We start from the raw sequence: 171,578 nt of genomic DNA, 5'->3' as shown, positions 1-171,578 counted from the left end.
TGAAGTGTCGGTTAATTTTACACTCGCGCCGGGCCCTATTCGGGGATGACCGCGCGACTGACAGAGGATAGAGCCGAGGGATGAGTACCGAAATTCAACCGATCATCCTGTGCGGCGGCGCGGGTACCCGCCTCTGGCCCGAATCGCGCGGTGATCGCGCCAAGCAGTTCCTGCCGCTGACCGGCTCCGAAAGCCTGTTCCGGCAGACCGTCGCCCGCACCCCAGCCGGGCCGCATTTCACGCCGCCGGTGATCCTGTGCGGGACAGGCCATGTCGCGACCGTGCGCGACCAGATGGGCGATCATGAGGCCGCGCTGCTCGTCGAACCGATGCCGCGCAACACCGCCGCCGCCATCGCGCTTGCGGTGGCGCGCGCCGACGCCGACAGCTTGCTGCTCGTCATGCCCAGCGACCATATCATCGCCGACGTTCCCGCGTTCCACGCCGCCATCGCCAAGGGCGCGCATCTGGCGCAGCAGGACTGGCTCGTCACCTTCGGCATCGCCCCGGACCGCCCCGAAACCGGCTTCGGCTATATCGCCAGCGGCGCCGCGCTCGGCGACGATGGTTTCGCGGTCGCCCGCTTCGTCGAAAAGCCGCCGCTGGCCGAGGCCGAACTTATGCTTGCCGAAGGAGGCTATAGCTGGAACGCGGGCATTTTCCTGTTTCGCGCCGGCCGCATGCGCGATGCGATGCTCACCCATTGCCGCGCGATCTTCGAAGCCGCCGACCGCGCCGTCGCTGCGGGCCGTTATGACGGCGACGCGCTCTATGCCGACGCCGACGCCTTCGCCGCCGCGCCCTCCGATTCGATCGACTATGCGGTGATGGAAAAGGACGACCGCGTCGCCGTCGTTCCCGTGGCGATGGGCTGGTCGGATCTCGGAAGCTGGCAGGCCGTCCACGCCCTCGCTGGCGGCAAGGATGCCGACGGCAACGCGGTCAGCGGCGACGCGTTCCTGCACGACAGCCACGGCAACCTTGTCCGCGCCGGCGGCAAGCGCGTGTCGCTCGTCGGGATGGAGGGCGTCGCGGTCATCGTCGACGGCGACGACATTCTCGTCATGCCGCTCGACCGCTCGCAAGACGTCCGCGCCGCCGCCAAGGCGCGCGGTTAGGGCGCGAGGCGCGCGCCATCCCCCTCCGCGGGCAGGATATCGACCTGCGCCGCCAATATCCGGTGGCGCATCGCGTCCCAATCGGCGAAGCGCCAGAAGGTCGGGCTGTCGCGTCCCACAATGCGCGGATTATCTGCCGATGGCCCGATGGCGCGGTCGTGGAACGCGATTTCGGTCAGCGTCTCGCAATCGAAGAAGATGCGCACCATCACGTCTTCAGCATAGTCGCCCGCGCTGCCCGTCACGACGCCCAGTTCGCCGCACGACAGCCGCACCAGCGTTCCGACCGGATAAATGCCTAGACTGTCGGCGAATTGTTCGAGCAGGCGGCTATCGAAATGCCCCTGCCACTGCTGCATTTCGGTCAGCGCCTCGCACGGCGTCCACGGGTCCTTATAGGGCCGGTTCGATGTCACTGCGTCATAAACGTCGCAGATGGCACCCATCCGCGCGAACAGCGACAGCGCCTCGCCCGACAGGCCGTCGGGATAGCCGGCGCCATCGACCTTCTCATGATGCCGCAGGCAGACTTCGAGCGCCGCCTCGGGAACATCCTTTGAATTGGCGAGCAATTGGTGACCGGCGGCCGGATGGCCGCGCACCGAATCGCGCTCAAGGGCCGACAGCGCGCCCGACTTGGTCAAAATGTCGTCCGAAATCGCAATCTTGCCGACATCGTGAAGCAGTCCGGCGACGCCCAGATCCTGCACGACGCGCTCATCGAGTTCCAGATGCCGCGCGAAATTCATCATCAGCGCGCACACCGCCACCGAATGGAGATAGGTATATTGGTCCTTTTCCTTCAGGCGGACGAGATTGATCAACGCCTTGGGATCGCGTTCGATCGAGGCGCCGATCGATTTGGCGAGCGGCACCATCCGCCGGGCCTCGACCGCGCGGCCCAGCCGGGCCGTCTCGAACATTTCGCTGACCGCTTCGCGCGACCGTTCGATGGCGCGGCGCGCGCGGCAGCATTCGGCGGCATAGCCCTTGCGCTGGCGCGGTTCGTCGCGCGGCGGCGGAGGCGGCGGCACCATGGGCTCGGGCCAGGCGATCGGCCGTGCCGCGGCGCGCGATGGCTGGGGACGCGCAGGAAGTTTCCCCGCGACCGACTCGGGCCACGGCGCGTCCGTCGCTTCATCGATGTCGCTGCGGCTCTTGTCGATGATCAGCGCGTCGATTGCGGAGGCGCGGATACGCAGCAATTGTTCCATCGTTTCGACGCGAAAATGCCGACGCCAAAATGGGTGATCGAACCACGAGCCTTCGAAGCCGTGGACGAACATCCCGATCTGAGCCTCTTCGGGCTTTATCCGAACCAACATAACGCGCGGTCCCAACAGGTCCTTGGCATCCCCCCGACGCCAACTTTCGTCGGTAGGAAGACTTTCTTAAAAGCGCGTATATGCGCTGCCCCGTTTCGGGACGGAAACTCAATCGCCCGCAAAATCGAAGGCGCTCACGCCGCGTTCGCCCTCGCGAAAGCGCAGCGGGCGACCGATCGGCGGCGCCGATCGCTGGACGCAGCCGGTCCGCGTGCAGCGACGACAACCAAGGCCGATCGGCGTCGCGGCGCTGCGCATCAGGTCCAGGCCGCGCGCGGCGATCAGCGGGGCCGCAACCTTGGCATCGACGCCCACGCACACCGCGAACCGCGCCGGCGTCCCGCCCCCCGTCGCGCCGGGTGCCGCCACGTTGCGGCTCTGCGTGAACCAGCGCGATCCGTCTTCCAGTTCGACGAGATCGGCGACCACCTCACCGGGGCGCGCGAACGCTTCGTGGACGCCCCACAAGGGACAGCGCGCATCGCCGTCGACGAGCGGCGACTGGCTCGCGCCGGCATAGCGCTTGCTCCCCTGCCCCGCGCGGTCGATGCGCAGCATGAAGAAGGGCAGCCCGCGCGCACCCACGCGCTGCAGCGTCGTCAAGCGATGCGCCACCTGCTCGAAGCTCGCCCCGAAGCGGCGCTGCAGCAACAGCAGATCGTAACCCGTCGCATCACAGGCGCGCAGGAAGCGGCCATAGGGCATCATCAGCGCGCTCGCGAAATATTGGATCAGGTGCCGCTCGAACAGCCGCGCCGCTGCCGCTTCGGCAAATTCCGCGCCGGCAATCAGCGCATCGATCTCGTCCTTCGCCTCGATCTGCGCCAGCGTCGCCGCCGCCTGAAAGGTCCGGCTTGCAGGGCGCAGCAGTTCGTTCAGCATCAATTGCCGCGCATGCCAGTCGAGCCAGCGGAGCCGGTCGGGCATGACATCGGCGGGCAGGATGCGGATGCCGAGCTGGTGGCGCGTGCGCAGCCGCTCCGAAATCGTGCCGTAAAGGTCGCCGCCCGCAAGGCGCAATTCATCGGCCAGTTCCTCGGCGCGGGCGTCGAGGTCGGGGAAATGGTTGCGCCATTTCTCGATGGCGCGGCGCACCGCGGCCACTTCGGGCGCGTCGCCGTCCACTTCCGCGCGCCCCTCCGGCGCTGCGTCGAACAGCCGTGCAAAGGCCGCGGCGGTCGCGGGAGCCGTCTGCAGCCATTCCTCGACCTCCTGCGCGCCGATGCCGAGATCGGCGAAGCGCGGATCGGCAAGCCGCCGCCGCAGGCCTGCAAGCCCGCCGGGCACGTCCTCGGCGCCCAATTTCGCGGCGTCGAAGCCGAAACGCTCGGCCAGGCGCACGATCACCGTCGCCGACAGGGGCCGCTGACCATGCTCGATCAGGTTGAGATAGCTCGGCGAAATATCGAGCGCCTCGGCCATCGCCGCCTGCGTCATCGCCGCTTCGCGCCGGACCTTGCGCACCGCCGGCCCCGCAAACACCCGCCGCTCCGTCATAATTGTAACTTTCTTTACTGATTTACACGCTAATTTACACCTGATGGCCATATTTCACAAATATTATTGACAAAGCTTTTCACTTTCGGCGGCACTTTCGCCACCATCCACCCATCACCTCTCACAAGGATATGACGATGGGTTATCAGGAAGACATGGCACAGGCTGGCCGCCTCATCCGCGACTATGACGGCACCTGGGACGGCATCAGCGGCGAGAGCGTCGCGCGCATGCGCGCCCAGAACAAGTTCCGCACCGGCCTCGACATCGCCCGCTACACCGCGCGGATCATGCGCGCCGATATGGCCGCCTATGACGCCGATCCCGCCAACTACACCCAGTCGCTCGGCTGCTGGCACGGCTTCATCGCGCAGCAGAAGATGATCTCGGTCAAGAAGCATTTCGGCACCACCAAGGGCCGCTACATCTATCTGTCGGGCTGGATGATCGCGGCGCTGCGCAGCGAATTCGGTCCGCTGCCCGACCAGTCGATGCACGAAAAGACCAGCGTCCCGGCGCTGATCGAGGAAATCTACACCTTCCTGCGTCAGGCCGACGCCCGCGAACTCGGCATGCTGTTCCGCGAGCTCGACGCCGCGCGCGCCGAGGGCGACGAACTCAAGGCCAAGCAGGTTCAGGCCGCAATCGACAATCATGAAACGCATGTCGTGCCGATCATTGCCGACATCGATGCCGGCTTCGGCAATGCCGAGGCGACCTACCTGCTCGCCAAGAAGATGATCGAAGCCGGCGCCTGCGCGCTGCAGATCGAAAATCAGGTTTCGGACGAAAAGCAGTGCGGTCACCAGGACGGCAAGGTCACCGTGCCGCACGAAGACTTTATCGCGAAGATCCGCGCCTGCCGCTACGCCTTCATGGAACTCGGCGTCGAGGATGGCATCATCGTGACGCGCACCGACAGTCTCGGCGCGGGCCTGACCAAGCAGATCGCCTTCTCGAAGGAACCGGGCGACCTTGGCGACCGCTATAACAGCTTCCTCGACTGCGAAGAGGTCGAAGGCGCGGGCAACCCCGGCGACGTCCTGATCAACCGCGACGGCAAGCTGATGCGCCCGAAGCGCCTGCCCTCGAACCTTTATCAGTTTCGCCCCGGAACCGGCGAGGATCGCTGCGTTATGGACTGCATCGCCAGCCTCCAGAACGGCGCCGACCTGCTGTGGATCGAAACCGAAAAGCCGCACATCGAACAGATCGCCGGCATGGTCGACCGCATCCGCGAAGTCGTGCCCAATGCGAAGCTCGCCTATAATAATTCGCCGAGCTTCAACTGGACGCTCAACTTCCGCCAGCAGGTGTTCGACAGCTGGCAGGCCGAAGGCAAGGACGTCAGCGCCTATGATCGCGCCAAGCTGATGAGCGCCGATTATGACGAGACGGAGCTGTCGATCGAGGCCGACAACCGCATCCGCACTTTCCAGCGCGACGCGGCGAAGCGGGCGGGCATCTTCCACCACCTCATCACGCTGCCGACCTATCACACCGCGGCGCTCAGCACCGACAATCTCGCCAAGGAATATTTCGGCGACGAAGCGATGCTCGGCTACGTCAAGGGCGTCCAGCGCAAGGAAATCCGCCAGGGCATCGCCTGCGTGAAGCATCAGAACATGTCGGGCAGCGACATCGGCGACGACCACAAGGAATATTTCGCGGGCGAAGCGGCTCTCAAGGCCGCGGGCAAGGACAATACGATGAACCAGTTCGCCGCCTGACCCAGTTTGGCGCGGGGGTTTTCGTTGCCCCCCGCGCCTTCCGAGCTTTCCTGGGGAGGAAAGCCTGCCCGCCGGACGTCGATCGATGTCCGGCGGGCATTTTTGTCTGGATACGGTGACTTACCCCATTGGCCTTGTATCCCGCCGATTTGCGTGCATTATGGGGGAAATAGAAAAATCCCTCTCTCCCAAAAACGGCATCTCCCCATGAACGATACCCGACTGAAACTGATGGAAGCCATCGCGCGCAAGCGAACCGTAACCGCGCGCTACAATGGCAATGTGATGCGCCTCGCGCCGCATCTGATGTTCGAACGCCACGGCGCGCTGTTCGTCAGCGCGCTCAACCTCGACAAGAATTGGCGTTCCGACGACGAGCGCCGGCTCGGCCATTTCAAGCTCGATGGACTGGCGCAGACCGAGCTGGTCGACGAAGGCTTCGACCCGCTCCCGGCCTTTGAGCCCGTGGCGCCAAAGGACGAAGACACGCTCGTCCTGTCGATCTGATCCGGTCCGCTGGCCGCTCCGGCATTTTCTGCCGGAGTGCACAAGCAGGCTGCAGTTCGGGCCGCCTCTACCCCCCGTTGGGGATAGAAGCGGCCCGCACGCTTCCTATGTCGACGCCGATGCGTCGCCGTCCTTCGTCTTGACGAGCGACCAGAGCACGCCGCCCGCGATCAACGCGACCGTGACGCCCAGGCTGATCAGCGGCGGGAATTTGGCCCCGCCGAGCAGGAAGTCGGCAACGAAGATCTTCGATCCGATGAAGACGAGCACCAGCGCCAGCGCATATTTCAGATAGTGGAAACGGTGCACCATGGCGGCGAGCGCGAAATAGAGCGCGCGCAGACCGAGGATCGCCATGATGTTCGACGTATAGACGATGAAGGTGTCGGTCGTGATCGCGAAGATCGCCGGCACGCTGTCGACCGCGAACACGAGGTCGGCCAGATTGATGACGACCAGCGCCAGGAACAGCGGCGTCGCGGCGAGCGCGAGCTTGCCGCTCTTCTTGTCGATCGTGCGGACGAAGAATTTCTCGCCGTGCAGATCGGGCGTGATCGGAATGTGCCGCGACAGCCAGCGGACGACGGGATTGCCCGCAACGTCCATCGGCTTGTCGCTCGCGAACAGCATCTTGACGCCGGTGAAGACCAGAAAGGCGGCGAAGACGTAGAGCAGCCATTCATATTCGGTAACCAGCGCCGCGCCGCCCGCGATCATGATCCCGCGCAGCACGATCACCGCGACGATGCCCCACAGCAGCGCGCGATACTGATAGCGCGCGGGGATGGCAAAAGTCGCGAAGATCAGCGAGATGACGAAGATATTGTCGATCGACAGCGCCTTCTCGATGAAGAAGCCCGTGTAATATTGCAGGCCGGCCTCGCCGCCCTTCTCCGCCCAGATCCAGGCGCCGAAGGCCAGCGCGATACCGATATAGAGCGCCGAGAGCTTCAGGCTCTCGCCGATCCCCATCTCCTTGTTTTCCTTGTGCAGGATGCCAAGGTCGAATGCGGTCAGCGCGACGACAAGGCCGATGAAGGCGGCCCAGAACCAGACCGGCGTACCGAGCCAGTCGGAAAACAGAAATTCCATATGCGTCCGTCCCAAAAGAAGGGACGCGCCGCTCGCAAGCGACGCGCCCATATCATGGATTATCGATGATTAGCGGCCGAAGGCCGGGCGCCGCGCGAGCATGGCAAGGCGATCCTTGACCGCCAGCTTCAGCTTCTTCAGCCGCAACAGGCGAAACGGATCGCCGCCACGCCGTCCGCGCTCGCGACGCACGGCGTCGTCGAGCTTGCGGTGCAGCACGGTCAATCGATAAATGTGGGTATTCATGGACATAAGGCGCCTCCTGATTGAGATTGCTCAAAACAGGTGACGCCGATGCCGGGCCCTTTGGTAGGGGGGAGGATGGGCCGCCAAGGCATCGGTGTCACCCGATGCGGTCCGACATCACGTGGCGGGAAATATCCCGCCGACGCCAGAGGGGCCCGGCCCGCACTTTTCAAATGTAGGATAGCGCCCCGCCGCTTGCAAGTCCTCCCGGGGACATTTGGGAGAACGCCTGCCGGCGACGGGACGCTACGCGTCGATCACTCGACGCGATTGAAATGCGTGGTTTCCAGCTTCTGACTATTGTCGCTCGACCAGACGATCGTTTCGGTCATCGATTTCAGATCCTTGGCGACGGTATAGACCCGCGTCGATACCCGGGTGCCTGCCTTGCCCAAAGTCATCACCAATGTGTCCGGTGCCGGCTGACGCAGGGCGACGGTGTCGATGAACCCCATATTGCCGGTGATCGGCACGGCGACGCCATCGAGCGCGGCGGTCGATTCCGAATATTTGACCGAGCCGTCGGGCGCGACGATTTCGACGCGCGTTGTCCATTTGCCGTCCTGCGCCGGCCGGAAGCTGATCGTCACTCGCCGGGGCCGTTCTTTTTCGGGCAACTGCGATGCGTCCAGCGACCAGCTTCCGACCAGCGGCAAGGAACGCGATGCCGTATCATGGGCGGCGTTCAAGGAACCCGGTTGGTCGGCGGACGGGGCGGCCGCAAACATCAATCCGGCGGCGGCCAAGGATATTGCAAAGAGCATGGCGATCAATCCTTTCGAACCGCGAACCCCGATGGTTGCGGTGTGCGCCAACGGCTCCACATCGGAGGGCGGTTTCGGAAGATCGATATTTTCGTCACAAGTTTTTTGGAGGTCGAGAAGGCGCGCCAATTCGCGGCTGCTGCCGACCCCCGTCTTGCGGCGGGCGGAGCGCAGGCGCTCATTGATCGAGGTTTCCGAACGCCCCAGGCGCGCCGCGATGGTCTTGACGGTATGCCCGGCGACCAACAGGCGCAAAACCTCCACTTCCCGGTCGGTAAGACGCGCAGACAAGCCGGGAAACGGGTCATTCGCAGACATGGATTTTGCTCACCACAGCGCCACCGACAGGTCCATCCCAATTTATTTGGGAAATGGCGCTATGGCCAGGCCGATCATGCCTGCGACCGAGCCGCCCGAATCAAGTCAGCGCGTCGGCCCCAATCCGCCGATCACCCCTTCGGCATCAGCTTCATCGCCATCGACGTCAGCGCCTCGGTCGCGGTCGAGATGACCGCGGGCGCGTCGGGCGCCCAGAAGGGCGAGTGAAGGCTGGGCAGGGTCCGCCCTTCCTTCTTCGCCGCATCGAGTTCGGCCTGCGGCACGCCGCCGACCCAGATGATCAGGCTCTTGATGTCCTTGTCATCGCGCGAGAAGCGGCCGAAATCCTCGCCGCCCATGACCGGCGGCATCTTGATGACGCGCTTGTCGCCAAAGCGCGTCGTCAGGAACGCCGCCATATCCTCGGTAAAATCGGGGGTGTTGAAGGTCGAGGGCGTGAATTCGTCCTTTTCGACGCTGACCACCGGCAATTTGTCGTCGGGGAGGCCTGCGGCGATCGCTTCGCCCTTGGCCACGCGCGCAATGCCGTCGAGCAGATGGTTGCGCACCTCGTCGGTATAGCTGCGAACCGTCAACTGCAGTCGCGCCTCGTCGGGGATGATATTATGCTTCGCGCCGGCATGGAAACTGCCGACGGTGACGACGGCGCTGTCGAGCGGGCTGATTTCACGCGACACGAGCGTTTGCAGCGCGGTGACGATCCGGCTCGCCAGCACGATCGGATCCTTGGTTGCCTGCGGATAGGCGCCATGACCGCCGACGCCCTTTACCAATATGTCGACGCTATCGACATTGGCGAGCGCATAGCCCGGCGTGTAGCCGATCGCTCCGGCCGGAAACTGCGCTGCGTCGTGGAAGGCGAGCGCATATTCCGGCTTCGGAAAGCGGGTATAGAGCCCATCCTCGAGCATCATCCGCGCGCCCGCGCCGCGCTCCTCGGCGGGTTGGCCGATCATCACCAGCGTTCCCGACCATTTATCCTTGTTCGCCGCCATCAGCCGCGCGGTGCCGATCCACGACGTCATGTGCGTATCGTGGCCGCACGCATGCATCACGCCGGTTTCGACGCCTTCCTTGGTGGTCACGCGAACCTTTGACGCACCGGGCAGGCCCGTCTGTTCGGTCACCGGCAATCCGTCCATGTCCGCGCGCACCAGCACCACCGGACCGGGGCCGTTCTTCATCACGGCGACGACGCCGGTTCCGCCAACCTTTTCGGTGACATCGAAGCCGAGCTTGCGCGCTTCGGTGGCGAGAATGCCGGCCGAGCGCACCTCCATGAAGCTGAGTTCGGGGTTGGCGTGCAGATCCTTGTAGATCGCCATCAACGAGGGCATCTGCTGCTGCACCTGATCGCCCAGCGATTGCGCCGCCGCCGGCATCGTCAGCGCCAGTGCCGCAACGCCCGTCCACAAAATCCGCATAAATCCCCCTTTGTCCGTCAATCTCGCCCGTCAAATTTTTCCGTCAGTTTGCGGGAACCATCTCGATCACATCGAGCAAGGATTCATAGGCCGGCGCCGGCAGCACCAGCCGCCAGCGATTGTCGCCGATCCGTTCGACCAGCCCCGCCATATCGCGCATGCGGTCAGTACCATAATCGATGGCCAGCCGTTCGTCGCCAAGCTGCAGCGTGCCCAGAAAGACCTGCCGGTTCAGGCTGTCGGGAAAGATCAGGCCCACGGGGCGCTGCGATCCGGTCAGCTTGACGAAGCTCGCGATGCCCTGCTCGTCGGCGATGCGGCACCGGAACCAGTCATAAGCGATATAGGCGAGCGTGCTGCGCCCCTGCGTACCGAGCTTGATCGTCCGGCACCGGTAATCGCCGGCGGGAATGTGCGGATTGGGCAGCGCCGCCATCGGCTCGAGCAAAACGCCCTCGCGCTCGATTTCGGCGCCGTAGCCTTTCGCGCGCGCATCGGTCAGCGCCGCCTGCCAGCTCTTGTACCAGCTGCGTATGCGTTCCTTGTCCTGATCGGTCGCCGTCGCGCGCCACGTTCCTGCGGACGCAGGGGCGTCGGCCGCCGAAGGCGGCACGGCGGGCACGGTCTGGCAGGCGCCAAGGGTCAACCCCAGCGCCAGGGTGGAAACAAGCGTAGTGCGACCCCGCATTCTCCGTCTCTCCTGATCGGCTTTGGTTAACCCTTAGGAGGCGACGGACGAATGCTCAAGGGCGGGACGCGCGCAAGCGCCCTCAGGCGGCGGTCCAGCCGCCATCGACGCTCAGATTGGCGCCAGTGATGTTCGCGGCCTCGTCGCGGGTCAGGAAGGCGGCGATCGCGGCCACTTGCTCGACCGTCACGAACTGCTTGGTCGGCTGACCAGCGAGTAGCACGTCGTTGATGACCTGCTCGCGCGTCATGTGCCGCGCCTTCATCGTATCGGGGATCTGGTTCTCGACGAGCGGCGTCCAGACATAGCCCGGGCTGATGCAATTGACGGTGATGCCGGCTTCGGCAACTTCCAGCGCAACCGTCTTGGTCAGGCCCGCAAGGCCGTGCTTCGCGGTGACATAGGCCGATTTGAACGGCGAGGCGACGAGCGAGTGCGCCGATGCGGTCCCGATGATCCGCCCCCATCCTTTCTTGCGCATCCCCGGAACCGCATGGCGGATGGTGTGGAAAGCCGCGGTCAGGTTGAGCGCGATGATCATGTCCCATTTTTCGACCGGGAAATCCTCGACCGGCGCGACATATTGCATGCCCGCATTGTTCACGAGGATGTCGACGCCGCCCATGTCCTTGTCGGCGCGCTTGAACATCGCTTCGATCTCGTCGGGCTTGGTCAGGTCGGCACCATCATAGGCGGCCTTGCCGCCGTTCAGCACCTGCAGCGCCGCGCGTTCGGCTTCGATCGCCGCCTCTTCGCCGAAGCCGTTGATGATGATGTTCGCGCCCTCGGCGGCGAGCGCCTTGGCAATGCCGAGGCCGATGCCCGACGTCGATCCAGTGACGAGAGCCGTCTTGCCTTGCAGTCGCATAAATGATCCTTTCTTCGGGGGGAGATAATGATGGCGGTCAGCCGGCCTTGGGCCGCAGCAGGTCGGCCTGCACCGCGAAACTGTCCGATCGCCCTTCGGCGATGCTTTCGGCAAGAAGATGCCCGTCCTTCATCGCCGCTTCGACCGCGGCGCGGCCGAGCGCCCAATTGGCCTCCATCGTCGAGCGCGAGAATTCGAAATCGCGCGCACCGGTTTGCCAGGCGGGCGGTTGATGAATGAGCTGCACGACGTTCAGCGCCTTGCAATCGACCATCTTCTGGACCGCCTTGACCTCGGGCAGATCGCGCGCCTCGGGCGGCAGCTTCGCCAGCATCCGATCGATCAACGCATGCTCCTTGCGCCGCCGTACCAGACCGTCGGAAATGCGCCGCGTACGGCTCGAATAGCGGATATCCTTTTCGCGCGACCAGGCCTCTTCCAGATCGTGCGGACGATCGCCGCGCGCCGGGAAAAGATCGACCTGAAAGACGAGCATATCCTCGTGCGCCGCCTCGACCACATGCTCGAGCGGCGTGTTCGACACCAGCCCGCCATCCCAATACCAATGCCCGTCGATCTCGATCGGCGGCAGTCCCGGCGGCAAGGCACCCGACGCCATGATATGCCGCGCGTCGATCCGGTCGGTGCGGGTATCGAAATAGCGGAAATTGCCCGTCTCGACCGCGACCGCGCCGACCGAAAGCCGGACATTGCCCGTGTTGAGCCGATCCCAGTCGATCAGCCGGTCGAGCGTCGCGATCAGCGGCGTCGTGTCATAATAGCTCACCGCGGCTGGCGTTTGCCGTTCGGCGAAAAGCGGCGGCGGGATGCGCGGAACGAAAAATCCCGGCACCCCGAAACTCGCGACCTGCGCGGCAGCGCCCAGATGCACCCATTCGCGCACCGCATCATTGTCGACCACCGGTAGCGAGGGCAGCGCCGACGACACGCCCTCCCAAAAGGCGCGCATCTTTCCGACCGCCTCGTCGCGCGGATTGCCCGCGATGATGGCGGCGTTGATCGCGCCGATCGAAATGCCCGCGACCCAATCGAGTTCGATCCCCAGATCGATCAGCGCTTCGTAAACGCCCGCCTGAAAGGCGCCAAGCGCACCGCCCCCCTGCAGGACAAGCACCACAAGGTCGGGAAGCGGCAGGGCGGCTCGGGCAGCGCGGCGAGGCATGGACTCGGAAACGATCCTCTTCTGGGTCGGCACCCGCGTCTTTTGTGCGCCGCAACAGCGAACAATGCAAGGGTGCTGTGCAGCGCGAATCCCCTTCCAATTGCGGGGTGCTGCTGCCACAACCGTTTTACGACAAGGCTTTGACGGCGGAGACAGGCATGCGCCTCGACGATTATGATCCCGGCGACGACATTCGCGATCTCGGTCGCGGCGGAGGCGGATTCGGCGGCGGGGGCGGCGGCATGGGCGGATTGCTCGTCGGCCTGCTGCCGATGCTGCTCGGACGCAAGATGGGCTGCGGGACCATCCTGCTGCTCGGCGTGCTCGCCTTCGTCTTTCTCGGTCCCGGCGCCAGCCTGCTCAGCACCGGGGGCGGAAGCGCCGACCCGATGGCACAAAGCCGCGGCGCACCGCAGGGGGTTGCCTGCGACACGGCGGCGGAGAAATTCGCCTGCAACGTCTTCGGCTCGACGCATCAGGTCTGGGGGCAGCTTGTCGACGGCTATCGCAAGCCGACGCTCAATTTCTTCACCGACGAAAACCGGTCGGGCTGCGGCGCTGCACAGGCCGCGATGGGCCCGTTCTACTGCCCCGCCGATCAAGGGGTCTACCTCGACACCAACTTCTTCAACGAACTGGCGAGCCGCTTCGGCGCCGCCGGCGATGCGGCGCAGGCCTATGTCGTCGCGCACGAGGTCGGTCACCACATCCAGACGCTGACCGGCATTTCGGACAAGGTTCGCCAGATGCAGGCGCGATCGTCGCAGGCCGAGGGCAATGCACTGCAGGTTCGCATGGAGCTGCAGGCCGACTGCTACGCCGGCGTTTGGGCCAATCGCGCGCGGACGAAGGACGGTCAGCCGGTGATGGAACCCGGCGATATGGAAGAAGCGATGCGCGCCGCCAACGCGATCGGCGACGATACGCTGATGCGCTCGGCCGGGCAGCGTCCCGTTCCTGAAAGTTTCACCCACGGCACGAGCGAACAGCGCATGAGCTGGCTGCGCCGCGGCCTGGAAACCGGAGATCCGCGCCAGTGCGACACTTTCAACGCTTCGCGCTGATCGCCGCGCTGGCGGCGGTATCCGCGCCCGCTTCGGCGGCAAGCATCTATGTAAAGGCCGGGCGCCTGATCGACGGGCTGACCGACACCGTTCGCACCGGCCAGTGCATCACCATCGCCGACGAGCATATCGTCGCGGTCGCGCCGTGCGGCAAGGCGCCCGACGGCGCACAGGTAGTCGACTGGTCGGCCTATACCGTGCTGCCCGGGCTGATCGACCTGCACACGCACCTCGCCGATCTGGGGCAGAGCGCCGATCTTGCCGCACCGATGAAGGCCTCGCCCGCCGAAACAGCGCTCGTCGGCGCGCGCAACGCACGCGTGACGCTCGACGCCGGCTTCACCAGCGTGCGCGACGTCGGCACCTATCGCGGGCTGACCGATGTCGCACTCCGCAATGCGATCGACCGCGGCGATGTACCGGGGCCGCGCATGTGGGTCGCGGGCGCCTATATCACCATCCCCGGCGGCGGCGGCGAACTCAACGGCGTGGTCCCCAATGACCAGCTCCCGCCCGATATGCGGCTGGGGGTCGCCGCGACGCCCGAAGAGGCCGCGGCCAAGACCGCCTTTCTGCTCGATCATGGCGCCGATTTCATCAAGACGATTGCGACCGGCGCGGTGCTGGCGATCGGCACCGAACCCGGTGCACCCGAACTCACCGAGGATCAGCTTCGCGCCGTCGTGACGGTTGCCCACGCGCGCGGCAAGCGCGTCACGGCTCACGCGCATGGCGCCGAAGGGATCAAGAATGCGATCCGTGCCGGGGTCGACAGCATCGAGCATGCAAGCCTCGCCGACGAAGAGGCGCTGCAGATGGCGAAGGCGCACGGCACCTGGCTCGCGATGGACATCTACAACGGCGATTACATTAACGACATCGGGACGAAAGAGGGTTGGCCCGAGGAATATCTGCGCAAGAATCGCGAAACCACCGACACGCAGCGCGCGGCGTTCAGGCGGGCCGTCGAATTGGGGATCAAGATCGGCTTCGCGACCGACGCGGGGGTCTATCCGCACGGGCTCAACGCGCGGCAATTCGCCTATATGGTCCGTTATGGCATGACGCCGATGCAGGCGATCCAGGCCGCGACCGGCCGCGCTTCGGAAGAAATGGGCCGTAGCGATGTCGGCGCGGTGGCACCGGGCCGCTATGGCGACCTGATCGCGGTGAAGGCCGATCCGCTGACCGATATCCGCGTCCTCGAACGGATCGATCATGTGATGAAAGGCGGGACGATCATCCGCTGACGCGGCGCGCGCCGTCGCCGAGCGCCGAGCCCGGTTGTCACGGCGCGGACGCCTCGTTAGGGGCTGCGCAGTGGACAACAGCATCGAAATCGGAATCGACGGCGCGCAGCGGCCCGTTCATGTCAATGTCCAGGAATTGCTGGCGACGCGCCTGTTGGTCCAGGGCAATTCAGGATCGGGCAAATCGCACCTGCTCCGCCGCCTGCTCGAAGAAAGCGCAGGACTCGTCCAGCAGATCGTGATCGATCCCGAGGGCGATTTCGTCACCCTCGCCGACCAATATTCGCACATCGTCGTCAACGCAGGCGATTATAGCGAGGCCGAAATCGCGGCGATGGGCGCGCGCATCCGCGAACATCGCGCCTCGGTCGTCCTCAGCCTCGACACGCTGGAGATCGAGGCGCAGATGAGCTGCGTCGCGGTCTTCCTGAACGCCCTGTTCGATGCGCCGCGCGCGCACTGGTTCCCGGCGCTCGTCGTCGTCGACGAAGCCCAGATGTTCGCACCGAGCGCGGCGGGCGAAGTGTCCGACGCGGTTCGGCGCGCCTCGCTGTCGGCGATGACCAATTTGATGTGCCGCGGCCGCAAGCGCGGCCTCGCCGGCGCCATCGCGACGCAGCGGCTCGCAAAGCTCGCCAAGAATGTCGCCGCGGAGGCGAGCAATTTCCTGATGGGGCGCACCTTCCTCGACATCGACATGGCGCGCGCCGCCGACCTGCTCGGCATGGAGCGCCGCCAGGCCGAGCAGATACGCGACCTCGACCGCGGCTGCTTCCTCGGCCTTGGTCCCGCGATCACGCGGCGGCCCGTATCGATCCGTATCGGCTCGACCCGTACCGCGACGCGCGCGGGCACGCACAGCCTGTTGCCGCTGCCAAGCGCCGAGCCGGCCGATATGCAGACGATGCTCTTCGCCAATCTCGACTCCCAACCCGCGCCGCATCCCGCCCCGGCCCCACGCCCGGTCGCGGCGCAGGAGTTGATGGAGCGCTTCGTCGTCCCCGCCGAAGACGCCACGTCGCCCATCGACGACGGCCCGCCGTCGGAGCCAGCACCGGCGATCGATCCCGAACCCGTGGTCATCGCGGCGCTGCGCGACATGCTCGCCGACCCGGCGTGCGGTTTCCATGCCGAATCCTTTCTCTATCAGGATTTTTCGGTGCGCTGCCGGATGCAGAAGCTGCGGCAGGTGCCGCTCGACCTTGCGCAGTTCCGGCGCCGCTTCGCACTCGCCAAGGCGGGCATCTTCGATCCCGCCGAGCCGCAATGGCACGACCTGCTCGACGCGGCGGCGCGCCTGCCCGACGACATGCTCGCGCCCTTCCTGCTGATCGGGCGCGCCGCGATGGAGGGATCGCCCTGCCCCGACGACGATGCGCTCGGCGCCGCCTATGGCACGCGCTCGCCGGGCCGGGTCCGCCGCCTCGTCGAATATATGGAGCGGCAGGGCGCGGTGGTGGTGCGGTCGGATTTCGGCGGACGCCGGTCGATCGGCATCCCGGCGCTGGGACTCAGCACCGAGGCCGAGTGATCGGCCGCCCGCGCTCTCACGCTTGATGGTTGCGGCGGCGCGGTGCATCGGCATAAGCGGCGCGAAGCAAAGAGAGGATTGGACCAGCGACGATGCAGCTCAGCCCCTATGACAGCGAGCATTTTCCCGAGATTCGTGAGGGCGTGCGGCGGCTGTGCGCCGAGTTTCCGGGCGAATATTGGCGCGAACTCGACGTAAGGCGCGAATATCCCACCGCATTCGTCAAGGCGCTGACCGACGCGGGCTATCTCTCGGTGCTGATCCCCGAAGAATATGGCGGATCGGGGCTCGGCCTGTCGGCGGCGGCGGCGATCCTCGAGACGATTCAGGCCGAAGGCTGCAACGGCGGCGCCTGCCACGCGCAGATGTACATCATGGGTTCGATCCTGCGCCACGGGTCGGAAGAACAGAAGCAAGCCTATCTGCCCAAAATTGCAACCGGCGAGTTGCGTCTCCAAGCCTTCGGCGTCACCGAGCCGACGAGCGGCACCGACACGACCGCGCTGCGCACCGTCGCGGTGCGCGATGGCGACGATTATGTCGTGAACGGCCAGAAAATCTGGACCAGCCGCGCCGAGCATAGCGACCTGATGCTGCTGCTCGCGCGCACGACGCCGAAAGATCAGGCGGCGAAAAAGACCGACGGCCTTTCGACCTTCATCGTCGATATGAAAAAGGCGCTGGCCGACGGGTCGCTCACCATCCGCCCGATCCGCACGATGATGAATCATGCGACGACCGAGGTCTTCTTCGACAATATGCGCATTCCGGCCGCCAACCTGTTGGGCGAGGAAGGAAAAGGCTTCCGTTACATCCTCTCGGGCATGAACGCCGAACGGACGTTGATCGCCGCCGAATGTGTCGGCGACGCCAAATGGTTCATCCGGAAGTCCGCCGACTATGCGAACGAACGCCATGTTTTCGGCCGCGCGATCGGCCAGAACCAGGGCATCTCCTTCCCGATCGCGCGCGCCTATGCCAATATGCGCGCCGCCGAATTGATGGTTCACGAAGCCGCGCGGCTTTATGAAGCGGGGCAGCCCAACGGCGCCGAGGCCAATATGGCAAAGATGCTCGCTGCCGACGCGTCGGTCGAAGCCGGCAATGTCTGCATCCAGACCCACGGCGGTTTCGGCTTTGCCGAGGAATATGACGTCGAGCGCAAGTTCCGCGAGACGCGCCTCTATCAGGTCGCGCCGATCTCGACGAACCTCATCCTCTCCTTCCTCGCCGAGCATGTCCTCGGCATGCCGCGGTCCTATTGATGGCCGATACCCCGCCCTTCCTTCCGCGCCCGGTGCGCCGGATGGGTCTGGGGGTGGCGGGCGATGCCGACATCGAGCGCATGATCGCGGTCGAGATGCCGGTCTCGATCGAGGTTCAGGGGCTCGCCTATGCCGTGATGATGGCGACGCCCGCCGATCTCGAAGATTTCGGCGTCGGCTTCGCACTGGCCGAGGGGTTCGTTGATACGGCAGCGCAGATCGACCGGATCGACGCGCAGCTGGTTCCCGGCGGCCATGCGCTGCGGCTCTGGCTTTCCCCCGCTTGCGCTGCGCGCGCGCTCGACCGCGCCCGGACGCGCGTGAGCGAGAGCAGTTGCGGCCTGTGCGGCCTCGAAAATATCGACGCGGTGCTGCGCCCGCTGCCACCCGTGACCGCGCGCGTCACCGTGCCGCGCGCGGCGATCGCGCGCGCGCTTGCGGCGCTCCCCGAGCGGCAACCGCTCGGGCGTGCGACCGGCGCCGCCCACGCCGCCGCTTTCTGCGACCCCGATGGCGAAATTTTGCTCGTTCGCGAAGACGTCGGACGGCACACTGCCCTTGACAAGCTTGTCGGTGCGCTCGCGCGCGGCGCTACCGATCCGGCGGGCGGCTTCATCCTGCTGTCGGCGCGCTGCAGCTACGAACTGGTCGAAAAGACGGTACGCGCGGGCTGCCCGATGCTCGTCACCATCTCGGCGCCCACCAGCCTTGCCGCCGAGCGCGCCGCATCGGCCGGGCTGACGCTCGTCTCGCTGGCGCGCGCCGACAATGCCCTTATCCTCTGCGACGCGCAGGGCATGATCGCATGAGGCTGCTCGGCGCGGTACTCGCCGGCGGGCAGTCGCGCCGCTTCGGCTCGGACAAGGCGCAGGCGCTCTTGGGCGGCACGACGCTCCTCGATCATGCCGTCGCGGCGCTGAACCCCCAATGCGACCGGATCGTCATCGTCGGGCGCGAAAACGGGCCCGTCGCCGCGATACCCGACCGGCCGCAGCCCGGCCTCGGCCCGCTCGGCGGCATCGCCGGGGCGCTTGCCTATGCCGCGCGCGAAGGCTTCGATGCGGTGCTGACGGTGCCGGTCGACTGTGTTCGGCTACCCGCAAATCTGCACGATCTGCTTGCCCCGCCGCCGGCATCTCTCGCCGCGCAGCCGGTTATCGGTCTGTGGCCGGTGCAGGCGCTTCCGCTGCTCGACGCGCTCCTCGGCGAAGAGGACGACCGGTCGGTGCGCAGCTTCGCCCGCCGCATCGGTGCGCGTGCGGTCGAGAGCGATGTCGACCTGCCGAACATCAACCACCCGTCCGATCTCGATCGCTTTGCTTAGATACTGACCACCCGCACGGGGATCGACTTTGCCGCCGGGCAGCCGCTGATCGGGTCATAATAGACGAGCGGCAGCAGCGGGTTGAGTTCGGGATAATAGCCCGCGATGGAACCTGCCGGCATCGGATAGTCGATCGCGGTCAGCCCCTCGACCCGCCGCACGATGCCGTCAGTGCTGATCGTTTCCAGCGTGATCTTCGCGCCTTCGGCCAAGCCGTGCGCCGCCATGTCCTCGGCATTCATGAACACCACCATCCGGTCGTTGTACACGCCGCGATAGCGATCATTATAGCTATAGATCGTCGTGTTGAACTGATCGTGCGATCGCACCGTCGCGAGCCGCAACATGCCGGGATCATCGACCGGCGCATCGACGTGCAGTCCGGGCAGCGGCAGGAAATTGGCTTTCCCGTTCGGGGTCAGCCACGCGCGGCGCCGCGGCGCGATGTCGAGATGAAAGCCTTTGGGCGCCTTGATACGCTCCCCGAAATCGGCGTAGATGGCGGGATAGACGTCGGCGATCCGGTCGCGGATGCGGGCATAGTCGTCGATATAGCTCGCCCAATCGACCTTGCTGTCGGGCAAGGCCGACATCGCCATGCGGCAGACGATCTCGACCTCCGGCAACAGATGCGCGCTCGCCGGATCGAGCACCCCGCGCGAGGCGGTGACGTTCGACATCGAATCCTCGATCGTGACGAATTGCTCGCCCGCCGCGGTTTCGATGCGTTCGGATCGCGCGATGACCGGCAGGATGAGCGCATCCTTGCCATGCACGAGATGCCCGCGGTTAAGCTTGGTCGCGATGCCGACGGTCAGATCGAGCTTGCGCATCGCATCATAGGCGCGGTCGGTATCGGGCACCGCGCGCACGAAATTGCCGCCCAGCCCGATAAAGACCTTCGCCGTCCCCGCCATCATCGCCTCGACCGATTCGACGGTGTGATGGCCGTGCGCGCGCGGCGGCTCGAAGCCGAAGACATCGCGCACGCGATCGAGATAAGCCTCGGTCGGCTTTTCGTCGATGCCGACGGTGCGATCGCCCTGCACGTTCGAATGACCGCGGATCGGGGAGATGCCGGCGCCGGGCTTGCCGTAATTGCCCTTGAGCAGCAGCAGCGCCGCAACTTGCTGGAGCAGCCGCGATCCCAGTTGATGCTGGGTCAGCCCCATGCCGTAACAGATGATCGTGGCGTTGGAGCGGATGTAGACCTCGGCGCAGCGGCGGATCTGCTCTTCCGAAATGCCCGACACCGCGACCATCTCGCCCCAGTCCTGCGCCATGATGTCGTCGCGCAGTTCCTCGAAACCTTCGGTATGCTCGGCGATGAAATCATGGTCGAAGACCGTTTCGCCCGCGGCTTCGCGCTCGAACATCGTGCGCATCATGCCCTTGATCAGCGCAAGATCGCCGCCGATCTTCACATGCACGAATTCGCTGGCGATCGGCGTCGAGCCGAAGGTCGCCATCTGCGCGATGTCCTGCGGCTCGGTGAAGCGGATCAGCGCGCGTTCGGGCATCGGATTGACCGCGACGATCGGAACCCCGCGCCGCCGCGCTTCGACGAGGCAGGTCATCATGCGCGGCGCGTTGGTGCCGGGGTTCTGGCCAATCACGAAGATGGCCTCGGCATGGTCGAAATCGTCGAGGATCACCGTCCCTTTGCCCACCCCGATCGCAGGCGGCAGGCCGCGGCTCGTCGGTTCATGGCACATGTTCGAACAATCGGGAAAATTGTTGGTGCCGAACTCGCGCACGAAGATCGAATAGAGGAAAGCGGCCTCGTTCGGAGTGCGGCCGGAGGTGTAGAATTCGGCCTGGTCGGGATCGTCGAGCGCGCGCAGGTGCCGGCCGATCAGCGCAAAGGCGTCGTCCCAGCTCACCGGCACATAATGGTCGGTCGCGGCGTCATAGCGCATCGGCTCGGTGAGCCGCCCCTGCATCTCGAGCCAATAGTCCGACTGCGCCATGAGCTCGGTGACACTGTGCGCCGCAAAGAAGTCGCGCGTTACCCGGAATTTCGTCGCCTCATGCGCGAGCGCCTTGGCGCCATTTTCACAGAATTCCAGCTTCTTGGTGCAGCTCGCATCGGGAAAGGCGCAGCTCGGACATTTGAAACCGCCCGGTTGGTTCATCGACAGCAGCGCGCGCGATCCCTTGGTAACGACGCTTTGTTCGAGCAGCACTTTTGCGGTGGCCGCGGCGGCGCCCCATCCGCCCGCGGGCTGCTTGTAAGGGGTGTAGCGGGGCTTGCCTTCGGCCATGGTCGTATCCCGAGCGATTGGACGCGCACTATGGTCCCGCTATCACATCAATTCCAGAGCTTATCGCCCTGCGTCGGCGACCCCGCCCGCGCCGAGCGCATCGCGTAATTGGCGCAAGCCATCCCCCAGCGCTTCGATCTCCGCCGCGCTGCGCGATCCCGCGACGATCGACGCCGACAGGCAAAAGCCGGGGCGCGGCTCGGCCAGCCCCGCCGCGACCGTCACGACGCCGCGATGCGCGAAGCCCTCGTCGATGGCAAAGCCCCTGGCCGCCGCCTCGCGCACCTGCGCGGCATAGGTGTCGAAATCGAGCGCGGCCTGCCAGCGCACCGGCGCAAAACGACGCACAAGTTCACGGGCATCGACGCCCTGCGCCGCCGCGAGCGCTCGGCCGGCCGCGCCCCCGCCGAGCGGCTGGCGCTGTTCGTCGGCGAGGCGCAGCCGCATTCCGGCATCGCTTTCGGCATGCGCGAGCAATTGCATCCGCTCGCGCGACACCGCCGCCCACAGGCCGACCGCCGCCTCGCTGCGCTGCGCGAAGCGAAGCATCAGCGGGCGGGCGCGTTCGGCAAGCGCTGCCGCGCCGCCATTGTCGCGCAGCAGCGCAGCCGCCTGCCAGGCCGCCGTCAGCCGGTACCGCTTGCCCGGCTCGGCGCGCTCGATCGCGCCTTCACTCGCCAGCGTCTTGAGAAGGTTGAGGCAGCTCGACGGACTGAGGCCGAGACTACGGCCGATGTCGGACAGCGTCAGCGGTCCCGCGTCGGCGAGCAGGCGCAGGATCGCAAAAGCCACGGAAACGGAACGCACGGGGCCGGTCATGGCTCCGCTATATTTTCATATATATGAAAGAACAATTCCCAATGTTGAAATGATGCATTGCCCGCCCTATCGCGCTATCGATTGATTCGACGGGAGAGTGGCATGAGCGGTTGTCTGGACGGCAAAGTGGTCGCGATTACCGGCGCGGGACGCGGAATCGGGCGCGAACTGGCGCTCCACTGCGCCGCGCAAGGCGCAGCGGTCCTCGTCAACGACCCCGGCGTCGCGCAGGCGGGCGATGGCGGCGACGCTGCCCCGGCGGAGACCACCGCGAACGACATTGTCGCCGCGGGCGGCAAGGCTGCTGCCAATTTCGGCAATGTCGCCGATCCCAAGGACGCCGCCGGCATCATCGAGGATGCGGTCGCAAAGTTCGGCCGCATCGATGCCGTCGTGAACAACGCCGGCATCCTGCGCGACACCATCTGGCACAAGATGAGCTACGAGGATTGGAAGAGCGTCATCGAGGTCAACCTCACCGGCGTCTTCAACGTCTCGAAGGCCGCGACGCCATACTTCCGCGAGCAGCAGTCGGGCAGCTTTATCCACTTCACCTCGACCAGCGGGCTTATCGGTAACATCGGACAGGCCAATTATTCCGCCGCCAAGCTCGGCGTCGTCGCGCTGTCGCAGTCGATCGCGCTCGACATGGCGCGCGTCGGGGTGCGCTCGAACTGCATCGCGCCCTTCGCGTGGAGCCGCATGACCAGTTCGATCCCGGCGACGACCCCGGCAGAGCAAGAGCGCGTCAAGCGGTTGCAGGAAATGTCGCCCGACAAGATCGCACCGCTCGTCGCCTATCTCGCCTCCGACCTGTCGAAGGATGTGACCAACCAGATCTTCAGCGTCCGCAAGAACGAGATATTGCTTTTCTCGAAGCCGCGCCCCGTGCGCTCGATGGCCAAGCTCGAAGGCTGGACCGCCGAGGCAATCGCCGACGAGCTCATCCCCGCCTTCCGCCCCGCCTTCGCGCGCGCCGACGAAGTGTCGGCGCATGTTTTCCCCTACGACCCGATCTAATATGAATCTTCCCACCCACCCGTATCCCCGAGCGAAGTCGAGGGGCTCTGCCGAGCGAAGCCGAGGCCATCACGGCACCGGTTCTCGCTTCGCTCGAACGGCCCCCTCGACTTCGCTCGGGGATACGGAAATTGGAAATGCGTTGAGGAGCCTTTCATGAGCAACCCCGGCATGGACGCGGACGTCTTCGAACAGTTCATCGAACAGCTCGAACGCTATGTCCGCGAGCGCCTTCTCCCTGCCGAGAAGGAGATTATCGAGAGCGACGCGATCCCCGACGATATCCTGTCCGAGATGCGCGACATGGGCCTCTTCGGCCTGACGATCCCCGAAGAATATGGCGGCGCGGGGATGAACGTCAGCCAATATATCAAGACGATCCACACGATCAGCTATGCGATGCCGGCCTTCCGATCGATCATCTCGATCAACATCGGCATGTTCGCCTCGGCATTGAAGAATGGCGGGACCGAGGCGCAGAAGGCCGAATGGCTGCCGCGCGTCGCGGCGGGCGAGATCGCCTGCTTCGGGCTGACCGAGCCGGGATCGGGCTCGGACTCGGCGGGGCTGCAAACCAGCGCGACGCAGACCGACAATGGCTGGGTCTTGAACGGCACCAAACGCTACATCACCAACTCGCCCTTCGCCAAGGTCGGCCTGATCATGGCGCGGACGAGCAAGGAAAATCTGCCGAAGAACGCGCATGTTTCGGCCTTCGTGGTGCCCTTCGACGCCCCCGGCATCACCATCGGCAAATCGGACAAGAAGATGGGCCAGTCGGGCAGCCATATCGCCGACGTCATCATGGAGGACGTCCGCGTCGGCGGCGAGGCGTTGCTCGGCGGCGAACTCGGCAAAGGCTTTGCCTATGCGATGATGAGCCTCGACAACGGCCGCATGTCGGTCGGCGCCGCGGCGACCGCCTACGCCCGCCGCGCACTCGACAGTGCGGTCCGCTATGCGACCGAACGCAAGGCGTTCGGCGAGCCGATCGCGAACTTCCAGCTTATCCAGCAGATGCTCGCACAGAGCGAGATCGACATCTACGCCGCCGAATGCATGATGGACGACGTCACGCGCCGCGCCGACGCGGGCGAGAATGTTCTCCGCAAGGCCGCGGCGTTCAAGGTCTTCGCCTCCGAGATGTGTGGCCGCGTCGTCGACGCCTGCGTTCAGGTCTATGGCGGCGCGGGCTATCTCGCCGAATATGACGCCGAGCGCTTCTTCCGCGATGCGCGCATCTATCGCATCTACGAAGGCACGACGCAGATCCTGCAGCTCCAGATCGCCAAGCATATGCTCCGCGAGTTTGCGGCGGCGTGAGGGTGGTCCACCTCCTTATCCTGTGCCCCTGCGAAGGCAGGGGCCCATCACCGATGCTTTCGCGCTCTCGCCGCCGGTCGTTGGACATCGCGAGGACAGATGATGGGCCCCTGCCTTCGCAGGGGCACGGCAACGGGGTTGGCCATGTATAACCTCCTCTCCGGCCTCTCGATGATCGAAGCGTCCTCCTTCGTCGCCTCGCCCACGGCCGGGCTCTATTGCGCGCAGTTCGGCGCCGAGGTGATCCGCGTCGACCAGATCGGCGGCGGCCCCGATTTCCACCGCTGGCCGGTGACGGCCGAGAACAACTCGCTCTATTGGGAGAATCTCAATCGCGCGAAAAAGTCGGTGGCGCTCGATCTGTCCCGGCCAGAGGGGCGCGAGTTGCTGCAGCAACTGGTCCGCGCGACCGGCCAGTTCATCACCAACTTTCCGGCGGGCGGCTTCGTGTCGCACGACACGCTCGCCGAAGGCCGCCCGGACCTCATCACCGTGCGCGTGATGGGCTGGGCCGACGGCTCGCCCGCGCTCGATTATACGGTGAACAACAGCGTCGGCTATCCGATGCTGACCGGCACCGGGCCCGAGCCGGTCAACCATGTGCTCCCCGCCTGGGACCTGCTCACCGGCGCCTATGCCGCCTTCGCATTGCTCGCGGCGATCCAGCGGCGCAGCGTCAGCGGCGAAGGCGGCGAGGTCCGCATCCCCCTGTCGGACGTCGCGATTGGCACGGTCGCCAACCTCGGCGGCATCGCCGAAGTCATCTATTCGGGCGAGAACCGCCCGCGGCTCGGCAACGCGGTCTATGGCCTCTTCGGCCGCGACTTCGTGACGCGCGACGGCAAACGGACGATGATCGTCGTCGTCACCCCGCGCCAATGGGCGAATCTGATCGCCGCGCTCAATCTCGGCGACGCCATCGCGAGCATCGAAAGCGAACGCCGCATCTCCTTCGCCAAGGACGACGGCCTCCGCTTCGACCACCGCGACGTGCTCTACCCCTTGTTCGAGAAAGCTATCGCAAGTCGCGACCATGCCGACCTTGCCGCCGCCTTTGACGCGGTCGGGATCGTCCATTCGCCCTATCGCACGATGCTCGATGCGGTTCAGGACCCGGCGCTCGTCGCGAACAACCCGATCTTCGGCGCGGCGCAGAACCCCAGCGGCTTCGCCTACCCCGCCGCGGGCGCCTTCGCGACCATCCCGCAGGCGGAACGCGAACCCCCGCGCCCTGCCCCGCTCAACGGCCAGCACAGTGAAGAAGTGCTGACCTCGCGCCTTTCGCTCTCCTCGGGCGAAATTGCCCGTCTGATCGATGCCGGTATCGTCGGTGTCGGCTGAATTGCCCCACTTCCCCTTCCTGTGCCCCCGCGAAGGCGGGGGCCCATCATCCGATCCTTGCGATGCCGGCCAGCGGTTGCTGAGGGCTGAGAGGGCAGGTGATGGACCCCCGCCTTCGCGGGGGCACACGCAATTTATGTTTGGAGATTAGAAAATGACCCTTCGCCGCGCCGCCATCGTCGCCCCGATCCGCACCGCCGTCGGCAAGTTCGGCGGCTCGCTGTCCTCCGTGACCGCCGGCGCCCTCGGCGCGGTCATCCTGAAGGCGCTCATGGAGCGCACCGGGATCGACCCCGCGCGGGTCGACGACGTCGTCTTTTCGCAGGGTTATGGCAATGGCGAGGCGCCAGCGATCGGCCACTGGTCGTGGCTCGCCGCGGGCCTGCCGCTCGACGTGCCGGGCTATCAGCTCGACCGCCGCTGCGGCTCGGGGCTGCAGGCGGTCGTCAACGCCGCGATGATGGTCCAGACCGGCATGTCCGACGTCGTCGTCGCGGGCGGCGTCGAATCGATGTCAAACGTCGAGCATTATTCGACCGATATCCGCAAGGGCGTGCGGGCGGGGAACCTCACGCTCCACGACCGGCTGACGCGCGGGCGGCTGATGTCGCAGCCCGTCGAACGCTTCGGCGTCATCACCGGGATGATCGAAACCGCCGAAAATCTCGCCAAGGATTATGACATCAGCCGCGAGGCGTGCGACGCCTATGCCGTTCGCAGCCATCAGCGCGCCGCCGCAGCCTGGGCGAACGATCTGTTCGACGACGAACTGGTCCCCGTCTCGGTGCCGCAGAAAAAGGGCGATCCGGTCGTCTTCGCGCACGACGAGGGCTACCGCGCCGACGCGACGCTGGAATCGCTCGGCAAACTGAAGGCGCTCGAAGGCGGCGTCGTCACCGCGGGTAACGCCAGCCAGCAGAATGACGCCGCCGCCGCGTGCCTCGTCGTCGCCGAAGACAAGCTCGACGAACTCGGGCTGACCCCCATCGCATGGTATCACAGCTCGGCCGCAGCGGGCTGCGACCCCAGCCGCATGGGCATCGGCCCCGTCCCCGCGGTCGAACGCCTCTTCGCGCGTAACGGCCTCGGCTGGGGCGACATCGACCTTGTCGAACTCAACGAAGCCTTCGCGCCGCAGGTGCTCGCCGTGCTCAAGGGCTGGGGCTGGAGCGAGGACGACAGCCGGAATGAGATCCTCAACGTCAACGGCTCGGGCATCTCGCTCGGCCACCCGATCGGCGCGACCGGCGGGCGCATTCTGGCCAATCTGACGCGTGAACTCGTCCGCAGGAATGGCCGCTACGGTCTTGAAACCATGTGCATCGGCGGCGGCCAAGGTATCGCCGCGATCTTCGAGCGCGCGGCTTGAAGGATATCCGACCAATGAACTTTGGAGCGGCCTCTCCGCAAAAAGCCGTTCGTACGGATTTCTTGTGATGCACGCTAATCTGAACGCCGCGCTGATTGCCGCGCAGGCGTATCGCGGTGCGGCGCAAGCCGCGCTCGCCGAGCGGCTGGCGGCCACCCCAATCGACAGCGAGCAGCGCGCGGCGCATGGCTTCGCGTGGGTCGCAACGACGGTCGCGGCGCTCGAAGCGACGCTCGACTGGCTCGACGCCGGCAACGGGACAAACCCGCTCGACGCGCAGATCGCCACCCTCGCCTTCGCCGAAAGCATCGGCCAACTCACCGGCGGCCTGCCGATGGGACAGAACGAGATTTTCCGCCCCGCCGACCTCGGCATCAGCGCTGCAGCCCGCACGCTCGCCGACGCCTGCACCGATTTGCTCGACGCCGACCATGCCGCCACCCGCGCTGAGGTCGCCGCCGCGCTAGCCGAAAATCAATGGCCAAGCGAGACGCTCCACGACGCCGACCTCGACGCGATCCGCGACCAGTATCGCCGCTTCACCGACGCCGCGATCATCCCGCACGCGCATGGCTGGCACCTCGCCAATGAGCTGATCCCCGATGCGACGGTTCAGGCGATGGCTGAGCTAGGCACCTTTGGCGTCTGTATTCCCGAGGAATTTGGCGGCCTCGGCCTCGGCAAGCTCGTCATGTGCATCGTCACCGAGGAACTATCGCGCGGCTGGATCGGTACCGGTTCGCTCGGCACCCGGTCCGAGATCGCGGGCGAGTTGATCGTTCATGGCGGCACCGATGCGCAGAAGGCCGAATGGCTGCCCCGGATCGCCAGCGGCGAAATCCTGCCGACCGCGGTGTTCACCGAGCCCGACGTCGGCTCGGACCTCGGCGCACTCCAAACGAAGGCCCGCCGCGAGGGCGACCATTGGGTCATCGACGGCGCCAAAAACTGGATCACCCACGCCGCGCGCTCAGACCTGATGACGTTGCTCGCGCGCACCCTGCCCGACGCCAAGGGCTATGCGGGCCTCTCGATGCTGCTCGTCCCCAAGCCGCGCGGAACCGAGGCCGATCCCTTCCCCGCCGCGGGCATGACCGGCAGCGAGATCAAGGTGCTCGGCTATCGCGGGATGCGCGAATATGCGCTGCAGTTCGATGGCATGACGGCTCCCGCCGATGCGCTGCTCGGCGGCCTGGAAGGTCAGGGCTTCAAGCAGCTCATGCGCACCTTCGAGGGCGCGCGCATCCAGACCGCCGCCCGCGCGGTCGGGGTCGCGCGCCGCGCGCTCGAACTCGGGCTCGACTATGCGCGCACCCGCAAGCAGTTCGGCAAGGCGATCGTCCATTTCCCGCGTGTTTCGGACAAGCTGGCAATGAGCCTCGTCGACTTCGTGATGGCGCGCGAACTCAGCTATGCCGCCGCGCGCGCGAAAGATTCGGGCAAGCGCTGCGACATCGAAGCCGGCATGGCAAAGCTGCTCGGTGCGCGCGCCGCCTGGGCGAACGCCGACGCCGCGCTCCAGATTCACGGCGGCAACGGCTATGCGCTCGAATATGAGATCAGCCGCATCCTCTGCGACGCGCGCATTCTCAACATCTTCGAGGGCGCGGCGGAAATACAGGCCCAGGTGATCGCGCGCGGGCTGACCGGAGGACGCAATTGATGAATGATTGGAGCGCCTGGATCGGCCGCGAGGATATCCGCCACGATCATGTCGATGCCGGCGCAGTCAAACGCTGGCTCGCGACGCTCGACCGCGCCGCGCCCGCCGACGACAGCGTTCCGCAAGCCTATCACTGGTGCCTCTGCCTCCCCGACGCGCCGACCGCGATCCTCGGCGCCGACGGCCATCCGGTACGCGAGGACAGCGACGACAGCTTCCTGCCCCCCATCCCGCTGCCGCGCCGCATGTGGGCAGCAAGCAAGGTCGAATTTATCGCGCCGCTACGCCCCGGCCAGTCGGTGATGCGCAGTTCACGCGTCGCCGCGATCACCGAAAAGCAGGGCGGCACCGGCACACTCGTCTTTGCCGAGGTCGCGCACGAAACGCATGGCGACGGCGAACTCGCGGTGCGCGAGACCCAGACCATCGTTTTCCGCGAACCCGCGCCCGCCGGCGCCCCACCAGCCCCGCCGCCGGGCGAGGGCCGCTTCGATCCCGCGGGCTGGGACTCGCACCGGATGCTTGTGCCGTCGGAGGCGCTGCTGTTCCGCTACTCGGCGCTGACTTTCAACAGCCACCGCATCCACTACGACCTGCCTTATGCGACCGAAGAAGAGGGATATCGCGGCCTCGTCGTCCACGGCCCGCTCACCGCAACGCTGCTTCTCGACCTCGCGGCGCGGCACTTCGGCGACAACGCCCTCACCCGCTTCGATTTCCGCGGCACGTCTCCGGCGATCTGCGGCGAAGAATTGCATCTGGCGCTGCGCGGCGACGATGATGCCATCGTCCTTGGTGCCTTCGCGAGCGACGGACGACAGGTGATGGCGGCGAGCGCCACCCGCTAACTCAGGCGCGGCGCCCCCGGCCTCCCGCGCCGTCTCCCGCAACCTTTGTCGCGCGATAATCGCGTTTCGGCGCAGCACAGGCGCGCCGCCGGCCAATTACGCCCACAGCGGCAAGGCAAAGCACGATACTCCGTTATCCTCTCCCTCCCCCCTTAGGGAGGTGCGCCGGCGGCCCCATCCGCCGGCGCAAATTTTTCAGCTTTCGCCGAACAGGTCGCGCTGCGCCTCTTCGAGCGCTTCGAAATAGCGGCGCCGTGCATGTTTTTCGGTGACGACGCCGATCACCTTTCCGCCATCGTCGACCACCGCCAGTTCATCGGCCGAGGCGGCATCGAAGGCTGCGATCATCGCCTCGACCCCGGTTGCGGGGTGCAGCGTGTCGTCGGTGAGCGTCGCAAGGCTGGCGATCGGGGCATCACCCGCAATGTCGGGATGATAGGCCGCGGCTGTGACGACGATTCCGCCATAGCGGCCCTCGCCATCGGTCAGCACCGCCTTGGCCGTCGAACCGAGCGGCACGCGCAGGCGGAAATCGGCGACGGTCATGGCGGCGGGGACGGCCGTCCAGTCGGTGCGCATGATCCGTCCGGCGGTGAGCGTCAGCAACCGGCCGATGTCGCGCGGACTGCGGATCTTCGAGCCGCGCAAATGCAGGCGCCAGGTCGAGAAGCTGTAGCCGAACCATTCGCGCGTCAGCGCGCTCGACACCAGCGTCGCGGTCAGCACCACGCCCATCAGCGCGAAATCATGCGTCGTCTCGAGCATCAGCACCGCGAGCGTCATCGGCCCGCCGACGACCGAGACGCTGAGCGCCGCCATGCCGACCAGCGCCGCGTCGTTGGGATCGAGCGCGATGCCGAGGGGGCTCATGTTGACGAGTCCCGCGAATATCTGCCCGATCAGCGACCCCAGGAACAGCGAGGCAAAGAACAGCCCGCCGCGAAAGCCGAAGCTGAGCGACACGACCGACGCCGCGATCTTGAGCAGCAGCACGATGGCGAGGAAGGACAGCGCCGGGCGGAGCACCAGATCGAGGTGCAGCGCGCCATGCCCCGCCGACAGCGTCTGCGGCGACACCAGCGCCAAGGGGATCAGCAGCAAGCCGCCGATGAGTGGCCGCCAGCCTGCGATCCTTTGCCATCCCTGAACGCGAATTTCGGCGAAGGTGACGAGCCGCATGATGAGGATGCCGAACAGCGCGGCAACCAGCCCGAGCAACGCATAGGCAAGATAGTCGGCGGTCGAAAAAGCGCGGTCGACAGTCGTCGCGATCAGATAGGGATCGACGCCGAGCGCGCGGCTGACGAACACGGCCGACAGCGCCGCGACCATCACCGGGGCGATCGCGGCGGGGGTATAATTGCCGATGACGATCTCGAACGCATAGAAGGCGCCGGTCAGCGGGGCGCCGAAGGCCGCGCCGATCGCCCCGCCCGCCCCGGCGCCGACCAGCGTGCGCAGATCGTTGCGGCGCAGTGCGAACCACTGGCCAAGCTGCGAGGCGAAGCCGCCGCCCATCTGCGCATAGGCGGCCTCAAGCCCCACCGACGCGCCCGCACCGTTCGAGATGATCGTCTGCGACGCGATCACCAGATTGTCGGCAAAGGGAATGCGTCCACCATGCAGCGCGTTCGCCTCGACCACGTCGACGGGCATGCGCTTGCGGTTGCGCAGGCCGCGCGCGAGCAGGACGAGCAGAAGGCCGCCGATGGGCAGCGCGACCAGCTTCCACGGATGATGGATCTCGCCGAGCGCGCTCAGCCGGTTGATCGTGACGCCGTAAAGAAGCTGCTGGATGCCATGCGCCAGAAATTGCTGGATGTTGGTAAGCACCCCCGCCGCCAGCCCCGCCAGCGCGGCGAGCAGGATGAACGCGGCTTCGCTCTCGCGCAGCCGCCGGCGTTGCCGCGCGGCGGCGATCAGCAGACGGGTTTTGCGTATCCGGAACACGTCGGCGCTCCAAGCGCGGCGGCGGCTCCGGGTCAAGTGTTAAGCCGCTTCGTGCCCGTGACATGCCTCGCACAGCGCCGCGATGATGCGCTGCATCTTGGCGTCGGACAGGCTGTAATAGCGCGTCTGCGCCTCGCCGCGCGCCGACACGATACCCTGGTCGCGAAAGCGCGCCAGATGCTGCGAAACGGCCGATTGCGACAGCCCGCTAAGCTCGGTGAGTTCGCCGACCGACACCTCGCGCTCGTCCATCTGGCACAGCATCAGCAGCCGCTCGGGATGCGCGAGCAGCTTCAAATAGTCGGCCATCTCGCGCGCATCGCGTTTCAGGATCGAAAGGTCGGTCGGCTTGGTCATGGGGAGAGGGTTCCTTCACGGCCATCGTCGCGCAGGACGATGTAAATCGCGGGAATAACGAGCACGGTGAGCAGTGTCGAGGAGGCGAGTCCGAAGAGCAGCGAAATCGCAAGGCCCTGAAAGATCGGGTCGGTCAGGATCGTCGCCGCCCCGATCATCGCCGCCGCCGCCGTCAGCACGATCGGCTTGAAGCGGATCATCCCCGCTTCGAGCAGCGTATCGCGCAGCGGTTTGCCCTCGCCCTTCGCATGGTTGATGAAGTCGACCAGCAGGATCGAATTGCGCACGATAATCCCGGCCAGCGCGATGAAGCCGATCATCGATGTCGCAGTAAAGGGCGCGCCGAACAGCATATGCCCCAGCACGATACCCACGAGGGTCAGCGGGATCGGCGTCAGGATGACGAGCGGAATCTTGAAATTGCGGAACTGCCCGACGACCAGGACATAGATGCCCAGGAGCGCAACCATGAAGGCCGCGCCCATGTCGCGGAAGGTCACCCAGGTGATCTCCCACTCGCCGTCCCACAACAGGGTCGGCACCTGTTCATCGTCGGGCTGACCGTTGAAGCGGACCACCGGCTTTTCCATCCCGTGCGCCTTCCAGTCGAACGCCTCGATCGCATCGTCGACTGCGAAGATGCCATAGATGGGCGCTTCATATTCCCCTGCCAGTTCGGCGGTGACCATGTCGGCGGCGCGGCCGTTGCGGCGGAACAACGCGGGCGATCCCGCCTCCTCGCGCGCATCGACGATCTCGCCGAGCTGGACGAGCCGCCCGCCGGGTCCCATCGTCGCAACCGGCGTCGCGGCAAGGTCGGCGCTCCAGCTGCGCTGCGACTGATCGAGCGCGATGCGGATCGGCAGCGGATCGCGCCCGTCGCCGCGCGGCGCATAGCCGACGGTCTGCCCGCCCAGCAGCGCGCCAATACTATCGAAAAGCTGGCGCTCCGAAATGCCATAGGCGTCCATCCGCGCCCGATCGGGTATCAGCCGCAGCCGCGGGCGCGGGACGCCGAAACTGTTATCGACATCCACCACATAGGGGACGGTGCGGAACAGCGCCTCGACCTGTTCGGCGGTCTTGCGCCGCGTCGCTTCGTCGGGACCGTATATTTCGGCGAGCAGCGTCGCGAGCACCGGCGGCCCCGGCGGGGTTTCGACGACCTTGATCGACCCACCGGCGGGCAGCGGCAGCGCTTTCTTCAGCCGCTGGCGCAGATCGAGCGCGATGGCGTGGCTCGACCGGTCGCGCTCGCCCTTGGGCGCCAGCGTCACCATCAAATCGCCCATCTCGGGCCGATTGCGCAGGAAATAGTGCCGCACGAGGCCGTTGAAATTGAACGGCGCCGAGGTGCCCGCATAGGCCTCCATCGACCGCGCCTCGGGAACCTGCCGCACCACCGCCGCGGCGGCGTCGAGCGTGCGCCCCGTCGTCTCGAGCGACGTGCCCTCGGGCATGTCGAGGACAAGCTGCACCTCCGACTTGTTGTCGAAGGGCAGCAGCTTCACCGTCACCGCCTTGAAATAGAACATCGAGCAGGCGACGAGCGTCGCGGCGCCAACGGCAATCAGGAAATTGCGCGCGCTCTTGCGATCGCGGATCACGCGGATGGCGACGCGGCCATAGAGCGCGCCGAGCTTGCCCCCGCCCGCATGGTCGTGCGCCTCCTGCGCCAGCGTATCGCGCGCAAAGCGCACCATCAGCCACGGCGCGATGATCACCGCGACGAAGAAGGAAAAGAGCATCGCCGCCGAGGCGTTGATCGGGATCGGCGCCATATAGGGGCCCATCAGTCCCGATACGAACAGCATGGGAAGCAGCGCCGCGACGACGGTCAGCGTCGCGATGATCGTCGGATTGCCGACCTCGGCGACCGCATCAACCGTCGCGTCGATCCGGCTGCGCGCGTCGGCCATCGCCCAGTGGCGCGCGATATTCTCGATCATCACGATCGCGTCATCGACCAGGATGCCGATCGAAAAGATCAGCGCGAACAGGCTGACGCGGTTGATCGTGAAGCCCATGATGTTCGACGCGAACATGGTGAGCAGGATCGTGGTCGGGATGACCACCGCCGTCACCCCCGCCTCGCGCCAGCCGATTGCGAAGCCGATCAAAATGACGATCGACACCGTCGCGAGTCCGAGGTGGAAGATCAGCTCGTTCGCCTTTTCATTGGCGCTTTCGCCATAATTGCGCGTCACCGCGACATCGACGCCCGGCGGGATCAGGCTGCCGCGCAGCGCCTCGACCCGCGCGACCACAGCATCGGAGACATTGACGGCATTGGCCCCCGAACGCTTCGCGATCGCCAGGCTGACCGCGGGCGCCATCGACCAGCGATCGCCCGCGCCCTTGGCCCAGCGCCAGGCGCGCGCCTGATCCTCACCCGGCCCCTGCGTGACCGTCGCGACATCGCGCAGATAGACGGGATTGCCGTTGGCGGCGCGCACCGTGATCGTCGCCAATTGCTCGGCGCTGCGCACCGTCTGTCCGGCAACGACGGCGGTCGCCGCGCCGCCCTCGCGCACCGTCCCGAGCGGGAAGCTGCGGTTTGCCTGCCCCACCGCATCCATCAGCGCGCCGAGCGAGACGCCATGCGCCGCGAGCTTTGCCGGATCGGGAACGACGCGAAGCTGTTCCTCCTGCCCGCCGGTGATGAAGGTCAGGCCGACATTGTCGACCTTCGCAACCTCGGTCCGCAAGCGAGCGGCGAGCGACCGCAGCGCCTGCTCGTTCCAGTCGCCGCGCGCGCCGGCCTTGGGCGACAGTGTCAGAACGACGATCGGCACATCGCTGATCCCGCGCACCGTCACCTGCGGCGGCTGGATGCCCTGCGGCAGCTTGTCCATATTCGCCGACAGCCGCTCGTTGATGCGGATTGCGGCGTCGTCGGGGTCGGACCCGACCAGGAAGCGCGCGGTGACCATCACCCCATCGTCTTCGGCCTGGGTATAGACATGTTCGACGCCGTCGACGCTCTTGACGATGGTCTCCAGCGGCTTGCCGATCAGTTCCACGGCATCGCTTGCGGACAGGCCGGGCGCCGCGACCATCAGGTCGACCATCGGCACGCTGATCTGTGGCTCCTCCTCGCGCGGGATCGTCATGATCGCGAGCAGCCCCACCATTATGGCGGCGAGCAGCATCAGCGGCGTCAGCGGACTGCGGATCGTCGCGCGCGTCAGCCGCCCCGACAGGCCCAGGCTCATTTGCCTGCCGCTCCGCGCGCCACCGCGATCAGCGTGTCACCCTTGCCCGCGCCCGACAATATCTCGACCCGCGCCGGATCGTCGGTCGGCGCGATCTGGACGGGCACTCGCGACGTCGCATCCTTGCCCACGATGATCGTCACATAGTCGATGCCATAGCTGGTTTCGACGAAGCGGCGCGGAACGACCAGCGCCTGCCGCTCGCCGACCGCAACGCGCGCCGTGACGCGGCGACCGACCATCGTGCTGGCAAGTCCGGGGATCGGAACGTCGGCCGACATCTGCCCGCCGCTGACCGCAGGATAGACGCGGCCGACGCTGGCGCGCGGTGGCGCCGCGCCCTTGTCGTCCGAAAGCCCCGTCGCCAGCACCGCGCTACCGACATGAACCTTGTCGGCCAATGTTTCAGGCAGTTCGAGCCGCAGGACCATCGGTCCCGAGGTGATCGTCGCGATCGACGTGCCCGGCGCCACCGCCGAACCCGCCGGAACCTGCGCGATCAGCACGCGTCCGGCCGAGGGGGCGACCACCGCGCCCTGCCCGGCGACCGCACCGACCGCCGATTGCTGCGCCCGCGCCGCCGAAACTTGTGCCCGCGCCGCGCGCGCCTGCGCCTCGGCCTGATCGAGCCGCGCCTGCGCATAGACGCCATTGGCATGGAGGTAGCGCACGCGCTCCAGTTCGGCATCGGCCTGTGCGGCCTGCGCCTGCGCCGCCGCCGCCTGCGCGCCATAGGCCGCGCCTTCATAGCCGAGCCGGCTGTCGACGACGCGGCCGATCACCTGTCCCTTGCGCACCATGTCGCCTTCGCGGACACTCAGACTGTCGAGGATGCCGGGAATGCGCGCGCGGGCGTCGGCCATGTCGACGCTCGTTACCAGCGCGCCAACATCCTTCCAGTCGGTGATCGTCACCGGCTGCAACGCCAGCCTTTCGCCCGTCACGGCCGCGCTCTTTTCGGCGGGCGCAGTCGTCTCGCCGCCACAGCCGGCGAGCGATAGCGATGCCGCAAACAGGGCGCCGGTGAGCAGCGCAGAGGTTTGCAGGGATGATGGGCGCATCGTCAATTCCCCGTCACGACCGGCAGGCCGACGGCGCGCCAGGCCCCCATCCCGCCCGCAAGATGGGTGTCGATGTCGGGCCGCCCCGCCGCCGCCTTGTCGAGCGCCATCGCCGAACGGCGACCCGCGGCGCAGGTCAGGATGACCGGCTTGCCGCCCGCCGGAAGCGCGCTTGCCTGAAAGCGCGACAGCGGCATCGACAGCGCGCCTGCGACATGCCCGCTCGCAAACTCATCGGCCTCGCGGACATCGACCAGAATCGCCTCGCCTGCCGCCAACATCTCGGCAAGCGCATGCGGCGTGATTTCCTTGTGCGCCGGACGGCGGAACAGGTTCAGCATGGTCAAAATCTCCTTGCGCGGACCCGACCGGTGGCGGGTTGATTAATTCAGCTATTGCTAATATTATTTAAATCTAATATGAAGGTCAACAGATATTGCACTCGATCCTTCTGGGTCGCCCCAAATCGAGTGCGGCCGCGATGCGGAGGCACACCGTCCGCCCCGCATCGCGGCCACCCCCAGGGAAAGCCGGCGGCGCCCCACGCGCGCCGGAGCAAGGAGAGAGAAGATGTCGTTACCGCGGATCGTCGTTCTGGGTGCCGGACTCGGCGGCACTATCGCAGCTTACGAGATACGGGAGGCTTCCAAGGGCAAGGCCGAGGTGATGGTGATTTCCGATCAGGAAAATTACTGGTTCGTCCCCTCTAACCCCTGGGTCGCGGTCCGCTGGCGCGAACCCGAAGCGATCTGCGTTCACCTGCCCCCCGTCATGAAGCGCAAGGGGATCGATTTCACCGCGGTCGGCGCAAAGCGTGTTCACCCCAAGGAAAATCAGGTCGAGCTGAACGACGGCGCCTTCGTCGATTATGATTATCTGGTCATCGCGACCGGGCCGAAACTCGCCTTCGACGAGATCGAGGGCTTCGGGCCGGAGGCGAACACCGTATCGGTATGCGCGACCGATCATGCCGCCGCCGCGGCCGATGCCTTCGACCGCTTCTGCGAAAACCCGGGGCCGATCGTCGTCGGCGCCGCACAGGGCGCCTCCTGTTATGGGCCGGCCTATGAATTCGCGCTGATCCTCGACACCGAACTCAAGCGCCGCAAGCTGCGCGACCGGGTGCCGATGACCTTCGTCACCGCCGAACCCTATATCGGCCATCTCGGCCTCGATGGCGTCGGGGATACCAAGAGCCTGCTCGAAAGCGAGCTGCGCAACCGTCACATCAAATGGATCACCAATGCGCGCGTCAGCAGCTTCGAGGCCGGCATGGCGCATGTCGAGGAAGTCGCCGAGGACGGCAGCGTCAAGGCCAAGCACGACCTGCCCTTCGGCTATTCGATGCTGCTGCCCGCCTTTCGCGGCGTCGATGCCGTCTTCGGCATCGAAGGACTGACCAATCCGCGCGGCTTCATCATCGCCGACAAGCATCAGCGCAATCCGACCTTCGCCAACATCTATTCGCTCGGCGTCTGCGTTGCCATCCCGCCGGTCGGCCCGACCCCCGTCCCGGTGGGCGTGCCCAAGACGGGCTTCATGATCGAATCGATGGTCACCGCGATCGCGCAGAATCTGAAGCTGGAGCTCGCCGGTCAGCCGCCGAAGCATGAGGCGACGTGGAACGCCGTCTGTCTGGCCGACTTCGGCGACGGCGGCGTCGCCTTCGTCGCGCAGCCGCAGATCCCGCCGCGCAACCTCAACTGGTCGTCGTCGGGCAAATGGGTCCATCTCGCCAAGATCGGCTTCGAAAAATATTTCCTGCGCAAGGTCCGCAAGGGCGAGAGCGAGCCCTTCTACGAAAAGCTCGCGATGCATGCGCTGGGGATCAAGAAACTCCGCTTCTGACGAAAGGAAGACCCATGAACCTCGATCGTGCCGTTTTGCGCTTCGCGGGCCTCGTCGTGCTGACGAGCGTGCTGCTCGCCTGGTTCGTCCATCCCTGGTGGATCGGACTCGCCGCCTTTGCCGGGCTCAACATGATCCAGGCAAGCTTCACCGGCTTCTGTCCCGCGGCGGCCATTTTCAAGCGTCTCGGCGTGCGGCAGGGAGCCGCCTTTAAGTGACACGCGCCGCGACCCTGCTGACGGCGGCATGCCTTGCCGCGCTCGCGCTGCCGCAACCCGCGGCGGCGCAGGATCTGGCGACCGCCATCGCCGACGCGCGCGCGCACTCGCCCGTGCTCGAAGCGGCGGCCGCCGATGCCGACGCCGCCGCCGCGCGGCTCGCGCAGGCGCGCGCCGCCGCCGGTCCCACCGCCAGTGTCGAGGGCAGCGTCGGCACCGGCCGGCTCGACCCCGGCGGCTATTTCGGCCTGACCGCGCAAAGCGTAACTCCCAGCGCCGTGCAACTGGTCGGCGAATATCCGCTCTACGCCGGTGGACGGATCAGCGCCGCGATCGATCAGGCCGCAGCGGGCAGCCGCGCCGCGACGCTTGGCAAGGATATGGCGCGCCAGAATCTGACCCTTGCAACCGTCGGCGCCTATGCCGAAGTGCTCACCGCGCGCGATCTTGTCGCGAGCTATGGCAAGCTCGTCGATGCGCTGGGCGAGATCGTTCGTCATACCGGCCTGCGCTACGACGTCGGCGATGCGACGAGCAGCGAGGTCGCGCAGGCGAAGGCGCGCCGCGCCGAGGGGCAGGCCGGTCTGGTTCAGGCGCAGGGCCGCCTCACCGCCGCGCTCGCCCGCCTCGAGCGGCTGACCGGCAAGCCCGTCGGCGATCTCGCCCCCCTGCCCCCGCGCCCCGACGTTCCCGCGACGCTCGGCGAAGCCGTCGAGGCCGCCGTCGCCGCGAATGTCCTGCTCGCGCAGGCCGATGCCGGGGTCGACGGCGCTGCCGCGGGGGTACGCGCCGCCAAGGCGACCAACCGCCCGCAGCTCGGCGTCTTTGCCGAGGGCGCGCGGATCCGCGACCAGTTTTTCCCCGACTATCGCGCCGACAGTGTCACCGTCGGGCTGCGCGGGCTCTGGACCTTCTTCGACAGCGGCGCGGGCAGCGCACGCGTCCGCGAGGCGCAATCGAAACTCTCGGCCAGCGAAGCGCGGCTGCGTCAGGCGCGCGACGACGTCACCCAGGCGGTGATCGAGGCGTGGAGCGGGCTCGACAGCGCCGAACGCGCGCTCGATGCCGCGCGCGATGGCGACGCCGCGGCGCGCGAGGCGCTACGCGGCACCCGCCTCGAAGTGCGTTCGGGCGCCCGCCCCCCGCTCGCCGAGCTCAATGCCGAACGCGAAGCGATCGCCGCGACCGCACGGCTCGCCGAAGCGCAGGCATCGGTGCAGACCGCGGCGTGGCGCCTCCGCCTGCTCTGCGGTATCGAATAGGCCTCCTCCTCCACTGGACAAACGGCGCCGCCTCACTATATTAGTTTTATCTAATATTTTGAACGAAGGAATGATCGCATGGACGACCTTCACCGTGATTCCGCCGCCGCGCTGATCGCCAAGGCGCGCGCAACCGGCCATATCCCCGTCGTCAAAAGCTTCTTCGACGAACCGACCTTCACCGCGACGCACGTCGTCCACGACCCGGCGACGCGCAAGGCGGCAATCATCGATTCGGTGCTCGATTTCGACCAGCCTTCGGGCCGCACCGGCCACGCCTCGGCCGACGCGATCGTCGATTATGTCCGCCGCGAAGGGCTGACCGTCGAATGGCAGATCGAAACCCACGCCCACGCCGACCACCTCTCCGCCGCGCCCTATCTCCAGGAAAAGCTGGGCGGCCAGATCGTCATCGGCCGCCATATCGAAACGGTGCAGACGGTGTTCGGCGCCATCTTCAACGAGGATGAGCGCTTCGCGCGCGACGGCTCGCAGTTCGACCGGCTGATGGCCGATGGCGAGCGCTTCATGCTCGGCGAGATTGAGGGGATGGTGCTCCACACCCCAGGCCACACGCCGGCGTGCATGGTGTGGATCATCGGCGATGCGCTGTTCACCGGCGATACCTTGTTCATGCCCGACTATGGCACCGCGCGCGCCGACTTTCCCGGCGGCGATGCGCGCACCCTCTATCGCTCGATCCAGCGCTTGCTGTCGCTTCCCGGCGAAACGCGGCTGTTCCTCTGCCACGACTACAAGGCGCCGGGTCGCGACAGTTTTGCCTGGGAAACGACGATCGCGGCCGAACGCACCGCGAATGTCCATGTCCACGAAGGCGTGGACGAAGATCAGTTCGTCGCGATGCGCGAGGCGCGCGACAAGACGTTGTCGATGCCGCGGCTGATCCTCCCGTCGATCCAGGTCAATATGCGCGCGGGTCATTTCCCCGAACCCGAAGCGAACGGCACCCGCTATCTGAAGCTGCCGCTCGACACACTCTAGGATCGCGCACGCAATGACCGACCCCATGACGCTCAGCCTTGCGCAGATGATCCTCGGCGCCCTCTCCGGGGTGCTTGTCGGCTTCACGCTCGGGCTGGTCGGCGGCGGCGGGTCGATCCTGGCGGTGCCTCTGATGGTCTATCTCGTCGGAGTGCCGCAGCCGCATGTCGCGATCGGGACCGCAGCACTCGCCGTCGCCGCCAATGCGGCGGTCGGGCTGACCAACCATGCGCGCGCCGGCAATGTGCGCTGGCCGTGCGGGCTGACCTTCGCCGGCGCCGGGATCGTCGGCGCCCTCGCCGGATCGACCTTCGGCAAGAGTTTCGACGGCGCCAAGCTGCTCTTTCTCTTCGCGCTGCTGATGGTCGTCATCGCGGTCATCATGCTGCGCAAGCGCGGCCAGGTCGGCGATCCCGCGGTCCGGATCAGCCGCGAAAATGCCCCGCGCCTGCTCGGCTACGGCCTCGGCAGCGGAGCGTTCAGCGGCTTTTTCGGCATCGGCGGCGGCTTTCTTATCGTCCCCGGCATCGTCGCCGCGACGGGAATGCCGATGATCAACGCGGTCGGCACCTCGCTGGTCGCGGTAACCGCCTTCGGGCTCACCACCGCCGCCAACTATGCCTGGTCGGGCCTCGTCGACTGGCAGCTCGCCGGGCTGTTCATCGCGGGCGGCGCGCTGGGAAGCTGGCTCGGGCTCAAGGGTGCACAGCGCCTGTCGGCCAGAACCGGGCGGCTCAACACGCTGTTCGCGCTGCTCGTTCTCGTCGTGGCCGCCTATATGCTCTACCACAGCGCGGGGGCCATGCTCGGCTGAGCGCATATCACATTTACACGATATTATGAATTATATATGATCGCTGTCGAGCGAGAGGAAGCTCCCAGAGGAATCCTGATGCCCGACAACAGCGACAACCGGCCCGCTGCGCGCCCGATCCGCATCGGCGACACCGCGCCCGATTTCATCGCGCGCAGCACCGCCGGACCGGTGCGGCTCAGCGATTATCGCGGCCGATGGCTGCTCTTCTTTTCGCACCCTGGCGACTTTACGCCCGTCTGCACCAGCGAATTTCTGGCCATCGCGCGCGCCGCCGATCGCTTCGCCGCGCTTGATTGCGCGCTACTCGCCCATTCGGTCGACAGCCTTTTTTCGCACCTTGCATGGATCCGCGCGCTGCGTGACGACTTGGGCGTTGCCATCCCCTTCCCGATCGTCGAGGACCCCTCGCTCGAAATCGCGCACGCTTTCGGCATGGTCGACGCCCAGTCCTTCAGCGCCGCGACGGTGCGCGCGGCCTTTTTCATCGATCCCGACGGCGTCGTCCGTGCGCTGACCATCTATCCGCTGACCGTCGGCCGCTCGATCGACGAGATGGTGCGCACCGTCGCGGCGCTCCAGCGCACGAGCGACGGGTCGGCGATGACGCCCGCGGGTTGGCAGCCCGGCGACGACCTTCTCGTCCCGCCCGAACTCGCCACCGAAGGCGTGCTCGCGGCCGACAATCCGACCGGCTGGTTCTACACGCTCGCGAAGGATGCCAGGGCGCAATGACCGGTGAGGCGCTCATCGACGACGATCTGGTCGAACTGCTGCGCGTCCTGGCGCATCCGGTGCGGCTCAAGCTGATCTTCGCCGTGCGCGATCAGGAGCTTGCTGTGGGGCAGATCGAAAGTGCGACCGGCATCGGCCAGCCGCTGCTCAGCCAGCAACTCGGCGTGCTGCGCAACGCGCGGATCGTCGAAACGCGGCGCGAGGCGAAGCAGATTTTCTACCGCCTGAAACCCGAAGCGCTCGCGCCCGTCCGCGCGCTCGCCGACCAGTTCGGCGCCAGTCCCGCCGCGACGACGAGCACCCGCGACGCCTCCGCCAGCGCCGCCCATTTCGCGAGAATCTTGCGCTAGGATCCTGGCGCTAGCCGGGATCGCCGTCGATCTCGATCTGCCGCGTGGCAAGCGCCCGCATTGCGGGGCGGTGGCTGACGAGGATCAACCCGCTTCCCGTCTCCGCAAGCCAGTCGCCTAGTCGCACGATCAGCCGCGCTTCGGTCGCCCCGTCGAGCCCTTCGCTCGGTTCGTCGAGCAGCAGGAACGGTCGCTGCGCCAGCAGCGCTCGCGCCAGCGACAGCCGCTTGCGCTGTCCGCCCGACAGCCGCGCGCCGTCGTCGCCCAGCCAGCAGTCGAGCCCACCGGGCAATTGCGCAACGACATCGTCAAGGCAGGCAACGGTCAGCGCCGCCTGCATCTCGTCGCGCGTGATGCCCGGCCGTGCGAGCGAAAGATTGTCGGCCACACTGCCCGCAATCATCGCCGCGTCCTGCGCCGCGAGCGCGAACAGCGACCGCCGCGCCGCGAGCGGCAAGCCTGCCGCATGCAATCCGCCGATCCGCACATCTTCGGGCGCATCGTCGCGCAGCCCCGTCAGCGTTTCGAGCAGCCGCGTCTTGCCGCTCCCCGACCGCCCGGCGAGCAGAACGCGGTCGCCCGGAACAATGCGGTGCAGGGCGCCCGCAACCGTCAGTTCGACGATCGGCTGCGCCGGCGCACCATCGCTCGCCGGGGCGGCGGCGTCCGGAAACATCGCATCGAGCCGTGCGCGCGCACCGCGGCTCTTCCAGCGTTGAATGTCGAGCCGGGCGAGGCCGCCGACGATCTCCATCGCGGCGGTCGCAGCAAGCGCTGCGAGCGCGACAACCGGGGCGCTAGCGGGCGACAGCGCGACGATCGCGGCCACCGCCGCACCGGTCAGCCCCCCATGCACGATCGACACCAGCGTGTCGGCGCCGGCCATCGCCGCGCGGGCGCGGTGGAGCGGCGCTTCGGCCGCCGCGATTGCCGCGCACACGTCGGCGGCAAGCCCATAGACCGCAATATCGTCGCCCCCGGCCGCCAGTTCGACATAGCATCGCTTGAGCGCACCGAGCGCTGCGCTTTCGGCGTCGAGCGCGGGCGCGATCCGGTCGCGCCCGATCCGGCGCGCGACTGCAAAACTTGCCCCCGCTGCGCCCAGCAAGGCCGCTGCAGCAGCCCAGCCCGCGAGTGCCATCAACAGCATCGTCCCCGCGAGCGTTGCGATACCCGACGGCACCAGCGTGGTGCGTAGCAGCGCCTCCTCCAGCGTTTCGACGTCGCCGCCAAGCCGCGCCGCGACATCGCCGCGATTGTGGAGCAGGGCCGTCGCCGGCGGCGCCGCGATCAACCGCGCAAACAGCACGGCGCGCACCTCGGCAAGGGCAAACAGCATCGCCTGATGGCTGAACAGCCGCTCGCCATAGCGCGACAGCGTGCGCAAGATCGCCAGCCCGCGGATGGCGGCGCTGGGCACCAGATAATTGAACGCCTTGACCGCCGCCGCGCCGGTCAGGCCGGCAATCGCCGCACCGGTCAGGAACCAGCCCGACACCGCGAGCAGGCCGATCGCCGACAGCGCAGCGACTGCAGCTGCCGCCATGCCGAGCAACACCGCGCGGCGCTGGCCCGCGCGCGCGGATCGGAGCAGCGCCTCGATCATCCGATTTCGACCACGCTGTCCGCCAAGGCGATCAGCGCCGGATCATGCGTTGCGGCAATGACCGTCCGGGTCATCGCAGCGGCGCGCAGCACCGCGACGACGCGCGCAGCGCTCGCGGCGTCGAGGTCGGCGGTCGGCTCGTCGAGCAGCAGCAGCGGGCGCGCCGACAGCAGCGCGCGCGCCAGACCGATCCGCCGCCGCTCGCCACCCGACAGGCCGCTGCCGCGGTCGTCGACAACCCAGTCGATCCCACCGCCGCGTGCGGCGATCAGCGATGCAAGGCCAAGCGCGCCGAGCTCGGCGATGATCGCGGCGTCGCCCACATTCGCCCCTCCAACGAGCAGGTTGGTGCGCAGGCTGCCGGGCAACAGCAGGGGCCGCTGCCCTGCCCAGCCACACAGCGGAGCAAGCGCGCGCGGGTCGATCGCGGCATCGTCGGCGTAAAGGCGGCCCGACTCCACAGGCACCTGCCCGATCAACGCGCGGAGGAGGCTGGTCTTGCCCGATCCGCTCGGCCCGACGATCAGGTGAAGGCCGGGGCCGGTCCAGCGCGCGCTGATCGGTCCGATCGCCGCGCCTTCGGGGTGCCGAACAACCCACGCATCGACGACAAGAGCCGCCGGTGCGCCGAGTAACGGCGGTGCGACTGCGTGATCGGCGATCGGCGCCTCCGCGGCGGCAAGCGCCGCCAGCGCCGCTTCGCCTTGCTGCTTGTCGTGATAGGCCGCGGCCAAACGGCGCATGCCGAGATAAAATTCGGGCGCGAGCGCAAGAACGTAAAAGGCTTCGGCGAAGTCGAGGCTTTCGGGCGCGCGAAAGGGCAGCAGGCCGAGCAGCGAAAAGCCGCAATAAACCGCGACGAGCGCGACCGCGAGCGCGCTGAAAAATTCGAGGATCGCGCTGGATGCAAAGGCGATGCGCAGCACGCCCAGGGTCCGCTCCGCCAGATCGCGCGCCGCCCCGCCGATCTGCCGCGTGACGCGATCCTCGGCGCCATAGGAAAGGATCAGCGGCAGCGCGCGAACCCGGTCGACGAACAAGCCGCCGAGCCGCGACAGCGCCCCCAGCTGCGCCTCGCTCGCCCGCGCCGCGGCGCTGCCGGCGAGCGCCATGCCGATCGCGAAGGGTAACAGCGTGCCGAACAGGATCGCCGCGGCGACGCCGCTCGCAGGCAGCGCCGCCAGCGCGATCAGCAACGGGGAAAGCATCGCGGCACGGCGCAGCGGCAGGAAACGCGCAACATAGGGCTCGATGCGGTCGATCGCGGTCACCGCCAGTTCGGCATCTTCACCGATCAGGCGTCCGCGCCCCGCCGCGCTCACCATCAGCGCGGGCGCGACGCGCGCGCGCAGCTCGGCGGCAAAGCGCGCGGCGTGGCGTAGGCCGATCGCAAAGGCGCCGCCCTGCAAAGCGCCGCGTGCCAGCGCCGCACCAACCAGCAGCAGCATCCACGCCCAGCCCCCAATGCCGAAGCCCGCGTCGCCCCCTCCGCCGCCGCGAAGGTCGCGCGCGACGTGGAGCGCCAGCAATTGCGCGAGCGCGAGCGCGAAGAGCACCGCGGCCACGGCATCGCCAAGCCAAGCGGCCAGGGCACCGCGGCTGGCGGCGGGAGTTGCAGATGTGGCGTTATCTCTACTTGACATTTTTCTAATATTCACACATTCCCATATTCATTAAATGACGATGCCGCAAGCGGTGCGGCACCCCGCCGAGTCGCTGTTCAGGAGTGGCGCCATGGACCTGGCCGTAGTCGAATTATCCCGCCTGCAATTCGCCCTTACGGCGATGTACCATTTCCTCTTCGTTCCGCTGACGCTGGGGCTTTCCTTCATGCTGGTGATCATGGAGAGCATCTATGTCATCACCGAAAGGGAAATCTGGCGTACCATCACGCGTTTCTGGGCCCGCCTGTTCGGGATCAACTTCGTCCTCGGGGTCGCGACCGGCCTGACGATGGAGTTCGAATTCGGGATGAACTGGTCCTATTATTCGCACTATGTCGGCGACATCTTCGGCGCGCCGCTCGCGATCGAAGGGCTCATGGCCTTTTTCCTCGAGGCGACCTTCGTCGGGCTGATGTTCTTCGGCTGGGACAAATTGTCCAAGCAACTCCATCTGCTCGTCACCTTCCTCGTCGCGCTGGGGTCCAACCTGTCGGCGCTCTGGATCCTGATCGCCAATGGCTGGATGCAGAATCCGGTCGGGTCGCGCTTCAATCCCGACACGATGCGCATGGAAGTCGTCGACTTTTATTCGGTGCTGTTCAACCCCGTCGCGCAGGCGAAGTTCGTCCACACGGTCAGCGCCGGCTATGTCACCGCCTCGGTCTTCGTTCTCGGCATTTCGGCCTGGTATCTGCTCCGCGGCCGCTACACCGCGCTCGCGAAGCGCTCGCTGACCGTTGCCGCGGCCTTCGGCCTCGCCTCCTCGCTGTCGGTGGTCGTCCTCGGCGACGAATCGGGCTATGCGCTCACCGATCATCAGAAGATGAAACTCGCCGCGATCGAGGCCATGTGGCACACCGAGAAGGCGCCCGCCGGGCTCACCCTCTTCGGCCTGCCGTCGGTCAAGGACCGCGAGACGCGCTATGAAATCAAGATACCCTATGTCCTCGGCCTGATTTCGACACGCAGCCTGACCGGGCAGGTTCAGGGGATCAACGAACTGGTCCTCCACGCGCAGGAACGCATCGAAAGCGGCAAGCTCGCCTATGGCGCGCTCGAGGATCTGAAGGCCGATCGCACCAACGCAACCGCGCGCGCGACCTTCGAGGCGAACCGCAGCAACCTCGGCTATGCGATGCTGCTCAAGCGTTATGTCCCCGATCCGCGCAACGCGACCGCCGACCAGGTCATGCAGGCGGCGTGGGACACGGTGCCCAACGTCCCGGTCACCTTCTGGCTGTTCCGCCTCATGGCGGGGCTCGGCTTCTTCTTCATCGGCTTCTTCGCCCTCGCCTTCTACTATGCGACGGTGCGACGCTTCGATGTGAAGTGGTTCCTGCGCGCCGCGGTGATCATCATGCCGCTGCCGTGGCTGGCCGCCGAAATGGGCTGGGTGCTCGCCGAATATGGCCGCCAGCCATGGGCGATCGAGGGCGTGCTGCCGACCTTCCTCGGCGCGTCGAGCCTGACGGTGGCGCAGGTCTGGACGACCATCGCGGCGTTCACCCTGCTCTATAGCGCGCTCGCTTTCATCGAGGTGCGGCTGATGCTCGCGGCGATCCGCAAGGGCCCCGATTCCAAGCGCGGCCGCGACCTTGCCTCGGGCGTCGAACCCACCGACGCGGGCTATGCCCCGCTGCCGGCCGAATAAGGAGGATCAGACGATGGCGATTCCCTTCGACTATGAAACGCTCCGCCTGATCTGGTGGCTGCTTCTCGGCGTGCTGCTGATCGGCTTCACGCTCACCGACGGCTACGATCTCGGCGTCGCCACACTGCTGCCCTTCATCGCGCGGACCGACGAGGAACGGCGGCTGGCGATCAACAGCATCGCCCCGACGTGGGAGGGGCATCAGGTTTGGCTGATCCTCGGCGGCGGCGCGATCTTCGCCGCATGGCCCTTTGTCTATGCGATCAGCTTTTCGGGCTTCTACCTCGCGATATTCCTTGTCCTCGCGGCGCTGATCCTGCGCCCCGTTGCGTTCAAATATCGCTCGAAGCACGACGATTCTGCCTGGCGCAGCCGCTGGGATTGGGCGCTGTTCGTTGGCGGTTTCGTCCCCGCACTGGTGTTCGGGGTTGCGGTCGGCAACGTCCTTCTGGGCGCACCCTTCCGCCTCAATAGCGACCTGCGCGCCTTTTACGAAGGCTCGCTGCTCGGCCTCTTCTCGCCCTTCACCTTGCTCACCGGCCTGCTGTCGGTCGCCATGGTCGTGCTGCACGGCGCCGGCTGGCTCGCGCTCAAGGCCGAGGATGGCGTCGTGATGGACCGGGCGCGCCGCTGGGGCAAGATCGCCGCGCTGCTCGTCATCGCGCTGTTCGCGATCGGCGGGGTGATGGTCGCCACGATGAATATCGGCTACCGGCTGGAGGGCGAACTCGATCCCGCCGGCCCCTCGAACCCGCTGTGGGCCACGTCGGTCCCGGCGGCGGGCGCATGGCTCGACAATTATGGCCGCCACCCGTGGATGCTGCTCGCGCCCATCCTCGGCTTCCTTGGCCCTATCCTCGCCTATGCCGCGATCGCCGGGCGCAAGCAGAGCCTGCTCTTCATCGGCTCGGCGCTCGCGGTGGTCGGCATCATTTCAACGGTCGGCCTGTCGATGTTCCCTTTCATCCTGCCGAGCTCGATCGACCCGCATTCGAGCCTGATGGTCTGGAATGCCTCGTCGAGCCACCTCACCTTGTGGATCATGCTCGTCGTGACCCTGATCTTCCTGCCCATCGTCCTCGCCTACACGGCGTGGGTGCTCAAGATATTGTTCGGACGCGTCACGCTCGACGACGTTCGCACCAACCCCGATTTCTACTGACCGGAGAAACTCGCCATGTGGTATTTTACCTGGGTACTCGGCCTCGGCCTCGCGGTCGGCTTCGGCATATTGAACGGCTTGTGGCACGAATTCCACTCGCCCGCCGACGACGACGCGACGCTCTGACCGGCAAAGCAGCCATGAAAAAGGCCGGCGCAGCCCACGCTGCACCGGCCTTTTTCTTTCACGAGATCGGCGCCTTAGGCGGCGCCGTCCTGCCAGCCGCCGCCCAGCGCCAGGAACAGCGCGACCAGATAGGTCGCGCGCTGCTGTTCGGACTGGGCGATGCTCGCCTGGATCTGCGCCAGCGAGCGCTCGGCATCGAGTACGACCTGAAAATTCTCGCGCCCCGCCTGATAGCGAAGCCGCGCGATCCGCGCCGCCTCGCCCGCTTCGTCCGCTGCACGGCGTAGCGCGGCAAGCCGGTCGAGTTCGCCGGCATAGTTGGCGAGCGCGCTTTCGGTTTCCTGCAACGCGCCGAGCCAGGTGCCGTCGAAGGTCGCCAGCGCCGCGTCGGCGCCGGCCTCCGCCTGCTTCAGCCGCGAACGCGCGACCGCGATGTTCGGAAAGCTCCACGAAATCAGCGGCCCGATCGAAAAGCGGAAGCTGTCGGACTTGCCCAGCCCCGACACCGCGTCGGCGGTCGATCCCACAGACCCGCCGATGCTGATGCTGGGATAAAGGTCGGCGGTCGCAACATTGACGCGCGCCGCGGCGGCGGCGAGCTGGCGCTCGGCCCGGCGAATATCCGGGCGACGGGCGAGCAGCGCGGCGCCGTCACCGACCGGAATCGGACGGTCGAGTTCGGGCGGCGCCTGGCATTGCAACGCGGCCTGCGGCGCTTCGGCGGGCGGCTTGCCAGTCAGCAGCGCAAGGCGATAGAGCGCCCCGGCGCGCTGCGCCTTCAAGGTCGGCAGGGTCGCGCGCGTCTGTTCCAACAGCGCCCCTGCCTGCCCGGTGTCGAGCCGCGTCGCGCGCCCGCCTTCGAACAGCCGGCGCGTCAGGTCGAAGGTCTGTTCCTGAATGCTCAGCGTTTCCTCCGCCACCGCAAGCTGGCGGTTGTAGGCGCAGACGTCGGCATAGGCGCGCGTCGTTTCCGCCGCGACCGTGATGCGCGTCAGGTCGAAGGCCGCCTGCACCGCGTCGGCATCTGCGCGGCTCGCGCGGATCGCACTTTCGACGCGCCCGAACAGATCGACCTGATAACCGATGTCGAGCCCGACATCATAGCTTTCGCCCTCGACCGGGCCGATGCCGGTGACACTGCCCGGCTGGCGGGCGTAGGTGCCGCTGGCGCTTATTCCGGTGGTCGGCAGGCGCCCCGCTCGCGATTCCTTCAACACCGCGCGCGCCTGTGCCAGATTGGCGGCGGCGACGCGCAGATCGGTATTGGCGGCGAGCGCCTCTTCGACGAGCGCGTCGAGCGTCGGGTCGCCGAACAGGCTCCACCAATGCCCCGCCGGCTGCTCGCCGGTGAAGGCGGGCGATTTGCCTGCCTCGAGGAAAGGCGTCTGTCCGGGAGCGGCGGGGGTCGGCGACACATAGGCCGGCCCGACGGCACAGCCCGACAGCGCAAGCGCGGCGGCACCGGCCAGCAGGACATTACGGCTCATTATGGATTCTCCAGCGGCGCATCGCCGCCCTTGTTGGTGCGACCGCGCGCGAACCATTGCTGGACGCGATAGCCCAGCTTGCGCGACACGACGTAGAAGATCGGCGTGAAGATCAGCCCGAATATGGTGACGCCGAGCATGCCGAACGTCACCGCCGTGCCGAGTGCCTGGCGCATTTCCTGCCCCGGCCCGCTTGCCACCGCGAGCGGGATGACGCCGAAGATGAACGCAAAGCTGGTCATCAGGATCGGACGCAGGCGCGATTGCGCGGCGTGAACCGCGGCGTCGAGCGGAGCCATCCCCTCCTCTTCCTCCGCCTGCTTGGCGAATTCGACGATCAGGATCGCATTCTTCGCCGCCAGCGCGATGAGCACGACCAGCCCGACTTGCGTCAGGATATTATTGTCCATCCCGCGCAGGTTCACGCCCAGCATCGCCGCCAATATGCACATCGGCACGATCAGGATCACCGCGAGCGGCAGCGGCAGCGATTCATATTGCGCCGCCAGCACCAGGAAGACGAAGACCACCGCGAGCAGGAAGATCAGCACCGCGCTGCTCCCCGCCTGCTTTTCCTGATAGGCAAGGCCCGTCCATTCATAGGAAAAGCCCTGCGGCATCGTCTTCGCGGCCAGTCCCTCCATCGCGGTCAGCGCCGCGCCCGACGAGACGCCCGGCGCCGCCTGCCCCTGCAGTTCGACCGCGGGGAACAGATTGTAGCGCACGACGCGGGTCGGGCCGCTGTCGTCGCGGAAGGTCGCGAGCGACGAGAGCGGAACCATCTCGCCCGACGAGGACCGCACCTGCAATCGGCCCACATCCTCGATCCGGCTGCGCGCGCTTGGTTCGGCCTGAGCCGTGACGCGGAAGGTGCGGCCAAGGAAGTTGAAGTCGTTGACATAGGTCGAGGCAAGATAGGTGCCGAGCGCGGCATAGACCTGGCTCGGGTCGACGCCCAATATCTGCGCCTTGTCACGATCGACATCGGCGAAGATGCGCGGGCTTCCGGTGTTGAACAGCGAAAAGACCTGCGTGACGTCGGGCACCTGCTGCGCCCCGCCCATCATCGCCTGCGTCACCTTTTCAAGGTCGCGATAGCTTTGCCCCTCGCGCGCCTGCAGCATCATGGTGAAGCCGTTGCCGTTACCGAGGCCCTGCACCGCGGGCGGCGCGATGACGAAGGCGTTTGCTTCGGGCAGCGCCATCGCAAGGGCGCCCGACAGCTTGCCCGACAATGCGCTGGCGCTCAGATCGCTGCCGCGCTCGCTCCAGTCCTTCAGACGGATGAACATCGTGCCCGCGTTCGATGCGGTCGAAAAGCTCGCGCCGTCGAGCCCCGAAAAGGTCGCGATGCTCTCGACGCCGTCGATCTGCGACACCGTCTTCTGCGCGCGCGCCAGCACCTCGCTCGTGCGATCGAGCGACGCGCCGGGCGGAAGCTGAACCACGCCGATCAGCACGCCCTGATCCTGATCGGGGATGAAGCCCGTCGGCGTATCTGCCAGGCGCCAGCCGGTCGCGGCGAGCAGTACCGCATAGATGCCGAGCATCAGCGCCGTCTTGCGGATCAGCGACGCGGTGGTGGTGCCATAGCGTTCCGACAGTCGGTCGAACCCGTCGTTGAACCTGTTCGCGGCGCGGCGGACCACGCGCATGACCCGGTTCTTCGGTTCGGCGTGATGCTCCTCGTGTGGCTTCAGCAGCAGCGCCGCCATCGCGGGCGACAGGGTAAGCGACGTCAGCAGCGAAAAGACCGTCGCTGCCGCGATCGTCACCGCGAATTGCTGATAGAAGATACCGGGGATGCCGGGGATGAAGGCGGTCGGCACGAACACCGCGACCAGGACGAGGCCGATCGCGATCAGCGCGCCCGACACTTCGCTCATCGTCCGGTGCGCAGCTTCGCGCGGGGTGAGGCCCTGACGAATATGCTTCTCGACCGCCTCGACGACCACGATCGCGTCATCGACGACGATCCCGACCGCGAGCACCAGCGCGAACAGCGACAGCGAGTTGATCGAAAAGCCGAGCGCCAGCTGCACCGCAAAGGTGCCGATGAGCGCCACCGGAATCGCGATGATCGGGATGATCGCCGCGCGCCAGGTCTGCAGGAACACAAGCACGACGATGACGACGAGGATGATCGCCTCGATCAGCGTTTCTTGCACCGCGCTTACGGACGCCTGCACATATTCGGTCGGGTTGAAGGGGATCTGATATTCCAGCCCCGGCGGGAAGTCCTTCGACGCCGCCTTGACCTCGTCGAGCACCAGCTTCGCGGCATCGAGCGCGTTGGCGCCCGGCTGCTGGATCACCGCCATGCCGACGCCTGGCTGACCGTTGAACACGCCGCGCACGCCATAATCCTGACTGCCCAGCTCGACCCGCGCGACGTCCTTCAGCCGCGTGATCGCGCCATTCTGCGTATCGGTCTTGATCACGACATTGGCGAATTGTTCGGGCGTCACGAGGCGTCCCGGCACTTCGACCGGAAGCTCGAACGCCGGATTGCCCTTGCCATAGGGCGGCGCGCCGACCGAGCCGCCGGCGACCTGGACATTCTGGCTCTGCAGCGCCGCGACAATCTCGGTCGCGGTCAGGTTTCGCGCGGCGGCCTTGTCGGGGTCGATCCACACGCGCATCGAGTAGTAGCCGCCGCCGAAAATCTGCACCCCGCCGACGCCCTTCAGGCGCAGCAGCCGGTCGCGCAGCGTCGAATTGGCATAGTTGCCGACATAATCGAGGTCGATCGCCGGATCGGTCGTCGTCAGCGCGACGATCATCAGGAAGCCGGTTTCCTGCTTGTTCACCTGCACGCCGATCTGGCGCACCTGTTCGGGCAGGCGCGGCTCGGCGAGCGCAACGCGGTTCTGAACGAGCACCTGCGCCGCATCGAGGTCGGTGCCCGGCTGGAATGTCACCGTTATCTGCGCCAGACCCTGCGTCGAGGACGACTGGATATAGAGCATATTCTCGACGCCGTTGACCTCCTGCTCGATGGTCGACGACACCGTTTCGGCGATCGTGTCGGGCGAGGCGCCGGGATAGGATGCGGTGATGCTGATCGTCGGCGGCGCGATCTCCGGATATTGGGCGAGCGGAAGCTGCGGATAGGCAAAGGCGCCGATCAGCGTGATGAAGATCGCGATGACCGCCGCGAAGATCGGGCGGTCGACGAAAAATCGGCTGAAATTCACTGTGCGCCGCCCTTGCCCGCTGCAGCGCCAGCTGCGGCAGGCTTCGCGGCCGCCTTGGCGGGCACGACCTTGCCATCGGCACCGATCCGGCCCGCCTCGACCTTCGCAGGCTTGCCCGGCATCGCACGCTGGATGCCGCCGACGACGACGCGATCCTTGGCGGTGATGCCCGAGCGGATCACGCGCAGCCCGTCGATGACGGGTCCAAGCTCGACCGGGCGCGCCTGCACCACATCCTTGTCGCCGATCACATAGACCAGACGTCGCGCCGCATCAGTAACGATGGCGGTGTCGGGGACCATGATGGCGGCGTGCGGCGCCGAAGCGGCAAGCTGAAGCTGGCCGAACATGCCCGGGCGCAGCTTGCCATCGGGGTTGGGCACGACGGCGCGGACGGTGATCGTCCCCGACCCGTTCGACAGCGCGTTGTCGACAAAGTCGATCCGTCCCGAAATCGCATAATCCTGCTGCCCTTGCAGGCGGATACGCACCGGCGCGCCGTCGAGCTTGTCGCCGCGGCGTTCATAGCCGAGCAGGCTCGCCTCGGACCCCTGGAAGCTGAAATGAATGGGGCTCGTCGACACGATCGTCGTCAACACCGTCTGATCGGCGGTGACCGCATTGCCGGGATCGACCAACCGCTGCGAAATACGCCCCGAAATCGGCGCGGTGACGCGCGTGAAACCGACGTTTAGCTGCGCCGATCGCACCGCGGCCTGCGCCGCCGCCACATCGGCCTCGCCCGCGCGCACGGCGGCGCGGCGCTGCTCGACCTCCTCGGTGCTCGCCGCTTGCGATGCGGCCAGCGTCGCCGAGCGCGCGAATTCGGTTTTCGCGTTCGCCAGGGTCGCGTTGGCGCGCGCCAACTGCGCGCGCGCCTGATCGAGCGCCGCCTGGTTCGGGCGCGCATCGATCGAGAAAAGAAGCTGCCCGGCCCGCACATATTGGCCGTCGGCGAAGTGTACGCGCTGCAAATATCCCGACGCGCGCGGCCGCACTTCGACACTGTCGATCGCCTCGAAGCGCCCGACAAAATCATCCCACTCCGTCACGTCGCGAACGAGCGGCTGGGACACGGTAACGGGAAGCGACGGCGGACCGCCCTGTCCTTGATCGCCGCCGCCCGAACAGGCAGCCAGCGCGAGCGAAAGGCACAGGACGGGCGCGAGGAGAAAGCGCTTTTGCATGATCTTGTCTTTTCTGTTGAAGCGTTCCGCCATCGCGCCACAGGGAGGGGGGAAGTTGCGCGATGACGGTCGCTGTCAACTAGTGGGCCGTTCATCGTAAGTCAACAGTTGTTGATTTATTCTCATTCACCATTATGGACGGAAAAATGGAGAGGACCTCAACCATCAAACGGCGCGATGCCGTTGCAACCCGCGCGTCTATATTGGCGGCCGCGCACCAACGCTTTCTGCGTGAGGCGTATGAGAATGTCGGACTGCGCGACATTGCGGGCGATGCCGGGGTCGATGTCGCGCTGATCAGCCGCTATTTCGGCGGCAAGGAAGGCCTGTTCCGCGAAGTCGTCAGCGACGAAGCAAAGCCGCATCTGTTCCGCGAGCCCAAAAGCATCGACGAATTGCCCGGTTTTCTGGCGCAACTCGTCGCCGAAGACGATGACGCCGACCGCCATCATCGCATGGAGATGTTCGTCATCATGCTGCGCTCGGCCTCGTCTCCCAAGGCGGGCGATATCATCCGCGAACTGGTCAACCGCGACGTTCTGGAGCCGCTCGCCGGAACGATCGGCGGCGATCAGGGCGAGATGCGCGCCAATATGCTGCTGGCGATCCTGATGGGCGTCGGCGTCCTGCGGACGATCATGAAGGTCGATAATTTCGAGCTCGATGCCGAAGAAGGGGCCGAGTGCGTCGAGCGTTTTCGCTGCCTGTTTGCGGCGGCGTTGACCTGCTGACCGACCTAGCGCAACCGCCCTCCCCGGCCAGACGGTCGAAGAGATCGAGATAGCGGCGCGCCGCAAAGGCCGTGCCGAAAGGCTCGGTAACGACCGCCGGAGAAAAGGGCCGACGATCCTGCCGGTCGATCCATTCGAGCATCGCCTCGGCAATCGCCGCCGGTTCGCGGCTGGGGACGATCGCGCCGCAATCACCGTCCGCGAGCAAATCACGCAGGAAGTGCGAACAGTCGGTGGCGATAACCGGAACGCCGCGTTCGAGCGCTTCGACCGCAACGGCAGGCCCTCCTTCGTAGCGCGAGGTAATCAGCAGCAGGTCGGCATGGTCGAGCGCCGGCCCGATCGATGCCAAGCGCCCCGGAAGCGCGATCCGGTCCGCAACGCCCAAGCGCCGCGCCAGCCGCGCCAGCCGCGGCGCGTCGGGCCCATCGCCCGCAATGGTCAGCCGCACGTCGCGGCGCTTGGCCAGTTCGGCGACGATTCGAACCGCGAGGCCGAAATCCTTCTGCTCGACGAGTCGCCCCGCCGCCAGCAGATGCAGCGGCCCGGTACCCGGCACCTTCCTCGCGTCCGGCAAATTGATGATCGTGTCGATATTGGGATCGAAGATCACGCTGACGTCCGCGCGTCCCGTCAGCGCACGCACGTCGTCGGCAAGCCCGGTGGACATGGCGGCGAACCAGTCGACATCGCGCGCCGCCCACCGAAAGGCCCGCGCAAGCAGCGCGCGTAGCGCCGGAACCGCTGAGGGCGCCAGCGGATTGCTGATCTTCGCCACGACCTTCGGTCGCCGCGGCAGATCGCGCACCGCGCCAGCCAGCACATGATGAAAATTGCCCGGCAGAAAGACGACGTCCGGCCGCAGGCGAGCGATCGCCGCCGACAGCGCACGCCGCAGGCGCAGGCGCGAAAGCGGCGTTCTGGGGATTTCGGGTTCGAGGCGTTCGGTGTGTACCCCGCGCGGCACGGCGGAGCGCAGCGGACCATCGAATGTGCCGCAAAGCAATGTGACGCGGCGCCCCTGCGCCACCCATTCGCGCGCCAGCCGCAGCGCGATCACCTCGGTCCCACCGAACGAAAAATCATGAAAAATGATGACGATGTGCTGCGCTCGCGCCACGCCGCTGGCCTTCCCGATGCCACACCGGCGCCCGCATCGGACGCCCTTCCATCGACAAGACGCCGCGCGCGCTGATTTTCCGCACGCGCCGATGCGGGATCGGCCGCGCCGCGGCGTCTGAAGCTGAAGAAGCGAAAAATCGCTGGAAACGATACTAACGGGATAAAAGCGTGAACGGATTGACGGTTGCCACAGCCCCCACACCGACGCCCCCCCTCGCCGCACTCGAGCCGCTGACACCGATCCGCAGCCGCTGGCCGGCGCTGCTCAGCGGCCTGCTCAGCCTGGCGCTGCTCGCCGGACTGATGCGCGAGCTTCTGGGCGGCGGACTGGCCGCGCTGCATGAGGCGCTGCCCACCAACCCGCTTTTCTACTTGGTCTTCCTTGCCATCTATGCGGTGCAGCCGCTGTCCGATCTGGTGATTTTCCGGCGGCTGTGGGGCCTGCCGCTGTCGGGCATCGTGCCGATCCTGCGCAAGCTGGTCGCGAACGAGATTTTGCTCGGCTATTCGGGGGAAGCCTATTTCTACGCTTGGGCGCGGACCCGGCTCAACATGATCGCGGCGCCTTTCGCGGCGATCAAGGATGTCAGCATCCTGTCGGCGGTCGTCGGCAACATCTTCACGCTGGCACTGCTCGCCATCGCCACGCCCTTCGCCTATTCGCTGCTGCCCGCGGAGCATATCCGCCCGATCCTGGGGTCGGTAGGGGTCATGCTCGCCCTGTCGCTCGCCATCCTGCTTTTCCGCGGCCGCCTGTTCTCGCTTCCTGCGAGTGAACTACGCTGGGTGTTCCTGGTCCACCTCGTCCGCACCATCGCCTACACCGGGCTGCTCGCGCTGTGCTGGCATCTCGCGCTGCCGCTCGTGCCGCTCGCGCTCTGGATGCTGCTCGTGACGGGACGCCAACTCGTCGCGCGCCTGCCGCTCGTCCCCAACAAGGACATCGTCTTTGCCAATCTGGCGGTCTTTCTGGTCGGCAACGACGCCGCGGTGACGCGGCTCGTGGCACTGACGGTCGCGCTGACCCTGCTCTGCCACGTCATCGTCTTTGCACTGACATGGCTGCCGCTGCGCAAGGGAGCGGCCGCATGACCCGCTTCCGCTTCCGCTTCCCTGCCCTCGCCGCCGCCATGCTGGCTTCAGCCGCAATGGTGCCGTCCGCACGCGCCGCGGTCTATGGCGACGCGCCCGCCTGCGCCGCGGGTTCGACAACGCCGGCGCTGCTCGTCTGGCTCGACGGGCTGAAGGACCGCAAGGGACGCATTCGCGTCGAGCTTTTCCCGAGCAACGACAAGGATTTTCTGGAGGATGATTTCGTCCTTCAGAAAGCGGGCAAGGATTTCCGCCGCATCGAATTTGCCGCCCCCGCCGCCGGTCCGGTCGCGGTGTGCATCCGGGCGCCGCGGCCCGGCCGCTACAGCTTCGCGATGATCCACGACCGCGACGGCAAGCACAAGTTCAGCTTTTCCTCCGACGGCGTCGGCTTTCCCGGCAATCCCAAATTGGGGTGGAGCAAACCCAAATCGGCAAAAGCCGCGGTGACGCTGGGTAGCGGTGTCACGGAAATGCACGTGATGATGAATTATTTCCACGGCCTGGGCTTTTCGCCGGTCAAGAAGGATTGAGGCGATGCGGATCGTCGACGTCTGCGAATTCTATTCCCCCACCGGCGGCGGCATCCGCTCCTATGTCGACCGCAAGATGCAGTTGCTTGCCGAAGCCGGCCACGAACTGATCGTTCTCGCGCCCGGCGCCGAGGATCGCGAGGAAGTGCGCGCAACCGGCGGCCGGATCATCTGGGTCAAGGCGCCGCCGCTGCCGTTCGACGCTAATTACCGCATGTTCTGGGATGCGGCGCCGATCCATGCCTGGCTCGACCGGTTGCACCCCGATGTCGTCGAAGCCTCTTCGCCCTGGCGCCCCGCGTGGATCGTCGGAAAATGGGCCGGCGCCGCCGCGAAGGTCTTTTTCCTGCACAGCGACCCGGTCGTATCCTATCCGCAGCGCTGGTTCGGGCGGATCGCCTCGCGCGAAAAGATCGACGCCGCCTTCGAATGGTTCAATCGCTACCTGCGCCGCGCGATGCCGCTGTTCGATAGTCTGGTGGTCTGCGGCGATTCGCTGGGCAAGCGGCTGAGCGACCGCCACATCGGTCCGGCGCATTGCATCGCGCTGGGCATCGATCGCGCCGCCTTTTCACCGACCCTGCGCGATGCCAGCCTGCGCGCCGACCTGCTGGCGCAATGCGACCTTCCCGAAAGCGCCACCCTGCTGCTCGGCATCGGGCGGCACCATGGCGAAAAGCGGTGGGACATGGTGATCGACGCGGTGCAGGCCGCCGCCGCCCGCGAACCCGTCGGCCTGATCCTGATCGGCAAGGGACCGGCGAGCGCCGCGCTGCGCAAGCAGGTCGGCGGCAATCCCCATATCCGCATGTTCCAGCCAATCTACGACCGGCCGCAACTGGCCGCATTGATGGCGAGCTGCGACGCGCTGATCCACGGGTGCGAAGGCGAAACCTTCGGCTTGGTGGCGTCGGAGGCGCTGGCGTCGGGCCTGCCGCTGATCGTCCCCGACGAAGGCGGCTGTGCCGAGATCGCGCGCCCGGAATTTGCGGAAACCTATGCCGCACGCGATGCCGCGGCGGCGACGCAGGCCATCGCCCGTTTCTGCGCGCGCGATCGCGCGGCGGTCCGTCAGGCGGCGCGCCGTGCCGCCATCGCCGTCCGATCGGACCGCGACCATGTCGCGGACCTGCTCCGCCATTATGACGCGCTAATCGCCGCGCGTTCGTCGCGAGTGGCGGCATGATCGGCCGCGAGATCCGCATAGCGCGCGACCCGGCGCCCCGCGAGCAGCGCGGCACAGCATTTGTCGATGCTGGCCACAAGGCTGGGCACGTGCGCATCGCCCGGATGCACCGCGACGCGCACGTCGCGCATCGGTTTCAGCGCATGCCGCGCGAGCGCAGAAAACAACAAGGAACTGGCGATCCGCGCCCTGCTGCGGCTTGCCCAGGTGATGACCGGACCGCGCGCGAGCACCGCGCCGGTTTGCGGATTCCACACCTTCATATGATCCTCGGCCATCGTAAATCCGGCCTGTGGCAAAGCGGACAGAGCCCCAGCTCCGTAGAGCCACGCGGGCGCGATGAAACCGGTTGCGGCAACCCCTGTCACGTCCTCAACCAGTTTCTTGGCCGCCGTCATCCGCGCCAACGCAGTGGCGTGGTCAAGGCCGAGGAACTCGCCCTCGCCCGCCGTCATGTGGCGCGCGCGGAAACCGTCGAGCGCGCCGCTGTGCCGGCTGTCGTCGCGATGCGCCCAGCCGTGGACGAACATTTCAACGCCCGCGTCGGCCCAGCCGCGCAGGCGGCTCTGAAAGCCCCGGTCCTCGGCGATCGGCGCGCTGTCCCAATGATCGGGAACGACCAGCATCGCCAGCTTCGGCCCGCCAAGGTGGCGGACGAGTTGGTCGAGCAGGCGATCGACCTCGTCGGCGAAGCGCGGGCTGACGTCGTGGATCGAGGCCAGGAATTTGCGCGAGGATTTATCGGAGGGCCGCATGACTGACATGTCCTTGATGGCGATGGTCTATCGCTTGCTCGTCTGGGGCAGCCGCAACGCGGACAAGGCGCCTCGCACCCGCGCCGCGCCCGCAAAGGCGCCGCCGCCGCGCGCGGCTGAACCGCCGTTCAAAAGGCTGCATCCAGGCCAATCCTGACGGTGCGGGGCCGCAGCGGCGTTTCCTGCCGACCGGCGACCACGGTGAAGGGGTTCCCATAGGAAAAGCGGTTACGATCGGCGTTGAACAGGTTCGTGACACCTAGCGCAAAGCCGAAACGCCCGCGCTCGAGACGCAGGTTCAGAGCCGTGTCGACATAGCGGCCCTGGCTGATGTCGAGCAGATTGCCGACGCCGAGATAGGATTTGCCGACATAGCGCGCATCGGCGGCAATCGACAGGCGGGCATCGGCGCCGACGCTCTGCACCCAGCGCGCGCCCACCCGCGCGCCCCACTGCGCGATATTGGGCAGATCATTGTCCTCCGCCCGCGCATAGGCCGGTGCGGCTTGGGTCAGGCTGCTGTGGTTGAGAAAGGCGCTGCCGTCGAGGCGCAGCGACGGGGTGGCGTTCCACGTCGCAGACGCGCTGAATCCGAGAATCGAACCATTGCCGATATTGTCCGTGTAGGGAAAACCCTGCGCATCGACGAGATCGGCCTGAATCGATTCCCAGCGCGCGTAGGAGCCCGACAGCGCCACGCTGAGCGGATCATGATCGGGCGCCCCCCGCCGCGCGCCGAGTTCGAACGTCGCGATGGTGTCCGACTGGAAGGCGACCGCGCTTCCCGGGCTGCTCACCGTCAAGCCGCCGGGCCGGAATCCCTCCTGATAGCGTCCGTAGATCAGCCAGCCGCCCCCCGGTTTCCAGCGCAGCGCCACAGCGGGCACGAAATAGTCGACGGCGCGACGCGGTTCAGGCGGGTTCGGGTTTGCAGGATCGATCAGTTCGCCCGAAAAGCGCGTATGGGCATAGCGGCCGCCAAGGCTGGCGCTGAGCCGCGGCGCGAGGCCGAAGGTCCATTCGCCGAACAGCGCAACCTCGCTGCGCTCGTTCAGAATATCGGCGATCGGGGCGGGCGCGGCGGGGTCGCCGAGCGCGCGCCGGGTCCGGTCCTTCCCGTCGGTGATGCTGATCCCCGCGATCCAGCCATGCCCGTGCGCGCCCTGCCGCGACAGCGTGGTTTCATTGGCGTGCTGGCGGATCCCAATATCCTGCGTAAAGGCCAAGGGGTTCCCGCCGCCGAGCGCCGACGCATCGAAGCGGTTCGCCAGATCGTGCGACACGATCGCACCGGTCGATCGCAGCACCAGCGGACCCCAGCTTTTTTCGACCGTCGCGTAAAGCAGCGAATAATCATTGTCGAAGGGCTGCGCGATCAGGCTCTGCCGCGTCAGGTCGGGCAGCCCGGCCTCCGAATATTGACCGTCGCGCGTCTGTATGTCTTGCCGCACCCAGCCCGCATCGATCGTCCAGCCGTCGCCGGGTGTCACACGCAGCGCCGCGCGCCCGCCGAAGATGCGGCTGCGGTTGACGTCGCTGAGCCCGCGGGCGCTGTCGTCGATATAGCCGCCGTCGATGCGATGATAGCCGACGACACGCAGCGCGGCACGGTCGGTCAACAGCGGCAGGTTGAGCGTCGCCGCCGCATCGTGGCTGTCGGCGCCATGCTGGGTCAGTGCATAGCCCGCTTGCATGCGCGCCGCGAAACCGCCGCTGTCGGGCTTTGCCGGATCGATGCGGATGATGCCGCCGAGCGACCCGGCGCCGTAAAGCGTTCCCTGCGGCCCTTCCAGCACCTCGATCTTGTCGATGTCATAGAGCGCGATGTCGGGATCGGGCGCGTTATAGTTGAGCCGCGCGTAGCCGAAATATTGCCCCACCGTCGCCTGCGTCGGGCCGGTGAAGCTTGAATCGGCGACGCCGCGAATGAACAGTTTGTTGCGGCCGGGGCCGAGGTTGGTCGAATTGACCGAGGGAAGCTGGCGCACGATGACGTCCGAACCATGCTGCCCGGGCGCGCCCGCGAAACTGTCATCGAGGCGCATCACCGTGACTGCAGCGGGATAGTCGGCGAGCGAGGTGTCGCGCTTGCTGGCCGTGACGATAATCTCTTCGGGCGGCGCAGGGTCGGCCCGGCGCGGGGCTGCGGGGGGCGGCGCCGGGCGGCGCGGCGGCGGTGCCGGGCGCCCCCGAACGGGGACGCGCACGATGCGAAAGCTGCGCGCGTCGATGATGGTCACGCCTAGCCCGGTGCCGCGCAGCAGCCGCGCAAGCGCGGTTTCGGCGTCCATCGTGCCGGCGACGCGGCGCACGCGGATCTCGCCCATCGCGGGATCGGCAAGCGCGACACTGACGCCGCCCTGGCGCCCGAGTTCAAGAATCGCCTGGTCGAGCCGGCCGGCAGCGATGGCAAAGCGATGCGTCTCGGCGGCATGGACCGACGCGGGGGCCAGAGCCGCCACGAGGCTGGCCGCCGCCCATTGCCTGTAACGCTGCACCATCAGTTCGCGGTCAGTCGCCACTCCTCGCCGACCTTGCGGGCCGAAACGCCCATCAGGATCGCGATCTTTTCTATAGCGGCCTTATCCTTGCCGTCGATCAGGATCGTGCCCGTAAAGGTGCGATCGGCGATGGCGGGATCGACGGCGATCGGGGCGCCAAGCGCGCGCGACAGGTCGGGCGCGATGTCCGACAGCGGCGCCGCGGTGAAATCGAGGCGGCCCGTCTTCCACCCGGCCACTGTCGCGGGATCGACGCGGGTGACGACCGGCGCCGCGCCGCTATGCGCGATGTGCAGCCGCTGCCCCGCGCGCAGCAGCAGGGCCGCGCGATCGGGATCGAACATCACCGCACCTTCGGCCACGCTCACTTCGGCACGTCCGTCCTCGCGCGCGACGTTGAAGACCGTGCCGACATCGCGCAGTCGCATGTCGCCCGACACGACGGTGAAGGGATCGGTGGGATCGTGGGTGACGCGGAACACCGCCTCACCGCCTTCGAGCGTCGCGATGCGCGGATTGCGGCGGTCGAGCGTCACGCGCGTTCCGCCGTTGAGGTCGATCACCGTTCCGTCGTCCAGCGTCACGCTGCGCTGCTCGCCGAGCGCGGTCTCGACCGCATAGGTCGGCACTGCGACGCGATAGACCGGCCACGCACTTACGGCGACGAGCAGCGCGGCGGCAACGGCACCATAGCGGCGGAAGAATCCGGGGGCGTTGTCGTTGGCGGGCGCGGCGTCCGGGCGATCCGCGACCAAGGGCCGCGCGGCGAGGGCCTCGGTCATCGCCGCATCGGCGATCGCCACCCGGTCATAGGCGGCGGCGTGCGCAGGATCGGCCTCCAGCCACGCGGTGAAGGCAGGCCAATCGGCAAGCGCGGGATCGCGCTGCCGGACGAACCAGCCCACCGCCTCCTGCTCTGTCATGCCGTTTGCCATGCGTAAAACCGTCCCTTCGCAGCTAGGACGGTCTGGTCAGTCATTTTCCGCATCGAGTTTGTCACGTAATTGCAATACGGCCTTGTAGGCCTTTTGTAGATGTTTTTCGACAGCGCTCAGGCTGAGGCCGAAATGCGCGGCTATGTCGCGCTGCGGCGTGCCCTCGATGCGGTAGCTGCGGAAGATGCCGGTGGTCGGCTCGCCCAGTTCGTCGAACAGCGCCGCGACGCGCGCCAGCTCGCTCTTCGCGATCGCCGCGCGCTCGGCCGAGGGGGCTGGCGACGCCTCGCCCGCGTCGCCCGTTGCCAGCGCGCTCCACGCATCGTCGCGCCGCTCGCGGCGCTGCGCCGAGCGGCGGCGGTCGATCACCAGATTGTCGGCGACCCGATAAAGATAGGAGAGCGGATCGTCTGGAACCGCCGCGATCCCGCCGATCTTGATCCACAAATCCTGCAGAATATCCTCGGCGTCCGACGCGTCGCCGCAGCGGGCCCGCACGAAACGTTCCAGCGCTGCGCGGTGGGCCAGGAACGCCCCATCCAGACCGTCGGCGATCATGCGCCGCCCCATACCAATGCCGCGCGCAAGCCGCAATCGGATCGCGCCCATCGATCGGCAATGCGACGCTTTTTTCGTGCTCATGCGGAAAAGCGCGCGCGGTGCCGTCCATTTGAAAGGGGCGATGGTCGAATTGCGTAGCGGGAGCCTTGCCCCATGTCCCAAATCCTGTCCCGCAGCTTGCTCCGGATCGCTGCGCTGGCCGGGGCGTTTGCCGTAAGTTGCACCGCCACCGCCGCGCCTCCCCCAACCCCCGCGACCCCGATCAGCGTCCTCACCTACAATATCCATGGCCTACCCTGGCCGCTCGCCTGGGGGCGCAGCGATGATTTCGGGCAAATCGCGGCGCGGCTGCGCGCGATGCGGCAGGCGGGAACCCAGCCGCATATCGTCGTGCTGCAGGAAGCCTTCACCCGCGCCGCGCAGCGGATCGGTGCGGAAAGCGGCTATCGCTATGCCGTGGACGGCCCGGCCGCTGCCGATCGCAGCAGCCTGCCCGCCACCGCCGCCGACCGCCGCTTCGCCGCCGCCGCGTCATGGTTCAAGGGCGAGCGGTCGGGCAAGCTGCTCGGCAGCGGGCTGCAACTGCTGTCGGACTATCCAATCCTCGCGGTACGCCGCGCGCCCTTTCCGGCCTATGCCTGTGCCGGTTATGACTGCCTTGCCAACAAGGGCATATTGATGGCGCTCGTCGCGGTTCCGGGCGCGGCGACGCCGGTCGTCGTGACCACCGCGCATTTCAATTCGCGGGGGGCGTCGGGGGTTTCCGACGAACGCGCCGACTATGCCTATCGCCGCCAGCTCGACGCAGCCGGACGGTTCATGGCGCAAAGCCCGTGGCATCGCTATCCGATCATCTTTGCCGGCGACTTCAACGTCGGCAAGATCGCGCCGCGCGCCCGCGCCTTCGCATCGGCGACGGGCGGCTGGTGGGGTGCAGCGCGCACCGGTGGGCTCGACGATGCGATGCACGCCTGTTCGCGCAGCACAAGCGGCCTGCCCCGCGCCGCGCTCGAAAGCTTTCACCGCGCCAAGGACTGGCAATTATTCGCCTCGACCCGCATCGCCGCGCTCACCGCCGTGGCCATATCGGTGCCGTTCGGACGCAGCGCCGACGGCCGCATGCTGTCCGACCATATCGGCTATGTCGCGCGTTACCGCCTCGCACCGCTCGCACCGACCGCCGCACGCGGCCCGCTCGGCTATGTCCGTTTGAAATAGGCGATCAGGCGATCGATCGATGGCCGTGCGGCCTGCAGCGCCTGTTCGGTTGCGGCATCGTCGCGCCGCGCCGCGCCCTCCTGTGCCGCCTTCAGCGCCGCACCCATCTGGCCCGCCAGCGCCGTGTCGCCGACGTCGCCCGCAATGTCATCCCAATGCTGGCCCGCCATTGTCATCGCCGCATCGACCCCGGACCAGTCCGGCCGCGCCGCCGCAAGACGCGCGGCCCCGGCCAATTGCGCATAATCGATCAGCGCCATCGCCGTTGTCGCCTTCGACACGGTCGCCATATCCTCGATCAGCGCGCGATAGATTTCGAGCGCCGCGAGTCCCGCACCCTGCCGGTCGTCCTTCCGCGCGGCGGCATCGAGCGCGGCGAGCCGCGGCACGATCGCCTGCTGCGCCGCCGAACCGAGCGACGCGTGGACGCCTTTTTCGGAATAGATGGCGGTGGCGACGCGAGCGCGAAACTGCCCGACCGATTCGTCTGGCGCCGCCACCGCCACATCGCGAAAATAGCCGGCAGCGGCATGTTTGAGCGGATCGGGATCGACCGCATAATCGGTAATCCCCGCGCGCGTCGTCAGCGAGAAGGTCGCAATCGCCTGATCGGAGGGCGAATGCGGTGCGCCGCAGGCTGCGAGAGTCAGCAGAGGCAGGATCATCGCGCCGCGCGGCCAGCGAACATGGAGCGGAAAATCGTATAGAAAATTTGGCAAAGGCCTATCCTTTGCCCGGAAGACGTCGCGGGGGCGGCAAAGCCGCACTCCCCACTCTTCCCAAAACGTCCGTCAGCTTGCGCGGTCGGCGAACAGCGCCTTCAGATCCTTCTTCAATATCTTGCCATTGGCATTGCGCGGCAGCGTGTCGGCGACGAAATGCACCGCGACCGGCACCTTGAACGCCGCGAGCCGCGCGCGCACCCAATCCTGCAATTCGCCTTCGCTTGCCGACATGCCCGGCGCCAGATGCACGACTGCCGCAGGTTCTTCGCCCAGCGTGCGGTGCGGGATGCCGATGATCGCGCAATCGGTGACCGCCGGATGTTCGTAGAGCGCGTTTTCGACTTCCGACGAATAGATATTCTCGCCGCCGCGCAGCACCATGTCCTTCGCCCGGTCGACGATATAGACGAAGCCTTCGTCATCAAGGCGCGCAAGGTCGCCGGTGCGCACCCAGCCGTCGACAAAGGTTTCGGCCGTCGCCTCGGGCTTGTTCCAATAGCCTTTGACGATCATCGGGCCGCGCGCCCACAGCTCGCCGACCGTTCCCGTCGGCAGCACCGTCACGCCATCATCGTCGCGGATTTCAAGGTCGGCGACCGCAACCGCCGGCCCGGCGCTGGTCGGACGATTGAGATAATCTTCCGACGAATGCGACGTCACTGTCGCCATCGTTTCGGTCATCCCCCAGCCGTTGCCCGGCAGCGCGCCGAATTCTTCGTAGATGCGCTTGACCAGTTCGGGCGCCGACGGCGCGCCGCCATAGGCGATCGCCTCGATCGACGAGAGGTCGTAGTTGGCGCGGTCGGGGTGCTCGATCAGCTGCCAGGCGATCGTCGGCACGCCGCCGGTCACATTGACCTTTTCGCGTTCTATAATCTCCATCGCCTGCACCGCGTCCCATTTGCGCATGAAGATCGTCGTGTTGCCCGCCGCCATGCTGCCCATCAGGCTGGCCGAACAGGCGGTGACGTGAAACATCGGAATGACGGTCAGCGTCGTGCGCGGCTGCGGATCGGGGATCGCTTCGCCGCGACGCAGGAAGCTGCGCGCCGCCGAAAAGCCGCCCGAGAGGATGTTGCTCATCAGATTGCGATGGGTGCCGAGCGCACCCTTGGGATTGCCCGTGGTGCCGCTGGTGTAGAAGATCGTCGCCTCGTCATCGGGATCGATCGCAACGACAGGCCGCGCGATATCGGGAAGCGCCGCCCAGCTTGCGGGTGCGCCGACGATATCCTCGATCGCCGCCGTGTCGCCTTCAGCGCCGCCGCGCGCGACGATCCAGCGCGATACGCCGCCCAGTTCTTCGCGATGATCGCGCAGCCGCTCCAGCCGCTCGCCATCGACGATCACGACCTTTGCGCCCGAATCGCGGATGCCATAGGCCAGTTCGGCACCGGTCCACCATGCATTGAGCGGCACTGCGATCGCGCCGATGGTCGTGATCGCGAAAAAAACCATCGGCCATTCGGGCAGGTTGCGCATCGCAAAGGCGACGCGGTCACCCTTGCCGACGCCCATGTCCTGCAGCGCATGCGCCAGCGCCGCGGTGGCGCGCCAATTCGCCTCGAAGCTGACGCGGTCGTCGTCGAGGATGGTGAACGGCCGTGCGCCATGGGTGCGCGACAAGTCGAAGAGGACGCCAAGATCGTTGGGGGCATTTTTCCAGACGCGCGTCGGCACGCCGCGGATCGTCACCGTCTCCATCTCGAAGCGCGCGCCGGGCGCGGTCAGCACCGCGGTTGCATCGGCCATCGACATTTTCGGCCAGGTCGGATCGAGCGCCACCAGCGGCTCTGTCATCACGTCACTCGTCACGCGCATTGCTCCCATATCCGTCCGGTCGGGCGCCGGAGATTCGCCTCAGCGTTACGGACGAACGACGGGCCGCACAAGCGGGCGAAGCATGGAAAGGCGCAGCGTTCGTCGCGGCGCGGCGACGCCCTAGCCCGGCGCGATCCGCCCGCCCGCAACCCGAAAGCGCGTCACTGGACCCGGCATCGCGTCGAACAGCCCCGCCTCGGTGCCGGTGAGCCACGCCTGCCCGCCCTGGCCGGCTAGGCGCCCATAAAGCGCGGCGCGGCGCAGCGGGTCGAGATGCGCGGCGACTTCGTCGAGCAGCAATATCGGCCGCTGTCCACGGTCGCGCGCCACGCAATCGCTGTGCGCAAGGACGAGCGAGAGCAGCATTGCCTTCTGCTCGCCGGTCGAACAGCGCGCCGCAGCGCGGCCGCTCGCCGCGTGGACGGCGGCAAGATCGTCGCGGTGCGGGCCGGCGGTCGCGCGCCCGGCGGCGGCATCGATCCGGCGCCGTGCCGCAAACAGATCGCGCAGCGCCGCGGCGTCGTGCACCGCGCCGCGCGGTGCGCCCTCGGCATCGACAAGGGTCAGCAGCGGGCGCGCGAAGGGTGCGTCGGGCTGCTCCGCCAGTTCGGCGGATAACGCCGCGAGCGTCCGCTGGCGCGCCGCATCGATCGCCGCGCCATGCTCGGCCAGCTGCGCCTCCAGGCTCGCCAGCCATTGCGGATCGGCTGCGGAAAGGTCGGCAAGCAATTTGCCCCGCGCGCGCATCGCCGCTTCATAACGATTGCCATGCTGGGCATGGCGCGGGTCGAGGGCGAGGACGAGGCGATCGAGGAAGCGCCGCCGATTGCCCGCCGTTTCGACGAACAGGCGGTCCATCGCCGGGGTGAGCCAGAGGATGGCGAGCCAGTCGCCGAGCGCCGTCGCCGCCGCGGCGCTGCCGTTGATCCGGACGATCCGGCGCCCCGGTGCCGAGGGTTCGACCCCGGTACCAAGCGCCACGGGGGCGAGCGCGGGATCACCCTGCACCTCGCCGAACACTGCGAAGCCGCCGGCGGCGCCGTCGCGCACCATATCGGGTAGCGCCGCGCGCCGAAGCCCGCGCCCCGGCGCGAGCAGCGATATCGCCTCCAATATATTCGTCTTGCCGGCGCCATTGTCGCCGTGAAGCGCGACAAGGCCGGGCCCGGCCGCCAGATCGGCCCCCGCGTGATTGCGGAAATCGGTCAACGAAAGGCGGATCAGCGTCATCTGCGTTGCGCCTACCCCAGCCCTGTGCGCGATGCGAGTCCCGCGCATCATCGTTGCAGCCAAAGACGAAACGCAAAAAATTCTAATTTGAGGGAATTTTCACCACATCATTGATTTTTTCCCGCTGAAATATAGTTTCAACTTCGAAAAAACCGCGGTTAACCGCCAATGAATGAAATTGGCACGCCTCCTGCATTACTACTGGCATCCACCGGATGGTCCGGGTGGGAGGAACGAAAGGATTATATCATGGCTCATTTCAACACCGAATCGCTCAAGAGCTACGCCATCGCGGCGGTTGCCACGCTCTACTGCTCGATCATGTTCCTGGCCGCTGCTGGCCCGAACGGTGCGGAACTCGGCCGGCTGGTCATCTGACCAGCCGCCCCCACCCACGAACAACGCCGGTCCCGGAGGGACCGGGACGGAAAGGAAAGAAATGAAACAGGGTTTTCGCAAGAATCGTCGCGATGGCATGGTCTTCGGCGTCTGCGCCGGCATGGCGGACCACTTCGGCTTCGACGTCTTGTGGACGCGCGTCGCCTTTGTGGCACTGACTTTGCTGGGCTTCGGCCTGCCGCTGCTGGTCTATCTGACCGTCGCGATCCTCGCGCCGTAACGCAGCCACGGGCCGGCCGCCTTTCAGGCATGTCGCACCGGCCCCGCATATTTCCACAATCGAAGGCCCGCCGGTCCGCCGGTGGGCCTTTTCTTTTGCGCGGCGCACCTAGCCGGCGGGCAGTTTGAGCCGTACGAGCGTCCCGCCAAGATCCTCGCTCTCTTCGAGCGCGACGCTGCCGCCATAGATTTCAGCAACGTCGCGGACGATGGCGAGGCCAAGCCCCGTCCCCGGCTTGCCGCTGTCGAGCCGGACGCCGCGGTCGAAGATACGCTGACGGTCGGCGGGCGAAATGCCGGGGCCGTCGTCCTCGATCAATATCTCGGCCATGCCGCCCGCGCGCTGCACGGTCACGAAAACGCTCCCGCCGCCATATTTGGCCGCATTTTCGAGCAGGTTTCCGATCAATTCGTCCAGATCCTGCCGCTCGACGCGCGCCACCAGCGTCTTGTCGCCCGCCTCGTCGAAACGCACGTCGGGATGGAGGCGGGTCAGCGCGCGCAGCACGCTGTCGACGCTGTCCCAGACAACGGCGCGCGCCTGCGCCGCCCCGCGGCGCCCGACCGCCCGCGCGCGCGCCAGATGATGATCGACCTGCCGCCGCATCGTCGCCGCCTCGCGCCGGATCGTTTCCGCAAGTTCGCTGTCCGACCCCGCGGCGCTGTTGAGCAGCACGGTCAGCGGCGTCTTGAGCGCATGCGCCAGATTGCCGGCGTGCAGCCGCGCCTCCTCTGCCTGCTTTTCGTTATGCGCGAGCAGCGCGTTCAATTCCTCGACCATCGGCTGCACCTCCAGCGGCAGCGGCGCGATGACGCGGCGGTTTTCACCGCCGCGCATCGCTGCGATCGCGCGCCGGATGTGGCGCAGCGGCCAGAGGCCGTAAAAGGTCTGCAGCGCGGCCAGAACGATCAGCCCGACGCCAAGCAGCCCCAGGCTGGGAATCAGCGTCGCGCGCACCGCGCGGATTTGCTCGTCGAGTGCCTGACGCGACTGTGCGATCTGGAAACGCCAGTTGGTCTTGCTGCCCGGAAGGATGACGTTGCGCTCCAATATGCGCAGCTGTTCGTCGGGAAACTGCGTGCTGTCATAGGTATGAAGCCCGGTATCGACGTGCGGCTTGGGCGATTTGAGCGTGCGCTCCCACAGCGAGCGCGAGCGATAGGGCTCCTGCCCGCCGCCGCTGATCTGCCAATAAAGGCCGCTATAGGGTTCGAGGAAGCGCTGGTCGCCGAGTGGCTCGATCAGCCGCACCTCGCCATCGGGGCCGATCTCCGACGAGCGGATCATCGCGATCAGCACATATTCGAGGCTCGAATCGAAGTTGCGCGTGATCGCGCCGGTCAGCACCCGGTCGAGCGCGAAGCCGCCGCCGATCAGCAGCACCGAAATCCACAGCGCCGCAATCGCAATCATGCGCCGCGCGAGCGAGCCTGTCGTGAGGCTCGCCAGCGCGGCCGGCTCCGTGCGGGTTTCGGGGCCGGGCGCGATCGGCGAGGCGGCGTCGGCCTCGGCCATGATCAGCCCTGCGGATCGTCGAGCTGATATCCGAGGCCGCGGATTGTCGTGATGATGTCGGCGCCCAGTTTCTTGCGGATGCGGGTGACGAACACCTCGATCGTGTTCGAATCGCGATCGAAATCCTGATCGTAGATATGCTCGATCAGTTCGGTGCGCGACACGACCTTGCCCTTGTGGTGCAGCAGATAGGACAGGAGTTTATATTCCTGCGCGGTCAGCTTGACCGGCTCGCCATCGAGCGTGACGCGGCCCGAGCGCGTGTCGAGCCGCACCTTGCCCGCGATCAACTCGCTCGACGCATTGCCAGAGGCGCGGCGGATCAGCGCGCGCAGACGAGCGATCAATTCCTCGGTCTGGAACGGCTTGGCGAGATAATCGTCGGCACCCGCGTCGAGCCCGGCGACCTTGTCCGACCAGCTGTCGCGCGCGGTCAGCACGAGAACGGGAAAGTTGCGCTTTTCGCGGCGCCAGCGATCGAGCACGGTCAGCCCGTCGACTTCGGGCAGGCCGAGGTCGAGGATCGCGGCGTCATAATCTTCGGTCGAGCCCAGGAAGTGCCCGTCTTCGCCATCGGTCGCGAGGTCGACGGCATAGCCGTTCCCCTCCAGCGTCGCCTTGAGCTGCGGACCCAGCGTGGGTTCGTCTTCGACAATCAAAATCCGCATTCAGGCACCTTTCGTCTGCGAACCCGCCGGACAGGGCGGGCCGAACGCCTCTCTACCAAGACGCAACGATCATCGCAAAATGTCGTTGCAGCGAAAAATGTCAGGGTCTGCGGCCGACGATCCGGCCGGTGCGCGCGTCGACATAGACGATCACCACCTGGCTGCCGTCCATGAACTTGAGGGCATAGACCATCTGGCGCGCATCGAACTGCGGGCCGCCGAGATAGGTCATATTGCTGTAGGGCGCGCGCGAACGGACATCGGCGATCAGGCGGTTGAGCGGGATTACCTGCCCCTGCGCCGCCGCTTCGCGCAAATTGTCCTGATCGCGGTCGCGATCGCCGCGCGCAGCCGCAGGACCGGCTGAAGCAAGCAGCAGTGCCGAGGCAATCGAGAAGGTCAGGGTGCGGATCATGCCGGGAGATTTAGCCCCTATGCATTGAATAGGCGATGAATGGCCCCGTCAGCCGATGTTTTACAATGCGACGGCCACCGACCGGTCAACCCGGCGATGGTGGGCGCGACAGGGATTGAACCTGTGACCCCACCCGTGTGAAGGGTGTGCTCTACCGCTGAGCTACGCGCCCGTCCCGGACCGAAGCGGCTGCGCCGCGTCCGAAAGCGGGTCGTCCATAACCGCTCGCGCCGCGATTGCAACGCCGATTTGCGACTCGGCACCCCCGAAATGCAAATCGGGCCGCAGCTTGCGCCACGGCCCGAGATGTTTCTTCGTCAAGAAGCGCCAGCGATTAGTTGACGGCGTCCTTGAGGGCCTTGCCGGCCTTGAACTTCGGCTGGTTCGACGCCGCGATGGTCATCGTTTCGCCGGTGCGCGGGTTACGGCCGGTCGACGCCTTGCGCTTGCTGACCGCGAAGGTGCCGAAGCCGACGAGACGGACTTCGCCGCCCTTCTTCAGCGCGCCGGTGATCGAATCGAACACAGCTTCGACAGCCTTGCTCGCATCGCCCTTGGTGAGGCCGCTCGAGTCAGCGACGGCGGCGATCAGGTCTTGTTTGTTCATGCCTAAGGAACCCCTGTGTGTGGTTGTTGAATGATTCTCATGGCCCGAAGCCATGGCGCGCCACTAACGATGTTTCGCCCCGCCTTGTCAAAGCAAAAAGCGGCGCGAAACCGGCCAAAATGCCGATTTTGCGATGAAAAGGCCCTTGCGGAAGCCCCGTCGGCGGTCCGGTCAGTGCCGAATCGCCGATTCGGGGTCTCCACCCGCCGAAATCGGCGGTGAAGCGGCCAATTCGTCGGCTTCGGTCCATTCGATCGGCTCGACAGGGCTGACCAGCGCCTCGGCGAGCACCTGATCGACATGACTCACCGGAATGATCTTCAGCGCCGCGGTAATGTTCGCCGGAATCTCGACCAGGTCCTTTTCATTCTCTTCGGGAATGAAAACGGTCGTGATGCCGCCCCTCAGAGCCGCAAGCAGCTTTTCCTTGAGGCCCCCGATCGCCAGCACGCGGCCACGCAGCGTAACCTCGCCGGTCATCGCAACGTCCTTGCGCACCGCGATGCCGGTCAGCGTCGACACCATCGCCGTGACCATGCCCACGCCGGCCGAGGGCCCGTCCTTGGGCACCGCGCCTTCGGGCAGGTGGATGTGGATGTCCTTGCGCGCGAACAGGCTGGGCTTGATGCCATAGGCGGGCGCCCGCGCCTTGACGAAGGACAGCGCGGCCTGCACCGACTCGGTCATCACCTCGCCCAGCTTGCCGGTGGTGCGTACTTGCCCCTTGCCCGCCGCAGTGACGGCTTCGATCGTCAACAGTTCGCCGCCGACCTCGGTCCAGGCAAGGCCGGTAACCGCGCCCACCTGATCCTCGCGGTCCGAAACGCCGTGGCGAAATTTGCGCACGCCCGCAAATTCGGAGAGGTTTTCGGGCGTCACCACGACGCTTTCCGCCTTCCCTTCGAGGATCTTGCGCAGCGCCTTGCGCGCCAGACGCGCAATCTCGCGCTCGAGCGTACGGACGCCCGCCTCGCGGGTATAATAGCGGATCAGGTCGCGCAGGCCCTCGTCGGTCAGTTCGAACTCGCCGGCCTTCAGGCCGTGCGCCTCGATCTGCTTGGCGATCAGGTGGCGCTTCGCAATCTCGACCTTCTCATCCTCGGTATAGCCTTCGAGCCGGATGATCTCCATGCGATCGAGCAGCGGCTGCGGCAGGTTGAGCGAGTTGGCGGTGGTCACGAACATGATGTCCGAAAGGTCGACGTCGACCTCCAGATAATGGTCCTGGAACTTCGCATTCTGCTCGGGGTCGAGCACCTCGAGCAGCGCCGATGCCGGATCGCCGCGGAAATCCTGGCCCAGCTTGTCGATTTCGTCGAGCAGGAACAGCGGGTTCATCGTGCCGGCCTTTTTGAGGTTGGTCACGATCTTGCCCGGCAGCGAGCCGATATAGGTGCGGCGGTGACCGCGGATTTCGGCCTCGTCGCGCACGCCGCCGAGCGACTGGCGCACGAACTCGCGGCCCGTCGCCTTGGCGATGCTGCGGCCGAGCGAGGTCTTGCCGACGCCCGGAGGACCGACGAGGCACAGGATCGGCCCCTTCAGCTTGTTGGTGCGTGCCTGCACTGCCAGATATTCGACGATCCGGTCCTTGACCTTTTCGAGCGCGAAATGATCGGCGTCGAGGACGTCCTGCGCCTTCGCGATGTCCTTTTTCAGCTTCGACTTCTTGCCCCAAGGCAGGCCGATCAGCGTGTCGAGATAGTTGCGCACGACGGTCGCCTCGGCCGACATCGGCGCCATCGCACGCAGCTTCTTGAGCTCGGCGTTCGCCTTGGCCTTGGCTTCCTTCGACATCTTCAGGCTGTCGATCTTGGCCTGCAGTTCCGCGAGATCGTCGCCGCCCTCGCCATTGTCGTTGCCGAGTTCGCGCTGGATCGCCTTCAACTGTTCGTTGAGATAATATTCGCGCTGGCTCTTTTCCATCTGGCGCTTCACGCGGCCGCGGATCTTCTTTTCGACCTGCAGCACGCCGAGCTCGCCTTCCATGAAGGCGAACACCATTTCGAGCCGCTTCGCAGGCGCATTCTCGACGAGCAGCGCCTGCTTGTCGGCGACCTTGATGTTGAGGTTGCCGGCAACCGAGTCGGCGAGGCGCGACGAATCGTCGATCTGCGACAGTTGCACCGCGGTTTCGGCCGGCATCTTCTTGTTGAGCTTGGCATAGCTTTCGAACTGGTCGACGACCGAGCGCATCAGCGCCGCGGTATCGACGCTATCGTCGACGGCATCGGCGATCGGTTCGACCGTTGCCATCACGGCCTTGCCGTCATCGTCGAGCGACTGAAGCTTGGCGCGCTGCTTGCCTTCGACCAGCACGCGGACGGTGCCGTCGGGTAGTTTGAGCAATTGCAGAACCGTCGCGATCACGCCGGTATCGTACAGATCGTCGCGGACGGGATCGTCCTCGCCCGGATCGAGCTGGGCGACGAGAAAAATTTCCTTATCGGCTTCCATCGCCGCTTCGAGCGCGGCGACCGAGCGATCGCGCCCGACGAACAGCGGCACGATCATGTGCGGAAAGACGACAATGTCCCGCAGGGGCAGAAGGGGAAAAGACTGGTTCATCAGGGCTCCTGGGCGGGCGCAAGACCGCGCGCCGCCCTTTTAATAGGGTGGTTATCGCTAATATGGCGTAACTTGGCGCGCATTCAATGACGGTGCGGTGAATGGGCATTTCTCGTCCCTGTGGCAAAGCCATGGGGAGCTGGCAGCCCGAAGGGCTGACGGAGGGGCCAATGACGCAATGTCGCCGCCCCTCCACCACCGCCTGCGGCGGCGGTCCCGCCTTCCCCATGGCTCCGCCACAGGGAGGATCAATTCGTCAAAACGGCAGCTTGAACCCGGGCGGCAGCGGCAGGCCGCTGGTCATCTTGCCCATTTCCTCGTTGCTCGCCTGATCGGCCTTTTCGCGCGCGTCATTGAACGCAGCGGCAAGCAGGTCTTCGAGCATCTGCTTTTCGGCGGGAACCATCAGGCTGTCGTCGATCGCGATCGCCTTGATCCGGCCCTTGGCGGTCGCGGTGATCCTGACCAGACCGCCGCCCGAAACGCCCTCGACCTCGACATTGTCGAGCTTCGCCTGCGCCTCCTGCATCTGGGCCTGCACCGTGGCAGCCGCTTCCTGCGCCGCCTTCATCATTTCTTCGATCGATTTCATGGGGCGGACTTATGGCGATTGTCGCCATCCTCGACAAGTCTTGCGTCGGGAAATGCCGCCAGAACGGCCTTTACCACGGGCAGTTCGCGGATTCGCGCATCATTGTCGGCCAGCTTCGCGGCGCGCATTTGCGCCAGGCTGGGCCGGCCTTCACCCTCGCCCGCGCGCACCGACCAGCGATTGCCCGTCGCAGCGAGCAGCGCGTCGGCCAGATCGCGGGCAAAGCCTTCGCCGAGCGCCGGAACGGGCGCGAACGTCAGCGTCCCCGGTTCGAGCGCGATCAGCCGCATATGGTCATAGACATCGACCGCTAGCCGGTGATTGCCCGTCGATTCGAGCAGCTGGTGAATCTGCGCGATGGTCAGCGCCGCGGGAGGCGGTGCTTCGGGTGCCTCGACCGCTGGCGGCGGCGTGTCGGCCGCAACCGACGCGCCGGGCGTATCGCCCGCGGGCGCTGCTTGCGGCGCTACAAGCGGCATCGCCGGAACGCCGCCCGATTCGAGCAGCTTCGCCAGTTCGCCCGGATCGGGCAGCGACGCAGCATAGATCACGCGCAGCAACAGCATTTCCAGATGCTCGAGCGGATTGTTCGCGCGCAGCACCTCGTCATGCCCCTTGAGCAGCAATTGCCACAGCCGGTTGAGCGGTGCGAAGCCCAGCTTCTGGGCCCAATCGCCGATGCGTTCGCGGTCGGCGGCGGCCAGCGCCGGATCGTCGTGGCGCGCCACCTTGGCCAGCGTCACCGCGTGCGTCAGGTCCATCAACCCGCGCACCATCGCGACCGGCTCGATCCCCAGCGCATATTGGGCGCGCGCAAGGTCGATCGCGGCGCCCGCATCGCCGCCAAGCACGGTCGCCATCAACTGCGCAATCGCCGTGCGGTCCGACAGACCCAGCATCGTGCGGACCTGGTCGGCCGAAATCCGCCCGCCGCCCGCGCCATCGGCTTCCAGATCGGCGTGGGCAATCGCCTGGTCGAGGATCGAAAGCCCGTCGCGCACCGATCCTTCGGCGGCATTGGCGATCAGCCAGATGGCAGGCGCCTCGGCCTCGACGCCCTCTTTCTGCAGGATCGAACTGAAATGCGCGAACAGCATGTCGGGCGTGATGCGCCGCAGGTCGAACCGCTGACAGCGCGACAGCACCGTCACCGGCACCTTGTTCACCTCGGTCGTGGCGAACAGGAATTTGACGTGCGGCGGCGGTTCTTCCAGCGTTTTCAGCAGCGCATTGAACGCGTTACGCGACAACATGTGCACTTCGTCGATGATATAGATCTTGTAGCGCGCCGACACCGCAGCATAGCGCACCGCCTCGATAATCTCGCGCACATCGTCGACGCCGGTGTTCGATGCGGCGTCCATCTCGATCACGTCGATATGACGCCCTTCGGTGATCGCGCGGCACGGCTCGCACACGCCGCACGGATCGATCGTGGGCCCGCCCTGCCCGTCGGGGCCGATGCAGTTGAGCGCCTTGGCGATCAATCGCGCGGTCGACGTCTTGCCGACCCCGCGCACCCCGGTCATCAGGAACGCATGCGCCAGCCGGTCGCGCGCGATCGCGTTGCCGAGCGTGCGGACCATCGCATCCTGCCCGATTAGTTCGGCAAAGGTCTGCGGCCGATATTTGCGGGCAAGGACGCGGTAAGGCCCGTTCGAGGGAGGCGCGGGCGCCGCCTCTGGCAAGTCCATGCCCAGCATCGGAGTGTCGTCGGCGGAATCGTCCATAGCCGGTCTTTAGGATGCGCCGCGCCGATTGTCGAAGGGTATGCGCGCGCCGCTACGCGTCAGGTCGCCGCGCCCAGAACCGCCTCCGCCATCAGCTTTACCGCCGCATCGGGATTCGCGCGCTGCTCGATCAGCCAGAGCATCTGCGCCGACGCGGTGATCGGATCGGCCACCGGCCCGTCGGCGCAGCCGGCAAGGTCGAAGGTCGGCGCCTTGTCGGCCGCCGGATGGACGCCGCTATTCTGGGCATAATCATAATATTCGCGCACCGGCAGGCACACGACGCGAGCGCTGTAGGGGCCGGCGGGAAAAGCGCCGCCCCGCGCCGTATGGCTTTGCGAGAAACTGTCCTGGATCAGATGCAGCAAAGCGCCGGCCGCGCGCTTGCGTGCGAGATCGGCTGCGGCATCGCCGGTCAATTCGCTGCATTTGGTCGACGCGACGGGATTGCGGCATTCGAGCGTGAACAGCGTATGCACGCGCCACGCCTTATAGCTTTTCCCGCCTTTGGTCCGGTCGTCGCAATAGGGAAAGCCGGGCGGCGCAAATGCCTCCGCAAGCGCCGGAGATTGGCTTCGGAAATAGGTGCAATATCCCGTCGTCGCATCAACGCCCTGCCCAGTTGCAATGGCAAAGGCCGCGCGCGTCCAGCCGAGAATCTTGGCGCGTGTTTCGGATGGCGCCTCGCCCGCCGTCGGGCGCATGGCGTGCAGGAATTGCAGCGCGCCATAATGGCTGTTGCACATCAGGCCGCCAAAGGGCTTGCCCGGCCCGACATGCTTCTTGCAGCGTTCGGCGCCAAGATTGACCGCAATCTTGCCGAGGCCCGTCGCACTGATCTGGCGCGTCGGATCGTCCGGCCAGCGGACGGCATCGGCGTAGACCGACCCGCCAATGTCGGTCGCGGCAAACTCGGCCGCGGTGCGGGGCAGCGGGCAATGGCTGGGCAAGGCACCGGCGGCGGCGGTAAGGCACCGCTCGGCCAGCGCGGTCAGCCGCTCGTGATTGGGCTGTTTCGGCTTGATTTCATACGCTGTCGAGCTCTGCGCCGCCCCCATGACGAGCAAGACCGCCGCGCCCAGTCCGGCCGGAACACCATATTTCATGCCCATCCTCCCCTGCTGCGGTGCGCAGGGTGTGCGAGCAATTGCGGGCGGTCAAGCCGCCGCTCGGTCGAAAATGGTGGAAATGGGTGGGAGCCGGAACGACCCGCAGCGAATTCGTTGCGGCTGCTTCCTTCCGGACCTGACCGGGTTAGCGAAGACTGCGTCCGCCCGACTCCCGGCGCGCATATGGCGGCGGCGGGCGCGAATTGCAAGCGGCGCGGCTATTCGGTGCGGTCGCCCGCCACCGCGCGCGCAACATCGGCGATGATCGCATTGGCGGCATCGCCCTTCAGCGCGGGGCGGTCGAGATAGACGGCGATCATATATTTGTCGCCGCCCGGCTCCTCGACGAACGCCACGTCATTATAAGCGGTGCCGCACGTCCCGGTCTTGTCGCCGACGTGCCAGGTTCGGGGCAGGCCGGCGCGGATGCGCGCAAGCCCGGTCTCGCTCTTGACCAGCCAGTCGCGCAGCATCGTGCGATAGGCGGGGTCGAGCTTGTCGCCGAAGATATAGGCGGCGGCGCTCTTCGCCATCGCTGCGGGGCTGGTGGTATCGCGCGGATCGCCCGGAATATTGGCGTTGAGGTCGGGCTCCACCCGGTCGAGCCGCGTCACCAGATCGCCGGTCGCCTGAACATGATCGGTGAAGGCGGTCGGCCCGCCGAAATGATCGAGCAGCAGATTGGCGGCGAGATTGTCGCTGAGCACCACGGCGTCCTCGGCGGCGAAGCCGATGCGATATTCACCCTTCCCCTCGGCATCGAGCAGGCGCTCGGCGCCCGGCGAGTGCGGCAGCAGATCGGCGCGCGTGAAGGCCAGCGGCGTGCGCAGCGACACGCCATTCTTCGCCGCGGTCAGCGTCTGCGCGGCGAGCAGCAGCTTGAAGGTCGAGCACATCGCAAAACGCTCGTCGGCGCGGTGCCCCACGATCAGCTTGCCGAACTGGTCGGTTACGGCGACACCCAGCCGGCCGCCGCTTTTCTTTTCCAGCGCATCGATCCGGTTCGCGACGCTCGCCTGCGCGCTGTCGCGGGCGCTGTTGGTCGCTGCGGGCGACGATGCGCACCCGGCCAGCGTGACGACGGCGGCGAGCGTCAGGGCAAGGCCCGCGGCGCGCCGGCGACACATCAGCGCGGCCCCTGCATGTTGCGGCTTTCGGACGGGATATGAACGGTCAGACCGTCGAGATCCTCGGTCAGTACGATCTGGCACGACAGGCGGCTGGTCCGGCGCACGCCGGCGGCAAGATCGAGCATATCCTCCTCCATCTCGCTGGCGGGCGGCAGGCGGCCAAAATCCTCCTTTGCGACGATGACATGGCAGGTCGAACAGGCCATCTGCCCCTCGCACGTGCCTTCCAGCGGCATCATATGCGCCTGCGCCACGTCGAGCAGGATCGAACCCGGTTCCGCGACGACTTCGGTGCGTCCCTTGCCATCGGCATGGATGAAGGTGACGCGCATCAATTCCCTCCCTGCAAGCGGACCGCATCCTTGATGGCATTCAACCCGTCGCGCAACGCCTGTTCGGACGTATAGCGTCCCCAACCGAGACGGATGGAGGCGCGCGCGTCGGCTTCGCTCATGCTCATCGCGCGCAGCACATGGCTGACCTTGCCCGATCCGCTGCCACAGGCGCTGCCCAGCGAAAAGGCGACGCCGCGCGCATCGGACATCAGCCGCAGCCCGTTGACCCCTTCGCGCCGGATATTGAGATTGCCGTGATAGCGCTGGCTTTCGGCGCCGTTGATCGTCCACTCGGGCAGCATGTCCATCGCGAGCGACCACAGGCGCTCGACATGCGCAGCGTCGACCTCCAGGCGGTCGGCCGCCAGCGCCGCCGCCCCACCGAACCCGGCACAGAGCGCGGGCGAGACGGTCCCCGATCGCAGCCCCTGTTCCTGCGCGCCGCCCAGCATCAGCGGCGGCAGATCGACGCCGTCGCGAATCCACAGCGCGCCGATGCCCTTGGGTCCGTGGATCTTGTGCGCCGATACGGCGATCAGGTCGGGACCTTCGGGAATCGCGATGCGGCCGAACCCCTGCACCGCATCGCACAGCAGCAGGCTGTTCTTCGCATGCGCCGCCGCGGCGAAATCGGCGACCGGCTGGATCGTCCCGACCTCGTTATTGACCAGCATTGTCGCGACGATGCCCCCTTGGGGGATCAGCGCCGCGTCGGGCGGCAGCGCCAGCCCCGCCGCATCGACCGGCAGGATCGCCGCGTCCAGCCGCTCGAGGCACTGGAGCGATGCGGCATGTTCGATGCTGAGCCCCGCAACCCCGCCGGGCATCGCGCGGGCACCGCAGAAGAGCGCCCAGTTCAGCGCCTCGGTTGCGCCCGACGTGAAGATGACGCGCCCCCCGCGCGGCAACAGCGCCGCCACCTGATCGCGCGCAACCTCGACCGCCGCCGCCGCCGCGCGCCCGGCCTTGTGCGTGCTCGCGGGGTTCGCAAAGCTGTCGCCGTCATCGCCAAGCCATCGCAGCATCGCCTCGCGCGCTTCGGGAGCGAGCGGGGTCGTGGCCTGATAATCGAGGTAGATCATTTGCGGCATTTGCCCGCTAATCGCGTTGGTGTCGAGCGACGCTCTCTCTTTCTCGTCGGATGACCAACGAGAGCAAGAATCGCCCTCTATTGCGAACGATTCGCAAAAGTTGCAAGTTGAGACCTATTTTCTATATAGGCGCCACCTTCGCTCCGCCACCCCGCCAACCGGCGATTCGGCCGCGAGCTCAAAAAAGATAAGAGGTGCTTCCATGCCCGACGTCATTTTCCCCGGCCCCGAGGGCCGCATCGAAGGTCGTTTCTCGCCCCCGCCGCGTCCGCGCGCACCGGTTGCGCTGATCCTCCACCCGCACCCGCAGGGTGGCGGCACGATGAACGACCGCATCACCCAGGCGATGTACAAGAGCTTTGTCGCGCGCGGCTTCGCCGTGCTGCGCTTCAACTTCCGCGGCGTCGGCCGCAGCCAGGGCACGTTCGACAATGGCATCGGCGAATTGTCCGATGCCGCCGCGGCGCTCGACTGGGTCCAGTCGATCCACCCCGAGGCGCAGACGACCTGGGTCGCCGGCTTCAGCTTCGGCGCCTGGATCGGTATGCAGCTTCTGATGCGGCGCCCTGAAATCCGCGGCTTCCTGTCGGTCGCGCCGCCGGCGAACATGTACGACTTCAGCTTCCTCGCGCCCTGCCCGTCGTCGGGTATCATCGTCGCGGGCGGCCAGGACGAAATCGTCCCGCCGGGCGCGATCCAGAAGCTCGTCGACAAGCTGCGCACCCAAAAGGGAATCACCATCCACCACGACGAGATTCCGCGCGCCAATCATTTCTTCGAACATGAACTCGATCAGCTGATGAAGTCGCTCGACAATTATCTCGACATGCGGCTTGCGCCCGATTCACCGATCCGCTGAGCTTCAAATCCTCCCTGTGGCGAAGCCATGGGGAGGTGGCAGCCTGAAGGGCTGACGGAGGGGCAAATAGCGCGACTCCGCCGCCCCTCCACCACTCGCTTCGCGAGCGGTCCCCCTCCCCATCGCTGCGCGACAGGGAGGACCGACATCATTTCACCGGAACCAGCCAGATCGCGACATTGGCGAACATGATCAGCGCCGCGACGATCATCAGCAGCGCGCGGCGGCGGTCGCCGCTGCGAAACACCATGACCGCGCCGACTAACAGCGCAATTGCACCCAGCATGACGATCGAAAGCAGCGTGTCGCCCATGCCCCGCGGTCTACGGGCGGCGGGCCGACCGGTCAAACCCGCTTTGTGACAAAATAGCGTCGAAAAAGCCGCTGCCGCTTATGGCCAATTCGCGGCGCTTCGCTTAAAGCGCGCTCATCCGATTCCCTCAACGCCCCAGCGGGAGACGCGCCGTGCGCATCGCCATTGCATCCGACCATGCCGCCACCGACCTGAAGGCGCTGCTCGCCGACTGGCTGCGCGGCGAAGGGCATGAGGTTGCCGACCTCGGCACCCATGGTCCCGAGAGCGTCGATTACCCCGATTATGGCTACCGCCTCGCCGATGCGGTCGCCAATGGCAGCGCCGACAAAGGCATTGCGCTGTGCGGGTCGGGCATTGGCATCTCGATCTCGGTCAACCGCAACCCCGCGTGCCGCTGCGCCCTGGTGTCCGAGCCGCTGTCGGCGAAGCTCGCCCGCGAACATAATGACGCGAACGTCATCGCGATGGGCGCGCGCCTGACCGGCATCGACATGGCCAAGGCCTGCGTCACCGCCTTCCTGACCACCGACTTCGCCGGCGACCGCCACGCGCGCCGCGTCGACAAGCTTTCCCACCCGCCCGTCCTGGAGAACAGCCAATGACCACCGACACGCTCGACAAGCCCATCAAATCGGCCGGCTATTTCACCGACGGCGTCGCCGCCACCGACCCTGCGGTCGCCGCGGCGATGAAGCATGAGCTGGAACGCGAACAATATCAGATCGAACTGATCGCTTCGGAAAACATCGTCTCCAAGGCGGTGCTCGAGGCGCAGGGGTCGGTCTTCACCAACAAATATGCCGAAGGCTATCCGGGGCGTCGCTATTATCAGGGCTGCGCGCCGTCGGATGAAGTCGAACAGCTCGCGATCGATCGCGCGAAGCAGCTTTTCGACTGCAACTTCGCGAACGTCCAGCCGCACTCGGGCGCGCAAGCGAACGGAGCGGTTATGCTCGCGCTGACCAAGCCCGGCGCCACGATCCTCGGCATGAGCCTCGACGCCGGCGGCCACCTGACCCACGGTGCGGCACCCGCCATGTCGGGCAAATGGTTCAACGCGGTGCAATATGGCGTGCGCGCTGACGACCATCTGGTCGATTTCGACCAGGTCGAGGCCTTGGCGAAGGAACATCGCCCCGCGCTCATCATCGCGGGCGGCTCGGCCTATCCGCGCACGCTCGACTTCGCGCGCTTCCGCGCTATCGCCGACGATGTCGGCGCGCTGCTGATGGTCGATATGGCGCATTTCGCGGGCCTCGTCGCCGGCGGCGCCCACCCCTCGCCGATGGAGCATGCGCATGTCGTCACCACGACGACGCACAAGACGCTGCGCGGCCCGCGCGGCGGCATGATCCTGACCAATGACGAGGCGATTGCGAAGCGCATCAACTCGGCGGTGTTCCCCGGCCTCCAGGGCGGCCCGCTGATGCACGTCATCGCCGCCAAGGCGGTCGCCTTTGGCGAGGCGCTGCGCCCCGAATTTAAGGACTATGCGAGAGCGACGATCGCCAACGCGCAGGCGCTCGCTAACCGGTTGAAAGCGCGCGGTGCCGATGTCGTCGCGGGCGGCACCGACACGCATCTGGCGCTCATTGACCTGCGTCCGCTCGGCATCACCGGCCGCGACGCCGACGAAGCGCTCGAACGCTCGGCGATCACCTGCAACAAGAATGGCGTGCCCTTCGATCCGCTGCCGCCGGTCAAGACCAGCGGCATCCGCGTCGGATCGCCCGCGGGCACGACGCGCGGCTTCGGCATCGCCGAGTTCGAGGAAATCGGCGACATGGTCGCCGACGTGCTCGAAGCGCTGCGCGACAAGGGCGAGCATGGCGATGCCGATGTCGAGGCGAATGTCCGCGGCCGCGTCCGCACGCTGTGCGAACGCTTCCCCATCTATCAGGGATAAGGGCGATGGCGCGGCAGCACCCCGAAGAACCGACGCTGGTCGAACTGACGATCGAAGAGGTTAAGGCGATGGGCAAGCAGGGGATCGATCATCCCTCGACGCGGCCGGTCATCACCGGCGGCGTCGTCGGCGCGATCGCGGGTGCGGTGCTGCCCGTCGTGACCTGGCCGGTCGGCCTGTTCGCGGGCGCGGCGATCGCGCTCTATACGCGGGTGAAGCGCTAACCCATGCGCTGCCCCTATTGCGGACATGAAGACAGCCAGGTGAAGGACAGCCGTCCGACCGAGGACGGCGCCGCCATCCGCCGCCGCCGCCAGTGCGAGGATTGCGGCGCGCGCTTCACCACCTTCGAGCGGATTCAGTTGCGCGAAGTTGCCGTCCTCAAGGCCGACGGCCGCCGCGAACCCTTCGACCGCGAAAAGCTGATGCGCAGCGTCCAGATCGCATGCCGCAAACGCCCGATCGACGGCGCGCGGATTGAACGGCTGGTGTCGGGCATCCAGCGCCAGCTCGAAACCTCGGGCGATAACGAGGTTCAGGCGACGCAGATCGGCGCGATGGTGATGGAAGCGCTCAAGGGCTTCGACAATGTCGCCTATATCCGCTTCGCCAGCGTCTATCGCGACTTCACCGAAGCCCGGGATTTCGAGGAATTCGCCTCGTCGATCACCGAGGCGGCGAAGAAGGGCTGAAGATTGGGCTGGCTTACAACATCCGTTTGTCCTGAGGAGGGGCTGAGCCTGTCGAAGTCCCGTCTCGAAGGGCCCGCCCGGTGCAGCCGTTCGAAAGGCCCAATCGACAGGCCTCTCTCGTGACTTTCTGGGCCTACATGCTGCGCTGCCGCGACGGCAGCTACTATGTTGGACATACCGATCAACTCGAACATCGCATCGGACAACATCAGTCGGGTGAGGTGCCGGGTTATACGCAAAAGCGACTTCCGGTGAAGCTGGTATGGAGCGCGGAATTTCCAACCCGGATCGAGGCACTCGAAGCGGAACAGCAAATAAAGGGCTGGTCGCGAGCGAAGAAGGAAGCGTTGATCCGCGAAGGTTGGCCAGCCATTCGCAGACTGGCGAGCCGGGCGAAAATCCTTCGAGACGGAGCGGAGCCTTCGACAAGCTCAGTCTCTGCTCCTCCTCAGGACGAACGGAGCTTTTCACCATCTCTTCGCCCTGAGGAGCGACCGAGCCCCGACGAGGGCGCGCCTCGAGAGGCAGCCCCTCCCCCCGTCATCGTCCTCGTGCGCCCCCAACTTGGCGAGAATATCGGCAAGGCCGCGCGCGCGATGCTCAATTTCGGGTTGACCGAACTGCGCCTCGTCGCGCCGCGCGACGGCTGGCCGAACCCCGATGCAGGGCCTGCCGCATCGGGGGCCGACGTGGTGCTGGCCGATGCCGCGGTGTTCGATACGCTGGCCGAGGCGGTGGCCGACTGCACCCACATCTATGCGACGACAGTGCGCAAGCGCGGCGTCACCAAGCCGGTCCTGACCCCCGAAGCCGCTGCGAAGGCGGTTCACGCGACCGCTGGCCGTTCGGCCTATGTCTTCGGTCCCGAACGGTCGGGGCTCGAAACCGACGATGTCGCGCTCGCCCACAGCATCGTCACCGTGCCGATCAACCCCGAATTCGGATCGCTGAACCTTGCGCAAGCGGTGATCCTGCTCGCCTATGAATGGTCGAAAGGGGTCGCGCTCGCCAGCCCGCCCGAAGTCCCGCTCGATCCGCCGGCCGATCATGCCGAGTTCGAACAGCTGATCGAGCATCTGAACCGCGACCTCGACGCGGCGGGCTATTTCTTTCCGCCCGAACGCACCGAGGCCACGCTACGCACCATCCGTACCGCGATCACCAAGACCGGCTGGTCCTATAATGATATCCGGATGATGCACGGCATCATCACGATGCTGGGCCGAAAGCCCAGAACGGCACGCGACAGCGACGAAAGTTAAACCGGACCGTCGAGATAGTCCGTTTCCCCGAGCGAAGCCGAGGGGCCACGCCGAGCGAAAGCGAGGCAGCGATGGTGCGGATTCTCGGCTTCGCTCGAATAAGCCCCTCGGCTTCGCTCGGGGACGCGGATCATATCAATCCACGTTACCCTAGCGGCGAATCCCGTCCCAGCGCACCAGTTCGTGCGCGATCGACTGTTCGACCAGTTCGTTCCACACCGCGCGGATACGCTGCGGGTCGAGGCCCGCGCTTTCGGCCTCGCGCGCAACATTGTCGAGCACCTGCGCCTTGCGCGGCTCGTCGCGAACGGCGCTGCGCTCGGCCTTGATCCGCGCCGCTGCGTCCATATAGCCGAACCGGCGTACCAGCAGCGCGACAAGCTCGCGGTCGACCTGATCAACGCCGGCGCGCACGTCGGCCATGGTTTCGCATTGGTCGGGAAGTTTGGCAGAGGTCATGCGCGCTGCCTTTAGCGCCTTTTTGCGCGCCGTCCAGCGTCCGGCACGACTTGACTCGGCCGCGCCTACCGTCTAACCGCGCGCCTTCGCAAATTGACCCCGCACCCCGGTGAAGCGGCGGTCGCACAGGACATCGTTCCTGTGGTGCGATCCGGGACCCGCCGAAATCCTTCGGCACACAGCAAATTGGAGACGCAAATGTCGAAGCGCCAGAGCGCCAAGTATAAACTCGACCGCCGGATGGGCGAAAACATCTGGGGTCGCCCGAAGAGCCCGGTCAACCGCCGCGAATATGGCCCCGGCCAGCACGGTCAGCGCCGCAAGGGCAAGATGTCGGACTTCGGCATCCAGCTCCGCGCCAAGCAGAAGCTCAAGGGCTATTACGGCGACATCACCGAAAAGCAGTTCAAGAAGAACTATATCGAAGCCGCGCGTATGAAGGGCGACACCGGCCAGAATCTGATCGGCCTGCTCGAACGCCGCCTCGACGCGCTCGTCTATCGCGCCAAGTTCGCGCCGACGATCTTCTCGGCGCGTCAGCTCGTCAGCCACGGTCACGTCTATGTGAACGGCGTGAAGTGCAACATCGCGAGCCGCCTCGTGAAGCCGGGCGACGAAGTCACCCTTGGCAAGAAGGCGCAGGAAATGGCGCTGGTCGCCGAAGCGCAGAGCCTGCCCGAGCGCGATCTGCCCGAATATCTGGCGCTCGACGGCACCAAGGCGACCTTCGTGCGCGTGCCGACGCTCGACGAAGTGCCCTATCCGGTGAAGATGGAGCCCAATCTGGTCGTCGAATTCTATTCGCGCTGATCCGGTTTCCACCGAAGCGACATCAAGGGGGCGGTCCGAAAGGGCCGCCCTTCTTGCATCGGGGGAGCGCGGCTGGCAAAAGCCCCCTCGTCGAACACGAAAATCCAAGGAAATTCCATGCTTCGCTTCCCCCGAACCACCGCAGCTCTCGCGGTTCTGCTCGGCGTTGCCGGGTGCAACGCCGATGCGCCGACGACCGGCGCCACGGCGGCCGACGCGGTTGCCGTCTTGCCCGATGTCCAGTTCCCCGACTTGTCGCTCCAGACTTTGCAGGATGTGACCAAGGAATTGTCATCGGATGCCTATGAAGGCCGCGCGCCCGGCACGAAGGGCGAGGGAAAAACGATCGCCTATCTGACGAGCCAGTTCGCGGCGGCGGGGCTGAAGCCCGGCAACAACGGCCAGTGGACGCAGGAAGTCCCGCTGGTCGAGATCACCGCAAAGAATGCGACGCCGCTGCGCTTCACCGGCGGCAAGGCGCCGGTCACGCTGCAATATGCGAAGGATTATGTCGCGTTCAGCTATCGTGTGCAGCCGAAAACCGAAATCAAGGACAGCGACGTCGTCTTCGTCGGCTATGGCATCAACGCGCCTGAAAAGGGCTGGAACGATTATGCCGGGCTTGATGTGAAGGGCAAGACGGTGGTCATCCTCGTCAACGACCCCGACTGGCAAACCCCGGAAGCCAAAGGCGAATTCAACGGCCGCGCGATGACCTATTACGGCCGCTGGACCTACAAATATGAAGAAGCGGCGCGTCAGGGCGCCGCCGCCGCGCTGATCGTCCACGACACCGAACCCGCCGCCTATGGCTGGAACGTCGTGGAAAGCAGCAACACCGGCACCCAATATCTCGCCGAAAAGAAGGATGGCGGCGCCGATCAGACTGCCGCCAACGGCTGGATCCAGCTCGACAAGGCGAAGGAATTGTTCGCGAGCGCCGGGCAGGATTTCGACGCGCTGCGCGAGGCCGCGGGCAAGAAGGGTTTCAAGGCCGTTCCGCTCACCGGCGTCAAGGCGTCGCTCAGCTTCGACAATCAGATTTCCAAGAAGCTGTCGCATAACATCATCGGCATTCTGCCGGGCAAGAAGCGGCCCGACGAATATGTGCTCTATACCGCGCATTGGGACCATCTTGGCCGCTGCACGCCGGTGAACGGCGACGACATCTGCAACGGCGCCGTCGATAATGCGACCGGCACCGCCGCCTTGGTGACGCTGGCGCAGGCCTATCAGAAGGCGGGCGCGCCCGATCGCAGCATCGTTTTCCTGGCAGTGACGGCGGAGGAATCGGGTCTGCTCGGATCGGAATATTATGCGGCGAACCCGGTCTTCCCGCTCGCGCGGACGGTGGGCGGCGTGAATATGGACGCGCTCAACCCCAATGGGCCCGCGAAGGACATCGTCGTCGTCGGCCGCGGCAAGTCGCAGCTCGACGCCTATCTGGAAAAGATCGCCAAGGCGGCGAAGGTGACGATTGTCGATGAACCGACCCCCGAAAAGGGCTTCTACTATCGCTCGGATCACTTCAGCTTCGCCAAGCGCGGCGTGCCCTTCTTCAACTTCGGCGCCGGCGAAGATCTGGTCGCGGGCGGCAAGGACGCCGGCAAGAAGGCCGCCGAGGATTATGAGAAGAACCGCTACCACGCGCCCGGCGACGAATATGCGGCGATAAAGAATTGGGACGGCATGCTCGCCGATCTCCGCCTCTATTATGCCGCGGGCCGGATGCTCGCGTCGACCGATAGCTGGCCCAACTGGAACGAAGGCGACGAGTTCCGCGCCGCGCGCGACAAATCGCGCGAAGGCAAATAAGCGAGGCGGCGCCCATGACGCTCCCCATGCCCGCCGAATGGGCGCCGCACGCCGCAGTGTGGATCGGCTTTCCGCACCTCGATGACGAGTGGGCGGGGCAAATCGAGGCGGCGCGTGCCGATGTCGCTGCTTTTGCCAACGTTGTCCACGACGGCGGCCGCGGCGAGGAGGTGCGGCTGGTGGTCAATGACGAGCGGCAGGCGCAGATTGCTGCGGCTCTCGTCGATCCCGGGGTGCGCATTTTGGTGCAACCGCTCGGCGACATCTGGCTGCGCGACACGGGGCCGATCATTGTGGGAACGGGCCCAAAAAGGCGCGCACGCAACTTTCGTTTCAACTGGTGGGGCGAGAAATTCGTCATGCCGGGCGATCAGGAAGTCGGCGCGGCGCTGGCGGCGGAAAGCGGCCTGCCCGTCGATGAGCAGGATTGGGTGCTCGAAGGCGGCGGGATCGACGTCGACGGCACCGGACTTTGCGTCACGACCGAGGAATGCCTGCTCAACATCAACCGCAACCCGTCGCTGACGCGCGCGGATATCGAGGTGCGACTGCACCAGTCGCTCGGCATCGACCGCCTGCTGTGGCTCGGCAAGGGGCTGGTCGGCGACCATACCGACGGCCATGTCGACAATCTCGCCCGCTTCGTGGGTGAAGGGCGGCTGGCTTTGCCCGTGACGACGGGCAGCGACGACCCCAACGCCGACATTTACGAGGATGCGCGCGCGCGCGCCGCGGCGTTCGGCGGCATCGATATCGTCGACCTCCCCTCGCCCGGCCGGATCGAGATGGACGGCGAGATCATCGCGGCGAGCTATATGAATTTCTACATCGGCAACACGGTTGTTGTCGTCCCGACCTATGGCGTCGCCAACGATGCTGCGGCGGTCGAGGCGCTCGCGGCGCTGTTCCCCGATCGCCGCGCCGTCGGCGTTCCAGCGCGCGGAATCATCGCCGGCGGCGGCAGCTTCCATTGCTCGAGCCAGCAGGTGCCGGCCTGAGGCGACGCGTAGGCACAGATGGTGGTGCAAGCGTCGGTTTTGGGGTGGAAAGCTGCCATTGAAGGCGTTAGCCCAATAGAAATGGACGGAGCGCTTTTTGTTAAGTTGAATCACGACTGGAACGCAGAACCGAATGATCCCGACGAAGAGGTCTCGGTTCATGGCGATGCAGTCAGGTTGAGCTTCTTACTGAACCCTTGGGCCTATGAGGCACAGGAAGGTCAGCGTGGCCGTTTGACGTTTACCGGAAGCGAGCGCTGGCGTTTGGGCCCCACAAATGACGAGGGATGGCTCAGGGGAGATTGCCGTTACAGTGCGAGCGCGCCCGAATGGGGCGAGTTCTATGAGATTTCGGGGTTGGACCCATTGAGGAATCAGCCGACCGATTGGCGAGACGTGCTGTCGGACAAGCTAGGAAAACGGCACTTCTTGTTCTATCTGCGTGACAATACGTTCGAGTGTGTCGCCGACGATTGGTCACTAGAGCGATAAGAAATAAGCGTCCGCAACCGGTCGCTTGCGGACGCCCCCTGCCATAACAACGCCCACCGCTCATCCGCTTTTGCGGTGGCAAGATGCGCCGGCTTGCTTATATCCGCCTCATGACCCGTACCATCACCGTCGCTGCGCTCCAGCTTCCCCTGCCCGGCCCCATGCAACCCAATATCGACGCGGTCACGGCGCTCGTCGAGGAAGCGGCGGCCAAGGGCGCGCAGGTCATCCTGCCGCCCGAACTCTTCGAAGGGCCCTATTTCTGTCAGGTCGAAGAAGAGGCGCTGTTCGCTAGCGCCCACCCGACCGCCGAGCATCCGAGCGTCAAGGCGATGCAGGCGCTCGCCGCGAAGCTCAAAGTTGCGATCCCGACCAGCTTCTTCGAGAAGGACGGGCCGCATTACTACAATACGCTCGCGGTGATCGGCCCCGATGGCGCGATCATGGGTATCTATCGCAAAAGCCACATCCCCGACGGGCCGGGCTATGAAGAGAAATATTATTTCCGCCCCGGCAACACGGGCTTCAAGGTGTGGGACGTTTTCGGCACCCGCATCGGCGTCGGGGTGTGCTGGGACCAATGGTATCCCGAATGCGCGCGTGCGATGGCGCTGATGGGTGCCGAACTGCTCTTTTATCCGACCGCGATCGGCAGCGAGCCCTATGACGCCGACCTCGACACCAGCCGCATGTGGCGCCGCGCGATGCAGGGTCATGCGGTGTCGAACTGCATGCCGGTGATCGCCGCCAACCGCATCGGTGCAGAAGGCGATGCGAATTTCTATGGCCACAGCTTCATCACCGACGAATGGGGTGATCTGACGCAGGCGTTCGGCGCCACCGAAACGGGCGTGCTGGTCGAAACGATCGATCTCGACCGCGCCGCGAAGCATCGTGCGGGCATGGGCTTTTTCCGCGACCGCCGGCCGCAGCTTTACGGACGACTGGCCGAGGACATCTGAGCGCACGCATTGGGGGGATCAAGCATGGACGTGCCGAACGACATCTTCACCGAGCCCGAGAATGTCGATCCCGACACGCTCGCCAATCTCGGCCCACTGCGCCATTTCGCCGGCATCTGGGAAGGAAAGCGCGGCATCGATGTCAATCCGAAGGCCGACGGCCCCGAAACCCGCAACTATTACGAGCGGGTCGAAATGCAGCCGATCGACCCGCAGGCGAACGGGCCGCAGCTATTCTATGGCCTGCGCTACCATCTGCACATCAACACGCCCGAAGAGGATATCACCTTCCATGACCAGGTCGGTTACTGGCTCTACGAACCGGCGACCGGGCTGATCCTGCAAACGCTGGCGATTCCGCGCGGCCAGATAGCGATTGCGGCGGGACACGCGGCGCCCGATGCGCGCAAGCTGTCGGTCCGCGCCGAGCGCGGCCAGACCGAATATGGCATTTGTTCGACCGCGTTTCTGGAAGCGGCGTTCCGTACCGACAGCTATCAGCTCGACGTCGAATTCCATGCCGACGGATCGTGGAGCTATGTCTCCGACACGATGCTGATGGTGCATGGCCGCGACGCGCCTTTCCGGCACCGCGACCACAACCGGCTGGTCAAGGTCGCCGAAGCTGATCTCAACCCTTGGGCGAAGATCGTCCGCGATGGTAAGGCAAAGGCGATCGCCTGAACGGCTCAGCCCTCGAAACGGCGAATGCTTTCCAGATCGACGCGGTTCAGCGGTTCGGTAAACCACAATCCGCCGCGGCCGCCGCGCGCCCAACGCACGATCGCCTTGCGCTCCAGCCCGTCGGCCAGCGTCAGGTGCAGATGGCGCCCGACCTCGAGATGTCCGCCATGGACGAAGCCCGCGCCGCTTTGCGACATGTCGACCAGTTCGATGATGCTTTCGACCCCATCGACCTGCGCCTTGGCGCGCGAGTGGAGCGGGATGCGCGGCGCGCGATAGCCATAAGCGCGCTGTTCGGCAGCAAGCTGTTTGAGCACGCCGGCGCCGTCGATCTCTTCGTGAAAGGCCACGCCGCAGCGGCCACCGTCGGCCCATACGATCTTGCCCTTCAGCACGACACTGTCGGACAGATAGATGTCCAGATTTTCGTCGACATGAACGGGAACGTCGGCCGCAAGCTGCATGCCGCGGTCCGAAATATTGCGCACGCGCCATAGCCCGACATCATTGTCGCGCACAACTTTTGCGATCCGCCAGACCGTCCGGTAACGGTCCCCCCCACGACGATCGCCATCGGTCGCGGCCCTGGGTTCGTGCGCCGTGCCCGAAAAGCGGGGTTCGATCATTCCATCCTCCTGATCCACAATGCCATCCCGATGGAAGGAAATGGCATCGAACTAACGGAGAATATTCAGGCCTGGTCGGGCAAGAATATCCGAATTCTGCAAAATATTCAAACATGTTCCGAGTAAGGTTAACCTGCTTTCAACAAGTCGACCCAACCGCCCGATAAGCATGCAACCGGATTATGAATAAATTGCACATTTTCCCCATTTTAACGGTGCCAGAATTGCAACATTAAATGGCTAAGCATCCTTATTTTTCGGGCCTCGAAAGCGGGAGGATCGCAGCGCCGATGCGGGGTCAGATCGCGGGCAGCGTCTGCCGCGCAAATCCCCATCCCTTCAGCGTCGGGCTCGCGGCGCGATCGAGCAAGGCGCGGGCGTCTGCGATCGTCCAGTGGCGCGCGCGGTCGATGGCGGCCAGCCCGTCCCAATCGATGGGAACCGCCACGGGCGCCCCAGCCCGCGCCCGCGCCGAATAGGGCATGATCGCGGTACTGCCGCGCTGATTGCGCAGCCAGTCGATGAAGATCTTTCCCTTGCGCTTTGCCTTGCTCATCGTCGCGACGAAGCGATCGGGTTCGGCAAGGCTCATCGCCTCGGCAAAGCGCTTCGCAAAATCCTTATGCGCGTCCCAGCTGTGCCCCGGATCGAGCGGCACGACGACATGGACGCCCTTGCCGCCCGAGAGCATCGCGAAGCTGACGAGGCCGATGTCGGCGAGTTGGCGCTTCAAATCCGCCGCGGCCTTTTTGACGTCGGCGAAGTCGAGCCCTTCGTCGGGGTCGAGGTCGAAGACCATGCGGTCCGGCTGTTCGAGCGTATCGACGTGGCTGCCCCAGCCGTGAAATTCGATCGTCCCCATCTGGACGCAGGCGAGGATGCCGTCCGCATCCTCGACATAGAGATAATCCTCAACGCCGCCGTCCTTCTCTTCGATCGGAACGTGGTGGACGTGCGGGCCGAAAGAGCCTGAATCATGCTTCTGGAAGAAGCATTGCTTCGCGCGTCCCTGCGGACAGCGGACGAGGCTGGCCGGGCGGCGCGCGAGGTGGGGGAGCATGACCGGCGCCACCGCGGCATAATAGTCGGCGAGGTCGCCCTTCGTCGCCTTTGCCTCAGGGAAGATGACGCGGTCGCGGCTGCTGATCTTCACGTCGCTGACCGGGCTGGGAGCCTTGGCCTTGGTTTCGGGTTTCACGTCCTTCGCCTCCTTGTCGGCGCGCAGCCCGACGAAGCTTGCGTGGCGGACCGAGCCGCTGGCGGTATATTCGGCGAAAGCGATCTCGGCGACAAGGTCGGGCCTTACCCAATGGACCTTGCGCGCCGCCGCCTTGTCGACATCGACCGGCGCCGTCTTGCGCGCGCGGCCCGCGAACTTCGCCGCGAGCATCGCCATCGTATCGGCATCGAAGCCGGTGCCGACATTGCCCTTATAGACGAGTTCACCCTTTTCGCGCTGCGCGAGGAGTAGCGAGGCGAAGGGACGTGCCTTCGCCGAACTCTCCTTCCAGCCGACGATGATGAATTCCTGGCGGCGGGTGCATTTGACCTTCACCCAGTTTTTCGACCGGCGGCCGGCATAGGGTGCATCGGCGCGCTTGGCGATGATGCCCTCCTGCCCTGCGCCGCACATCGCCTCATAGAGCTTTTCGCCCGCGCCGATGACATGATCGGCGACCGCAATCGGCGGCGCTGCATCGCGGAGCAGCGCCTCAAGACGTTCCTTGCGTGCTAGATTGCCGAGCGCGGTGAGCGACTTGCCGTTCTCTTCGAGCAGGTCGAAGGCGAAGAAGTGGAGGTCGGTCGCCTCGTCCTGCGCGCCGTGGCCGCGTTTCAGGACTGCCTGGAGCGAGGAGAAGTCAGGGTTGCCGTCCTTGCCATAGGCGACGATCTCACCGTCGATCAGGCACGGCGGCAGGTCGAGCGCGGCGATATGGCGCGCTAGCGGCGCGAACTTGTCGGTCCAGTCGAGCCCGCTGCGCGTATAGACGACGACCTGATCCCCCGCCGCGGCGACGAGCGCGCGATAACCGTCGAACTTGATCTCGTAGAACCAGTTGTTGCCGGCCGGCACGCTGTCGACGAGCGTCGCCAGCTGGAGTTTGCGGAACTTCGGCGGCTTGGTGCCGCGCTTCGAGCTTTTGGCGACCTTGCGATTGTGCGCCGCGGCGGCGGCCATCTTTTTGGCAAAGGCTTCGCCCTTCGCGCCCTTCAGCGATTGCTCGCCGCCTTCGTCGCCCGCGATCTCGGCCATCGGGCGGTCGGTGAGGACGCTGGTGAGGTAGCGGCCGGTCAAGTCGTCGCTGCCCCCCGCATAGGCGTCGTCGATCTTGCGGAGCAGCCAGTTCTCGCGCTTTTCACCGGCGCGGGGCTTCATGCGGACGAGCAGCCATTCGCCCTTCATCCGCTCGCCGTCGAGGGTGAAGTGAAGATGGCCCTTTTCCAGATCCTTCGCGCTCTTCCCCGCGACCGGCGCCCAGGTGCCGCGATCCCACAGCATCACCGAACCGCCGCCATATTCGCCCTTGGGGATCACCCCCTCGAAATCGGCATAGGCCATCGGATGATCTTCGGTGCGCACCGCGAGCCGCTTGTCGTCGGGGTTCGCGCTCGGCCCCTTGGTGACCGCCCAGCTCTTGAGCACGCCATCGACTTCGAGCCGGAAGTCGTAATGGAGGCGCGTCGCGTCGTGTTTCTGGACGATGAAGCGATTGCCGCCCCCCTTCGCAACCTCGCCCGCGGGTTCGGGGGTCAGCTTGAAATCGCGCTTCTTGTTATATTGGGCGAGAGGGTCGGCACGGGTCATCGCGTTCCACCTTGTCTGTGCCCCCGCGAAGGCAGGGGCCCATCACCGATGTAGGCGACGCGAGCCGAACCGTAGGAAAATGGCACGAGGCCGGATGATGGCCCCCTGCCTTCGCAGGGGTACACAATAGCCGAGGGCAATCCGGCGCTCACGAGACTATGCCCGCTTTTTCGTCGGCGCCTTTTTGGCGGGCGCCTTCTTCTTCGTCGCAGCGGCGGCCGTTTTCTTGCCGTCGACCGACGCCTTGAGCGCTGCCATCAGATCAATGACATTCGATCCTTCGCGCACATCGGCGGGCTCCCCGACATCCTCGAGCACGCGCTTGCCCTTGGCTTTCGCTTTCTTGGCGATGACGCGCTTCAGCGCATCGACATAGTGATTGTGATAGTCGGCGGCGTCGAACTTGCCGCTCTTCTTGTCGATCAGCGTTTCGGCGAGATCGAGCAGATCGGCGTCGGGCTTGCTCGCGGGCACGTCGCGGAAATAGCTGGCGGCCTTGTTCACTTCCTCGGCATAGCGCAGCACTTCGAGCACCAGCCCCTTGCCGCAGGGACGCAGCCCGACGAGCTGTTCCTGACCGCGCAGCGCAAGCTGTCCCAGCCCCACTTTCTTCGTTCGCCGCAGCGCTTCGCGCAGGACGATGTAGGCTTCCTCGGCCAGATCGTCGGCGGGGACGACATAATAGGGCTTTTCATAATAGAGGATGTCGATGTCGCTCGCGTCGACGAACTGGACCAGTTCGAGCGTGCGCTTGCTCTCCAGCTTGACCGCCTCGATCTCTTCTTCGTCGAGCAGGACATACTGGCCCTTAGACACCTCATAGCCCTTGACGATGTCGTCGGTATCGATGGCGCCGATGCCCGGCACGACCTTTTCATATTTGACCGGTTTGCCGCTCGGTTCGTGGATCTGGCGAAAGCTGACGCTCGCCCCCGATTTGGTTGCCGGATAGATTTCGACCGGGATCGACACCAGCGCAAGGCGGATCTGTCCCTTCCAATAGGCGCGTTGCACCATCTGCAAACCTCCATAGCGGAATGCGAATGCAATGCGCGGCCTGCCATGCGGGTTCCGCCGGGGCCGTTACGCGTCTGAAAGTCGATTCTCGGTTATGGTGCCCCTGGCCGGACTCGAACCAGCACTCCTTGCGGAACTCGATTTTGAGTCGAGCGCGTCTACCAATTTCACCACAGGGGCCTGCCACGGGCGCATCGCCCGAAAGCGCGGCGCTCCCCCTAGGGCGAAGCGCCGCCGCTTGCCAAGCTATTTCTTCAATTCCTTCGCCAGCGTCTTGGCGGTCGCCTTGCCATAGGGCGGCTTGAAGCCGGCGAGCCCGGCGACGTCGAGCTTGGGCTGGCGATAGACGGCGCGCGCGTGACTGAAGGTGCGGAAGCCGTCCAGCCCGTGATAATTGCCCATTCCCGACGGTCCGACCCCGCCGAAGGGCAGGTCTTCCATCGCATTATGAAACAGCACGTCGTTGACCGTAACGCCGCCCGAAATCGTCCGCGTCAGCACGCGGTCCTCCTCGCTCTTGTCCTGCCCGAAATAATAAAGGCCGAGCGGACGGTCGTGCGCATTCACATAATCGATCGCCTCGTCGATGGTCTTGTAGGTCTTGACCGGCAGGATCGGGCCGAAGATTTCCTCCTGCATCACCTTCATATCGTCGGTCGCGCCGCGCACGATATGGAGCGGCATCTTGTGGCCGTTGGCGCTCGCGAAATCCTCGTTCGCGGGATTGACCTCGATCACCTCGGCGCCCTTTTCGCGCGCATCGGCCAGATAGCCCTGCAGGCGGTCGAAATTGCGGCCGTTGACGACCGACGTATAGTCGTCATTCTTGAGCAGCGTCGGATAGAGCGACGCGACGCCCTTGCTCACGCTGTCGATCACCTCGCCCTCCTGATCCTCGGCGACGAGCAGATAGTCGGGCGCCAGGCAGATCTGCCCCGCGTTCATCATCTTGCCGAGCGCGACGCGCTGCCCAACAAGGTCCTTGTTCGCGCTGCGTCCGATGAACGTCGGCGACTTGCCACCCAGTTCGAGCGTCACGGGCACTAGATTATCCGCCGCGGCGCGCATGATATGCTTGCCGACGCTGGTCGCCCCGGTGAAGATCAGATGGTCGAAAGCCAGCTTCGAGAAAGCGACGCCGACATCGGCCCCGCCCGTGAACACGGCCATTTCGCCCTCGTCAAAATAGTCGGTGACGAGGCGCGCCATCAGGTCGGACACATTCTCGGTAAACTCGCTCGGCTTGATCATCGCGCGGTTGCCCGCCGCCAATATCCCCGCCATCGGCACGAAGACCATGCCGACCGGGAAATTCCACGGCGCCACGACGCCAACGACCCCCTTCGGCTGATAGACAACCTCGGCTTTCGCGCCGAGCAGGCCGAGCGGAAAGGTGGGCTTGCGCTTTTCGCCGCGCGACCAGGCCGCCATATGCTTCTTGGCATGTTTGAGGGCGCTAACCGACGGCATGATGTCGGTCATCAACGTCTGTTCGCGGCTGCGATGGCCGAAATCCTCGCTCACCGCCTTGGCGAAATCCTCGGCATGATCGACCAGCAGCGCGATCGCGCGGTCGATGCGGTCGGTGCGGACCGACAGGCTTTCGGGCATCGCGGCGGTAAAGCTGACGCGCTGCGTTTCGAGCACGCGCTGCATCCGCGCGGTTTCGCTGGCGATATCTTCCTTGATGGCGGTGGCCATGACCCGTCTCCCCATATGATTGCGCCCGTTTTACCACGCTCTGCAGCGGGTTTCAAGTTGAAACGCGCATCGTTTAGGGCGATCCCCCTACCCCACCCCCTTTCGCAAGTGCAGCAAAGGCGCTAATCGGGCCACCGATGACCTTTCCCCTACGGAGTCTTTTGCCATGACCGCCACCGATCCCGTCGTTTTCCTCTCCTATGCCCGCACCCCGATGGGCGGCATGCAGGGCGTGTTGTCGGACGCGAGCGCGACCGATCTCGGCGCGACCGCGGTGAAGGCGGCGGTCGAGCGCGCGGGCGTTGCCGGCGACGATGTCGAACGCATCTATATGGGCTGCGTGCTGCCCGCCGGGCTCGGCCAGGCGCCGGCACGTCAGGCGGCGATCAAGGCGGGCCTGCCCAAGTCGGTGCAGGCGACCACCGTGAACAAGGTTTGCGGTTCGGGCATGCAGACCGTCATCATGGGCGCCGAAGCCCTTGCCGCAGGCAGCATCGATCTCGTCGTTGCAGGCGGCATGGAGTCGATGACGAACGCCCCCTATCTGCTCAAGAAGCATCGTTCGGGCGCGCGCATCGGCCATGACACCGCCTATGACCATATGTTCCTCGACGGGCTGGAGGACGCTTATGACGCCGGCCGCGCCATGGGCACTTTCGCGCAGGACACCGCCGACGCCTATCAGCTCAGCCGCCAGGCGCAGGACGATTATTCGATCGAATCGCTGAAGCGCGCCCAAGCGGCGATCGCCGACGGCGCCTTCGCCGCCGAAATCACGCCCGTCACGCTGACCACCCGCAAGGGCGAGGTTGTCGTCGACACCGACGAACAGCCCGGCAAGGGCAACCCCGACAAGATCCCGACGCTGCGCCCCGCCTTTGCCAAGGACGGCACGATCACCGCAGCGACCAGCTCGTCGATCTCCGACGGCGCCGCCGCGGTCGTACTGACGCGCCAGTCGGTCGCCGAAGCAAAGGGCAAGACGCCGGTCGCCAAGCTCGTCGCGCATGCCGCGCACGCGCAGGAACCCAAGGATTTCACGGTTGCCCCGGTCGGCGCGATCAACAAGGTGCTGGCGAAGGCCGGCTGGTCGATCGGCGATGTCGACCTGTTCGAAGTCAACGAAGCCTTTGCCTGCGTCGCGATGTTCGCGATGCACGACCTTGGCATTTCGCACGACAAGATCAACGTCCACGGCGGCGCGACCGCGCTCGGCCATCCGATCGGCGCCAGCGGCACGCGCATCATCACCACGCTGATCGCCGCGCTTCAGCGCCACGGCAAGAAGCGCGGTATCGCCAGCCTGTGCATCGGCGGCGGCGAAGCCACCGCGGTCGCGGTCGAGCTGGTTTAAGCCAGCTCATGCTGTCATTGCGAACCCGGCGAAAGCCGGGTGACGCAATCCGGAGCGGTTTATGCCGGCTCTGGATTGCCGTGCGGCTCCGCCGCTCGCAATGACGACGCATGGCGACGATCGCGCCGCGGCCATTTTCAACCCGCGCGACACTTTGCGACACTAATGTCCTCAAAATAAACGCGGCATTCCGGCTCCGTTCAAATCGACTCGCCTAATCCTTTCCCTGTCATCGGGCAGATCCCCTCCCCCTGACGGCAAGACAAGGAATGGCATTATGAAGAGCAAAATTCTTACCGCCGGCCTGATCGCCGCGATGATGGTCCCCGCCATGGCGCAGGCCCAGACGCGCGAGCTCGCCCGCGATCGCCAGGATATTCGCCAGGAACAGCGCGACCTCAACCATGCGAAGCGCTATGGCGATCGCCATGATGTGCGCGATGCCCACCGCGACGTGCGCGACGCGAAGCGCGAATATCGCGAGGACAAGCGCGACTGGCGCCGCGACAATCGCTACCAGAACTGGCGTGCGCCGTTCAGCTATCACCGCTTCGCGGTCGGCAATTCGCTGCGTTCGACCTATTACGCCCCGACCTATCGCCTGAACTATGATGCGCGCTGGGGCGTCCCGAAGGCGGGCCGCAACCTGGCCTATGTCCGCCACTATAACGACCTGTTGCTGGTCAATGTGCGCACGGGCAAGGTGGTTCGCGTCTATTATAACCACTTCCGCTGGCGCTAAATACCAATGGTGACGAGAGAAGGGGCCGGCAGGCGACTGCCGGCCCCTTTGTCATGCGTTGCGGGGTCATGGGTTGCGGGTGATCAATCGCCCCATATGTGGTCGGTTTCGATCCAGCCCTTGCGGCCCTTCACGTTGAACAGGCACCAGCCGTCCTTGCAGTCGGTGATGCGGCCGACCACACCGGCCTCGGCGCGAAAGGCGATCGCCGCGGCGGCGTCGGGCTTTTCGCGCATCGGACGGATGCCACCGGTGACGATCGCGGTGCGCGTGCGGCTGAGCAGCCGCGCCGCCATCCACCCCTGCGTCCCGTCGGGATCCTCGATCTTGCGCCAGATATCGTGGCGCGCGACCACTTTGACGGGCAGATCCTTGCGCCGATATTCCCACACGACGGGCACATCGGGCGACGGCCCCTTGCGCATCCGCGCCTCGTCGACGCTGATCGACGCCCAATAGGGCAGTTCGGGATCGCTTTGCGCCGCGGCGGGTCCGGTCGCCACGGCCAGCGTCAGGAGGGCGAATATCGTGCGGCTGGTCATCCGTCTGCCTTGTCAAAATCGGGGGCGCTTTTCAACCGTTCGCCGCAGCCTTCGCCCCGTTCGTCCACAGCGGCTTTCGCATCGGCGCACGCTTGGCCCTCTTGACCCCCACGCGCCGCCGCGCTCTATCGGCGCCATGCCCGATTCATCCCGCCCCAAACGCCCGCGCGTCATCGTCACCCGCCAGTTGATGCCGGCGGTCGAGGCGCGCATGGCCGAATTGTTCGATGTCGCCCTGTCGGCGCACGATCACGCCTTTACCAAGGACGAGCTCAAGGCCGCAGTCGCCGACTGCGACGTGCTGGTGCCGACCGTGACCGACGAGATCGACGCCGAGATCATCGGCGCGGCGGGCGACCGGCTCAAGCTGATCGCCAATTTCGGGGCCGGGGTCGACCATATCGACCTCGCCGCGGCGCGCGCGAAGGGCATCATGGTCGCCAACACCCCCGGCGTCTTTACCGAGGACACCGCCGACATGACCATGGCGCTGATCCTGTCGGTCCCGCGCCGGCTGGCCGAGGGCGAAAAGCTGATGCGCTCGGGCAAATGGCAGGGCTGGGCGCCGAGCGCGATGCTGGGTCACCGCGTCGGCGGCAAATTGCTCGGCATCGTCGGCATGGGACGCATCGGCCTCGCCGTCGCGCAGCGCGCTCGCGCCTTCGGCCTGTCGATCCACTATCACAACCGACGTCGCCTGCCCGAAACGATCGAAGAGGAATTGGGCGCGAGCTATCATGCGAGCGTCGACACGCTGCTTCGGATCAGCGACGTGGTCACGATCCACTGCCCGCACACCGCCGAAACCCATGAGATGGTCAGCGCGGCGCGTATCGGTGCGATGAAGCCGACCGCCTATCTGATCAACACCGCGCGCGGCGAAATCATCGACGAAAAGGCGCTGATCGCGGCACTCAAGACCGGCCGCATCGCGGGCGCGGGGCTCGATGTCTATACGCACGAACCCGCGGTCGATCCCGACCTGCTCGCGCTCGACAATGTCGTGCTGCTGCCGCACCTCGGCTCGGCGACGATCGAGGGCCGCGAGGCGTCGGGCGAAAAGGTCATCGCCAATATCCGTGCCTGGTGCGACGGGCACCGACCGCCCGATCAGGTGCTGGAGGGGTGGGCTTAGCCCAAAAAGAAGAATAGTGCGGACATGACCGCCCACCAGAGGGCCATCGAAAGCGGAATCGCCCAAAGCGCCTCTTTGGCTTTCCGGGAATAACCGCGATGATGGAGTACGTATGCAGCGACGAGCGGCCAGAACAGGAAGATGCCGAAAAAGACAAAGGCAACCCGGCCGCCATTGCTTAGCGGAACATCGTGCCTGTTCGCCTGAAACTGACGATCAGCTTCTACCTGCGCCGTGATGCGTGCCATGACGGTTTCGTCGGGCGCGCGCCTCGCGAGTTCCGCCACCGCCGCATCGACCGCCAATTGATGATAGCCATCCGCCTCGCCCGACGAAGCGATCTCGACGAGATCTTCGTCGGGCAGGCGAGCCATGCGGCCGGCCCAATCGATGTCCCCCATTTACCCTCCTCTTCGGGTCAATCCCCCGTCAGAATCCGGTCGACCAGTTCCTTCACCGTCGGGGTGAAGTTGTTGGAATAAAAGGGATCGGTCTTGAAGTTGAACGCGGCGTGGCCCGCGAACATCAGATTCTGGTCGACGTCGCCGCCGTGCGCGATGTCCTGCAGCGTTTTCTGGATGCAGAAGCTGCGCGGATCGGCGAGGTAGCCGGTCGAATAATCGTCATGGTCCTTCCACGCCGAAAAGCCGCAGTGCGACAGGCAGCCCATGCAATCGGCCTGATCCTTGCGGATCACGGTCCTATCCTCTTCGGTGACGAAGACGACCGTATTGTCGGGCGTCTTGAGCGCGGTGGTATAGCCTTCGGCCACCCAGTCGCGCGCGCGGTCGCGGTCGTGCGGGGTCACCCAGAAATTGCGCCCCTTCACGCCGACGTCGAGCTGCGCGACATGGTCGCCCGCTTCCTGCTTCGAATAGGGAATCTGCCGCTCCGACCGCGCTTCGAGATCGCGCAGGAAAGGATTGCGCACCGCGCTCGAATAAAAGCCTGTGGGCGAGAAGCGGTGGAGCAACACATCGCCCTCGTCGAGCGTGCGCAGCCGGTCCTTCCACTCCTGCGGGATCGGGCTTTCCTGCGTCAGCAGCGGCCGCGTGCCATATTGAAAGGCGATCGAGCCTAATTCGGGATTGTCGATCCAGTCGTTCCAGTCGCGCAGATACCAGACGCCGCCCGCCATCACGATCGGCACTTCGTCCGAAATCCCCTCGGCGCGCATCGTGTCGCGCAGCGCCTTGACGCGCGGATAGGGATCTTCGGGCTTCAGCGGATCTTCGGCGTTCGACAGGCCGTTGTGCCCGCCGGCGAGCCACGGATCTTCATAGACGACCGCCGCCATCAGATGCGCGACCTTGTGATAGGCGCGCTTCCAGAGCGCGCGAAACGCACGCGCCGACGAGATGATCGGCAGATAATGGACATTGTGCCGCGCCGCGATTTCGCTGAGCTTGTACGGCATCCCCGCGCCGCAGGTGACGCCGGTGATCAGCCCCTTGGTGCGTTCGAGCACGCCTTCCAATACCTGCTGCGCTCCGCCCATTTCCCAGAGGACGTTGATGTTGATCGCACCCTTGCCGCTGGCGAGGTCATAAGCGCGCTTCACCTGTTCGACCGCGCCGTCGATGGCGTAGCGGACCAGTTCTTCGTGCCGTTCGCGGCGCGTCGCAGCGCGATAGACCTGCGGCACGATCTTGCCTTCGGCGTCGTAGCTGTCGGCGTTGACCGCCGAAACGGTGCCGATCCCGCCAGCCGCGGCCCAGGCGCCGCTCGACATATGGTTGGTCGCCGACACGCCCTTCCCGCCCTCGACCAGCGGCCAGACTTCGCGTCCGCCGTAAAGGATGGGCTTCAAACCTTTGAACACTATAAACCTCTTTCTCTCCGCCGGCTGCGCAGCCGCGCGCCAGCCCCCATTTGCCTCTTCCGTAAGCGGAACCGGACCGCCTTTGTCAATCGAAGGCGGGGTCCGACCCCAGGAAACGCCCCGTAAAAACGTCATATCCTTCCAGCGCGCGAGCATAGAGGCTTTGATAGCCCGCGACCATCCCGGATTCGGTGAAGCGCTCGGCGGCAACGCGCCGATTCTCCGCACCCACCGCTGCGCGCAACGCCGCATCGTCCGCAAGGCGCGCCAGCGCGGCGCGAAAATTCGTCTCGTCCGCCGCGATGAACGGGCGGTTCGCCTCGCCCGCCATCGCCGCCACGTCGCCGACCGCCGGGCTGACAAAGGGCAGCCCCGCCGCCATCGCCTCGATCACCGCAATCGGCGCCTGTTCGCTCCGCGACGAGAGCGCGAGCAGGTCGAAATGGCCGATCCATTGCGCCGGTTCGGGCATGAATCCCGCAAGCACCAGCCGGTCGGCCATGCCGCACGCCGCCGCCTCGGCGGCGATCGCCGCGCGCTCAGGCCCCTCCCCCACGATTACCAGTCGCACATGCGGCGGCAGCGCCGCAACGGCGCGCACGAGGCGCGGCAGATCCTTGACCTTGCGAAGCCCCGCTACCGTCCCGATCACCACCTCGCCCGGCCGGCGGACGAAGCCCGGGATCGGCACCGATGGCGCGGCGGCATAGGCGGCCACGTCGATCCCGTTGCGGATCAGATGGATGCGATCGGGCGGCAGTTTCCACTCGTCCGCCGCAATCCCGGCGAGCAGTGCCGAAGGCACGACGACCCCGGCGGCGTTACGCAGCGCGTAGCGGCGATAGAGGTTGCGCTTCCAGTTGCGCCGGACGCTTTCGTCCTCGTTGAACCCATCCTCGTGATGAATCAGGCATGGCGGCATCTGATACCACCAGCGATGCCAGTAGAGCCGGTGCGCCATCACCCCGTCCATCGCGCCCCAATTATAGCTGAGCGCCAGGTCGAAGCGGTAGATATAGGTCGCAAGATCGCGGAAACGCGCCAGCGACGGCCGCCCGGCCAGCGGCGGCGCATCGGTCGGAAAGCTGACGTCAATCCCTGGATCGATCGCATCGCGCGCGCCGAGCGCATCGGGGACCGCGGAGAGGATCGTGTGCTGCGCCCGGTCGCCCATCAGGTTCATCAGGCGAACCGCGCGCGCTTCCTTGCCGCCGAGCGAAAAGCTCGAGTGAAGGTGAAGGATGCGGACCGGATGCTCCCGCTCCTCGATCGCGCCGACTTCGGTCACGCGGCGGGAAGCGCCGCGATCCAGGCGTCGATCGCCGCGCGCGCCGCGGGCTCGTCCATCGTCGGCGCATGACCGACACCCGGAACCTCGACCAGCGTCGCGTGGGGCAGCGCGGCCTGCATTTTTGCGGCAGCCGTTCCGGCGAGAATGTCCGACAGCGCGCCGCGCAGGATCAGCACCGGTGCATCGCCAAGCGCGCGATAGGCGGGCCACAGGTCGATACCCTCCTGATCGCCGGCAAGGCGCAGCGGCGCCGCAATCTGCTTGTCGTAATCGGTGACGATGCGTCCTTCGGGAGTCAGCCGGTGGGTCCGCTTGGTGATGCGCAGCCAGTCGTGAATGTCATAGTCCGGATAAACCGCGGCGTTGAGCTCGGCATAGGCGCGCGCCGCGTGCATCCAGGTCGGCTGGCTGCCGCCGGCTCCGATATAGTCGCGGATGCGATCGAGCCCTGCCGCCTCGAGTTCGGGGCCGACATCGTTCAGCACGGCGCCGACGAGCCGACCCGGCAGGCTGGCGGCAAGGAACATCGCCACCAGCCCGCCGAGCGACGTGCCGACCGTCGCGAAACGCGCGATCGCCAGCTCGTCGAGCAGCGCGACGACATCCTGGACATATGTCAGCGGGACATAGGTCATCGGATCCTTGGCATAGGCGCTCTCGCCCCGCCCGCGGAACTCGATCACGATCACGCGCCGCTGCGCCGCCATATGCGGTGCCAACGCCTCGAAATCGCGGGCGTTGCGGGCCAAGCCGGGCATGCACAGGATCGGCGGCGCCTCCGCCGCGGTCGGGGGTCCGTCATAGATGCGCGCGTGCAGGCGAACGCCGTCGGCCGACCACCAATAATGATCGCTCCATTCGCGCTGTGCATCCTGTCGCGCCAAAATTGCCCGTCCCCTTAAGCCGATACTATCCGCCTCTATCGCGAACCGCGCGCGCCGGTGCAAGCCACCCTGTCGCGCCCGTGACAATCGGCCCGCTTTCGCTGTTGCGGGGCCTATCGCGGTTGCCGCCGTACGCTTTCGCAGATAAGAGGGCGACAATGCTTTTGCCGCCCCCCAATGATCGAGCGCACTGGCGCCTTTGCGCGCCCAAATCGACGGGGGAACGGGGATGAGCGAAGACCTTCTGTCCTTCGAGCCGGCAACCGGCGCCGAATTATGGCGCGGCCGTATCAGTGACATCGACGCCGAAGTTGCAACCGCGCGCGCCGCCTGGCCCGCTTGGGCCGCGAAGCCCGTCACCTTCCGCACCGAAACGCTGCGCCGCTTTGCCGACCGGGTGAAGGCCGATGGCGAACAGCTCGCCGATTTGATCGCGCGCGAGACCGGCAAACCTTTGTGGGAAGCGCGGACCGAGGTCGAATCGGTCGCGAACAAGGTCGATATCTCGATCAAGGCCTATGCCGAACGCACCCCCAACCGCCGGATCGAAGGCGCGATGGGGCTGCGCAACGCGGTGCGCCACAAGCCGCACGGCGCGCTTGCCGTCCTCGGCCCCTATAATTTCCCCGCGCATCTGCCGAACGGCCATATCGTGCCGGCGCTGATCGCCGGCAATTCGGTGCTGTTCAAACCGTCTGAAAAAACCCCTGCCGTTGGCGCGCGGCTTGTCGAACTGCTCCACGGCGCCGGAGTTCCCGAAGAGGTCGTGCGGCTCGTCATCGGCGGACCCGACGCGGGCAAGGCGCTGGCCGCGCATCCCGGCATCGACGGATTGCTGTTCACAGGGTCGGCGCGCACCGGGGTCGCGATCAACCGCCAGTTCGCCGATCAGCCGGGGAAGATCGTCGCGCTCGAAATGGGTGGCAACAATCCGATCGTCGTCTGGGACACCGCCGACATCGCGACCGCGGCAACGATCGTCGTCCAGTCCGCCTTCCTGAGCGCGGGCCAGCGTTGCAGCAATGCCCGGCGGCTGATCGTCAAACAGGATCTGGCCGATCACCTGCTCGCCGAGGTCAAGACGCTCGCGGGACGGCTGATCGTCGGTCATCCCCACGCCGACCCAGCCCCCTTTATGGGGCCGGTAATCGACAACGAGGCCGCCGACGGACTGACCGAAAGCTTTCTGATCCTGATGTCGAACGGCGGCCAGGTGATCCGCCACATGACGCGGCCGGATGCAAACCGCCCCTTCCTTACCCCCGGCATCATCGACGTCACCGCGATGCCCGAACGCCCCGATATCGAGCTGTTCGGCCCCCTGCTGCAGGTGATCCGCGTCGACAGTTTCGAAGCCGCGATTGCCGAGGCGAACAACACCGCCTTCGGCCTCTCGGCGGCGCTGATCGGCGGGACACCGCAGCTTTACGACCAATTCTGGGCGAATGCCCGCGCGGGCGTCATCAACTGGAACCGCCCGACCAACGGCGCCTCGTCGGCCGCGCCCTTTGGCGGCGTCGGCCTGTCGGGCAACCATCGGCCGAGCGCCTTTTACGCCGCCGACTATTGCGCCTATCCGGTCGCCAGCTCCGAAAGCGACGCGCTGCGCGCTTCGATCGGGGTCGGCCTGCGCGACGACGACACGCCGAAGCTGGTGACGAAGAAATATCTCTGACCGCCAGATCCGGGGCAATTTTAGCTTCACCCTCGCCAACAAAGCCTGTTTTGCGATTCCGGCGCCCGCCGACCATTTAGGGTCGCATGGAAAAGCAACCTTCTTTGGCAGGCAAGCTGTGGCTCGTCGGCGCCGGGCCGGGCGATCCCGACTTGCTGACGCTGCGCGCCGCGCGGCTGCTGGAAAGCGCCGACCTTGTCGTGCATGACGGGCTGGTGGGTGCGGGCGTGCTCGCGCTGATCCCGCCGCATGTCGAACGGATCAGCGTCGCCAAGCAGCGCAGCCGTCACACGATGAAGCAGGACCTGATCAACGCGCTGATCGTCCGCGAGACGCAGAGCGGCAAGCAGGTCGTTCGGCTGAAGGGCGGCGATCCCTTCATTTTCGGCCGCGGCGGCGAAGAACTCGATGCCGCGCGCGCAGCGGGCATCGCGGTCGAGGTCGTTCCCGGCATCACCGCGGCGGCGGGCTGCGCCGCGCAGGCGGGCCTCCCGCTCACCCACCGCGAGGATGCAAGCGCGGTCAGCTTCGTTGCGGGCCAGTGCAAGGACCTCTCGGATCAGGACTGGTCGGGCCTTGCCGGCCACGGCCGCACGCTCGTCATCTACATGGGTCTCGCGACCGCACATGCAATCGCCGACAAGCTGATCGCCGACGGGGTTTCGCCGGGCCTGCCCGTCGCGGTGATCGAACGCGGCACCACCGCCGATGCGCGCGTCCTGCGCACCCTCCTCACCGACCTTGGCGACCTTGTGGCGCGCGAGGCGGTGCAAAGCCCGGCGCTGATCGTCGTGGGCAAGGTCGCGGCGCGCGCCGACGCGCTCGATTGCCTCGGCGCGCCGGGGATCGCCGAACAGATAAGGGACTTCACATGAAATTGCTCACGGGCAACGACCTGAAAACAGGATTTGTCACCTGGTGGACCGGCGCCGACTGGTCGCTCCATATCGAGGACGCCGCCGATGTCGGCGAGCATGGGGAGGCAATCCTCGCTGCCGAAGAAGGCGCGCGCCGTGTCAACGCGCCCTATATCATCGCGGGCGAAGCGACGCCCGAAGGCCCGCGCCCTGCGCATATCAAGGACCGCATCCGCGCGCTCGGCCCGACCGTGCGCCCCGACCTGACGCTGAAACCCGCCGATCCCAATGCCGGCGACTGGGTGATCTGATGCAGCCTTTTCCTCCCTCCGTTCGTGCTGAGGAGCCATTGAGCTTGTCGAAATGGCGTCTCGAAGCACCCAAGCCCAACGTCCTTCGAGACGGGCCTTCGCCAAGGCTCAGCCCCTCCTCAGGACAAACGGCAATTTTCGGCGAGAAACCGCATGTATAAATATGACCAATATGACCAGCAGATGGTCGATGCCCGCGTTGCCGAATTTTCGGATCAGGTGAAGCGCCGCCTTGCCGGCGAGATCACCGAGGATCAGTTCAAGCCGCTGCGCCTGATGAACGGCCTCTATCTCCAGCTCCACGCCTATATGCTGCGCGTCGCGGTGCCTTACGGAACGCTCGACAGCCGCCAGATGCGGATGCTCGCGCATATCGCGCGCAAATATGACCGCGATTACGGCCATTTCACCACGCGCCAGAATATCCAGTATAACTGGATCAAGCTGGAGGATGCGCCCGCGATCCTCGCCGATCTCGCGTCGGTCGAGATGCATGCGATCCAGACGAGCGGCAACTGCATCCGCAACATCAGCTCGGACCAGTGGGCCGGCGCCGCCGCCGACGAGATCACCGATCCGCGTCCGTGGGCCGAGCTGCTGCGCCAATGGTCGAGCTTCCACCCCGAATTCAGCTATCTGCCGCGCAAGTTCAAGATCGCCGTCATCGCGGCCGAGGAAGATCGCGCCGCGATGCGGCTGCACGACATCGGCATCCAGATCGTCGAGAAGGATGGCGTCCATGGCGCCGCATTCTACGTCGGTGGCGGCATGGGCCGCACGCCGATGATCGCGCCGCTGATCAAGGATTTCGTGCCGCTCGAGGACATGCTGAGCTATGCCGAGGCGTGCCTGCGCGTCTACAACCGCTACGGCCGCCGTGACAATATCTACAAGGCGCGGATCAAGATCCTGATCCACGAGCTTGGCGCCGACGAATATCGCCGCCAGGTCGAAGAAGAATTCGCGCATGTGAAGTCGCTCGGCATCGACCCGCCGAAGGCCGAGTTCGACCGCATCGCGGCGCAATTCGCGCCGCCCGCGCTCGATGCGTCGGCGCCCGACGAAATCGACCGCAGCGACCCCGACTTCGCTGTGTGGGTCGACCAGAATGTCGCCGCACACAAGGTGCCGGGCCATGCGATCGTCAACATCAGCCTGAAGCCCGTCGGCGGCATCCCGGGCGATGCCTCTTCGGCGCAGATCGACCTGATGGCCGACCTCGCCGAAGCCTACAGCCATGACGAACTGCGTGTGACCCACGCGCAGAACATCGTGCTGCCGCACGTCCGCAAGGCCGATCTCTACGCGATCTGGCAAAAGCTCGACGCGGCCGGGCTCGCGACGCCGAACCTCGACCTGATCAGCGACATCATCGCCTGCCCCGGCCTCGATTATTGCAGCCTCGCCAATGCGCGTTCGATCCCGGTCGCGCAGAAGATCGCGGCGCGCTTCTCCGACCTCGGCCGCCAGAAGGAGCTGGGTGAGCTCAAGCTCAAGATTTCGGGCTGTATCAACGCCTGCGGGCATCACCACGCTGGCCACATCGGCATCCTGGGCGTCGACCGCAAGGGCACCGAAAACTACCAGCTTTTGCTCGGCGGATCGGGCGCGGAGGACGTGTCGCTCGGCACGATAACGGGCCCCGGTTTCGACGAGGATGGCATCGTCGATGCGATCGAGCGCGTCACCGACAAATATCTGGCCGAACGGAGCGAAGGCGAACGCTTCGTCGACACCTTCCGCCGTGTCGGCATGGCCCCCTTCAAGGAGGCGATCTATGGTTGAACGCGCCGATAATCAGTCCCTTCCGCAAGCGGAAGGGTGGCACACCGACGGCGAAGAGCCCTGCGTCACGCTCGATGCCTTCCTTTCGCAATCGAACGCGACGGCGGTGCGGCTCGAACCCGACGAGGACGCGCGTGCGCTGATCCCGCACCTCGACCGGTTGACGCTGATCGAGGTCGCTTTCCCCAAGTTCCGCGACGGTCGCGGCTATTCGTCGGCGCGCATCCTGCGCGAAGCGGGCTATGCTGGCGAACTGCGTGCGCAGGGCGACGTGCTGGTCGATCAGATCGCCTATATGAAGCGCTGCGGCTTCGACAGTTTCGCGCCCGAAAAGCCGCTCAACAATGCCGATGTCGAGGCGGCGCTGAGCCGCTGGCCCGAACATTATCAGGGAGCAGCCGACGGCGCCGTGCCGATCTGGAAGCTGCGGCATGGCTGAGGTGAAGGCTGAACCCCGCACCCGCGACCGGATCGACGTCGCGCCGCGTTTCACGCAGGCCGATGTCATCCGTCTCAATAACCTGTTCCGCGGCCAGGACGCGGGCGAGGCGGTTGCAAGCGTGATCGGCGCGGGGCTGATCGGCGACACCGCGATCGTGTCGAGCTTCGGCGCCGAAAGCGCGGTGCTGCTCCATCTCGTGACGCGCGTCGCGCCCGACATGCCGGTGCTGTTCCTCGACACGGGCAAGCATTTTCCCGAAACGCTGGCCTATCGCGACGAACTTGCCGCGCGGCTCGGCCTCAATCTCGTCAATCTCACGCCCGATGCCGCCGAACTCGCCGAAAAGGACGCGACCGAACTGCGCTGGTCGTATGATCCCGACGGCTGCTGCGAAATCCGCAAGGTCAAACCGCTCGAAAAGGCGCTCGCCGATTTCGACACGTCGATCACCGGCCGCAAGGGCTTCCAGTCGTCGACGCGCCAAGGCCTGCCGCGCTTCGAGCTCGACGGCAACACCGGCCGCCTGAAATTCAACCCGCTCGCCAACTGGACGCGCGAAATGCTCGACGATTATTTCGCCGAGCACGATCTGCCGCGCCATCCGCTTGAGGCAGAGGGCTATCCCTCGATCGGCTGCTCGCCCTGCACGTCTAAGGTCAAACCGGGCGAAGACCCGCGCGCGGGCCGCTGGCGCGGCTGGGACAAGACCGAATGCGGCATCCACGAAGCGGTGACGCCGATCGACGACAATCCGGCGAACGATCCGGCGTTCTGAGAACAGACCCGCGTGCCCCTGCGAAGGCAGGGGCCCATCTCCTGCCCCTTCGCCAGACGCAGGCTTTTGATTGCAAAACCTCGTGATGGGCCCCTGCCTTCGCAGGGGCACTGGGCGCGGCTATCTACTCATAATCCGCATAGGCCTGGCTGTCGTCCGCCAGATCCTGGAATTTCGTCGTCTTGGCGTCGAAGTGGAGGCGCACCTTGCCGGTCGAGCCGTGACGCGACTTGGCGACGATCAGTTCGGCGAGGCCGAAGACACGTTCCATTTCGGCGGCCCATTCCTCATGCGCCGCGTGAATCTTGATATCGTCGCCCTCGACCGGGCGCTTGGGCTCGCGCGCGGCGACATAATAATCCTCGCGGAACACAAAGAGCACCATGTCGGCGTCCTGCTCGATCGAGCCCGATTCGCGAAGGTCGGAGAGCTGCGGCCGTTTGTCCTCGCGGCTTTCGACCTGACGGCTGAGCTGCGACAGCGCCATCACCGGAACGTGAAGTTCCTTCGCCAAGGTCTTCAATCCGCGTGAAATTTCCGAAATTTCCTGCACGCGATTGTCGCCGCTCTTCGACGAGCCCTGCAGCAGCTGCAAATAGTCGACGACGATGAAACCGATGCCGTGGCGGCGCTGCAGGCGGCGCGCGCGGGTGCGCAGGCTGGCGATCGTCAGGCCGGGCGTGTCGTCGATGAACAGCGGCAGCGTTTGCAGCGCCTGCGCGGCGCGCGACAATTGCTGGAACTGCTCCTTGCTGATCTTGCCCATGCGCAGCGCCTCGCCCGATACCCCCGACTGTTCGGCGAGCACACGCGTCGCGAGCTGGTCAGCGGACATTTCGAGGCTGAAGAAGGCAACCTTGGCGCCCATATTCTTTTCGGGCGGAATCCCGTCCTCCTCGTCGCGCCGCCAGCGTTCGGCGGCATTATAGGCGATATTGGTCGCAAGCGAGGTCTTGCCCATCCCCGGACGCCCGGCGAGGATCATCAGGTCCGAATTGTGCATGCCGCCGATCTTGGCGTTGACGCTCGAAATGCCGGTGGTGATCCCCGACAGGTGACCGCCCGAATTGAGCGCGCGCTCGGCGGCCTGCAAGGCGGTGAGGCTCGCGGTGCTGAAGCTCTTGACCGACCCCATTTCGGCCTCGCCGCCCGCGACGCGATAGAGCGCGGTTTCGGCTTCCTCGATCTGCGCATGCGGGTCGACGCTTTCGCTCGTGTCGAGCGCCCCCTCGACCAGTCCCCGCCCGACGCCGACCAGTTCGCGCAGCAGCGCCAGGTCGAAAATCTGCCGCGCGAAGTCGCGCGCGCCGATGAGGCCCGCGCCGCTGCCAGTCAGCTGCGCCAGATAGCCGACCCCGCCGACGGCCTTCATCGCCTCGTCATTTTCGAAAAAGGGCTTCAGCGTAACCGGCGTCGCGATGCTGTTGCGCTCGATCAGCGCCATTGCCTGCCCATAGATGCGGCCGTGCAGCGGTTCGAAGAAATGCGCCGCGGTCAATTGCACCGGCAGATCCTCGACGACTCGGTTGTCGATCAGAATCGCGCCCAGAAAGGCGGCCTCAGCCTCGATATTGCGGGGCAATTGGCGTTCGTTCCCGGCCGGGACCGGGGCAGGAAAAAGGGCAAGCTCGGGCATGACAGCTTTCATGCGTCGAAGGCGCGGCGGGCGCAATCGACGATATCGATCAACCTATCATAACTGTGGAATGCTGTGAATAAGTCGCCCTTGCCCTTCGCGCCCGGCCAAGTAGAAGCACGGTCAGCATGACCGACGCCGACCCATCGAAACAGCGCATCATCTCGGTAGAGCTCGACGAGGGCTCGATCGTCTGGCGCAACCCCGATGTCGAGCAGGAGCGGCGTGTCGCGATCTTCGATCTGATCGAGGACAACAAGTTCGTGCCGCAGCGCGGCCACCCCGATGGCTATGCCGGCCCGTATCGCCTGATGCTCCGCGTCGAGGACGGGCGCCTGATCTTCGAGATCAGCCGCGAGGATGGCTCGCCGCTCGAAGCGGTGATCCTCGGCCTCGGGCGCTTCCGCCGTCCGATCCGCGACTATTTCGCGATCTGCGACAGCTATTATCAGGCGATCAAGACCTCTACCGCGCAGCAGATCGAGACCGTCGACATGGCGCGCCGCGCGCTGCACAACGAGGCCGCCGAAATGCTGATGGACCGGCTCGATGGCAAGATCGCGGTCGATTTCGACACCGCGCGCCGTCTCTTCACGCTGATCTGTGTGCTTCACATCAAGGGATGACGATGCGCGCGGGGGTAAAAACAAAGGGCAAAACCGCAACGAAAGGCCTGTCCGACTGGCGGGCACGCGCCGCGCGGCTGGCGCGCCGGATCGGCGGCGGACTCGTCCTGATCCTGCTGCTCGCCGGTCTCGCGCTGTGGTGGGCGGCGCGCTGGACGCCCGACCGCGCGCTCTATCCGATTCAGGGCGTCACCATCTCCGCCGACAATGGCAAGGTCCATTGGGGCTCGATCAAGGCGGCGGGCGCCGATTTCGCCTATGTCATGGCGACCGACGGCGCCGACGGCATCGATCCGCAATATGCCCGCAACGCCGCGCAGGCGCGCGTCGTCGGGGTGCAGGTGGGCGCGATCCATCGCTACAGCCTGTGCAAGCTGGCAACCGACCAGGCGGCCAATTTCATCCGCCACGTCGCGCGCCGCGCCGATGCGCTGCCGCCGGTGGTATGGCTCGACTATGACGACCGCTGCCCCGACCGGCCGACGCGCGCGCTGCTGCTCAGCGAACTTGCGACCTTCCTTGCGCAGATCGAGGCGCATACGGGCAAGCGCAGCGTGATCGCGCCCGGCCCCGCCTTCGAGGCCGATTATCGCGTCACCGCCGGAATTGCGCGCACCACCTGGCTGCGCCGCGACTTTTTCGAACCCGATTATGGCGCCCACCCCTGGGCGATGTGGCAGGCGAACGACTATGTCCGGCTGACCGGCGCCGGCGGAACGGTGGGCTGGAACGTGCTGCGACCCGAAGGACAGGAATAATGACCGACACCCGCGATGCCCTGATCGATGCCGCGCGCGACGCCGCGAGCCGCGCCTATGCCCCCTATTCGGGCTTTCATGTCGGCGCCGCGCTGCTGTTGAAAAACGGCGATGTCGTGACCGGTGCCAATGTCGAAAACGCGAGCTACGGTCTGACGCTCTGCGCGGAGACCACCGCAGTCGCCAAGATCGCCAACGAAGGCTGGATCGGCGAACTCGCCGAAGTCGCCATCATCGGCGGGCGCCCCGAGGGCGATGCACTGATCGGCAGCGATCCGGTCAACCCCTGCGGCCGCTGCCGCCAGATATTGAACGAAGCCGCCGAACGGTCGAAAACCGATATCCTGGTCCACTGCGCTTCGGGCGACGGCAGCGCGGTCACCACCTATCGCCTGAGCGAACTGCTCCCCGCCGCCTTCGGGCCGAAGGATCTGGGGATGATCCCCGACTGACCGCTTGCGCAAGCCGCCGAGGACCGACAAGACAGCGGCATGAGCATTCTTTCCGATAAATGGATTCGCGAAGCCGCCCGGACGCAGGGCATGATCGAACCCTTCGTGGAGGCGCAGCGGCGTGACGGCTGCATCAGCTACGGCCTCTCGTCCTACGGCTATGATGCGCGCGTCGCGCCCGAATTCAAGATTTTCACCAATGTCGACAGCGCGGTCGTCGACCCCAAGGATTTTGCCGCGAACAGCTTCGTCGACCGCGAAACCGACGTTTGCATCATTCCGCCGAACAGCTTCGCGCTCGCCCGGACGGTCGAATATTTCCGCATCCCCCGCGACATCCTCGTCATCTGCCTTGGCAAATCGACCTATGCGCGCTGCGGCATCATCGTCAACGTCACCCCGCTCGAACCCGGTTGGGAGGGCCATGTGACGCTGGAGTTTTCGAACACCACCCCGCTGCCCGCCAAAATCTATGCCAACGAAGGCGCCTGCCAGTTCCTGTTCCTGCAGGGGAACGAGCCGTGCGAGACGAGCTACGCCGACCGCGCCGGCAAATATATGGGGCAACAGGGCGTGACGCTGCCCAAGCTGTAGATCGCTCGAGCGTACCAGCTGGCGCGGGCGCTGCGTGCGCCCGCGCCGCCGGGATCATTCGGCTTCGCGGGTTTCCGCGGCAGGGCCGTTCTTCTTGATCGACTCGATGGCGTTCTTCGCCGATGCCTTGCTGCTATAGCCTTCGGTCCAGAAGATCGTTTCGCTGTTATATTTGAAATAGGCGACGAACTCGCCGGCCTTGTTCTTCTTGATCTCGAAATAATGGGCCACGGGTACCTCCACTGGTCAGCCGCGCCACGGGCGACGCGGCTCCCGCATCCTAAACCCCTGATTTGCGCGCGCAAGCGCCGAGTGTCAGTGTGCGCCGAACCGGCCCGGCGCATAGGCGAAGGCATCGACCGTGCCGATCGCCCCGCCCGGCGCCGGGGCGCCAAGCTGTGCGGCGAGCAGTGCGCCGATCGCGGGCGACGTCTGGATGCCGAAACCGCCCTGCCCCGCGCACCAGATGAAAGCGGGCTCGGCCGGGTCGGCGCCGAAGACCGGCAGGCGATCGGGGGCGAAGCTGCGCAGCCCGGCCCATTTGCGCTCGACCGCGGCGACGGGCCAGTCGACCACCGACTGCATCCGTTCGATCGCGACCGCCACGTCCCACTCCTCGGGCGCGGCATCGCACGGCTCGGACGGCGTCTCGTCGTGCGGGCTCAGCCAGACGCGCCCCTCTCCGGCGCCCTTGAAATAAAAGTCGCCGCCGACGTGGACGATCAGCGGTAGGTCGGCGGTGACCGGCACGTCCAGGCGAAGCTGCGCCACCGTCCGGCGATAGGGCTGGATGCCGACCGGCGCGATCCCGCAACGTGCAGCAACCATATCGGCCCATGCGCCCGCGGCATCGACGATCAGCTCGGCGTGCAGTGTTTCGCCTCCGACGCTGACCTCCCAGCCGCCGGTGACCCGGCGCGCACCGTCGAAACGCGCGCGCGTTGCAAGCACCGCGCCGCCGCGCTTCGCCGCGCGCAGATAGGCCGCATGCAACGCACCGACGTCGATGTCGCTGCACGCCGCTTCATAGGCGGCGGCGGTCCATTCGGATCGCAGACCGGGCACCAGCGCCGCCATCGCGTCGAAACCCATGCGGTCGACCGCCACCCCCTTGGCGCGAAATTCGGCAACGAAGGCATCGACCGCCGCGGTCTCCGCGCCGCCGCGACCGATTGTCAGCGCGGTGCGCGGCGTCAGGAAAGGCTTGTCGGAAAAATCGGCTGCCGGCCGCGCCAGCGCATCGAACGACGCAGCGGACAGCGGTTGCACGCCGGGGCCGCCATAGCTTTCGTGCCAGAAGGCCGCCGACCGGCCCGTCGCATGATAGCCGGGCGCCTCCTCGGCCTCGACCATCTGCACGCGGCGGTGCGGCGCCAGCGCGGCGGCGAGGCTTGCGCCGGCGATGCCCGCGCCGACGATCAGCACGTCGGTGGAGGAAGGGCGCGGGTCGGACATGCGACGCCGCATATCCGCTGGCCCGCGGAATGCAACCCGGCGGGCGCACACTCATGGTTACTATTTGATAAGCCATAGTCGCTACAGCGGCGGCATGGACCAGAAAATCATCGCATTGGGCCTGATGGGGCTGCTCGCCTTGTTGATGATCGCCGCGGCGGTCAGCGACCTGCGCTCGCGCACTATCTCGAACGGCCTCAATGCGACCATCGCCCTCTTCGCTATCCCCTTCTGGATAGTGTCGGGCATGGCATTCTGGCCCGACATGCCGATGCAGTTCGGCGCCGCCTTTGCGGTCTTCGCGGTGTTCGCCGGTCTCTTCGCTCTGGGAGCGATGGGCGGCGGCGATGTGAAGATGATCGGCGCCGTGATGCTCTGGATTCCACTTTATTTGTACTTTCCCATGCTGACCATCATGGCGATCGGGGGCGGAATCCTGTCGGCTGTGATGCTGATTCAGTCCAAAATTCGTCCTTCGGACAAGGCGATAGAGGTTCCCTACGGGCTCGCGATCGCCGCCGGGGGCCTTTGGGCGCTTCACCAACACTATCTTAACCAGTTTCAGTTTATCGGATCGACCTGAGGGCAAGCATCCCCGCGTCCGGTGGGTGTAGGAGGCGAAAAACCGTCATGGATACGCGAAAGATTATGCTGATCGTCGGCGCGTTGATCATTGCGATCGGCGCGGCGTTCGGGGTCAACCAGATGATGCGGGGTTCCTCCGCACCGACGGCGCGCGCAGCAGCGGCGCCCGAAATCAACGGCCCCATGATCCTCGTCGCGACACGGCAGCTGCCGACGGGCACGATTATCGGCCCCGACAGCTTCCGCTATCAGCCGTGGCCGAAGGAGTTGGTCGAGAAGGCCTACTTCCTGAAGGACAAGACCGACGTGAATACGCTGGTGGGCACCGTCGTGCGCTACCCGATCACCGCCGGTCAGCCGCTGACCCAGGGCTCGCTCGTCCATCCCGATGACCGCGGCTTCCTCGCAGCCGCTCTCGCACCGGGCATGCGCGCCGTGACGGTCAAGGTTTCCCAGGAACAGGGCGTTGCCGGTTTCGTCTTCCCGGGCGACCGCGTCGACGTGCTGCTCGCGCAGACGATCGCGGTCAAGGAGGGCAGCTCCTATCCCGACGACCAGCTCTACACCGCCGAAACCATCGTGCGGAACGTCCGCGTCCTTGCCACCGACCAGCGCTACGACGCCGAAGACGAAACCGGCAAGACGCCGGTACGCACCTTCGGCTCGGTGACGCTGGAAGCGACGCCCGACATCGCCGAACGCATCGCGGTCGCCGAAAATATGGGCAAGCTCTCGCTCGCGCTGCGTCCGCTCGCCGAAAACACCGGCGAACTCGAAGCGGCGATCGCGTCGGGCGACGTGAACGTGCCGACCAAGGGTGGCAGCGCTGCCGAGCGCCGGATGATGGCCGATGCGGCCGGTCGTCCGACCGCATCGCGCACCGCGACCACGGGCGGCGACGTCTCGCGCTTCTGGGTTCCGGTCAGCGGCCGCGTCTCGGCGCCGCGCCCGCCCGCCGGCATGCCGATCGCAGCCGGCAGCCCGCAGGCCGCCGCCGTGCCGATCGGCCCGGTGGTCCGCGTGACCCGTGGCGACAAAGTGACCGCAGTTCCGGTTGGGGGTAAGTAAGATGCACAGCAAAGCCAATTTCAAGGCGGCGGCCCTCGCCCGCACCCTGGCCGTCGGCCTGGTTGCAGCGACGCTGATCTCCGCCCCCGCGCAGCAAGCCGTTGCGCAGGCCGTTCAGAACGCCAGCAGCAGCATCGACCTGTCGGTCGGCCGCGGCCGCCTGGTCAGCCTGCCGGCCGCAATGTCAGACGTTTTCGTCGCCAACGACCAGGTTGCCGACGTTCAGGTCCGCTCGTCGCGCCAGCTCTACATCTTCGGCAAGGCGCCGGGTGAAACGAGCATCTATGCGACCGACGGCAACGGCCGCGTTGTCTATTCGACCGTTGCCCGCGTCGGCAACAATATCGAAACGATCGACCAGATGCTGTCGCTCGCAATGCCCGACGCGAAGATCCAGTCGAACACGATGAACGGCTTCGTCCTGCTGACTGGCACTGTCCAGTCGCCCGACGATGCGGCCGAGGCCGAACGCCTCGTCCAGGCGTTTGTCGGCGAACAGACAAAGGTGCTGTCGCGCCTGCGCACCGCGACGCCGCTGCAGGTCAACCTGCAGGTCCGCATCGCCGAAGTGAACCGCACGCTCGTCAAGGAAATCAACGGCAACGTGCTGTCGCGCGATCGCGACGGGGCGATGGGCAACGGCTTCCTCGGCAGCATCGTGCGCGGCCGCTCGCCGGGCTCGATCCTCTATCCGGGCGAAGGCGATCCGCCGGTTGCGCCCGGTACGACGGCCTATAATTTCACCGTTCCCGCCGGCACCAACAGCTTTGGCGCCGCCGGCCGCCTGTTCGGCATGGACCTGATGGCCTCGCTCGATCTCGGCGAACGGTCGGGCATGGTCGTCACGCTGGCACAGCCGAACCTGACCGCGATTTCGGGCGAAACCGCCGACTTCCTGGCGGGCGGCGAATTTCCGATCCCGATCCCCGGCAACTTCGCCGGCACGACGATCGAATATCGCAAATATGGCGTCAGCCTGGCCTATACGCCGACGGTGCTGTCGAACGGTCGTATCAGCCTGCGCGTCCGTCCCGAAGTGTCGGAACTGTCGACCGAAGGCGCGATCGAAATGGACGGGTTCCAGATCCCCGCGCTGACGATCCGCCGCGCCGAAACGACGGTTGAGCTCGGGTCGGGCGAAAGCTTCATGATCGCCGGCCTGATGAACAACCGGTCGATCGGCGCCATCGACAAGGTGCCGGGCCTCGGCGACGTGCCGATCCTCGGCATGCTGTTCAAATCGGACAGCTTCCGCCGCGGTGAAACCGAACTGGTGATCGTGGTGACGCCCTATCTCGTCAAGCCGGTGTCGGCGAACGAGATCAAGCTGCCGACCGACGGCTATCAGGACGCGAACGACCTTCAGCGCCTGCTGCTCAACCAGCAGACCGATGGCGTGACGGGCGGCGATCGTCCCAAACCGCGCCTTGAAACGTCGGTGAACGATGCCGACCGGCCGCGCGCGGGTTCGCCCGATGCGGCGCCCGGCTTCAACCTCAAGAAGTGATGCTGGCAAACAGGAGCAACGTGATGAAGAAAATCGCAACTTGGACCGTCCTGGCGCTGGCAACCACTCTCGCCGGCTGCGCAGGCGCCGCGAACAGCAATCGCAGCCTTGAATCGGTGCATCAGCCGGTCGTGCGCAACGACATCTACCAGTTCGACGTCGCGGCGGCGGGCGGTGACCTTGCCCCCAGCGAGCAAGGCCGTCTGCAGGGCTGGCTCGACGCGATGAACGTCCGCTACGGCGATCGCATCGCGATCGAAGACCCGTCGGCCTATGGCAGCAGCGGCGCGAAGGAAACGATCCGCGAAATGGTCGAACGCCGCGGCCTGCTGCTCAGCGGCGATGTGCCGGTGACGACGGGCGCGGTCGCGCCGGGCTATGTTCGCGTCGTCGTGACGCGGGCGTCGGCTTCGGTGCCAAGCTGCCCCAACTGGTCGAGCCGTTCGGCGATCAACGTCAACAACGCGACCTCGGCCAACTATGGCTGTGCGACGAACAGCAATCTGGCCGCGATGGTCGCCGATCCCAACGATCTGATCAAGGGCACCAGCGAGCGCGACAATGATCCGACGACCGCGACCCGCGCGATCAAGACCTATCGCGACAAACCGCCGACGGGCGCAGGCGATCTGCGCGGACAGGCGACCAGCAACAGCGGAGGAAGCCAGTGAACGCGCCTTTCAAAGCAGCCGGGCTGCGTGACCCGTTCAACGCCTTTGTGTGCGACGACGATACGCTGGAGCTGATCCGCGTCGCCGCCGCCGACATGGGCTGGCCTATCGAGAAGTGCAACAAGGGCGGCCTGCGCAACGCGGTGCAGTCGCTGTCGGTCTCGGCGAGCCCGAACATCCTGTTCGTCGACATGTCCGAATCGGGCGATCCGATCAACGACATCAACGCGCTGGCCGAAGTCTGCGAACCCGGCACCGTCGTCATCGCGGCGGGCCAGGTCAACGACGTTCGCCTCTATCGCGATCTCTTGTCGAGCGGCATTCAGGATTACCTGCTGAAACCGCTGTCGCTCGATCAGGTCCGCGACGCGCTGACCAATGCGCAGGCGATCCTTTCGGCCCCCAAGCATGCCGACATGCATGACGACAAGCCGCACCACATGATGGCGGTCGTCGGCGTGCGCGGCGGCGTCGGCGCCTCGATGGTGTCGACCTCACTCGCCTGGGCGATCAGCGAACAGGCCGACCGCCAGACCGCGCTTCTCGACCTCGACGTGCATTTCGGCACCGGTGCGCTGACGCTCGATCTCGAACCCGGCCGCGGGCTGATCGACGCGATCGACAATCCCAGCCGTATCGACGGGCTGTTCATCGAACGCGCGATGGTACGCGCCTCGGACAAGCTCAGCCTGCTGTCGGCCGAAGCGCCGATCCACCAGCCGGTGATGACCGACGGTTCGGCCTTCTACCAGCTCGAAGAAGAGCTGCGGAACGCGTTCGAGATGACGATCGTCGATATTCCGCGTCAAGTTCTGATCCCCTTCCCGCACCTCGTGTCGGAATGCGGGACGATCCTGCTCGTTACGGACGTCACGCTGGCTTCGGCGCGCGATACGATCCGTCTCCTGTCGTGGTTCAAACAGAATGTGCCGGGCGCGCGCGTCGTGCTCGTCGCGAACAAGTTCCAGACCACGATCGGCGAATTGTCGCGCAAGGAGTTCGAATCGTCGATCGAACGCGCGATCGATGTCGTCGTCCCCTTCGACCCCAAGCTGGTCGCGCAGGCGGCCAAGCTCGGCAAATCCTATGCCGAGGTGTGCAAGGGAACCAAGGCCGGCCAAGTCTGGGCCAATCTGACGCGCGTCGTCCTCGACGGTGCCGATGCCGAAGCCGAAGAGGTGGCACCGGCGAAAGCAAAATCGGGCAGCTCGCTGCTCGGCAAGCTGGGCGGTCTGGGTACGCTCGTCAAAAAAGGCGCGAAATAAACACGTGACGGGGGCCGGCTCAGGCCGGCCGCCGCCGCGGCCACAGCGGGAACGGGGCAAAGGGCGATCATGAACCTGCCAATCATCCTAACATTCGGCGCCGCGTTGCTGGCGGTCGGCATGCTGGCGCTGGCTTTTGCCGGACCTTCTGCCGGCAAGGCCAAGAGCCGCCGCCTGTCGTCGGTGAAGGATCGCCACGCGGCCTCGACCGAGGCAGTCGTCGCGGCCCAGATGCGCAAGACGATCGCTGCCGCCGGCAATAGCGGCAACGCCAGCATCAGCAGCCTGATGCCGCGACGCGAATTGATGGAACTGCGCCTTCGCCGGACCGGCAAGGGCTGGACGCTCAGCAAATATATGTTCGCGTCGATGGCATTGTTCGTCGTCGTTGCAGGCGGCATGCTGTCCGTGCGCGCGCCGTTCATGCTGGCGCTGATGTTCGGGCTGCTCGCCGGGGTGGGGCTTCCGCATATGGTGGTCGGGCGGATCATAAAGAAGCGCGTCCTCCAGTTCAATGCGCGCTTTCCCGACGCGATCGACCTGCTCGTTCGCGGTCTGAAATCGGGGCTTCCCGTGACCGAGACCTTTCAGGTGGTGAGCCAGGAGCTGCCCGGCCCCGTCGGCGAGGAGTTTCGCGGGATCGTCGAACGCATCCGCATCGGCAACACGATGGAACAGGCGTTGCAGGAATCGGCAGAAATGCTGGGCACGCCCGAATTCCAGTTCTTCTGCATCACGATCGCGATCCAGCGCGAAACGGGCGGCAATCTTGCCGAAACGCTGGCCAATCTGTCGGACGTGCTGCGCAAGCGCGCGCAGATGAAGCTGAAGATCAAGGCGATGTCGTCGGAAGCCAAGGCTTCGGCCTATATCGTCGGCGCCCTGCCGTTCTTCGTCTTCGGCGTCGTCTGGTCGATGAACCCCGGCTATCTTCAGGGCTTCTTCTTCGAACAGCGGCTGATCGTCGCTGGCCTGGGCGGTCTGGTGTGGATGAGCATCGGCGCCTTCATCATGTCGCGCATGATCTCGTTCGAAATCTGAGGAAGGACGCAGCATGAACAGCACCCTCCTCCTCACCGCCTTCTCCGGATCGCAGCCCGGCCCGACCCTATTGGGCGTCGACGTCGTCTGGGCCTCGACCATGCTCGTTGCGGTCGGCATCTTCGCGGTCATGGTGGCCATTTACGGCGCGCTGACCGTTCGCGACCCGATGGCGAAGCGCGTGAAGGCGCTCAACGATCGCCGCGAACAGCTGAAGGCGGGGATCACCGCCTCGACCGCCAAGCGCCGCGCGCGCCTCGTCCGCAAGAACCATACTGCCGACAAGATGCGCACCTTCCTCGGCAAGCTGCAGGTGCTGCAGGACAGCCAGATCAAGGAAGTGCAGCAAAAGCTGGCGCAGGCCGGCATCCGGTCGAAGGATCTGGCCGTCGCGGTCATTTTCGGCCGCCTCGTCCTGCCGATCGTCTTCGGCGGTATCGCGGCATTGCTCATCTATTGGGTCGACATGTGGCCCGACCTGACGCCGTTCAAGCGTTCGGGCGCGACGATGGCCATGCTCATCCTCGGTTACAAGGCGCCCGACCTGTTCATCCAGAACAAGCGGCAAAAGCGCACCGACGCGATCCGCAAAGGCCTTCCCGACGCGCTCGACCTGCTGGTCATCTGCGCCGAAGCGGGCCTGACCGTCGACTCGGCCTTTTCCCGCGTGTCGAAGGAACTCGGCCGTGCCTATCCCGAACTGGGCGAGGAATTCGCGCTGACCTCGATCGAACTCGGCTTTTTGACCGAGCGGCGGCAAGCGTTCGAAAATCTGGCGTATCGCGTGAACCTCGAATCGGTGAAGGGCGTGGTCACGACCATGATCCAGACCGAAAAATACGGGACGCCGCTTGCCAGCGCGCTCCGCGTCCTGTCGGCGGAATTCCGCAACGAACGCATGATGCGCGCCGAAGAAAAGGCCGCGCGCCTGCCCGCGATCATGACGGTGCCGCTGATCCTGTTCATCCTGCCGGTGCTGTTCATCGTCATTCTGGGGCCGGCGGCCTGTTCGCTCAGCGATGCAATGTCGGGCGGCAGCCTCGGCGGCGGCAAGCCCTGACGAACGTCGCATCGCAAACCCAACAAAAAAGGGGCGGGATCATTCCCGCCCCTTCTTTTTTGCCACCGGCGCGTCAGGCGACCGTCTGTTCGATCGCGCCGAAGATGCTGTGGTGGCGCTCGTCGTCCATCCAGATCCGCACCGTATCGCCTGCCTGCATGAAGGGCGTTTTCGCCTCGCCGTCGCGGATCGTCTCGACCGTCCGCACTTCGGCAAGGCAGCTGTAGCCGAGCCCGCCCTCACCGATCGGTTTGCCGGGTCCGCCATCGGCGTCGCGGTTCGAAACCGTCCCCGATCCGATGATCGTCCCCGCGCGCAGGTCGCGCGTTTTCGCGGCATGGGCGATCAGCTGGCCGAAGTCGAAGGTCATGTCGACGCCGGCATCGGCGCGGCCGAGCGGCTGGCCGTTGAGGTCGACGCACAGCGTGCCGTGCAGCTTGCCGTCCTGCCACCGGTCACCGAGCGCGTCGGGAGTAACGAACACCGGCGACATCGCACTCGACGGCTTCGACTGGAAAAAGCCGAAGCCCTTGGCCAGTTCGCCGGGGATCAGCCCGCGCAGCGACACGTCGTTGGTCAGGCCGACGAGCAGAATGTGGCTCCGCGCCGTTTCGGCATCGACACCCATAGGCACGTCGCCGGTGACGACCACCACCTCGGCCTCCATGTCGCAGCCCCACGCCGGATCGCCGAGCGGAATCGGATCGCGCGGCGCCAGAAAGGCGTCGCTGCCGCCCTGATACATCAGCGGATCGTGCCAGAAACTTTCAGGCATTTCGGCGCCGCGCGCCTGCCGCACCAGCGCGACATGGTTCACATAGGCGCTGCCATCGGCCCATTGATAGGCGCGCGGCAGCGGCGATGCAGCGTCGCGCTCGTGAAAGCGCTCGCGCGGGATCGCCTCGTGATTGATATCTTCGGCAAGCGCCTTCAGCCGCGGCGCCGTTTCCGCCCAGTCGTCAAGCGCCGCCTGCAGCGTCGGCGCGATATGGGTCGCATCGGCATACCAGGCGAGGTCGTCCGAAACGACGACGAGCCGGCCGTCGCGCCCGGCTTTCAGCGAAGCTAGTTTCACATCTGTCCCTTTGTCTGCGATGCCGGCGAACCATCATCGCAAAGGGGGGAGCGACGATCAGCGCGGCATCTGGATGGATGCGAAACAGGTAAAGCCGCTCTGCCCCGCCTGCAAGCGCCGGATATATTGCAGATAGGCCTGCGACTGGTTGTAGCTGGTGCCCGGCAGCGTCTGGCCGCGAAAGGCGCGCTTGACTTCCTCGCCGGTGAACGGCCGCGGTGCGCCCGGAAACGCCCCCTGGGTCCCCGGCGGGACAAGCTTGCCCGCCGCGTCGATGTAGCGGCCGGCGGCCGATGCGTCGGGCACCGGAATCTGGCAGTTCATCACCGATACCGCGGTCTGTGCAAAGGCGGGGCGGATGGTCAGCGCCGCCGACACGCCGACCGCGCCGAGCGCGAGCATCTTGCGCCGCGAGGGGACGGCTTCGTCGCCGGTCGCGGGCGCTTCGGTCGGGATGTCGCTGTCTTCCATGGCCGCGCATTAAACCAGTGAAGCCTTTAGGAAAAGCAAAAGACCGGCGGACGCCCACGCCCTTCCCGCTTTGGGACAGGATGCGCCGCGATGGTAACCCGATGCACCGCCCCGCGAAGCGCCTTGCGCGCCGCGCCGCTTCGTGCGAGGCGCAGCGTCGATGTTCGACCGCCTGTCCAGCTTGGTTGCGGCGCTGACGCTTGTCGCCGTCGCGGCGATTTTCGCGGCGCTTGTCGGCGGCGACCTTGCCTCGATCGCGATCCTGGCACTCGCAGGGGCGCTCGGCGCGGTCCTTGTTTATGGCGCGCAGCCGCCGCCTGCCGCCGCGCCGCCTGCCGTCGCCTCTCCCGTCCCCGTCGAACCGCCGCTGCTGCTGCGCCATCCCGATTTCACCCGCTGGGCCGATCAGGAGCGCGAACCGGTGCTGGGGGTAATCGACAATGTCGTCGCCATCGCCAACGATGCAGCGGTCCGCCTGCTCGGACGCCACATCGTCGGCGCCGACATCCGCACCGCGATCCGCCATCCGGTGGCGGCCGAATGGCTGTCGGCTGGCGACGTCGACACGGGCGCGATGACCGTCGATCTCGCCGACTATCCGCGGCCCGGCCAGCGCTGGACGATGCGGATCGCGACACTGTCGCACGGCGGCCGCATCATCTTTTTGTCCGACCGCTCGGCGATCGATGCCGCCGACCGCATGCGGTCCGATTTCGTCGCCAACGCCAGTCACGAACTGCGCACGCCGCTTGCCGCGATCCTCGGCTATGTCGAGACATTGCAGGACATGAACGACGAGGCCGATGCGCCGACGCGCAACCGTTTCCTCGCGATCATCGAGCGCGAGGCGCGGCGGATGCAGCAGCTTGTCATCGACCTGCTGTCGATCTCGCGCGTCGAAGCCGATCGCTTCCGCCGCCCGACCACCCCGGTCGATTTCGCCGCCATCGTCCGCCATACGCTTGCGCAGATGAAGGACAGTGCAGAGGCGCGGCCGCAGGACATTGCCGATCGCCTCGGCGATGCAGCGCAGCCGGTGCTGGGCGACGCGGCGCAGCTCGGCCAGCTCGTCCACAATATCGTCTCGAACGCGATGAAATACGGCCGCCCCGGCACCCCGGTGACGGTCGAACTGACGCGCGAGGGCCGCCGCGTCCGTTTGTCGGTCCAGGACGAAGGCGAAGGCATCGCGCCCGATCACCTCCCGCGTCTCACCGAACGCTTCTACCGCGTCGACGAAGCACGCAGCCGCTCGGTCGGCGGCACCGGGCTGGGGCTGGCGATCGTCAAGCACATCAGCGAACGGCATAACGGCCAGCTCGATATTCAAAGCGAAGTCGGTAAGGGCACACGCGTGTCCGTGTCCTTTCCGCTGTCCGAAGCGCATTGACGAAGGGGCGGCATCGATGACGAACCGACCAACACATCTCGACGAAAGCGGCGCGGCGCATATGGTCGATGTCGGCGCGAAGGCCGCGACCGGTCGGCACGCCGTCGCCAGCGGTCGCATCGCGATGGCGCCCGAAGCGCTCGCCGCGATCCGCGCCGGCAACGCGCCCAAGGGCGATGTGCTGTCGACCGCGCGCATCGCCGGGATCATGGCAGCCAAGCGCACCGCCGAGCTGATCCCGCTCTGCCACCCGCTGGCGTTGACCAGCGTCGCGGTCGAATTCGACTGGGAAGCCGACGGCATTTCGGTCCGCGCGACCGCCGCGACGACCGGGCCGACGGGGGTCGAGATGGAGGCGCTAACCGCCGCGTCCGTCGCATTGCTGACGCTCTACGACATGGCGAAGGCGCTCGACCGCACGATGGTGCTCGGCGATATCCGCCTGCTCGAAAAGAGCGGCGGCCGGTCGGGCGACTGGCGCGCCGCATGAGCGCGCTGCTCGCGGTCGAGGAGGCCCAGGCGCGGCTGCTGGCGCTGAAGCCGCCGCTCGGCGCCGACAATATCGGCGTGGCGCAATGCGCCGGGCGCTACCTTGCGCAGGACGTCGTCGCCGGGCGCGACCAGCCCGCGGCGGCGCTGTCGGCGATGGACGGCTATGCGATCCACTTTGCCGATATGCCCGGCCCGTGGACGATCGCCGGCGAAGTCGCCGCCGGCACCGCGCCCGCCCACGCGCTCGGCCCCGGCGAAGCGATCCGCATCTTCACCGGCGCGATGCTGCCGGCCAATGCCGATACCGTGGTGGTGCAAGAGGATGTCATCGCCGATGGCGCGCGCCTCACGCTCACCGGCGATGGCCCCGCGTCGCGTGGACGCCATGTCCGCGCCCGGGCAAGCGATTTTGCAGCGGGAGCGCATTTGCTCACGGCGGGATGTCGCCTCTCTCCCGGCGCGCTCGCCGCCGCCATCATGGGCGGTGCGGGCGATCTGATCGTCGGGGAGCGCCCGCGCGTCGCGATCCTGACGACAGGCGACGAACTGGTCGCGCCCGGGCGTGCGCTCGCGCCCGGCCAGATACCCGACAGCAACGGCACGATGCTCGCCGCGATGCTCGCCGCCGAACCCGCCGACGTCACGCTGCCGCTGCGCGCGCGCGACGATCGCGGCGTTCTCGCCAATATATTGGGCGATATGGCGCGGCGGCACGATGTCATCGTTACCGTTGGCGGCGCGTCGGTGGGCGATCACGACCATGTCCGCGGCGCGCTCGACGATGCGGGCGGGCAGCTCGATTTCTGGAAGATCGCGATGCGCCCTGGCAAGCCGCTGATCGCCGGCCGGATCGGCGACGCGATCCTGCTCGGCCTGCCGGGCAATCCGTCGTCGGCGTTCGTGACCGCGACGCTCTTTCTGCTACCGCTCGTCCGCTACCTTGCCGGGGCGGCCGCGCCGTTGCCGGAGGTCGGCCAGGCCCCGCTCGCGGTGTCACTCGGCCCCGGCGGGGCAAGGCGCGATTATCTGCGCGCGCGCCTCTACAAGGGGCTGCTGACCCCCTGCGACGGACAGGACAGCGGCCAGACGCAACCGCTGATCTCTGCCAACGCGCTGATCGTCCGCGATATCGGCGCAGCACCCCGCGCGGCGGGGGAGCCTGCAAGCTATATCGCGATCGCTTGACAAGTTCCGGTCTGTTCCACTATCGTTCTCCTTATGTCCGGTAATGCCATCATGGAGAAAGACCGATGTTGACCGCGAAGCAGCATGAACTGCTCCACTTCATCCAGGAACGGCTCGACGCCAGCGGCATCTCGCCGTCGTTCGAGGAAATGAAGGAGGCGCTGGGCCTCAAGTCGAAATCGGGCATCCACCGGCTGATCAGCGCGCTCGAAGAACGCGGCTTCCTGCGCCGCCTGCCCAATCGTGCGCGCGCGCTCGAAGTGTTGAAGCTGCCCGATGCGGCCAAGCCCAAAACGCGGAGCGACAGTGACAATGTGGTGCCGCTGCGCAAGCCCGCACCGGCGCTGAAGCCCATCGCCGCGAACGACATTATCGAAGTGCCGCTGCACGGCAAGATTGCCGCGGGCGTCCCGATCGAGGCGTTCGAGGATTATAACCGGCTCGCCGTTCCCGCCGCGTTGCTCGGCGCGGGCGAACATTATGCGCTCGAAGTATCGGGCGACTCGATGGTCGAGGCGGGGATTTTCGACGGCGATTATGCGCTGATCCAGAAGGCGAGTACCGCGCGCGAGGGCGATATCGTCGTCGCGCTCGTCGACGGACAGGACGCAACGCTCAAATATTTCCATCGCGAAGGCCGGATGGTGCGCCTCGATCCCGCCAACAGCGCCTATGAACCCCAGCGCTACGAAGCCGATCGCGTCATGGTGCAAGGTCGGCTGTCGGGATTGCTTCGTCGTTACCACTAAGCTGGTGCGGGCGGCGCCAAGGATGCGCATCGCCCGCGCGCAGCGCCGAAACGAGCCGCGGCTTCGCGCCCAGATAGAACGCAAGGCCGCCGCTTTGTTCCAGCGTATCGCGGTCGATCGTCAGCCAGCGCGCGACGCATTCGCGCGGTAGCCAGCGTTCGCTGATGACCACATCGGCGGCGGCGCAGGCGGCCGCCATCTCCTCACCCGCGATCCGGTCGCGCCCATGCGCGGCGAGGATGACGCGCGGCGCATCGCCCCTGCCCTGTGTCCAACGGCAGAAATCGGGATTGCAGTCGACATGGTCGAGATCGCCGAGCGCGACGAGCGGCGTGTCGATCCCCGCCGCTTCGGCCATCGCGTCGCGTACGAAATCGCCGGCACGATCGCGCAGCATGGCATAGCCGCCGCCCGGCACGGCGGCTGCGATATGCCGCCCGTCGCCGGTCACGAGCAGGTCGGGGCGCGGCTGCGCGAGCAGCACCGCCATCCCCGCCACCAGCGGCACGGCGCCCGCCCAGCGCCACCCGCTGCGCCACAGCAAGATCCACAACCCGCCCGCCATCGCGACCCCGAAAGCCCATGGCGGGAAAACAGGCAAGGTGGTGACGGCGCCGGGCGCCGCGGCGACATGATGCGCGAGCCCGATGAGCAGGCGCAGCGCATGATCGGCCACCCACCAGAAGGGCGCCCCCGCTCCTACCGCGTCGAACAGCAGCGCCAAGGCCTCCGCCGGCATGATCACGAAGGTGGTCAGCGGGATCGCGACGACATTGGCGAGCGCGCCGTAAAGCCCCGCCTTGTGGAAATGGAACAGCGCGATCGGCGACAAGGCGACCTCGACTACGATGCCGGTGATCAGCAGGCCGGCGACGCCGCGCCCGAAGCGGAAGGCAAATGGCTCCTCGCGCCGCGCGACGAAGCGCTGCATCGCCCTGCTTTCGTGGAGCGCGACGATCGCGGTTACCGCCGCGAAGCTGAGCTGGAAGCTCGGCCCGACCAGCGCCTCGGGCCGCCAGAGCAGCACAAGCAGCGCGCCGGCAGCGACGAGCCGCAGGGTAATCGCCTCGCGCCCCAGCAGGATCGCCGCCAGCACCAACAACGCCGCGATCAACGACCGCAGCGTCGGCACCTCGGCGCCAGCCAACCACGTATAGCCGCCCCCAGCCAGCGCCCCGGCGGCGGCGGCGAGCGGCAACACATAGCCCGCAAGCGCGAGCCGCGGGCTGAGCGCCAGCAATCGCATGGCGAGCAGCATCGCGAAGCCGACCACCGCAGTGACGTGCAGCCCGCTGATCGACAGCAAGTGCGCCAGCCCGCTGCGCCGCATCGCCTCTTCATCCTCGGGCGTGATCGCGCCGCGATCGCCCGTTACCAGCGCCGACGCGACACCGCCCGGCGACCCCGCGACCTGGCGATGGATATGCTCGCTCAGCCGCGCGCGCAGCGGCTGGCGCGCCTGCTCGGCGCCCGGCGGCAGTATGACATCGCCAAGCACTGTTCCGACCGCGCCGATGCGGTCGAACCAGGCGCGCTGCGCAAAATCATAGCCGCCGGGCAGGCTCGCGGTTGGCGGCGGCATCAGCCGCGCGCGCACGCCGATCATCGTCCCCGGCACAATTGGGCGCCGCTGGTCGCCGCGCAGCGTCAGCCGCAGGCGCGGTGGCAGATCGGGACGCGCGAGCGGCCGCACGACAAGCCGCAATTGCGCGCGCGCTGGCAAAGGCTCGGCCGCTTCGACCCGCGCCGAAAATTCGGTCGTCACCGGCCGCGCGAGCACCGGCGCCTCGACCCACAGCGCGCGGCCCCAGATCAGCAGCAGCCCTGCCGCGGCAACCCCGCAACCGATCGTCAGGGCGCGGCCAACGCGGGTCTGCCAGCCGATTGCCAGGCCGAAGGCCATGCCCCCCGTCAAGGCGCAAAGAAGCCCGATCCATTGCGCTGCGGTCGGCAAGGCGAACCACAGCGCGATCCCCGCGCCGAAGGCCACAGGAAACCAGAGCGGCAGCCGCTCGCGCTCGACCTCCAGCCGCGTCTCGAGCGCCGCCGGCAAAGCGCCGAACCATGAAAGCGTCCGCGCGGCAATGGGCGTTTGAAGCGTGCTTGTCGCCATGCTAGGGGCAGCCCCGAAATCCGCCGCGGTCCCTGTTCCGCGGCCGGCAGCCTGAGTGAAAGAGGCCAGAGTGGCAACCGAAAACAAAACCGAATTGGCAGAAGCGACCCCCGAAGCGACGGGCGCCGCCGTCGTCACCCGCTTCGCCCCCTCCCCCACGGGATATCTGCACATCGGCGGCGCGCGGACCGCGCTGTTCAACTGGCTTTTTGCGCGCCATCACGGCGGCAAGTTCCTGCTGCGGATCGAGGATACCGACCGCGCACGCTCAACCGACGCCGCCATCGACGCGATCCTCGACGGGATGCAGTGGCTCGACCTCGATTGGGACGGCGAGACCGTCTATCAGTTCGCGCGCGCGGCGCGCCATGCCGAGGTTGCGCACGAACTGCTCGCCAAGGGCGCGGCCTATCGCTGCTATTTGACGCAGGATGAACTGGCCGCGATGCGTGCCGAAGCACAGGAAAAGCGCATCCCCTTCCGCGTCCGCAGCCCGTGGCGCGACCGTGACGACGGCGATCCCGCCGCCCCGCACGTCATCCGCTTGCGCGCGCCGCAAGATGGCGCGGTGACGATCCACGATCGCGTGCAGGGCGAGGTGACGGTCCAGAATGCCGAGCTCGACGATTTCATCCTGCTGCGCAGCGACGGCACCCCGACCTATATGCTCAGCGTCGTCGTCGACGATAACGACATGGGGATCACCCATGTCATCCGTGGTGACGATCACCTGAACAACGCCTTCCGCCAGCTCGCGCTGATCCGCGCGATGGCGTGGCGCGAGCCGGTTTATGCACACGTCCCGTTGATCCACGGCGCCGATGGCGCAAAGCTGTCGAAACGGCACGGCGCGCTCGGCGTCGATGCCTATCGCGACGAGCTTGGCTATCTGCCCGAGGCGGTGAACAATTATCTGCTCCGCCTCGGCTGGGGGCATGGCGATGCCGAAATCATCAGCCGCGAGCAGGCGGTCGAATGGTTCGATCTCGCCAACGTCGGCCGCTCGCCGTCGCGCTTCGATTTCAAGAAGCTCGAAAATCTGAACGGCCATTATATCCGCGAGGCCGACGATGCCCGGCTCGCCGGCCTGGTGGCGCCGCGGGTCGAGACGCTGGTCGGGCGCGCGCTCGACAGCGACGACCGCGCCTTGCTGGCGCGCGCGATGGACGTGCTCAAGCCGCGCGCGAAGACATTGGACGAAATTGCCGAGGGCGCCGTCTTCCTGTTTGCCGTGCGTCCGCTGACGATCGAAGAGAAAGCCGCCGCGCTGATCGCCGAAGCGCCGGAAGGCTTGCTGGCGAATGTTACCGACCGCCTGCGCGCGCTGGACGACTGGTCGCACGATGCCATCGAGACGGCGGTGCGCGAGACGAGCGAGTCGGCCGGTGTCGGCCTCGGCAAGCTCGCTCAGCCGCTGCGCGCCGCCTTGACCGGCCGCACCGTTTCTCCGGGCATTTTCGACGTCTTGCTGCTATTGGGACGCGACGAGAGCCTGGCGCGACTTGACGCAGCGCACAATTATCCGGCAGGGGCGTAGCCACTCACTCTCCCGCCCGTAGATCAGGGGAAAAAATATGACCGACCAGACCGCGAAAATCACCCTGGGCGACAAGACTGTCGAGAGTCCGGTGCTGAAGGGCACCGTCGGCCCCGACGTCGTCGACATCCGCAAATTCTACGGCCAGACCGGCGCCTTCACCTATGATCCGGGCTTCACCTCGACCGCGAGCTGCGAGTCGAAGCTGACCTATATCGACGGCGACGAAGGCGTCCTGCTCCACCGCGGTTATGCGATCGGCGATCTTGCCGAACATTCGACCTTCATGGAGGTCGCCTATCTGCTCCTGAACGGCGAATTGCCGAGCGGCGACGAGCTGGCGAAGTTCGATACCACGATCACGCGCCACACGATGCTGCATGAACAGCTTGCGACCTTCTATCGCGGCTTCCGCCGCGACGCGCACCCGATGGCGATCATGTGCGGCGTGGTTGGCGCGTTGTCGGCCTTTTATCATGATTCGACCGAAATCCACGATCCGCACCAGCGCATGATCGCGAGCCACCGCCTGATCGCCAAGATGCCGACGATCGCGGCGATGGCGTATAAATATTCGGTGGGTCAGCCCTTCATCTACCCGCAGAACGACCTCAGCTACACGCATAATTTCCTGCGCATGACCTTCGGCGTTCCGGCCGAGGAATATGAGGTTGATCCGGCGGTCGTCCGCGCGCTCGACCGCATCTTCATCCTGCATGCCGACCATGAGCAGAATGCGTCGACCTCGACCGTTCGCCTTGCGGGTTCGTCGGGCGCCAATCCCTTCGCGTGCATCGCGGCGGGCATCGCCTGCCTGTGGGGTCCGGCGCATGGCGGGGCCAACGAAGCCGCGCTCAACATGCTGCGCGAAATCGGCCGTCCCGAACGCATCCCCGAATATATCGCGCGCGCGAAGGACAAGGACGATCCGTTCCGCCTGATGGGCTTCGGCCACCGCGTGTACAAGAATTACGACCCGCGTGCGACGGTGATGCAGAAGACCGTGCGCGAGGTGTTCGCCGCGCTCAAGGTCAACGACCCGGTCTTCGACGTCGCGCTGCAGCTTGAGGAAATGGCGCTCAACGACGATTATTTCGTCGAAAAGAAGCTCTTCCCCAATGTCGACTTCTATTCGGGCGTCATCCTGTCGGCGATCGGCTTCCCGACCACGATGTTCACCGCCCTCTTCGCGCTCGCCCGCACCGTCGGCTGGGTCGCGCAGTGGAACGAGATGATCTCGGACCCCGCGCAGAAGATCGGCCGCCCGCGCCAGCTCTACACCGGCCCGACGCAGCGCGCCTACGTCCCCGTCGACAAGCGCTGAGGCGGTACCGGGAACCTGTCCCGGTTCAGAACCGCTTGCAGAAAGGGGCCGCATATGCGGCCCCTTTTTTGTGCGCCCACCCGAGCGGAGCGGTCAATCGATGCGGTCCAGAAGCTCGGCAAGCTGGCCGAACATCGCATCTATCTCTGTCTTTTCAACGATCAGCGGCGGCGACAGCGCGATGATGTCGCCCGTTGCGCGCACCAGCAGGCCGCTGTCGAAGGCGGCGTGGAACAATTCCATTGCCCGCGCCGTCGGAGCGCCGGGTCGCGGTTCGAGTTCGACGCCGGCGACAAGCCCGATCGTGCGGATATCGATGATGTGGCGCCGCCCCTTCAGGCTGTGCGCCGCCTCCTCCCAATAGCCGGCGAGTTCGTTCGCCCGTTCGAACAGCCCCTCGTGCGCATAAATATCGAGCGTCGCGAGCCCCGCCGCGCTCGCGAGCGGGTGGCCCGAATAGGTAAAGCCGTGGAACAGCTCGATCCCGCCCGGCACGCTTTCGATCACGGCGTCGTGGAGGTCGCGCTTCACCGCGACCGCGCCCATCGGCACCGCCGCGTTGGTCAGCCCTTTCGCCATGGTGATGATGTCGGGGGTCACCCCCCAGGCCTCGGCAGCGGTCGCCGCGCCGATGCGGCCGAAAGCGGTAATCACCTCGTCGAAGATCAGGATGATACCATGCCGGTCGCAAATCTCGCGCAGCCGCTGGAGATAGCCGGCTGGCGGGATCAGCACGCCGGTCGAGCCCGCCATCGGCTCGACAATCACCGCCGCGATCGTTTCAGCGCCATGCAGGTCGACGAGCCGCTGAAGGTCGTCGGCGAGTTCGGCGCCGTGCGCCGGGAAACCGCGCGTAAAGGCGTTGCGGGCCAGATCGTGCGTGTGCCGCAGATGATCGGTTCCGGGCAGCCCCGGCCAGGTGCGGCGATTGCTGACGATCCCGCCGACGCTGATTCCGCCGAAACCGACGCCATGATAGCCGCGCTCGCGGCCGATCAGCCGGGTGCGCGTCCCCTGCCCCTTCGCGCGCTGCACCGCGAGTGCGATCTTGAGCGCGGTATCGACCGATTCGGACCCGCTGTTGGTAAAGAATATCCGGTCGAGCCCTTCGGGCATCAGCGCCGCGAGACGCTGCGCCAGCTCGAAGGGCAGCGGATGGCCAAGCTGAAACGTCGGCGCGAAATCGAGCGTTGTCGCCGCCTTGGCGATGGCTTCTGCAATTTCGGGGCGGCAGTGGCCGGCATTGCTGCACCACAGGCCCGAGGTGCCGTCGAGGATCCGGCGTCCGTCGCCCGACTGATAATACATCCCGCTCGCCGCGACGAGCTGGCGCGGATGGGCCTTGTAGGAACGGTTCGCGGTGAAGGGCATCCAGAAGCTCGCCAGCTGGTCGTTGTCACCCTGCATCGATCATCTCCCTGCTTTGCCGAGGGCGGCAAGCGGCCATTATTTTGTCGGCCCCAAAGTTCACCGAAGGTCAGCCTTGTCCGTTCTCCATGTCTGGCGTTGGCACAACCGACGCGACAGGTGTCGTGCGACGCTATCGCGTCCAAACAAAGTAGGACAGCGAAAAATCGGGGCGGGATGGCGACTTTGGGGTGGGAAGCAGACCATCGGCCTCATGCTAGGTGGGTATGCGTACAGACTAATAGATCGAGCAACTTCTGCTCCGTTTGCCTGCGCGCAGAACCTCTCGTTTACTATCCAGCGCTAAATTCACCGAAAGCACAATATCGAAGGGAAGTGATTTGGCGAACGAGCAGGAGCCTAGCGAGCGAGCCAATGCTGCAATATTAGTAGACGATCCAAGCCACCCGCCCGCTTTGGACAGCGCGACGGAGTTTGCGAGGAATCTGACGCAGCGCGGCGAAGCAGCAAAAGGTTTGAATAAGGACCTGCTGACTGACGTCCCGCTGCTCTATGGATCGCCCGGTCCTTTGGCATCCAAAGGGGACCCCGGTATCGTTCTCGCACAAATTCACCGCGAGGAAATAGTTCGAAAAAATGGGGGCGGGTTTTCAGGTTTCAGGGCCGAAGAGTCTCCCGCCCGGCTCCCCCTTGAACGCACGACGACAGCGCTAGCGATGCTACTCGCGATTATCTATTTTTTGGCACGCTAGGCTAGGCATTGTCGTAATAGGATTCTTGAATGAGGAGCCGCTAGAAAGTGGCTGGTCAACTAGAATCCATGTCCGCAATCGGCCGGGTTCGCGACACCCTGCCTCCTGAAATATTCCATCGAGAAATGACCGATAGCGGCCCCTCTGGCGCTCCGTTCAACTTCGCTATACGCTGCACCTTCCACAAACGGGCCGGCTCCTCGGCCCAATCGGGGGCGCATGTCAGTCAATCTGGAACAATGGATCAGCGACCATAATATCGACGAAGTCGAATGTATCGTTCCCGACATCAACGGGGTGCAGCGCGGCAAGGTTCTGCCCGCCAAGAAATTCCTCGCTTCGGTCAAGGACAAGTCGCTGCGCATCCCCGGCAGCGTCTTCATCTGCACGATCGACGGCCATTATCCCGAGGATATCGACGATATCTGGGACAAGGATCCCGACAAGATCCTGCTTGCCGATCCCGATACCATCTGCGTCGCGCCGGGCTTCACCTCGCCGACGGCCTTCGTGATTGCCGATGCCTATAATGGCGACGGCACCGAGGTCGACATCGCGCCGCGGACGATCCTGAAAAAGGTGCTGGGCCTTTACCAGGACAAGGGTTGGAAGCCGATCATCGCACCCGAGGTCGAATTCTATCTCGTCTCGCAGAACACCGACCCCGACTTTCCGTTGACGCCGCCGACCGGCCAGTCGGGCCGGGCGGAAACCGCGAGCCAGCCCTATGGCCTTGAAGCCATGAACGAATATGAGGATATCATCGATCATATCTATGACGATTGCGAGCTGATGGGGCTCGATATCGACACGATGATCCACGAAATGGGCGCCGCGCAGCTCGAGGTGAATTTCATGCACGGCGATCCGCTGCGGCTCGCCGACGAGGTGTTTCTCTTCAAACGCGTCGTCCGCAACGTCGCGAAACAGCACAGCGTCTATGCGACCTTCATGGCGAACCCGATGGCGGGTCAGCCGGGAAGCGCGATGCACATTCACCAATCGGTCGTCGATGCCGAGACGGGGCGCAACCTGTTCGCGACCGCCAATGGCCGCGACAGCGCGGCCTTTCGATCCTATGTCGCGGGGCTGATCCGCTTCATGCCGCAAATCTCGCCCATGTGGGCGCCCAATGTGAACAGCTTTCGCCGGATGCGTCCCGACAGCGCAGCGCCGATCAACGTCCAGTGGGGCGTCGACAACCGGTCGTGCGGTTTTCGCATCCCCGTGTCGGACAAGAACAACCGCCGCGTCGAAAACCGTCTGCCCGGCGCCGACAGCAATCCCTATCTGGCGATCGCGGCCTCGCTCGTCTGCGGCTATATCGGCATGGTCGATCGCATGGTACCGCCCAAGCCGATCACCGGCAGCGCCTATAACCGCGCCCGCACCCTGCCGCGCACGCTGGAAGCCGCGCTCGACCGGTTCAGCTCCTGCAAGAAGGTCCGCAACCTGCTCGGCGACGATTTCTTCGAAATCTTCTACGCCGTGAAGGATTATGAGCTGTTCAACTATCAGTCGGTGGTGTCGAGCTGGGAGCGCGAACATCTGCTGATGCGCGTTTGACGCGCGCGACGCCATGACCGACCCGCTGAGCTACAGCTATTATGCCGCGACCGCGAATCCGTGGCGGCCGCTTCGTTCAACGGCGGACGATCTGGAGTGCGACGTCGCTGTGATCGGCGGCGGCTTCACAGGCCTTTCGGCAGCTTTGGCCTGCGCGGAGCGCGGCTTTTCGGTGATCCTAATCGAGCGCGAGCATGTCGGCTTCGGGGCATCGGGGCGCAACGGCGGGCAGCTGATACCGGGATTGCGCTGGACTACATCCGAGTTGGAGGAAGAGTTCGGCCGCGAGCGCGCCGATGCACTGTTCGACCTGTGCTGGCGCAACAATCGCGTCAAAGCGCGGATCGAAAACCATGGCATCGATTGCGACCTAAAAGCGGGCCATCTGGAGGCAGCGTGGACGCCGAAAGACTTCGACGCCATGCAACGCGAAGCCGCCTTTCTCGACACACGCTTCAGTTATACAACCGAAGTCGTCGCAAAATCCGCGATGGGCGCGCATATCTCGAGCCCCTTATATCATGGTGGAATCCATGATCCGCAGGGCGGCCATTTCCACCCGCTTAATTATGCCATCGGCCTAGCGAAAGCGGCGGAGGCTATGGGGGTGCGCATCCTGGAGAATGAACGCGTCGAACAAATTGTAAACTTGAGCGACGGATCGAGCGGGCTGTTCACAACACGGGACATCATCGAAGCTCGTTACGTCATCGACGCCACCGATAGCTGGATCGGCGAGGTCGAGCCCGACCTCGGGCGCTACACGGTGCCGATCATGAACTACAACATCGCGACCGCGCCCCTCGCCAACGCCGACGCGCTGCTCCCGACCGACGCCGCGGTTGCCGACAGCCGCTTCGTGCTCAACTATTTCCGCCTCTCGGCCGACAAGCGCCTGATCTTCGGCGGCGGCGAGCGTTATTCGCAGACGCCGCCGCGCGACATCGCAGCGTTCGTGCGTCCGTTCATGGCCGAGGTGTTTCCGCAGATCGCCGATACCAGGATCGACTATGGCTGGGGCGGTGCGGTCGCGGTGACGATGAACCGGCTGCCGCATATCGGCCGGCGCGGAAATGTCTTTTTCGCGCACGGATTTTCGGGGCATGGCGCGCTGATCACGACGACCGCCGGCGAGTTGATCGCCGAGGCGCTGGCGGGGACCGCCGAACGCTTCGACGTGCTCGCGAGCCTGCCGTCGCGCCCCTTCCCCGGCGGCAAATGGCTGCGCCGCCCGCTCGCTACGCTGGGCCTCCTTTATTATGCGTTGAAAGACAGGCTGGGATGATCGCCGATGCCGCCATCGCCCGCGTCGCCGCACGCGAGGCCGAACGCTTCCGCGCCGACAACCCGCGCGCGTTCGCGCATCGGGCCGCGGCGACCGGCTGGTTCCAGTCGGTGCCCTTCCACTGGATGAAAGATTGGCCCAGCCCGGTGCCGATCGTCGCCGCGTCGGCCAAGGATACGACGCTGACGAGTATCGACGGGCGGACCTATGACGATTTCTGCCTTGGCGACACGGCCAGCCTGTTCGGACATTCGCCGCCCGCGCTCGCCGCCGCGCTCGCACGGCAGGCGGCCGAGGGGCTGAGCTATATGCTGCCCACCGCCCGCGGCGCCGCGCTGTCGGCGAAGCTGTCGGCCATGTTCGGCTTTCCGCAATGGCAGGTGACGACCACGGCAAGCGAAGCCAATCGCGCCGTCATCCGCTGGTGCCGCGGGATCAGCGGGCGCCCGAAAATCCTCACCTTCAACGGCGCCTATCATGGCGCGGTCGACGATGTGTTCGTCGATCTGAAAGACGGCGCGCCGGTGATGCGCGCCAGCCTGATCGGCCAGGTCCACGATCTTCGCGGCACGACGACGGTGATCGAATTCAACGACGTAGGCACGCTTGCCGCCGCGCTGCGCGGCGGCGATATCGCCTGCGTCCTCGCCGAACCCGTCATGACCAATGTCGGCATGGTGCAGGACGCGCCGGGCTTCCTCGAAACGCTGCGCAGCCTGTGCAACGAGACGGGCACGCTGCTGGTTTTCGACGAAACGCACAGCATCTCGTCGGGCTATGGCGGCCATGCCCGCACCCACGGCCCTATGGCGGATCTGATGGTCGTCGGAAAGTCGATCGGCGGCGGCGTGCCGTGCGCCGTCTATGGTTTCAGCGCCGCGGTCGCGGAGCGCATGGCGGCGCTCAACAGGAGGCGCCCGCCGGGGCATAGCGGCATCGGCACGACGCTCTCCGCCAACGCGCTTGCGATCACTGCGATGGACGTCATGCTCGGCGAGGTCATCACCCCCACCGCCTATGACGCCATGTTGCGCGGCGCCGCGCGGCTGGTCACGGGGCTGGAGCGCGAAATCGCCGCTGCGTCGCTCGACTGGCACGTCACGCAGGTCGGCGCGCGCGTCGAGTTTCTGACCTGTCTCGTCCCGCCCCGCAGCGGCGGCGAGGCGAAGGCGGCGATGCACCCCGCGCTGGAGGCCGCGATCCACATTTTCCTCGCCAATCGGGGAATTTTGCTGGCGCCATTTCACAATATGATGTTGGTGAGCCCGGTGACCGGCGACGACCAGATCGACCGGCTCGTCGGCGGCTTCGCCGACTGCATCAAGGCGCTGAAGGAGTAGTGGGGCAATGGCGAAGTCGTCGGGCGTGATCGCGCCGCGGTCGGAGGCCGAGGAATTCTTCCGGGCCAATCCCGACGTCGATTCGATCGAGATGATCTATACCGACATGGGCGGCGTCCCGCGCGGCAAGCGGCTGCGCCAACATGAAGTGCTCGCTGTCTATGAAAGCGGACGCATGTTCCCCGGCTCGATCACTGTCGTCGACATCACTGGGCAGGACACCGTCGAAACGGGCTTGGTCTGGGAAGATGGCGACGCCGACCGATCGATGAAGCCGATCCCCGGCACCCTCGTCCGCACGCCGTGGGGCGGCGATCGGGCCGCGCAGTTCCTCGTCGATTTCTATGAACTCGACGGCACGCCGCACGACCTCGATCCCCGCCATGTCCTCGGCCGCGTGATCGACCGCTACACCGCCGACGGCCTGACCCCGGTGCTTGCAGTCGAGCTGGAATTCTACCTGCTCGACCCGCGCCGCGCGCGCGACGGGTCGGTGCGCCCCGCCCGCCCCGGCTACAGCCGCGACACGCCGCGCAATGTCGAAGTCTATGGCCTGCGTGAACTCGACGACTTTCGTCCCTTCTTCGACGCCCTCTATGCGGCGACCGACGTCCAGGGCCTGCCGCTCGAAAGCGCGATCAGCGAATTTGCGCCGGGCCAGTTCGAGCTGACGCTGCGCCACAAGCCGGACGCGCTGCGCGCCTGCGACGACGCGATCATGTACAAAAGGCTGGTCAAGGCGATCGCCCAGCAACATGGGCTCGAGGCGACCTTCATGGCCAAGCCTTTCGCCGAACAGGCGGGGAGCGGGATGCACATCCACGTCTCGGTCAACGATGGCGCGGGCGGCAATATCTTTGCGAGCGACGATCCCGAGGGCACCGATGCGCTGCGCCACGCGATCGGCGGCATGATCGGCAGCGTCGGCGACGGCTTTGCGCTCTTTGCCCCGCATGCGAACAGCTATCGCCGGTTCAAGGCGAACAGCTACGCCCCCGTCGCGCCGACCTGGGGGGTCAACAATCGCACCGTATCCTTCCGCATCCCGGCCGGGCCGCCGCCAAGCCGGCATGTCGAGCATCGCGCCTGCGGCGCCGATGCCAATCCCTATCTCGCGGTAGCCGCCGTACTCGCCGGCATGCATCACGGAATGACAAGCCGGACCGACCCCGGTCCGGCGGTCGTCGGCAACGGCTATGATCGCGACGCCTCGGGCGACGACAAGCCGCCGTCGAACTGGTTCGCGGCCGTTGACCGCTTCCACGCCTCGGCGCTGATGCGCGATTATCTCGGCGACCGCTTCGTCGACATGTTCAGCATCGTGAAGCGGGTCGAACAGGATCGCTATTTCGGGACGGTGCCGACGATCGACTACGACTGGTATCTGCGCAACGCATAGCGACCTGCCTGGGCCACGACGCACGAAAATGTCACGGATTCGTGTTGCGGTGCAAAAAAGCCTCTTTTCAAGCCGACATTAATGAGTCAGCTTGCGGTCACAATCAGGGAGGCCAGCCATGGATTTGAACGAACTGCTCGCGCAGGGCCGCAATCGCCGCTCGCTGCTTCAGGCGATGGGCGTCGCCGCAATCGGGATCAGCTTCGGCGGCCTCGCCGCGTGCAGCAAGGGCAGCGACAAGAAGCTTGCCAACGGCGAAGAGGCCAAGCTCAACTTCTACAACTGGGACACCTATATCGGCGAAACGACGCTCGACGATTTCAAGGCGTCGACCGGCGTCGATGTCACGATGGACCTGTTCGACAGCAACGACACGCTGTTCGCGAAGTTCAAGGCGGGCAATCCCGGCTATGACGTCATCGTGCCGTCGAACGACTTTGTCGAACGCATGGCGCGCGCCGACATGCTGATGCCGCTCGATCATGCGCAGATCCCGAACATGAAGAATATCGACCCCAGCTTCCTGAACGTCGATTATGATCCGGGCCGCAAATTCTCGATGCCTTACACCTGGCTGGTTCTGGGTATCGGCTATCGCAAGTCGAAGGTGAAGACCGCGCCCGACAGCTGGAAGGTCCTGTTCGACAGCGACGAATATAAGGGCCGCATGGCCTGGCTGTCGGAGGCCGGCGACATGTTCCGCCTCTATGGCAAATATCTCGGCAAATCGGTCAATTCGCTGACGCCGGAGGATATTCAGACCATCTCGGCGATGATGATCAAGCAAAAGCCCTATGTGAAGAAATTCCACGAGGACGACGGGCAGGATCTGCTGCTCAAGGGCGACGTCGATGTCGTGCTCGAATATAATGGCGACATCGCGCAGGCGATGACCGAGGATCTCGATCTCGATTTCGTCGTGCCGAAGGAAGGCAGCCAGCTCAATTCGGATACGCTGTGCATTCCGAAGGGCGCGCCGCACCCGAAGAACGCCCACGCCTTCATCAACTATATGCTCGATGCCGAGGTCGACAAGAAGATCACCGAAACGATCCTCTACCCGACCCCCAACGCCGCCGCGAAGGCGCTGATGCCCGACAGCTACAAGAACAATCCGGTCATCTTCCCGCCCGCGGACGTGCTCGCCAAGTGCGAATATGCGAAGTTCAACGAAAAGCTTCAGCCGCTCTACGAGGAAGCCTTCACGAAGGTACGGGCGTCGTAACGGTCTGAAAGGGGCATCGGGGGGATGGCCGAGCAGGACTGGAAGGCGAACAAGCGGGTCTTCGCGGCGGTGTCGGTTCCGACCCTGCTGTGGACCCTTCTGTTCTTCGTCATCCCGATGGCGATCGTCTGGTTCTACAGCTTCGGCGAGAATCGCGGCCTGACCGAGATCGAATTTTCGGGCACGCTCGAAAATTACAAGCGCGCGACCGAATTTCTCTACCTGTCGATCTTCGGCAAAAGCTTCGCGGTCGCGGCGCTCGTTACGCTCATCTGCCTGATCGTGGGCTTTCCCGTGGCGATGGCGATCACCTTCGCGAGCGAGAAGTGGCGGCCGTGGCTGCTGCTTGGCATCATGCTGCCCTTCTGGACCAATTTGCTGATCCGCACCTATGCGCTGATGATGCTGCTCGGCACCCAGGGCTTCGCCAACAAGGGGCTGGGCGCGCTGTGGGACGGCGCGAGCTGGCTCAAGACGCTCGTCGGGATGCAGCCGCTTCCGACGTGGGAGCCGGTGCAACTGCTCTTCAACAATTTCGCGGTCGTCTTCGGGCTGGTTTACGTCCATCTACCCTTCATGGTGCTGCCGCTCTATGCGGCGCTTGACCGGCTCGACCGCAGCCTGATCGAGGCGAGCCTCGACCTTGGCGCGGGGCATTTCCGCACGATCATGCGCATCGTCGTGCCGCTGGCCGCGCCGGGCATCGTCGCCGGCGTAATGATCACGCTGATCCCCGCGCTCGGCGCCTATCTCACACCGGACCTGATGGGCGGGACCGACAGCCAGATGATCGCGAACGTGATCGAACGCCAGTTCAAGAAAGCGAACGACTGGCCCTTTGGCGCCGCGCTCTCCTTCATCCTCATCTACGCGATGTTCATCCTGATCGCGCTGCAATCGATGCGGCGCAAGGTGCCGGAGGCGCGCTGATGGCGATCTTTTCCCGCACCCCGCGCGCGCCGCTGGAATATAGCCGCACCCTGTGGATGCGGCTGTGGGTCGGCGCGGTCATGGTCTTTCTCTACGCGCCGCTGGTCGTGCTGATGATCTTCAGCTTCAACGACAGCAAGCGCAACGTCGTCTGGCGCGGCTTCACCTTCAAATATTATGACAAGGCCCTCGGCAACGACGTGCTGGTCGAGGCGCTCGTCAACTCGCTCACGATCGCGGCGCTCGCGACGCTTATCAGCCTGATCCTCGGCGCGGTCGCAGCAGTGATGCTCTGGCGTTTCCGCTTCCCGTTGAAGGGCGCGGTCGACGGAACGATTTCGCTGCCGATCATCGTTCCCGAAATCTGCATGGGCGTCGCCTTCCTGATCTTCTTTGCCAAATGGCTCGAATGGCCGACCAACCTGATCTGGCCCTTCAATCTCGGCGCGATCATCATCGCGCACATCACCTTCTGCTTTCCGTTCGTGACGATGGTGGTGCGATCGCGCCTCGCGACCTTCAACCGCGAGCAGGAGGAAGCGGCAAAGGACCTTGGCGCCGGCGAATGGGCGGTGTTCCGCGATGTGCTGATCCCGCACATGCGCCCGGCGCTGATCGCGGGCGCGCTGCTGTCCTTCACGCTCAGCCTCGACGATTTCGTCATCACCTATTTCACCAGCGGCCCCGACACGATCACCTTCCCGGTGAAGGTCTATTCGATGGTCCGCTTCTCGGTGACGCCCGAAGTCAACGCGGCGTCGACGCTGCTCATCCTCCTCACCATCCTGCTCACCGCCGTCGCGCTGAAACTTCAGGGCGTCAAAGCCATTGCGGAAACCCACTGACCATGACCGACGCGCCCAGGCCGATCATCCAGATCCAGAATGTCTCTAAACGCTTCGGCAAGGTGACCGCGGTCGATAACGTCAGCCTCGACATCATGGCGGGCGAGTTCTTCGTGCTGCTCGGCCCGTCGGGCTGCGGCAAGACGACGCTGCTGCGCATGATCGCCGGCTTCGAATTGCCGACCGAAGGCCATATCCTGATCGACGGGCAGGACATGGCCGGTATCCCGCCGAACAAGCGGCCGGTGAACATGGTGTTCCAGAGCTATGCCGTCTTTCCGCACATGAGCGTCGCCGACAATGTCGCCTACGGCCTCAAGATCGCTGGCGTGCGCGGCGGCGAAGTCAAGGACCGCGTTGCCGAAGCGCTCGAGCTGGTAAAGCTCGGCGGCTTCGAAGACCGCATGCCCGACCAGATGTCGGGCGGCCAGCGGCAGCGCGTCGCGCTGGCGCGCAGCCTCATCATGCGGCCGAAGGTGCTGCTCCTCGACGAACCGCTGTCGGCGCTCGACGCCAAATTGCGCGCGCAGATGCAGTTCGAGCTCGCCGACCTGCAGGACCAGGTCGGCATCACCTTCGTCACCGTGACGCACGACCAGGACGAAGCGCTGTCGATGGCGAGCCGCATTGCGGTGATCAACAAGGGCGACGTGGCGCAGCTCGCCGGGCCTTCGGACCTGTACGAATATCCCGCCAACCGCTTCGTTGCCGATTTCGTCGGTTCGGTGAACATCTTCGAAGGCAAGCTGACGCTCGACGAACCCGATCGCGCCGCGGTCGATTGCCCCGGATTGGGGCGCGTCTATCTGAACCATGGCGTGACCGGTCCGCATGGCGCCGACGTCTGGGTCGCGCTGCGACCCGAGAAAATCTATCTGCACGTTCCGGGCGAAGGCAAAGCGGTGCGCGCCGCGGCGCAGGATGCCCCCGAGGGGCATAATTTCGCGCGCGGCACGATCAAGGGCATGAGCTATCTCGGCGATATCACCCTTTACGACATCGAACTCGAATCGGGTGCACGGCTACGCGTGTCGCGCCCCAATCTGTCGCGTCACGACCAGGAGGATTTCACCTGGGACGACAAGGTCAGCATGCACTGGCGCGCCGACAGCCCGGTGGTGTTGCTGGGCTGACGGCAACCCTTGCACCATCGTCACCCCGGACTTGATCCGGGGTCCATGACTTCCGGTGCCGCGGTGGATCCCGGATCAAGTCCGGGATGACGAAATCAATGGGCCTTCTTGCCCGGCACGAAGTGCAGCACGCCGACGATCACGCTGCCGAGCAGCAATCCGAAGATGCCGTCGCCGGTCGCCTTGATGAGCCACGTCCAAAGCCCTTCGAGCGGCAGTCCGCCCGCGACCGAATGAGCCAGCAATTCGAGCGCTTCGGCAATACCGCCGATATGATATTCGTGCAGGCCGTGCAGCACGATCTGCCCGCCGACCCACAACATGGCGGCCGTGCCGATCGTCGCCAGCGCGGCCAGCAACTTCGGCATGAAATCGACGAGCCCGCGCCCGATCGCGCGGCGCGCCCTGTTGCCTTCCTTCGCCATGTGCAGACCGATATCGTCCATCTTCACGATCAACCCGACCACGCCATAGACCGCGATGGTAATCAGCACGGCAACGACGGCAAGCGTGGCGCCGCGCATCACGAGATGTTCGTCCAGCACTTCGTTGAGCGCGATCACCATGATTTCGGCCGACAGGATGAAGTCGGTGCGCACCGCGCCCTTCACCATCACTTCTTCATGATTGCGGTCGGCGACGATCTCGGCATCTTCCTCCAGGCTCGTCCTGTCTTTCTGCAGCGCGTGGATGACCTTTTCCGCGCCCTCGAAGCAGAGATAGGCGCCGCCCATCATCAACAGCGGCGTAATCGCCCAGGGCAGGAACGTCGACAGCAGCAACAGCGCCGGCAGGATCAGCACCAGCTTGTTGAACAGCGATCCCTTGGTGATCCGCCAGATGATCGGCAGTTCGCGATCGGGGGTGAAGCCGGTGACGTAACGCGGCGTCACCGCCGTATCGTCGACCACCACCCCCGCAGCCTTGGCCCCGGCCTTCGATGCCGCGGCGCCGACGTCGTCGATGCTCGCGGCGGCGACCTTGGCGATGGTGGCAACGTCATCGAGCAGCGCAAAAAGGCCGGATGGCATGGGGGTCGATCCTCTTACTGGATATAGGCCCTCAACCCGCTCGTCCTGAGCGTGTCGAAGGACCGTTCTTCTCTTCACGTCTAAAGAAGAAAACAGTGCTTCGACAAGCTCAGCACGAACGGGAATGGCAAGAAATCGCTAGAGCGCCCGCAGCTTCGGCATCACCTCGTCGAGCGATTTGCGGATGATCGCCACCATCTCGTCGATCTGTTCGGTGGTGATGACCAGCGGCGGGCACATGACGAGGCTGTCGCGGATACCGCGGACCATCAGTCCGTTTGCAATGCACGCGTCGCGCGCCATCGGGCCGGCGGTCCCTTCGGCGCCGCCGAACCGCGCGCGCGTTTCCTTGTCGGCGACGATCTCGACCGCGCCGAGCAGGCCGATCGAGCGCGTTTCACCGACGAGCGGATGATCGTCCAGCGTCGCAAGCGCTTTCGCCAGATGCGGCCCCGTAACGCTGCCGGTGCGTTCGACCAGCCCTTCGCGTTCGATGATCTCGATATTCTTGAGCGCGACTGCCGCAGCGACCGGATGGCCCGAATAGGTAAAGCCGTGGACGAAATCGCCGCCGGTCTTGAGCACGTCGACGACATGGCTCGCCACCGCTGTCGCCGAGATCGGAAGGTAGCCCGACGAAAGCCCCTTCGCCATCGGCATCAGGTCGGGGGTGAAACCCATGGTTTCATGCCCCCACATCTTCCCGGTGCGCCCGAAGCCGCAGATGACTTCGTCGGCCACGAGCAGCAGGCCATATTTGCGCACCACCGCCTCGACCTTCGGCCAATAGCCCTTGGGCGGGATGATGACCCCACCGGCGCCCTGAACCGGCTCCCCGATGAAGGCGGCGCAATTTTCGGGACCGACTTCCAGAATCTTGTCCTCGATCGCAGCCACGCAGGCATCGCAGAATTCCTCCTCGGTCATCCCCTGCCCTTCGCCGTAGAAATAGGGCTGGCGGACATGTTCGACGCCGGGAATAGGCAGGTCGCCCTGCGCGTGCATGGCCTTCATCCCGCCGAGCGATACGCCCGCGACGGTCGAACCATGATAGGCATTCCAACGGCTGATGAAGACGGTCCGTTTTGGCTCGCCCTTGAGTTTCCAATAATGGCGCACCATACGGAACACCGTGTCGTTCGCCTCGCTGCCCGAGGCGTTGAAAAAGATGTGCGGCAGGCGCCCGCCGGTGAGCTGGGCGATCTTGGCCGCGAGCGTCACCGTCGGTGGCGTCGCGGTCTTGAAGAAAGTATTATAGAAGGGCAGCTCGCGCATCTGCGCCGCCGCGGCCTCAACCAGTTCCTCGCGGCCATAGCCGACATTGACGCACCAGAGGCCCGCCATGCCGTCAAGGATACGGTGGCCGTCGCCATCGACGATCGTGCAGCCTTCGGCATGGGTGATGATGCGGCTGCCGCCGAGTTTTTCGATTTCGGCCCAGTCGGCCTGCGCGGGAAGATGATGCGCGACGTCGAGGCGGCGCAGTTCGGCGATGTCGTGATTACGGGGCATGTTTCTGATCCTGAAATTCCCCTCCCGCAGGCGGGAGGGGTTGGGGGTGGGCACGCGCGAAGCGCGCTCCGAAGGACGAGAGGATGGACGTTCGCCTGTGGCTCACCCCACCCCCGCCCCCTCCCGCCAGCGGGAGGGGCGTTCTTCAATCAGGGCGAAAAGCTGATCCGCGCGAGATAGCGATCATATCGGGTGACGCGGCGGTTCATAGTTCGCCTCTTAGCGCGCGGCCGAGAAGGTGGAAATAGGTCTGGCTCTGATCATTGCCGTCGGTCGCCCATTCGGGGTGCCATTGCACCGCGAGCAACGGCGCTCCGTTCGGCCGCGCGCTATAGGCTTCGACCAGTCCGTCGGGTGCACGCGCTTCGACCTCCAGGCTGTCGGCGAGCGCGCCGATGCCCTGATAATGAACCGAATTGACCTCGAGCGAGGGCGCGGCATAGGCCGACGCAAGCAGGCCCCCTTCGACGAGATCGACCTTGTGCCGATGATCGAACATCGCGTCGAAAGCGGCATCGTCGGGCGCGTGATGGTGCAGCAGTTCGTCGCTCGCCGACGTATCGCGGCGCAGCGTTCCGCCCAACGCCACGTTGATTTCCTGAAAACCCCGGCAGATGCCGAACAGCGGGCGCTGCGCGGCGACCGTCGCTTCGACAAGCTCGATCATCATCCGATCGCGATCGGGGTCGAACGGCCCCTCGCCTTCCACCATATCGCCATAGAGCGCCGGCGCGACATTCGACGGCGTTCCGGTGAGCAGCACGCCGTCGAGCCGTCCGACGATCTCGCGCGCGTGCATATGGTCGGGAAGCGACGGGATGATGAGCGCCGCGCAATCGGCGTAGCGCATCGCGGCGGTCGCATAGCGGTTGATCACCGTTTGCGCGACCTCTGTCCCGACGGTGCGGTTGCAGGCGATAATACCGAGGACGGGGCGCGCGGACATGCCCCCTTGCTGCCGCCTTTTGCGCCCTCGCGCCAGCGGATTTTTTCAGCGATGCTGGCGCGCGAATGCCGCAGCGGCACCGAAAAGGCCGGGCTGCGGGTGGGTAATCAATTTGACCGGGATCGCCGCCATGAAATTCTCGAAGCGCCCCTTGGCGACGAAGCGCTCGGGGAAACCCGACCGGACGAGCTGGTCGCGGATACGCAGGCCAAGCCCCCCCGCGATCACGACGCCGCTGGCCCCCTGTGCAAGCGCAAGGTCGCCTGCAACGCTGCCGAGCGACAGACAGAAGCGATCCGCAGCCGCAGCCGCCAGCGCATCCTCTCCGCTCATCGCCGCTGCCCATATCGTGCGGTCATCGAGCGGAGTGATCGCGCGTCCTTCCATGCTCGCCAGCGTTTCATAAATATCGACGATGCCGGGACCGGATACGATACGCTCTACCGACACGCGGCGATGGCGTTTGCGCAGCCGCGCGAGGATGGCGTCCTCGATGCTGTCGAGCGGCGCGAAATCGACATGTCCGCCTTCGGTCGCCTGGACGCGATAGTCGGTCCCATCGCGCCATACATGCGCGACGCCAAGCCCGGTCCCGGGGCCGATAACGCTGACCGTTCCCATTGCGGGAAGCGGCTCGTCAGGGCCTGTCAGCCGCTCGAAATATTGCGCCTCGGCCTGCGCGACCGCATGACCGACAGCCTCGAAATCATTGACCAGCGTATAGCGGTCGACATTCAGCTTCTCGCCGATCAGCGCCGGGCGAATGATCCAGGGATTGTTGGTGAAGCGAATGATCTCGCCGCGCGTCGGCCCCGCGATCGCAATGGCGACGGCGCGCGGGAGCGCACCGCCCTGCCGCCGCTCGAAATCCTGCCAGGCGGTCTGAAAGCTGGCGTGGTCTTTTGTATGCAGCGTCGTTTCGGGCCCGAGCGAGACAACGCGGCCGGCCGCCACCTCGGCGATCGCGAAACGGGCGTGCGTGCCGCCGATATCGACCGTGACGATGGCTTCGCTCATGACTCTCCCTCGCCGGTCCATCATGGCCGGATCGCGTCCGGAATGTCGCAGGCCCGGCAGCGATGCAACAGGGCATAGCTATGCACGGTCGCGCCCGCGAATCCTGAATTTCGATGTCGAAGGGGAATGGCGCACCCGGAACGATTCGAACGTCCGACCCTCAGATTCGTAGTCTGATGCTCTATCCAGCTGAGCTACGGGTGCGTGGAGCGGTGCCTTTAGGAGCAGTCGGCGGGGCGTGCAACCCCCTATTTCGACTTTGTGACGGTTCGACAGGTCGATTGGCGGCGAATTGCGTCGAGCGACCCGATTTCCGCAGGATTCTTCAGCAGCAGGCGAATCAGCGCAATCCCGCGATCGTGGCCGACGCGCACCACTTCGGCGCCCGGCGGCACCACCTGCCCTTCGCGCGCGACGATGATTCGATAGGGTTTTCCGCCCGCTTCGACGTCATTGCGCACGAAGGCGACGTCGGTCGCGGCATCGAAGATGCTGAGCGAAGAATAGCGCCCCGGGACCGGCACGACCATAATCTCGAGCGGCCCCGCCGCAAGGTCGAACGGACAGCTGGAATAGGCAAGATCGGGGCTCGGCCGCACGACAGGCTGGCGCGCGGGCGTCGCGAGCGGCCCCTGCGACATCTGATTGATACCGCCGCGGCCAAGCCGGTCCATCGCAATCTTCATCATGCCATAGGGGATGGCGGCGATGGCCGCATAGCCGGCCGCGAGCGCGACGATCAGCCCGAAAGCGAGCGGTCCGATCCAGCGGCGCATGTCAGCACCCCTCCTTGACGATCGCGGGCAGCGCGGCCGCCGATGGCCCGGCGCGGACGCCAGCGCCCGGATTGTACATGCGCAGCGTCAGGTCGAACGGCTGCCCCTTGATCCCGGGAAGCCAAGCGCCATCGGCGGGCCGGTCGGGCGCGATGGTCACATGCCATTCGCCCTTGTCGTCGAGCGGGACACTGGCGCCGTTGACCGACCAGATATTCGCGGCATTGGCGACCAGATAGCCTTTGGCGTCATAGACGGTCACGCTCCACCAGCGCGCATCGAGCGGCTTTCCCGACAGACGGTAGCGGCAATTGCCGTCGAGCCGCGCGCCCGAGGCGTCGGTGCGCGCCATCCAGTAGAGCGTCTCCTTTGCCGGCAGCGCGAGCAGCCCCGACCGCGCGACCATCGCGCGCGTCAGCGGATCGGTCGCCTTCGTCCCATAGCCGAGCGACGTCGTCCACGGGCCGTTGCGGATCGCGCCATCGCCGAGCCCGCCACGGGTCAGGCCCCAGGCGCCGCCGAGCCCCACCGCTATCCCGCCCACCAGGGTGATCGCATAGCGGTGCCAGCTCTTCATGGCGTCATCCCCTCTTCAGCGCCGCCTGTGCTGCTGCCAGACGTGCGATGGGCACACGGTAGGGCGAGGCGCTGACATAGTCGAGCCCGGTCTGTTCGCAGAAGTGGATGCTCGGCGCATCGCCGCCATGCTCGCCGCAAATGCCCATCTTGATCCCCGCGCGGGCACCACGGCCGCGCTCGGCGGCGATCTCGATCAACTGCCCGACGCCGTCGACGTCCAGGCTGACGAACGGATCGGTCAGGAAGATGCCCTTGTCGACATATTGCGTCAGGAATCGGCCCGCGTCGTCACGGCTGATCCCGATCGTCGTCTGCGTGAGGTCGTTGGTACCGAACGAGAAGAATTCCGCCGTTTCGGCGATCTCGCCCGCCATCAGCGCAGCGCGCGGCAGTTCGATCATCGTCCCGACAAGATAGGCGATCTCGCGCCCCTTTTCGGCGAACACCGCCTTCGCCTGCGCGTCGACGACCGCCTTCATCAGATCGAATTCGCGGCGCGTCGCCACCAGCGGGATCATCACCTCGGGGATCGGCGCCGCGCCGGTTTCGGCAGCGACGTCGCACGCCGCCTCGAAGATCGCCCGCGCCTGCATCTCGTAGATTTCGGGGTAAGTGACGCCAAGGCGGCAACCGCGGTGGCCGAGCATCGGGTTGAATTCATGGAGTTCGTTCGCCCGCGCCTTCAGCGCCTCGACCCCCACCCCTGCCGCGGCGGCGACATCGGCAAAATCCTCCTCGCGCGTCGGCAGGAATTCGTGCAGCGGCGGGTCAAGCAGCCGGATCGTGACCGGCAGCCCCGCCATCACGCCGAAGATCGCCGCAAAGTCGCCGCGCTGTTCAGGCAGCAGCTTGGCGAGCGCGGCGCGGCGGCCGTCCTCGCTGTCGGCCAGGATCATCTCGCGCACCGCAGTAATCCGCGCGGCGTCGAAGAACATATGCTCGGTGCGGCACAGCCCGATGCCCTCGGCACCGAAATCGCGCGCGACCTGCGCGTCGGCGGGGGTTTCGGCGTTGGTGCGCACCTTCATGCGGCGCACCTTGTCGGCCCAGCCCATCAGCGTGCCGAAATCGCCGACCAGTTCGGGCTGGAGCGTCGGAACCTCGCCCGCCATCACTTCGCCGGTCGATCCGTCGAGCGTGATGACATCGCCTTCGCGAAGCTCGCGCCCCGCGACGCGCAGCACGCGCGCATTGCCGTCGATCGCCAGCCCGCCGGCGCCCGAGACGCAGGGGCGCCCCATGCCGCGCGCAACCACCGCCGCGTGGCTCGTCATCCCGCCGCGCGCGGTCAGGATGCCCTTGGCGGCGTGCATGCCGTGAATATCCTCAGGGCTGGTTTCGACGCGGACGAGGATCACCGCCTCACCCATGCCCGCCGCCTTTTCGGCGCTGTCGGCGTCGAACATGATCTTGCCCGACGCGGCGCCGGGGCTGGCCGGGAGCCCCTTGGTCAGAACGTCGCGCGGCGCCTTCGGGTCGAGCGTCGGGTGGAGCAGCTGGTCGAGCGCACCCGGATCGACACGGCCGACCGCTTCCTCTTCGGAAATCAGCCCTTCGGCCGCCATTTCGACGGCGATGCGCAGCGCCGCCTTGGCGGTGCGCTTGCCCGATCGCGTCTGCAGCATCCACAGCGTCCCGCGTTCGACGGTGAATTCGATATCCTGCATGTCGCGGTAATGGGTTTCGAGCGTGTCGAAGACGCGGCCCAATTCCCCGAAGGTTTCGGGCATCGCCTCTTCCATCGACAGCGGCTTTGCCCCCGCCTTTTCGCGCGCGATTTTCGTCAGATACTGCGGCGTGCGGATGCCGGCGACGACGTCCTCTCCCTGCGCATTGATCAGCCATTCGCCGTACCAAGCGCGCTCGCCGGTCGCGGGATCGCGCGTGAAGGCAACGCCGGTCGCCGATGTGTCGCCCATATTGCCGAACACCATCGCCTGCACATTGACCGCGGTGCCCCATTCGCCGGGGATCGAGTTCAGGCGGCGATAGACTTTCGCCCGGTCGCTTTCCCAGCTCGCAAAGACGGCGCCGATCGCGCCCCACAGCTGGTCCTTCGGTTCCTGCGGAAAGGGTGCGCCGGTCTCGCGCTCGACGATCGCCTGATATTCCTTGACCAGCGCCTGCCAGTCTTCAGCCGACATCTCCGTGTCGAGGAAAAAGCCCTTGTCTTCCTTGGCGATTTCCAGCGCTTCCTCGAACTCGGCATGGTCCAGGCCCATGACGACGTCGGCGTACATCTGGATGAAGCGGCGATAGCTGTCCCACGCGAAACGCGGGTCGCCCGAGGCTTCGGAAAGCCCCGCGACGGTCGCATCGTTGAGCCCGAGGTTGAGGACGGTGTCCATCATCCCCGGCATCGACACGCGCGCGCCCGACCGGACCGAAACGAGCAGCGGGTTCGCCGCGTCGCCGAACCGCTTGCCGGTGATCCCCTCGATATGCGCGATGCCATTTTCGACGTCGGCGGTCAGCCCGTCGGGAAACGCTTCGCCGTTGGCGTAATAGGCGGTGCAGACGTCGGTGGTGATCGTAAAGCCCGGCGGGACCGGCAGGCCGATCGACGCCATTTCGGCAAGGTTCGATCCCTTGCCGCCCAGCAATTCCTTCGAACGCTCGGCCGTCGTGGCCGCGCCGCCGAACAAATGCACCATCTTCGTCATGTCTTACTCCTGCTGCCCCGGGGAGGAGGTCGCGGCTGGATAGGTATGCAATCGCGGTTGGTCGATTCAGTTTTACTTCGTTCGTTATAAGCTCTGGCGGATAGCCGGCGCGTCAGCCCTCGATCTTCGAGAAATCGGCAACGCCATGCACCGCGCCGGTAAAGCGCGACAGCAGGCCGAGCCGATAGGCGCGCACCGCTTCGTCGGGATCGTTGACCATCACGCCGTCGAAAAAGGCATCGATCGGCGCGCGCAGGCTGGCGAGCGCCGCCATGGCGTCGGTAAAGCGTTCGTCGGCAACCGCAGCAGACGCCGCGGGCTCGGCGGCGTCGAGCGCGGCGAGCAGCGCCTTGTCCACATCCGTCGCCCCCGCGAAGGCGGGGGCCGTTATCGTGGGAGCAGTGCCGCCAGCGGTCCCCGCCTGCGCGGGGACGACGTCTTTTTCGGCTTGCTTCAATATATTCGCCGCGCGCTTGTAGCCCGCAAGCAGATTGGCGCCGTCCTCGGTCGCCATAAACGCCTGCAACGCCTTCACCCGCGCGAGCAGGCGAACGAGATCGTCCTCGCCGCCGAGCGCAAACACCGCGTCGATCAGGTCGTGACGGACGCCGGCTTCGCGCTGCTGGACCTTGAGGCGGTCGGCGAAGAAGTCGAGCAATTTTATAATGGATGCCTGAGCGACGGCGTACCTCGCGGCCGATTGCTCAGCTTCGACCAGAAATTTATCTTCCAGCACGGACTGGCTCGCAGCGCTTTCGTCTGAAAGGAACTTCTTCGCGGGAGCAAGAACGCGCTTTACGTGCTCCCGATCAATTGCTTCTGGTACTGCAAAAGACTGAAAAATTGGAACAATCATTCCATTGTACGTCACCGCGCTCAAGGAAAGCCTGATCGCATTTGACTGTATGATACGAATAATTCCAAGCGCGGCGCGGCGAAGCGCAAAGGGATCCCTAGATCCTGTCGGGACTTCTTCGATTCCGAAGAATGCCATGATCGTATCCAGCTTGTCCGCCAGCGCTACAGCCACCGTCACCGGCGCGGTCGGCACGTCATCGCCCTGCCCGACCGGCTTGTAATGATCGCGGATCGCGTCAGCGACCGCGTCGGGCAAGCCTTCGGCCCGGGCGTAATAACCGCCCATCAGGCCCTGCAATTCGGGGAATTCGCCGACCATCTCGGTGACGAGGTCGGCTTTCGCCAATCGCGCGGCGAGTTCGGCCTGGTCGGCCAATTCCTCGCGAGACACGTCCATGTTCCCCCGCGAAGGCGGGGGTCCAGAGCGTCCATCCGCTGTGGGCCCATCTCCGCTCTGGGTTCCCGCCTGCGCGGGAACACTCGAAGGCATAATGATGCCTTCCTCGACCAGCCAGCGCGCCAGCTTGGCGACGCGCTCGACCTTGTCGGCTACGGTGCCGAGCTTTTCGTGGAAGGTGATGTTCGCCAGCTTCTCGGCGTGCTGTTCCAGCGTCTTCTTCTGGTCCTGCTCCCAGAAGAAGCGCGCATCCGAAAGCCGCGCCGCCAGCACCTTGCGATTGCCCGCGACGATCTCCGCGCCGCCGTCCTTGGCGTCGATATTCGCGGTGCAGACGAAGCCGTTGGCGAGCTTGCCGTCCGTCCCGTTCACGACGAAATATTTCTGGTTCACGCGCGCGGTAAGCTGAATGACCTCGGGCGGCACCTCCAGGAAGGCTTCGTCGAAGCGGCCGAGCAGCGGCACCGGCCATTCGGTGAGGCCCGCATTCTCGATCACCAGCCCCTCGTCCTCGACAAGGCTCAGCCCGGCGTCGGCCGCGGCCTTGGCGGCGCCATCGCGAACGATCGCCTGCCGCTCCTCATGGTCGACGATGACGTGGCAGGCGCGCAGCTTTTCGGCATAATCCGCCGCCGATCCGATGGTGATTTCGCCGGGGCAATGAAAGCGGTGGCCGCGCGTCACGAAGCCGCTGGCGATCCCGCCGATTTCGCACGGCACCAATTCGTCGCCGAAGATCGCGACGATCCCCGACAGCGGGCGCACCCAGCGCAGGCTTTCGCTGCTTGCGCTTTCCTTGCCCCAGCGCATCGACTTGGGCCAGGCAAAGCCGCGGACGATCGCGGGGATCGCCTCGGCGAGCACCTCGGCCGTCGCACGGCCGGGCTTGTCGATGACGGCGAAGTAAACGCCATCGCGATCTTCGAGTTGATCCTGCGTCAACCCGGTCTTGCGGAGGAAGCCTTCGAGCGCCTGCGGCGGCGCACTGCTGCGCGGCCCTTTGATTTCCTCGCTGACCGCAGCGGTCGCTTGCGGAAGCCCCTTTGCGATCAGCGCAAGTCGGCGCGGGGTCGACCAGATGGTCAGATTGCCGACGTCGATGCCCGCCGCTGCCATCTGCGCGCGGAACAGCTTTTCCAGCTCGGCACGCGCGCCCGCCTGCATCCGCGCGGGGATTTCCTCGCTGCGCAGTTCGAGAAGAAAATCGGTCACAGCACCCACCCCGGATATTTTTCGGTCCAGCGTTCGGACTGGCTGTCGATCCACGCCTTGCAGCTTCCCTTCGCGAGGTCGCGGACGCGCGCCATGTAATTGGCGCGTTCCTGCACGCTGATCACGCCGCGCGCTTGCAAGAGGTTGAACAAATGGCTCGCCTCGATCGCCTGGTCGTACGCAGCAAGCGGCACATTCGCCGCAATCGCGCGCTTGCATTCGTCTTCGGCCGCCTTGAACCCCGCGAACAGCGTATCGGTGTCGGCAACCTCGAAATTCCATTTCGAGAATTGGCGCTCGTTTTCGAGGAAGACATCGCCATAGCTCAAACCCGGCACGTCGCCGACGGGGTCGGAAAACCTGAGGTCGTACACATTGTCGACATTCTGGATATACATGGCGAGGCGTTCGAGCCCATAGGTCAGCTCGCCCGCGACGGGTTTGCAGTCGAAGCCGCCCATCTGCTGAAAATAAGTGAACTGGGTGACTTCCATCCCGTCGCACCAGACTTCCCAGCCCAGCCCCCATGCGCCGAGCGTCGGCGATTCCCAGTCATCCTCGACGAACCGGATATCGTGGAGCAGCGGATCGATGCCGATCGCGGCCAGGCTGCCGAGATATTGTTCCTGCAGGTCGGCGGGCGACGGCTTCAGGATCACCTGATATTGATAATAATGCTGAAGGCGGTTCGGGTTCTCGCCATAGCGGCCGTCGGTCGGGCGGCGGCTCGGCTGGACATAGGCGACATTCCACGGCTCCGGCCCCAGGCTGCGCAGCGTCGTCGCCGGGTGAAACGTCCCCGCGCCCACCCGCATGTCATAAGGCTGCAGGATCGCACAGCCCCGCGCGCTCCAATAATCGTGAAGCGTCAGGATCATGTCCTGAAAGCTGAGTGGTTTCTTTTCTGCCGTATCGGCCACGAGTCCACATCTTTCGCAGGTGCAACAATCGCCGCCGCCCTTGGCGCAGCGGGCGCGCAGGGTCAAGGCTCGCTGCCATCTGCGCACCGACCAAATCACGCCGCGTGTCACGGTCACAAAACTTTTTGTCATGTGTTGTTGACATAGTCAGCGAATCACGACATATAGTCATGCATACCTGACATGAAGACAGGTTGACGTGACCAAGACATCATCCAAGGAGACCCATTATGATCGCTCGTACCGCCATTCTCGCCCTCTCGCTCGCTCTGGCCGGCACGCCGGCACTCGCCGCGACCGTCGATGAAGCGCCCACCGCCACCATCCGCATCGACGACCTCAAGCTCACCAGCGCCAAGGGACGCGAGCGGCTGGAATCGCGCGTTCACAGCGCTGCCCGCCAGATTTGCGCTACCTCGGCTCGCGGTCTTGCCGCGCGCAATTCGGAAAATGCCTGCATGGCGACTGCCCTCGCCGCCGCAAAGCCGCAGATTGAACGCGCCATTGCCCGCGCCGACGGCGGTACCCAGCTGGCGCTGCTGATGATCAAGCCCGGCCGCTGATCCCCTCCATCGGGCTTCGTCCGCGTCGATGCTCCCCGGTGTCGGCAGGCGACTTGAGCTGGAGCGCGGCCCGACGCGGCGGCGCTCCAGCCTCTTGATCCCGAAAATCCCCGCGGGCGGGCATCGCGTTTCGATCGGCTGACAAAAGGATAGCGATTGTGACTATATGCAGGCCCGAAGGGATCCTATTGGCGAGGCGCCGATGAACAACAAACTGAAAGTCCTGCGCGCAATGCGCAATTGGAGCCAAGCCGAACTGGCCGACCGGCTCGACGTGTCGCGGCAGGCAGTAAATGCAATCGAGACAGGGAAATACGACCCGTCTTTACCGCTCGCTTTCAAGCTGGCCCGACTATTCGAAATGCCGATCGAAGACATTTTCGACGACGGCTTTGCAGGACAGGAATGATGACGAACATGCCGAAGGAACGCCGCGCCGGTCCCGGTTATCTGTGGCCGGTTGCCATCATCATGATAGCGGGAGCCGTTGCTGGCGCTTTCGCCGGTTATAGCGACGGCCTGGCCGAAACCGGCGGCCAGCCGTTGCCGACATGGGCGGGCCCGGTGGCGGCGCTCGTCCTCGCACTGGCCGGTATGGCGCTCTATATCCGCCTGAACCGCGAAGCCTGGGCCGGCTGGTCGCCGCGCAAGCGCCTCTATTGGGTGACGATGGTCGCGTCGATGAGCCTTGGCGCGGGGGTCGCACTGACCCTCCAGGTTGCGCAGGGGTCGGGCGATCTGGCAAGCGACGCGCCCTTGACCCCCGCAACGGCGATCATCGTCTCGGTGATCTGGGTCGTCGGGATGAGTGTCGCCAGCCTCTTCTATTTCCGCGCGGTCGACGATCATGAACGCCATGCCTATTATCTGGGAAGCGTCGCCGGCTTTCATGCCTTTGTGATCGCCTGCCCCGTGTGGTGGGTCGCCGCCCGCGCCAGCCTCGCGCCGCCGGTCGGCGCCATGGCGCTCTTTGTCCTGACGCTCGCCGTCAACCTGATCGTCTATCTCTGGTTCAAATATCGTTGATTATCAGCGAACCTCTTGCCCCTCCCCTTTTTGAAACGAAAGCAGGCCCGATGACCTCCTTCTTCCGCAAACTTGCGCTGAGCTGCGCGATCATTCCCCTCGCCCAATGCGCGGTCGTGCCGGGACACAATAGCGCCGCGGCGCAGGAAGCTGCCGCGCCCGCCGCGGCAACGACGACCGCGATCAAACCCGCGCTGTGGGCGGTGAAGGACGACGACACCACCGTCTATCTGTTCGGCACCGTGCATGTGCTGAAGCCCGGATTGAGCTGGTTCGACGGCGCCGTCAAAGATGCGTTCGACAAATCGGACGAACTCAAACTCGAACTCGTGCTGCCCGAAGACCAGAATGAAGTGGCGAAGGAAACTATGGCGCTGGCATTGGACCAGAGCGGAACGGCGCTTTCTGCGCGGCTCGATCCGGCAGCGCTTGCGGCCTATCAGGCGGCGATGACCAGCCTGGGCCTGCCGCCCGCCAGCTTCGACGGCTTCAAGCCGTGGTTTGCGGGGATCACCCTGTCGGTGCTGCCGCTGACCAAAATGGGCTACAACCCCGAAGAAGGCGCCGAAAAGCAGTTGAGCAATGCAGCGAAGGCGGCCGCCAAGCCGATCTCCGGGTTCGAAACGCTCAGCGAACAGCTCGGCTTTTTCGATGCGCTGCCCATGTCCAGCCAGATCGCCTTCCTCAACGTCATGGTCAAGGATCTCGACAAGCTGGGGCCGCAGCTCGACACGATGGTCGGGCAATGGGGGGCCGGCGATCCGGCTGCGCTCGCCGAAACGATGAACGAGGGGCTTGCCGAAACGCCCGACGTCGCCAAAACCCTGCTGTGGGACCGCAACGCGCGCTGGGCCGAGCAGATCGAGGCGCGCATGGCACAGCCGGGCACGGTTTTCGTCGCGGTCGGCGCGGGCCATCTGGCGGGAGCAAAAAGCGTGCAGGACTATCTCGAGCAGCGCGGGTTGAAGGTGACGCGCATCCAGTGACGCAGCGGGGCGCCCTTGCCCTTCGGTCCTGGGGTCGCCGCGCCGCGGCGACCCTTTTGCCGTTGCTGCTGCTCGCCTGCAAAGCTGCGACGCCAGTTACCGAAGCGCATCCGGCGATGTGGCTGGTCGAAGACGCCGACACGCGCATCTTCCTGCTCGGCTCGATGCACGCGCTTCCCGCCGGCACGCGCTGGGACGGCGGGAAGGTCGGCGCGGCGATTGCGGCGGCCGACGAATTGGTCCTCGAACTGGCGCCCGATCAACTCGCGGCTGCAGGCGACGTGTTCCGCGAACTCGCACCGCGCAGCGCGCCGCTGGCGATGGAGCGCCGGCTCGATCCGGCGGCGCTTGCCGCCTATCGCAAGATAGAAGGCGCGGGCAGCGGTTTCGGCGGCGATGCGCTCGACGACTGGGCAATCCTGGTGCTGATGGGCCAGCGTGTCGCGCAGCAGGCCGATTTGTCGCCCGAAAATGGCGTCGAAGCCCGGCTGACGCAGCGCTTTTCCGACGCCGGAAAGCCGATCGGCGGGCTGGAGACGGCGCGGGGGCAGTTGACGCTGTTCGAAACGCTCGACGCCGCAACGCAGCGCCGCCTGCTGACGCGCGCGCTCGCCAATTCGGCAAGCGGCGTCGCCGACGTGAAGGCGATGAACGCCGCCTGGGCGCGCGGCGACGTCGCCGCACTCGAAAAGGTGGTGAACGAGGATGTCGACGCGGTCCCGGCCGCGCGCGCCGCGATCATCACCGATCGCAACCGGCGCTGGACGGCATGGGTCGAGCAGCGCATGGCGAAACCCGGCACGGTGCTGATCGCGGTCGGTGCGGGACATCTGGTGGGCGCTGACGGCGTTCCCGCCGCTCTGGAAGCGGCCGGATACCGGGTGGTGCGGGTGCAATAGCCCGGCGGCAAGACGGGATGCGATACCGACATTCCCCTTTTCGCCGATCCGATCCCCCTTTCCCGCATCGCGCTTGCCTTTCCGCCGGTTCCCGGCTATGCGCCCGCGCTTCCGCCATGGTCATCCCTGGAGGCGTGACGGATATGTGCAACTGTTTCTCGGAGAAATGATATGAGCGATCAGCTGACGCTGACGGCCGAGACGCGCGAACGTGCAGGCAAGGGAGCCTCGCGTGACCTGCGTCGCAATGGCCGCGTCCCCGCCGTCGTCTATGGCGGCAACGAAGAACCCCTGATGATCCACGTCGAAGAAAAGCTGCTGATGAAGCAGCTGATGACGGGTCACTTCATGAACTCGGTCGTGATGATCGAAGTGGGCGGCAAGACCGTCCGCACCTTGCCCAAGGACGTCGCCTTTCATCCCGTCAAGGATCGCCCGATCCATGCGGACTTCCTGCGCATCTCGAAGGACGCCAAGGTCCATGTCGAAGTGCCGGTGGTGTTCGCCAACGAAGAAGCCTCGCCCGGCCTGAAGCGCGGCGGCGTGCTGAACATCGTTCGTCACGAGCTGGAACTCGTCTGCGAAGCGGACAAGATCCCCGACGAAATCAGCATCGACGTCACCGGCTTCGACGTCGGCGATTCGATCCACATCAGCAACGTCGCCCTGCCCAAGGGTGTCGAGAGCGCGATCAGCGATCGCGACTTCACGATTGCGACCATCGTCGCTCCGTCGGCGCTCAAGTCGAGCGATGGCGACACGACGAAGGACGAAGGCGAAGCCGCCGAAGGCGAAGCCTAACGCTTACCGGATGCGCCCCTCCTCTCCGGGGGAGGGGCGTTTCCATCGGACCCGGGAAAGGCACCGCAATGCAGCTCTGGGTCGGCCTCGGCAATCCCGGGCCTCAATATGCGATGAACCGGCATAATGTCGGCTTCATGGCGATCGACGTAATCGCCGACACTCATCAATTCGCGCCGCCCGCCAAGAAATTTCAGGGCTGGTTGCAGGACGGCCGCATCGGCCGGACCCGCATTCTGCTGCTCAAGCCCGGCACCTTCATGAATGAAAGCGGTCGCAGCGTGCGCGCCGCGATGGATTTCTACAAGCTTGCGCCGCAGGACGTGACCGCCTTCTACGACGAACTCGACCTTGCGCCGATGAAGGTGAAGGTCAAACAGGGCGGCGGCGCGGCCGGACATAACGGCATCCGCAGCATGATCCAGCATATCGGCGACGATTTCCGCCGCGTCCGCATCGGCATCGGTCATCCGGGGCACAAGGACCGCGTGACGGGCCATGTCCTCGGCAATTACCACAAGACCGAGATCGAACCGCTGACCGACCTGCTTGGCGCGATCGCCGCCGAAGCAAGCTGGCTTGCCGAGGGCGACGACGTGCGGTTCCAGAACGATCTGGCGCTGCGGCTGCAACCATGACGCTGATCCGCGCCGCGACGCCCGCCGATCGCGACGCCGCGGTCGCCCTGTGGCAAAGCTGCGACCTCACCCGGCCCTGGAACGACCCGGACGCCGACTTTGACCGCGCGCTCGGCCACGACGCCGCGACGATCCTGCTCGCCGAAGCCGGACGCGCGATTGTCGGCACGATCATGGTCGGCTTCGACGGTCACCGCGGCTGGGTCTATTATCTGGGCGTCCAGCCCGACCGGCGCGGCGACGGGATCGCGCGCGATCTGCTCGATGCCGGCTGCGACTGGCTGCGGGCGCGGGGCTGTCCGAAGGTGGAATTGATGGTTCGGGATGGAAATCCCGCCGCGGGGCTCTATGAGCGCCTCGACTGGGATTTGCAGCCGGTGCGCGTCTTTGCCCGCCGGCTTGATTAAAAGGGTAGGAAAATGGGTTTCAAATGCGGGATCGTCGGGCTGCCGAACGTCGGCAAGTCGACGCTGTTCAATGCGTTGACCGAGACGCAGGCGGCGCAGGCGGCGAATTATCCCTTCTGCACGATCGAACCGAATATCGGCAATGTCGCGGTGCCCGACGCGCGGCTCGACAAGCTTGCGGCGATCGCAGGCAGTCAGAAGATCATCCCGACCCAGCTCGCCTTCGTCGATATCGCCGGCCTCGTGCGCGGCGCGTCGAAGGGCGAAGGGCTCGGCAACCAGTTCCTAGGCAACATCCGCGAAGTCGACGCGATCATCCACGTCCTGCGCTGTTTCGAGGATGACGACATCCAGCATGTCGAAAACAAGGTCGATCCGGTCGCCGACGCCGAGACGGTCGAGACCGAACTGCTGCTTTCCGATCTCGAAAGCCTGGAAAAGCGCGTCCCCGCTTTCGCGAAAAAGGCGGCGCAGGGCGACAAGGAAGCCAAGGCCGCAGCATCGGTGCTTGGCCAGGCGCTCGATCTGCTGCGCGACGGCAAGCCCGCGCGTCTGACCGATCCGAAGGATGCCGATGAAGAGCGCATCCTCCGGCAGGCGCAGCTGCTGACCAGCAAGCCCGTCCTCTATGTCTGCAATGTCGAAGAAGCGAATGCCGCGACCGGCAATGCGCACAGCGAAGCCGTCTTCGCGCGCGCCAAGGCCGAAGGGGCACAGGCGGTGATCGTCTCGGCAGCGATCGAAAGCGAGCTTGTCGGCATGGACGGCGAAGAACGCATGATGTTCTTGGAAGAAATGGGGCTGCACGAAACCGGCCTCGCGCGCGTGATCCGCGCGGGATATGAGCTGCTCCACCTGCTGACCTTCTTCACCGTCGGCCCGAAGGAAGCGCGCGCATGGACCGTCCATACCGGCGCGACCGCGCCGGAGGCGGCGGGCGAAATCCACAGCGATTTCCAGAAGGGCTTCATTCGCGCCGAAACCATCGCCTATGACGATTATGTCGCGCTGGGCGGTGAAGCCAAGGCACGCGAAGCCGGCAAGCTGCGCGCCGAAGGCAAGGCCTATATCGTGCACGACGGCGACGTCATGCACTTCCTGCACAGCTAGGCCGCGCTGCGCCCTGAAACTTCGTCATTGCGCGCGAAGCGAGGCAATCTCCAGCCATCGACCTTGCGCACGGCCGACAAGCGGGCGATTGCGTCGTCGCTGCGCTCCGCGCGATGACGTCAGGGCTCGAAAGCCGCCAGTATCGGGCAAGGACCCTTGTCGGTCGCGGCGCACTGGTCCGCCAACCGCGCGAGCGCGGCGCGGGTTTCGCTCATCTGGGCAATCTTGGCGTCGAGCGCGGCGATGCGCTGGCGCGCCAGGCTGCGGACCCGCGCACGATCGTCGCTCTGTTCAAGTTCCAGCAGCTCGGCGATTTCCTCGAGCGTGAAGCCCGACCCTTGCGCCGACCGGATGAATTTCAGCCGGCGGACATCGTCGGCATCATAGCGACGGATGCCGGCGCCCCACCCCTCGCCGCCGCTGCGCGCTGGCGTGGTCATCAACCCGCGGCGCTGATAATAACGGACCGTTTCGACCCCGACGCCGCCCGCTTCCGCCAGTTTTCCGATCGAAAGCTGCATCGCTTGACTCCGTACCATGGTACGGAGGTTATACAGGCGGCATGACACAGACAGCAACCCTCTACCGCATGGTCATGCCACAGCATATCTGTCCCTATGGCCTGAAGGCGAAGCATCTCCTCGAACGAAAGGGCTTCACCGTCGACGATCATTGGTTGGAGACGCGCGCGCAAACCGACGCGTTCAAGGCCGAACATGGCGTCAAGACGACGCCGCAGACCTTCATCGATGGCCGCCGGATTGGCGGCTATGACGATCTGCGCCGCCATTTTGGCCTTGCCGTCCGCGATCCGGGAGCGACGAGCTATACGCCCGTGATCGCACTGTTCGCGATGACCGCGCTGATGGCGCTCGCCGCGAGCTTCGCCGCCTACGGCAGCCCCTTCACCCTGCGCGCAGCCGAATGGTTCATTTCGTTCAGCATGATCGTTCTGGCGCTGCTCAAGCTGCAGGACGTCGAGAGCTTCTCGACGATGTTCCTCAACTATGACCTGCTCGCGCGGCGCTGGGTTCCCTATTCCTATGTCTACCCCTTTGCCGAGGGGCTGGCCGGGGTACTGATGACCGCGCACGCCCTCCCGTGGCTGTCGATCCCGGTCGCGCTGTTCATCGCCGTCATCGGCGCGGTGTCGGTCTTCAAGGCGGTCTATATCGACCGCCGCGACATCAAATGCGCCTGCGTCGGCGGCAGCAGCAAGGTACCGCTGGGCTTCGTATCGCTGACCGAAAATCTGATGATGATCGCGATGGCGCTCTGGATGCTGCGCGGAGCCATCGCATGAGCGACGCAATGGGCCGCCGTTCGCTGTTGGCCGCAGGCGGCGCGGCGGCGCTTCTCCCGTGGCTGCCAGCCTGGGCGCAACCGATCGCATCGGGGCTGCCGACGGTCGGCGGCGCCGATATCCGCCTGACCATCGCGCACCGGATGCTGACCGCCGATGGCAAGACCAGCCATGCGATCGGCATCAACGGGACGATCCCGGGCCCGCTGGTGCGGCTGAAGGAAGGCACGACGGCGCGGCTGCACGTCACCAACGCCCTGCCCGCCGAGGATAGCTCGATCCACTGGCATGGGCTGATCCTGCCCTTTCATATGGACGGCGTGCCGGGCATCAGCTTTCCCGGAATCGCGCCGGGCGCGACCTTCACCTATGAATTTCGGGTGCGGCAGTCGGGCACCTATTGGTATCACAGCCATTCGGGGCTGCAGGAACAGATGGGCCATTACGGCCCGATCGTCATCGACCCCGCCGATCCCGATCCCGTCGCCTATGACCGCGAGCATGTGATCGTCCTGTCCGACCACAGCGCGCTGCACCCGCACGCGATCTTCAAAAAGCTCAAGCAGATGGGCGGCTATTTCAACCACAACAAGCAGACGCTTGCGGGGCTGATCGCGGGCCGCGACCAGCCGCTGAACGACCGTGTCGCCTGGGGCGCGATGCGGATGGACCCGACCGACATCAGCGACGTGACCGCGGCGGCCTATACCTATCTCGTAAACGGTCACGGCCCCGCCGACAATTGGACCGGGTTGTTCGCTGCGGGCGAACGCGTCCGGCTACGGGTCATTAACGCATCGGCGATGACGACCTTCAACATCCGCGTGCCCGATCTTGCGATGATCGTGGTGCAGGCCGACGGCCTGAATGTCCGTCCCGTGAAAGTGGGCGAATTTCAGATCGGGGTCGCCGAAACCTATGACGTGATCGTCGAGCCCGAAGACCGCGCCTACAGCATCATCGCCGAGAACAGCGACCGATCGGGCATGGCGCGCGCAACGCTCGCGCCGCGCCCCGGCATGACCGCGCCGGTTCCGCCGCTGCGCGCCCGTCCGCTCGCGACGATGCGCGATATGGGCATGGGCGATATGGGCATGGACCATGGCGCGATGGGGCACGGCTCGGCAGCGCCGGGCGAACCGATGCGGCACGGCATGCGCGACATGAAAGGCGCGCCGAGCGTCAAGGACACGCCCGCTGTCCAGTCGATCTCGCCGATGCCGGTCGATCGCACCGGTGAGCCCGGACAGGGGCTGGAGGATGTCGCGGACGCGCTGACCTATCGCGATCTCGTCGCGCTCGATCGCAACCCCGACACCCGCGTCCCGTCGCGCCAGATGCAGATCCATCTGACCGGCAATATGGAACGCTATATGTGGGCGTTCGACGGGGTGAAGATGAACGAGGTCACCGCACCCATTCCCTTCACGCTGGGCGAGCGCGTGCGCGTGACGCTGGTCAACGACACGATGATGACGCACCCCATCCACCTGCACGGTCATTTCTTCGAACTGGTCACGGGCAAGGGCGACCATGCCCCGCGCAAGCATACGGTGAACGTCCAGCCGGGCGGCAAGGTGACCTTCGACCTGACTGCCGATGCGCCGGGCGACTGGGCCTTTCACTGTCACCTCCTCTATCACATGCACGCCGGGATGATGCAGGTCGTGACGGTGCGCGCGGCGGAGGATGCGGCATGATTCCGACAGCCTTTCTCCTGCTGGCCGCGCAACCCGACGCGATGGCGCACACCGTCTCCGCGCCGGCGCCCGGCTGCACAGCCGAACATGCCGCCATGGGCCATTGCACGATGCCGAAGGCGGAGCCTCCGCCGCCGCCTTGCTCGCCCGAGCATGCCGCGATGGGCCATTGCACAGTCCCTGCACCGCCCCCGTCCCCCGCCTGCCCGCCCGAGCACGCCGCCATGGGGCACTGCACGCAAGACGAACCCGCGTCGGCCTCGCTGCCCCCGCCCGTCGGCAACGCCCCGCCGCCGCCCGCGCCGCGCGTCGATGCCGCCGATGCAATCTTCGGCGCCGACGCAATGGCGCCGGTCCGCGCCCGGCTCTACGCCGAGCATGGCGGCGGCAGCATTTCCAGGATCATGCTCGATCAAGCCGAAGTCCGCGTCGGCTCCGGCGAAACCACCTATAGCTGGGACGGCGAAGCCCGCTTCGGGGGGGACATCGACAAGCTCGTCATCAAAAGTGAGGGCGAAGGCGCCTTCGGCGGCGCGTTCGACCGCGGCGAGGGGCAGCTATTGTGGAGCCGCGCCATCGGCCCCTATTTCGATCTCCAGACCGGGCTGCGTCAGGATGTCGGCCCCGGCCCCTCGCCCACTTACGCTGTCCTCGGCGTCGAAGGACTCGCCCCCTATTGGTTCGACGTCGAAGCGGCGCTGTTCCTGTCGGACAAGGGCGATGTCACCGCCCGCATCGAAGGCAGCTACGACCAGCGCATCACCCAGCGCCTGATCCTTCAGCCGTCGGCGGAACTGAACGTCGCGCTTCAGGACGTGCGCGAACAGGGCATCGGCGCCGGGCTGTCGAGTGCCGAACTGGGCCTCCGCCTACGCTATGAGATCGCCCGCGAATTCGCGCCGTATCTGGGCTATGTCTGGGAAGGCAAGATCGGCCGCTCTGCGCAGTTGGCGCGCGCCGTCGGCAACGACCCGTCGCGGTCCAGCGTCGTTGCCGGGATCCGCATCTGGTTCTGACCCCGCCGCCAAGATCATTGATGTGACGCATGACTAGTCTATCTGGGGAGCACGATTCGTTTCTCCCCGGAGTCCCGCCATGTTCTCGCGCCGCAATTTCCTTGCCACCGCCACGCTTGCCGGGCTGTCCGCCCCGGCGATATTGCGCGCCGAGGCCGGCTTCTTTCGCGACTTCCCGTTCAGCCTCGGCGTCGCCGCCGGCGATCCCGCGAGCGACGGTTTCGTCATCTGGACCCGCCTCGCGCCCGACCCGATGGCGCCGCACGGCGGCATGCCGCTGGTTCCGGTTCCGGTCGAATGGGAAGTCGCCGAGGACGGCGGCTTTCGCAAGGTCGTCGCGAACGGCACCGAACTGGCGCGCCCCGAGCTTGGCCACAGCGTCCATGTCGAGGTTGCCGGGCTGCAGCCCAGCCGCCCCTATTATTACCGCTTCACCGCTGGCGGCGAACGCAGCCTGCGCGGCCGCGCCCGCACGCTGCCCGCGGCCGGCGCGCGCACCGATCAGGTCAAGTTCGGGGTTTGCGGCTGCCAGCATTATGAATCGGGCTTCTATGGCGCCTATCGCCATCTTGCCCGCGAAGAGCTGGACTTCGTCTACCATTATGGCGACTTCATCTACGAATATCAGCAGGACTATCTTTACGACAGCGGCCTGCCGATCCGGCCGGTGCGCAAATATGCGCTCCGCGGGCTTCAGGATCTGAGCGACTTCCGCACCGCCTATACCCAGACGCTGCTCGACATCGACATGCAGGCGGCACGCTCGGCGCATGGCTTCATCTCGACCTTCGACGACCATGAAATCCGCAACGACTGGGTATCGGTCTATGACGACTGGAAGATGGGGCTCGACGGCAACGATCCCGACGCCCCGCCGCCCGAAGTGTTCATGCTGCGCCGGCAAGCCGCCTTCCAGGCGTGGTACGAACATATGCCGGTGCGCAAGGCGCTGTTGCCGCGCGGCGGCTTCATCGCCGCGAGCCGCGAATTCCGCTATGGCGACCTGATGGCGATGCAGGTGCTCGACACCCGCCAGTATCGCGACAATCAACCGTGCGGCGACGGGTTCAAGCCCGCCTGCCCCGACGTCTTTGCAAAGAATGCGCAGATTCTGGGCAAGGCGCAGGAAGAGTGGCTCGCCAAAAATCTCGCGCAGGGCGGCGCGACGTGGAACGCGATCGCGCAGCAGGTGACGATGATGTCGCTCGACCGGCGGCGCAAGGCCGACGAGCCCGAAAAGATCGTCAACCTCGACAGCTGGGCGGGCTATGAGGCGCCGCGCGAGCGCATCCTGTCGCGCTTCGCCGGTCTCAAGAACTGCGTCGTACTGACGGGCGACGAGCATCAGAATTTCTGCGGCGACCTGGTGCTCAAGGACAAGGTCGTCGGCGCCGAATTCGTCGCCACCTCGATCAGCAGCGGCGGCGACGGCAGCGATCTGCGCGCCGGCACCGACCAGTTTCTGAAGCTCAATCCCGAACTCAAATTCGCCAATGACCAGCGCGGCTATGTCGTGTGCGATGTGAACCGCGATGCGTGGCAGACGCACTTCATGGTCGTCGACAAGGTGACGGTGCCGCTGGGCACGCTGTCGAAACGCGCGACGGGCGTCGTCGACAACGGCATCGCCGGGATCAAGATGGCCTGACCCCGGCGGATACCCGCCGCTCAGTCGTTGGGATCCTTGTATTTGAACGGATCATAGGGCGTCGGCTGCGTCGGCACCGGGAAGCGCGGCAGCGTCTTGTCGCTGTTCGC

Annotated in this window: 162 protein-coding genes, 3 tRNA genes, 1 other RNA gene and 1 pseudogene (1 of these 167 only partly in view); 93 read left to right on the top strand and 74 right to left on the bottom strand. The window is 65.8% G+C overall.

Annotated elements, in window-relative coordinates:
* The first annotated feature begins 80 nt into the window (after positions 1–80).
* Entirely contained in the window at positions 81–1,118 is a 1,038-nt protein-coding gene (locus STE01S_RS08450; RefSeq protein ID WP_062766876.1) for a mannose-1-phosphate guanylyltransferase, read from the top strand.
* Here STE01S_RS08450 and STE01S_RS08445 read toward each other — a convergent pair.
* Positions 1,115–2,443: an HD-GYP domain-containing protein gene (locus STE01S_RS08445; protein ID WP_082813268.1), complete on the bottom strand. Its 1,329-nt coding sequence runs from the start codon at positions 2,441–2,443 to the stop codon at positions 1,115–1,117. The genes STE01S_RS08450 and STE01S_RS08445 overlap by 4 nt on opposite strands.
* Before the next feature lie 108 nt (positions 2,444–2,551).
* Positions 2,552–3,940, bottom strand: coding sequence for a helix-turn-helix domain-containing protein (locus tag STE01S_RS08440; RefSeq protein ID WP_062766871.1), 1,389 nt, complete (start codon positions 3,938–3,940; stop codon positions 2,552–2,554).
* 137 nt (positions 3,941–4,077) lie between these two features.
* On the opposite strand from STE01S_RS08440, the gene STE01S_RS08435 reads away from it, so the two are divergent.
* Together STE01S_RS08435 and STE01S_RS08430 are read left to right on the top strand one after the other, a co-directional pair.
* Complete coding sequence (locus tag STE01S_RS08435) at positions 4,078–5,670, top strand: isocitrate lyase (protein WP_062766944.1); 1,593 nt, start codon at positions 4,078–4,080, stop codon at positions 5,668–5,670.
* Positions 5,671–5,877: 207 nt separating this feature from the next.
* The gene (locus STE01S_RS08430) at positions 5,878–6,177 is read left to right on the top strand and encodes a WYL domain-containing protein (protein ID WP_003044268.1); all 300 of its coding nucleotides are present in this window, start codon (positions 5,878–5,880) and stop codon (positions 6,175–6,177) included.
* Positions 6,178–6,282: 105 nt separating this feature from the next.
* Here STE01S_RS08430 and STE01S_RS08425 read toward each other — a convergent pair whose 3' ends face one another.
* The 8 genes and pseudogenes from STE01S_RS08425 to STE01S_RS08400 all read right to left on the bottom strand — a co-directional run bounded on the left by STE01S_RS08425 (position 6,283) and on the right by STE01S_RS08400 (position 12,781).
* Positions 6,283–7,269, bottom strand: a complete 987-nt coding sequence (locus STE01S_RS08425; RefSeq protein WP_062766869.1) for a TerC family protein — start codon at positions 7,267–7,269, stop codon at positions 6,283–6,285.
* Positions 7,270–7,338: 69 nt separating this feature from the next.
* A complete protein-coding gene (locus tag STE01S_RS19590; protein ID WP_003044272.1) occupies positions 7,339–7,515 on the bottom strand; it encodes a DUF465 domain-containing protein in 177 nt (58 codons plus the stop codon).
* A 257-nt stretch (positions 7,516–7,772) separates the two neighbouring features.
* Positions 7,773–8,204 carry a hypothetical protein gene (locus tag STE01S_RS20785; protein WP_231292900.1) on the bottom strand — a complete coding sequence of 144 codons (432 nt, stop codon included), beginning with the start codon at positions 8,202–8,204 and terminating at the stop codon, positions 7,773–7,775.
* A gap of 252 nt (positions 8,205–8,456) precedes the next feature.
* Positions 8,457–8,597, bottom strand: a pseudogene (locus STE01S_RS20780) (LuxR C-terminal-related transcriptional regulator); the annotation flags it as partial.
* 131 nt (positions 8,598–8,728) lie between these two features.
* The gene (locus STE01S_RS08415) at positions 8,729–10,042 is read right to left on the bottom strand and encodes an amidohydrolase (RefSeq protein WP_062766867.1); all 1,314 of its coding nucleotides are present in this window, start codon (positions 10,040–10,042) and stop codon (positions 8,729–8,731) included.
* Between the two features lie 43 nt (positions 10,043–10,085).
* On the bottom strand, positions 10,086–10,730 hold the full coding sequence (locus STE01S_RS08410) for a DUF4893 domain-containing protein (RefSeq protein ID WP_062766864.1): 645 nt from the start codon (positions 10,728–10,730) through the stop codon (positions 10,086–10,088).
* An 82-nt stretch (positions 10,731–10,812) separates the two neighbouring features.
* Positions 10,813–11,598 carry a 3-hydroxybutyrate dehydrogenase gene (locus tag STE01S_RS08405; protein ID WP_003044284.1) on the bottom strand — a complete coding sequence of 262 codons (786 nt, stop codon included), beginning with the start codon at positions 11,596–11,598 and terminating at the stop codon, positions 10,813–10,815.
* 37 nt (positions 11,599–11,635) lie between these two features.
* On the bottom strand, positions 11,636–12,781 hold the full coding sequence (locus tag STE01S_RS08400) for a patatin-like phospholipase family protein (protein ID WP_062766861.1): 1,146 nt from the start codon (positions 12,779–12,781) through the stop codon (positions 11,636–11,638).
* A gap of 158 nt (positions 12,782–12,939) precedes the next feature.
* Here STE01S_RS08400 and ypfJ point away from each other — a divergent pair, with 158 nt between their 5' ends.
* The 6 genes from ypfJ (at position 12,940) to mobA (ending at position 19,215) form a co-directional block, all read left to right on the top strand.
* Positions 12,940–13,845 carry a KPN_02809 family neutral zinc metallopeptidase gene (ypfJ, locus tag STE01S_RS08395; RefSeq protein WP_003044292.1) on the top strand — a complete coding sequence of 302 codons (906 nt, stop codon included), beginning with the start codon at positions 12,940–12,942 and terminating at the stop codon, positions 13,843–13,845.
* Positions 13,818–15,095 carry a Xaa-Pro dipeptidase gene (locus STE01S_RS08390; RefSeq protein WP_062766859.1) on the top strand — a complete coding sequence of 426 codons (1,278 nt, stop codon included), beginning with the start codon at positions 13,818–13,820 and terminating at the stop codon, positions 15,093–15,095. Before ypfJ ends, STE01S_RS08390 begins: the two co-directional genes overlap by 28 nt.
* Before the next feature lie 70 nt (positions 15,096–15,165).
* Positions 15,166–16,626: a helicase HerA domain-containing protein gene (locus tag STE01S_RS08385; RefSeq protein ID WP_062766855.1), complete on the top strand. Its 1,461-nt coding sequence runs from the start codon at positions 15,166–15,168 to the stop codon at positions 16,624–16,626.
* Between the two features lie 92 nt (positions 16,627–16,718).
* On the top strand, positions 16,719–17,891 hold the full coding sequence (locus tag STE01S_RS08380) for an acyl-CoA dehydrogenase family protein (protein ID WP_062766852.1): 1,173 nt from the start codon (positions 16,719–16,721) through the stop codon (positions 17,889–17,891).
* Positions 17,891–18,700, top strand: a complete 810-nt coding sequence (gene fdhD / locus STE01S_RS08375; protein WP_062766849.1) for a formate dehydrogenase accessory sulfurtransferase FdhD — start codon at positions 17,891–17,893, stop codon at positions 18,698–18,700. Before STE01S_RS08380 ends, fdhD begins: the two co-directional genes overlap by 1 nt.
* Positions 18,697–19,215, top strand: coding sequence for a molybdenum cofactor guanylyltransferase (mobA, locus tag STE01S_RS08370; RefSeq protein ID WP_062766846.1), 519 nt, complete (start codon positions 18,697–18,699; stop codon positions 19,213–19,215). The genes fdhD and mobA overlap by 4 nt, the downstream gene beginning before the upstream one ends.
* On the opposite strand, the gene STE01S_RS08365 is transcribed toward mobA, so the two are convergent.
* Together STE01S_RS08365 and STE01S_RS08360 are read right to left on the bottom strand one after the other, a co-directional pair.
* The gene (locus STE01S_RS08365) at positions 19,212–21,479 is read right to left on the bottom strand and encodes an FdhF/YdeP family oxidoreductase (protein ID WP_062766843.1); all 2,268 of its coding nucleotides are present in this window, start codon (positions 21,477–21,479) and stop codon (positions 19,212–19,214) included. The two genes, mobA and STE01S_RS08365, sit on opposite strands and share 4 nt — an antisense overlap.
* A gap of 60 nt (positions 21,480–21,539) precedes the next feature.
* Entirely contained in the window at positions 21,540–22,298 is a 759-nt protein-coding gene (locus STE01S_RS08360) for a helix-turn-helix domain-containing protein (protein ID WP_062766840.1), read from the bottom strand.
* A gap of 102 nt (positions 22,299–22,400) precedes the next feature.
* Here STE01S_RS08360 and STE01S_RS08355 point away from each other — a divergent pair, with 102 nt between their 5' ends.
* The 6 genes from STE01S_RS08355 to STE01S_RS08330 all read left to right on the top strand — a co-directional run bounded on the left by STE01S_RS08355 (position 22,401) and on the right by STE01S_RS08330 (position 29,862).
* On the top strand, positions 22,401–23,318 hold the full coding sequence (locus STE01S_RS08355) for an SDR family NAD(P)-dependent oxidoreductase (protein ID WP_062766837.1): 918 nt from the start codon (positions 22,401–22,403) through the stop codon (positions 23,316–23,318).
* Between the two features lie 156 nt (positions 23,319–23,474).
* Positions 23,475–24,641: an acyl-CoA dehydrogenase family protein gene (locus STE01S_RS08350; RefSeq protein WP_062766834.1), complete on the top strand. Its 1,167-nt coding sequence runs from the start codon at positions 23,475–23,477 to the stop codon at positions 24,639–24,641.
* Between the two features lie 144 nt (positions 24,642–24,785).
* Positions 24,786–25,982, top strand: a complete 1,197-nt coding sequence (locus STE01S_RS08345) for a CoA transferase (protein WP_062766831.1) — start codon at positions 24,786–24,788, stop codon at positions 25,980–25,982.
* Positions 25,983–26,136: 154 nt separating this feature from the next.
* On the top strand, positions 26,137–27,351 hold the full coding sequence (locus STE01S_RS08340) for an acetyl-CoA C-acetyltransferase (protein WP_062766828.1): 1,215 nt from the start codon (positions 26,137–26,139) through the stop codon (positions 27,349–27,351).
* Positions 27,352–27,418: 67 nt separating this feature from the next.
* Positions 27,419–29,014, top strand: coding sequence for an acyl-CoA dehydrogenase family protein (locus tag STE01S_RS08335; RefSeq protein ID WP_062766825.1), 1,596 nt, complete (start codon positions 27,419–27,421; stop codon positions 29,012–29,014).
* Positions 29,014–29,862 (top strand): HTD2 family dehydratase, encoded by an 849-nt coding sequence (locus STE01S_RS08330; RefSeq protein WP_062766822.1) that lies wholly within the window; start codon positions 29,014–29,016, stop codon positions 29,860–29,862. Before STE01S_RS08335 ends, STE01S_RS08330 begins: the two co-directional genes overlap by 1 nt.
* A 195-nt stretch (positions 29,863–30,057) precedes the next feature.
* Here STE01S_RS08330 and STE01S_RS08325 read toward each other — a convergent pair whose 3' ends face one another.
* From STE01S_RS08325 to STE01S_RS08305, 5 genes are read right to left on the bottom strand one after another with little or no spacing between them, the layout of a single operon-like run.
* Positions 30,058–31,812 (bottom strand): chloride channel protein, encoded by a 1,755-nt coding sequence (locus tag STE01S_RS08325; protein ID WP_051066403.1) that lies wholly within the window; start codon positions 31,810–31,812, stop codon positions 30,058–30,060.
* Between the two features lie 39 nt (positions 31,813–31,851).
* A complete protein-coding gene (locus tag STE01S_RS08320) occupies positions 31,852–32,169 on the bottom strand; it encodes an ArsR/SmtB family transcription factor (protein WP_062766819.1) in 318 nt (105 codons plus the stop codon).
* Positions 32,166–35,384, bottom strand: a complete 3,219-nt coding sequence (locus STE01S_RS08315; RefSeq protein ID WP_062766816.1) for an efflux RND transporter permease subunit — start codon at positions 35,382–35,384, stop codon at positions 32,166–32,168. The genes STE01S_RS08320 and STE01S_RS08315 overlap by 4 nt, the downstream gene beginning before the upstream one ends.
* Positions 35,381–36,445 (bottom strand): efflux RND transporter periplasmic adaptor subunit, encoded by a 1,065-nt coding sequence (locus STE01S_RS08310; protein ID WP_062766813.1) that lies wholly within the window; start codon positions 36,443–36,445, stop codon positions 35,381–35,383. Before STE01S_RS08310 ends, STE01S_RS08315 begins: the two co-directional genes overlap by 4 nt.
* Positions 36,446–36,447: 2 nt before the next feature.
* The gene (locus tag STE01S_RS08305; RefSeq protein WP_062766810.1) at positions 36,448–36,786 is read right to left on the bottom strand and encodes a rhodanese-like domain-containing protein; all 339 of its coding nucleotides are present in this window, start codon (positions 36,784–36,786) and stop codon (positions 36,448–36,450) included.
* A gap of 229 nt (positions 36,787–37,015) precedes the next feature.
* Between STE01S_RS08305 and STE01S_RS08300 the strand changes: the two genes are divergently transcribed.
* From STE01S_RS08300 to STE01S_RS08270, 7 genes are all read left to right on the top strand, one after another.
* The gene (locus STE01S_RS08300; protein WP_062766807.1) at positions 37,016–38,293 is read left to right on the top strand and encodes an NAD(P)/FAD-dependent oxidoreductase; all 1,278 of its coding nucleotides are present in this window, start codon (positions 37,016–37,018) and stop codon (positions 38,291–38,293) included.
* A gap of 14 nt (positions 38,294–38,307) precedes the next feature.
* Positions 38,308–38,511, top strand: a complete 204-nt coding sequence (locus tag STE01S_RS08295; RefSeq protein ID WP_058811342.1) for a YgaP family membrane protein — start codon at positions 38,308–38,310, stop codon at positions 38,509–38,511.
* Entirely contained in the window at positions 38,508–39,773 is a 1,266-nt protein-coding gene (locus STE01S_RS08290; protein ID WP_062766804.1) for a TolC family protein, read from the top strand. Before STE01S_RS08295 ends, STE01S_RS08290 begins: the two co-directional genes overlap by 4 nt.
* A 78-nt stretch (positions 39,774–39,851) precedes the next feature.
* Positions 39,852–40,775, top strand: a complete 924-nt coding sequence (locus STE01S_RS08285) for an MBL fold metallo-hydrolase (protein WP_062766801.1) — start codon at positions 39,852–39,854, stop codon at positions 40,773–40,775.
* A gap of 25 nt (positions 40,776–40,800) precedes the next feature.
* On the top strand, positions 40,801–41,589 hold the full coding sequence (locus STE01S_RS08280; protein ID WP_062766942.1) for a sulfite exporter TauE/SafE family protein: 789 nt from the start codon (positions 40,801–40,803) through the stop codon (positions 41,587–41,589).
* Between the two features lie 78 nt (positions 41,590–41,667).
* A complete protein-coding gene (locus STE01S_RS08275) occupies positions 41,668–42,324 on the top strand; it encodes a peroxiredoxin (protein ID WP_062766798.1) in 657 nt (218 codons plus the stop codon).
* A complete protein-coding gene (locus STE01S_RS08270) occupies positions 42,321–42,674 on the top strand; it encodes an ArsR/SmtB family transcription factor (RefSeq protein WP_058811338.1) in 354 nt (117 codons plus the stop codon). The genes STE01S_RS08275 and STE01S_RS08270 overlap by 4 nt, the downstream gene beginning before the upstream one ends.
* 10 nt (positions 42,675–42,684) lie before the next feature.
* On the opposite strand, the gene STE01S_RS08265 is transcribed toward STE01S_RS08270, so the two are convergent.
* On the bottom strand, positions 42,685–44,280 hold the full coding sequence (locus STE01S_RS08265; RefSeq protein WP_062766795.1) for an amino acid ABC transporter ATP-binding/permease protein: 1,596 nt from the start codon (positions 44,278–44,280) through the stop codon (positions 42,685–42,687).
* A complete protein-coding gene (locus STE01S_RS08260; protein WP_255265914.1) occupies positions 44,277–45,923 on the bottom strand; it encodes an ATP-binding cassette domain-containing protein in 1,647 nt (548 codons plus the stop codon). Before STE01S_RS08260 ends, STE01S_RS08265 begins: the two co-directional genes overlap by 4 nt.
* 91 nt (positions 45,924–46,014) lie before the next feature.
* Between STE01S_RS08260 and STE01S_RS08255 the strand changes: the two genes are divergently transcribed.
* The 3 genes from STE01S_RS08255 to cydX are packed head-to-tail and all read left to right on the top strand — an operon-like array spanning position 46,015 to position 48,883.
* The gene (locus STE01S_RS08255) at positions 46,015–47,595 is read left to right on the top strand and encodes a cytochrome ubiquinol oxidase subunit I (RefSeq protein ID WP_062766936.1); all 1,581 of its coding nucleotides are present in this window, start codon (positions 46,015–46,017) and stop codon (positions 47,593–47,595) included.
* Between the two features lie 13 nt (positions 47,596–47,608).
* A complete protein-coding gene (cydB, locus tag STE01S_RS08250; protein WP_062766933.1) occupies positions 47,609–48,757 on the top strand; it encodes a cytochrome d ubiquinol oxidase subunit II in 1,149 nt (382 codons plus the stop codon).
* Between the two features lie 15 nt (positions 48,758–48,772).
* Positions 48,773–48,883: a cytochrome bd-I oxidase subunit CydX gene (cydX, locus tag STE01S_RS19580; RefSeq protein ID WP_003044383.1), complete on the top strand. Its 111-nt coding sequence runs from the start codon at positions 48,773–48,775 to the stop codon at positions 48,881–48,883.
* 74 nt (positions 48,884–48,957) lie between these two features.
* Here cydX and STE01S_RS08245 read toward each other — a convergent pair whose 3' ends face one another.
* Genes STE01S_RS08245 through STE01S_RS08235 form a run of 3 tightly spaced genes read right to left on the bottom strand, consistent with a single transcriptional unit; the run spans position 48,958 to position 54,754 of the window.
* On the bottom strand, positions 48,958–50,370 hold the full coding sequence (locus STE01S_RS08245; RefSeq protein WP_062766793.1) for an efflux transporter outer membrane subunit: 1,413 nt from the start codon (positions 50,368–50,370) through the stop codon (positions 48,958–48,960).
* The gene (locus tag STE01S_RS08240; RefSeq protein ID WP_062766790.1) at positions 50,370–53,567 is read right to left on the bottom strand and encodes an efflux RND transporter permease subunit; all 3,198 of its coding nucleotides are present in this window, start codon (positions 53,565–53,567) and stop codon (positions 50,370–50,372) included. Before STE01S_RS08240 ends, STE01S_RS08245 begins: the two co-directional genes overlap by 1 nt.
* Positions 53,564–54,754: an efflux RND transporter periplasmic adaptor subunit gene (locus STE01S_RS08235; protein ID WP_255265913.1), complete on the bottom strand. Its 1,191-nt coding sequence runs from the start codon at positions 54,752–54,754 to the stop codon at positions 53,564–53,566. Before STE01S_RS08235 ends, STE01S_RS08240 begins: the two co-directional genes overlap by 4 nt.
* Positions 54,755–54,900: 146 nt before the next feature.
* Between STE01S_RS08235 and STE01S_RS19575 the strand changes: the two genes are divergently transcribed.
* Positions 54,901–55,485, top strand: coding sequence for a TetR/AcrR family transcriptional regulator (locus STE01S_RS19575; protein ID WP_162928236.1), 585 nt, complete (start codon positions 54,901–54,903; stop codon positions 55,483–55,485).
* On the opposite strand, the gene STE01S_RS20350 is transcribed toward STE01S_RS19575, so the two are convergent.
* Complete coding sequence (locus STE01S_RS20350) at positions 55,391–56,605, bottom strand: glycosyltransferase (protein WP_062766781.1); 1,215 nt, start codon at positions 56,603–56,605, stop codon at positions 55,391–55,393. The genes STE01S_RS19575 and STE01S_RS20350 overlap by 95 nt on opposite strands.
* A 170-nt stretch (positions 56,606–56,775) precedes the next feature.
* On the opposite strand from STE01S_RS20350, the gene STE01S_RS08220 reads away from it, so the two are divergent.
* From STE01S_RS08220 to STE01S_RS08210, 3 genes are read left to right on the top strand one after another with little or no spacing between them, the layout of a single operon-like run.
* The gene (locus STE01S_RS08220) at positions 56,776–57,699 is read left to right on the top strand and encodes a hypothetical protein (RefSeq protein WP_255265912.1); all 924 of its coding nucleotides are present in this window, start codon (positions 56,776–56,778) and stop codon (positions 57,697–57,699) included.
* The gene (locus STE01S_RS08215) at positions 57,696–58,232 is read left to right on the top strand and encodes a DUF2141 domain-containing protein (RefSeq protein ID WP_062766927.1); all 537 of its coding nucleotides are present in this window, start codon (positions 57,696–57,698) and stop codon (positions 58,230–58,232) included. The genes STE01S_RS08220 and STE01S_RS08215 overlap by 4 nt, the downstream gene beginning before the upstream one ends.
* A gap of 4 nt (positions 58,233–58,236) precedes the next feature.
* Positions 58,237–59,418 carry a glycosyltransferase gene (locus STE01S_RS08210; protein WP_062766777.1) on the top strand — a complete coding sequence of 394 codons (1,182 nt, stop codon included), beginning with the start codon at positions 58,237–58,239 and terminating at the stop codon, positions 59,416–59,418.
* Here the strand turns inward: STE01S_RS08210 and STE01S_RS08205 are convergent.
* On the bottom strand, positions 59,373–60,173 hold the full coding sequence (locus STE01S_RS08205; RefSeq protein WP_062766774.1) for a DUF2334 domain-containing protein: 801 nt from the start codon (positions 60,171–60,173) through the stop codon (positions 59,373–59,375). The two genes, STE01S_RS08210 and STE01S_RS08205, sit on opposite strands and share 46 nt — an antisense overlap.
* Here STE01S_RS08205 and STE01S_RS20345 point away from each other — a divergent pair.
* Positions 60,172–60,330: a hypothetical protein gene (locus STE01S_RS20345; RefSeq protein ID WP_156416708.1), complete on the top strand. Its 159-nt coding sequence runs from the start codon at positions 60,172–60,174 to the stop codon at positions 60,328–60,330. The genes STE01S_RS08205 and STE01S_RS20345 overlap by 2 nt on opposite strands.
* Here the strand turns inward: STE01S_RS20345 and STE01S_RS08200 are convergent.
* Genes STE01S_RS08200 through STE01S_RS08190 form a run of 3 tightly spaced genes read right to left on the bottom strand, consistent with a single transcriptional unit; the run spans position 60,302 to position 64,251 of the window.
* A complete protein-coding gene (locus STE01S_RS08200) occupies positions 60,302–62,695 on the bottom strand; it encodes a TonB-dependent receptor domain-containing protein (RefSeq protein WP_062766771.1) in 2,394 nt (797 codons plus the stop codon). The genes STE01S_RS20345 and STE01S_RS08200 overlap by 29 nt on opposite strands.
* Complete coding sequence (locus STE01S_RS08195) at positions 62,674–63,597, bottom strand: FecR family protein (protein WP_162928235.1); 924 nt, start codon at positions 63,595–63,597, stop codon at positions 62,674–62,676. Before STE01S_RS08195 ends, STE01S_RS08200 begins: the two co-directional genes overlap by 22 nt.
* A 48-nt stretch (positions 63,598–63,645) precedes the next feature.
* Positions 63,646–64,251, bottom strand: coding sequence for an RNA polymerase sigma factor (locus tag STE01S_RS08190; RefSeq protein WP_062766766.1), 606 nt, complete (start codon positions 64,249–64,251; stop codon positions 63,646–63,648).
* Between the two features lie 72 nt (positions 64,252–64,323).
* Between STE01S_RS08190 and STE01S_RS08185 the strand changes: the two genes are divergently transcribed.
* Entirely contained in the window at positions 64,324–65,388 is a 1,065-nt protein-coding gene (locus STE01S_RS08185; RefSeq protein ID WP_062766764.1) for an endonuclease/exonuclease/phosphatase family protein, read from the top strand.
* On the opposite strand, the gene STE01S_RS08180 is transcribed toward STE01S_RS08185, so the two are convergent.
* The 3 genes from STE01S_RS08180 to recF all read right to left on the bottom strand — a co-directional run bounded on the left by STE01S_RS08180 (position 65,370) and on the right by recF (position 69,164).
* Positions 65,370–66,107 (bottom strand): hypothetical protein, encoded by a 738-nt coding sequence (locus STE01S_RS08180; protein ID WP_162928234.1) that lies wholly within the window; start codon positions 66,105–66,107, stop codon positions 65,370–65,372. The genes STE01S_RS08185 and STE01S_RS08180 overlap by 19 nt on opposite strands.
* A 72-nt stretch (positions 66,108–66,179) precedes the next feature.
* On the bottom strand, positions 66,180–67,934 hold the full coding sequence (locus tag STE01S_RS08175) for a class I adenylate-forming enzyme family protein (RefSeq protein ID WP_082813265.1): 1,755 nt from the start codon (positions 67,932–67,934) through the stop codon (positions 66,180–66,182).
* Positions 67,935–68,054: 120 nt separating this feature from the next.
* The gene (gene recF / locus STE01S_RS08170) at positions 68,055–69,164 is read right to left on the bottom strand and encodes a DNA replication/repair protein RecF (RefSeq protein WP_062766759.1); all 1,110 of its coding nucleotides are present in this window, start codon (positions 69,162–69,164) and stop codon (positions 68,055–68,057) included.
* Positions 69,165–69,413: 249 nt separating this feature from the next.
* Here recF and STE01S_RS20775 point away from each other — a divergent pair, with 249 nt between their 5' ends.
* Together STE01S_RS20775 and STE01S_RS08165 are read left to right on the top strand one after the other, a co-directional pair.
* Positions 69,414–69,542 carry a hypothetical protein gene (locus tag STE01S_RS20775; RefSeq protein WP_255265911.1) on the top strand — a complete coding sequence of 43 codons (129 nt, stop codon included), beginning with the start codon at positions 69,414–69,416 and terminating at the stop codon, positions 69,540–69,542.
* Positions 69,543–69,603: 61 nt separating this feature from the next.
* On the top strand, positions 69,604–69,783 hold the full coding sequence (locus STE01S_RS08165; protein ID WP_003044434.1) for a PspC domain-containing protein: 180 nt from the start codon (positions 69,604–69,606) through the stop codon (positions 69,781–69,783).
* Between the two features lie 108 nt (positions 69,784–69,891).
* Here STE01S_RS08165 and STE01S_RS08160 read toward each other — a convergent pair whose 3' ends face one another.
* The 13 genes from STE01S_RS08160 to STE01S_RS08100 all read right to left on the bottom strand — a co-directional run bounded on the left by STE01S_RS08160 (position 69,892) and on the right by STE01S_RS08100 (position 81,534).
* A complete protein-coding gene (locus STE01S_RS08160; RefSeq protein WP_040590107.1) occupies positions 69,892–71,196 on the bottom strand; it encodes a sensor histidine kinase in 1,305 nt (434 codons plus the stop codon).
* Positions 71,197–71,300: 104 nt separating this feature from the next.
* Positions 71,301–71,966: a response regulator transcription factor gene (locus STE01S_RS08155; protein ID WP_003044440.1), complete on the bottom strand. Its 666-nt coding sequence runs from the start codon at positions 71,964–71,966 to the stop codon at positions 71,301–71,303.
* Between the two features lie 100 nt (positions 71,967–72,066).
* Positions 72,067–72,381, bottom strand: coding sequence for a PepSY domain-containing protein (locus STE01S_RS08150; RefSeq protein ID WP_062766756.1), 315 nt, complete (start codon positions 72,379–72,381; stop codon positions 72,067–72,069).
* 97 nt (positions 72,382–72,478) lie between these two features.
* Positions 72,479–72,553, bottom strand: a tRNA-Val gene (locus STE01S_RS08145).
* A 162-nt stretch (positions 72,554–72,715) separates the two neighbouring features.
* The gene (locus tag STE01S_RS08140; RefSeq protein ID WP_003044445.1) at positions 72,716–72,988 is read right to left on the bottom strand and encodes an HU family DNA-binding protein; all 273 of its coding nucleotides are present in this window, start codon (positions 72,986–72,988) and stop codon (positions 72,716–72,718) included.
* A gap of 171 nt (positions 72,989–73,159) precedes the next feature.
* Positions 73,160–75,556, bottom strand: coding sequence for an endopeptidase La (gene lon, locus STE01S_RS08135; RefSeq protein WP_062766753.1), 2,397 nt, complete (start codon positions 75,554–75,556; stop codon positions 73,160–73,162).
* Positions 75,557–75,812: 256 nt separating this feature from the next.
* Complete coding sequence (locus STE01S_RS08130; RefSeq protein ID WP_003044450.1) at positions 75,813–76,148, bottom strand: YbaB/EbfC family nucleoid-associated protein; 336 nt, start codon at positions 76,146–76,148, stop codon at positions 75,813–75,815.
* Entirely contained in the window at positions 76,145–77,878 is a 1,734-nt protein-coding gene (locus STE01S_RS08125) for a DNA polymerase III subunit gamma/tau (protein WP_409371972.1), read from the bottom strand. The genes STE01S_RS08130 and STE01S_RS08125 overlap by 4 nt, the downstream gene beginning before the upstream one ends.
* A gap of 59 nt (positions 77,879–77,937) precedes the next feature.
* The gene (locus STE01S_RS08120; RefSeq protein WP_162928233.1) at positions 77,938–78,984 is read right to left on the bottom strand and encodes a hypothetical protein; all 1,047 of its coding nucleotides are present in this window, start codon (positions 78,982–78,984) and stop codon (positions 77,938–77,940) included.
* Positions 78,985–79,066: 82 nt separating this feature from the next.
* Positions 79,067–79,164: signal recognition particle sRNA small type (ffs, locus tag STE01S_RS08115), an RNA gene on the bottom strand.
* A 41-nt stretch (positions 79,165–79,205) separates the two neighbouring features.
* On the bottom strand, positions 79,206–80,114 hold the full coding sequence (gene bla / locus STE01S_RS08110) for a class A beta-lactamase (RefSeq protein ID WP_062766747.1): 909 nt from the start codon (positions 80,112–80,114) through the stop codon (positions 79,206–79,208).
* On the bottom strand, positions 80,114–80,452 hold the full coding sequence (locus STE01S_RS08105; RefSeq protein ID WP_120694163.1) for a 2Fe-2S iron-sulfur cluster-binding protein: 339 nt from the start codon (positions 80,450–80,452) through the stop codon (positions 80,114–80,116). Before STE01S_RS08105 ends, bla begins: the two co-directional genes overlap by 1 nt.
* Complete coding sequence (locus STE01S_RS08100) at positions 80,449–81,534, bottom strand: cysteine desulfurase family protein (RefSeq protein ID WP_062766744.1); 1,086 nt, start codon at positions 81,532–81,534, stop codon at positions 80,449–80,451. The genes STE01S_RS08105 and STE01S_RS08100 overlap by 4 nt, the downstream gene beginning before the upstream one ends.
* A 211-nt stretch (positions 81,535–81,745) precedes the next feature.
* Between STE01S_RS08100 and STE01S_RS08095 the strand changes: the two genes are divergently transcribed.
* On the top strand, positions 81,746–82,402 hold the full coding sequence (locus STE01S_RS08095; protein ID WP_003044467.1) for an alpha/beta hydrolase: 657 nt from the start codon (positions 81,746–81,748) through the stop codon (positions 82,400–82,402).
* Between the two features lie 148 nt (positions 82,403–82,550).
* Here STE01S_RS08095 and STE01S_RS20340 read toward each other — a convergent pair whose 3' ends face one another.
* Positions 82,551–82,715 carry a hypothetical protein gene (locus tag STE01S_RS20340; RefSeq protein WP_003044469.1) on the bottom strand — a complete coding sequence of 55 codons (165 nt, stop codon included), beginning with the start codon at positions 82,713–82,715 and terminating at the stop codon, positions 82,551–82,553.
* 152 nt (positions 82,716–82,867) lie between these two features.
* On the opposite strand from STE01S_RS20340, the gene rpiB reads away from it, so the two are divergent.
* The 5 genes from rpiB (at position 82,868) to STE01S_RS21005 (ending at position 86,578) form a co-directional block, all read left to right on the top strand.
* On the top strand, positions 82,868–83,320 hold the full coding sequence (rpiB, locus tag STE01S_RS08090) for a ribose 5-phosphate isomerase B (protein ID WP_062766741.1): 453 nt from the start codon (positions 82,868–82,870) through the stop codon (positions 83,318–83,320).
* Positions 83,317–84,624 (top strand): serine hydroxymethyltransferase, encoded by a 1,308-nt coding sequence (glyA, locus tag STE01S_RS08085; protein ID WP_062766738.1) that lies wholly within the window; start codon positions 83,317–83,319, stop codon positions 84,622–84,624. Before rpiB ends, glyA begins: the two co-directional genes overlap by 4 nt.
* A 5-nt stretch (positions 84,625–84,629) precedes the next feature.
* Entirely contained in the window at positions 84,630–84,848 is a 219-nt protein-coding gene (locus STE01S_RS08080; RefSeq protein ID WP_062766734.1) for a hypothetical protein, read from the top strand.
* A 3-nt stretch (positions 84,849–84,851) separates the two neighbouring features.
* A complete protein-coding gene (gene nrdR, locus STE01S_RS08075; RefSeq protein ID WP_003044482.1) occupies positions 84,852–85,316 on the top strand; it encodes a transcriptional regulator NrdR in 465 nt (154 codons plus the stop codon).
* 119 nt (positions 85,317–85,435) lie between these two features.
* A complete protein-coding gene (locus STE01S_RS21005; RefSeq protein WP_082813264.1) occupies positions 85,436–86,578 on the top strand; it encodes a TrmH family RNA methyltransferase in 1,143 nt (380 codons plus the stop codon).
* A 150-nt stretch (positions 86,579–86,728) separates the two neighbouring features.
* Here the strand turns inward: STE01S_RS21005 and STE01S_RS08065 are convergent, their stop codons facing one another.
* A complete protein-coding gene (locus tag STE01S_RS08065; RefSeq protein WP_003044487.1) occupies positions 86,729–87,037 on the bottom strand; it encodes a chorismate mutase in 309 nt (102 codons plus the stop codon).
* Positions 87,038–87,235: 198 nt separating this feature from the next.
* Here STE01S_RS08065 and rpsD point away from each other — a divergent pair, with 198 nt between their 5' ends.
* The 6 genes from rpsD (at position 87,236) to STE01S_RS08035 (ending at position 92,798) form a co-directional block, all read left to right on the top strand.
* Positions 87,236–87,847: a 30S ribosomal protein S4 gene (gene rpsD, locus STE01S_RS08060; RefSeq protein WP_003044490.1), complete on the top strand. Its 612-nt coding sequence runs from the start codon at positions 87,236–87,238 to the stop codon at positions 87,845–87,847.
* A 117-nt stretch (positions 87,848–87,964) separates the two neighbouring features.
* The gene (locus tag STE01S_RS08055) at positions 87,965–89,662 is read left to right on the top strand and encodes a M28 family metallopeptidase (RefSeq protein WP_062766731.1); all 1,698 of its coding nucleotides are present in this window, start codon (positions 87,965–87,967) and stop codon (positions 89,660–89,662) included.
* Between the two features lie 14 nt (positions 89,663–89,676).
* On the top strand, positions 89,677–90,660 hold the full coding sequence (locus STE01S_RS08050) for an agmatine deiminase family protein (protein ID WP_062766727.1): 984 nt from the start codon (positions 89,677–89,679) through the stop codon (positions 90,658–90,660).
* 18 nt (positions 90,661–90,678) lie between these two features.
* The gene (locus STE01S_RS08045; protein WP_162928232.1) at positions 90,679–91,152 is read left to right on the top strand and encodes a hypothetical protein; all 474 of its coding nucleotides are present in this window, start codon (positions 90,679–90,681) and stop codon (positions 91,150–91,152) included.
* Positions 91,153–91,262: 110 nt separating this feature from the next.
* Complete coding sequence (aguB, locus tag STE01S_RS08040) at positions 91,263–92,114, top strand: N-carbamoylputrescine amidase (RefSeq protein ID WP_062766915.1); 852 nt, start codon at positions 91,263–91,265, stop codon at positions 92,112–92,114.
* Positions 92,115–92,138: 24 nt separating this feature from the next.
* The gene (locus STE01S_RS08035) at positions 92,139–92,798 is read left to right on the top strand and encodes an FABP family protein (protein ID WP_003044497.1); all 660 of its coding nucleotides are present in this window, start codon (positions 92,139–92,141) and stop codon (positions 92,796–92,798) included.
* A gap of 5 nt (positions 92,799–92,803) precedes the next feature.
* Here STE01S_RS08035 and STE01S_RS08030 read toward each other — a convergent pair whose 3' ends face one another.
* The 5 genes from STE01S_RS08030 to STE01S_RS08010 all read right to left on the bottom strand — a co-directional run bounded on the left by STE01S_RS08030 (position 92,804) and on the right by STE01S_RS08010 (position 98,948).
* A complete protein-coding gene (locus STE01S_RS08030) occupies positions 92,804–93,424 on the bottom strand; it encodes a PilZ domain-containing protein (RefSeq protein ID WP_058813295.1) in 621 nt (206 codons plus the stop codon).
* 298 nt (positions 93,425–93,722) lie between these two features.
* Positions 93,723–96,230: a DNA ligase D gene (gene ligD, locus STE01S_RS08025; protein WP_062766723.1), complete on the bottom strand. Its 2,508-nt coding sequence runs from the start codon at positions 96,228–96,230 to the stop codon at positions 93,723–93,725.
* Positions 96,231–96,386: 156 nt separating this feature from the next.
* Positions 96,387–97,247, bottom strand: a complete 861-nt coding sequence (gene ku / locus STE01S_RS08020) for a non-homologous end joining protein Ku (protein WP_062766720.1) — start codon at positions 97,245–97,247, stop codon at positions 96,387–96,389.
* Between the two features lie 95 nt (positions 97,248–97,342).
* Positions 97,343–97,427: transfer RNA gene (locus tag STE01S_RS08015), tRNA-Leu, on the bottom strand.
* A gap of 66 nt (positions 97,428–97,493) precedes the next feature.
* A complete protein-coding gene (locus STE01S_RS08010; protein ID WP_062766710.1) occupies positions 97,494–98,948 on the bottom strand; it encodes a coniferyl aldehyde dehydrogenase in 1,455 nt (484 codons plus the stop codon).
* A gap of 166 nt (positions 98,949–99,114) precedes the next feature.
* On the opposite strand from STE01S_RS08010, the gene STE01S_RS08005 reads away from it, so the two are divergent.
* Positions 99,115–100,302: an acetyl-CoA C-acyltransferase gene (locus STE01S_RS08005; RefSeq protein ID WP_062766707.1), complete on the top strand. Its 1,188-nt coding sequence runs from the start codon at positions 99,115–99,117 to the stop codon at positions 100,300–100,302.
* A 277-nt stretch (positions 100,303–100,579) separates the two neighbouring features.
* Positions 100,580–101,044: an RcnB family protein gene (locus STE01S_RS08000; RefSeq protein WP_003044510.1), complete on the top strand. Its 465-nt coding sequence runs from the start codon at positions 100,580–100,582 to the stop codon at positions 101,042–101,044.
* Positions 101,045–101,127: 83 nt separating this feature from the next.
* Here the strand turns inward: STE01S_RS08000 and STE01S_RS07995 are convergent, their stop codons facing one another.
* Complete coding sequence (locus STE01S_RS07995; RefSeq protein WP_003044512.1) at positions 101,128–101,586, bottom strand: SH3 domain-containing protein; 459 nt, start codon at positions 101,584–101,586, stop codon at positions 101,128–101,130.
* A gap of 136 nt (positions 101,587–101,722) precedes the next feature.
* On the opposite strand from STE01S_RS07995, the gene STE01S_RS07990 reads away from it, so the two are divergent.
* Complete coding sequence (locus STE01S_RS07990; protein ID WP_062766704.1) at positions 101,723–102,721, top strand: 2-hydroxyacid dehydrogenase; 999 nt, start codon at positions 101,723–101,725, stop codon at positions 102,719–102,721.
* Here the strand turns inward: STE01S_RS07990 and STE01S_RS07985 are convergent.
* The 4 genes from STE01S_RS07985 to STE01S_RS07970 all read right to left on the bottom strand — a co-directional run bounded on the left by STE01S_RS07985 (position 102,718) and on the right by STE01S_RS07970 (position 106,718).
* On the bottom strand, positions 102,718–103,122 hold the full coding sequence (locus STE01S_RS07985) for a hypothetical protein (protein WP_062766701.1): 405 nt from the start codon (positions 103,120–103,122) through the stop codon (positions 102,718–102,720). The genes STE01S_RS07990 and STE01S_RS07985 overlap by 4 nt on opposite strands.
* 17 nt (positions 103,123–103,139) lie before the next feature.
* A complete protein-coding gene (locus STE01S_RS07980) occupies positions 103,140–104,543 on the bottom strand; it encodes an NAD(P)H-dependent flavin oxidoreductase (RefSeq protein WP_058813246.1) in 1,404 nt (467 codons plus the stop codon).
* An 85-nt stretch (positions 104,544–104,628) separates the two neighbouring features.
* Positions 104,629–105,831 (bottom strand): glycosyltransferase, encoded by a 1,203-nt coding sequence (locus STE01S_RS07975; protein ID WP_174531830.1) that lies wholly within the window; start codon positions 105,829–105,831, stop codon positions 104,629–104,631.
* A complete protein-coding gene (locus STE01S_RS07970; RefSeq protein WP_062766698.1) occupies positions 105,828–106,718 on the bottom strand; it encodes an alpha/beta fold hydrolase in 891 nt (296 codons plus the stop codon). Before STE01S_RS07970 ends, STE01S_RS07975 begins: the two co-directional genes overlap by 4 nt.
* Positions 106,719–106,947: 229 nt before the next feature.
* Here STE01S_RS07970 and astD point away from each other — a divergent pair, with 229 nt between their 5' ends.
* The 6 genes from astD (at position 106,948) to STE01S_RS07940 (ending at position 112,563) form a co-directional block, all read left to right on the top strand.
* Positions 106,948–108,393, top strand: coding sequence for a succinylglutamate-semialdehyde dehydrogenase (astD, locus tag STE01S_RS07965; RefSeq protein ID WP_062766695.1), 1,446 nt, complete (start codon positions 106,948–106,950; stop codon positions 108,391–108,393).
* A gap of 86 nt (positions 108,394–108,479) precedes the next feature.
* Positions 108,480–109,268, top strand: coding sequence for a uroporphyrinogen-III C-methyltransferase (cobA, locus tag STE01S_RS07960; RefSeq protein ID WP_062766692.1), 789 nt, complete (start codon positions 108,480–108,482; stop codon positions 109,266–109,268).
* Positions 109,265–109,561, top strand: a complete 297-nt coding sequence (locus STE01S_RS07955) for a DUF2849 domain-containing protein (protein ID WP_058813249.1) — start codon at positions 109,265–109,267, stop codon at positions 109,559–109,561. The genes cobA and STE01S_RS07955 overlap by 4 nt, the downstream gene beginning before the upstream one ends.
* 153 nt (positions 109,562–109,714) lie before the next feature.
* The gene (locus tag STE01S_RS07950; RefSeq protein ID WP_062766689.1) at positions 109,715–111,346 is read left to right on the top strand and encodes a nitrite/sulfite reductase; all 1,632 of its coding nucleotides are present in this window, start codon (positions 109,715–109,717) and stop codon (positions 111,344–111,346) included.
* Positions 111,339–111,785 (top strand): DUF934 domain-containing protein, encoded by a 447-nt coding sequence (locus STE01S_RS07945; RefSeq protein WP_062766686.1) that lies wholly within the window; start codon positions 111,339–111,341, stop codon positions 111,783–111,785. Before STE01S_RS07950 ends, STE01S_RS07945 begins: the two co-directional genes overlap by 8 nt.
* Positions 111,778–112,563, top strand: a complete 786-nt coding sequence (locus STE01S_RS07940; RefSeq protein ID WP_058813252.1) for a phosphoadenylyl-sulfate reductase — start codon at positions 111,778–111,780, stop codon at positions 112,561–112,563. Before STE01S_RS07945 ends, STE01S_RS07940 begins: the two co-directional genes overlap by 8 nt.
* A gap of 124 nt (positions 112,564–112,687) precedes the next feature.
* Here STE01S_RS07940 and STE01S_RS07935 read toward each other — a convergent pair whose 3' ends face one another.
* Positions 112,688–114,199, bottom strand: a complete 1,512-nt coding sequence (locus STE01S_RS07935) for a replicative DNA helicase (RefSeq protein ID WP_062766909.1) — start codon at positions 114,197–114,199, stop codon at positions 112,688–112,690.
* 128 nt (positions 114,200–114,327) lie between these two features.
* Between STE01S_RS07935 and STE01S_RS07930 the strand changes: the two genes are divergently transcribed.
* The 4 genes from STE01S_RS07930 to dcd are packed head-to-tail and all read left to right on the top strand — an operon-like array spanning position 114,328 to position 116,629.
* Positions 114,328–114,825 carry a UPF0262 family protein gene (locus STE01S_RS07930; protein WP_003044535.1) on the top strand — a complete coding sequence of 166 codons (498 nt, stop codon included), beginning with the start codon at positions 114,328–114,330 and terminating at the stop codon, positions 114,823–114,825.
* Positions 114,826–114,827: 2 nt separating this feature from the next.
* Positions 114,828–115,583, top strand: coding sequence for a glycoside hydrolase family 25 protein (locus tag STE01S_RS07925; RefSeq protein WP_062766906.1), 756 nt, complete (start codon positions 114,828–114,830; stop codon positions 115,581–115,583).
* Positions 115,583–116,035 (top strand): cytidine deaminase, encoded by a 453-nt coding sequence (locus STE01S_RS07920; protein WP_062766683.1) that lies wholly within the window; start codon positions 115,583–115,585, stop codon positions 116,033–116,035. The genes STE01S_RS07925 and STE01S_RS07920 overlap by 1 nt, the downstream gene beginning before the upstream one ends.
* A gap of 39 nt (positions 116,036–116,074) precedes the next feature.
* Positions 116,075–116,629 (top strand): dCTP deaminase, encoded by a 555-nt coding sequence (gene dcd, locus STE01S_RS07915; protein WP_058813255.1) that lies wholly within the window; start codon positions 116,075–116,077, stop codon positions 116,627–116,629.
* Positions 116,630–116,683: 54 nt separating this feature from the next.
* On the opposite strand, the gene STE01S_RS19555 is transcribed toward dcd, so the two are convergent.
* On the bottom strand, positions 116,684–116,860 hold the full coding sequence (locus tag STE01S_RS19555; RefSeq protein ID WP_082657463.1) for a YegP family protein: 177 nt from the start codon (positions 116,858–116,860) through the stop codon (positions 116,684–116,686).
* 84 nt (positions 116,861–116,944) lie between these two features.
* Positions 116,945–118,084, bottom strand: a complete 1,140-nt coding sequence (locus tag STE01S_RS07910) for an NAD(P)/FAD-dependent oxidoreductase (RefSeq protein ID WP_062766680.1) — start codon at positions 118,082–118,084, stop codon at positions 116,945–116,947.
* 124 nt (positions 118,085–118,208) lie between these two features.
* Here STE01S_RS07910 and STE01S_RS07905 point away from each other — a divergent pair, with 124 nt between their 5' ends.
* The 7 genes from STE01S_RS07905 to STE01S_RS07875 all read left to right on the top strand — a co-directional run bounded on the left by STE01S_RS07905 (position 118,209) and on the right by STE01S_RS07875 (position 125,281).
* Positions 118,209–118,667, top strand: coding sequence for an A24 family peptidase (locus tag STE01S_RS07905; protein ID WP_231292891.1), 459 nt, complete (start codon positions 118,209–118,211; stop codon positions 118,665–118,667).
* Between the two features lie 47 nt (positions 118,668–118,714).
* Positions 118,715–119,737, top strand: a complete 1,023-nt coding sequence (gene cpaB, locus STE01S_RS07900) for a Flp pilus assembly protein CpaB (RefSeq protein ID WP_003044555.1) — start codon at positions 118,715–118,717, stop codon at positions 119,735–119,737.
* Between the two features lies 1 nt (position 119,738).
* Positions 119,739–121,244: a type II and III secretion system protein family protein gene (locus STE01S_RS07895; RefSeq protein WP_062766676.1), complete on the top strand. Its 1,506-nt coding sequence runs from the start codon at positions 119,739–119,741 to the stop codon at positions 121,242–121,244.
* Between the two features lie 23 nt (positions 121,245–121,267).
* On the top strand, positions 121,268–121,915 hold the full coding sequence (locus STE01S_RS07890) for a CpaD family pilus assembly protein (protein ID WP_062766904.1): 648 nt from the start codon (positions 121,268–121,270) through the stop codon (positions 121,913–121,915).
* Positions 121,912–123,180 (top strand): pilus assembly protein CpaE, encoded by a 1,269-nt coding sequence (locus tag STE01S_RS07885; protein WP_062766673.1) that lies wholly within the window; start codon positions 121,912–121,914, stop codon positions 123,178–123,180. The genes STE01S_RS07890 and STE01S_RS07885 overlap by 4 nt, the downstream gene beginning before the upstream one ends.
* Before the next feature lie 69 nt (positions 123,181–123,249).
* Positions 123,250–124,221 carry a type II secretion system F family protein gene (locus STE01S_RS07880; RefSeq protein WP_062766670.1) on the top strand — a complete coding sequence of 324 codons (972 nt, stop codon included), beginning with the start codon at positions 123,250–123,252 and terminating at the stop codon, positions 124,219–124,221.
* Positions 124,222–124,234: 13 nt separating this feature from the next.
* On the top strand, positions 124,235–125,281 hold the full coding sequence (locus tag STE01S_RS07875) for a type II secretion system F family protein (protein ID WP_058813263.1): 1,047 nt from the start codon (positions 124,235–124,237) through the stop codon (positions 125,279–125,281).
* A 73-nt stretch (positions 125,282–125,354) separates the two neighbouring features.
* Here STE01S_RS07875 and STE01S_RS07870 read toward each other — a convergent pair whose 3' ends face one another.
* Both STE01S_RS07870 and STE01S_RS07865 read right to left on the bottom strand, forming a co-directional pair.
* The gene (locus STE01S_RS07870) at positions 125,355–126,356 is read right to left on the bottom strand and encodes a fumarylacetoacetate hydrolase family protein (protein WP_062766667.1); all 1,002 of its coding nucleotides are present in this window, start codon (positions 126,354–126,356) and stop codon (positions 125,355–125,357) included.
* 57 nt (positions 126,357–126,413) lie between these two features.
* Positions 126,414–126,827 carry a hypothetical protein gene (locus STE01S_RS07865; protein ID WP_058813265.1) on the bottom strand — a complete coding sequence of 138 codons (414 nt, stop codon included), beginning with the start codon at positions 126,825–126,827 and terminating at the stop codon, positions 126,414–126,416.
* 160 nt (positions 126,828–126,987) lie between these two features.
* Between STE01S_RS07865 and STE01S_RS07860 the strand changes: the two genes are divergently transcribed.
* From STE01S_RS07860 to lexA, 4 genes are all read left to right on the top strand, one after another.
* On the top strand, positions 126,988–128,217 hold the full coding sequence (locus STE01S_RS07860) for a sensor histidine kinase (RefSeq protein ID WP_062766664.1): 1,230 nt from the start codon (positions 126,988–126,990) through the stop codon (positions 128,215–128,217).
* Positions 128,218–128,233: 16 nt separating this feature from the next.
* Positions 128,234–128,707, top strand: coding sequence for a cyclic pyranopterin monophosphate synthase MoaC (gene moaC, locus STE01S_RS07855; RefSeq protein ID WP_062766661.1), 474 nt, complete (start codon positions 128,234–128,236; stop codon positions 128,705–128,707).
* Positions 128,704–129,894, top strand: coding sequence for a molybdopterin molybdotransferase MoeA (locus STE01S_RS07850; RefSeq protein WP_062766658.1), 1,191 nt, complete (start codon positions 128,704–128,706; stop codon positions 129,892–129,894). The genes moaC and STE01S_RS07850 overlap by 4 nt, the downstream gene beginning before the upstream one ends.
* A gap of 65 nt (positions 129,895–129,959) precedes the next feature.
* Positions 129,960–130,643 (top strand): transcriptional repressor LexA, encoded by a 684-nt coding sequence (lexA, locus tag STE01S_RS07845; protein ID WP_058813269.1) that lies wholly within the window; start codon positions 129,960–129,962, stop codon positions 130,641–130,643.
* Here the strand turns inward: lexA and STE01S_RS07840 are convergent.
* Positions 130,597–132,756: a ComEC/Rec2 family competence protein gene (locus STE01S_RS07840; protein ID WP_062766655.1), complete on the bottom strand. Its 2,160-nt coding sequence runs from the start codon at positions 132,754–132,756 to the stop codon at positions 130,597–130,599. The two genes, lexA and STE01S_RS07840, sit on opposite strands and share 47 nt — an antisense overlap.
* A gap of 70 nt (positions 132,757–132,826) precedes the next feature.
* On the opposite strand from STE01S_RS07840, the gene gltX reads away from it, so the two are divergent.
* Together gltX and STE01S_RS07830 are read left to right on the top strand one after the other, a co-directional pair.
* Positions 132,827–134,293 (top strand): glutamate--tRNA ligase, encoded by a 1,467-nt coding sequence (gene gltX / locus STE01S_RS07835; protein WP_058813271.1) that lies wholly within the window; start codon positions 132,827–132,829, stop codon positions 134,291–134,293.
* Between the two features lie 37 nt (positions 134,294–134,330).
* Positions 134,331–135,617 carry a citrate synthase gene (locus STE01S_RS07830; RefSeq protein WP_062766652.1) on the top strand — a complete coding sequence of 429 codons (1,287 nt, stop codon included), beginning with the start codon at positions 134,331–134,333 and terminating at the stop codon, positions 135,615–135,617.
* Between the two features lie 93 nt (positions 135,618–135,710).
* Here STE01S_RS07830 and STE01S_RS07825 read toward each other — a convergent pair whose 3' ends face one another.
* Entirely contained in the window at positions 135,711–137,024 is a 1,314-nt protein-coding gene (locus STE01S_RS07825; RefSeq protein WP_062766650.1) for an omega-aminotransferase AptA, read from the bottom strand.
* A 341-nt stretch (positions 137,025–137,365) separates the two neighbouring features.
* On the opposite strand from STE01S_RS07825, the gene STE01S_RS20335 reads away from it, so the two are divergent.
* The 9 genes from STE01S_RS20335 to STE01S_RS07785 all read left to right on the top strand — a co-directional run bounded on the left by STE01S_RS20335 (position 137,366) and on the right by STE01S_RS07785 (position 147,460).
* The gene (locus STE01S_RS20335; RefSeq protein ID WP_162928231.1) at positions 137,366–137,737 is read left to right on the top strand and encodes a hypothetical protein; all 372 of its coding nucleotides are present in this window, start codon (positions 137,366–137,368) and stop codon (positions 137,735–137,737) included.
* Positions 137,738–137,956: 219 nt separating this feature from the next.
* Entirely contained in the window at positions 137,957–139,303 is a 1,347-nt protein-coding gene (locus tag STE01S_RS07820; RefSeq protein WP_058813274.1) for a glutamine synthetase family protein, read from the top strand.
* 13 nt (positions 139,304–139,316) lie between these two features.
* A complete protein-coding gene (locus STE01S_RS07815) occupies positions 139,317–140,588 on the top strand; it encodes an NAD(P)/FAD-dependent oxidoreductase (RefSeq protein WP_062766647.1) in 1,272 nt (423 codons plus the stop codon).
* Positions 140,585–141,928, top strand: a complete 1,344-nt coding sequence (locus STE01S_RS07810; RefSeq protein ID WP_062766644.1) for a transaminase — start codon at positions 140,585–140,587, stop codon at positions 141,926–141,928. Before STE01S_RS07815 ends, STE01S_RS07810 begins: the two co-directional genes overlap by 4 nt.
* A gap of 7 nt (positions 141,929–141,935) precedes the next feature.
* Positions 141,936–143,327: a glutamine synthetase family protein gene (locus STE01S_RS07805; RefSeq protein WP_062766641.1), complete on the top strand. Its 1,392-nt coding sequence runs from the start codon at positions 141,936–141,938 to the stop codon at positions 143,325–143,327.
* A 118-nt stretch (positions 143,328–143,445) separates the two neighbouring features.
* Complete coding sequence (locus tag STE01S_RS07800) at positions 143,446–144,552, top strand: ABC transporter substrate-binding protein (protein WP_062766638.1); 1,107 nt, start codon at positions 143,446–143,448, stop codon at positions 144,550–144,552.
* A 24-nt stretch (positions 144,553–144,576) separates the two neighbouring features.
* Entirely contained in the window at positions 144,577–145,482 is a 906-nt protein-coding gene (locus tag STE01S_RS07795) for an ABC transporter permease (RefSeq protein ID WP_062766636.1), read from the top strand.
* Positions 145,482–146,327 (top strand): ABC transporter permease, encoded by an 846-nt coding sequence (locus STE01S_RS07790; RefSeq protein ID WP_062766633.1) that lies wholly within the window; start codon positions 145,482–145,484, stop codon positions 146,325–146,327. Before STE01S_RS07795 ends, STE01S_RS07790 begins: the two co-directional genes overlap by 1 nt.
* Before the next feature lie 2 nt (positions 146,328–146,329).
* Positions 146,330–147,460 carry an ABC transporter ATP-binding protein gene (locus STE01S_RS07785; RefSeq protein ID WP_062766630.1) on the top strand — a complete coding sequence of 377 codons (1,131 nt, stop codon included), beginning with the start codon at positions 146,330–146,332 and terminating at the stop codon, positions 147,458–147,460.
* Between the two features lie 95 nt (positions 147,461–147,555).
* On the opposite strand, the gene STE01S_RS07780 is transcribed toward STE01S_RS07785, so the two are convergent.
* From STE01S_RS07780 to STE01S_RS07735, 10 genes are all read right to left on the bottom strand, one after another.
* A complete protein-coding gene (locus STE01S_RS07780; protein ID WP_062766627.1) occupies positions 147,556–148,491 on the bottom strand; it encodes a DUF808 domain-containing protein in 936 nt (311 codons plus the stop codon).
* A gap of 138 nt (positions 148,492–148,629) precedes the next feature.
* Positions 148,630–150,003, bottom strand: coding sequence for an aspartate aminotransferase family protein (locus tag STE01S_RS07775; protein ID WP_062766624.1), 1,374 nt, complete (start codon positions 150,001–150,003; stop codon positions 148,630–148,632).
* 205 nt (positions 150,004–150,208) lie between these two features.
* A complete protein-coding gene (locus tag STE01S_RS07770; protein ID WP_062766621.1) occupies positions 150,209–150,949 on the bottom strand; it encodes a gamma-glutamyl-gamma-aminobutyrate hydrolase family protein in 741 nt (246 codons plus the stop codon).
* A 45-nt stretch (positions 150,950–150,994) separates the two neighbouring features.
* Positions 150,995–151,966: a glucokinase gene (locus STE01S_RS07765; protein WP_062766618.1), complete on the bottom strand. Its 972-nt coding sequence runs from the start codon at positions 151,964–151,966 to the stop codon at positions 150,995–150,997.
* A gap of 127 nt (positions 151,967–152,093) precedes the next feature.
* Positions 152,094–152,170, bottom strand: a tRNA-Arg gene (locus STE01S_RS07760).
* A gap of 44 nt (positions 152,171–152,214) precedes the next feature.
* Positions 152,215–152,742, bottom strand: coding sequence for a DUF1254 domain-containing protein (locus STE01S_RS07755; protein WP_062766615.1), 528 nt, complete (start codon positions 152,740–152,742; stop codon positions 152,215–152,217).
* Position 152,743: 1 nt separating this feature from the next.
* Complete coding sequence (locus STE01S_RS07750; protein ID WP_062766612.1) at positions 152,744–153,319, bottom strand: DUF1214 domain-containing protein; 576 nt, start codon at positions 153,317–153,319, stop codon at positions 152,744–152,746.
* 4 nt (positions 153,320–153,323) lie between these two features.
* The gene (ppdK, locus tag STE01S_RS07745) at positions 153,324–155,984 is read right to left on the bottom strand and encodes a pyruvate, phosphate dikinase (protein WP_062766609.1); all 2,661 of its coding nucleotides are present in this window, start codon (positions 155,982–155,984) and stop codon (positions 153,324–153,326) included.
* 112 nt (positions 155,985–156,096) lie between these two features.
* Positions 156,097–158,451 carry a glycine--tRNA ligase subunit beta gene (glyS, locus tag STE01S_RS07740; RefSeq protein ID WP_062766606.1) on the bottom strand — a complete coding sequence of 785 codons (2,355 nt, stop codon included), beginning with the start codon at positions 158,449–158,451 and terminating at the stop codon, positions 156,097–156,099.
* A complete protein-coding gene (locus tag STE01S_RS07735; protein WP_231292896.1) occupies positions 158,448–159,329 on the bottom strand; it encodes a glycine--tRNA ligase subunit alpha in 882 nt (293 codons plus the stop codon). The genes glyS and STE01S_RS07735 overlap by 4 nt, the downstream gene beginning before the upstream one ends.
* A 272-nt stretch (positions 159,330–159,601) precedes the next feature.
* On the opposite strand from STE01S_RS07735, the gene STE01S_RS07730 reads away from it, so the two are divergent.
* The 9 genes from STE01S_RS07730 (at position 159,602) to ychF (ending at position 165,801) form a co-directional block, all read left to right on the top strand.
* Positions 159,602–159,934, top strand: coding sequence for a UrcA family protein (locus STE01S_RS07730; protein ID WP_062766603.1), 333 nt, complete (start codon positions 159,602–159,604; stop codon positions 159,932–159,934).
* 202 nt (positions 159,935–160,136) lie between these two features.
* Complete coding sequence (locus STE01S_RS07725) at positions 160,137–160,343, top strand: helix-turn-helix transcriptional regulator (protein WP_062766601.1); 207 nt, start codon at positions 160,137–160,139, stop codon at positions 160,341–160,343.
* The gene (locus STE01S_RS07720; protein ID WP_062766901.1) at positions 160,343–160,960 is read left to right on the top strand and encodes a hypothetical protein; all 618 of its coding nucleotides are present in this window, start codon (positions 160,343–160,345) and stop codon (positions 160,958–160,960) included. The genes STE01S_RS07725 and STE01S_RS07720 overlap by 1 nt, the downstream gene beginning before the upstream one ends.
* Positions 160,961–161,010: 50 nt before the next feature.
* Positions 161,011–161,946 (top strand): TraB/GumN family protein, encoded by a 936-nt coding sequence (locus tag STE01S_RS07715; RefSeq protein ID WP_062766598.1) that lies wholly within the window; start codon positions 161,011–161,013, stop codon positions 161,944–161,946.
* Positions 161,943–162,845 carry a TraB/GumN family protein gene (locus tag STE01S_RS07710; RefSeq protein WP_062766595.1) on the top strand — a complete coding sequence of 301 codons (903 nt, stop codon included), beginning with the start codon at positions 161,943–161,945 and terminating at the stop codon, positions 162,843–162,845. Before STE01S_RS07715 ends, STE01S_RS07710 begins: the two co-directional genes overlap by 4 nt.
* 171 nt (positions 162,846–163,016) lie before the next feature.
* On the top strand, positions 163,017–163,646 hold the full coding sequence (locus tag STE01S_RS07705) for a 50S ribosomal protein L25/general stress protein Ctc (RefSeq protein ID WP_003044652.1): 630 nt from the start codon (positions 163,017–163,019) through the stop codon (positions 163,644–163,646).
* Between the two features lie 68 nt (positions 163,647–163,714).
* Entirely contained in the window at positions 163,715–164,284 is a 570-nt protein-coding gene (gene pth / locus STE01S_RS07700) for an aminoacyl-tRNA hydrolase (RefSeq protein WP_003044654.1), read from the top strand.
* Entirely contained in the window at positions 164,281–164,691 is a 411-nt protein-coding gene (locus STE01S_RS07695) for a GNAT family acetyltransferase (RefSeq protein WP_058813292.1), read from the top strand. Before pth ends, STE01S_RS07695 begins: the two co-directional genes overlap by 4 nt.
* 12 nt (positions 164,692–164,703) lie before the next feature.
* Positions 164,704–165,801, top strand: coding sequence for a redox-regulated ATPase YchF (gene ychF, locus STE01S_RS07690; RefSeq protein WP_062766592.1), 1,098 nt, complete (start codon positions 164,704–164,706; stop codon positions 165,799–165,801).
* A 119-nt stretch (positions 165,802–165,920) separates the two neighbouring features.
* Here ychF and STE01S_RS07685 read toward each other — a convergent pair whose 3' ends face one another.
* A complete protein-coding gene (locus STE01S_RS07685; protein ID WP_003044661.1) occupies positions 165,921–166,322 on the bottom strand; it encodes a MerR family DNA-binding protein in 402 nt (133 codons plus the stop codon).
* 41 nt (positions 166,323–166,363) lie between these two features.
* Between STE01S_RS07685 and STE01S_RS07680 the strand changes: the two genes are divergently transcribed.
* From STE01S_RS07680 to STE01S_RS07665, 4 genes are all read left to right on the top strand, one after another.
* The gene (locus STE01S_RS07680) at positions 166,364–167,104 is read left to right on the top strand and encodes a glutaredoxin family protein (protein WP_040590042.1); all 741 of its coding nucleotides are present in this window, start codon (positions 166,364–166,366) and stop codon (positions 167,102–167,104) included.
* Positions 167,101–168,804 carry a copper resistance system multicopper oxidase gene (locus STE01S_RS07675; protein WP_120694162.1) on the top strand — a complete coding sequence of 568 codons (1,704 nt, stop codon included), beginning with the start codon at positions 167,101–167,103 and terminating at the stop codon, positions 168,802–168,804. The genes STE01S_RS07680 and STE01S_RS07675 overlap by 4 nt, the downstream gene beginning before the upstream one ends.
* The gene (locus STE01S_RS07670; RefSeq protein WP_255265910.1) at positions 168,801–169,820 is read left to right on the top strand and encodes a copper resistance protein B; all 1,020 of its coding nucleotides are present in this window, start codon (positions 168,801–168,803) and stop codon (positions 169,818–169,820) included. The genes STE01S_RS07675 and STE01S_RS07670 overlap by 4 nt, the downstream gene beginning before the upstream one ends.
* Positions 169,821–169,899: 79 nt before the next feature.
* The gene (locus STE01S_RS07665) at positions 169,900–171,468 is read left to right on the top strand and encodes an alkaline phosphatase D family protein (RefSeq protein ID WP_062766589.1); all 1,569 of its coding nucleotides are present in this window, start codon (positions 169,900–169,902) and stop codon (positions 171,466–171,468) included.
* 20 nt (positions 171,469–171,488) lie between these two features.
* On the opposite strand, the gene STE01S_RS07660 is transcribed toward STE01S_RS07665, so the two are convergent.
* Positions 171,489–171,578, bottom strand: the 3' end of a protein-coding gene (locus tag STE01S_RS07660; protein WP_062766586.1) for a M20/M25/M40 family metallo-hydrolase. Its footprint extends 1,518 nt past the window's final position; only the last 90 of its 1,608 coding nucleotides appear in the window; the start codon falls outside the window, past its right edge — the gene reads right to left on this strand; the stop codon is at positions 171,489–171,491.

Origin of the sequence: Sphingopyxis terrae subsp. terrae NBRC 15098 (assembly GCF_001598815.1) — a bacterium.
Classification (GTDB): Bacteria; Pseudomonadota; Alphaproteobacteria; order Sphingomonadales; family Sphingomonadaceae; genus Sphingopyxis; species Sphingopyxis terrae.
The sequence above is the reverse complement of the archived record's forward strand: the minus strand, read 5'-3'. Positions and strand labels throughout refer to the sequence as shown.

Coding starts and splice junctions, on each gene's coding strand:
- STE01S_RS08450 (WP_062766876.1), top strand. CDS start 81: ATGAGTACCGAAATTCAACCGATCATCCTGTGCGGCGGCGCGGGTACC.
- STE01S_RS08445 (WP_082813268.1), bottom strand. CDS start 2,443: ATGTTGGTTCGGATAAAGCCCGAAGAGGCTCAGATCGGGATGTTCGTC.
- STE01S_RS08440 (WP_062766871.1), bottom strand. CDS start 3,940: ATGACGGAGCGGCGGGTGTTTGCGGGGCCGGCGGTGCGCAAGGTCCGG.
- STE01S_RS08435 (WP_062766944.1), top strand. CDS start 4,078: ATGGGTTATCAGGAAGACATGGCACAGGCTGGCCGCCTCATCCGCGAC.
- STE01S_RS08430 (WP_003044268.1), top strand. CDS start 5,878: ATGAACGATACCCGACTGAAACTGATGGAAGCCATCGCGCGCAAGCGA.
- STE01S_RS08425 (WP_062766869.1), bottom strand. CDS start 7,269: ATGGAATTTCTGTTTTCCGACTGGCTCGGTACGCCGGTCTGGTTCTGG.
- STE01S_RS19590 (WP_003044272.1), bottom strand. CDS start 7,515: ATGAATACCCACATTTATCGATTGACCGTGCTGCACCGCAAGCTCGAC.
- STE01S_RS08415 (WP_062766867.1), bottom strand. CDS start 10,042: ATGCGGATTTTGTGGACGGGCGTTGCGGCACTGGCGCTGACGATGCCG.
- STE01S_RS08410 (WP_062766864.1), bottom strand. CDS start 10,730: ATGCGGGGTCGCACTACGCTTGTTTCCACCCTGGCGCTGGGGTTGACC.
- STE01S_RS08405 (WP_003044284.1), bottom strand. CDS start 11,598: ATGCGACTGCAAGGCAAGACGGCTCTCGTCACTGGATCGACGTCGGGC.
- STE01S_RS08400 (WP_062766861.1), bottom strand. CDS start 12,781: ATGCCTCGCCGCGCTGCCCGAGCCGCCCTGCCGCTTCCCGACCTTGTG.
- ypfJ (WP_003044292.1), top strand. CDS start 12,940: ATGCGCCTCGACGATTATGATCCCGGCGACGACATTCGCGATCTCGGT.
- STE01S_RS08380 (WP_062766852.1), top strand. CDS start 16,719: ATGCAGCTCAGCCCCTATGACAGCGAGCATTTTCCCGAGATTCGTGAG.
- fdhD (WP_062766849.1), top strand. CDS start 17,891: ATGGCCGATACCCCGCCCTTCCTTCCGCGCCCGGTGCGCCGGATGGGT.
- mobA (WP_062766846.1), top strand. CDS start 18,697: ATGAGGCTGCTCGGCGCGGTACTCGCCGGCGGGCAGTCGCGCCGCTTC.
- STE01S_RS08365 (WP_062766843.1), bottom strand. CDS start 21,479: ATGGCCGAAGGCAAGCCCCGCTACACCCCTTACAAGCAGCCCGCGGGC.
- STE01S_RS08360 (WP_062766840.1), bottom strand. CDS start 22,298: ATGACCGGCCCCGTGCGTTCCGTTTCCGTGGCTTTTGCGATCCTGCGC.
- STE01S_RS08355 (WP_062766837.1), top strand. CDS start 22,401: ATGAGCGGTTGTCTGGACGGCAAAGTGGTCGCGATTACCGGCGCGGGA.
- STE01S_RS08350 (WP_062766834.1), top strand. CDS start 23,475: ATGAGCAACCCCGGCATGGACGCGGACGTCTTCGAACAGTTCATCGAA.
- STE01S_RS08345 (WP_062766831.1), top strand. CDS start 24,786: ATGTATAACCTCCTCTCCGGCCTCTCGATGATCGAAGCGTCCTCCTTC.
- STE01S_RS08340 (WP_062766828.1), top strand. CDS start 26,137: ATGACCCTTCGCCGCGCCGCCATCGTCGCCCCGATCCGCACCGCCGTC.
- STE01S_RS08335 (WP_062766825.1), top strand. CDS start 27,419: ATGCACGCTAATCTGAACGCCGCGCTGATTGCCGCGCAGGCGTATCGC.
- STE01S_RS08330 (WP_062766822.1), top strand. CDS start 29,014: ATGAATGATTGGAGCGCCTGGATCGGCCGCGAGGATATCCGCCACGAT.
- STE01S_RS08320 (WP_062766819.1), bottom strand. CDS start 32,169: ATGACCAAGCCGACCGACCTTTCGATCCTGAAACGCGATGCGCGCGAG.
- STE01S_RS08315 (WP_062766816.1), bottom strand. CDS start 35,384: ATGAGCCTGGGCCTGTCGGGGCGGCTGACGCGCGCGACGATCCGCAGT.
- STE01S_RS08310 (WP_062766813.1), bottom strand. CDS start 36,445: ATGCGCCCATCATCCCTGCAAACCTCTGCGCTGCTCACCGGCGCCCTG.
- STE01S_RS08305 (WP_062766810.1), bottom strand. CDS start 36,786: ATGCTGAACCTGTTCCGCCGTCCGGCGCACAAGGAAATCACGCCGCAT.
- STE01S_RS08300 (WP_062766807.1), top strand. CDS start 37,016: ATGTCGTTACCGCGGATCGTCGTTCTGGGTGCCGGACTCGGCGGCACT.
- STE01S_RS08295 (WP_058811342.1), top strand. CDS start 38,308: ATGAACCTCGATCGTGCCGTTTTGCGCTTCGCGGGCCTCGTCGTGCTG.
- STE01S_RS08285 (WP_062766801.1), top strand. CDS start 39,852: ATGGACGACCTTCACCGTGATTCCGCCGCCGCGCTGATCGCCAAGGCG.
- STE01S_RS08280 (WP_062766942.1), top strand. CDS start 40,801: ATGACGCTCAGCCTTGCGCAGATGATCCTCGGCGCCCTCTCCGGGGTG.
- STE01S_RS08275 (WP_062766798.1), top strand. CDS start 41,668: ATGCCCGACAACAGCGACAACCGGCCCGCTGCGCGCCCGATCCGCATC.
- STE01S_RS08270 (WP_058811338.1), top strand. CDS start 42,321: ATGACCGGTGAGGCGCTCATCGACGACGATCTGGTCGAACTGCTGCGC.
- STE01S_RS08265 (WP_062766795.1), bottom strand. CDS start 44,280: ATGATCGAGGCGCTGCTCCGATCCGCGCGCGCGGGCCAGCGCCGCGCG.
- STE01S_RS08260 (WP_255265914.1), bottom strand. CDS start 45,923: ATGTCAAGTAGAGATAACGCCACATCTGCAACTCCCGCCGCCAGCCGC.
- STE01S_RS08255 (WP_062766936.1), top strand. CDS start 46,015: ATGGACCTGGCCGTAGTCGAATTATCCCGCCTGCAATTCGCCCTTACG.
- cydB (WP_062766933.1), top strand. CDS start 47,609: ATGGCGATTCCCTTCGACTATGAAACGCTCCGCCTGATCTGGTGGCTG.
- cydX (WP_003044383.1), top strand. CDS start 48,773: ATGTGGTATTTTACCTGGGTACTCGGCCTCGGCCTCGCGGTCGGCTTC.
- STE01S_RS08245 (WP_062766793.1), bottom strand. CDS start 50,370: ATGAGCCGTAATGTCCTGCTGGCCGGTGCCGCCGCGCTTGCGCTGTCG.
- STE01S_RS08235 (WP_255265913.1), bottom strand. CDS start 54,754: ATGCAAAAGCGCTTTCTCCTCGCGCCCGTCCTGTGCCTTTCGCTCGCG.
- STE01S_RS19575 (WP_162928236.1), top strand. CDS start 54,901: ATGGAGAGGACCTCAACCATCAAACGGCGCGATGCCGTTGCAACCCGC.
- STE01S_RS08215 (WP_062766927.1), top strand. CDS start 57,696: ATGACCCGCTTCCGCTTCCGCTTCCCTGCCCTCGCCGCCGCCATGCTG.
- STE01S_RS08210 (WP_062766777.1), top strand. CDS start 58,237: ATGCGGATCGTCGACGTCTGCGAATTCTATTCCCCCACCGGCGGCGGC.
- STE01S_RS20345 (WP_156416708.1), top strand. CDS start 60,172: ATGACTGACATGTCCTTGATGGCGATGGTCTATCGCTTGCTCGTCTGG.
- STE01S_RS08205 (WP_062766774.1), bottom strand. CDS start 60,173: ATGCGGCCCTCCGATAAATCCTCGCGCAAATTCCTGGCCTCGATCCAC.
- STE01S_RS08195 (WP_162928235.1), bottom strand. CDS start 63,597: ATGACAGAGCAGGAGGCGGTGGGCTGGTTCGTCCGGCAGCGCGATCCC.
- STE01S_RS08190 (WP_062766766.1), bottom strand. CDS start 64,251: ATGAGCACGAAAAAAGCGTCGCATTGCCGATCGATGGGCGCGATCCGA.
- STE01S_RS08185 (WP_062766764.1), top strand. CDS start 64,324: ATGTCCCAAATCCTGTCCCGCAGCTTGCTCCGGATCGCTGCGCTGGCC.
- STE01S_RS08175 (WP_082813265.1), bottom strand. CDS start 67,934: ATGCGCGTGACGAGTGACGTGATGACAGAGCCGCTGGTGGCGCTCGAT.
- recF (WP_062766759.1), bottom strand. CDS start 69,164: ATGACGCTGATCCGCCTTTCGTTGACCGATTTCCGCAATCACGCGGGG.
- STE01S_RS20775 (WP_255265911.1), top strand. CDS start 69,414: ATGGCTCATTTCAACACCGAATCGCTCAAGAGCTACGCCATCGCGGCG.
- STE01S_RS08165 (WP_003044434.1), top strand. CDS start 69,604: ATGAAACAGGGTTTTCGCAAGAATCGTCGCGATGGCATGGTCTTCGGC.
- STE01S_RS08160 (WP_040590107.1), bottom strand. CDS start 71,196: ATGATTGCGATTGCGGCGCTGTGGATTTCGGTGCTGCTGATCGGCGGC.
- STE01S_RS08155 (WP_003044440.1), bottom strand. CDS start 71,966: ATGCGGATTTTGATTGTCGAAGACGAACCCACGCTGGGTCCGCAGCTC.
- STE01S_RS08150 (WP_062766756.1), bottom strand. CDS start 72,381: ATGATCCGCACCCTGACCTTCTCGATTGCCTCGGCACTGCTGCTTGCT.
- STE01S_RS08140 (WP_003044445.1), bottom strand. CDS start 72,988: ATGAACAAACAAGACCTGATCGCCGCCGTCGCTGACTCGAGCGGCCTC.
- lon (WP_062766753.1), bottom strand. CDS start 75,556: ATGAACCAGTCTTTTCCCCTTCTGCCCCTGCGGGACATTGTCGTCTTT.
- STE01S_RS08130 (WP_003044450.1), bottom strand. CDS start 76,148: ATGAAATCGATCGAAGAAATGATGAAGGCGGCGCAGGAAGCGGCTGCC.
- STE01S_RS08125 (WP_409371972.1), bottom strand. CDS start 77,878: ATGGACGATTCCGCCGACGACACTCCGATGCTGGGCATGGACTTGCCA.
- STE01S_RS08120 (WP_162928233.1), bottom strand. CDS start 78,984: ATGAAATATGGTGTTCCGGCCGGACTGGGCGCGGCGGTCTTGCTCGTC.
- bla (WP_062766747.1), bottom strand. CDS start 80,114: ATGTGTCGCCGGCGCGCCGCGGGCCTTGCCCTGACGCTCGCCGCCGTC.
- STE01S_RS08100 (WP_062766744.1), bottom strand. CDS start 81,534: ATGATCTACCTCGATTATCAGGCCACGACCCCGCTCGCTCCCGAAGCG.
- STE01S_RS08095 (WP_003044467.1), top strand. CDS start 81,746: ATGCCCGACGTCATTTTCCCCGGCCCCGAGGGCCGCATCGAAGGTCGT.
- STE01S_RS20340 (WP_003044469.1), bottom strand. CDS start 82,715: ATGGGCGACACGCTGCTTTCGATCGTCATGCTGGGTGCAATTGCGCTG.
- glyA (WP_062766738.1), top strand. CDS start 83,317: ATGACCACCGACACGCTCGACAAGCCCATCAAATCGGCCGGCTATTTC.
- STE01S_RS08080 (WP_062766734.1), top strand. CDS start 84,630: ATGGCGCGGCAGCACCCCGAAGAACCGACGCTGGTCGAACTGACGATC.
- nrdR (WP_003044482.1), top strand. CDS start 84,852: ATGCGCTGCCCCTATTGCGGACATGAAGACAGCCAGGTGAAGGACAGC.
- STE01S_RS08065 (WP_003044487.1), bottom strand. CDS start 87,037: ATGACCTCTGCCAAACTTCCCGACCAATGCGAAACCATGGCCGACGTG.
- rpsD (WP_003044490.1), top strand. CDS start 87,236: ATGTCGAAGCGCCAGAGCGCCAAGTATAAACTCGACCGCCGGATGGGC.
- STE01S_RS08055 (WP_062766731.1), top strand. CDS start 87,965: ATGCTTCGCTTCCCCCGAACCACCGCAGCTCTCGCGGTTCTGCTCGGC.
- STE01S_RS08050 (WP_062766727.1), top strand. CDS start 89,677: ATGACGCTCCCCATGCCCGCCGAATGGGCGCCGCACGCCGCAGTGTGG.
- STE01S_RS08045 (WP_162928232.1), top strand. CDS start 90,679: ATGGTGGTGCAAGCGTCGGTTTTGGGGTGGAAAGCTGCCATTGAAGGC.
- aguB (WP_062766915.1), top strand. CDS start 91,263: ATGACCCGTACCATCACCGTCGCTGCGCTCCAGCTTCCCCTGCCCGGC.
- STE01S_RS08035 (WP_003044497.1), top strand. CDS start 92,139: ATGGACGTGCCGAACGACATCTTCACCGAGCCCGAGAATGTCGATCCC.
- STE01S_RS08030 (WP_058813295.1), bottom strand. CDS start 93,424: ATGATCGAACCCCGCTTTTCGGGCACGGCGCACGAACCCAGGGCCGCG.
- ligD (WP_062766723.1), bottom strand. CDS start 96,230: ATGACCCGTGCCGACCCTCTCGCCCAATATAACAAGAAGCGCGATTTC.
- ku (WP_062766720.1), bottom strand. CDS start 97,247: ATGGTGCAACGCGCCTATTGGAAGGGACAGATCCGCCTTGCGCTGGTG.
- STE01S_RS08010 (WP_062766710.1), bottom strand. CDS start 98,948: ATGGCCACCGCCATCAAGGAAGATATCGCCAGCGAAACCGCGCGGATG.
- STE01S_RS08005 (WP_062766707.1), top strand. CDS start 99,115: ATGACCGCCACCGATCCCGTCGTTTTCCTCTCCTATGCCCGCACCCCG.
- STE01S_RS08000 (WP_003044510.1), top strand. CDS start 100,580: ATGAAGAGCAAAATTCTTACCGCCGGCCTGATCGCCGCGATGATGGTC.
- STE01S_RS07995 (WP_003044512.1), bottom strand. CDS start 101,586: ATGACCAGCCGCACGATATTCGCCCTCCTGACGCTGGCCGTGGCGACC.
- STE01S_RS07990 (WP_062766704.1), top strand. CDS start 101,723: ATGCCCGATTCATCCCGCCCCAAACGCCCGCGCGTCATCGTCACCCGC.
- STE01S_RS07985 (WP_062766701.1), bottom strand. CDS start 103,122: ATGGGGGACATCGATTGGGCCGGCCGCATGGCTCGCCTGCCCGACGAA.
- astD (WP_062766695.1), top strand. CDS start 106,948: ATGAGCGAAGACCTTCTGTCCTTCGAGCCGGCAACCGGCGCCGAATTA.
- cobA (WP_062766692.1), top strand. CDS start 108,480: ATGGAAAAGCAACCTTCTTTGGCAGGCAAGCTGTGGCTCGTCGGCGCC.
- STE01S_RS07955 (WP_058813249.1), top strand. CDS start 109,265: ATGAAATTGCTCACGGGCAACGACCTGAAAACAGGATTTGTCACCTGG.
- STE01S_RS07950 (WP_062766689.1), top strand. CDS start 109,715: ATGTATAAATATGACCAATATGACCAGCAGATGGTCGATGCCCGCGTT.
- STE01S_RS07945 (WP_062766686.1), top strand. CDS start 111,339: ATGGTTGAACGCGCCGATAATCAGTCCCTTCCGCAAGCGGAAGGGTGG.
- STE01S_RS07940 (WP_058813252.1), top strand. CDS start 111,778: ATGGCTGAGGTGAAGGCTGAACCCCGCACCCGCGACCGGATCGACGTC.
- STE01S_RS07935 (WP_062766909.1), bottom strand. CDS start 114,199: ATGCCCGAGCTTGCCCTTTTTCCTGCCCCGGTCCCGGCCGGGAACGAA.
- STE01S_RS07930 (WP_003044535.1), top strand. CDS start 114,328: ATGACCGACGCCGACCCATCGAAACAGCGCATCATCTCGGTAGAGCTC.
- STE01S_RS07925 (WP_062766906.1), top strand. CDS start 114,828: ATGCGCGCGGGGGTAAAAACAAAGGGCAAAACCGCAACGAAAGGCCTG.
- STE01S_RS07920 (WP_062766683.1), top strand. CDS start 115,583: ATGACCGACACCCGCGATGCCCTGATCGATGCCGCGCGCGACGCCGCG.
- dcd (WP_058813255.1), top strand. CDS start 116,075: ATGAGCATTCTTTCCGATAAATGGATTCGCGAAGCCGCCCGGACGCAG.
- STE01S_RS07910 (WP_062766680.1), bottom strand. CDS start 118,084: ATGTCCGACCCGCGCCCTTCCTCCACCGACGTGCTGATCGTCGGCGCG.
- STE01S_RS07905 (WP_231292891.1), top strand. CDS start 118,209: ATGGGGCTGCTCGCCTTGTTGATGATCGCCGCGGCGGTCAGCGACCTG.
- cpaB (WP_003044555.1), top strand. CDS start 118,715: ATGGATACGCGAAAGATTATGCTGATCGTCGGCGCGTTGATCATTGCG.
- STE01S_RS07895 (WP_062766676.1), top strand. CDS start 119,739: ATGCACAGCAAAGCCAATTTCAAGGCGGCGGCCCTCGCCCGCACCCTG.
- STE01S_RS07890 (WP_062766904.1), top strand. CDS start 121,268: ATGAAGAAAATCGCAACTTGGACCGTCCTGGCGCTGGCAACCACTCTC.
- STE01S_RS07880 (WP_062766670.1), top strand. CDS start 123,250: ATGAACCTGCCAATCATCCTAACATTCGGCGCCGCGTTGCTGGCGGTC.
- STE01S_RS07875 (WP_058813263.1), top strand. CDS start 124,235: ATGAACAGCACCCTCCTCCTCACCGCCTTCTCCGGATCGCAGCCCGGC.
- STE01S_RS07865 (WP_058813265.1), bottom strand. CDS start 126,827: ATGGAAGACAGCGACATCCCGACCGAAGCGCCCGCGACCGGCGACGAA.
- STE01S_RS07860 (WP_062766664.1), top strand. CDS start 126,988: ATGTTCGACCGCCTGTCCAGCTTGGTTGCGGCGCTGACGCTTGTCGCC.
- moaC (WP_062766661.1), top strand. CDS start 128,234: ATGACGAACCGACCAACACATCTCGACGAAAGCGGCGCGGCGCATATG.
- STE01S_RS07850 (WP_062766658.1), top strand. CDS start 128,704: ATGAGCGCGCTGCTCGCGGTCGAGGAGGCCCAGGCGCGGCTGCTGGCG.
- lexA (WP_058813269.1), top strand. CDS start 129,960: ATGTTGACCGCGAAGCAGCATGAACTGCTCCACTTCATCCAGGAACGG.
- STE01S_RS07840 (WP_062766655.1), bottom strand. CDS start 132,756: ATGGCGACAAGCACGCTTCAAACGCCCATTGCCGCGCGGACGCTTTCA.
- STE01S_RS07830 (WP_062766652.1), top strand. CDS start 134,331: ATGACCGACCAGACCGCGAAAATCACCCTGGGCGACAAGACTGTCGAG.
- STE01S_RS07825 (WP_062766650.1), bottom strand. CDS start 137,024: ATGCAGGGTGACAACGACCAGCTGGCGAGCTTCTGGATGCCCTTCACC.
- STE01S_RS07820 (WP_058813274.1), top strand. CDS start 137,957: ATGTCAGTCAATCTGGAACAATGGATCAGCGACCATAATATCGACGAA.
- STE01S_RS07815 (WP_062766647.1), top strand. CDS start 139,317: ATGACCGACCCGCTGAGCTACAGCTATTATGCCGCGACCGCGAATCCG.
- STE01S_RS07810 (WP_062766644.1), top strand. CDS start 140,585: ATGATCGCCGATGCCGCCATCGCCCGCGTCGCCGCACGCGAGGCCGAA.
- STE01S_RS07805 (WP_062766641.1), top strand. CDS start 141,936: ATGGCGAAGTCGTCGGGCGTGATCGCGCCGCGGTCGGAGGCCGAGGAA.
- STE01S_RS07800 (WP_062766638.1), top strand. CDS start 143,446: ATGGATTTGAACGAACTGCTCGCGCAGGGCCGCAATCGCCGCTCGCTG.
- STE01S_RS07795 (WP_062766636.1), top strand. CDS start 144,577: ATGGCCGAGCAGGACTGGAAGGCGAACAAGCGGGTCTTCGCGGCGGTG.
- STE01S_RS07790 (WP_062766633.1), top strand. CDS start 145,482: ATGGCGATCTTTTCCCGCACCCCGCGCGCGCCGCTGGAATATAGCCGC.
- STE01S_RS07785 (WP_062766630.1), top strand. CDS start 146,330: ATGACCGACGCGCCCAGGCCGATCATCCAGATCCAGAATGTCTCTAAA.
- STE01S_RS07780 (WP_062766627.1), bottom strand. CDS start 148,491: ATGCCATCCGGCCTTTTTGCGCTGCTCGATGACGTTGCCACCATCGCC.
- STE01S_RS07775 (WP_062766624.1), bottom strand. CDS start 150,003: ATGCCCCGTAATCACGACATCGCCGAACTGCGCCGCCTCGACGTCGCG.
- STE01S_RS07770 (WP_062766621.1), bottom strand. CDS start 150,949: ATGTCCGCGCGCCCCGTCCTCGGTATTATCGCCTGCAACCGCACCGTC.
- STE01S_RS07765 (WP_062766618.1), bottom strand. CDS start 151,966: ATGAGCGAAGCCATCGTCACGGTCGATATCGGCGGCACGCACGCCCGT.
- STE01S_RS07755 (WP_062766615.1), bottom strand. CDS start 152,742: ATGCGCCGCTGGATCGGACCGCTCGCTTTCGGGCTGATCGTCGCGCTC.
- STE01S_RS07750 (WP_062766612.1), bottom strand. CDS start 153,319: ATGAAGAGCTGGCACCGCTATGCGATCACCCTGGTGGGCGGGATAGCG.
- ppdK (WP_062766609.1), bottom strand. CDS start 155,984: ATGACGAAGATGGTGCATTTGTTCGGCGGCGCGGCCACGACGGCCGAG.
- STE01S_RS07735 (WP_231292896.1), bottom strand. CDS start 159,329: ATGATCCTGACGCTTCACGATTATTGGAGCGCGCGGGGCTGTGCGATC.
- STE01S_RS07730 (WP_062766603.1), top strand. CDS start 159,602: ATGATCGCTCGTACCGCCATTCTCGCCCTCTCGCTCGCTCTGGCCGGC.
- STE01S_RS07725 (WP_062766601.1), top strand. CDS start 160,137: ATGAACAACAAACTGAAAGTCCTGCGCGCAATGCGCAATTGGAGCCAA.
- STE01S_RS07720 (WP_062766901.1), top strand. CDS start 160,343: ATGACGAACATGCCGAAGGAACGCCGCGCCGGTCCCGGTTATCTGTGG.
- STE01S_RS07715 (WP_062766598.1), top strand. CDS start 161,011: ATGACCTCCTTCTTCCGCAAACTTGCGCTGAGCTGCGCGATCATTCCC.
- STE01S_RS07705 (WP_003044652.1), top strand. CDS start 163,017: ATGAGCGATCAGCTGACGCTGACGGCCGAGACGCGCGAACGTGCAGGC.
- pth (WP_003044654.1), top strand. CDS start 163,715: ATGCAGCTCTGGGTCGGCCTCGGCAATCCCGGGCCTCAATATGCGATG.
- STE01S_RS07695 (WP_058813292.1), top strand. CDS start 164,281: ATGACGCTGATCCGCGCCGCGACGCCCGCCGATCGCGACGCCGCGGTC.
- ychF (WP_062766592.1), top strand. CDS start 164,704: ATGGGTTTCAAATGCGGGATCGTCGGGCTGCCGAACGTCGGCAAGTCG.
- STE01S_RS07685 (WP_003044661.1), bottom strand. CDS start 166,322: ATGCAGCTTTCGATCGGAAAACTGGCGGAAGCGGGCGGCGTCGGGGTC.
- STE01S_RS07680 (WP_040590042.1), top strand. CDS start 166,364: ATGACACAGACAGCAACCCTCTACCGCATGGTCATGCCACAGCATATC.
- STE01S_RS07675 (WP_120694162.1), top strand. CDS start 167,101: ATGAGCGACGCAATGGGCCGCCGTTCGCTGTTGGCCGCAGGCGGCGCG.
- STE01S_RS07670 (WP_255265910.1), top strand. CDS start 168,801: ATGATTCCGACAGCCTTTCTCCTGCTGGCCGCGCAACCCGACGCGATG.
- STE01S_RS07665 (WP_062766589.1), top strand. CDS start 169,900: ATGTTCTCGCGCCGCAATTTCCTTGCCACCGCCACGCTTGCCGGGCTG.